Genomic DNA, 230686 nt, shown 5'->3' on the forward strand with positions numbered 1-230686 from the left:
TAAAAAGTATGCAAATATCCTTCGTGAAATATATTCATACGCCGAGGGTGAAGAGAACAGAGGCAAACACAAGTTCAACGATTAGCAGGAGATACAGAGAGTTACAAAAATGTTAAAATTCGGAAAACCACTAAAAAAATGGAGTTTTCTGAAAAATTATTTTACCTTTGAAGCAATTATTTATTTTTTTATTATTATGAACAAAGGAATCGTAAAGTTTTTCAATGACACCAAAGGTTTTGGTTTCATTAAAGATGCAGAATCAGGAGAAGAGTACTTCGTACACGTAACAGGTCTGGTTGACAAAATCAGAGAAAACGACGAAGTGACGTATGACCTTCAGGAAGGAAGAAAAGGTCTTAACGCTGTAAATGTTAAGCTTGCTTAGTTGTAGGTATACACTATAACTTCCGATTGTATAAAAAGGGTTTCGATATCGAAACCCTTTTTATTTTTTCCACAGTGAAAAAACAGCAGAAACACCAAACCTCATCTATTCCTCAAACAAAAGTGAGTATAGCCTCAAAATAGCCGTATGAAGCTCCGAAATGCCAATGTTTCGACTTAAACGGAAGGCTTCACGACCCTGAAACCATATTATGATGGTTGGCACAGTAAATACAGACAAACTGCCCGACACTTCCGGACTCTTCAGCGTATTACAATAAAACATACGCATCAAGGCAAAATCGGCTCGAATCAATTCTGTTACTTTCGGTAACAATGCCTTACACACGCTACAAGCATCATGAGAAAAGTAACCCAGAACGGCTGGCTCTTCAGACAACAACCTATCCAACTCCTCAATATTGCTAACGGTATGTTTTGACATAGAATTTTAGCCTGATGCGCTTCATGTTTTAAAAATCATTGTAACTGCGTAAGCAGATACCCCTTCGCCCCTGCCAACAAACCCCAAACGCTCAGTGGTTGTAGCCTTTATTGAGATTTGCTCTGCCGAAATCCCCATAACCTCTGCCAACACCGTTTGCATTTTTGGAATGAAAGGATTGATTTTGGGCAGTTGCAGACATATTGTAGAATCAATATTTCCAATCTCATAGCCGGAATTACGAAGTATCTCCACTGTTTTTCCCAACAATATTTTACTGTCAATGCCTTTCAGTTCAGGGTCGTTATCCGGGAAATGATACCCAATATCCCGCAAATTGGCTGCACCAAACAATGCATCACAGATGGCATGTATAAGTACATCGCCATCGGAGTGCCCCACCGATCCTTTTTCAAAAGGAATCTCAATACCACCTATCCACAGCTTATAGCCAGAAGCGAGCTGGTGGACATCATAGCCCATACCAACCCGCCAATTCAAATTGTTCATTATGATACTATTTCTTCATTTGATCCAAGTCAATACCCAAGGTAAACCGAATGGTATTTGCAAGTGGATTATTCTGTACTACAGGAATAATGTAGGATGCATCCAACGTTAACATATTAAACTTCAAACCAATCCCGGCAGTAAAATGTTTTCGGTTGCCCTTGTTTTCATGTTCGTGAAAATAACCTGCACGTATGGCAAATTGCTGATCATACCAGTACTCGGCACCCAAGGCATAGCTTATCTCCTGCATCTCCTCCTTGAAACCACCGGGCGCATCAGAAAACGACCTGAACATGGCCTTTGTAACCGACATGTCCCGATAGGTGTCAGGATAAAATATTTCTCCATCTTCGGCAATACTTAAACCAGGCGTTGGCACCAACAGCTTGTTTAAATCGAGTGAAAATGAGACCGCATTGTAGGCATCCAACTCGGTGGAAACTCCCACACCCAGTCTCATATTGGTTGGAATAAACTGCTTATCAAAGCCATCATACGAGATTTTGCTACCAATATTTGAAATGTTGATTCCTGATGAGATTTCTGAGTTGCTACCAAAAAGATTTGTGTTGCTCCTGAAGTAAAAAGCCAGATCGGCAGCAAATGAGTTTCCGGCCGATAACTCGCCATGCTCCGAAAAACCCTGAAACAGGTCAGAACGAATATACCTGAAAGCTACTGCTCCTGAGAAGTATTCAGACAATAATCTGCTGTAGGCCAAATCGAGGGCAAACTCATTGGGCTTTACCTGATAGCCTATATCTTCCTGTGATGTTCGAAAGGTAATGTCGCCCAGAGTGAAATAACGCAACGAGCCACTAACCACCTGCATCTCATCAATACGCATAAAACCAGTGAGATAATACATATTGATATCATTCACCAATTTTCTTAACCAAGGCGTATAGGACATGGCCACGCCCATGTTTCCATCAATAAAAGCAAACTTGGCCGGATTCCAGTGCTGTGAATTCACATCAGGTGTGGATGCCACACCAGCATTTCCCATACCACCTGCACGCGAATCAGGTGCAATACCCAAAAACGGCACCGCAGTACTGATGATGTTAACCTGTCCACCCAACTCGCCCGGATCAATGGCGCCCTGGCCAAAAATCGAGAAGCAGGTTGATGATGACAGGAACAAAACAACTATCCCTCGTAATAAAAAATCCTTCATGTGTTATTAATTGATTTGTTTGTTGCACATATTACACCCCGCGCTCGGGGCAGTCCATTATAGCATAACAACTAAAACAGCGTTTTATTATGGACGAACCAATAATTTTTCTACTACCTGAGCCTCTTTACCTGTTTCGGTGCGTATCTGGAAGCGGATAAAATAGACGCCAGGCCTTGAAACACCCAAATATTGCATCGACAAGGGCATTGGGGAAACGCGATTATTCTGAGCCACCGTGCGCAGAATCTGCTTTCCGGTGGTAGCTCCGTTCAAATCCATGACCTCTGCCGTAATTATCAATGCCGCATTTGGCTCTTCCAGGTCGAAGGCGAAATAGCCGGTTGCCTGCCCCGAAATAGGGTTAGGAGACCATGTAAAATTACTGATTTTTAAATCACTTCCGGTACCCACCACAAAATGTGTTTCTACGATGGTGGAGTTGTTATGCGTATCCCACACTCGAAGCGCCAGCTGATGCGAACCGGCAGGTAACACAGGTAGCTGAAACACAATTTGTCCCTCCTTATAAGTGTCGGGTTTGGCCTGGAAGTAATTATTGAGCACAATGGGCTCGTTTCGGTTTCCATTAATTATCAGAATTATGTCGTGACCAATGCCTGAGCCGGAGGTATTTATACCGGAAGGATCAAAAACATTGACATAAAGCATAGGTGATGAGCCAGTTACATCTCCGGGTTTAAATGATGGGTGATTCAGGTAGAGATTAACCTCCGGCCCATCGTTGTCAGGGAGCGCATTCACATCAAATCCACCCACAACAATATCCCTGAATGCTCCGAAAGCCTCTCCATATTGTGGAGAGTGAGCATAATAACTTATCTTCCCTCTGGCGAAATTGTATCGGATGTCATGAGGTACCACAAACTCAGTAGAGAACTCCCCGTTAACCACCGTGGCTTTTCCTTTAAAAAGAATATTCACAAAATGTGAAAACTCGAAAGGCGTGGCTCCATCATTCCCTAGCGTTCTCACATTCATTGGTTTATCATATATTGTAACATCAACAGTACCATTGAAATCAGCCAGTCGCTGTCCGTTTCTGTCAGTAACTTCTGCCTGTAGAACTGCCTTTGAGAGAGCTTTAAGCGTATCCAACTCAGCACCAACAGGATTTCCATTAACGCTAAGTGTATTGATGTAATAATCCGGATAGAGTAACTTCACAGCCGGGTCGCCCAGCAACAAGAAGTTTAACTTATTCACACTACTTCCCGCCGAATTTTTGGTATTCATAATGATATCGCCCAATGAGGGTTTACTACCATCTTCATTTTTCTTGAATACATGATTAAAAAAAGCGTTGTTAAGCTGAAAGTTAAGACTTGAAAAAACGACTCTGGTGGTAGTCAAAAGGCCTATTCCACCGCCGTTGGGAGTGAGAAAAATCTGCTCTCCTGCCGAAACTTCTGCCGGATTGTCAAACCGGCTAAACTCGCAAGTAGCTGTCACAAACAGTGGCAATCGCCTCATATTGATCCAGTTTGAGATACTGTTATTGGTAATGAGCATCTCATCGGCCAAATAGCGTGGATTACCATGGCCCACGTAGTTCATGATTAATGTACCCTCATTCACCGTACGGTTGATGTAGTTATGGGCATCCGGAGATAGTTTTCCGGTTGAGACGGTGGTTTTACGGTAATTGTCGAGGTAAATCTTGCGTACATCAAATTCCTGATGACTGTTCTCAATCTTTTGGGCCAGAAAATCTGCATCGCGCTGGTGTATGTTAAAGTCGCCATCGTCAGCAATAAAAGTGACCAGCTTGCGCCATTGACCGGGATCCTGATTCTCATAGTATGATCTGATTTTGTTCACGGCAACGCGGGCATCGTCAACGTTTCTAACCGGGAAACGTCCTATTCCGATATCGAGCCGGTCAAAACGTATGTCGGCTCCCTCGTTGCGATCGAGGAAACCAAAATAATCATCGGTAACATACGAATTTGTGCGGTGTATTGAATTTTCAGACTGATAGGTTACAATTAAAGATCGTGTTGCGGGATTCTCTGTGCGATTGTCATACGAACCGTTGCCAAATAACAACAAATATTTAGGCGCTTTGGCGCGATCATCTCCCGCTCTTTCGTAGAGCATTCTCATGAAAGAACGAATGGCCGTTGGGTCGCGATGCCCCCAGGAGAACTCATTAAAAATCTGCTCATCTAATACAACCAAAGTAGAAAGACCATTGTGTTGCTGATGAATGGCTGCAAGCTGGTTCGCAAAAGGAAGAAAATCCCTGTGTGCCACAATTACATAATCTACCGGTTGAGTGGCATGCAAATCCTGATTTTCAACAAAACCAACTCTCTCGGGCACAGGCAACTGTCCGGAAGGATTAAAAGCAACATACTCCCGATAGCTTGCCGATTCAGCCACAAATTCGAGTCTATTGGTGCTATGAACGGATGGTATATCGGCTAGGGTTAAAATATTTGTCACATCCCACACACGCGTTTCGGCCAATACATTTCCCAGTGTAAATCGTGAAATATTTCCAGCATTCCCCGATTCATAGTCTCTGAAGAGAAGCTGTGCACCATGCATTTGAAGGTGGCTTCGCGCGTTTAAGGTTATGTAATCCAGTCGTCCAAATGATGTAGGCGCCTGATCGGTATATCGCATACGAATATTTATATTTTGACCACCCGATGTAAAGGATGCTGTACCTGATTGCTCCTGTGCAAAAAAACTGTCACTACCTGAAAGCGAAACAGCAGGTACCATAAGCACCAGCGAAGGAGCCGCGGCGTCATTCACATAATACTCAAAGGAGTTTACGGCAGCAGACCGCCCTACAACAGCGGTATTAATTTTTATAGGTTTTGCGACATCCCTCGACGGTAACTGAAACTCGAAGTTACGCTCCAGCCGCTCAGAAACATTAAACCGCTCCCCATACCATTTCCTGCCCGAAGTAATAATATTGACCAATTCATTTTCATGATACACTCTTTCGTCAAAATGTGTTACCTCATAATTAGGCGTACGAACTTCGGCAGGCAAAGTGGCTACCTGTTTGGTTTGAGGTGCATCTTCTGTAAGAAAGTAAACCGCTTTTTCTGAATAGTAGTGCAAGGTATGGGTAAACATTTTTATATTATCGTTCCACTGCCACGATACTGGCCCATTGGCAAAAAAGTAAAGATTGTTGTTGTGGTGCCATACTGCAACCTGTGGCAAGTCATCGGGACGATCAGCGCTGTTAACCTGCGGAACCATCTGTCCGCCAAAACCAAAAACAGAGACATTTGCCGGTGATGAAAATCCCCACGACGATAGCGTTGAATAAGGAATTCTGTGCACCCCGGTCTGATTGACCGCAATCTTTAACCACCGACCACTGGAAAGCACTGAATTGGCGGCAAACGCATCAGCAGAAGCCGATTTGAGCCGGACAATATCATCAGTACTATAAGCCACAGAGATGTCAAAATCCGTAATGCGCTCTACATTGCCATCCCTGTTGCGCAGAGGAACCAATTCAACCTCAACAAAAGCCTGCTTGCGGATATAAACCAGTCCATGATTCACTTTAGCTTCCACAAAAGGGATGCTTGCGGCATCATAATCCTCTGACGGTTGCCAGATAACATTATCCAGTTGAACACCAATGCTGTTTGGCATGACATGATTCTGAACAGGAAGCCGAAACCGGTATACAGGCAAACCTCCATCCAGATGGCCTTCTCCCTCAAATGGCAGCATATCAGGCCCCTCAAAATGAATCCAATCAATACTTTGGCTTGCTGTTACAGAGTGATTTTGAGCATCGGCCCAGGCAGCCAACACTACTAAAAAGGATAACAAGAAGAATATCTTACGCATCTATCAAACGATTATTTGGCTTTTCTACGAAAATAAATCAGATTTGTTTAACAGGTTGCAGCCTCAATTGTTTATGAATTAATCTGCACAAAACCAACAAGCTATATAAATCACATCAACCTGCAAAAATGACACCATAGCCGGAGCATTAATATTATCAGGGTAAAATTAGCATTTCCTGATTTAATAACGTTTGCTGCGCAACGAAATTGCAATAACACAAAAATATTCGCTGATAGAAAAAAAAAGATAAAACTCCGTACCAAAAGTCAATTTTATGCGTTTAAAGAGAATGACAAAAAGCGCATCAGCGCCCTTATGCTAATATTTCAACATAAAAATGAAAAAAGTGAAAATAGCGACCAATTTGCTATAACCTTTTTATATTTTTGCAGTATAAAGCCAAAGGTTTAGATACCTAACACGTTGATTTTTTAATATATTTGTTCTTTTTAAAATATCGAAAGTCAGAATTCAAGAACATAAGCTATGAGATTTAGATCCAGTTTATTACTTACCATTATTGCCGCCGGATTGGTACTTGCTTCCTGCGGAAGAGGAAAGCGCGATGTATCCTCTACCACCGGATGGGCATACAACAACCCCAAGTACGGAGGTTTTGAGTATCGTTCAGGATACGAACAACAAACCGGCCCCGGTCTTGTCTTTATTGAAGGTGGTACCTTCATAATGGGACAGGTGGACGAAGATGTGATGCGCGAATGGAACAATGTTCCTCGCAGAGTTACAGTACCTTCATTCTACATGGATGAAAGCGAAGTCCGCAACGTGGACTATCGTGAGTACCTCTACTGGATTCAAAGAGTTTTCACCGACTATCCTGAGGTGTACCGCAAAGCGCTTCCCGATACACTTGTATGGCGCAGACCATTGGCATACAACGAGCCTTTGGTAGAGAACTATTTACGCCACCCGGCTTACAGCGACTACCCTGTTGTGGGTGTAAACTGGCTGCAAGCTAACGACTTTTGCGCCTGGCGTACAGACCGCGTCAACGAACTTATCCTTGTGGATATGGGCATTCTTGACCTGGACATAAACCAGCAAAACGAAAACAACTTCAATACCGAAGCCTATCTGTTAGGTCAGTTTGATGGAGTAGAAGGCCGCCGCCCAATGCGCGACCTTGACCCCAACAGGGACACCCGCAGAGTAAGAGCTGACGACGGTATTTTGCTGCCCCGTTATCGCCTCCCAACAGAAGCTGAATGGGAATATGCAGCTCTTGGACTTATTGGCAACTCTTATCAGGAGCGTATGACCAACCGCCGTATTTATCCATGGGATGGCCATATTGTTAGAAACCCAAGCAAAAAAGAGCGTGGTAACATGATGGCCAACTTTGTTAGGGGAAGTGGTGACTACATGGGTATGGCCGGAAGCCTGAACGATGGTGGTGACATTACCGTTCCAGTAAAGTCATACTATCCAAATGACTACGGTCTTTACTGTATGGCCGGAAACGTGAACGAGTGGGTTGCTGATGTTTACCGTCCGCTATCTTTTCAGGATGTTGAAGAGTTCAGCCCATTCCGTGGTAACGAATTCCGCACCAAAGTGCTTGATGAAGAAGGCATCGTAGTTGATAAAGATGAATTTGGACGCATCCGTTACCGTTCGGAAACTGATACTGACATTCAGGATCGTAACAACTACCGTACAGCTGACAACCGTAACTTCCGCGATGGGGACAATGTTTCCAACATTTCAGGTGGTGAAGGATGGATTGAAGGCAGTGCCACTACCGGCAGCATGTATGCTGGCAGCACAGGATCTCTTTCAAGTATGATTTCTGACCGTTCACGCGTATATAAAGGTGGTGGTTGGAGAGACCGTGCTTACTGGTTGAGTCCTGGCACACGCAGATTCCTCGACGAACGCGAAGCAAGAGACGACCTTGGTTTCCGCTGCGCAATGACCCGCGTAGGCTCACCAATGTCATCGAAAAAAAGATAATCTGAATATATCAGATACAAAAAAAGGCTGGATTTTTATTCCAGCCTTTTTTTGTGCATTTTTGCGAATAAAATAAACCATCCAGCCATGAGCTTAGCCTATTTGTACGACTGCTATTTAGCATCTGGAAAAGTCACTACAGACAGTCGGAATTGCGCACCCGGCGCCATCTATTTTGCTTTAAGGGGAGACCGTTTCAATGGTAATGATTTTGCCAGGTCGGCTCTTGAAGCGGGTTGTTCTTTGGCGGTTGTGGATGATGAATCATTAAAGCATACCCAGGGTTGCTATTGGGTGCAGGATGCCCTTGCCGCCTTACAACAAATCGCATCCCATCACCGAGCGATGACTGCTGTGAAAATAGTAGGAATAACCGGCTCAAACGGAAAAACCACTACCAAAGAACTAATGGCCGCTGTACTTGGGCAAAAGTACAAAGTGTGGTTTACACAAGGAAACCTTAACAATCACATAGGCGTGCCCTTGACATTGCTGGCCATGCCTCCAGGCACCGAGTTGGCAGTGATTGAAATGGGGGCCAATCACATAGGTGAAATTGCTGCACTTTCGAAAATCAGCCAACCCGATTATGGTTTGATAACAAACGTAGGCAAGGCTCACATCGAAGGGTTTGGCTCTTTCGAAGGCATTAAAATAGGCAAAGGCGAGCTATACCAACATCTAAAACAGAAAGGTGGCGACATTTTTATCAATGGCAACAATGAGCATCTTACAGCCATGCTTGGATCATACAACGGCAATGTTTTCAGGTATGGATCAAACCCGGAATTTGAAATTGTCTGTAAAAATGCCTCGGCCTCGCCAATGCTCAGATTTGAATGGAAAGCTCAGGATACCGGTTGGAACCCGGTTAACACCAACCTGACCGGTCTTTACAATCTGGAGAATGCGCTGGCCGCCATTTGTGTGGGATACCACTTCGGGGTGGAGAAAAACCTCATCGGAAAAGCATTGTCAGAATACGTACCGGAAAACCAACGTTCACAACTCACCAAAACAGAGACCAATACGGTTGTTCTGGATGCCTACAACGCCAATCCATCGAGCATGACGGCAGCGCTGGAAAATTTCAGCCAGATGAATGGGACAAACAAAGTGCTGATACTTGGTGAAATGAAAGAACTGGGGGAAGAGAGCATGGCTGAACACCGTCAAATGGTTCACCTCATTGAGAAAACCGACGTTTCCACCTGTTTTCTGGTTGGAGAAGAGTTCAAACCACATGCGCCAAATAAGCCAGGTTTCTTTTGGTTTGAATCCACGGATGAACTTATTTCCTTCATACGATGCAATCCGATACGTAACGCGCTTGTATTGATAAAGGGCAGCAGAGCCAACCGACTTGAACGGACTATGGAGTTGCTTTAACCCTCGTCATTCTATAGATAGCCCTAAATAAAAAAACGAAGCTCTGAGAAATAGCGCTTCTTCCGAATGAAAAAATCCATAACCACTGAACCCTTGTATATTTCAGAATGTTTGCGACAAACCAGTAAAGGTTTTAACGCGTTACGTTTACGGTAAAATTTGATGAAATATTTCAAGAAATGACGATGCGCCTTTGATACAGCAAACGCATTGTTCTTTTCACCATTCACAAGAAAATTAAGAAGGGCAGCAAAATCGAGAAAAAATCGGGCTATAATTAATGGGAAAACCATGAAACCCGCTTTGTTTTTCAAGAGAAGAAACAAGTTGTTTCGAAAATTAAGGTAGGTTTTATTGGGGTTCTCATAGTTGAGTGTACCACCACCAAGATGAAACACCTCACTTGATGGCACATAAAATATTGAATGACCTTGGTTTTTAACCCTCCAGCACCAATCAATCTCCTCCATGTGGGCGAAAAAATCAGAATCTAGGCCGCCAGACTCAATGAAAAGTGATGTGCGCACCATTAATGCTGCACCACTGCCCCAAAATATCGGCCCCGCCTTATCATATTGATGTTGATCCTCTTCAGCCACATTGAAAATACGCCCTCTGCAAAAAGGGTATCCAAAAAAATCGATAAAACCACCTGCTGCACCGGCATACTCAAAATGAGATGGCTTTTTATAATCTTTGATTTTGGGCACGCATGCAGCAGCTGTTGGCGTACTAGCCATTAGCGCAATAAGCGGCACTAACCAACCCCGCCCCGGCGCCACATCTGAATTTAACAAAACTGACAATTCGGTATCGACGAGCGAAAGCGCCCGGTTATAACCACCGGCAAAGCCCATATTTTCGCCAAACGCCAAAATCTTTACCTCAGGAAAATTCTCCTTTACCCACTCTACCGAACCATCGCTTGAACCATTGTCTGCCAAAACCACATCCACACCAGGCATGGCGGAGTGTTTCACCACCTCAGGCAAAAACGTGCCAAGAAGCTCTTTTGTATTCCAATTGAGAATGATAACAGAAACGGTCATGCAACAAATATAAAGACATTAAACAGCAGAACCGGAGGCGTGAAGATTCTTATCATACAGGTACTGATACTTCCAACGTTTGTGCGACCATAGCCAGTATTCCGGTTTATCAAGGATTTGCCGCTCGAGCAGGCGAACGTGCCACTCCGTAATTTCATAATCGGCACTCTTTTTTACATCTCCGGGGAAAGGAATAAAAGTTATCTCATAGCGTCCGCGTTTAAGTTTTTTCATTTGCCAGTAAACCACCTGTGCATCGGCCAAACGTGCCATTTTCTCGGGCCCCAGAATCACCGAGGTGTTTTCGTTCAGAAAAGTTGTCCAGTAATGCAGTTCATATTTACTCGGACTTTGATCGGAAATTAAACCAAGCGCAAAACGTTTGTTGCTTCTTTTAAGATTTACTATCTCACGAGCAGTCTGCTTCAGCGGAACATTCACCGAACCGAATCCAGAGCGCAACCCAAGCATAAATTTATCGAAATAGGGATTTTTAAGTGGTCGGTAAACCGACAAGCCAAGTGCATTAAAAGTTAAACTCGCCACTGGCACCCACTCCCAGTTACCATAATGCCCCAATACAGCCACTACATCCTTTCCTTCCTCGATGCACTTTTGCATCACCTCCGGATTAATCACTTTTACCCGTTTCTGAACCCGTTTTACCGGGTTATGCTGCAGGGCGATGGTTTCAACAAAAAGATCGCAAAAATGCTGATAAAACCGCATTCTGATTTTACGAATTTCAACAGACGACGCAGAAGGAAACGCCCTTTTGAGATTGTCAGTTACGACGCGTTTGCGATACCCGGTAACCAATACGAGCAAAAAAAAGATATCGGCAATGCGATATAGCAAAAACATTGGCAAAAGGGCAACACCTCTTAAAAACGGATATATGGTATAAAATCCCAGAGCCTGTATAAACTGTTCGCTCTTCATTATTTCATAAATTGAGCCACCTTCTGAAAAAACTCGTCGTATAGATGGGCATTGGTGGCAATTAATTCGCCTCCGAAGAGATAGTTGTCTCCACCCGAAAAATCGGAAACCCTGCCCCCTGCCTGCTGCAAAATAAAAACCCCGGCAGCCACGTCCCAAGGCTTCAGGTCATACTCATAAAATGCCTCAAACCGTCCACATGCCACATAAGCCAAATCGGCCGCGGCAGAACCCAGTCGTCGCATACCATGGCTTTCGCGCATGAAATACTTCATGGACTCCAGATATTTGTCAAGCAAGGAAAAGTTAGAGTAAGGAAACCCGGTAGCGATAAGACTTTCACTCACCCACTTCTTATCCGACACTTTGATTTCAACTTCATTTAACATGGCAGGCCCATCCTTCCATGCATAAAACGCCTCATCGAGCCCGGCTTCATAAATAATCCCTGCCACGAGTTCATGTTTTTCCATCAATCCAATACTAATACAAAACGGATAAAGCCCATGAATAAAATTGGTTGTACCGTCAATTGGATCAATGATCCAGTTGTAGCGGTCGCCCCGTTTATCAGAAGTATTCTCTTCAGCAATAAAACCTGCCTCAGGCAAGATTTCAGATAGCGCAGCCACCAGCCGGGCTTCAGCCTCCTTGTCGAATTTTGTAACAAAGTCATTTTTTCCCTTACTTTCAGCATCGGGCGTCTCATTGAGGCGGGCAACACGTAAAAATATACCTGTTTCACGTGCTACATCCACGGTGTTAAGGCAGACATCTTTATAAAAATTGCTCATCACCATCATTTTTAAGTCGGTTTACAAAAGTATTAAATTATCGGCATGAATCGATAAAATAACACCCTACAATAGGGACAATTCCCCTTACAAGCATAAGCCGCCACCGCAAACAATGTTCACGGTGGCGGCCCAAGGAAAAAATCTTTTAAAATGAGTTATAACAGGTTGGATGCCAACTCAGCCAAATAGCTTCGTTCTCCTTTAACAAGATTTATATGGGCAAACAGATCCTGTCCCTTCATCTTATCGGTAAGGTATGCCAATCCGTTTGATTGCATGTCAAGATAAGGAGAGTCTATTTGGTGCACATCGCCAGTAAATATCATTTTTGTGCCTTCACCGGCACGTGTAATAATTGTTTTTACTTCGTGAGGTGTGAGGTTTTGTGCTTCATCAACAATAAAATAGACATCAGACAAACTACGCCCTCTGATGTATGCCAGAGGGGTAATCAGCAGCTCATCACGCTTCTGCATCTCCTCGATAATGGACAATTCTTTGCTTTGAGCGCCAAATTTATTCTTAATGACTGAAAGGTTGTCGTAAAGCGGTAACATGTATGGCCCTATTTTCTCCTTCACATCACCCGGTAAAAACCCAATATCCCTATTGGAAAGCGGCACAATTGGCCGCGCCAAAAGTATTTGCTTATACATTTTATGTTGCTGAAGTGCTGCGGCAAGGGCAAGGAGCGTTTTTCCTGTACCCGCTTTACCGGTGAGTGACACCAACCGGATATCGGGATTGAGAAGCGCGTTGAGCGAAAATGTCTGTTCGGCGTTCCGTGGCTCAATGCTAAATGCTGAGTGTTTCTCAACTCTGCGTATCATGTGAGAGAAAGGATCGAACCATGCTAACACACTTTGCCCCGTTCCCTTCAGTATAAAGTATTGATTGGCAGTAATGTCACCCTCGGCCATTGGGAAGTCGGCAACTGCCACCGACCCATTTCTATAGAGTTTATCAATCACCTCACTGTCAAAATCCTCATACGAATCCACCCCTTTGTAAAGCACCTCTATGTTCTTAACCTTATCGGTTTCATAGTCTTCGGTCTTTAACCCAAGTGATTTGGCCTTCATTCTCAAATTAATATCTTTTGAGATGAGTACCACCGACCGTTCTTTAAATTTCTCATTGATATGTATGGCTATAGCCAGAATGCGGTGATCCGGCGTTCTTTCAGAGAAAGACTCCTCCATTACTTGAGGAAAAGGCTTCCCGGTTGCAATGAACAGCCTACCCCTATCGGGTCCCAGAGGTACACCATCAGAAAAGAGACTTTCTCCGGCAATCTTATCCATAAGCCGCACAAATTCCCGGGCCTGAAAATTTATCTGATCATTTCCCTTTTTAAAACGATCGAGTTCTTCCAACACCACAATTGGAATAATGACATCGTTATCCTGGAAATTATATAAACATTGATGATCGTGAAGTAAAACGTTTGTATCAAGAATAAAAATCTTTGATGAGAGAGGCTTTTTTTTGGCTGGCATATTGCGTAGTTTTAAGGATTATTGAATTACTAAATATACCAAAATCCATGCTTAATTCGCATTTTTGCATCCATTTTTCCGTAATTATTGCATCATAAAATGACGTATCAGGAAGCTGTAGAATATTTGTTTGACCAACTGCCAATGTATCAACGCACGGGCGCTTCGGCATACAAGAACAATCTGGACAATACATTAAAACTGGATGCTTGGTTTGACCATCCACACACCAGATTTAAAACCATACATGTGGCCGGTACCAATGGCAAGGGTTCGGTGTCACATATGCTTGCATCTGTATTACAGGAGGCAGGTTACAAAACCGGTCTCTATACCTCTCCCCACCTGCGTGATTTTCGCGAACGGATTAGAGTAAATGGCCTGATGATTTCTGAAGACGAAGTTGTCCGATTTGTGACCGAAAACCGGACAATAATTGATGATGTATCTCCCTCCTTTTTTGAGATGACAGTGGCTATGGCTTTTAACCACTTTGCAAATGAAAAGGTGGATGTAGCCGTTATAGAAGTAGGATTGGGTGGAAGACTGGACTCCACAAACATTATCACGCCCGAATTGAGCATAATCACCAATATAGGCTTGGATCACATGTCACTCTTGGGCAACACGCTCGAATCCATTGCCAGTGAAAAAGCGGGAATCATCAAATCAGGCATTCCGGTTGTGATTGGACGCACGCAGGAAGAGATCCATCATGTATATCTGAAAAAAACAGAAGCATGCAACACTTCGATGCGATATGCCGACGAAGCGTATAAAGCAGTTCAAAAGCAGATGAGTACCAACGCGCAAACTGTCGATATCCTTTCAAAGGCACATGGAACAATTGCAGATTTAAAACTGCCCCTGCCTGGGAACTACCAACTGGAAAACATACAAACAGTTGTTGCTGCCACAAGTCAACTCATTCAATCAGGTTTTACCATAAATGAACAGCATCTCAGGCTTGGCGTTGAAAATGTTATTGTAAACACCGGACTTGAGGGACGATGGCAGATACTGAGCCACGCACCACTAACCATTTGCGACACCGGACATAACGAAGACGGAATACGGAGTATTGTTACACAATTGGAGCAGATGAAATATGAGCAATTACACATGGTGATTGGAGTTGTTTCGGATAAAGATGTTGATAGCATGTTGCAACTGCTTCCCAAAAACGCAGCATACTACTTCACTCGTGCCAATATTCCGCGAAGCCTTGATGCCGAAGAACTCAAAAATAAAGCTCTTAAAGCGGGATTACAGGGCAATTCCTATCCCAATGTGCCCTTAGCAATGGATGCTGCAAAAAAAAATGCAAAAGTTAATGATTTGATTTTCATAGGCGGAAGCACTTTTGTGGTGGCAGATGCCATTTAATTTGCAAAAAAAGTTTGGCTGTTGTGTAAAACTCTTCTATATTTGCATCGCTTTTCAGCAAAACAGGGGCGCTTAGCTCAGCTGGTTCAGAGCATCTGGTTTACACCCAGAGGGTCAGCGGTTCGAATCCGTTAGCGCCCACTTCCCTGTAACAAATATCGGGCGCTTAGCTCAGCTGGTTCAGAGCATCTGGTTTACACCCAGAGGGTCAGCGGTTCGAATCCGTTAGCGCCCACCCGACGAGACCGCCTGTGGTGGTCTTTTTTTTTATCTGTAAACCTGATAAGTTGCAGGAAATATATCTGAGAGAGTGAATGTTAATGAAGAAACAAATCTTTAATAAAAAACTTCACTATTTTTGTATGGATGGTATTTGCCGAACACAACTACGGCATTTGCTGTTTGGGTGTAATACCAAAACGTTTAGTCGGAAGAATCAAAAATGCTAAGTAATATGGAAGAAGGCAGCAGCAAAAAGAAAAACTTACTTGTGCCGGAACCGGCGCTTCGCCGTATGCCTTGTTATCTGGCCTATCTGAAACTTGAACACCGCAAGGGAAGCAAATATGTATCGTCAACGCTAATAGCGCGTGACAATGGAGTTGATCCTACACAGGTAACAAAAGATTTATCATATACCGGCATCACCGGAAAAACCCGGGTGGGTTATGAAGTGGAGCCATTAATTGATGCCCTTGAAGGATTTCTGGGCTTCACCGTAATGGACGACGCCTACCTGTTTGGCGCAGGCAGCCTTGGCACAGCCCTTCTGCACGACCATGGTCTGATACAGTACGGACTGAAAATAAAGACCGCATTTGATGTTGATCCTGCGGTTATTGGGAAAGAGATTGGAGGCGTTTCCATCCATCATGTGGATAGTTTTATTGCTGAAAACAACAAAGACATCAAAATCGGGATTTTAACCGTGCCGGCAGAGAATGCGCAGGCAGTTGCTGCCATGATGATTGAGAATGGCATCAGAGCAATATGGAATTTTACACCGGTACGCATTTCAGTACCGGAAAATGTAGTAGTGCAAAACACCTCACTTTACGCACATTTGGCAGTAATGTTTAACCGATTACACAGTGTGCTTGGCGAATGATTTTATAATTGATGCAAAAAATTGAGAGAGATTCTTTTGCTTTGACAAAAAAACATGTATTTTTGCATTCCGATTTTAGAAATAGCTCATTAACAAAGATAAAACGAATTAAAAATGAAACGTACATTTCAACCATCGAACCGGAAAAGAAGGAATAAGCATGGTTTCCGCAGCCGTATGGCTACAGCAAACGGTCGTCGTGTGTTGGCATCGCGTCGTGCCAAAGGCAGAAAAAAGCTGACTGTTTCTTCAGAGAAAAGACATAAAGCCTAATTCCATGGCTTCTGAATAAGACAAAAAAGACTCTTACACAGGGTCTTTTTTGGTTTATGCCAATTGAGGTAAGCGCATTTGGATATTTTGTATTATTTTTGGCTCTCAACCTAAAACTGTAACAAATGTCGCGGTGGAAAATACTTTTAAATAAAAGCATCTGGAAACATGTAGGTATTATTGTTGGCGCAGCAATCGTCCTGCTGATTTCCATTTTTCTTTCCCTACAATTTTATACCCTTCATGGCAAAAGCGATCCGTTGCCCGACCTCACCGGTCTTACGGAGGCTCAATTGCAACATCTCATAAAGAGTAAGAAACTTCGTTATACCATCATCGATTCGGTGCACATTGACCATGCACCACGCGGTGTTGTGTTTGAACAAGTGCCACGTGCAGGTGAACATGTAAAGAAAAACCGCAATGTTTTTCTAACCATCAATGCCTGGACTGAGGAGAAAGTAGCTGTGCCCAATCTTACGGATTACAGTCTTCGCAATGCAAAAGTGATTCTTGAATCCTTCGGGCTAAAAGTAGGCGAACTGATATATATCCCATCAGAATACACCAACCTTGTGCTTGGCCAGCATCTGGACGGCCGACCTGTTGCCCCGGGCTTTTTAGTTACAAAGGGGACTTCTATCGATCTGCTTATTGGGCGTGGACTAAGCAATGAAACCACTGCAGTTCCCGATTTGATTGGACTAAAACTGGAAGCAGCGCAACGGGTAGCGCGAAGCGTTTACCTTAACATTGGAGCCGTGATTTATGCCGACACCATAGCTACACGCACCGACTCGCTTAATGCATTTGTTTGGCGACAGTCTCCTGCATCACGCAAAGGATACATGCTTCAACTGGGGGCATCCATCGACGTATGGTTATCCACCGACGAAAGCCTGCTGATTCAGAAACAAGAGACACAGGAAGAGGATGATTACCGGGATGAGTTCTTTTAGAATTTTACATGAAAGAAGATATTTTTGAAGATCCCGACTTCAGGGATGAAGATGTGGATGAGAGTGGCGAATCCGGGGAGCTTTTTGAGCATCACCGCTTTGTTGCCGACGTGGGTCAGGGACTTCTGCGAATCGATAAATTCCTGGTAAACCGTATAGAGAATGCATCACGCAGCAAGATACAGGAAGCGGCCGATGCCGGCTGCATCCTTGTAAATGAAAAGGCTGTAAAATCAAACTACAAGGTTAAACCCGGTGATGTGATATCCATTGTGATGTCCTACCCACCGCGCGAAATTGAGATTATTCCACAAGATATTCCTCTTAATATTGTTTATGAAGATGACTATCTGATTGTCATCAATAAACCGCCTGGGCTTGTGGTGCATCCCGGTTATGGAAACTACACCGGCACACTGGTGAACGCCCTTGCCTGGCACTTTAAGGATCAACCATGGTTCAACTCATCCGATCCGCGACCGGGATTGGTGCATAGGATAGATAAAGACACTTCGGGTTTGTTGGTGGTTGCCAAAACCGAGGAGGCAAAAATGAATCTGGCCAGGCAGTTTTTTGATAAAACAAGTACCCGTACTTATCAGGCGCTTGTATGGGGCACGCCCGAACCGGCCAGTGGCACAATAAACGGACATATTGGAAGAAGTCTGAAAGATCGCAAACAGATGGCGGTATTTCCGGATGGCGAATATGGCAAGTCTGCTGTAACACATTACACACTTCTGGAGCCTCTGGGCTATGTCTCGTTGGTTGAGTGCCGTCTTGAAACCGGCCGTACACATCAGATTCGTGCGCATTTCAGATACATCGGTCATCCACTTTTCAACGATGAACGGTATGGAGGCAATCAGATATTAAAAGGCACCACATTCACCAAATACAAACAATTTGTTGAAAACTGCTTCAACATTCTGCCCCGGCAGGCACTACACGCCAAAACACTTGGATTTAGCCATCCTGCAACCGGAGAGTACATGGAGTTTAACTCCGATTTGCCTGATGATATCACGACAGTTGTTGAAAAATGGCGAACATACATTGGTGGAAGAGAAATTGATTAGTGATTAAAACATATCAGTTGATGGACAAGAAGAATATAGCAATAGTCTATGGCGGCTATTCATCAGAAGAAGTGGTAAGCAGGAGAAGTGCTGAGGGCATTATCTCTTTTATTAATAAGGCTCACTACAATCTTTTTCCACTACTAATTACGCCCGAAAAGTGGGCTGTAACGATTGATTCGCAAGAATATCCCGTTAACAGGGCTGACTTTTCCACATCCATCGATGGCGAAACAGTGCATTTCGACTGCGCTTACATCACCATCCACGGCACTCCGGGGGAAGACGGATTGTTACAAGGCTATCTCAAGATGGTTGGCATTCCGCATACCACATGCGATGTACTTCCTGCTGCCATCACCTTTAATAAATACACCTGCAACAACTATCTGAAAGGATATGGCGTGATGGTGGCCAATTCTGCGTTGGTACGCAAAGGTCTGAGCTACGACATTTTAGAGATTGCAAAAAAAACCGGATTCCCTTGCTTTGTTAAGCCAAATGCAGGCGGCTCTAGTTTCGGAGTGAGCAAAGTGAAAGCAATTGAAGAGATGGAACCGGCCATCCAAAAAGCCTTTAATGAAAGCCATGAAGTTATTATCGAGCAATTCATCGAAGGAACAGAGGTCACATGCGGACTTTATAAAACAGCCGCCAAAACAGAAATATTTCCGCTTACCGAAGTCATTAGCGAAAACGAATTCTTTGATTACGAAGCAAAGTACACACCAAATAAGGTTACTGAAATAACGCCTGCGCGCCTCTCCAAAGAGATAACCGTTGCAGTACAGAACCAATCTCTAAAAATTTATGAGCTATTGGGCTGTAAAGGGTTTGTAAGGGTTGATTATATTATTAGCGATGAGCGCATTTTTATGTTGGAGGTGAACACCACTCCCGGTATGACACCAACCAGTTTTATTCCTCAACAAATCAAAGCCAAAGGCCTTGATCCTCAAATTGTTTTTTCTGAAATAATTGAAGATGCAATTGCATCCTTCAGACATTGAAAAACCAGAGTCAACAGCAAAAAAAAAGTGTATCCTTATTTTTTGAGGGATACACTTTCAAAATGAGTGCTGCGAATTTGCTGCTGGTTACTTTCTGAGGTCATAATTAAAGACTTTATTACCTGATACAAAACTTACTTTATAGTCACCTTTTGGAAGAGCTGAAACATTAAACTTTCCACTATAAGTAAGTTCTGAAGGAAGAGAGCTGTTATAAAGTACACTACCTCTTGCATCTTCAAGTCTGATAAATAGTCCATTTAACTCATGGTTTAGATGGCTTACATACAAGAAATCATCATTTGACCAGATTTTAACCACACTTTCAGAAGCATCTGCCATAGAAGAACCATTTGTTATTGAGCCCTTTCTAACTGAGAAAGCCTCTTCGTGCAAAATACCTTTTTTGCTTCTTACGCGTACTTTGTATTTACCATCTTCCAATTTACTAAAATCAAATAATTTAGTAAAAACCGTACCTGCAACATTCCGATTGCTTGAGTAGAACACTTCTCCAATTGAATTTACAATGGCTACAGAGTAGGCTTCGGTTGGCAAGGTCTCAGCAGCAATTAAAGCATAGCTTGTTTTTGCATAGGGCAGGATGGTTACACGACCTTCAGCAAAAGCTGAAACGGCTCCGGTGAAAACTGTTGCTACCAGCAACAATACTTTCAAACTGTTTTTAATTTTCATAACTTACATTTTTAAAGTAAACATTATTTATTTGTGTTTAATCATAAACCACAGTGCAAATATATTTTCGGATTATAATGCACGCAAATATTTAGGGTCGCGTTTAGATTTAATTACTAATACTTAACCATAGCCCCAAAAATTTTAGGGGTATAGAACAAATTTTCACTAAATAATTAACACAGATTTAAGATTTGAAGGGGTTTTTCAATAACAAATACAGGTTTTAACGAAAATATCGTTGAAACACAAAAGAAGTCATTTTCCGACACATGAAATACGCGAAGTAAAATGTATTTTCTCTCGATATAAGGGCTTTAATACATCGAAAGAGGCTTTAAACAATTCCTTATGTCGGATGTTTTTATACCAGAAGTTATTTATAAACCAAAAAACACAAAACCATGGAAAAGAACACCACCAAAGTTAAATTCAAAGGCAATGCAGTTACCATTCTGGGCAAGGAGGTAAAGGTGGGTGATACAGCACCCGATTTCACAGTACTTTCATCGTCACTGCAACCAGTAACCCTTGCAAATTTTGAAGGCAAGGTGAAAGTTATTGCTGTTTACCCATCTATTGATACCGGCGTTTGTGCTGCGCAAAATCGGAGGTTTAACCAGGAAGCCGACAAACTAAAGGATGTGGCTGTATTATCTGTTTCGGTAGACCTTCCCTTTGCACAATCCCGCTTTTGTGCCGCTGAGGGTTTAAACAGTATTGTCACCCTCTCTGATCATAAAGAACTTGACTTTGGTTTAAAATATGGGTTCGTGATTGAAGAATTGCGTCTGCTATCGCGTGGCACGGTAATTATTGGCAAAGACAACAAGATAAAATATGTTGAATATGTACCGGAAGTTACTCAGGAACCAAACTATGACGCGGCACTGAAAATTATAAAAGAGCTTGTTTAACAGCGCTATAACTCAAGTCGTCAAACACATTAAGCCTTAAGAGGCAGAAGCGTAAAACTTATGTTTTAACATGAAAAAAGCATTTCGGATATTTGCATCCGAAATGCTTTTGTTGTAAATTTGCATAGTTAAAGTACGATTCGACATTTAATTTCATTGAAAATCTCATGAATGAGTTTTTAATTATTCTTGCTTTATCTGTCTTTTTCATTTGTCTGGCGCTTCTCGGGCTGGCAGTAAAAAGCTTCTTTAAAAAAGATGCTCAACTGACAACCTGCAGCGGGTCCGGTTCAGGATCGGGATGTGGTTGTGGTACACAGACCGCCTGTGTTGACGAAAAGTGAAGTGATTGACCCGCTTATAAAAAGGTTGCCCCTTATCCGGAGGCAACCTTTTTTATTTTCTGCATCATAGTAGCGTACTTCTGCTGCTGAATTCGGCGCTATGACAATTTCGCCAACCGTGCATCAAAAAAACAGCAACTAAATTGTCATCTATACGAATAAAGGTTAAGGCAAAAGAACTTATATTTGCACCACCTTTTTATAATCGGGGTGCATTAAAAAGCTTTGATTATAATCACTCTAACACAAACTTTATGATTGGGAAACCGACCATCATGATACTAGGTCTAATTCTGGTATATCTCACAAACATTTCGTCGTCAGCGCGCTCACAGGCAGATTACACCCCCCTGCTCCTTTCCCGCGACGAACTCAAAGAAAGTGTATTTTTCAAATCAGCTCAGGACTTTAAAAATCCCGGAAAGATATATGTTTACAATCAGTATATCCTCATTGTGGATCTTTTCAAAGGCGTGCATGTAATTGACAACAGCACCCCTGAATCTCCTTTCAAAACAGGTTTTATACATATTCCCGGATGTATGGATGTGGCAGTTCGCAGCGACATTTTATATGCCGACAACTCGGTTGATTTGGTAGCAATTGACCTAAGCAGCTATCCCGAAATATCTATAGTAAGCCGAATAGTTGATGTATTTCCGGAGCCAACTCCTCCCGGCTCCACATCCATCCCTGCGGAATTTTCGAGCCGTAACCGACCCAAAAACACCGTTATTGTAGGATGGAAATAATCAGCAACAAACACTCCCATACGCTAACCTATGAAGCAGATTATATTACTTTTGGCAATCGCGTTCCTCAATTGTGCCTGTAGCTTCGATGGCAGTTTTGATAGTTCAGAAACCGGCACCGGCGGTTCAATGGCGCGCTTTGCAATTGTCAACAACTACCTCTACACGGTTGACCATCATAACCTTCACACTTTTGAAATAACTGAAATGATGTCATTTCAAAACCTCCGGTATCTAAATAAGACCAATGCAGGTTTTGGAATTGAGACCATCTATCCGTATCGCAATATTCTTTTTTTAGGCGCCCAGAACGGAATGCACATTTACGATTTGGTAAACCCCGGGCAACCAAACAAAGCAAGTTTCACACCGCATTTCATGAGTAATGACCCGGTGGTAGTGAATGATAATTATGCATACGTGACGCTTCGTTCGGAAAGCCTCTGGTGGATGCGCGTTAACATGCTTCAAATCTATGACATCAGCGACCTGAAAAACCCCATACTGATGAAGGAGTACAATATGGACAATCCAAAAGGATTGGGTATAGATGGCAATCTGTTATTTATATGTGATAACAAACTAAAGGTTTTCAAATTAAACACGCCATTAGAGATTGAGAAAATTGCTGAATTTAATATTCCGGCAATAGATGTGATTCCCAAAGGTAACCATCTGTATGTTGTAGCTTCAGATGGGTTTTATCAATACCGATATGCAGATGAATCCATCACCCTCTTAAGCAAAATTGCGCTTACTTACGGAAATTGACCAAGCCGGGCTTTTATTCAGACAAACCACCATCACCCATGCATTAATCTTATAAAATGAATTCGCTCAAGACCAATCTCAACCTTTTGACTGCTCTGCTTCTGTTGACGCTTCATGCAATGCCTACGAAAGCACAGGAAAACCAGATAAGTGAGCCTTTACCATATCCTGAGAGCATCATCAGCATTGTACCCCAATATCTGGTGATGAATGGCATTCGGATTGATTACGACAAGAGAATCGGTGGCCAACATTGGCTTCAGATTGCACCTCAGTTCTATCTGAGCGAGAAAAAACCTGCCAGTGATTACGACATCCCTAAATTCAACCTATTACTCGGCACAGGTCTTAACCTGTATCACAAATACTATCCCAGTGCCAACCGCACACTTTCAAATGTTTACATCAGTTATGGTCTGTCGTGGCAACACTTCAACATCACGTATGACGAGGCGTTATTCAACAACTATGTAGAGCGCTATTCAAACATTCACAAAATGGGTGGAGATGTGAATATTGGTGTACTAAGTTTGCTGAGCAGCCACATAGCTCTTGATCTTTATGCAGGTTTAGGCATCAGATACGCAGCCATTAAATCCGATGCCATCTCCCCAAAGAAATTTGATGAGTTTTACTCCGATTACGGCTATACCGGTAACATCATCAATCTTGGTTTCCGAATTTCAATATTACGCTACTAACGAAAGCATCACTTGTAAGTTATGTACAAATCAGCCTTATATATAATGATGGTGTGTTTATGCATACAAGGCACCATCCATAGTCAGGAAAAACAATTTTCTCATCTGATAATGGGCGTTCCGCAATATATGTTGAATAATGGATTGCGCATAGAAATGGATATTCCCCGCAAAGAAACCGACAAATGGATTGTATTGGCACCGTCGTTTTATCAAAAAAGAAGCTCTATAGACATTGGCAGTTCCGACAATGAGTACGACAAACTACTGGGGGGCGGACTTGAAGTTTTTGCAAAACAGTTTCTTTCACACGACAAACATGGTAAAGGGTTCTATTACGCCTGGGGCGGAGGATACCGACACTTTAGAATAGACACAAATGATTACCTCTGGTCATCCACCACAATTGACAATCTGAATTGGCTTGAACGCCAGGATGAAGAGGTAAGGGTAAGAATACATAACTTATCGGCTCGGGGTGTGGCCGGCATCCAATTTTTCCTATATGATCACATGCCGGCTGACATCTACATGGGCATGGGATTACAATATGCCATTCATAAAAATCAGACAGGAAACTATCTGAAATTCAACAGCAGACCGTCGGATTTTGGTTATACCGGAACCCTTTTCGTAATTGGATTCCGGCTTGGTGTAGGCTGGTAAGGCACCAGACTAGACACAACCTGTTGATCAATTTTTTTGATGGATGTACTGATCAAAGCCTGTTGTGTAAACAACCTGTTCGCCGGATTCAGTATGGTATATGAAACATGCCTCCACACCTGGAAGGCTTTCGATGAGGGCAAGACTTTCGTCGATACCAAGCACCATACAGGCAGTGGCATAGGCATCGGCCGACATGCAATCTGCGGCAATAACAGACGCACTTAACAGAGAGTGGTTAACCGGAAAACCTGTGCGCGGATCAATGGTATGCGCGTATTTTATGCCATCCTTCACATAAAAATTACGGTAATTGCCGCTAGTTGCCAGTGCCTGACCCGACAAACCAATAATCATCTGCAACTCCCGATTAGAGGCAGAGGGATCATCAATTGGACGATCTATTCCGATGCGCCATAGCTGTCCTTTGGGATTAACACCCAAAGTTGAGACTTCCCCGCCTATTTCGACCATTAAATTGCGAATGCCATACGATTTGAGATGCGACGCTACCACGTCCACACCGTATCCTTTGGCAATGGCACTTCCATCGAGCATTACACCCGGCTTATTTTTAACTATTACACCATCCTGAATGGTGACAAAGTCCATTCCTACAAATTGTAGCAGTGAGTCCACAATTTGCTGGTTTACACTATCCATTTTCTTGAATCCAAAGCCCCATGCATTCACAAGCGGAGCCACAGTCATATCAAAGGCACCATTGGTTTCGCGCGTAATCTTTTCAGCATTTTTAAACAGATGCTTGAAAAACGGATCCGCCACTACCCCTTCTTCACCTCTGTTTACACGGCTTATAACCGAGGTAGAGTCAAAAGTAGACAACGACCTGTTAAAAGAATCGAGAAGCGCCCTAATGGATTCATGGTGATCCTCCTTGCTATCGTAAACAATGCGATAGGTTGTACCAAAAATCCAACCTTCATTTACCTGATAGCTGTTCTCTTTGCTTCCACATCCAAAAAGAAGCAATAAGAGCCAGAATAAAGCCAAGTTTTTAATATTCATACTTGTGTGTGTTATGTTGTTTTCAAGACTAATGCAAGGCTTAAAATACAGGAAAAGCGCAAAAACCTGGGCGATAAAACCTCGTGCTTTTGCGCTTCAATATTATAAACCGAATTGGTTATGATCCAAAATCGTCGAAAGCCACCATTTCGTCGGGCACTCCCAAATCATAAAGCATTTTTGTTACAGCTGCATTCATCATTGGAGGTCCGCAAAGGTAATACTCAATATCTTCGGGCTCATCGTGTTTCATGAGATACTGGTCGTTGATTACCTGGTGGATGAAACCAACTGGTCCGGTCCAATTGTCCTCGGGTAGCGGCTCAGAAAGTGCAATGGTGAAGGTGAAATTAGGAAACTCTTTCTCGATGGCTCTGAAATGCTCTTCGTAGAACACTTCTTTTAGAGAGCGGGCACCGTACCAGAAAGTCACCCTACGACCAGTCTTAGCCGTCTGAAACAGGTGGAAGATATGCGAACGCATAGGCGCCATTCCTGCTCCACCACCGATAAACATCATTTCACGCTCGGTCTCTTTAATGAAGAACTCACCGTAAGGGCCTGAAATAGTTACTTTATCACCCGGCTTGCGAGAAAAGATAAAAGATGAGCAGATACCGGGGTTCAGCTTCATAAATCCACCGTTTACTCGGTCGAAAGGAGGTGTAGCAATACGGATGTTAAGCATCACGATGTTACCTTCGGCAGGGTGGTTGGCCATAGAGTATGCCCTGAAGGTAGGCTCAGGGTTAACCATCTTAAGGTCAAACATTTTATACTTCTCCCATTCATCGCGCCATTTTTCACCAACTTCGATATCTTTAAAATCGACAGTAATTTTAGGCACATCAATCTGAATGTATCCGCCAGATTTGAAATCCAGGTTTTCGCCTTCGGGCAGTTTCACAACAAACTCTTTGATGTAAGTAGCCACGTTGTCATTTGAAACCACGGTACATTCCCATTTCTTAATACCGAGAATCTCATGCGAAATCTCCATTTTAATATCCTCGCGCACCTTCACCTGACAAGCCAAACGCCAGCTGCTAGCCTGCTCCTTACGGGTAAAATACCCGGTCTCTGTTGGGAGAATAGAGCCTGCACCATCAGGCACCTGACAACGGCACATGGCACAAGTACCACCGCCACCACATGCCGAAGGGAGGAAAATTTTATTGTTTCCGAGGGCAGACAGGAGTGTCTGACCCGGTTCAACCGTCAACTGCTTCTCACCATTGTTAATGTCGATGGTTACTGTGCCCGACGGTGTAAGTTTCATTTTTGCATACAGCAGCACTGACACCAAAAGGAGCACCAGCAACAGGAAGATGACTACGCTGGCAACGATGACAGAGCCTTGAATAGCTAGTAAAACATTCATTGTTATATATTTTTACAGATACTGTTACAGTTGAATTCCCATGAAGCTCATGAAGGCGATACCCATAAGTCCGGTTACGATAAAAGTAATACCCAGACCCCTCAGTGGAGCAGGTACGTTAGAATATCGTATCTTCTCTCGTATGGCAGCAATACCAACAATGGCCAGCAACCATCCCACTCCTGAGCCTAAACCAAATACAGTTGCTTCACCAATATTGGCGTAAGCCCTGTCCTGCATAAAAAGAGAACCACCAAGGATGGCACAGTTTACGGCAATCAACGGCAGGAAGATACCCAATGAAGTGTAGAGCGCCGGCGAGAACTTTTCTACAATCATCTCAACCAGCTGAACCATAGAGGCAATAACAGCGATGAACATGATGAAGCTGAGGAAGCTCAGGTCGATGGTTTCGAAACCGGCACCAAGCCAGCTTAAAGCACCCTCGGCCAGGATATAGTTCTCAAGCAGATAGTTTACCGGAACAGTGATTGCGAGTACAAAAACCACTGCTACGCCAAGTCCGAATGAAGTCTTCACGGTTTTGGATACCGCCAGATAAGAACACATGCCCAAGAAGTAGGCAAACACCATGTTCTCAATGAAGATAGACTTGATGAATATATTTAAAAGATGTTCCATTATTCAATGCTTAAAAAGTTACCTGATTAATTAGACTCCACAAGGGATTTATCACGTGAACGCTGCACCCAGATAATGATGCCCACTACCACCAAAGCCATAGGAGGTAAAATCATGAAACCGTTGTTTACATAGCCCATATCATAGAACAGTTGTGGAACAACCTGGATGGTTCCAATTCCGGGAAGCGAAAGCGTTCCTGAACCCAACAACTCCCTGAAAAAGGCAACAATGATAAGAATGATTCCATATCCTGCAGCATTACCAACACCATCAAGTATGGATGGCCAGGGTTTGTTACCAAGGGCAAAAGCCTCGAGGCGTCCCATAATGATACAGTTGGTAATTATCAACCCGACAAAAACCGAGAGCTGCTGACTCACCTCGTAAGCAAACGCTTTAAGAATCTGGTCAACCAGGATAACCAATGAAGCTACCACAACAAGCTGCACGATGATACGAATACGTGAAGGGATGGTATTTCTCAGAAGAGAGATAATCAGGTTTGAAAACACAAGCACAAACACTACCGACAATGACATTACAATGGCAGGTTCCAGTTTGGCAGTTACCGCAAGGGCCGAACAAATACCCAACACCTGAATGGTAATAGGGTTTTGAGGGCCAATGGGCGTGGTTATCAGCTTCATATTTTTAGCTGAGAACAAAGGTTCTTTTTCACTACTCATGACGCTCCCTTTCTATATTTTTTAAGAATTGCTCATATCCTTTGAAAAAATTCTCAAGCATGGCTGCCAGTCCATTACTGGTAATGGTGCCACCGGAGATTGCATCCACGGCATGCTCATTACCGGCAGGTACGCCTCCTTTAACAACAGCAATGCTTACCAGTTTGCCTTGGCTGTCAAAGATTTTTTTGCCGATGAACTGCTTTTGAAAATCGGCATTGTCAATCTCGGCACCCAGTCCAGGTGTTTCTGCTTTGTGTCCGAAAGTAGCACCATAGATAGTGTTACCATCCTCGTTTACGGAAACATATCCCCAGATAGGCCCCCAAAGTCCGTTACCACGAAGTTGCAGTATGTATTTGAGTTCGCCGTTATCGAGGCGTGCCTCATAAACCGGATAAAGGCGCTGCTCAGGAGATTTTCGCAACTCCTTAGCCAGTTCCACGTCGAAAGCCACGCCATCAACCTTTTCACCTTTTGAGTTAACGATATAACTGGCATTGCCAATAATCTGTTCAAATTTCTTCTCGGCATCACGGGCGGTACTACCAACATTAACAGATCGTAAAATATCTATCTTTTTGGCCACCATCTCATTACGCGCCTGACGCGGTTTCAGCCCCTGTGACACAAACGCCAGCAAAGAGGCCACAATCACCACCATGACAGAAGCATAGATGAACGTGTAAGTATTTCCTTGTTTGTTCATTTTGGTCAACTTTTAACTTATGCTTTAACAACTGCTCGTTTTAATCTTCTTTTGATGTTTGCATCCACCACAAAATGGTCGATAAGAGGTGCAAAAGTATTCATCAGAAGAATGGCCAACATCATACCTTCAGGATAAGCGGGGTTAAACACGCGAATCATGATGGCAAATAAGCCTATCAAGAATCCATAAATCCACTTACCGGTTTCGGTGCGTGAGCCGGTAACAGGGTCGGTAGCCATAAATACGGCACCAAATGCAAAACCACCAAGTGTAAGATGGTGAATCGCATCAACCTGCATAAGACTGTTAATACCAATGAGATTAAATACGAGTCCCATAAAGTATCCTCCCAAAAAGACAGAGACCATAATCTTCCAGCTTGCTACGCCGGTAAAGATGAGTATAACTGCTCCTATCAATATGGCCAGTGTACTTGTTTCACCAATTGACCCGGGTATTATACCCAGGAAACTGTTCCACAACGGGAATGAACCAATGTTACCTTCAACAGCAGCAGCTAAGGCTGTGGCACCTGTTGTAGCATCAACACCCTCCATTGTCGATAGTCCGGAAATCCAGACCAGGTCACCCGACATTTGCGCGGGGTAAGCGAAGAAGAGGAAAGCCCGTGCAAGTAATGCAGGGTTCCAGATATTCATACCGGTTCCGCCAAATACCTCTTTGCCAATAATCACCGCAAAAGCGGTAGCAACAGCCACCATCCATAACGGAATATCAACAGGTAAAATAAGAGGGATAAGCATCCCTGAAACCAGGAATCCTTCGTTCACCTCATGTCCACGCATCTGCGCAAAAGCAAACTCAATGGCCAAACCTGTCAGATAGGATACAATTACAATTGGAATCACTTTAAATACGCCATGTAATATTGTCTCCAGGAAAGTAACCTCCTGTCCGAGCGCCAGAAAATGTTGGTATCCGGTATTCCAGATGCCGAACAATAATGCCGGGACAAGCGCCATTACCACAACAATCATGTTACGCTTCATGTCCATGGCATCGCGTACATGCACTCCATTCTGGTTGGTCTTGTTAGGGACAAATAACAAGGTTTCAAACGCATCATAGGTAGAATGAAGCATTTCAAACCGCCCCCCTTTCGAAACGTGGGGTTTGATATTATCCAGTAATTTTCTTAATGCCTTCATCAGAAATTATTTTGTTGTCATTTTTCTCTTAAGTTGTACCGCACACAATCAGTTATGCGGCCGGGATGAAAGGTATAATGTGCGTTAAGCTCCCATTTCCTTAATCATCAAATCAATTCCCTTACGCAAAATCGCTTGCAGTTCAATTTTGGAAGTATCCACAAATTCACAAAGTGCCAAATCCTCTTCAACCACTTCGTAAATACCGAGCTGCTCCATTTTATCAATATCCTCCATCATGATGGCCTTGATAAGAAACTCAGAAAGAATATCCATAGGCAGAACCGCATCGTATTGGCCGGAAACAACAATTGCCCGTTCACCACCGTGCATGTTGGCGTTAAGTTTGAACTCTTTTTTGGGGAACAACCAGCTGAAGTAGCTACGTGATACGCTGAACTTGCCAAATCCGGGTAGTGCCCAACCTAAGAACTCATACTCATCACCTTCGGGAATAACAGTTATCTGAGAGTGATAGAATCCGATAAAGCCATCGCTGGTAATCTTCTCTCCGGTGAGTACATTGCCGCTGATGAAACGCAAAGACGTGTTATTTTTGATGTGGGCAACAAGTTCTTCAACAGAGGCGCCTAGTCTATAACGATAGTATGCAGGCTTTTCAACCTCTGAACCGGTAACGGCAATTACGCGGGAGAAATCGTGATGTCCTTTGGTGAAGATAGAGCCTATTGAGACGATTTCCTGTGGCTGAATAACCCAAACTTTTTCTCCTTTATTGATAGGCATAACATGGTGAATCTGAACACCAACGTTACCAGCGGGGTGTGGCCCTGAAAATGCGTGTAACTTTACACCCTGAAGCGTATTAAACACTTTAGAAGCCGCATCACTGCTAATACCGATATGGACCTCGGGGCAGAGTTTCTTAAGCACTTCGATACCTGCTTTGAGTGCATCCTCCTGACCGGTTAATACAAAATCAACGTCGGGAGCCAAAGGAGAAGAGTCAAATCCTGAAATAAAAATAGCCTTAGGTGTGTCTTGCGGGTTGGCAATCACATCATAAGGCCGCTGACGCAGATATGGCCATGCACCACTTTGCAACAAGCGGTTGATGACAGCGTCTCTGTCAAGACTTGCCGGATTTGCTGCTCCGAAATCCACATACTCATCCTTGCCATCGCTTTCAACAATCACCTCCAGAATTCGTCGTCTCTCGCCACGGATAACGCTCTTTAGCGTACCGCTTACCGGAGAAACAAACTTAATTTCGGGGTGATATTTGTCCTGGAAGAGTACTGTCCCAATCTTCACGGCATCACCTTCTTTGGCAACCACTTTAGGCACAACGCCTTTAAAGTCGGTAGGTTTAATAGCAAACAAGTCAGGCAGACGGGATTGTCCGAAAATTTTCTCAGCTTTACCCGCCAAGGGGATGTTAAGCCCTTTCTTTATTTTAATCACCTCAGACATACTTGAATTGTATTTTGAATTTGATGCCAAAATTAAATAAAAATCTAACTTTTCCATATATTGCAGTCGAGAAACCATTTCATTATGAGCACAAATAATCCACACAAATTTGTCCGAATAACTCTTAATTGGTTCAATTTGAACCAATACGGAAATTTATCTTTAAAAAGCAAAAAAAGAAAATTTGCACTATTAGTAATCTTTAACATTTTACTGTCGGCTCAATGGGGTTTAGCACAGAAAAATTACGCTGAATTTGTTTCTCCTGCCATCAAAACTCTACAGTTCCATCGAGAAAGCTGGCCACTATCACACCCCATCATTCGACTAAACGCTGGTCAAAGTTTAAACCTTTCGTTTGACGAACCTGGTAGCGGAACAAAAAACTATCACTATACCGTTGTGTTATGTGATATTAACTGGAACGAGGCCGAATTAATGGTGACCGAGTATATAAGGGGTATTCCGGTAAACCCATTAAACGATTACGCGTTTTCGTTCAACACCACATTTGATTATGTGCGCTATCAACTCACCCTTCCAAACGAAAACATGCAACTGACGCGCTCAGGCAACTATGCGCTTCTGGTGTTTGAAAACCATGACCGGCACAACCCTGTCATCGTAAAACACTTTTTGGTGGTTGAGCAGCATGCCGATATAGTGCCACGCATAAAGAAAACAGCTCAGTCGTCCATTCGCGCATCGCATCAGGAGATAAATTTTGAGGTTAACCATGCAGGTTTTACAATCAACAACCCCATAGAAGAGATTTCGGCAGTAATAAAGCAGAATGGCAGAACCGACAATGTAATATCCAATCTGAAACCGATGTTTTTTCGTGATGGATTTATGGATTTCAACTACAACAGGGAAACGATGATGGAGGGAGGCAATGAATTCAGATATGCTGATATCCGAAGCACCAGATTTCTCTCCGACCGGATACAATCAGCGGATTTCATGGATCCATTCTATCACATCACCCTTTTTCCGGATATCCTGCGCAATCCATCTTCATATTATTACCGACAGGATTTAAATGGACGCTATTACATTCAGGTTCAAGAGCGCAACAACCCGGAGCTTGAAGCTGACTATATGTTTGTCCACTTTAAATTACAGGTTGAGCGTCCAAATCCATTGCAAAAAATATATCTGAACGGTGCACTCACCAACTGGCAGTTAAATGAAACATCGGAGATGACCTATAATCCCATTAGCAAAGCTTATGAGATTTCACTCCTACTCAAGCAAGGGTATTACAATTATCAATATCTCACGGTGGAAGCAGGCGAAAGGAGCGGTTCACTTTTCCCCATCGAAAACAGTTTTCATCAAACTGAAAACGATTACCTGATAATACTATATTATAAAGGCATCAGCGACAGAAACCACCGCATTATCGGAGCCGAAACATTCAACACCTTGCTGCCGGCACCACGGATGACACCTTGATAGGCAAAACCTGACTCTAAATATAAAGGGATTTGATTATTGAAGAAAAACTCTAAACCATTAATATATGCTTACCAGAAAAATATTCGTTACACTTTGCTTACTGTTCTTAATAGTTACCGTAAATGCTAATGAAACGATTCAAATTAATCAAAACCAATACTTCATTGATCTTAATAAAAAACTCGTCCTTACGAATATAGGAGTAGAATTAGTAAATTCAACTTGGAATGGGACTAAAAATCATATTTATATTGGTGAGGCTTGCGAATTTTTAAATCCTGTTACTAACATAGAGATTGGTGTAGAATATCTCATTTTTATCCCATCGCAAAACACCAACTTCTCGCTCTTTTTCACTGAACTGCCTATTATTAGTATCAACACAGATAACACCATTGTAGATGAGCCCAATGTTTTAGCCAATTTTAAGATGATTGAAACAAATCAAAATTATTTAGAATCTTACGTCGGCATTCAATATAGAGGAGCTTCTTCTCAATCTTATCCGAAAAAATCGATGGAAATTGAATTTTGGACGGATAATACTGGAAATACAACCCAGGATTACTCTCTATTGGGAATGGTGAATGACGATGATTGGAATCTACAAGCCATGTATAACGAACCTTTACGAATTAGAAGTAAAACCAACAATGATTTATGGCGGATGATAAACACCCTTCATTATCAAAATCAAGAGCCTGAGGCAATAAATGGCATAAGAATGAAATACGTAGAGCTCTTTGTTAATAATGAATACAGAGGTTTATATTGTTTAGGTGAAAAGGTGAATCGAAAACAGTTGAAACTAAAAAAACACAATGGAACAATTAGGGGTGAGTTATATAAAGGTGTTTCTTGGGGTGCAAGTACTTTCAAAAGCATTCCACCTTATGACAACAATTCATTATATTGGAGTGGATTTGAATATAAACACCCCGATGAAGAAACGAATTGGTCAAATATTTATGAATTAGTTGACTTTGTTATAAATTCGTCAGATAACGATTTTTACAATCAATATAAAGAGCGCTTTGAACTTGACAATTTAGTTGACTACTATATCTTTCTTAATCTCTTAAGAGCAACAGACAACACAGGTAAAAACCTATATATTGCTAAATATAATACAAACTCAAAGTACTTTTATGTGCCCTGGGATTTAGATGGTACTTTTGGAATAATTTGGAATGGAACTAAAGACAATACCACAAACGATATTCTTACTAACGGACTTTATAATAGGCTTAAATTTGAATGCAGCGCAGGTGGCTTCCTAGAAAAACTAAAAAACAGATGGAATGATTTACGGTCTTCTGTGATTGCCCACGAATCAATTATGTCTTTATTTTCTTCAAATTACAATTTTTTAGAGAGAAACGGTATATATGATAGGGAGAAATTGGCTTGGACAGGTTATGTTCATGAAAGCAATAGTTTAGATTATATATCTTCCTGGCTTACTAACCGATTATCATATCTGGATCAAAAGTTTAACGAAGAATGTAATCCATTGTCATCAAAAAACTTAACACCCAACGACAACTTAATTCAAATATTTCCAAATCCGACTGACGATTTGATTTATATCAATACTGAATTATCACATGGTTTAATCGTTTCTGTTTATAACAATTTAGGTAAACTTGTATTACAAGAGTCTCTCAGTCAATCGAGCAATAAAATCTCTTTAAAAAATCTGACCAGTGGTATTTATTTCATCCAAGTAAAAAACGATGAACATTTTGAAGTTCAAAAAATAATATTAACAAAATCAAGTAGGTAAATTATTAATTCTCATGTTAACCCATAGTAGAACATAAACGAACCTCTCATCTCATGCAGTAGCTCTCATTCGTCAGCAAGATCAAACCTCTGCAAGGACACAACTATAAATGATATTTTTCATATCTATTAGATCGGTGATTTTGTAAATTTGGGAAAAGCCGCACTAAGTTATCGGTGTAAACTTCATTGTGTTCCATTTCAGAAAGGACAGAATTCAATGAAGCGTCGCCATAAATAAAACCCAAAAACCGATATGCCATGCCTAAAGGATTTTTTAAAGTACCCGTAGCCAAAAACGAACCGATATTGAGTTATGCACCCGGTTCTGCTGAACGGATGGCTCTTAAAGAGCAAATTGAACAATTTCGCTCTACACAGACCGACATACCAATGTACATTGGCGGTGAAGAGGTTCGCACAGGCAACCTCGTCCCAATCTATCCGCCACACGATCATGGTCATCTATTAGGACATTACCATCAGGGTGATGAAACGCATGTGTACCGAGCAATTGATGCTGCGCATAATGCTAAGGAAAAATGGGCAGCTTTGTCATGGGAACATCGCGCTTCCATATTTTTAAAGGCCGCAGATCTCATTGCTGGACCCTATCGGCAAAAGATGAATGCCTCTACCATGTTGGGGCAATCGAAAAACGTATATCAGGCCGAAATTGATGCAGCTTGCGAAATGGCCGATTTTCTGCGGTTCAACGTGCAATATATGACCCAGATTTATGCCGATCAGCCGGAGTCGTCGGAAGGTATATGGAACAGACTTGAATACAGACCCCTGGAAGGATTCGTTTTTGCACTGACACCTTTTAACTTTACTTCAATAGCCGGCAATTTACCATCCGCGCCTGCGCTCATGGGCAATGTGGTTGTTTGGAAACCCTCAAAAACAGCTATTTACTCGGCAAAAATCATAATGGAGGTATTTATGGAGGCGGGTGTACCCGATGGGGTTATCAACCTTATTTATGCATCGGGACCAACTGTTGCCAGAGTTGTTTTTGAACATCCTGATTTTGCAGGGATACATTTTACAGGATCAACCGGTGTATTTCAAGACATCTGGGCCAACATAGGCAACAACATCAAAAAATATAAATCATACCCACGAATTGTGGGGGAAACAGGTGGGAAAGATTTTGTAATAGCCCATAAAAGTTGTGATGCACGAGCCGTGGCTACTGCTTTATCAAGGGGTGCATTTGAATATCAGGGGCAAAAATGTTCAGCAGCATCACGCGCATATTTGCCTGCAAGCCGTTGGGAAGAAATACATCAATACTTAAAAGCAGACCTCAGTGCAATGAAAATGGGTCCGCCTGAGGATTTCAGCAACTTCATCAATGCCGTGATAGATGAGGCCGCTTTTAAAAAATTGACCTCTGAAATAGATGCAGCCAAAAACTCACCTGAGGCAGAAGTTATTCTGGGAGGCAATTACGACAAAACAAAAGGCTACTTTATTGAGCCTACAGTTATTCTTGCCAAAAATCCATTCTATCAAACCATGCAGGAAGAGTTGTTTGGGCCGGTGCTGACAATTTATATTTACGAAGACAATTCGCTTGATGAAACGTTGAACATTCTTGATCGCACCTCAATTTATGCCCTCACGGGTGCCGTTTTTGCGCAGGACAGATACGCCATTGAGCACATCACGAAAAAATTGTCGAATGCGGCCGGCAACTTTTATATCAACGACAAACCCACAGGAGCTGTGGTAGGTCAGCAACCGTTTGGCGGAGCACGAGGCTCAGGTACAAATGACAAGGCAGGTTCGCTTTTGAACCTTATCCGGTGGATTTCGCCTCGCACAATAAAAGAGAATTTTGTACCCCCAACCAATTTCAGATATCCTTTTATGGGTTAGTAAACCATTACGAAACGGAGCGCAGGTAAAATCATATCTGCGCTCCGTTTGTATTAAAAACTAACTGGCATTAATCACTTAAGCACAAAAAACTTTTCACAACGGCGCATATTACACTCCAATCACACAGATGCACACCGCAATAATAGCATCAACACATCCGCTTAAAAAGGTTGACCGATATTCGATGAGAGATAGCGATTCAATAAAATAAAAAGGCTAATTTTGCGCCATACATCCACCAAAGCACAAGATTATGAAGTGGAAAGAAATAACGAAAATTATTCTGCCGTTATTACGCAACAAATACGTTCTAACCGGATTGGTTTTTATTATCTGGATGGGGTTCTTTGACCAAAACAATATGGTAGATCGCATTTCATTGTCGAAACGCATCAGAGACCTTAAGAAACAGAAAGAGCATTACCAAAATGAAATTATTGAAAACCGCCATAGAATGGAGGAGTTGCAGGGAAGTCATGAAAACCTTGAAAAGTTCGCACGAGAACAATATATGATGAAAAAGCCCCACGAAGATCTATTCATTGTGGCAGAATAATTAATGGAACAGTGTAACAAGTAAATATGGAATTAAACAAAATACTCTCGGTATCATATTACGCCGGAATGGTGCTTCTTTTTGCTGGAATTGTAATGCACCTGTCGCTCCACCCACTTGCGTTGTGGGTTTATATAGCAGGCTTACTGCCCATAGTTGGCATTCGTATTTACAACCGACTCATTGGAAAACCTGAGAACAGACGAAAACACATGATACTTGTTGTTAGTGCTCTGGCCTTGGTTGCGGCAGGCGTGGCTATGTACCTTTCTAAATCTTTTTGGGTAGCATTTATTGCTGTATCAGCGGTATTGGATTTTTACATCAGTTTCAGGCGTTTTTAATTCCTGCACTGCCTATATACAAGGGATAGTCTCTCTCCATCTTCCGAAAATAAAGCAGCAGATCTTTTTCCATAAAAAAAGCGTCAGTAGAATGACCCATTTGCTCAAGTAGCGCAATTGCAGCATCGTAAACCGGCATTTTCTCAAAAAAGTGCTCGTGTACATAATTGAGATATTTTACGACACGAAACGCGTTAAAAACCTCAAAAAAGCGCCGTTCAAATCCGGCTTCACCACCAACATCCTGTTTTACAACTTCCAAATCGATAAAAAAACCCGAATTTAAAAGGTAACTGCGCATTGGACCTGAAAATTCATACGTCCATTTTTCATACGTCTCGGCTGACATTTTAAAAAGCTCATTTTTTCGCTTGAAGAACGCACTTAAATCATCAAACGCCCTGACATTATAAGTTAAGTTTACGTTGGTGGCTCCCGACACGTGCCCGGACATGGCTGCTCCGGTTCCAAAGATGACACGATCAGAAATTCGGGGTGAAGGGTAAATCACTGTATCAGTAATCTCGCCAAAATTACCCAGAGGTATAAGTTTCTGCAAAAAATAGAAATCTTCACCGGCCTGTTTGCGCGGCATACCACCGGCGCGTGCGTATGACACCGCACGCATACTAATAGCCGAACCCATCGCATGAAAAGGATAAGGAAAACCAACATAGCGATGAGCCTGCATAAGATAGCGCAGATGCAACTCATAACTGGTGATGCCATCATAAATGAGTGAAGGAAACTCAGCTCCCTCAAGTGGATGTTCAAAATAGATATTGGCTCCGGAGCGGGATGGGTCATCGTACCAGTTACCTATTGCAGTAAAATAATTTTCGTCCACAAGGGTATCAGCATCCAGTGTAACAACAATACCATCAGGCATTTGATTTTGGTAAAAACTGCTACATACAGCATCCATACCAATTTTACGCGCCAATCCTGCCCCAAAATGTTTGCGTCGCAGGCCATAAGCTTCTATCACCTTAAGTTCCATCCATGCTGGTAATTTACTCCCAATCTCTGAGCGGATGCGATTGGCGAAGGCACGTTGTGAAGCTTCGAGAGATGCGCTGTCGGCTTCCGAACTGTTGATTACCACAAGAATACCCACGTTAAACACAGGTTGATCACATAACAACAATTGCGAAAGTGTACGACAGAGATAATCCTCCTCTTTATATGCAGGGATAACCACTACCAAGCGGGTTTCGGGTGTGAAGAGGTCGTTAAACCATTCAGAAACTGAATGCCGGGCAGTGTATTTTCCCAATGTGTTTAAATCCTTTGTGAGCATGGAAAAGTGCAAAACAAAAAAGCCGAGATTCGTTAAACACAAACCTCAGCTCAGATTATACATTAATGGTATCTATTTTTTTCTGGAAGCGGCATAACGGCTATTCAGAATTATTACCACATCGTTTGTTACATCAAGTTCATCATCAGCAAAAAGGATATTGTCACCCATGGTATTGCTTAGCACCATACGGTAAGCACGCTGTTTGCTATAATCAGAAAGAAATGCCGTAATGGTATCTCTCAGCTGCTGGTTCATGCGTTCCTGTTGCGACATCAACTCATTTGAAAGACGTGCATTAAGCTCTTGCAACTCCTGCTCTTTCTGACGTAGTCGGCGCTCTTCACTTTGAGCGCGCTCCAGTGAAAGGAATCCATTGTTCTGAATTTTCCTTTGAAATTCCACCATATCCTGTTGAAACACACGCGCACGTTCGTTAAAATCAGTCCTTGAAGACTCTTCTTTCTTGATCAGCTCCTCACTAAGTTGACGGGCAAAATCATATTTAATGATTAATGAATCGGTATTAATGAAAACTATTCCGTTATCGGCAAAGGATTCGCCTCCCGAAAGCCGGGTTTCTCCATTTCCCTTTTTTCCATCGGATAAAACCATAGCAAACAATGCAATAACAGCAACCACCAAAATGGCATTAACAATCAATGATGTCTTCTTCATATACGCTTCCATGAAATTTACCTTATTTTTTAACGACAACAAATATAACTTTATAAGCAACATATAAAAACAGTTTTACCTTGAATTTTACAAAAACATAAAAATTCCTTTGGTAAGATGAACTGCCAGATAAAAAACTGATATAGAGAATTAAATTGAGAGGTAGTAGTGTCAGAAAAACAGTAATAAAACTAAGAGACAGAGCGAACCATTTATCTGTCTCTTAGCATATTAACCATTAAACTAAAAAATCTTACGTCGTGCCGGCCGGTTGTTTGACCACCCGCCACCTAATCCTTGTGACGGTTCGTTACATGGCACGGGGCCACGTGGCGAGGAAATGATAGGTCCCCGGTTAAATCTGTAGATGACTGAAAACTCATTGCTGCCGTTGCTCCGGCCAGCCAGACCGGAAACGGTCATGTCATAACTATAGGCAAGGTGAATGGTACCAATATTAACACCAAGACTAAATATAATTGCATCATTGTTCCTTAACGAAGGGCTACTCACTCCCGGAATACCTCTATACCAAAGTCCGGCTTCAATGGGATTGGCAAACCAGTAAACACCTAAATCCAACTGTTGAAAACTCTGCTGTTTACGGTACATAAACGCCAAGGTAGCACTCTGCTCATTTTTACCGCGACCGGACTCCTGATAGACGTGTCTGTACCCTCCATAAACAACGGTTTTGAGTGGCTCAGGCGTTTCTATGTCAGTAAAACCGAAGTCATTCTTAACGAGGTGGTCAAGCGTAAAGCCTGCCCAAAAAAAGTCACTATACACCATTGCAGATGCTGTTGCATCCAGCTTGCGAAAATGCTCGATGGGAAACTCGGCGTTGATCCAGGGAAAGGTTTCGCCTCCCGGGCCTACCTGCGAAAGCTTGGAAGGGTCAATTTTGCGCTCGGCAAACTTAAACTGCAACCCTGGTCTGATAAAGATATCCTGTGAAACAGCCAGTTCATACGCGTATTGTATTCCGAGGTTTTGAGTTATCAGCTGGCCACCTCCCTGATCATCGCGCAGAAAAAGCAAACCCACACCGCTATTGTAACCAGGCAGATACTCATCATACGAAAAAGCATAGGTACGATAGGTATTTGCAATTCCCGGCCACTGGTCACGATAATTTAAAATAACACGTCCTCCACTTGTAAACCCTGCAAAAGATGGGCTTAGATAGAGGGGTGCGGCATACACCTGCGAGAAAGACATATCTTGTCCGCTGGAAGGCGTTACCAAACCAAACATCAAACAAGCAGTCAATAAAAAGTTAACGCTCGCTCTCAAAATCCTGTATCTAAAAATGTTCTTCACCTAACTTCGCTCTTTGTTTCAACAATTTCTACGCACTAATCACACATTTCGTTTCACTAAGATGCGAAATTAACGCACCAACAATACACTTCCGGTAATCCTAAATTCACGTCCATTGATGTATTGCCCGGTAACATGGTAAATATATACCGCCTGAGGAGCAAGTTGTCCATCATGCATTCCATCCCACCCTCTATCAATATCATTTGTTTCAAATATTTGTTGCCCCCATCTATTAAAGATTTGCATTTTGAAATGATCCACATCTCTATAGGCAGGCTTAAAGACTACCACATATTCGGCAGAAGGATCAACACCTACGCTCGGGTCACTACCTGGACGCGGTTTAAACGCATTGGGGAACACAACAAACCCTTGTGGTTCTGCAATTATAGCTCCTTGCACAACCAGTGTATCTACGCAGGTGTATCTGTTGGTAACAATAAGCGTTACATCAAAAACACCTTCATCTAAATACTGATGAGATGGATTTCTGTCGATGGAGGTACGACCATCGCCAAAGTCCCAGAACCATGAGACGGCATCGGTAGAAAGATCGTAGAAACGAGCTTTATCTCCCGGCACATACACAAGCTGCGGGTTAACGGTAAAATCGGCAACTGGATGATCGTGTACAACGATGTTACGCGTAGAGACGCCATCGAGACCATCGGGTCCCGGGGCTATCAACCGCACAGTGAAGATTCCCGGACGGGTAAAGGTGTGTATTGGATTGCGATCAGCCGATGTGTTGCCATCACCAAAATCCCACAAATATTGGGTGCCACCAACAGAGTAGTTGGTAAATCGCACTCGCAATGGATAACATCCTTCATCGGTATCAACTATAAATCCGGCATCGGGAACAACCCTATAATCGATGCTAACCAGATCATAAACTACGCAACCATTTACATCAATCTCCCAACGGAAGGTATTGATACCCTCACTAAGATTTCGCACCACAGTATTGAAGAAGTCGGCATCATCGAAAACAGCAGGACTTGTACCTACCACACTCCATCGACCACCAAGTGCACCGCTGTTGTTGGCATTGAGTACAGCCCAAGGCTCATAAACAATCTGGTCTTCGCCAGCGTAGGCGTGCGTTTTATGACTCACAACAGCCACCTCATCAAAAGTATGACATTCTCCGTATGCCACTTCCCAACGGTAGATATTTTCACCAAAACCCACATCACGCACAATGGTATTAAACACCCCAGGATTATCGAAGGTCCCTTTACCCTTAACCACGCGCCAAATACCAGTTCCGGTAATGGGGTCGTTGCCATTAAGACTGGTGTAATTTTCACATATCACCTGATCAGAACCAGCGTAGGCTTTATCGGGAATACGGTTGAACACCCGAACGATATCGGAGGTAACACATGTTCCGTTTGTAATGGCCCAACGGAAAACATTTTCGCCAAAACCAAGGTTTCGTACTGCCGATTTTGGATTGGTAACATCGTCGAACACGCCGTTTCCACTTACACGCTCCCACCTTCCGGTTCCAACAACAGGCGTATTGGCATCCAAAACGTGCCAATCTTTACAATCGTTGATATCCGGTCCGGCATTGGCTGTGGTAGGTGTATTGTTATTGATTACAACCTCAGCAAACCTTGAACAGTTACCGGAAGAGACAGTCCAGCGAAGTCTGTTTTCTCCTTGATTCAGCAGATTGATTACAGCGCGCGGATTTGTGGGTTCGGAAATCAAACCGCCACCCTGAATGATACTCCACATGCCCTGACCGTAATCGGGAAGCGCTGCCTTCAGCTCAAAAGTATTGGAGCAAACCTCTTCGTAATTGGCGCCAGCATACGGCTCCGAAGGCCTATCGTTACGTATAAGAACCTGATCTTCGAGCGTACACAAGCCATTTACGGTTGTCCAAACAAACACATTGTCGCCCTGACCAAGCTGAGTAACCCTTGTATTGTGCTGGGTGTCGGACTCGAATAAGCCAGAACCAGTAACAACGCGCCAGCTACCAGTACCTACTGCAGGGTTGGTTGCATCCAGAATGGCTTCGTCAGAGCACAGTATTTGTGTGTTTCCGGCATAAGCCTCGCTCGGAAGAGAGTTGGTAATTATGACATCTTTATGAGTTACGCAGCCTTTGTAATTGATGGTCCAGCGCAACGTATTATCGCCGCGGCGTAAATTGCGTACACGTGTTGTTGAGGATGAAGGATCGTCGAATAAAGCAGCTCCTTGTCCTCCGGGAACTGACCACGAGCCTACACCAGGCAACGGATTATTACCTTCAAGAATAACCTCAGAGGCACATATCGTTTTTGGATATCCGGCATCCGCCTCAATCCTGTTAAACTCCACCACCACATCATCATAAGAGACACAATCCTCGTTACGTATGGTCCAACGGAAAATATTGGTACCAAACCTGAGATTGTTCACTACGGCGGAAGGATCCGTTAATGGTGTCATGGTTGGATCGGTAGAGGCCGGGTTCAGCGCAAAGTCGCCACCACCATTACGGATAGTCCATTGTCCCTGACCAACTACAGGCACATTTGCCGCCAGAATTACGGATGGTTCACACAAAGCCTGATCGGGCCCGGCATGCGCCAATGTGGGGCTGTTGTTGGTAATAACAACTTGTGACACAGAAACACAACCTTTGTGATTAACTGTCCATGTAAGGATATTGTCACCCTGATCCAAATTGGTAACAGTTGTATATGGATCCGTAATATCGGCGAAGTTCGCAGAACCTGAACCGCCCAGAACACCCCATGTACCTTCACCTGGCAATGGATTGGATGCCATAAGTTGTGTGGAGTTTGTACAGATAATCTCGTTTTCACCCGCATTGGCATCAATAAGGTTGTAATTAATTACGACTTCGTCCACAGAACTACATTCACCACGGGTAACTGTCCACCTGAAGTGATTCGCACCTCTTGCCAACCCGGTTACATGTGAAGCAGGATCGTTGATATTTGCAATTTCACCTGCCCCAATTACACGTTCCCATCTTCCAGTACCATGTATTGGAGTAGAAGCTGCCAGTCGGACATTGTCCACACAGAGATTGCGATCAATACCAGCAAAAGCATCGGATGGTTTGTTGTTGTGTACTACAAAAACATCTTCGGACACGCAATGCTCGGTAGCGATGCGATAGATAAGCTCATTGGGACCAGGAGCCAGATCGTAAACCCAGTTGCCTTCGAAACGAGCCTGACCAACCGAGCCAAGCGCCCATGAAGCCACGCCAAATGTTGGCGTATTGGGCTTAAGCTGGAATCTATCGGTACATATCGCTACTTCGGATCCTACGCCTGCATCTGCAGGTGTTGGCAAGCCATTGGTGATGGTCACAATATCACTTGAAACACAAGCATTAGGCCCTGTTCCTTTTGTAATGGTATATCGGAAGCGATTGATTCCGTTTGCCAAATCGGTTACCATGGTTTGTGGCAAATCCGGATTAAAAGTACCGCCACCATCAATCAGTTCCCAGCGACCAACACCCATTCCCGGTGAGGGCGTATTGGCACGTAGTTCGGTGAAACTTTCACAGATGATATCGTCGTGACCGGCATTGGCCTGGTCTGGTTTATTATTTGTAATTGTAACGTCATCAAAAGTGAAGCTGGTAGCGTATCTGATTGTCCATCGGAAAATGTTATCACCAGGTCTTAAGTTGGTAACACGTGTGCGACGATCGAATCGGTTTTCGAAACTTCCGCTACCATATACAACTGACCATTCGCCAATAGCCTCCTGTGGATCATTGGCTTCCAGACGGGTAAAATTGTCACAAGTAACTTGATCTACCCCGGCATTTGCCTGTATTACCTCACCATTTGTGACAATAACTTCAACATAATCGATACAAGCACCATTTACAACCGTCCAACGGAAAGTATTTTCGCCGCGGCGAAGGTTGGTGACTCTTATCGATAAATTGGATAGTATTTCGATGGTAGCTCCGCCAGACATCAATTCCCAATAACCTGTAGCACTGCCAGATGGTTCTAAAGCCTCAAGTATGGTTTCAGAACCAACGGTACGATTACCACCAATTATTCCAACGTTGCCGGGTGTGCTATTGTAAACGGTTACTTCGTCGAATGATACACATGGACTGCCGGATACGGAATTGTCGGTGATTGTCCACCGGAAAGTGTTAGAGCCATAATCGATACCCACAGTAACAATATTGTTCCCTATGTTGGCAGCCGGTATTGTTGCACCACCTGACACAACCTGCCAACGGCCAGTCATTCCAGCAGGCACAGGACTACCACTAAGCGTCACGATGCGATCACAGGTAACGAAATCTTTACCAGCATCAACCAAAACTTTTCGGTTAGTAACTTTAATGTCGGCACTTGAGGTGCAAATACCCTTACTTATGGTCCAGCGGTAAATGTTATCGCCCATACCGACATTGTTCACCAGCGTGTTATGCTGATTCACATTACCGAAGTCACCACTACCCGACACAATACTCCAGCGTCCGGTACCTTCTACAGGCAAATTGCCAGACAACTGCGTGGATTCACCACAGATGCGTAAATCAACGCCTACGGCAGCCTGTGTTGGCGCATTATTGGTAATTACTACAGATGATTCGCTTACACAACCATTTTTGGTTACTCGCCATACAAACAGATTGTCTCCTGGTCTTAGATTAGAGGCGGTTGCTTTTGGATTGGTGCCATTTGACAAAATAACACCCGCTGGGGCTATCCATTCGCCAAATATTCCAGGCCCTGAATGAATTGAACCATCTAAGGTTACTTGATTTTCACAAATGGTGCGAGGCGCGCCGGCAAAAACTTCCAACCTGTTGTTGCGGATGATGATGCTGGTTGAAGAGCTACATTCACCATTGGTGATTGTCCAAACAAACTCATTGACACCTTGACCGATGTTAGTGATTTGAGTTACCGCGCTGTTCTCATTTTGTATATGACCAATGCCCTGTGCTACTGTCCATCTGCCAGTAAACAAACCGGGAGAATTCCCCGTTAGTATAATTTGATTATCGCCACAAGGTAAATCTAATAAAGCCGGAGAAACTTGACCATTAATGGTAGCTTGTGGTACCTGATTGTTCATCACGATAACCTCGGCAGAACTATTACAATTGTTTTGATTGAGGGTCCATAACAGACGGTTTTCGCCCGGTGCAAGATTGCGAACTGTGGTGACAGCATTGCTGTAGCTATCAAACTGCGCAAGTGAGCCAACAGGTGATACCACACTCCATGAGCCGGTAACTCCGGAAGCAGGAGGCGTACCTCTGACAACCGAAATGCCATTGCAAACAGATGTGTGATCGGAAGTGGCGTAAACAGCGAGCTGATTGTTGCGCACTACCACATCGTCCGAAGCGGTACAACCATATAGGTCAGATGTTACGGTCCATCGGAGTACCACATCTCCCCTACTAATGCTGGTGACATTAGCTGTTGGGGATATACGCTCGGTATCGCTGATTAGAGCAGAGCCTGAAACCACACTCCAGGAGCCAGTGGCTCCGGCAGGCAGTGTTGCACTCATAGTGGTGGCATCCGCGCATAAATCCAATTGGTCCGTTCCAGCATTGGCGATTGGGTTGGGACGCACCTGAATGGTATGATGCAATGGTGTAGCAGCGTTACCGCAGCCATTTCTGGGAGTAACAGTTATCACTCCGGTAAAGCTCACCAAATTTGCTGGTACATTTAAAAGAATATGACGACTGCCGTTTCCATCAACCACCCAACCATCTGGTACTGTCCAGATATATTCATCGGCATAAGGTACAGCATCCACATAGAACGGAATGCGCTCGGCCCCTTGACAAAGATTGGGACTTCCTTGTATGGTTAACCCATTTGTATCCGGCAATGGTAACATCGTAATATCGATGTACTGCATTGGTCCATCGCCACAGTCGTTAACACCGTAAACATACAAACGACCATTAGAAGCATCACTTGCAAACGGAATGGTTATGGTATTGGTACTGACAACCTGACTACCATCAGGTAAAATCCATACATAGTGGCTCACGTTATCAAGTGCAGGGATAGTATATATATTCGTACTGCCTTGGCATGGCTCAATGTTACCAACAATAGCTCCCGGTAGCAAAGGTTTATTTCTAACAAGTATGTCTGTTGGAAGCCCGATAACTGTACCAGAACAACCATTGCTGACAATTGACAGGATGGTGTACCGCACGGAATTAGAAGGATTTACATCAATCTCGTACTCGCGATTGGTATTAAGCATGGAAGAAGCAACAGAAATCGTTCGTTGCGTCACAGCTCCTGTTGGTAGTCCGTTTTGCAGGCGTACCTCGCTATAAGTTACCTGCCATGGCCCTAAGGAAGTCGCATCAAAACCAAAACGTAAAGTAAATGGATCACCCAGACAAATTTCATTGAATCCATCAGTTCCAACAAATCCAACGGAGGTAGACTCTTCAACAATCACGGGTGCACTACCGGAAACAGTACCGGTACAGTTGCGATCCTGAACAGAGACAAGATTATAGGTTGAGCTAACTGATGGCTGAACAAACAATGAATGCGGTGAACTCATGATGTTGTTCTCCACAAACACATTGCCGTTACCATCGTTGTATTCGATACGCCAAGGTGCAACACCTGTCAATACCACATCAAGACGCACAGTTTCGCCTGCACATATTCGGGCGTTGCCGGAAATTGATGCTGTGGGCAATGAATTCATCTGAACAATAGCCTCGCCGGTGCCAGTGCCTTTGGAGCACGATCCCGACATCACACTTACAATGCTGTAAGTAGTAACCGGGTTAACCGGTAAAGTTGCCACGTCATAAACATGTGTAGCGCTGGTAACATTGAATGAATTCCCGTTGTTAAGCGTGATGGTTAAAGGAGCAGGGAAAGTCCAACCGCTGGTAGAGATTACCAATCGCGGTCTTTCACCCTGACAAATCTCTTCACTTCCGGGCTCAACGCTGATATTTACAATAGCCTCGGGCTGCATCACAATAAGTCCTTCCTGAATGGCAGAGCAGTCGGAGCCTAACTGAAACTGTCCGTTGCCATAACCTTCGGCATAAGTAATACTTCCGGCAGGCACACGTTTTACATTGCTGTCATCAATCACCCGTACCGAATAAACGCCCTTGGGCAAATTGTTGAACAGATAATCCGTATTGGCTTTTACGAGTACAGTCTGCGAAGTGCCCGACGGGCCACCGCTTAGTAACAATTGGTAATCACCACTACTGTTAGGCACACCACCGCTTACACGTGCAGTGATAACACCGGTAGCCGCGCCACGACATTCAACTTGCTGCGTCACATTAGCCGTCACCAAAAGTGGTGCTGACGGTGCAATTATGCGTACCGGAGCGGTTAACACATTTCCAAATGCGTCTCTTACCTCAACAGTATAATCACCAGCAGGTAGAGATGAGAAATTGTGGCTGTTGGCATTTGTGACCTCTCCTACTATACCGACACCACTATAAAGACGGATGTACTGGTATGGCAACTCGCCACCTGTAACTGTCACAAATATTCTTCCGTTGTTTTCACCAAAACATGGGCCTACATGCTCTTTCTGTATTGAAAGACCAAGCACCTGTCCGGGTTCATATACATAGGCAGTTGTCTCGGCCGTACAATCGTTCGTATCTTCAACCTCAATACGGTAATTGCCGCCTGCAAGACCTGAAGCAAAAGTGAGATTGTTTAAAGAGGGTATTAAAGTACCGGCCTCATTATACCATAAAATAACATAAGAACCAGTACCTCCGGATACATTCACCTGAATGGTGCCATTGTTGGCACCTGTGGCGGTGACCGGAGTCACCTCAATAACATCGATGGTGATTGAAGTAGCCGGTTCAGGAACCGTTATAGGCCCAAAATTTGACACTACGCAATTCCAAGCATCCGTAACGGTAACAAAATAGTTGCCTCCTGCAAGTCCAGCCTGATTTTGATTGGTGGAGGCTGTTAGGTTCCCCGGCCCAGTCCACAAAAAGTTGTATGGAGCAGTGCCGCCAGAAACAGAAATATCAATGGCTCCATTCCTGTCATTACGGCAAAGGTTTGGTGTAATGTCAACAACCGAAATCTGTATAGGATTCGCAGGTTGCTCAACGGTATAAACACCTGTCATGGTACAACCGAACACCTGGTCGGTTACCGTTACAGTATAATCCCCTGCGGGGATATTGGTAATGTTTCTGGTGGATGCACTAAATGCACCTTTTGTCCACTGATAAGTATAATTACCGGACCCGTTTTGAACAGTTAAATAAATCGCACCTGTGGATTCTCCGAAACACTCTACATTGTCAATAGCCGCCTGAAGTTGTATGTTATGCAACAATGGAACCGCAACGTTTAAATCAACATGACACGCTCCACCGGTTCTGCTATCAAGAACTCTCACATTGTAGTTGCCTGCCGGCAGCTCAGCCTGATTGCGATCTGAGGTAACGATACCCGGAGCCGCAGCCCAGACAAAACTATATGGCTGCGTACCACCCGAAACATCCAATGTGATGACGCCATTATTGGATCCGAGACACGTTTCAGGCAGCACCGATGCTGTAACCGTCAGTGGCTTAGTTAATTCAACTATACGGCTGGTATTACAACGTTGAGATGTTCCCATATCCACCATGGTGATGGTGTAGGTACCACCAGGCAGGTTGGTTTTTAGCAGACTTGTGCCAGCCGAAGCACCAGGACCATCCCAAATGAACTCATAAGGACCAACGCCTCCTCCATGAGAGATGATTTCAATCCGGTTCTGATTACTACAATTGGTATTGTCTACAGCCAGTGTAAGTGTTAAAGGATCAGGTTGATTTACAGTAAATGAAACCGGAGCCGATACACAACCTTTGGCATCGATAACCACCACCGTATAGGTGCCAGCTGTGAGGCCTGATTGGTTTCTGGAAGTTATGTCGAGGCCTGAGCCATTACCTGTGGTCCAAACAAAGGAGTATGGCGCTGTACCACCAGTGACTGAATGTAGGTTAATTCGACCGGCAGCGTCGCCGGCACACTCATTGTGTGTGATGTTTCCAACCACGGCAATCGCTGAAGGCTGAATAACATCAACAGTTTCTGTGACAGTATAGACTCCGCCTGCAGAACAAACCTGAGATGGATCTGTAACAACCACAGTATATCTACCAGCAGCAAGGTTGCCAATATCCTTGGTTGTGCGAGAGAAAGCAGGTTCACCATCACGACTCCATAAATAAGTCAGAGAACTACTGCCGCCCGATACATTTAGAATGATATTTCCGGTGTTGCCACCATTGCAAACCACATGCCCCACTTCGGTGCTCAAGGTAATTGCTCCGTTTATATTGATGCTTTCAATGGTGGAACAACCACGAGCATCCGTTACTTTGAGTGTATAAACACCACCTGTAGTAATGCCAGAGATGGTTCGTCCATCGGTGCTGCGCGTATATGTTCCGGGACCTGACCAGGCAAAGGACGAAGATACAAACGGGCCAGTGCCTCCTGTCAGATTCTCAACAGAGATGGAACGTCTGTCAGTAGCGCAATCCAAAGAAGAATCTAGCGTAAACGAAACCAATGAAGCCGGTTGGGTAACCGTGAATATTCCCGTTACGGAACATCCTGACCCATCTACCACCTCAACAGAATAGTCACCGGCAGCCAGACCCGTTAATTCATTAGAACCTGCAACAGATGAACCATTCCAGAAATATTGTACACCAGGAGCCGCATTGGCCACACCGGTAATGCGAATGGCTCCATCACTACCTCCAAAACAACTAACCGGAACCAGCGCATACTCAAGCGTTAATGTCTTGGTATTTCCAACCTCGTACATACGGGTCAATACACAACGTGATGGTTCTGAAACATCAGAAATCACAACGGTGTAAGTACCTGCAGATATATTGCTCAAATCCTGAGTAGACACATTAAAAGTTGCATCACCTGTCTTACTCCATGAATAGCTGTAGTTGCCTGACCCGCCGGTTACTGTCAACTCAATAGAACCATTAAATGCTCCCTGGCATGAAGCGTTGATAATCGAATTGGTCACATTTATTCGAGTCAGCTCAAAGTCACGAACCACTGCAGCGCAGTTAGCTGAAACGGGTGCATTTAGATCTGTCACCGTCATCCGATATTGGCCGGCTGGAAGTGACATATCATCTAAATTAACAAGCTCAGACACGACGCCTTCAACAGTTTTTGTTCTAACAGCAGATGTGACAAGATTAACAACGTGAATATGACGCCTGTATAATCCGCCTGAAGAAGGTACACCGCCACTTAAGGTAAATGAGACATTGAATTGCTCGGACTCAGATGCTGCATCCAAACAAGTTACGCCTTTATTGAAAACGCTCATTAACAATGCAGAAGCGGGCTCTCCCAGCGTTACATTGCGAACCTCCTGGCAACCGCCACCATTGCGGTCGGTAACTACAATTGCATAAGGACCCGCAAAAAGTTGATTAAATACAAAGCTGGGGCCGTTGCCATACAGTGTTTGAACCCCATTATTCACAACATAAGGTGCAACGCCACCGTGAACCGTCACTTCAATACGGCCACTGTTGTCACCGGGACAGGTATTTACCTCAAAGGGCGAAGCTGTAACTACCAATTGGGAAGGCTCACCCACAACAAATACTTCAGACTCTGACTGACACGAAGCACCAGCCAGTTCTGTCACTTCTACTTTGTATCGTCCGGCCGGTATATCGCGAAGCAGATTGGACTCCTCTCCCGGTATCACAACCCACATGCCGCCATCATCCCTTAGCCATCGGTATTCAAAAGGAATGCCGCTGCCCATGCCGCCTGAAATAGCCACCTGAATGCGGCCATCGGAACTTCCGGCACATAGGGCATCGTTCACGACGCCTGTTATAACAATTGGTGCAGGTTGCGTGATTTCAAAAGTGCGAACCAGATAACATCCGGCACCATCGGTCACATTGATGGTGTAAAGTCCGGCATCTAAGCCGGTCAAAGCCATATCTACTCCGGCAACTACAGAGCCTGTTATTGCCATTCCATTATCGGGTAACACCACATACTCAAAAGCTCCTCCTGTGCCACCTTCGGCTCGGAAGGTAATTGTACCATCCTGTTCTCCGTTACAGGTTACATTGCTTTTATTAAAGAGGAATAGCTCGATGGGAACCGGGTTACTCAATTCGATATCCCTTTGATTAAACACCACACCATTGGCATCGGTCACAAATGCTTCGTAGAAGCCCGGACTAAGATTGCTATAAGTGGCATAGGCACCTGAAATGGTAAGTGCAGGAATTGGTGTATTTGGATATCGGAACAACTCAAAAGTATAAGGTGGTAATCCACCTGCGGCCTCCAATTCAATGATGCCATTTTCGGCGCCGGAACAAGGTGCCGGTTGCGTTACAACGTAATTTAGAGAAAGTGCGTTATCAGGCTGACTAACAGTTACCTCCCTATCTCGTATACAGTTATTGCTATCGGTAATAACAACCCGGTATATTCCGGCTGTTAAATTATAGACAGAGGTTACATTGGTTGCAATGATTGTAGTACCATCTGTACCATACCAAGTGATACCATATCCCGGAGTACCCCCTGTCACACTAATTGTGATACTGCCATCAGTTCCACCATTTGATGTAACCGGCTGATTACTTACTACGGTAATGGCGGGAGCAGATACAGGTTCTGTAACAGTGTACACATCAGACCAAATGAAACATCCATTATCGTCGGTTACTCTAACCAGATACTCACCGGCGTAAAAGCCAGAAGCAGGATTAACAGAACCAATTGTTAGCGGAATATTTCCTGTTGAAGTTTTTCGATACCATTGATAAGAATATGGCGCAGTGCCTCCGGAAGGACTAATTTGTATTGCTCCATTATTACCCTCAAAACAATCAACAGAAGTTATTGATGTGAGACTCAGACTCAATGCGACAGGCTGAGTAATCTCAACATTTCTGATGTTGGGCTTGGCGCAGAAATCAGGAGTTGCTCTGTCACGATCGCGCATCGACACCTGATAACCACCGGCTACCAGATTGGTGAATATTGGCGAAACCTGCCAGTTGATGCCATTTATGCTGTATTCAAAATTACCTGCCCGGCTTGGCACAACAGTAAAACTACCATTGGCGCTGCCTTGACAAGATACATTTGCAACATTTATGATGTCATCAATTGTAAAATCGACAGGCTGGGTTATTTCAATATCTTCTTCAGAAACCTGACAACCATTGCTATCCGTAACAACAACCCGGTAGGTGCCTATGGTCTGATTACTCAGGGTTTGACTGTTGATTAATGGCACATAGCTGGTACCATCAAACTTTTCCCACAGATAATTGTAAGGTGCCACACCACCAATTACGTTGGCAGTGATGCTGCCATTTGAACCACCATAACATGTAACATGTGATGCACTGGTGGTAAGCAATAGTGTATTTTGATAACCGATGATATATTCGTGCTCAATATAACACCCTTCATTGCTATCGGTAACACGCACATTGTATGTACCGGGTCGCAAACTGATTATGCTGGCTGTAGTAGCAGTAAAGCCATCAGGGCCATACCAATCAAACGCAAAGTTCCCTGATCCTCCTGTGACATTTAGCGTGATGCTGCCATTATCCTGCCCAATACATTGTGGTTCTTGAATATCGGCCTGAATCCTTACGTTGCGTATCTCAAAAACACGCTCGAATTTACAGGCCGAACTGTTGGTTGAGTTGGCATCAAAAATATGAATGGTATAAGAACCTTCGATAAGAGAAACCGGCAAAGGCGCATTTACTGCGCTGGCCAACAATCCGTTATAATAAACCTGATTGTTCTCATTTCGAACCAGAAGCGCGCGATATGAGTTGGTAGCACCAACCACAACACCTCCTGTTACCTCGAATGATACATAGCCACTGGTTAAATCGTCACATTCAATACCATATTCAAAATTGGAAACCACTAAAGGTTGAGGCTCGTTAATTGTTTCAGTATGGGTGTCAGAACAACCGTTGTCGTCGGTAATCTCAAAAAGATAATTGCCAGCTGACAGACCGGAAACCGTAAAAGCACCTATTCCATTCCATGATTCGGTAACTGTACCGTATCGCAATACAAAAGGCGCTACGCCGCCATTAACGCCGAGATGTACAAGACCATTTGCATCGCCATTACAAGTGTTAATGTGCTGAACAGCTCCAATACGATATAACTGAACCTCGTCTGGCTGTGCAATAATTATCGGCAAAGAAACACCTGAGCATCCACCGGCTATGGCTTCTGTGGCACGCACCCGGTAAACGCCAGCCGGGAGCGTATTTATTACAGGTTGATTCACGGTTCCTGCGTAAGGATCCCAACTAGAGTCTTCATTGACAGGACCTGAATTGTATCGCTCCCAGGCATAGTTGAAGACGGTACCACCCGGGCGGCCTGATGCCGACACTTGTATTGAGCCATTACCCGCATTGTAGCAAGTCAGATTGGTTTTGGCCACTAAAGTTACTTTAATCTCCTCAGGCTCTTCAATTTGAATACTGGATGTAAACAAGCATCCATTGCCATCAACAACAGAAACATTATAGATGCCTCTGTTGAGGTCATTAAGCACTCTTACATTTGGATTACTATACGTATTATCAATGGAAATTCCCGGACCTGACCAAATGGTTCGATAACCATCTACTATTGCCACATCTCTTGTCGTAACTATTTCGAAATCAATAGAACCATCACCTTCGCCGAAACAACTCACATCATTGGCGGATAAAAGTAGTGACAACGAAGCCGGTTCAGTAATTGTCACATTTCGGGTTACCAAATCACCTTCGTTATCGGTAATGGTAACCAAATAATTACCAGCATAGAGATTGCCAATGGTATAATTGCCATTCACCGTAGTGATAGTTTGGTCAATGGGTGCGCCATCAGGCATCACGCCCTGCCACCTTATGCTATAAGGCGCTGTGCCGGAAGTGATGGTCACAAATATTGAACCGGATGCATCACCGGTGCAAACTACGGGTGACGTGGTGGTTGACACAACCAAATCGCCAGGTTGGGTGATTGTGACAATTATCTCAGTATAGCAATTGTTTGTAGCAATTATTCTTACCCGATAGGTGCCTGCGGCATATCCATTAAATGCTGTAGCATTACCATTTTGCGTAGTTATAAGTACACTTGTTGTATGATTGTACAGCTCGAAAGCATAAGGACCTGATGCGCCTGATACACTGTTTATTAAAATTCTTCCATCTGAGCCTCCGGCCAAACTAACATTAAACACGTCATAATCTACTGTCCATGCATCAGGTTGAGGCACCACAAAATCATAAACAGATACACAACTCTGATTGTCAGTCACCTGAACACGATACTCTCCACCGGTAAGTGTTAAAAAGGTATGTGTGTCAAAAGGAGCTATTGTTTTTGTCGCTGCTGCGGACAAAGTCCAAACTCCATAATTATTTCTTTTGTATAAAACATAATTAACCGTCCCTGACAACTCTCCGCCGGTAACCGTAACCAAAGCACTGCCATTATTTTCGCCATGACAAGTCACTGGCGTTACTGCTACACCAACAGATAAGGCATTCAGTTCATTGATAGTTACTTGAGTGGCATCAAAAACCGTACAACCAGAGCTATTGCGTACGGAGACATTATAGGTTCCGGCATTTAAACCTGAAAACTGGTTGCTTGCCTGCCAGGTTACACCTGCATCAATACTATACTCATAAACACCTACAGGTGTTACAGATACCAGAAAGCTACCATCTGCCGCTCCATTACAACTTACGTGATTAACTGTGGCCACCGGAATAGTTGCCGTAATTGCTGATGCAGGTTGAGATAGGGTAACGTTTTCACTATCCACATAACAACCATTGGCATCGGTAACCCTTACCCGATAGGTACCTGCAATTAGGCCTTCAGGTTGTTGAGCAGTACTGGTCCAGATTGGATCGCCAACACGTTGCCAGGAATATAGATATGGTGCAGAACCTCCAAATGGGGTAACCCTAATTATTCCATCATTCCCTCCATGACACGCTATTTGCTGAACAATATTAACCGGTGCCAGAATTGGGTTGGCAGGCTGAGTAATTTCCACAGGAGGCAAACCACTAAAAATACAACCATTGTTATCACGCACACTGATATTATAAATACCTGCGGCTAAATTACTAAACAATGGAGAAGCCACCCACGCAGCACCATTTATAGAATATTGATAAGGACCCACTCCGCCTTGAGCCAAAACTTCAATTCTTCCAATGCTGTTACCGTGACACAAATTCATCTGGGTATCAACCACATTCAGAGACAGAGCTGTAGGCTGAGTTATTACGATAGATGATGGAAGTGCATAAGTGCATCGCGGATAATTAGAGTCGCGCACCCAAACATCATAACTTCCTGCTGGCAAATTGGTAAACCTACGACCAGTAGTTCCCACATTGGGAGCCAGCCAATTTACGCCATCAATGGAAAACTGATAGATTGCGGTAGCTGCTCCACCAGAGGCCACAACCTCGAAAACGCCGGTGGATGAACCATTACAGACAATATTTACCCTCGAAGCCAACGTCTCAGTTAACGAAATAACAGGGTTTTGTGCAATCTCTATAACAGAAGATGCTACGCAGCCATTAAAATCGGTAACTGTGACAGTATAAAATCCGGGGGGCTGATTCAAAATGGAAACATCTGTACCCACAATCACATTGGCAGCATTACGCCATTCAATCGCATACCCCGAAGGATAGGTAACCAAATCGATAAACGGAATACCTCCTGAAATTGTAACCGATGCGCGCCCTTCACAATCAACTCCTGTAACGCAAGGCATACAACCTGTTGCCACAGATGATGTTGCAAGTGTCAATGCCGTAGCAGGCTGCCCAATAACAACTGAAACCCATGATGGTGTTTCACAGCCTCTTGAATCTACAACCCGTATATGATAGGTACCTGCAGTAAGATTACTGATAACATTGGATGGCAGATTGGTAAAGGTGGTACCACCATCGGTTGAGAATCTATATGTATATGGCGCTACACCTCCTGAAGCCAGAATGGTAATCTGACCATTGCTGCCACCATTACAAGTCACATGGCTGGTGCTGATGGCTGCTGCCACCTGACTCTCACGCACTTCAACCACACCCGTCATTAGGGATGTACAACCTCCGGTAGTAGCTATCGCCCGCACAGTGTAATCGCCTGATGTTGTAACAGCAGTAAACGCGATTGCATTACCTGATCCTGCAACTGTTTGCACAGGCGCTGAAAAATCTAAATTTCGTATCAACTGGTAATTCACATCGGTCTGTGAATTCTCCACACCGATTACAATACCTGATCCTCCACTACAATAATAACCCCCAAATGCAACTTTAGGTGTAATTTCATATACTGCTGGCGATTGACGCACCGTAAATGTTTTTGTGCGTGATGTTACGCACCCATTTGCATTTACATAGGTATATGTAACAGGATGATTTCCAGGAGTTACCAGCATCGGGTTAAAAGTAGCACGTCCATCATCAGGCGTACCATTGTCAATACCAGCTCCTGAGTAGTTGCCCGAACCTGTAAGGCCGCCAGAGACAAAACTGCCTTCGAGTTCCACCAAACCGCCATCCTGACAGTAGTTTACAGGATCAGTAAGGCCGCCAAAGTTTACATCGGGAGCAGCCACCACATTCACCTGCTTGGTAAACACTGTAACACATCCATTGTTTGCAGTATTATCAAAACGATAAGTTACAAAATAGGAACCGATGCCCACATAAGCAGGATCAAAATATGCAACTTCGGCATTATGAGATGAAAGATACGTTCTTACCCCGCCCCCATCAACCACATACAATGGCGAACGACCAATGGCGTTGGTAGTTGATGACAAAGTATAAACCGCTCCTGACTCACCGGGATTGTTCACTTCTATTCTGAAGGGGCCAACACCGTTTTCACAATACTCATCTGCCAGATTGTCGATGTAAATGGTTTCATAACCAATGACAGTAACTGTCAACTCCTTTACATCCGAACAAGAGGGCGTAGCTACTGTGCGGCGTAAGGTATGCACACCAACACCAGCAACAGCAGGGTTAAAGGTGTTTCCGGAAACCCCGGGGCCTGAATAATATCCTCCGGGCGAAGCACCTGCTGATGGTTGCAAGATTACAAGAGAAGCATCACGACAAAATTGTGTGAAACCATTTGAAGTGGTAAATGTAGCATTCAAAACGGCTTCAACAGTAATGGTCTCGATAAACGCATTGCTACATCCGCTTGCGTCAACATGCTCATAAACCAGCACATACGTACCGGGAACTGAGGCCGATGGCGTAAACACAAACGGATCGCCAGCCGACGGATTAAATTTCTCAGCTATTAGGTTGGCAGGATCAAATGTATTGATATAGATGGCCATTCGCCCTGTGGATGGTGTACCCCACCAATTTTGAGCGCCGTCTGTTGAGCAGAATACATTGCTGGTTAATCCGTTAATTGAAATAGTGGTACCTACCTGTATTTGCTGAGAATAGCTTGCCCTGCAACCTGTGATGGGATCACGATAATTGTAATTAACAGTATGTAGCCCATTTCCTGCCACTGAAGGATCGAAGATTGCAGTACCATTGCCATTATCCGTAACACCAGAGCCGGAGAAAACACCGTCATTGGTTGTGATGTCTGCATCGGCAGCAGGTGGTCGGTGAAAATAAGCCTGAAGTGTTATAGCTGCATTGGTTTGACAAGTGGTGGTTGGTAAACCACTGAATCTCACCACATCATTGAGGTCTTCCTGAATGGTGGTAACCCGATCCATTGTGGACACACATCCATTCAAATCGGTATATGTATATCTTACAGTATAAACACCCGGACCACTACCAGAATTTACAATTCCCGATGGAGACAAGGTCATGGTGCCATTGCCATTGTCGTTCCACATGGCGCCGGGAGCATGGCCTACCAACTGAAAAACACCACGGTTATTGGTTGGCGTTCCGGTGATAAGGGCATTGCCATCGTTGGCACAGTAGGAGCCAGCCAAACCAGAAATGTTAATAACAGGAGGTGCTGTTACAACAATTGGTTTGGTAATTGAATTAACACAAGAGTTAACATCCTGATAGGTATAGGTAATGTTGTGTGTTCCCGGAGCAACAGCTCCCGGATTAAAATTGTATGTAGCAGGAATTATTCCTGTACCGGAAAAGCTACCACCTGCCGGAACCGGAGTCAAAGCAATGATTCCGCCATTCTGACATACGGAATAGTCGTTGCCGGGAGGTGCAAAATCTACAACTGGCAGCGGATTCACTGTTACTGTTATCGGTCGGTTGGCACTACAGCCAAACTGCGTGGTTGCTGTAACGCTGTATGTAGTGGTTACAGGAGGAGAAACAGTAATGGTTTGATTATTGCCAAGTCCGTCGCTCCACTGATAGGAACCACCAAAGCCTGCTCCTTGAGCAGTAATGGCTACCGGAGCCCCTCCGGCACACACACGCGGATTCTCAGGATTGAAGGTGATAGATGGCAACGGATCCACAAAGAACTCAGCAAACCCTGTTCCCGATACAACCTCACAATTATTGGCATCGCGTAAATTGGCGATGGTGTAGGTCACAGTCTGGTCGGGGGTAACAGAGATGGGATTAAATATGGTTGAGGGATGGTTAATAACTTGTATTACTGGCAGTCCGGCATTGTTCACAATGTCAAATGAGAATGGCGCAGTTCCGGTAAGCGTAATCCCCAACCGGAAATCAGCTGCAGTTCCTTCACATCGTCTGAAGGTTGCAGAAGCCACATAAATATTTGCTGTTGGAAGCGGTGCAATGGTGATATTTGGAGAACCACTCATCTGTATGTCACAGCCTCCTTCGTTGGAGGCGCGCACTGTGTACGCGCCGGCAACCTGGTTGTTCCACTGAATTGGATTTCCGTCACCTGGTATTGTTGAAACAATTACGCCATCACGCAGCAAACGATAGTTTACATTATTCTCAGAACCATTCAACGTTAGGGTAACGCCTGAGAGTGGAGCCGAAGAACAATAGCTTAACTTGTTGGCTGATAAATTATAAACCGAAGGTTGCGCCTGAACAATTAACTGTCCGCTCATCTCAGACAGGCAATTACCTCCTGTTGATGCCCATACAGTGTATATTCCAGGTATGGATTGATTACCAAAAGTAACCGGATTTCCGGTGGAGCCGTTTCGTGAAGCACCGGTTGCAGTGCCATTCCGATATAAATAATAAGTGGTTCCGGTATAGGAAGTACTGAGTCGAACCTCTCCCGAAGGGCAAAACAATCCTGTATTTACAAGATTTACATCAACCGGAACATTATATATCTGGCGTGAGCCATTCATCAATACCGGAGGACAGCTTCCTGATTGAGCGCTTACTGTATAAATGCCGGCATTGCTAACCGAGAAGGCATTGGCTATAGGAGCGCCGTTGCCGTCTATTTCAACTGATGGCGCCAATGGCAATCCATTGCGCAACAAAGTATATCTGATTCCTGTTTGGCTTCCGCTTAATCCAATAACAGTAGTGGAACCTGCACAACCGCCCGGATCGCCTGTAAGGTTAAATACAAGTGGATCAGGCTGACGTGTGTAAACTACAGATGGCAGGGAGGTTAATAGTTCACTCGGAGCTGCACACCCACCGCCTGAGATTGAGGTGATACGATATTCTGCATTGCCAGCTAAATCAGGCATGGTCACAGTTGTGGTTGTATTACTACTGACAGTAAAAGTCTGCGAGGTTGAATTGGTAATATTGGATACAATTACTGTAATGGGACCGGTACTTCCGGTCATTACCACATTTAAATCCAACGATGGTGTGATGGTTCCGCAGAAGTTGGTAACACCGTTTGCAGCAAAAGTATTTACATCAAAGCCAACCATATTTAGGTTGGCAGCGGGCGAAATGGCATAACAAAGCGGATTACTCTGCTCTATCACTTTAAAATTGTAAGTACCCGGATTACTTGTACTAATGGTATTTGTAGAGCCGCTTCCGCTTCCAGGGCCAGGAAAACCATTGTATAACCAAACGTAATCCAAAGCTCCTGCAGAGGGCGATGAGCCAATGCCTGTCAATGATGTCGCATCGGTACACACGGCAATATCGCCGGCCGGACTAATGCTCGCATTTAAGCCATAATTGGCAACTACCACCGGCTCAGAAGACAATGTTCGACCGCATGCACTTACACTTGCAGTATAACTTCCGGCCTGCCCGCCTGTACTTACAGTGGGACCTGAACCTATTGGTGCTCCATCTCTGTTCCACGTATAAGTGAGTGCAACATCGTAGGGTATAACCTCCAATGTAATGTTTGGTGTAGGGTTACCGCATACCGAACCACCACCTACTACCTGCAGAACAATATTCTCTGCCGATACATTTATACCATTGGTTTGACTAAAACAAGTTGTGCCGGATACCGTGTGCGTTGCAATGGCAAAAACCTCGTAAGCCGAAGTGGAACCAACCGGATAAGTGAAATTGTAAGTAGCATTTAAATCAGTTGCAGAGACAAGGGTTGTAACATTGGTAGAGACATCCCTTCGATATTTGGCATAATTTGTAGCGCTGGTAGTACCGCTGCTGCTGCTAATCGAAAAATTATGATTCTGCCCACTGCACAACAGCACGTCATTGGTGTTACCCAATGCATTGCGCAACTGATATGGATCTGCATTAACCGGAACGGTAACTACAAATGTGTGCAAGGTGCCGGGGTTCCGACGCCATTTAAGTGTGTAGGTTTGTCCCTGAACAAAGCCGGATATCCAGAAATTGCCATCTGGCAGATAGTTAAATGTAAGACCTGCTCGATCCTCCCAAGTACCTTGAGTTGTGTGCCCACCTGCCACACCGGAAAACAAAAAATCTCTCGTAATAATACCACCGCCACACGCTGTTCGCGTATGATTGGTATTTGCTTGGAGATGCAGCGATACCAAAACCGCAGCTATAAATAATAGAAAACTTTTTAGGCGTAGAAATCCAGGCTTCATAAGCAAAACACATTAATAGTATAATGTAACGCTGCTTGCAGTGCATGAAATGGCTGACTATTAACAGGTAACAAACCTGCAGAGACACTCGCATCCATGGCTAAAAAACGGCACAATCCGTAAATTAAAGAAAATGAGTGCCAAAACCAAACAATACAGCTTACATTGATACGCAAATCTATCAAAAAATGTTAGCTTATACGGTGTTAAAACAAAATTTAAAGAGAATTATCTCATCAACCGACTATAATTATCTCTAAACTATGAAATAAGAAATCAGTCGCATTTAGTCAAAATAAAGCTGCGTTTTATCAAAAATGTAGAAAAAGCAATAAAACACCTCTACAACACACACGAATCCAAGAACCCATTACTCATCAGGGCTGTCTACAAAATGACCAGTTAGCGCCGCTTACACATCCTCTGATACGAAAAACCCACAGCAGCAATAAATCCGGCTGATAAAAATCATTCAGATATTTGATTTGTGACAATTTTATTTTACCTAATTTTAATAAAACAGAAACATCTATACTAAACAAATATACCATGGATACCAAACTTAAAGCTTTTATGGACGGGGTACGCTTGAAAAACCCCGGCGAAGACGAATTCCTTCAAGCAGTTCAGGAGGTAGTAGAAACCGTTTGGGATTTCTATATGGAAAATCCCCGCTATCAAAAAGCGAAAATATTGGACCGCATGATTGAGCCCGAACGGGTTATCATGTTTCGCGTTCCTTGGGTAGATGACAAGGGAGAAGTACAGGTAAACCGTGGTTTTAGAGTGGAATACAACTCAGCCATAGGACCCTATAAAGGAGGTCTGCGTTTTCACTCGAGCGTGAATTTGAGCGGACTAAAATTCTTAGGTTTCGAGCAGACGTTCAAGAACAGTCTCACCTCACTGCCAATGGGTGGCGGTAAGGGCGGTTCTGATTTCAACCCACGCGGTAAGTCCGACATGGAAATCATGCGTTTTTGCCAGTCATTTATGTGCGAACTGTTTCGCCACATTGGGCCAAACACCGATGTACCCGCCGGCGACATAGGCGTTGGAGGCAGAGAAATTGGCTATCTGTATGGCATGTATAAAAAACTGCGAAACGAGTTCACCGGCGTTTTCACCGGCAAAGGTCGAGAGTATGGCGGCAGCCTCATACGCCCGGAAGCCACAGGCTATGGCGCCATCTATTTTGTGCGGGAGATGCTGGCGCTTAAGGGAGAATCGCTAAAAGGCAAAACCATTGCCCTTTCGGGGTTTGGCAATGTGGCCTGGGGTGCAGCCATTAAAGCAACTGAGCTGGGAGCTAAGGTTATTACCCTTTCAGGTCCCGACGGTTACATCTACGATCCGGATGGAATCTCAGGTGAAAAAATAGATTATATGATTGAGCTCCGCGCTTCCAACATGGATGTGGTGCAGCCTTATGCCGAGAAATATGGCGTACAATTCTTTGCAGGTAAGCGGCCATGGGAGCAAAAAGTGGATATCGCCATCCCGTGTGCCATCCAAAACGAACTTAACGAAGAAGATGCGCGCAAACTTATTGCCAATGGCTGCCAACTGATTGCTGAGGCATCCAACATGGGCTGCACAGCCGAAGCGGCAAATCTGGCCACAAAAGAGATCTCTTTTGGCCCGGGCAAGGCGGTAAATGCTGGAGGCGTGGCTGTTTCAGGACTTGAAATGACACAAAACAGCATGCGTTTAGATTGGACACGCGAGGAAGTGGATGCTAAACTAAACCAAATTATGATAAATATTCACAACACCTGCGTTAAATTCGGGCAGGAGCCCAGTGGCAAAGTGAACTATATCAAAGGTGCAAATATTGGTGGCTTTGTAAAAGTAGCCGAAGCCATGATTGCACAGGGATTGGTTTAATCACCCTTTTTGCAGCCATCAGAAACGTTGCATAAATTAATCACACGAAGGTAGCACAGAGAACCGATAGGGGAAATCTCTGTGCAAACCTCCGTGTTTAAGACACAATTCTCAACCAAAGAGTGTTTAAATAACATTGAATGCCTGCTGAGAACGGCTGTCAAACATGGGTTCGCAGAAAAAGAATCATTATCTTTGACTCATGATTGACACGCATTCACACATTTATCTGGATGCATTTGATGCAGACAGAAGCGAGATAATTAAAAATGCCCTTGACTGCGGCATACAAAAAGTATTGCTACCCAACATCGACAGCTCAAGCATTGATGCCATGCTGGCAACCGAAGCGGAATTCCCAAATATATGCCATGCCATGATGGGTTTACATCCAACCTCGGTAAACCATAGTTATAAAGATGAACTTGCCATAGTTGAAAAGCACCTCGAAAAGCGCCCCTTTTGCGGAATCGGTGAAATAGGGATGGATCTCTATTGGGATAAAACGCATCTAAACGAGCAGAAAGAAGCTCTCGCAATTCAACTAAAATGGGCAGCAGAGATGAATTTGCCGGTGGTAATTCACACCCGCGAGGCTTTCAAGGAGATTTTTGATGTGTTTCATAAGGTATATGACCCCAGGCTTAAAGGCGTGTTTCACAGTTTTTCAGGCACAACCGACGATGCCCGGCACATCTTACAGATGCCCGGCTTTTATCTTGGCATTAACGGTACGGTAACTTATAAAAAATCGACTTTGCCCGACGTTCTAAGAGCAGTTGGATACGAAAAACTACTGCTAGAGACCGATGCGCCTTACCTCCCTCCTGTTCCATTTAGAGGCAAACGCAATGAGCCTGCCTATATGGTTAACACGCGCAATAGACTGGCCGAAATTTTTAATGTGACACCTCAAGTGATAGAAGAGGCGACAGTTGAAAACGCAAAACAACTTTTTAATCTGAAACAGTTAAAATATCAGTCTGTTACAAAATAAAATCATCAAGCCGTATCATTTAAAAAAGTAAGCGTGGAACAAAAATTACTCATTATATATACCGGAGGAACCATAGGGATGGTTAATGACCCGGAAACAAATTCTCTGGTGCCATTTGATTTTGAGAACATTTACGCCCGGGTTCCGGAACTAAAAAAGTTTGATTTTCAGGTGAAGAGCATCTCATTTGCTCCCGCAGTAGATTCAGCCATGATGAGTCCAGACATTTGGATTAAACTGGCTAGCATCATCGAAACAAACTATCATGAATATGAAGGCTTTGTTGTTCTGCACGGCACAGACACCATGGCCTACACAGCCAGTGCGCTAAGTTTTATGCTACACAATCTGGCAAAACCGGTTATCCTTACCGGAAGCCAGTTACCCCTTGGCACAGTGCGTACCGATGGCAAAGAAAACCTGCTTACAGCGCTGGAGATAGCCGCAGCTCAAAAAAACGGCCGCCCTTTGGTACCTGAAGTGTGCATCTACTTTCAAGACAAACTTTTCAGAGGAAACAGAACAACCAAATACAATGCGGAACACTTTCACCCGTTCCGATCAGACAACTACCCGGCACTGGCCGAAGTGGGAATACACATTAAATACAACTATCCTTATATAAGGTACACCACAGAAGAAGGGCATTTCCATGTCTCAAAAAAAATGGACACCTCCATTGCCCTCATAAAAATATTTCCCGGCATCACGCCTTGGGTGCTGAATGCCTTGTTGCAGGCAGCCGGCATTAAGGCCGTAATTCTGGAAACCTATGGTTCGGGAAACGCACCAACCCACAAATGGTTTCTGGATGCATTAAAGAATGCAGTTGATCGCGGACTAATTATCCTCAACGTGACCCAATGTTTGGCCGGCAGCGTGGAAATGTGGCGTTACCATACCGGAATACACCTCTCGGCGCAAGGTGTGGTGGGTGGTTATGACATAACCACAGAGGCAGCCGTTACCAAAATGATGTACCTTTTGGCAAATTGCAATGACACAGAAGAAATCAAAACCAATCTAAACAAATCACTTAAAGGTGAAATAAACATCTGACGAAGTTGTTTTTGACATTTTTTTTGTAATTTGCACGCCTGATTTCGAGCCAGAATGGTTTTACTCAAACAGGAGTATTTCACTCAAAGCTCAAACATTTTACAAAAATAACATCCTGACTTCCAACCTGAAAAATCCTAATAAAAACTGAATTAAACCGGATAGTTCCCTTTCTATTGCGAACGATTTCTATCACATTTTCAGCCGGGAGATATTGATTACGGGAGATAAAATTTGTAAAATGCAATTTGAAATATTTGTTTTTCGTAAGAGATACTTTTATTTTTGCTTTATTGTAACAACACGAAACAGAGAGAATAAATTTTTTATTGAGTATTAACAAACCAATACAAATTTCAAATTAAGAACAGATTATGAAAAAGCTATTTGCGTTTTTGGCAGTTTTAGGGATGCTTAGTTTCTTTAGTGCATCGGCCATTTTTGCTCAGGAGGAAGCGGCTGCGACCGAGCAAGTTGTAAGTCAGCCGGCTCGCGTTGACAACGTGGCAGTTGCTGCCGATGCTGCTGACGCAGACGAACAAGGCATTCACAAACAAGTCAAGGCAAAATTCATCGAAGGTGGTGCGGTATTTATGAGTTTTGTATTATTGTGTCTTATTTTCGGTCTTGCAATTTGCATCGAAAGGATCATCTACCTGAACCTTGCATCCACCAATACCAAAAAATTACTTCAGGACATCGAAAATGCACTTTCTGAAGGTGGCGTTGAAGCTGCTAAAGAAGTTTGCCGTAACACCCGCGGTCCCGTTGCATCTATCTTCTATCAAGGTCTTGACCGTTACGATGAAGGTATCGAAGTAATTGAGAAATCGGTTATTGCTTACGGTTCTGTACAAATGGGTCTTCTTGAAAAAGGTCTTACCTGGGTTTCTCTATTCATCGCCATAGCGCCTATGCTTGGTTTCATGGGTACAGTAATCGGTATGATTGAAGCTTTTGACAACATTCAGGCTATGGGTGACATCTCTGCAGGTGCCGTAGCAGGTGGTATCAAAATCGCTCTTATTACCACAGTATCAGGTTTGATAGTAGCCATCATCCTTCAGGTATTCTACAACTATATCGTTTCTAAAATTGACGGTATCGTTAACACCATGGAAGATTCTTCTATCTCTCTTCTGGATATTCTGGTAAAATATAACATGAAAAAATAAGACTGTATCATGACCAAGCTTTCAAAAATATTAAACATTGTGTTATATGTGCTTCTGGCAATAACCCTTGTTTTCGCCGGAATGTTCTATTTCGGTGGCGAACTTGAGGGTCAGGTACATCCAACCCCTGTTTACACAGACACACTTTTGAATTGGGGTATTGTACTTGTATTTGTCACAGCAGCTGTTTCAATTGTATTTGAAATCTTTAAACTGATTACAAATCCAAAAAATGCAGTTCGTTCATTGGTTTCTATTCTGGCGCTGGCCTTAGTGGTTTTCATTGCCTATGCACTTGGCGATGCTACACCGCTCAACCTGCCCGGATACAATGGACCCGATAACGTGCCAAGCATGTTGCTGCTTTCGGACACATTCCTTTATTCAATGTACTTTTTATTTGGTATTGCCATTGCGGCCATTTTATATACCGAATTATCACGACTGTTCCGATAATCAAGAGGCTGAATACGGTTTAAACCGTTGACAACCTGAAAAAATGATAGTTTTCTATGGCTAAAAGAGAAATACAGGAAGTGAATGCGGGCTCAATGGCGGATATCGCCTTCCTGCTGCTTATCTTCTTCCTCATGACCACTACCATGGATACCGACTCCGGGCTTGCGAGGATGTTGCCTCCACCAATTCCGCCTAATGAGGAGCCACCGCCACCAATCAGAGAGCGGAACGTATTCGAGGTGCTGATCAATGCCAACAACCAGCTGCTTGTAGAAAAGCAGCCTATGGCATTAAGGGATTTGAGAGCAGCAGCCAAAGAGTTTATTGAGAACCCGATGAACTTAGAAAATCTGCCCGAGAAAGAAATGATTGAAGTTCCCTATTTTGGAGTGATACCGGTAACTGCTAAAGCGGTTATCTCTCTTCAAAATGACCGTGGAACCCAATATCAGATGTATCTTTCGGTGCAAAATGAGCTACAGGCAGCCTACAATGAACTCCGGGAAGAGCTTTCCCGCAGACAGTTTAACATGAAATTCAGCGAATTGGACTCGGATCAGCAATCTGCTATCCGTCAAATCTATCCGCAAAGAATTTCCGAAGCTGAACCACGAAATTTTGGAGGAACGAGATAATGGCAAAGTTTAAAAAGAAAAAGAAAGGTGGCGCGGGTGCCATTAATACCGCTTCGCTTCCGGATATCGTGTTTATGCTCCTGTTCTTCTTCATGGTTAGTACCACGATGAAGGAGGTTGAACTTAAAGTTCTTTTAAGGATGCCGGAAGCTACCGAACTGTCCAAACTGGAGAAGAAATCACTTGTAACTTACATCTACGTGGGTGTTCCTCAGCGCCAATATCAAGGTCGCTACGGTACTGAACCACGCATCCAGCTTAATGACCAATTTGCCAATGTGGATGACATCCAGAGCTATATTGTTCAGGAGCGGGAGAGTATGAGGGAGAGTGACCGTCCGTTGATGACCGTTTCGTTAAAAGCTGACTACGACTGCCCAATGGGTATCATTACTGATATCAAACAGGCGCTACGTCGTGCACAGGCGTTGAAAATCAACTATTCCACAAGAATGGCTGAACAAATGGCCTATAACTAACCAACTTTGAGTTAGAAACATAGAAAAAAGGGGCGCCTTATGAGGTAGCCCCTTTTTCGTATCCTGGACGTTGCTACTTATTTCCCCATGGTCATATCTGCGTTAGTCAAATACTGTTTAAACCGATGCAACGCCTGAAAGAGTTCGTAGTGAAATATTATACAAGATGCCGTATCTGTTTAAGGTAAACTGCAGAGATTACTTTTCTGTGTCTTACTGAGGGTTGCATGTTTTACCGGTGTGCTCGATGCGAGATTTTGTGTTGGTTGGTTAGACTGCAAAGAATCAAAATCGCATAGCGATTTAAATCTCAATGCCTCCTCCTAACAGTATATGACATTGAACACGCAGAAATTTTGATTTAGTTGCTTTTTAGCAATCCATCAACAAAAAAGTCTGTTGAAAAAACAGGAATTAATTTATAAAGCATGGCATAGATTCGAAGAGCGTTGGATATTAGACAGATAGAGTATTAGAAAAAGATGATTTAATTGAGCTTGCATTCTTTTAAGTCTTATCTATCAGTCTATTTATCTGACATCTAAATATCTTCAAAGCAGATTCAAAATAATTTTTATACAGACTCTATGCCTTATTGCGCTTTGCGGCAATGTAAAACAGCACCAAAGCCAAAAGTGCATAAAGCACAGCCTGCAACGAAAGTGTGTAAAACGCACCAGCCACATGATTTAGTCCGGCACCCATGGTTCGAACCTGCAAAAAAACCGGCACCATGGTAGTTGAAGGAAACAGCTTTGCCAATCCATTAAGCCACGTGGGTATGGCCGATGCGGGCCACGACAAACCTGACAGAAACAGAGCCAGGGGAGACAGAAACACCATGAAAATAATGGAGTGTTCGCGGCGTGAGAAAAAGGTAGAAACAGCCAACCCCATAAAGGTTACGGCTAATAGAAACGGAACCATCAGCGCCATCACAGGCAACAGCTCGCCTTTTGATGGCAGGGCAAACCAGTGATACACCCAAACCTGCGTGATGACGACATTGATAAGATAGATAAAAAAATAAGCCCCGGCCTTCCCAAAGAGCACCGGCATAACTGCTCCGGAGTGCAGCGTACCGGGAATTGTAAAACGTCGGCGGCGGCGTTCGCGCTCTGAACCGCCCAACAATCCAATGCCGATAAGCAGTGTTTGTTGTAAAATCACTATCAGTAAACCCGGTATCACAAAAGAGTTGTATCCCCCTGCCGGATTAAACAGCATCACCGATTGCAATGCAACCGGGTCGCGCCGAGCCATAGCCTGCTCCATTGGCACGCCTTTGGCAAGCATCCTTTTTATCTCTACGCCAGCGCCAAATGTTGCCGATGCCCGCAGAACACCCGACAAGGTTTGCTTGTACATCATGAAATAGGCTGCATCGCTGTAAACACTCACAGTGGTTTGTCCGCTGGTCATCAGCTCACGTTCAAAATCGTTGGGAATAAGCACTACCCCCGACACATCGCCCTGATAAAACTGCGCTTTGGCATCGGCCAATGAACCAACTCCGGAGGTAACCACCAACTGCTCTGAAGCATCAATCATTCTCCCCAACTGGCGCGATGAAGCGGTATTGTCCAAATCGACAACTACCACAGGAATGTTGCGCACCACTTCATTTTTATATGCAATGCCATATATAACGGGATAAATCACCAGTGCTATCAGCAAAATCAATAGCGCACCCCTATCCTGAAAAACAGCCTTAAGTTCATCTGTAAAGAAACGGGCAACCAATTGGCTCCCTGTATATATTTTTCGAAACATCAGAGTTATATTTTATATCGATACTGGTCGTCAAGAACCACCCGTTTCAATCGCGGGGTCATCATCCATCCCAGCAAACAAAAAATCAGCAATCCCAAGAGCGGAGCGATGGATGAAACCATTGGGGCGTTTTTAAGTCCCTGTCCAATAAACAAATCCATCCAGTAATAAAATGGGAAAAGATGTGCAAAAAATCTGGCAACAAGTGGCATCCCGATAACAGGAAAAGTCAATCCTGAGAAGGTAAATGCCATCATGGAGTAGGCACTTGCCAGAGATAGCGACAAACGCGTATTTCCGGTCAGGCTTAGAAGCACCACGCCTACCATTTGATAGGCCACAATGAGCAAAATCTGTCCCAGAATCAGCGCCCCCCAATAGCCATGAAACGGAAAATCCATAAACCGAACAAGCAAATAGTTCATCACCGACACACTGAATAGCATCATAAAGATGTATGGAACCAACTTACCTGCCAGAGCTGTAACCATGCAATCACCCGCTGTGTTGAGCCATTGCTTTCCGGTGTCATTGCGTATTTCCAATCCGATGGCATAAATGGCTCCCAAGAGCGTGAAAACTACGATGAGCAATGGCATAAGCGCCGTTGCTAAAAAGTAGGCGTAATTGGTGAATGGGTTAAAGAGTGTGCGCGAATCGAGCCGGACGGGATATACCTGCTCGAGCGCCTGAGACTGTACCGCGCCGCCTTTCATGGCAGTCTGCATTTTTACACCGGTAGAAAGCGTGTTGACGGCTCGATAAATGCCACTCTGTAGCAGACCACCTTTTACCACGTTTGTATTATTCACAAAAAGCGTTACATCGGATTTCTCTCCACGCAGCACGGCAGCCTCCATTCCAGCAGGGATGTAAAAAACCGCTTCTACTGTCCCGGCAAATATACTCTCGCGGGCCTCCTCAAGCGTAACGGCACACCTACTCACCGATGCAATGCGCGTTGCATCAATCATGCGTATTAGTTGCCGCGATGTGGCAGAATTGTCTTCATCCACAACTGCTACGGGCAAATCAGCAGGCACCCCTTCACGAAAAATACTAATCACAATGAAGAAGGAGAGTAGCGGCCCAATCAATATGAGAAACCAGGTGGTGCGGCTACCAATTATCCGGCTCACCTCCCGTCTCAAGACATTTGTAAAATCATTGTTGTAAATCCTGTTAAGCATGGAATAATATTTATGGCATAAAAGCCGTGCCTATCTGCCTACCCGCTTCCAATCAACCAATGCACTCATACCCGGTCTGAGACCTTCCGTTTTATTCACTGGCCGTGCATGAATTTCAAAGGTTTTCATATCAAAATCGCCGATGGTTTTAGTGGCATTCCAGGTTGCAAAATCGCCCAAAGCATTGATGTAAGTAACCTCCAGCATCACCTCTTTCATTCCCAGAGCCGGGAAGCGCGCCGGCAATACTGTTCCCATTTTTACATCGGCCAACAAGTTCTCACGGATGTTAAAAGTCACCCACACATCGTTTAAATCCACGAGTGCCATCACCGGAAATCCGGCAGGCGTAAGTTCTCCCCTTTCAGCCAAAATATTGGCCACTTCGCCGGAGATGGGTGCATATACCCGGGTTTCGTTCACGAACGCATTCACCTCGGCAATTACAGCCTCAGCTTTTCGCACCATAGCATCTGCCGCCTTGCGGTCTTCGATTCGCGCCCCACCGCGCGCCTTCTCCCATATAGCACGTGCGGCCTCGGCAGTTTCGCTGGCCACTTTGAGTTGCATCTCCATTTCATCACGCTTCTGGGCGGGAACCACCCCTTCGGCATACAAATTTTGAATACGCTGGTTGCTCTTCTGAGCAAACTCCAATGCAGCAGAAGCTTTCAGAAAAGTGTTGTACGCCGCCTGTATATCTTCAGCCTGTGCACCATTCTCGGCTTTTAACCTCTGAGCTTCGGCTGCCAGGCGAGCCGCTTCGGCCTGGTTAAGTCTTGCTTCCACTTCGGGACTTTCGATGGTAAAAAGAAAGTCACCCTTTTGTACGGCAGTCCCTCTTCTAACAGCCAAAGAGTCGATGCGGCCTGTCACTTTTGACGATACCTTGACCTGCACCGCTTCAACCTGTCCCTGCACCTCAAGTGGCACCGGGCGACTTAACAACCATGTGGTGTAACCCATAAAAATCAATAATCCGGCAACTACCACACCCACAATTAAAATCTTACTCTTATTCATAATGCTTAGGTTTTTACTTTTGATATAAACGGTTATTACACCCATCAGACAAGGATGCATAACCTTAGGCAACTATCGGCCAATTGAAGCCACTGTTTGATAATCAGAAAAATACTCGGGTATTCCGGCCAGTTCGAGCAGGCGGGCCAATGACACGTTGAGGCGGTACATTGCCTGCAGACGGTCGATTTTCACCTTTGCCACTGCAAGTGAAGCATCCACCACCTCGGTACTGGTAGCCATACCTTCATTAAAAGCCTGTTGGCGTATACGTTGATACTCATCTGCAAACTCTCCGGCAATTTCAAGTTGCTCCAACTGCTCCAGAGCCATATTCATCTCCTGATAATATTTCTCGATTCCCGTATCGATATCGCGCATGGCCTTGGCTCTGACCTCATCCACCTGAGCCTCCACATACCTTGCAGCATTCACCTTGTGTCGGGTAGAAGAGCCGCCGAATAGCTTCCAGCTCAGCGTGACACCCACCATATAGTCCGACACATTGGGTGACAAGTCAATGTTGGCAATGTTGTAGTTACCAAAGGCTGCTACTGTGGGCATAAAGGCAGACTTTTCGGCACGAACCCCCTGTCGTGCAAGACTCTGCTTAGCCTCAACCTGTCCCAACGACGGGTTAGATGCAAGAGCCTGAAGTTTAAAAAAGTTGATGGGTTCGATTTGCTGAACGGCAAAAAGAGACGTAATCGGCACCAGACTTTCTGCATCATTCAGCGCCAGCGTGTTGATAAGTGCTTCGTTCACAATCTGCCGCTCACGGCGCGCCATCTTGAGTTCTCTGTCGGCCTGGGCATGAAACACGCGTGCATGAAGCAATTCGGCACGTGCAATCATCCCCTCGTCAAACATTTTTTGAGCATCGTGCAAATGAGCCTCCATGACCTGAAAAACCTCCTCGCGCACCAGCTCAGCCTGCCACGCCAAGGCAAGGCCAAAGTACCGTTCCACCAACTGAGTGTGCAAGGCTGCACTTTTTTGTCGCTCTACCAGTGACGCCTCATCCACACGGATCTGCGCTGCACGGTTGGCCGCGTTTATTTTACCTCCGGTAAACAAAGGCCATTGCACCCCTGCACTCAAAGTTCCAAACTGGCCTTTCTGTATCAGCTTGTCCCAATTACCGTTCTCCACTTTTTGCAGTCCGGCCGCCAACTGCTCCCTCACCAAAGGCGTAGATATTTCGGCAGGAAGATAGGGCATAACCCCAGCAGTAGCCGGGTCGGGATTGGGAATACCAGAAAACACACCATACTGCGACAACGCCCCATAGAGCGGTGTAATGGCATCTTTTATCTCGTGCATGTCGATGGTGATGTCATCAGACAACATGATGTAATTGGCATTTAAGGCAACCTGTGGCAAACGTAACATGCGAACCGACTTAAGCTCCTCTTCCATCTGTCTGTTATGATGGCTCGCCTGTTTCATCACCTCATTGTTTATCAGAACCATTTGCAGCGCCTCGTCAAACGAAAGCGCTCGTCCCTGCCCTACTGCGTTTCCGAAAAAAGCAAAAAAACCAATCAATGCCATCCATGCGTAAACCCGCATCTTAATCTTCATCATATCCATAAACCTCATATTATTTCATCATTTACTATATCGTTTAGCCCCTTAAGGCCACCGAAACAATTTCAATCACCCTGGCGCTATCCCTTTCTGTCAATGGCCGGTCATCAAAAAAACTTTTAAGATTCAGATTGATGTATTCCATTGGAACCATCACCATCAGAATAAACACCTCATCGTAACTGTAACGAGGCCCAATGGCACGGCTATCCTGTCCGAGTTGTAAAACCCTGCGACTCAGATCCCTGATATTGCTTCGCCGTTCCTCACTTAAGGAAAACCGGCTCTGACTAAGCATTTGGTAGATAAATTTTACGTGATGGGGGCGATGCTGTGCCATGTTGAAAAAATAATCAACCAGTAGGACAACAATCTCATTGACAGAAATTACCCGCTCCAACATTAACTCCAACTCCGTGACAATTTCGTTGATAGAATTGTCCAACAGATGATTTATCAAATCGTGTTTTCCGGGATAAAACCGGTACAAGTAACCAACTGCCACGTCAGCTTTTCGGGCAATAGAAGAGATGGACGCTCCACCATACCCCTCTTCAACCACCTGATAAATGGCTGCTTCATAAATTCGGGTTAGTTTATTTTCATCGATAGCCCTGGCCATGTTATTACGCTTATTAAATGTTCGGGAGTTAGCCAAAATCGGAATCCATCTCCAAACAATGAATGAACAGTCATTCATTAATCGATGCAAATATACTATTTGAATTATTTCGTCAAAAGTTTTTAACTATTTTTAGGATGCAGCCACCAAATTGGAAAACAAGCCGTAAGCGCTAAAACCAAGACTACACTTAAGAAATTTCAGAAAGAAAAAATGGGAACATGAACTTTTCTAATATCTGTATGTTTAATAATCGTATTCAATTTAAAGAGAGGCATCACAAGCTTCGGAAACAGTTATATCTAAATTAAAATCATAAATACATAGAATTATGGCATTTGAATTACCAAAACTCGATTACGCTTACAATGCGTTAGAGCCTCATTTTGATGCGATGACAATGGAAATCCATCACTCAAAACACCATGCAGCATATACCAATAACCTAAATGCTGCTTTGGAAGGCACAGCAGATGCAAATCTGACAATAGAAGCCCTTATGGCCAATGTTTCGAAACGCAGCGTGGCTGTCAGAAACAACGGAGGTGGCTTTTACAACCACAACCTGTTCTGGAAAGTAATTGGACCAAACAGCGGTGGCAAGCCGTCAGGCGATTTATTGGCGGCCATCGAGAAAAACTTCGGTTCGTTTGATGCCTTTAAGGATGAATTCTCGAAAGCAGCTGCCACCCGATTTGGTTCAGGATGGGCATGGCTGGTGAAACAAGCCGATGGCAAACTGGTTGTGAGCTCAACTCCAAATCAGGATAACCCGTTGATGGACTTAGCCGAAGTAAAAGGCACTCCAATTCTGGGTCTTGATGTATGGGAACATGCATACTATCTGAAATACCAAAACAGAAGACCTGATTATATTCAGTCCTTCTGGAACGTGGTTAACTGGAATGAAGTGGCGGCAAGATTAAAAGCCTAAACATATTGATAACAACAGTTTTTGATGTATTGAAAGGCACTGTCCATATCGGGACAGTGCCTTTTTTTATGCTGAAGGACATATATCTGTCTCCCAAAGGAGCATCTCGCTCCTTTCATTTTGCTGAATTTTAGTTAAATTTGGATGAGAGCAAACAAAAACTAAAAATTACAGCCATGACTTTTAAATTACCAGATTTACCCTACACGTTGGATGCACTTGAACCCAACATCTCAAAAAAAACTTTTGAGTTTCATTACGCAAAGCATCATCAAGCTTATGTGACTAACCTGAACAATCTGATTCCCGGCACAGAGTTCGAAAATGCCGACCTCGAAACCATCGTTAAAAAAGCCGATGGCCCCATTTTTAACAATGGCGCGCAAGTATGGAATCACACATTCTTCTTCCTCTCCTTCTCACCTAATGGCGGAGGCAAACCCACAGGTGCATTGGCAGCAGCCATTGACAACACCTTTGGCTCATTTGAGAAATTTAAAGAGGCCTTTTCACAGGCAGCCGCTACTCTGTTTGGTTCCGGATGGGCCTGGCTGGTGAAAAAAGCAGACGGCTCACTCGAAATAATTAAAGAGGGCAATGCCGGAAACCCGTTACGCAACGGACTCACTCCAATTTTAACCTGCGATGTATGGGAACACGCCTATTACCTGGACTATCAGAATAAGCGCCCGGATTACATCCAAAACTTCTGGAATGTAATAGATTGGAACGTGGTAGGCAACAGGTATTGATATCATCCCCTTATGATTTAACCCCTTAAAACAAACTTATGAGCCACATTCAGGAATTGATTCGAAAAAACAGAAGTTACCGACGCTTTTACGAAGAGGTAAGCATCTCCCGGGAAACACTTCTGGAGCTGATTGATTTAGCACGGCTGTCGCCATCGGCGCGCAATGCTCAAACCATCAAATACATTCTGTGTCACACACCCGAACGCAATGCTCTGGTATTTCCAAACCTAGCCTGGGCCGGATATCTAAAAGATTGGACAGGGCCCGAGCCTGGCGAAAGACCCACCGCCTACATAATTATGCTTAACGACACACGCATTTTCGACAACTATTTTTGTGACGATGGCATAGCAGCCCAAAGCATCATGCTCGGCGCTGTAGAAAAAGGATACGGCGGCTGCATCATTGGGTCGGTGGAACGAATCAAGCTGCAAAAAGCGCTAAACATCCCGGCACACTTCAAAATTATACAAGTTCTGGCACTTGGAAAACCCAAGGAAGAAGTTGTGATAGAAAGCACAGTCAGTGGCAACATTAAGTACTACAGAGACAGCAATCAAGTGCACCATGTGCCCAAAAGACCACTTGATGAACTAATTCTTGATTTATAACCATCAGACATAAACACATTATGTAGAGATTAAGAATGGGCGCAGGCATAGAGATCTCATCTATCCTGCGTTCGTTGTTATTAGAAAAAATTGTGCGCACCGCAGATTTTTTTTTATTTTCATTAATCCATATCCACTTTACTTTGTTTAACCTGTAATCACACATCGTGTAACAAAATTATTGGCTAATTTTGCAGTACAAACCATTGGTTGAAATCAACAACTTTGCACCATACAAGCAGAAGTGGAAAATCTGCATCAAAACGGAAAAATATGGACATTACATTAAACGGAAACAGCGGATACAACAAGACCGAATCGTACGACGACGAAAAAACCACCAGACTCTCTGAGCTATACGAAGAATCGCTGAGACTTTTAGGTGAAGACACATCGCGCGAAGGACTTGAAAAAACGCCGCTAAGAGTAGCCAAAGCCATGCAGTTTCTCACACAAGGTTACAATATGCAACCCGATGAGATTGTTAAATCGGCCATGTTCAGAGAAGACTACCAGCAAATGGTCGTAGTAAAAGATATTGAGCTATACTCATTATGTGAACACCACCTCCTTCCCTTTTTTGGTAAAGCGCATGTAGCTTATATACCGCGGCACCATATCACCGGACTAAGCAAAATAGCCAGGGTTGTTGAAGCATTTGCACGTCGTCTTCAGGTGCAAGAGCGACTTACCACGCAAATAAAAGAGTGCATTCAGGAAACGCTTAATCCACTTGGTGTAGCAGTGGTGATTGAAGCTCAGCACATGTGTATGCAGATGCGTGGTGTACAAAAACAGCATTCGGTTACCACCACATCAGACTTTACCGGTGCATTTCTTAAAAACATTGCCACAAGAGAGGAGTTTTTCAATATCATTGGTCACAAACTTCATTGATTGTGACGCGAGGAATCAAAAACCACACTCACCTGATGAGTGGCTATTGCAGTAAAAAAGCCGAGCGCACCATTGGATATGTTGCCGGGCAGATTGGCAGGTGGACCGCTGAAGAGTGGTGATGCAGGCCTTATCTCCTTGTGCAACGCATCCATAAAACGATAAAAATCCTCCGATATAGAACATAAATCCAGTGTGATTATGTCGTCGTCGTTTAGCTGTCGGCGATTGCTGCCGGCATTTATGGATTGCACCCAGATGCCATTCACATAACTGCCATTGAAGAACACGTCATCGGTTACTCGCAAATCTTTTGGACGGTAAGTCATTAGCTGGTCATTACGCCGCACTTTAAAAAGATAGTAGTTATCCTCATCGGGTGGATCCTGAAACCATACCAACACCTGCCAAATTTCCCAGGTGTCGTTGAGTCGCAAATCAACCGAGTCGGCCTCCACAGGATAGGGCATGGTGGTAACTGCGCTATAGGTTGGTTCCACACCTTCGTTGCCTATGTCCACCGCATCAATTGTCAAGGTATAAGTTATGCCAGGCTCGGGCACAAACTCTTTTGGCGAGATGTAATAATACCCAGGATTCTCAACCGATTCGGTAAACAGGAATTTATGCTCACCATCAGAAATGGCTACCTTGGCAAAACTTACCGGAGGTGCCGGCTGATCAGAAAAATAGGGTACCGACTTAGATAGTCTCACAATCTGATATTCCGGCTCACTGGTGAGAACGGCATCCACAACCAGACGAACCGGATCGGTTGAGAGTTCCAATTCGATAATTTCGGTGCAACCCGCTACAATGAAAAAACTAGGATATATCAGCAGTTTCAATATCCGTTTGAATTTGTGCAGGCAAAAAGAGTTTAAATCAGTCATAACTTAACTTGTATGATTAAAACCGAATCATATAGGATATTGATGGTACAACAGAAAAAAGGTAGGTTTTTTCTGCTTCCCGGTAGTAGGGATCATAATCATCTTCTCCAACAAAATTTATAATCCACGCATTTTTTCGCCCATAAAGATTGTACACCGAGAAAACCCACTCACTATTCCATACCCGATCTGGCTTTGGCTTGTTTTTCAATGATACCGACACATCCATTCGATGGTAGTTGGGCATACGTTCGGCATTGCGCTCAGAAAAATATGGCACAACGCTTCCCAGAAAATCGAATCTTCCGACGGGCCACGTAACCGGGGTGCCTGTAAAATAAACCCAATTACTACCCAAATTGATGCGGCTATTGAGATTGTAACCAATCACAATGGCGATATCATGGGTGTGGTCATAAGGTGAAAGGTACGGTTTACCACCATTTATCCAATTGCTCTGTCTCTCTGACTTTGATATAGTATAGGAAAACCAGCCGGATAGTTTTCGGCCATTGTATTTCGATAACCACTCGACTCCTCGTGCGTAAGCCTTGCCGGGTCGGATTTCACCTTCGATTGCTTCGTTAAGCAGCAAATTAGGATGATCTTTGAAATCGATGGCATTAGAGGTTCTTTTATGAAAAAACTCTATGACATGATCCCACATATTATTCTGACTTTTATAAAAGACTCCCAACGAGAATTGATTGGCAAGCTGTGGTTTAACATTGGGCGACGACGTAAACCAGACATCGAGCGGCGTTGAAGATGTGGAATTACTGGCAAGATGCAGATACTGACGGGTAAGAGAATACGAACCCTTAACAGTAAAAACCGGAGACAGAAGCCACGAAATTCCGAGGCGTGGCTCTAATCCCGCATAGGTGTTGAAAATCTCCCCACTGCGATAGAATGTGGTATCCACAACATTGTAATTCCCATCAAAAGAGTAGACCGCGCCTCTGCCTATATTCTGAAACAGTGAAAACCTTAGGCCATACCTAAAGGACCAGCGGGGTGCAAACTGCCATGTATCACTAGCATAAAGCCCATGCTCCAGTGAGTTAACGGATGGTATGCGAATTTCGTTGAGTGTTGCATTGTCCTCACGTGACACCACATGTCCGGGTTTGATGGCGTGGTAAATGGATTGCACCCCAAATTCAACCTGGTGTGATGAATTTGGAAACCACGTAAAGCCATACTTAAAACTGTAATCATCGAGCACCGAATTCCATTGTATGGATTGAAACTCTTCGCCACCTGTTCCCAATGAATAATCGTACCGGCTGGTAACAATGGTCAGATTGCTGAATAACCTGTTTGAGAAAAGATGATTCCAGCGTAGTGACAAGGTACGGTTCCCAAAATCGAACCGGGCAATGTCATTCCGAAAAACATCCCTGCCAAGATACGTGCTAAAAAACAGGCGGTCGTTCTCACTTGCAATGATGTTGAACTTCATATTCACATCATAAAAATAGAGGCGGTTGTCACGTACATTCTCATCAGAAGCCAATGGTAAAAATGCGTCGAGATAGGTGCGACGGGCACTTACAAGAAATGATGACTGTTCCTTCACCACCGGACCTTCAAGGGTAAGCCGACTAGATATGAGACCAAGCCCTGCCACACCTGATAGGCGGTGCATATTTCCGTCGCGACTGCGTATATCAACCAACGATGAGAGCCGCCCGCCAGCAGAGGCAGGCAAGTCGCCCTTAAAAACCTGAACCTCTTTGATGGCATCGTTGTTAAAAACACTGAAAAACCCTAGCAGATGACCACCATTGTAGACAATGGCCTCATCAAACAACAAGAGGTTCTGGTCGGGATTACCACCACGCACGGAAAAACCGCTGGAGCCCTCGCTCGTTGCAGAAATACCTGGTAGCAACTGAAGCGCTTTTAAAGGATCAGTTTCACCAAAAAGCACCGGTATGCGATTTATGGTTGCAGCATCAAGTTTCTCCACACCCATTACCGGTAGGCGTCGCTGCTCATCGCGACTGATGCCCCTGATTTCGACTTCGGACAACCGCTGTGATTCAGGTATGAGCGCAAGATTAACGCGTAAATTGGCATCGAGCAACACATTAACTGTAAGCGGCTCATAACCCAGATAAGCACTTGTAATGGAGTAGTTTCCTGCTTTAAGGCTAATACTAAAATAGCCATAAACATTACTCACAGTGCCAGCAGAGGCTTCATTAATCACAATGGCTGCGCCGGGCAACACCTCTCCTGTGGAGGCATCCGTCACATACCCACTGATAACATGTGTATCGCTTTGAGCTTTAACAACCACACTAATTACAAAGCAAAGAGCGCCAACCAAAAACCATTTGCGAAAGTTCATCTGCAAAAATGAAGCAAGTTGATAGATAAAAACGAGGCACTGATACGCATGCATCAAGCAGAAAATGCCGCTCTGCGTAACATTTCAGAAAATTACAGAAAAACAGAAGGCCATCCCATACAGTTGGTCATTAAATAAGTTGATTTTATGGAAAATTAACGCCCCAAACAGGGAATGAAGCAACGATTTCCATGTGGGTGACGACAATTATTTTGTATCTTTACGCTCAAATTTAAAACCCTATAAATTAAACAAATATGTCGAAAATCGAAGCCTACAACTTTTCCGGTAAAAAAGCCATTGTGCGCGTGGACTTTAACGTGCCCCTGAACAAACAGACCTTTGAGGTGACAGATGAAACCCGCATCAAGGGAGCTCTTCAAACCATCAACAAAATTCTTAATGATGGCGGCTGTGCCATTCTGATGTCACACCTTGGACGTCCAGATGGTAAAAAACAGGATAAATTCTCGATGAAACACGTAATTCCTGCGCTCGAGAAAAACATTGGCCGCAAAGTCATCTTTGCCGGTGATGTAATTGGTGCTGAAGTTGCAAAAATGGCAGCCGATTTAAAGGCAGGAGAAGTTCTGCTGCTCGAAAACCTTCGCTTCTACGAAGAAGAAGAAGGAAAACCCTACCACTTAGGTGAAAATGCCACCGACGAAGAGAAAAAAGCAGGAAAAGCAAAAGTGAAGGAATCACAAAAAACGTTTGTGAAGACACTTGCCAGCTATGCAGATGTATATGTGAACGATGCGTTTGGTACTGCCCACCGTGCACACGCCTCAACCGCACTAATTGCTGACCACTTTGATGCCGACAACAAGATGTTTGGCTACCTCATCAACAATGAGCTGAATGCCATGGACAAAGTTATCAAAGCTGCCGACAAGCCATTCACTGCAATTATGGGTGGAGCAAAAGTTTCTGACAAAATCCTCATCATTGAGAACCTGCTCGACAGAGTGGACAACCTCATTATTGGTGGTGGTATGACCTATACTTTCATTAAAGCTCAGGGCGGAAAAATTGGCAACTCCCTTTGCGAAGCCGACAAATTGGATTTGGCACTTGAAATACTTGAAAAAGCAAAAGCAAAAGGCGTAAAAGTGTACATCCCAACCGATGCCGTTAACGCCGACAAATTTGATGCAGAAGCCAACACTTCAGTTTCAAAGACCAACGAAACGCCTGACGGCTGGATGGGTCTGGACATCGCAGACGATACCATCGCCACCTTCACAGAAGTTATCAAAAACTCGAAAACAGTTCTTTGGAATGGTCCAATGGGCGTATTTGAGATGGAGAAATTCTCAAAAGGTACTTCGGCTGTTGCAAAAGCACTTGCTGAAGCTACCGCCAACGGTGCATTTACCTTGATTGGTGGTGGAGACTCTGTAGCGGCCATCAACAAAAACAAACTGGCCGACAAAGTTAGCTATGTTTCAACAGGTGGTGGTGCCATGCTTGAATATATGGAAGGCAAAGAATTGCCAGGTATCAAAGCCATACGCGGTTAACAGAATTTGTTATAGCGGCATTTTTTAAATACCGCACCTTACTGAAAGCGCAAACGCTAACTACTCACTGTTAGCCGTTTGCGCTTTCACATTCATCGCATGTTGTTTTCCAACCAAGCAACATCAGTGAGTTTGGTTCAATTTTTGGAAGACAACCAACATTACATAATCATTAAGAATTTGATTGATTGGTTGGTTTTTAAAAGCTTCTGTATTTCTTCCAATCAAAATATTAAACCTGACTTAAATTCAAACATAGGAGCTTAACCATTAAAAAACAGAGTTATGAAGAAAACAGCATTAATTCTCGTGGCATTGCTATCCTTAGCCGTGTTACCTTCCGCAGCTCAAAACTCCTTTCAGCTAGGCTTGAAAACAGGATTTAACTCCACATCGTTCGACACCAAAAACTACTCCTTTGACCAAATCAAAGAAGACTATAAAGGCGGTTACATGCTTGGAGCCTACTCCAGAATTGGACTGTTGGGTAATCTATCGCTTCAACCAGAATTGTACTATTCTAAAAAAAGTTCCAGAAATGACTTTAATATCTTGGGACAGCAGTATAACCAGACATTGAGTTATTACAGTTGGGACATTCCAATTTTGGCCCATCTCAAAGTGCTGGATCTTAAAGTTTTTAACCTTTACGGTTTGGCCGGGCCGGTAGCATCGTTCCGTGTAAATGAGAACTCTTCGCTGTCGCAACAAATTGGTGAACAGTGGCAAAATGATCGTTTCCGCAACCACAACTGGAATTTCCAATTGGGCGCTGGCTTGGAAGTGATGCGCTTTAACCTCGATTTCCGCTACGAATGGGGTCTTAACGACATGTCGCGCACCTCAGATTTTGAAACCAAAAGCAAAGCGCTGCTATTCTCTCTTAGCTACAGGCTGATTGGGTTCTGATAGCAGTAAACTCCAAAAAAGAAACGGACTGAACGGGAAATCATCCCTCAGTCCGTTTTTTTTTATCGATTTAGAATTATTGCTCCTTGGTATGTACCTGCGGATATAACATAATTGCTTTTCCATGACGGCCATCCACATTAAGCACAAGTGGCGAATTAAATCTTACGTGCCGCACCTGCCCCACTTCCTGATACACAGGCTGGCTTTGCAGCCAACTCATGTCCAGCTTTCCCTGCTTCAGATGTGTGTTAAGATAGATGTATGCCACCCTGAGGGATGTAAGGTTCTGAAAGAAGTGCGTTCCCTGACTTGGCTCCACATGATAATTCTCCAATCCCATCTCCACAATGGCTCTGGCACCACATATCTGGCCCCATTTTACAGGCACTCCCAGCCACGGATCCTGAGAACCCCAACGTCCGGGACCTATCAGCAGATATGGCTTATTATCCTTTTGCAATGAATCGTTTATCTGCTCAATTTGCCGGGCAATTTCATTGTTCTGAGCCGGCTTGTAACCATCTACGTTCACGTAAACCACATCCATTATATCAGAAACAGAGCCGTTACCCAATGCCGAATCACTATAAATAAAAGCCTGATCGGAGTCTGTCACTTGCACGGCAGGCCCCAATGAAGTTCTGCTGTCCACAATTGGTCTGATTTGAAGCAGATAAAAAGCCGACGGGCTGCCGGGAGGCGTTTGAAGGTCTACGGCAAACTCAATTTCAACAGGCTGGTTCATCTCTTTGTGGCCAATTTCAAGGACCTCAGTCATGATGCCTGCCAACGGAAACGAATCATACTTGAGAATATTGGCAAATGTGACCAGCGGATAGCCATCGGCCATGGTACCATCACGAATGACGTGGTTTTGCATGTCAAAGATGGATCCAATCCAGCGCAGTGAGCCATCTTTTAATGCCGTTCTCAAATCGGGTTTCAACAAGTTTACACCATCATCCACCGAAGGAGTGAAATGGCTTGAGTCCAAATCGAGGGCGTAGAAAGATTTTTGCGTCTCACGCATCACCATCTCAGGAGAACTCAACTGAATTACTTTTTGCGGGTAGCGTGGAGAAAACCGAAGAGACGTACCACCTTCCACAATGTGTTTACCCAAGCCAAGCGCCACGTTCACGATACCCTCCTCCGACTTTTCGGGTGCTATGGGGTAAAAATTCACGGAACGTCCCACTCCGGAGAATGTTGGATAAAACCGGTTCTCATGTTGCTGACCTACAATCTCCTGCAATACAATGCCCATCCGCTCCTCATCAATGAGGTTGAGCGTACTGGTCATATAAGCTTTACTGGATTTGAAATACACCGACGCATATACACACTTAATGGCATCGCCCATTTGGCGCGCCATCTTGGTGTAATCGGCATCGTAAGCTATCATATAGGTAGAATAAATACCTGCAAAAGGCTGGTGATGGCTATCTTCCAACATGCTGGATGAGCGCACAGCCATCGGCCGTTTTATCACCTGTGCCAGCTTCAGAAGGTTTCTTTCGACCCAATCCGGCAGTTCAGCACTGACAAAGTGATTCAGAATATCTTCATCCGAAGCTTCCGACAGACCGACAGGATATAAGTCATTCGACTCCATAAAAGCCTCAAACACATCAACTCCAAGAACAACCGTACGTGGAATGGTTATTACCACATTGGGGAAACTCTTGAACACCGGATATTTCTTAATCAGGGTGCTGAGAAATGCCAGCCCACGAGCCTTTCCGCCCAAAGAGCCCTCACCAATACGTGAAAAGTTTACATACTCATCATACTTTTCGCTATCGAAAGTGGCAATGATGCCACGCCCTTTGTACATCCTAAAATGGGCAATGATGTGATACAGGTCGTGCTTGGTTTGTTCGATGTCGGAATTGTCGTCCACTTTCAACTCTTTCACCACATCTGCGATGGAGAATAGCGCCCTGGCAGTCAGCCACTTTGAAACATGATCCCGCTTAAAGTGATACTGCAACGATTCGTTAGGGATTGACAACAATTTCTCCTGAAAATCCTGAAGGTCGCTAGCACGAGCTACCTCCAGCCCCGTTTCGGGATTGACAAACACAAAATCGCCAAAAGCAAGATAGTTGTTCAGAAACTCCCTCAACTCCTGAAGCAGAAATTTAGAGTGCTTATGAATGAAACTAACCCGAATCTCCTTGGCCACAGCCTGATTGCTCATATCAGAGGATTGCAGCAGAAACGGAATAAACGGGTTGTCTCCCTTTACCTGACGCGCAAGTGCAACGCCCGCCTGAGAATCTTTTACGCCATTGTGTTTAAAGGATACATCGGAAATAATACCCAGTATATTTTTATGGTAGGTTGCGTACACCTCAATTGCCTCTTCAAAATTACGTGCGAGCAATATTTTTGGGCGTCCGCGCATCCGCATCATCTGTTGGTGTTCGTTAAGTCCCTCAGTCATGAACTTACGCGATTGCTTAAAGAGTATTTTATAGATGAGCGGCAGGTAACTAGAATAAAACCGCACACTGTCCTCCACAAGCAAAATACATTGCACGCCGACCTCCGGCACATCGAAGGGCGCATTCATCTCATCCTCAATCAGCTTAATGATGGCCAACAGCAGGTCGGTATTTCCCAGCCAGCAAAACACATAATCGATGGCACTGGTATCCTCTTTGCTTAGTTTAAGCGACACTTCCCGGCTAAAAGGCGTCAGCACCACAATTGGAATGTGCGCATTGGTATCCTTAATTTTTCTCGAAAGAGAGAAAGGATCCATACCGCCCACACTCAACATGGTTATCACCAAATCAATTTTATTGGTTTTAAGCACTTCAAAAGCATCCTCGGCAGATGCTACATGAATAAACTGAGGTGGATGGCGCAGGTTGAGAGAGACATATTCGTTAAAAATCTGTTCATCGATGCGGCCATCTTCTTCGAGCATAAAAGCATCGTAAGAACTGCAAATTAGCAACACTTTATGGATACGCTTTTGCATTAACAAGTCGAACGCGGTATCCTCAAATGTGTTTTGCGCATTGTGATATATTTGCTCCAGTGTCATATTTTAAATAGATTTTAGGTAAATGTAAGGATTTTTTCTGCCGATTAAACCGCACATTTGCAAAGAATCGGGCAATAGGAGCCTATGGGTTGCGGGCAATTCGCTATTTTTGCATAAAAAAAGTGAATCGACAAATATTAAGGCTGGCTCTGCCCAATATCCTCACCAATCTTACTGTTCCGATGCTTGGAATGGTGGACATGTACCTGATGGGACATCTGGACTCAGTCCATTTTATGGGAGCAGTAGCCCTTGGCGGAGTGATCTTTAATTTTGTTTACTGGGGCTTCGCCTTTTTAAGGATGAGCATAAGCGGTTTGGCAGCGCAAACCGTTGGCCGGGAAGACAAACAGGAGATGGCGCTTGTTCTTCAGCGGGGGTTGTTGATTGCCGTATCGGGAAGCCTGCTTCTTTTGCTGCTCCAAATCCCTCTGGCAGAATTCAGTTTCTGGCTGCTCGAAGGAAGTCCTGAGGTAAAAGCCATTGCACGTGACTATTTCTTTGTAAGGATATGGGCTGCACCGGCAGCCATTACGCTGATGGTTTTTTATGGCTGGTATCTGGGTATGCAAAATGCCATTTACCCGATGCTGATTGCTGTCACTGTTAATTTGGTAAATGTTGTTACGAGTTTTCTTTTTGTGCATCATTTTAATATGCAGGCCGAAGGCGTGGCATTGGGTTCTGTTGTGGGTCAGTATAGCGGACTAATTTTAGCCCTGGTCATCTTTTTCAGAAAATACAAGTGGATAATTCCGGAATTTACATCGACGGTTGCTCCGCTGCTCAAAAACATGCGCCAATTTATTAATGTGAGCAGTGATATTTTTATCCGCACCCTTTGCATTATAGCTGTTTTCACATTCTTCACGTCCCGTTCGGCAGGCATTGGCGATGTAACTTTGGCCATCAACAGCGCATTGTTGCAATATCTTTTTCTGTTTGCCTATTTCCTGGATGGATTTGCATACGCCGGAGAAGCACTGGTGGGGAAATATTATGGCGCCAGAAACAAAACAATGCTCGGAGGCACCATTCGCAAACTGATGCTTTTGGGCGCCGGCCTGGCCATTCTCTTTACATTAATCTATGCACTGATGGGTGAAAGCCTTCTGCGACTCTTCACCAAGCAGAGTGATGTGCTTGATCAAGGTAAAGATTATCTGCTTTGGGTTACATTAATCCCGTTGGTAAGTTTTGCATCGTTTATATGGGATGGCATATACATAGGCATTACCGCATCGCGAGCCATGCGCAACAGCATGATAATTTCAGCAATTCTCTTTTTCTTTATACCTTTTTACCTGCTCTTTCCGCATGTACAAAACCATGCCATCTGGATATCGATGGTGCTTTTTATGCTGGCGAGGGGTGTACTGCTCACCATCTTATACCCCAAAGCCATCAGGTCGTTTAATGAATTTAAGCCCTGACAAACATCGCTTTTATGATGTGCTTCACCATTTCGGGATTCTCTTTCAGGCGTCGCGTTGAGTAACCAAACCACTCCTCTCCGTAAGGAACATAAACGCGCAAATGATGACCTTTTTCGATAATGGCCGTGCGTAAGTCGGGCGATACGCCATACAGCATCTGAAACTCATATTGGGTTGGGCTTAGTTGATACTTATCAATTAAACCAAACGCGCCGTTCACAAGTTCTTTGTCATGAGTGGCAATGGCGGTATATATTCCCCTGTTCAGAAGAAATTCCAAATCGGCCAGATATCGCCGGTTTATCTCCTCGGGTCTTTTATATGCAATTTTTTCTGATTCATTGTATATGCCTTTACACAACCGAATATTGACAGGCGATTCAGATGTGTGCCACTCGGCAACTTCCTTCAAATCGTTAGCCGTACGACGTAAATAGGATTGTATGGCAATTCCTGTGTTACCCGGAAATTCTGCATGCAACCTTCGGTATAACTCAATTTCCCTATCCACACAGGCTGAGTCTTCCATGTCGATGCGCACCAGTTGGTTGCCATCGTGCGCCTTCATCACCACTTGCCGTATCAACTCGTAACAGGCTTCAAAATCGATGAGCAAACCAAAACCGGATGGCTTAAGTGAGTAAGTCACATTCAGATTTTCGATTCCAAACCTATCGATGATTGTCATATATGCATCACGGCTCTCTTCAGCCTGTTTCATGCAGGTGATAAACTCACCCAACCTGTCGATTGTAGTCCATGCGCCGGCAGGATGCAGTTGAAGCGCTGTTTTTACGGCATCTTCCAGATTTACACCCGAAATATATCTTCGGGAAAACAGCCAGATAAACTTTTTAGGTAAATGTGGCAGAAACGATGCAATGAGATGATGAAACATACGTTTAATTGATAAGATACCGTTCTATTCAAATTTTGGCAGTATTAACTGCGGCAGTTTACAATGAACATATTGAAAACTCATTAGAAACCGACCCTTTCGCTCTCAGGAGAATCAGTAATCTCCCAATTCTAAGTTCACCATCAGTCTAAAAAAAAAGAATGATGAAACTCATTTTAATGACTGATATTTGACATCTGTTGAAAAATGTGTGAACTTATGATTATCAGTTACGCGCGTCGATAACTCAATAAAAATATCGGCTGAGCCCAAAATTCAATTTTGAAAACTCTGTGTAGCTCCTGTTATGCGAAGCGGCATACATCCATTGGCCAGATACAGGATTTACGCATGTCCGTTAAATTAACAATTAAGGACTTTATATGAACCGGTTATTTGGTTTCGGCTTGATTCTTATATTATCTATTGTGTCAGGCATCAATGCGTTGGCACAGGACTGCGACTACCTTTCAAAAGGCAACAACATGGTTCAGGATAAGCCATGTGCGCCCGTTACTGCACAGTGGGAGATATTCTTTGGCGGCGTAACGGGCACTGGCCCCATCGAAATTTATGTGGATTGGGGAGATGGTACCCCTCCACAGATAGTGCCTGCTACTTATAACTCGGTGAATAACCAGTGGCGAATCACTGCCAGCCACATCTATCCAAAGGGAGGCAACAGATGTAATTATCAGCCATCCACCATGCTGGTGGTAAATGGTGTACTGTGCACAAGCTCAATACAGACACAGCAGGTTACAGTGTGGGATACCGATGATGAGAACGGCGGTGTGATGCGCATAAACCCGGTACGTTTCCCCATCTGTTTAGGCAATGACGGAACCGTTACTTTCACCGATGCCAGCCAGTGGAACTGCGTACCACCCATAGAGCTCGACCGCCGAAACAACAGCAGGAGATGGATACAGTGGATTTATGGAACCGGCGGCACCACCATTTCTGAGGCACTGGTAGGCGGGCAAATGCTTGCTTATCCTCACGCCGGCCCCGTTGAAGTTACCGGACAACCGGTCGAAGGCCCGGTTCCACCCATGAATACAAGTCAGCCAATTTATATTCCCAGCCATTACAACGTGGGTGATTATTTTGAAGTAACCATCCGCAACTGGAACGTTTGTAATCCCTATGACGACCCCAACATCCCCGGCCCTCCCGCCGACCCGATTAATGGTGATCATCCTCCGGTAGTGACCACCGCCATAGCCATAATTGTTGCGCTGCCCGATGGTTCCATTGGTGCTGTAGGACCATTTTGCGACAACGCCCCATCGGTGCTGCTCACAGCTGCAACACCCGGTGGACAATGGAGTGGGCCGGGCATCACGAACCCCAACAGCAGACGTTTCTACCCATCCATTGCGGGAGCCGGAAACCACCTTATCACATACAATGTTACCAATGCCGATGGTTGCTCGGCAAGTGGCACTACTAACATACAGGTATTTGAGTCGCCAAACATCAGTATAAATGTGGATGAACCCATATATATGTGCCCGGGACTCTCGGTTCAGCTTGAAGCAACTGTTACGGGTGGCACACCTGCTTACACCATTCAGTGGCAGGGCGATACTGCTCCGTTAAGCGCCACCAACATTTACAATCCCATTTTCACCACCAACACACCTGATACTTACAGTCTGTTGTTTAATGTGACAGATTCGCAGGGTTGTAAATCTGAGTTACCGGTTAATGTATTGGTTGATGACATAAAAATTGAATTTGACCCAACCCCAATTGTGGCTTGCCAAGGTGTTCCGGTTACCATCGAACCCATTAACACAGGAGGGACACAAAACTATATTCTGCACCAATGGAGTGGACCACATACAGACAAACTCTCAGCCACAGACATCCAAAACCCGGTTTTTGTAACAACCGAAATCGGAACTTTTGATTTCACCTACAGAGTAGAAGATGAAACAGGATGTCATGCCGAAGCCACAATTTCGGTAGTGGTTAAAGAGCAACCGCTGGCCAATGCCGGCGACAATGATGCTCTTTGCGGTCTAAATTACACATTAAACGGCTCCTCATCTCCAGCCAATGCCGTTGGCCTTTGGAGTCTCATGTCTGGGCCTGGCACTGTTGGCTTTTCAGATGCCACAGCAACCAACTCACAAATTACTGTCAGCGAAACGGGCACATACAACCTCCAATGGATGATAGATTTAGATGGTTGTATTGCCTCGGACGATGTCACCATCAACTTTTCATCCTTTCCACAGCCGGGAATTATGCCCAATGCTGAGTTGTGCGGACAATCCATTACACTCCAGGCACTTCCCGATATGGGCATAGGAGTCTGGACAATGACGGCGGGAACAGGCAGTGCAACCTTTAACGATATAAACTCTGCCGTAACCCTAGTAAATGTTGACTTGCCGGGTCAATATGAGTTTACATGGACTGAGTCGGCCGGTATAAACTGCAGCAACTCTGCCAGTGTAACCATCTTATTTAAACCCCAGGCACAAGCCATTTCGGAGCCACAGCCCGATATCATCTGCTCACCGGCCACCATAATTTTCCCAAACCAAAGTACAAACGCTGACTCATACATCTGGGAGCTGGGTGGTGGAGTCACCTCCACCGAAACAGAACCCGAATTTACTTACGAGAACCTGACAGGCTCCGTCCGAACCTATACCATCACACTAACTGCTTTAAACAGCTATAACTGTAACGACACCTATAGTTTTCCGCTACAAGTAGCACCAAAGCCAGTTGTAAGAGCAGCGGCCACACCTATAGCGGGCTGTTCTCCACTCAATGTATCATTTGCCAACACAACAACAGGCGCTACATCCTATAATTGGCATTTTTCTGATGACAACAGCCAGAGCAGCGAGTTTGCGCCACAAAAGACCTTTTTCAACAGCAATCCGTTTGTAACTGCCTACCCTGTAAAACTGTTGGCCGAAAACCAGTTTGGCTGTGTTGACTCTACTGAAATTCAAATTACGGTATATCCGGCAGTAGTGATGGATTTAAGCGTTGTGCCGGGCGAAGGCTGTCACCCATTGCAGGCAGAACTCACTGCTACGCCTGGTGCTATGAGTTACATCTGGAACACTGGTGATGGCAATCAAATTGTTGGCAACTTCCGACTGAATCACACATTCACAAATGAGACCAGCCAAGATGTGACCTACAACATACAGGTAACGGGAACCAACGCTTTCTCATGCGCAGCAACGGCAAATGGAACCATTACAGTATATCCCTCTCCCGAAGCTCGTTTCACAGTCTCGCCCGATGAATTGCAGATGCCCGACAGAACCTTTGCCCTCACCAATCAAACCACAGGAACAGGCTGGAGCTACGAATGGGATTTTGGCGATGGCAATCAGTCCACCTCCCAAAACCCGGGCGTCTACAGCTACGCACAATCAGGCACGTACCACATTACCCTTACTGCTTTCAACAACTATTGCCGCAGCTCGGCCTCTTTGCCGGTACTAATAAGACCCATGGTACCACAAATTCAATTTGGCACCAACCCAGATGCCGGCTGTCCACCGCTGGAAGTCACATTCACTAACAACACGCTGGACGCCACCTCCTATTTGTGGGATTTCGGCGACGGACGCATGTCGCAGGAAATTGCTCCTACGCACACCTATCGAGTACCGGGACTCTACAGAGTGACTCTCACGGCCACCGGGCCAGGTGGAACAGCCACTGCCGACGATGTGGAAGTTATGGTTTATGAGGTGCCTACTGCCCTATTTGATGTGATTCCAAAAGTAATATTCATACCCGGAGAAAATCCGGCAATAATCAACCGAAGTGAAGGTGCCACCGCCTATTACTGGGATTTGGGAGACGGCACTACTTCACGCGATTTTTCGCCATCGCACCGGTATGCCGCTCCAGGATACTACACCATTACCTTACGGGTAACCAACAACGATGGGTGTGAAGATGTGTATGCCATCAACGAAGCCGTTAAAGTAGAACAAGGTGGAGAACTGAGGTTTCCCAACGCCTTTACCCCTAATCCATCCGGGCCATCCGGAGGAAGATACCAATATGGCGACCCACGTAACCATGTGTTCTATCCATTCACTCAAAAAGGTGTTGAAGAGTATCAGCTTCAGATTTTCACACGGTGGGGCGAACTGATATTTGAAAGCAATGAATTAGAGACAGGCTGGGATGGATACCACCGAGGTAATCTGGCACAGCAGGGCGTTTACATTTGGCGGGCAAGGTATAAAACATCTGACGGAAAAGTACATGTAATAGCCGGTGATGTAACCCTCATCCGATAAAAACAACGAGAGATAAGGTACATGATAAAACAGAACAACATACTGAAACATTGTGGATTGATTTTTCTGCTGTTATTTCTGGCTGATAATTCAGAGGCTCAGGACATGCACTTTTCTCAATTCTATGCCTCACCCTTATACCTAAGCCCATCACTGGCCGGCGGCACCGATGGTGGGCGACTGGTGCTGAATCACCGCAATCAATGGCCTGGAATCTCCAAAGCATTTACCACCTCCGCCGTATCGTTCGATAATTTCTTTACCCGCTTTAACAGTGGCATCGGTGTGCAAATCATACAGGACAAAGCAGGGAGTGCCAACCTCTCCTTTACCCATGCAGCATTGCAGTATTCATACAATGTACGCATCAATGATGATTTGCAGTTTGTGCCTGGCATTCAGTTTGCCTACGGCAGCCGCGCACTGGATTTCAGCAAGCTCATATTTGCAGATGAAAGCATCAGTGGCGGCGCCTCAGGCTCCTGGGAGCGACTGGCCAATGAAAACACCGAGTTTGTTGATTTTGCGATATCGGGACTGATTTACAACGCCCGATTCTGGACAGGCATCACCATAGATCACCTGGCACAACCAAACCATTCGCTACTGGGCGAAGAGATAAAACTTGATAGAAAATATGTGGTGTTTGGTGGCGCTAATATCTGGACCGAGCAACGCCGCAGGGTTGGACTGGATCGTGCGTTTGCGACCAGTTTCCGATTCCAGCGTCAAAGCACCTTTAATCAGTTAGACCTGGGGTTTTACTGGTTTAACAATCCCATAGAGGTAGGCATTTGGTATCGGGGATTACCCATTTTTGGAGAGGTGAAAAACCGCCTCAACCACGATGCCGTGATTTTATTGATGAGCTACAAATACGGCCCTTTCAGGTTTGGGTACAGCTATGACATCACCGTTTCCAATCTGGCGCTACAAAGTGCAGGCGCTCACGAGATATCCCTCATTTTCGAGTTTAACCAGCAGGCACAACTGCGCATAGGTGGCCGCAGGCCAGCAGTGCCGTGCAGCGATGCAGCCAATCCGCTGATAGATGCCTATAAATACAGACAAAAACGCCGCCGGGTATTTTAAAAACAAACGCCGCATTGAAAGTTGCATCAATGCGGCGTTTGTTTTGAATTAATTTATGTTGATCATACGGGCCGGCCGGGGCTTCACCTCCTCGCGCTTGTGAAGGGTCACACGCAATATGCCATCTTTATAGGCTGCATTTATCTTTGTTTCATCCACCTCATTGCGTGGGATGGAAAAAGAGCGACGGAATCCACTGTAACAAAACTCTCTACGGGTATAACCTTCTTTTTGCTCATGGTTCTCTTCCTTATCGCAAGCAATGGTAAGCACGTTGTTGTGAATCTCCACCTTAAAGTCATCCTTTGAAACACCGGGTGCAGCAACCTCAATTTCATATTCATCCTGCGTTTCGCGAATATTCACTGCCGGCACAGAATTTCTTGCGGATGCGATGGGTCTGGTAAAGAGATCTCCTCCAAAGAAATCATCAAAAATGTTAGCGATTTCTGGCATCTGGTTGTTGAATCTTCTTACAATAGTCATGATTATGTCCTCCTACTATTTTTGTGATACATGATATTTAATTTGTCTCTGTTGAATTGTACACCAACAGAATCAACATCTGTACCACGCTCTATTTCAGGACATAATGTCACGAATCAAGGTTTTTACGCAGCCAATCTGTCACAACTCTCTGCTAAAATCTGTCATTTTTTCAGTCTTCAGTGTTTTCCGGAATCCACTCGAGAATGTCGCCTGGCTGGCAATTCAGATGAAAACAGATGGCCTCAAGCGTACTAAAACGGATGGCCTTGGCCTTGCCCGTTTTTAAGATTGATAAATTTGCCGGAGTAATCCCAACCTTTTCCGAAAGTTCATTTAACGAAATCTTGCGCCGCGCCATCATCACATCAAGATTAACAACTATAGCCATATCTACACAGTTAAATCAAGTTCCTCTTTCATACGTATTGCTACGCTTGTAACTTCAGCCAATAGCAACACAACCACTCCCAACATCAGATAAATGAGGTTTGACTCTCCCATTACTATAGAATAGTGCATGGGATCAAAAACCATCTTGTGTATCATATAATAATTATACTCCCATATAAAATTGGCGAGGTAATAAACAATTAAAATAGCTCCAATTAGCCGGATGCGAGAAACCGTTTGTCCGCAGAACATCTCTCCTTTATAAACATTATGAAGCACCCGATACATCAAAAAAGGCAATACAATGACTGCCAGAACTGCCACTATTGCAAGAAACACGTTCACAATAGAATAATACCTGTAACTGCTTCTGTCAAGAGCCATTTCGGGCACCAAAACCTTTACACCACGATACCTGGCGGCCAATTGCACCCCATCAGAAAGCAGCAGTGTATCAAAAAAGCTGGTCACACTCCCCTTGGCCTGTAAATCCAGAAAAAAAATCTCTCCATCAATTTCGCCATGGTTATATCCCTGATGCCAACCGAGTAAAAAATCCTCCCGACCTTCAAGAACTGTATCTACAACCATAAACAGATAGATAAAACCAGCTAAAACAGCCAGCGCAATTGTACGTGTTCGGTTACTAAAATAAATCATAGCATGGGAATTTATCGTTTATCGATAACAAATATAGCACTAAATACTATAAAACAAACAATAATTATCGTAAAACAATAATTTCAGATAAAAAAAATCCTTCAGATTTAAAGTAGCATTAACATTTGGGTAACACGCTTAAGAAAATAAAAGGAGAGATTTGCACTTGGGATTATTTATTTCCTCCCGACAATTCCTGTGTGTAAAGCGCCGACCCAAACGAGGGTCGGCGCTTTTAGGAGGAATATTATATGTTAGTTTAGAGGCAAAGCCTGATTAGGCTTCTTCACTATCTTTTCCTACCAATTTAACTTTGATGGCGTTGATTCCTTTTAAACCTCTATCGGTTTCAAAACTAACCTCATCACGCTCCCTAACCGGCTGTAACAAACCGTTTAGGTGAAAAAATACACTGTCGCCACTCATCGAATCTTTAATAAATCCATAACCTTTAGATTCATTATAGAAAGTAACAACACCTTTTCTGATGGGATCTTCTGGCTCATCTAACTGACGTGGCACGCCAATGCGTATATCCTCGACTTTAACCTCGACCCTTTTCTTCTGCATTTCAGGAGGGGTGGTTGTAATTGCGCCAAACTCATCAACATAGGCAATCATGTCGTCCATGCTTGATTTCTCCCTTCCCTCCTTCTTCTTCTCTTTATCCTGCTTCTTTTTTAATCTCTTTTTTTCTCGTTCTTTCTTTCCAAACGATTCTTGTGATCTTCCCATTCGCTATAATCAATTTTAAATTTCTTGTGCTCAAATCCATCGATTTTCGATGTAAGCGCCGGTGAATATACGCAATATTTATTGACTTTCAATAAATTACACAACACAGAATATTACAAAAAATGGCCTCATCACAAAAATTAAGCAGGCAATAATTTTTATAATACGCTTATTTACTGGATTATAAGGCAGCAGAATTTAAATTAATTTTATCGCTGTCACTAAAAACTCAATCAAAAAAAATAATACACAAAAAATATTTGGTGCGATAAAAAAAATCATTCAGTAAAGAGAGACACCGCGCCCTCTTACAAAACTTTATCCGTTTTCGGATGTTTAAGAACATAACATACCTTAAAAAACTTCAATACCAAAATCCCGACGGATAATTCAAATCAAACACACATATCAATTACTTCATGATTAGCAAAAAAGAACATCAATTACCTTTCGACACCTTCCTGAAAGAACTGAAGCAACGCATGCACAATGTTTTTCACACGCGTGCAGACATAAACAACCTTGCTGTTAAAAGAGGAATGCCCCCTTTTGTAATGCGTGAAATAATGGATCTGAACCCGCTCTCGGTTGGGATACCAACAGAGTATGGCGGCAGAGGTAGTATTATGCGCGAAAACATTGCGCTTCTTTCCACAGCATCGTATGAGTCACTGGCACTATCACTCACATTTGGCATAAACTCTGCGCTGTTTCTTCAACCTGTGGCAAAATATGCGCAGGAAGATGCAAAAAAAGAGGTTTTCAACAGGTTTCTGAACCACCAGAACATGGGTGGATTGATGATAACGGAACCCGGCTTTGGCAGCGATGCGCTAAACATGCAAACTTCGCACACCACTGAAAATGGGATAAGTCACATCCAAGGAACCAAACATTGGGCCGGTCTCACAGGATGGGCCGAGTTTTGGCTGCTAACCTCACGCGAACGTGCCCCATCAGGCAATCTCAAACGCGACATTGAATTCTTTATTTGCGATGTAAATAAACCAAATCAACAGATAGTGGTAGAGGAGATTTATGAGAATCTCGGACTTTACCAGATTCCATACGGAAAAAACCGCCTTGATGTGTTGATTCCCGACAGCCACAAACTGATACCTCATACAACCGGAGTAATGCTGATGCTCGACCTGCTTCACCGCAGCAGAATGCAGTTTCCGGGAATGGCACTGGGATTTATACAACGTCTGCTCGATGAATCAATATTGCATGTGCGTGAGCGACTGGTAGGAGGAAAATCACTTTTTGAATATGATCAGGTACAAAGCAGATTGGCACGTATGCAAGCAGCCTATACCATTGCATCGGCCATGTGTATTCACAGCAGTCGCGTGGCTGGCATCGAAAATGACCTCTCAGGGATTGGCGTTGAAGCCAACTCAGTAAAGAGCTATGTGACCGACTTAATGCAGGAAACAGCACAATCGGCTACGCAATTGGTAGGAGCGCAAGCCTATAAACTCACCCACATTGCAGGCAGGGGAATCACCGATAGCCGTCCGTTCCAAATATTTGAAGGCTCAAACGACATTTTATACGCTCAGATTTCGGAGGCGGTGATTAAATCGATGAAAAAAATTAAAGAGACAAACCTGTACAATTACCTGAAACAGTATCATTTGACGCAGAAATTTGTTGCCGAAACAAAAAACTTGTTTGATTTTGAGATAAACACAACCCTCTCGCAACGCAAAATGGTAGAGCTTGGCCAAATCGTAAGTAGATTGGTATCAGCCGACTTGGTAGTAAATGCAGGCGAGACTGGCTTCCCCGCAAAACTCATAAAAAATGCCCTGACAGTTATTCGTCAGGACATTGAAATGATGTTTAGCTCATTCAAAAACTCGAGCCACCCGGAAGTGGTAGAGAACTATTCAGAGCAAGGTGAATGGTTGCGGTTTACATGATAAACCCAGCCGCGGCCAAATCCTGCCAAAAACCAGGATAGGATTTGGTCACCACCATGTGGTCAGCAATTGCTATCGGATTACCGGTTTTTAGAACCGCCGGAGCAAACGCCATGGCCATACGGTGGTCTTTATAAGTTGCCACTTCGATGTTGGTTGCAGGCTCTTTTCTTTCGCCTTTCCAAACCAAATTGTCAGCATTATTGGTTTCAAGAACATATCCGAACTTACCCAACTCAGTAACCAATGCCGAAATACGGTCAGTCTCCTTTATCTTCAGAGTGTGCAGTCCGGTGAAATTAAACGGTACATTTAAAAAGGCACATGCCACGGCAAAAGTTTGCGCCAAATCAGGCTCATTGGTAAAATCGTGCTTGAAAGATGTTGCCACCTCACCGGTATTGGTTAGCGTTAGTCCTTTGGCTGAAAACTTGCTCTGCACACCCAGCTTCTTAAACAACTCTGCCACAGCCGCATCGCCCTGCCAACTGTAACGGTCAAGACCCTTGAGGCATACCGAGTCACCCTTTTGAGCAAACGCCACCACTTCGAACCAGTAAGATGCGGCGCTCCAATCGGCCTCTACCTTAGCTTCCACCGCCTTATAATTGGCCACTGGCACTTCAATCACATTGCCCTCCCATCTGCATTTTACGCCGTACATCTCCATCAACTTTAAGGTTAGATGAATGTATGGTTTTGAGGTGATATTTCCGGTAAGCCGCAGTTTTAAACCATTCTCCATGGTTGGTCCCACCATCAGCAACGCCGAAATATACTGGCTGCTAATATTTCCGGGCAATTCAAGTTCACCTCCGGTGAGCGAACTACCAAAAATACGCAAAGGCGGAAAACCTTCATTTTCAAGATACTCAATTCTGGCTCCCAATTGATTCAAGGCATCGACCAACACGTGAATGGGTCGTTGCTTCATGCGTTCGCTTCCGGTAAGCGTCCACTCTCCCACAATTTTTGCCAGATAAGCAGTTAAAAACCGCATGGTGGTTCCGGCAGCACCAATGTCAAAATGATTGCTGTTGGAATTAAATACCGAAAGCATGGCTTCTGTATCGTCGCTATCCGACAGGTTTTTAATCGGATAAGGGCTGTAACTTAAGGCATTCAGAATCAAAAGTCTGTTGCTGATACTTTTGGATGTAGGCAGCTGAACATCAATGGATTTGATTCGCTGAGGGGCATTTATAGTAATGGACATAATATCTCGTTGAAATTTATTTACCGATAAAATATTTCAAAGCCTCTTCCACCTCGTGACGTTCGCAATGGATGTTAATGGCCACTTCGCCCGGATTTCGCAGCAATGTAAAATTTATGCGACCGGCCTGATTCTTTTTGTCGTGCGTCATGGTTTCATACAGATAGTCAAAATCTGCAGCGGCATATTCAAAGCTGCCATAAACCCGCTTCACATATTCGCTAAGCTGCTCCACCAACGCCATGGGAAATTGCAGCTTCAGGTGCGCCAGATAAAGCTCTGCCACCATGCCATACGCCACGGCATAGCCATGGAAAACAGGACGGTTCTTCTTCAAGGCAAAACTTTCAAATGCATGGCCTATGGTATGCCCGAGGTTCAGCGCCTTGCGAATGTTCTTCTCAAAGGGGTCGGCCGTAACGTACTCATCTTTTATCTTGATGGATTCGGCCACCAGAGCAGCCAATTCCTTCATGTCAGGATTAAGAATATCGAACCGCAGCGTACGTTCGAGCATCTCGGTTCCTTTCAGGTAGGCATGTTTAATCATCTCCGCAAAACCCGAAATGAGGTTCTCACTGTCGAGTGTTTTCAGCAGCGAGGTATCCACCAACACTTGGCGGGCTTGCATAAATGAGCCAATCTCATTTTTAAAACCCATGAAGTTGATGCCGGTTTTTCCTCCAACCGAAGCGTCTACCTGCGCCAACAATGTGGTGGGGATATTGATAAATGCAATGCCCCTTTTGAATGTGGCAGCTGCAAAACCACCCAGGTCGCAAGGCATTCCGCCGCCCAGATTCACCAGCAGCGAATGACGTGTGGCACCACCAACCACCAGGGCTTCCAAAACTTTTGTAAGCGCGGCAATATCTTTATGAGCATCACCAGCACCAATTATGATGCACCGATCAAAAGAAATGCCCGGCACTTGCTGAATCAGGGGGAAACACATTTTAAAAGTATTGTCGTCGGTAAGAACAAAAATTTTCTCCCTTTTATAAGGCTCCAATAATAGAGCAAGGTCGTTGGCCAAGTCATCGGCTAAAGCAACGCTGGTTTCTTTGGTATTGAGTTCTTGCATCGTAAGTAGATTAATAAGGGTGGCGCCTTTATCAAGCATACCACAACCCTCAAAAGCATCAACATCTTGAGAGTAAATGGATTTCCTGTAAACATTCTATACAGAACTACTTATTTAAGCCGCCGCCAACCATCTCTATTCTTAATATAACTAATGCAAAAATACGGTTTTTCAACGAGAGCGATTATTGACGTAGCTATAAATTGATATAAAACAAAAAACAAGGAATAATAATAAAAGACATATATGATTAACATAAACACCATATTTGCCATAAAAGGAAATACCCTTAGAGAAGTCAATTTCAGATTCAACTATCTGATTTTCATTGTAAACACTATTGATTATCTGACCGTTAGCCTTAACAATACATGACACCCCAATCCATGATGATCTGGCAATATCCTTCTGAAAAGTAATGGCCTGAACTCTGGTTAATAAAAGAGTTAAATCTCTATAATGCCTATTATAAACAAATGGCTCCCTTGCAATTACAAAGATAACTCCGACTTCATCATTTAAGTATCTAGCAACATGATTTTCAAAAAAAGATTCAAAACATACAGATACATGAAATTTATCTACCCCCTGACAAAAAACTTCATCTCCATTTTGAGAAGAAATATATGGATAGGGATTTTTTTCATTTATAAATTTCAATTTACTCAACACACCTGACAATGGAATCCGCTCCCCAAATGGAACTAAGAGTTCCTTGTTGCGTTGTTGAATTTTATCACATGCGATTGAAACTGCCAAAACTTGCTGATTTTGCCAAGCAAACAAATCAGCCCCTAACACATAAACACTGTTTGTCCTACTACTACATGCCAACTCCCGCAGATAAACCAAATTGTCATGACTCTCAACTTTTTGATTATTTAACGACACAATTAGTTCAGGTAAAACATTATAATCAATGTATTTATTGGCATCAACACTATCAAACAACAGCTTAACTCTCTGCCATATAGCCATTTCATCTTCTGAACTACTAAAACTAAAAACACGAACATTTCGCACCTCATTTTTTTCTTTTTTAAAAAGATAAAAAAAAGATGACAAAGATACCGGGATTAAGAAAACGAATAAAAACATCCAAAGCAAACACCTTTTTTGGGGGTTTGAAAAAACTTTAGCATCAATTGAATTATAAAGCAAAAAGTTAATTGACAAAATCCATAAACTACCACCAGTTACTCCTGTAAACTGATACCATTGAATTAATTGAGGAGAACCTCCCAAAACGATTCCTAAAGAAGAAAAGGGTGAAGAAAAATCCCATCTCATATAAAGAATTTCAATTAAACCCCAACTACAAACAAACAAAGCAACTTTATACCTGGTGTTTAATATTAGAAACAAAAAGGGCAGTATGCCTACAATAATAAACAACACAATTCCCAGAGGTGCAACCCTATTTAAAAAAGAATAGCTAAATGAAAAAAGAAACTGCAAGTTTAGGGCATGCCAGGTAATAAGGAAAGATAAAGCACTTAATAATATCAAAACCCTCTTAGTTTGATAGAAGGCTGAAATGGCAAGAAATGGCACCAGAAAAAAAAAGGAAAAAAAGGAGAATCCGGTTTTATACGAAACAAATAAAATGAAGCCGCTTAGGAGGCCTGCTATTATCGACTTTAAATAGTCCATCAATTAATATTAATTATTTCCAGTGCTTTTTCCAATTGAGGGTCTTCTCCGGTTTGGCTATGAACCTCATCATAAAAAGAGCGCGAGACAGGTATAAAAACATCGGGGCTTAAGCCTTTCTCGGTGAGCTGCCCTGAAAGGTTAATACTTCTGGTGGCCGTATAAGAAAAGCTCCATCCGCCGGGCAAAAAAACTTCAAAAATAGAACCCCCACCCCCTGATGTGGGCTCCCCAACTATAACACAATTGGTTAAGTCGTTAATAATGGTAGCTATGCCATGACCCATGCTGTATGTGTTGCCATTTATTAAAACTACCAAGGGTATATCATCAGGCACCAACCCTGTTCCCTTTAACCTTAAAGGTTCGGGCTTAGTAAAGGCATTGTGGGCTTTACCACTTTTTGTCTGACTATAAGTAAGTGTTTTTATTCCTGAATAGAAAATGCCACAGATTTTATAACCGGTCTCAAATCCTCCTGTACAGTCTCGTAGGTCAATAATTAACCCGTTGGTATAATCGTACCCTTCTAATTCCAACTGATTATAGTTGACAACTTCCAAAAGGGGTAAAACACGAAGGTAAGCTACCGAACCGGGTAATTGGGCAGTATGGTAACGCACGCCTTCCCTTATCTTAGAATAACCATATCGTTTATAAATCTTCCAAAAAACAAGGAAAAACCTATCATCCGAAAACATTTCGGCCCTTTCGCCATTATTCGATCGAACCCATACATGTGCATCGTTAACAATACGAATAATTGAATCAAATGCCGCCACCGCCGCCGAGTCGGTTTTAATCTCTTTAAAAACGGGCAGCCAGTCGCTATACACCTTATCCCAATCAACGTTCTTCTCTTCAAAAAAAACGTAACGCTCGTCCATTATTTCCCAGAACGATTGAAAGATACCCTCATACGAATTATCAGGATTAACAATGCTGTCCTGACACGCCATTTGGCTGATAAATAATGCAACTGCGATAATTTTTTTAAACATAATGCTTACAAAAGTTTGTTATTATGCTTTAACAGGTAACCTTTAAATTTAGATGTAAGATAGATAGAGGGGATTTATAAGTTTTTATAGATGTCTTAGCATCTTTCCAGACTTACCGGCCTACCGGCAGGCAGGTCTATCCATCTAATAATCTTAAATCTAATCATCTTAATAAAAATTTCAACATAGAATTTTAACCGCTAAATCAACACTATTAAAGTCCAATACCCAAACCAACCATGTTTTGCATGAATTTTTGAGTATTACCGTTAATAATAAAACTGTTATACATAAATTGATAACCAATGCTGTACCTTAGCTTACCCGCAAAAAAATCAAGGGTAAATGTATAATCAACCTTTCGGTAATTACCAAAGTAAGCCAAAACGTTGGGCTCCGTAATATACGAAACCGGCTCGCGGTTGATGGGTGACGGGAAATATTGGTATTCGGGGAAAAAGCCGCCAACAATAATTGGAACATTTAAATTATTCCGAATTTGTAACTTATCCCATTTGTAAGCCAAATTAATGGCACCGTTGACAGACTGGTTCCAGTTCCCAACCGGATTCGCAGAAATAAACAGCGCTTCCGTCATTTTTCCGGGGTTAAAATACTCTGCATGACCAAAAATACCTCCACCTGCCTTAACAAAAAACCGGTTGTTACCTGTTTTAACCGGCCATAGCCAACTACCACCCATATTTATCTCTTTTAAAGTATATGCCGCAGCTTTATCTGACATAAAGTTATTATGCAATCGGCCAAAATTGTATTGAATATTAAATATAAAAGTACGGGCTTTCGTCAACGATTGCTTTTCAAAGGTATATGCAATGCCGTTAGTCTTACCCGGTAAACCATTGGGAATTACCCGTGTATTGCTAAAGGCTATACAACCATCATAAAAAAAGAATCGGTGCCGAGCTGTTGAATCTGATTTTGATATTTGTGCATTACCATTAGCGCAGAATATTAAAATAAGAAAAACGACTACATAATAGTACATACAAAAGCACTTCAAGGTTGAAAGTATTATAAAAAGGGACTGTCCGTTATAATAAAACAATACGGACAGTCCTATAAAAGTATTAATTGGTTTTAATATTACGAATCAATATAAAAGGTAGCACAGCATGACTTTCACCAAAAAGACGATAAGCTGCACCATCTATTTCTGCTATTTCAATATTCCCCCTCAACAGCGTAATGTAAGCAAGTGCTTTGTCAGGTATATTTTCAAACAATCTGTTATCTAAAATTGCTTCTCCATTATCAACTTCAATAACATCAATATTTCTAACATATTGATTAGAGTCGTCGCTTTGTGACAGTGTTGTCCCCAACCATTCAACCATTACAACCAGTCCGTTTTCGTTCTTTTCATCAGCATTCCATGCCAATCTAAAATTATCATAAAAACAATAGGGATACAATTCTTCTTCGGTTTCAATTGCAGGTGCAGTTATCTCTACCAAGTCCGGAATATACATGCTAATGCCAGTCACTTCACCACCTCCACTTTTTAACTGCTGTCCGCTTTTTAATACAAAAGTCACATCAGTACCATACCAGTTTTTATAATAGTTATCCACATCTATAACTTTTCCGCTTTTTAGGTTTTTAGAGTTCTTAAGCTCCAATCCGTTTGCTAAAAAAGTAACACTTGAACCGGCACTTTTTAAATCGCCCGACTTCTCGTTAACAACCGGCACCAATACTCTTTCAGCTAAAGAATGTTCTTTTAATGTTGAGTAACCGGCCATTTCAGCATCACTGAAAAAATAATTGCTGTATTTTGATGGAGTGGTAGTAATAATTCTCTCAATAACCTTATTCTCAAAAGCTTCTATTTTAGTTTCTTTTTGAGAAACTTCATTATCATCGCATGAAATTAAGATGACAATTATAAATATATACAATAAATACTTCATAGTTGTTTAAATAAAAATTAGTACAATTTTTCCAGACTTAATTCCAGCATTCTATATTCCCCACCTACGTACACTCGCTCAAGAATAATATCGCTCCCAGAAACTCCTGAAGTCGAGGCTATTGCTTTAAACACCCCGTTAAAGGTTCCGTTTTGCAAAGCATATGGCTCGGCTGATGCTGTTTTTGACCAAACGACATAACCTTGGGTACCATTAGTTGCTCGATGAATGCCTGATTTTATTTCAACTGTAACCTGAGGAAATCCATTTGAATTTGTTGGTCCACTTAAATTCCTAATATCATTGATACCTACTGAACGAGCATAATTATCGAATGTAAACAAATCTGTTTTACTGGTAGTTCCTGTACATCCGTTAGCTTTAGTAGTAACCTTTATCTCAGATTTCTTTTGTTCATTATGACAACAAAAAATACTCGAAAAAGAGGTAATTGGTCCATCTCCATAAATAAATCTGTAATTTAGCAAATCTGCTCCTGCGTAAATTAACTTTAAATCCTGATAAACAACCCTTTCATCATTGACCCAATTACATGATTTGATTGGAGGTGGCCCTCCCACCCCATTGTCTTTGCAAGCTGGGAGCATTAAAAAACAACAAAACAAAACTTATATTTTTCATATTTTTGTGTGTTTTCTTGAGAGGTGCAACTCTCGTTAGTAAACTTTAGCTTTGAAGCCTTCTTCTTTTGAATTCTTTCGGCATTCAGGAGTAGGGGCTTCTTTTTCTCCATTCCGTTTGTTTATGCTTACTATTCTTCGGCATAAACAGTTTTTTGTTTGTCCGTTTCTATTCGAATTAAAAAAAATAAATTATTCATTATAACATCTCCCCTCTACAAAATCGGTAAATGTGGGATTATAGGCATTATTAAAAATAATAATATCTAACGAGTTACTTTTTTGCAACAATGCAGTTCGGATGGGACAGAAATCTCTAAGTTTTGGATTACCCTGATTGGCTGCATTGTCATGCCCTCCAATAACTACTCTGCCGGTGATTGAGGCCAATCCGGAGAGCCCGTCAAACGACTCAAGGTTTTCATTGCCAACAACAGTTAATTGGTTGATGGTTTGAAGTGATGTAAGTCCTGAAAACGATATTAAAGCCCGGTTACCGCTAACATAAAGAGTCCCGTCAATGCTTTTAAGGTTATTAAAACCTTCAAAAGAGGTTAAACCGTTGTTGCTGTGAACCGAAAAACTGGTGATTTTCTTTACCTCTCCCAAGGAACTAAAATTTGTAAGCGAGGTATTTGAATTAACTGTCAGAGTTTGAAGATGCTCCCCTTTAAAACCGGCAAAATCAGTAAACGATTCATTATGGCTTATAAGCAGATTTCCATTAAATGATGTTAGCCGATTTAAACCGGCAAGCGAAACAAGGGAATTATTGTCTGATATTAAAATATCCCGCCCAATTCGTTCAAGATTAACAAATCCATCGAACGACTGAATATCCGGATTATCTGTAACCATTAAATCTTTGCCAACTTCCTTTAAATTACCAAGATCTTCAAGCGAGGTCAAAAAATAATTCCTCCTGATAACTAAGCTGCCGGCAACAAATTTCAATCTTTTTAAGGCCGATAAATCGGTAATAAAATCACCACTGATAACCAAGTCGCCATTAACCGTTTTATGGTTAAAAGCATCAACTTCCCATTGTGTAGTAAGGAAAACATTTTCAGGGACATCATCTTTGGAGCAGGCACATAAAAATAGGAGAACGAGTAACCCTAGGCTAGAACGATCAACAAAAATATATTGGCAGTTATTGCGAAATCGAGTTTGGGGCATTAGAGTCAGGTTAAGGTTATCTATTATCCGGGTCAATTATACTTTTTAATCAACCCAAATTCTTCACAAAAAAAATGACATAAAATAACAATATCAACATAAAAGCAAAATACTTGCATTTTTTTGATAAATCAAAATAAACTATAATTATTCAGAAACAAACTAACAACTCAGAAGTAGCAAAAAGCAATGAAATATTGGTGCGTATTATTGCCCTAAGTCTAAATAATACATGGCTGCTATCAAATGATTTTGTTTTTAAACTAATATTTTGTTTTTTGCATATCACAAAATACTGAATAATGAACAACAAAAAAACTTCCGGCACTGTCATTCAATCATTTGCAGCAGCCTGGCTTATTACGCTAACACTATTTGCACTCTCGTTTGCCCTAAATATCAATGTGCCTGCCATTGTACAATATCTGTTGGGCGCTTTGATAATAGTGATTGCCATAGTTTTTGCCCGTGGAGGGTTTCATTATCTCGAAATTGATACGGAAGATGATCTGTTTCGCATCAAGCACTTTAACCTGTTTCCCATGGGGCGTGAATACAAACGTATCCAAATAGAATGGGCCAGATATCACAGCTATGAAGTAAAAGAATTGATGGGAGGCCTATTTAAGTTTCTTTATGTATATGAACAGACAGCACGCGGCGTGGCTCGCTATCCGGCAGTTGGGCTTTCTGCTCTCAAAAAGAACGAACAAGAGTCCATCATCAACTTCTTCAAGAAGATGGAAAAATAATCATATCACCCGCCTCATCCTTATCCCGACTTGGAACCTACCGAAAAATACCAGATTGCCCTAAGCCTTATAAAAGGTATTGGCCCACGACTTACCCGAAATCTCATTGCCTATTTGGGTTCTGTAGAGGCTGTTTTCAACGAAAAAAACAGCTTTGAAAAAATTCCCGGAATAGGCCCGGCCATAGCCTGTCAAATTCGTGCCGGCATAAACAAAGAATTGATGGCGCGTGCCGAAAAGGAGCTGGAATTCATCCACAAACACCAAGTAAAGCCAATCTTTTTTACTGATGCCGCCTATCCTAAGCGCCTTACGTTTTGCGACGACGCCCCACTTATGATATACGTAAAAGGAAATGCCAACCTCGACAGCACCAAAATCCTGAGTATTATCGGCACCCGGCGTCCTACCGACACAGGTCTCTCACTATGCGAAAAACTGATTGCTGACATTGCGCACCGCCACCCTGAAACGCTTATTATAAGCGGTTTGGCCTACGGTATTGATATTTGCGCACACAGAGCAGCACTGCGACATAACTTGTCTACCGTGGCGGTGATGGCACATGGCTTGGATCGCATTTACCCTGGTACCCATACCCATACAGCGCGCGAAATGATCACACAAGGGGGACTCATAACCGAATTTATGACAGGGACCAATCCCGACAAGCCCAATTTTGTGAGACGAAACCGCATTGTGGCCGGCTTGTGCGATGCTGTGGTTGTGATAGAGTCCGCAGTAAAAGGGGGCGCTCTGATAACTGCCGACATAGCTGCCAGCTATGGACGCGACGTTCTTGCATACCCGGGACGAGTGGGTGATGAGGCCTCGGGCGGATGCAACAAACTGATAAAAACAAATATCGCCGCACTGATAGAATCTGTCGACGATTTGGAGTATGCCCTCGGATGGGAAAGCCAAGTCAATTCAGGCAAGCCAAAACAACCGACACTTTTCAGTTCCCCTGAAACACCTGAAGAGAAAGCCATAATGGACATTCTGTTGGTGGAAAAAGAGATGAATCTAAATCTGCTGGCTCGGAGCTGTAACCTTCCGGTTGGCAAGGCTTCTGCAACACTTCTCGACCTGGAGTTTAAAGGCCTCGTGAAGAGCAGGCCTGGAGGAATATTCAAACTCAACACATAGTAGATTATTTGAGATACTGCCTACGTTTAATTACGGAAAATTCTTGATACTGGGATCTTCCGGATAAGCTCTTCGAGCATCTATTTTTCGTTACATATCCGGAAAAGAGACGATGATTCGTTACAGCCTCATAACCCCTTTTCAAACTAACACACATCAAATAAGCAGATGTAATTGAAACAAAAACAGAAAGGTTCAGTATAACTATTCCGGTGAATAAACAACACCAAAACAGATTGTAACATGATGCTAACGGTATCAACCCTGACCTGATTATGACATTAAAATTACATCGGACAAGCACACGTAAACTGCTGTTTCACATACCCCTTCTTCTGCTATTGTCAATCCCGTTTGCCAATGCAGCGGCAATGCCATTAGATCTTTTCTCAGCATTTTTTGTGGCATTAACTTACCTATCCAACTGTTTTGTTAGGCCACTTCTGCTTATTCTGGAAGCAAGGTCAAAAATTCTTGACTCGTTGAAACTACAGTATTATGTGTTTTTAAGTTACGCTGTGGTATTTATTTTTTTGGGTGGACTATCTTTTCCTATAACGGGCATCCTCGCTCAGAAACTGGATGAGTCTTGGTTTATATCAATGATTGGATTTGCGCTTTCAGTTCTTTTACCCTACACGCTGCATGAATCTATTGACACAGTATATCAGGATTCGAAAAAATCATTCTTCACCAAAAACCATAAGGGGTACGATGTGATATATGCCAAGAAGAGGTTCGTTGCTGCTCTCTCGGTAACCATCACCAGCTTTTTATCCATTACAGCAATAGGATCAGCTCTGCAACTTGGCACGTGGGTAATGACTCTTATGTTTCTGGCAATATCGGTAATTAACATCGCCAACCTGATTAAAATTGTGATGCCCCTGATACGTGCCACCATCTCATTTAATGAGTTTGATGTAGACCCGGAATTGAAAGATCTGTTTTCAGAAATCACCTTCTTTAACAAAGAGGAGCAAGACTCTGTCATCTTCAATAAAAAGTTTTATACCGAGAAGATAAACCAGACAATAGCAGAGATTGGCCTGATAACGGAACAAATCATTCCGGCCGGAATACACATACAGGAGAACTCTGGAAAGATAAAAAATGGTGTTACGCTACAATCGGAAGCCATCGAAAAAGTAGAAAGCGCCCTGGAATCCATGATTTTCAGCATCAAGCAAAACTACAGAAGTGCGCGGTTTGCACGTAAAATATCGGAGAAGGCGGTAGATATGGTTAACAAGATGACAGTGGCAAGCTGTGAAAGCCTCGACTCCATCGAAGCCATTACTCAAAAAATCAGAGTGATAAACGACATCTCGCACCAAACCAACATACTATCGCTTAATGCGGCCATGGAAGCGGCCAGAGCGGGAGAAGCCGGACGTGGATTTTCAGAGGTGGCAGCTCAGGTGAGACGCTTATCGGAACACACCCGGCATGTGGCTGAGGAGATTTTAAAACTCTCGGCAGACACCATACAATCTACCGAAAAGACTCAAAAACTGGCCATGGGACTGGCTCCTGAAGTTCAAAATACTGCCAGTCTGCTTAAAGATGTAACCGAAGCCAACGAAAGTGAATCATCGAAGGACTCAACCGGCAACCTGAAAAAGGCTGTTTCGACCATCAAATCAATCATGAACGACAATGCTGCTCATGCCAATTCTCTGCAAACATGCCACCTGCATCTGAATGAACAGGTAGGATTGCTAATGCGTGTAACCGACAGCCTGAGTCTGAAGGAGCAACAAATCTCACATCGTAAGAGCAAACTTCAGGTTTACAAAAAGCCCGTTTATGAAGAAGTCCCGCTTCAATCCAACGAAATGGAGATAACCTGGGACAAAGATTTCTCCGATGACAAAACGGAGGCCTTTTAATGCAGCATTCACCATTTATTACACCAGCGCATCAAATAAAATCTCAGCCGGATGCAATGCATCTCGACCGGTTCCATCTTTTATCTGATTACGACACGAGTGGCCGGATGTGACCAGTGACACATCGGACGGTGTGTTCCGCACTTCGGGAAACAGCTTCAGATCACCAATGCGCATCGAGAGATTGTAATGCTTCTCTTCGTATCCAAAACCGCCGGCCATACCACAACAACCTGAAGGAATCTCCTCGGCGGTGTAGTTTTCGGGGAACGACAACACGCGCTTCAGCACCCCTGGTTTCGACAATGCCTTTTGGTGGCAGTGCACATGATACTTTATGGTTTTATGCTCAGCAGTAAAATCAGACCTTGAAATGCGGCCAGCTTCCATCTCCCTATCCAAAAATTCATCTAGCGTAAACGTGTGAGCAGCTATTTGTTCTGCAGCATTTCGTATTTCAGAGGGAACCAAATCGGGATACTCGTCCCTGAACGAAAGAATTGCCGCAGGCTCGATGCCCACAAGCGGCGTTTCAGAAGAAATTTTACCGTTAAGTCTGGATATGTTGGTACGTGCAATGCCTGCTGCCGCCCTCACAAACCCTTTGGAAATCTGCGTGCGCCCACTCTCCTTAACGGGAGCCAGAGCCACCTTATACCCCAACCGGTGAAGCAGCATCACCGTTTTAATGGCGATGTCACTGTCGTAAAAATTTGAAAATTCATCGGCCACTATCCATACTTTCCCCCTATGGGTTGGATGTGTTGATTTGCCTTGCCTTCCGTACCATTTATCGAAACGCTGTTTGGCATATTGAGGCAGCATACGCTCCTGACTGATACCGGCCAGCTTATTTATTCTCTGTCGGAACCAATTGGTGCGCATCACAGGATTAATGAAAAACCTGAATGGAAATACCAAACGATTTACCCGGGGCAAATTTGCCACCACGCGTTCAATAAAAGAGACGCCGGTGTTGTCGTGAACAAATTGCAAAAACTCGGCTTTTAGTCGCGCCATATCCACATTGGAGGGACACTCGCTTTTACAAGCCTTGCAACTCAGACACATATCAAGAACCTCAGACACATCATTGAATGTCAGCATGTCGACTCCATTTTGCCCCTGCAGCCATGCCCGCAACACGTTGGCCCGACCCCTGGTAGAGTGCTTTTCCTGCCGTGTACCCATATAACTTGGACACATGGTGCCACCACCCAAGCTGCTTCTGATACAATCAGCAGAACCGCTGCACCGCTCCGCAGCATGTAGCATACTGCCATCGGCTTTCCAGTTAAAAACCGGGTGCGCAATGGCCTCCTGTTTCACTTCCAGATATCGGAACGAAGCATCCATAGGAGGTGTGGCGGTAATTTTACCAGGATTCAAAATTCCGGATGGGTCAAAGACTTTTTTCACCCGCTTCATCAACTCAAAATTGGCATCACCAACCATGAGCGGAATAAACTCTCCTCGCAGACGTCCATCGCCATGTTCGCCACTCAATGCCCCATTGTATTTTTTCACTATGCGAGCGGTCTCCTCTCCTATTTTCCTGAAGAGTTTTACATCCTCCGGCTCTTTCAGATTGAGTACCGGCCTGATGTGTAGCTCACCTGACCCTACATGCGCGTGGTAAACACACGTTTTTCCATGACTCGCCAGCATGGCATCAATGTCGGCCACATAAGCCGGTAAATCCTCAACTCTTACGGCCGTATCTTCGATGAGTGATACAGGACGCGCATCGCCAGGCATGTTGGACAATACGCCGAGACCAGCCTTTCGCAGTGACCACACACGTGATATCTCATTTTCCTTAACGATGGGAAATGCATAACCCATGCCGAGTTTCTGCAACGATGCAATGGCTTCAAGCGCCAACCTTTCAGCACGCTCTATGTCTGGCGCTGAAAATTCTATGAGCAAAAGGGCCTCCGGACTTCCATCCAGAAAAAATCGGTTGTGACGCTGCGTAGGATTTTGTCGTGTTAACGCCAAAATGTGCTTATCCATCAATTCCACAGCATCAGGCTTATGGTTGAGAACCACTTCAATATTGGCTTCGAGTGCTTCCTGCAAGGAGCCAAAATGAGCACACAGCAACACCTGATGCGGAGAAGGTTTCTCAACCAACGCCACTTTCACCGAAGTAATGAACATCAACGTACCTTCGGACCCGGCAATCAATTTGGATAAATTAAATAGCTCTCCTTCTTTCTTGAAAGGGGAAGTATCTAGCAACACATCAAGTGCATATCCTGAGTTACGGCGTTTTATATCGGGATGCGGAAACTCCTTTCGAATCTGCTTACGCACGGGATTGTCAGTATAAATTTCGCGCATCAAACGGTAAATATCACCTTCATGGCCTTCTTCACGGCACTTCTTGTCGAACTCCCACTTCTGTACCGGCCTAAAAGTCACCTCATCGCCCGATGCCAGATATCCGGTAACCTCAATTATGTGGTCACGTGTGCTGCCATATATCATCGAATGGGAGCCACATGAATTATTTGCCACCATTCCGCCTATGGTACATCGGCTTGACGTTGATGTCTCAGGCCCAAAAAAGAGATTGAAAGATGCTGCCTCCCGGTTTAAATCATCCAGCACAACACCCGGCTGAACTTCGGCCCAGCCCTCTTTCGCGTTGATTTCGATGATGCGGTTCATGTGTTGCGACACATCCACCACAAGCCCTTTGCCAACCACCTGGCCGGCCAAAGATGTGCCTGCACCACGTGGTATTAGCGGAAGGTTATGCCTGGCCGCAAATCGCACAATCATTGAAACATCTGTGGTGTCGCGGGGTAGCACAACAGCCAGGGGCAACTCGCGGTAAACCGAGGCATCGGTAGCGTAAAGCGTTCGCGAAAGGTTGTCGGTAAGCACCTCACCTTTTATCAGATTATCTAGTTCCCCAAAGGGGTACGGGTCGTCCATGAAACAAGGAGAATTGGTTATGGATGCTAAAATAGTAATTTATTTGCTTCAATGGCAAACCAAAAGCCATGAGGCCGAATTGGATATTCCCCGGCATTTTGTAATTTCGCAATTTACTTTTCGCCGGATTGGTGAGCCACCCCGGCAGGTTAATAAACCAATGACATATTTCGCAAACCATGCAACAACTGGTCACCTCAGATTTTAAACTTGGAATTATAGCCGGCGGACAGCTTGGCAAAATGCTGGCACTGGCAGCAAGCAACTGGGATGTAAAAACCTATGTGCTCGACAACGACCCGCAATGCCCTGCCTCATCGTGCACCACCGGTTATGTCAAAGGCAGTCTCAACAGTTATGATGATGTCTATAACTTTGGAAAATCGGTTGACATGATAACCTTTGAGATTGAAAGCGTGAACGTGGATGCCCTCATCAGGTTGAAACAGGAAGGCGTAAAGATTTATCCCGACCCCGAAGCACTGCGCATCATTCAGGATAAAGGACTTCAAAAACAATTTTTTGCCACGCACGACATACCTACCTCCGATTTCAACCTTTATGAAAGCAAAGAGTCGATTCTGGCGGCCATTGAAAAAGGGACAATAGCATTTCCTTTTGTTCAGAAATTGCGCACCGGTGGCTACGACGGCCGTGGCGTGGTGGTGGTTAAATCGGCCAACGACCTGACCAAGTTGCTCGAAGGCCCATCGGTCATCGAAGATTTGGTGGACATAGAGCGCGAAGTGTCGGTAATAGCTGCGCGCAATCTGAGCGGACAAGTGAACTGCTTTCCTCTGGTTGAAATGGAATTTAACGAAACTGCCAACCTTGTGGAATTACTCATCTGTCCTTCCACTGTAAGCGATGCCATCGCCCAAAAAGCAGAAGAGATTGCCATCAAGCTAATTGATGCCTTTGGATTGTGCGGACTTCTGGCTGTGGAGATGTTTATAGACAAACAAGGCAATGTATGGGTTAATGAGGTTGCGCCGCGGCCTCACAACAGCGGACACCATACCATCGAAAGTATGGTGACATCGCAATACGAACAACTTTTGCGCGCCATCTTTAACTTCCCATTGGGCAGCACCCGCCAAAAACTTCCGGCGGTGATGATTAACCTACTTGGAGAACCCGGACACGAAGGGCCGGTAAAATATGAGGGGTTACCTGAAAGTCTCGCTATCGATGGCGTTAAAGTACACCTCTACGGCAAGACCAAGACCATGCCCTATCGCAAAATGGGTCATGTAACCATCATCGCCCCAACCATTGAGCAGGCAAAAGAGAATGCCGAAAAAGTAAAACAACTTCTAAAAGTTAAATCATGGAAAAGCCAGTAGTTAGCATCATAATGGGCTCGGACTCCGACCTGCCGGTAATGCAACAAGCCCGAGACATCCTCATCGAGTTCAACGTATCTCACGAAATTACCATTGTGTCGGCGCACCGCACGCCGCAAAGGCTGTTCGAATTTGCCGAAAATGCCCACAAACGAGGCATTAAAGTGGTAATTGCCGGAGCCGGTGGTGCTGCCCATCTCCCCGGAATGGTAGCAGCCATCTCCCCACTGCCGGTGATTGGCGTACCTGTAAAATCATCTAATTCAATTGACGGATGGGATTCGGTGCTTTCAATTCTTCAGATGCCGGGCGGCGTGCCGGTGGCTACAGTAGCACTTAATGGCGCCAAAAATGCCGGACTGCTGGCTGTTCAAATTCTATCGGCCGGTAACGATGAGTTGCGAGACCGAATGATTGCCTACAAAGAAAAACTCAACAGCGAGGTGATGGGCAAACTCGAGGGTTTTGCAAAATGAAATTACGACGACAAGGAATTGATTTAATTATTTTGGATAATTTAAAATATGATGGGCTATTAACCCCAAAACAAACGCAGTTTTGTTCTGATTTTTTCCGAACTAAAACTATCTTTGTAGTTGAACAATTATAAATATGGGAATTTGAGAATTACAAATAAACATATTCTTGGTAAATTAATACGAAAAAATTGAGGAAACTCAAAACTACAAATCTCAATAGAACAATTGATTTCATACATTGAGGAAAGTGATTGGAAAACACCTCATGACTTGACCCAAATACGACCTGATGCTGATTGTGTTTATGGAGGAGAATTTTATTTCTTCAATATTAATATACATAGAACGTTGATTTTAATTGAATTTGAAGAAAATGGAGATGCAACGATTGTTTGGGCAGGAAGTCATGATGATTACGAACATACTTTTAAAAACAATAGGAACGTAATTAAAAAGTGGTTGAGAGAAAACAATTGGATTTAAAAACTGCAGCAATGAAAGATATTCTTGACATAAAGGAAGTTGTTAAAATTGAAAAATTAGAGAATGAATACGATTTGGAAAAAGCATCTTTACTTGAACGTAAGTTGCGTTTAATGACAGAGGAAAATCCAGACTTAAAACCAATTCGTAAAAAACTTCGTGATTTGATTAAAGCATACGAAGATGAAAAATGGTCTGATTTTGATAAAATTACTGATTCACAACTTGAAGAGTCAAACAAAGCAGAAGAGATTGTGAATTATGAACAAAAATTTATTACTAAGCGAAAAGAAACTATTAGAAAAAGACTCAAAGCCTACGATATGACTCAACAAGATTTAGGTTTAATCTTAAATCACCCCAAATCTTATATGAGCGAATTAATTAATGGCGTATCTCAATTTACATTAAAGGATTTGGTAATTATCCACAGGCTTCTAAAAATCAATTTAGACATTCTAATTCCTACGTTCCTTCAATCTGAAACAAGAGACAGAATAAAAGATTCGATTGAAAAATTAAACAAGCCCAAGCTGAAATTGAGAAAGACAGAATTAGTTTAAAAATAAGAAGCGAATTCATCGCAGCTAGTCTCTTGCTGCGCACAACGAAAAAATAAACACCCGGAGTACCAGACATAGCAACACCATCTCTACATAAAATTAACCCAACCAAAACCTCGGTTTTTCTTTCCAGATAAATAACTTTCACTATTTTTGCTGCATTAATAATTGGTGGATTTCCCCTTTTCAGGGGAAACCTTAATATGGGAATCCGGTGTAAATCCGGAGCTGTACCCGCAGCTGTAAGTCCTTTTCAGGGTTTTTGAAATCTTTTGCCACTGTTCCGGTGTATCGGGATGGGAAGGCTCAAAAACCGGGACGAGTCAGAAGACCTGCCAATCAATCTAATGTTTTATCCGAACTTCGGGGAAAAAGTTTGAGAGTAATTACTATTCCATTTTTTTCGTGAAGGCTTAACCGTTTTCTAATGAAAGCTTTTTCTTCGTGGAGCGGCGGCAAGGACTGTATGTATGCCTTGCACCGTTTTCTAAAGGACTACCCCAACGGGGTACATACCTTACTCAATATGTGCGATGCCTCGGGCGACTATTCCGGCTCGCATGGCATCCCATCTGCTTTGATAAAAGAACAGGCCACCTGCATGAATCTACCACTGTTTCAGCAGCCAACATCGCGTCAGGATTATGAACAGCAGTTTAAACTGGCCATCGCAAAACTGAAAGAACAGGGCGTTGACTCAGGTATTTTTGGCGACATCTACCTGCAAGCGCACCGCGACTGGATTGAGCGTGTGTGCAGCGAATGCGGCATTGTTCCGATATTTCCGCTATGGGGTGAGGATACCGCATCTCTGCTAAAATCCTTCATCGACGAGGGCTTTAAAGCCATCACGGTGGCTGTAAAGAGTGACGCACTTGCCGACCACTGGCTCGACCGCCAACTGGATCTCTCTTTTTACAACGATATCTGCCGTTTAGAAGGAATTGACCCATGTGCCGAGCAGGGCGAATACCACACATTTGTATTCGATGGCCCGCTTTTCCAAAAGCCGGTAGCATTTACCCGAAAAAACAGATATCACGAAAACGGTCACTTGTTCCTCTCCATCCGCAACCTCTAAAATCACAAAAAAATGAAAACCCTCTTAGCCTGGATATTGCTGTTTATCTCCATCGCATCTGTAACGTCACAGAAAATTGAGCGCATCATCTCACTCGCACCCTCATTAACAAAAAGCATCTACTATCTGGAAGCGGCAGACAAACTCATGGGGCACACCTCTTTTTGCCACATCGCCAAAAGCGACAACAAAGAGATGGTAGCCACTGCGGTGAAAGTAAACATAGAAAAAGTGGTATCCATGCGGCCCGACCTGGTGATAGCTACCACCATTACCAATCCTGAAACCATTGCCATGCTCCGAAAGGCCGGTCTGCGAGTAGAGGTATTCAGCACGCCAAAATCGTTTGACGAGATTTGCACACAGTTCGTCAATCTGGGAACTATTCTTGGAAAGGACGAAAAAGCCAATGCCATTGTAGCAGATGCCAAAAAGCAGGTTGCGGGAATAAGAGCACAGAAACGCTCGTCCGACCCATTGCGATTCTTTATTCAGATTGGTGCCAAACCGCTTTATGCCGTTTTGGAAAATACTTTTATGAATGATTACATCACCTTTCTGGGCGGTAAGAACATCGCCGACGGACTTACACGCGGCACCCTCACAAGAGAGTATGTGCTTGTGAATAAGCCCGACGTAATTGTGGTGGTAACCATGGGCATAGTGGGCGACGAAGAGGTGAAAACCTGGCGCAGCTATGCACATCTGCCGGCAGTTAGCAATAATAGGGTATTCATTGTTGAGTCTGATATGGCCTGCACGCCCACACCACCTGACTTTTTGAAAACACTGCAGATTCTTAACGAACTGATAGCACAAACCCACTAACCCAATATCGTGATGAGTAAACCCATTCATCAATTAATGTTTATTGGCGGTCAGTTGGTGGTTTTGTTAGTGGTGGTTCTGGCATCCATCGCCACAGGTGAAGCCAACATCCCCATTTCCCAGACACCTGAAATTGTGCGCTCAGGTGAAGGGACCGAGTATTTCATTCTCACGCAGATTCGCCTGCCACGCATCATTCTGGCGTTTGCCGTGGGTGGCGCATTAAGTCTATCGGGAACCATTTTACAAGGTGTATTCCGCAACCCACTGGTAGAGCCCTACACGCTTGGCATTTCCGGTGGAGCCGCCTTTGGTGTGGCACTGGCCATTGTAGGCGGACTGCACCTTACCGGGCATGGATACATGCTGCCATTGGCTGGATTCTCGGGTGCGGCAGTCACCATTTTCATGGTGGGCATACTTGGATTTCTGCGTGGCGGCGCCGATATAACCCGCATGTTGCTCATCGGGGTGATGATAAGTTTTGTGGCCTCCTCGTCCATGATGTTTCTGATGTCGGTGACCACAGCCGAAAATCTGCATGGCATCATATTCTGGATTATGGGCTCGCTGGATGAACCCAACCATCACCTGATAAAAGTGGCCACAATCACCTCGATAATAGGACTTGCCGGAAGCTACCTGTTCGTTAACCAGCTCAACGCGCTGCAGCTGGGAAAAAACAAAGCCACGCACCTGGGCATTAACACCACGCTTTCGGTAAGGATACTGTTTATTGTGGCGTCGCTGCTTACCGGAGTTTGTGTGTCGGTGGCAGGCGTGATAGGATTTGTAGGCCTAGCCGTTCCACATATCATCCGGCTAATGACCGGTGGCGACCACCGCCTGTTGCTCGTCAGCTCTTTTCTGGGCGGAAGCATCTTTCTCATTGCCTGCGACATACTGGCACGCACCGTGATATCGCCCAACGAACTGCCCATTGGGGTTATTACCGGCATCATTGGCGGTTTTGTGTTTATGATTGTGTTGAACAAATCGCGAATCCAAAAAGAGCATCATGGCAAATAACTACCTCGCGCTAAACTCTATCAGTTGCGGCTATGGAAAAAGTTTCAACCTGAATGGAATCAGCCTCTCTGTTGCAAGAGGCGCATTTGCCGGCATCATTGGCCCAAACGGCTCGGGAAAAACAACACTTTTCAAAGGTATTTCGGGCATTCTGCCCATAAAGAAAGGCAGCATTTGTTTATCGGGCGTGCCACTTGAAAGCATGAAACTGCGCGAGAAAGCACGTAAAATGGCCGTCGTCTCTCAATTTCCGGAAGGTACAGACATGACGGTGCAGGATTATGTGCTGCTGGGCAGATTGCCCCACCGCAATGCTTTCAACTTTTTGGAATCGGCACGCGACAAAGTATTGGCCAGAAAATACATGCGGCTCACGGGCATCTATCATTACAGAGAAAAACAGATGTCGCAGCTGAGTGGTGGCGAGCAGCAACTGGCAGCCATAGCGCAGGCGCTCACACAAGAGCCCGAACTGCTGTTGCTGGACGAGCCCACATCGCACCTCGACATTAACCACCAGATGCAGATGCTCAACCTCATCCAATCTCTAAATAAAGAACTGAATCTTACTGTCTTGATGATAATTCACGACCTGAATCTGGCTGCAGAATATTGCGACCAGCTTATTCTCATCAACGATGGCAAAATTTATACACAGGGAACACCAGCCGAAGTGCTCACATTTCAAAATATTGAAGCAGTTTACAATGCCGTCGTCATCGCACAAACCAATCCCTTATCGGGAAAGCCTGTGATATTTCCGGTATCGGGAAACATCCTGAAAACCCATCGCACCGACATAAACAACCACCATAAAACAATGACCGACAATAGATTATTCAATCAATCAAATAATAATCATAAACAATAGCAATATAAAATTGCATGTAAATATAAAATGTTATATTTGCACCAGATTTGGTTTCCTGAAGTGCATGCCGCTTTAGGATTAAAAGGGAATCCGGTGATTCTGCAAAGAAAATTCCGGAGCTGTACCCGCAGCTGTAAGTTCTATTAAAAGGTTTTTGAAACACTCATGCCACTTTCCCGATTTATCGGGATGGGAAGGCCTCAAAAACCGGAACGAGCCAGAAGACCTGCCAATGTCAACCAATGAATCATAGCTTTCGGGATAAAAGCGATGTGATTGATTTATCAGTCAATTCCTCATGTTCCATTTGGCAGCCCGGGCACATTCCGGAACGTCCGAAAGTTTATGGTTAATAACTTTTTATTAAACCATAAATTTAAAAGAGATGCAAAAAGCAATTCTGTCGCTATTCTTATGCCTCATTGTGTCATCGGCAATAGCAGAAAACGAAGGCGACACCCTACGTCACTACCACATCAGCGAAGTAACCGTTGCCACTTCACGTACCAACGCCAAACTCAAAGATTTACCGCAAAAAATTGAAGTCATCGACCAGTCCGTTATCAGCATGTCGCCAGCCACCAACGTGGCCGACCTGCTCAAGAGCGTGACCAATCTGGACATCATTCAATACCCCGGTGTGTCATCATCGTTCGGGATGCGCGGCTTTTCGCCCAGCGCCCATTCTCGCAGTTACACGCTCATCCTCATAAACGGCGTGCCATCGGCCACCACCAATGCAGCAGCCTTCCCAATGGCAGCCATCGACCGCATAGAAGTGATAAAAGGACCACTCTCGGCACTCTATGGTTCCGATGCGATGGGTGGTGTTATCAACATCATCACCAAAGAAGCCGGTAGTGACAGAGCCAACGGCCAAATAAGCCTTACAGCAGGCACGTTTGGCACCCAGCGCATTGCTGCCGACGTATCAGCTCCACTCACTTCTGCCTCATCTTTCAGACTTGGATTTTCGAAAAACGAGCAAAACAGCAACTACCGCATTGGCAAAAGAAACATCCTGAGCCAACCGGAACTGTCGGAGCTTATCCTCGACAAAAAATCATTCGGCGATGTGATGCTCAACTCGAAATATACCACCCACGATTTCACGGGACAAATCAATACACGCATCAACAACAAGTGGAAAACCAGTCTGGATGTGATTTATTTCGGAGCCGACGACATTGAAACCCCAGGCAACTATTGGGGCAGCTACGGACAAAGCAAAAAGGATATCAACCGCCTGAATCTCGCTGGAAATGTCAGCGCCAATTATGAGCGTCATAAACTTTCGCTGAGCCCTTATTTTGGTTCGCAAAACACCCGCAACTACTCCAACAACAGCGAAACAGGATACGTAAGTCTCGACAGCGACATCCGTGAATTTGGTCTGCGGATGCACGACAACATCGGTCTGGGATTCATGAATCTGTTGGTTGGTGCCGATGTGGATGTGTATGAATACCGCTCTGACCGCTTCAGTGGAAAAGGCACACCGGCCAATCCCTATCAGCCCGATTACAACCACCGGAAAATTGCCGGACTGGTGCAGGCTTCCAGAACCATCAGTCAACTGCAACTGAATGCAGGTGGCCGTTTTGACCAGATATCCTATGAACTGTTGGCTAACGATATGCTCAACTCGCAGAAAGGGAGCGAAACCTACAACACCTTCAACCCATCCGTTGGCATTAAGTACAATCTGCCACTGAACTTTGCCATAAAAGCCAGTTACGGAACCGGTTTCTCAGTGCCCGATGCTTTCAAGGTAGCCGGAAATTACAGCGTGTCGGAATATTTTCCGGCCTGGGATTTTTGGTGGGTTAAAAATTACGAAGGCAACCCCGACCTGAAACCGGAAAAATCGAACACCATGGATTTGGGACTGAGTTTTACCAGCAGCAACCGTTTCTTCAGCGGCGACATCACTTGGTTTAAAACCCGCCATGACGATAAAATTGTTGAATACACCTTTAAACGAAACAACGAACAGGGAGAAGAGATTACCATCACCTCCTACAAAAATGCCGACAAAAGCAATCACGAAGGTATTGAACTGATGGGCGCAGCAAACTTTGGAACCCTGTTCGACAACCGCTTTAAACTGGAACTCTACAGCAACTTTACCTTCATGCTTAATTATACCTTTGATGAGACAAAGGCCGATGTAACCACCACTTATGACATGCTCTACGTTCGCAAAAGCAATGGCTCATTCGGTATTTTGTTTGATAACTACAATGGCTTTCAAACACGAATAAATGGCAGATACATTGGCAACAGACTTGAGAAGGACAGCTTCTCGGCTCTAAGGCCAAACATTACAGCCGACCACTACCACACCAAAGGTGGATATGAAGCAAAAGACAAAATACTTGAGTTGCCGAACCACATTGTGTTCGACTGGTCGGTGTATTACACCTACGCCGGCAATAAGCGATTTGGCATAGGCGTATCGAACCTGCTGGACGAGAATTATTCAGAAAAAGATGGCTACAACATGCCCGGACGCATGGTAACAGGAAGCTTCAGTTTTCTGTTTTAAAAACTTGACTTGTTAACCCCTCGCCGGATGGCTCGATTTTTTAAAATTGAGTCATCCGGCATTAACACAAAAAATATGAACCTAAAAAAAACACCTCTGCTCATTTCCTTTCTTATTATCTTATCTTCGGCCTGGACGCTGGGAAATGAACCAAAAAATGCCGACAAAACCGAGACGGTTAAAGTCATCATCAGCGGCCAAACCAACATGCCCCAAAAGGAGATAACCGTAGCCTGGCGCGAAGGTCTTACAGCACTCACCGCGCTGCAACAAGCCGCCACCGTATCAACCCATCCGGTTGGCAATTATGTTTTTGTAAACACCATCAATGACATCAAAAGCGAAAGAGGCGTAACAGCCTGGTACTATACGGTAAACGACCTTTCCACGGGTACGCTCGCCATCAATTTTCCGGTTAAGCCGGGCGATGTCATAAACTGGATTTTTAAAGAAGATGTTTGTTCACCACGATAACCAAATGCCATGAACCAAACCACACTCATAACGGGCGGTCAACGTTCGGGAAAAAGCTCATACGCCCAGACGATGGCCGAAAGCCTGAGCAACCAACCAGTATATCTGGCTACGGCGCGTCACTGGGACGAGGATTTTACGCAGCGTATTAAACGGCATCAGGCCGACCGCGACAACCGGTGGCAAACCGTTGAAACGGACCGGTATCTGTCTGATATAAACATGTCCGGAGCCGTGGTTTTGGTTGATTGCATCACACTTTGGCTCACCAACATCTTTCATGATTTGAATTATGATGTAGATGCCGCGCTCGAAGAAGCCAAAAATGAATGGTCACGCTTTGTGGCGCTGAACAATCGCCTCATTGTAGTCACCAACGAACTGGGAATGGGCATTCATGCCACAAACGAAGTGTCCCGCAAATTCACCGACTTGCAAGGCTGGATGAACCAATACATTGCCAAAAATGCCATGGAAGTGATTCTGATGGTTTCTGGCATTCCAATGAAAGTCAAATAATAAAAGAAGAGGTTTAGATTTTAGATATTTAGATGGTAGATAAATAGATGGATAGATAAGAAGTGTTAGATGATTAGATTTCCAGATTTCTTTCAGAACCCACTACAACTACAATAAATAGGGACAGCATTTCGCTTCATCTAACTTGTAATTCCCGGTTTTCGGGACGATGCGTTGCTCCGCATCTTAAATCTATTCCTTAATAGCAAAGTCACTATTAAAATTAAAACCCAAAATCAAAAAAAATAGAATGAAAGAGCTGCTCCAACACAAAATCGACAACAAAACCAAGCCAACAGGCTCATTGGGACATCTGGAAACCATTGCCCTTCAACTGGGGTTAATTCAAAACACCCTTTCGCCACAAATCCATAACCCGGCCATACTTGTCTTTGCCGGCGACCATGGCCTGGCCGACGAAAAAATCAGTCCCTACCCAAAAGATGTAACCTGGCAGATGGCCATGAACTTTGTGGCGGGCGGGGCAGCCATCAGCGTATTCTGCAAACAAAACGGCATCGCGCTCAAGGTGATTGATGCCGGGGTGGATTATGATTTTCCTGAGAATTGTCCCATCGTCGGTGCCAAGATTGCACGCGGCACCCGTAATATGCGCCATCAACCGGCCATGACGCTGGAAGAGTGTACCGCTGCCATGGAGAAAGGCCGTGAACTGGTGCGTGCCGAAGCACAAAACGGATGCAACACCATCGGCTTTGGCGAGATGGGCATTGGTAACACCTCGCCATCGTCGCTGCTCATGCACCGCTTCCTGAACATTGCCATCGAGGACTGCACTGGCGCGGGCTCCGGCATGACAGGAAACGGCCTCGACCATAAAAAAATGATTCTAAAAGAGGTGGCTCAAAAATACAATCCCAAAACGCCATTGGAAACACTTGCTACCTTTGGCGGACTGGAAATTGCCATGATGACCGGTGCTTTCATTGAGGCCCATGCACAAAAAATGGTTATACTTGTGGATGGTTTCATTGCCACAGCCGCGCTGCTTACCGCCACTCAATTCAATGCCGATGTGGCAAACAATGCCATCTTTTGCCATGCATCCAACGAGAGCGGTCACAAGCGCTTGCTCAACCATTTCGATGCCAGACCCGTGCTCGACCTGGGCTTAAGACTGGGCGAAGGTACCGGAGCAGCACTGGCTCTGCCTGTGATTAAAGCCGCAGCCACCTTCATCAACGAAATGGCCAGTTTTGAAGATGCGGGCGTGTCAAATAAGTAGAAAATTAGATGGATAGATAAGATTCTAACCGGACTAATCTATCCCTCTAACCATCTAACATCTAAGCATCTTAACCATTAATACTTCAACAAACAACCATGAACACATTTCTCACCGCCCTCATGTTTTTCACGCGCATTCCGGTGCCGGCCAGCCTCCCCTATTCAAAAGAGTTATTGAACAGGGCGCTCCGGTTCTTTCCGGCGGTGGGCGCCATTGTGGGATTCGTGGGTGTTGCTGTTTTGTGGTTGGCGCTCTACATTTTTCCATTGCATTTAGCCCTTTTGCTGAGCATGGTGGCCACCATATTCATTACCGGCGCCTTTCACGAAGATGGCTTTGCCGATTTCTGCGATGGTTACGGCGGCGGCATGACCAAGGAACGGATATTGGAGATAATGAAAGACAGCAGACTCGGCACGTATGGCACCATTGGTCTGGTGGCTGTTTTGGCCGTTAAATTCATGGCGCTGGCCATTATTCCCGTTCCACAACTATTTTTAGCCCTGGTTGCCGGCCATGTATTCAGCCGGTTTGTCCCGGTCGTTTTGGTTTACACCACGCCCTACATCCGCGAAGATGCTCTGAGCAAGGCAAAACCAATAGGCAATCAAACGTCACTAAAATCGCTGCTCATCGCCTTATTTACGGCCATTTTGCCATTTATCTTCTTTTCATGGATGACCATTTTGGCCGTAATTATTGTATCAGCGACTATCTTCCTCCTATTCAGGATGTACATCATGAAACGCACCGGGGGCTACAGCGGCGATGTGCTTGGCGCGTTGCAACAACTAATCGAGGTAGGATTCTACCTGACCGTTTGTGCCATCCTCACTTGATTTCAGCCATGAACATTACACTTATCCGTCACATTAAAACCACAGCACCCGAAGGTATCTGCTACGGACAAACAGACGTGGAGCTTCCTGCTGGTTATAAATCTGTACATCAGTCAATTGTGAGTCAGCTAAACCATGAACGGTTTGATGTGGTATATTCGAGTCCATTGCAACGGTGCGCTTTACTGGCAGAGAGCTTTAACCAGAATGTTATTTTTGATGAGCGATTAAAGGAGCTCAATTTTGGCAGTTGGGAGATGCAAATGTGGAGTGCCATCGAAAAGCGTCCTGAAGCGGCTGACTTTTTTAACGACTATCTGAACATCGCCCCACCAAACGGAGAGTCGTACAATGAACTGTTGTTCAGGATTGATAACTTTTTAGATGACATTGCAAAACGACACCCCAACCAAAACGTGCTGGTGGTTACGCACGGAGGGCCCATCAGGGCATTCCATGTGTTAATAAATGACCTGAAACCCGAAGAGGCCTTCAATCTGAAGGTGGATTACGGACAAATCTTCAGATACTCCCTCACCAATCAAACAGATACAATTTGAAAACGCTGCGTCCCATTATGTTTGTAGGAACCGGTTCCGATGTGGGTAAATCGGTCATTAACACAGCTTTCTGTCGCATCTTTTTGCAAGATGGCTATTCGCCTGCACCTTTCAAGGCCCAAAACATGTCGCTCAACAGTTACGCCACGCCCGAAGGTCTGGAAATAGGACGCGCGCAGGCCGTGCAAGCCGAAGCGTGCGGCATTGCGCCATCGGTAACCATGAACCCGGTGTTGCTTAAACCCACCGGTGACATGAAAAGTCAGGTGGTATTAAATGGCAAACCGGCAGGCACAAAAACAGCAGCGGAATATTTCAATCGTTCAGGTCGTGATGCACTGTTTAATGAAGTGATACAGTCGTGGCGCCAACTGGCAAAGCAATACAACCCCGTGGTAATTGAAGGCGCCGGTTCCGTTTCGGAGATGAACCTATGGGACAGAGACATCGTGAACATGCGCGTAGCCGAAGCGGTTAATGCCCCAACTTTTCTGGTGGCCGATATCGACCGTGGCGGTGTGTTCGCATCAGTTTACGGTTCCATCAAACTGCTGCCGCCAAACTGGCAAAAGCTCATAAAAGGCATCATCATTAACAAATTCAGGGGCGACATGCAACTGTTTAAAGATGCCCGCCATACGCTGAAAGAAATCACCGGTGTGCCGGTGGTGGGCGTTATTCCGTGGTTCAACCACATCCACATTGAACAGGAAGACTCCGTGGTGCTCGACCGCATAAACCAACATTCCCAAAAGGGAAAAATCAATATTGCAGTGGTTCGTCTGCCCCATCTCTCTAATTTTACCGATTTTGATGCTTTGCAGATGGTGAAGGAGGTGAACCTCTATTTCACACAATCATCTGATGAGATGCAAAAGGCCGACATCATCATGCTGCCCGGCTCCAAAAATGTCATTTCCGATATGGATTTTCTCAACCAAACCGGCTTAGCAAGCACCATTCAGGAACTGCATCAACACCAAAAACCACTGTATGGCATTTGTGGCGGTTACCAAATGATGGGCGAAACCATCCTCGACCCCCATCAGGTGGAAGGTAGCTACACAGAGATTAAAGGTCTTGGCATTTTACCTGTATCCACCACCCTCACCACCGAGAAAAGAACGGTCCAATGTCATTTCTCATTCATCCACAACCCAAAAACAACAGGCGAAGGTTATGAAATTCACATGGGAGTTACAACTTCGCAAACACCATCACCTTTGTCTGTTTTAAATGATGGCACAATGGATGGCCATTTTCTCAATGCACAAACCTGGGGCAGCTATATTCACGGAATTTTTGATAATGACAGCGTGATTCAACAGGTGCTCGAACTGATAAATCCTGAAATTAACGTGCAAATCGACTACAAAAAGGTAAAAGAAGAGGGGTACAACCAACTTGCATCGCTTGTGCGTGAACAGACCGATATGGATTACATCTACCAATGCCTTCAATCCAACGACTAACAAATATCTCCGGAAAATGCTCCACGGCCACGGCAACGACATATTCAACGCAACACATCCTGTAAAAGCTGATTTCAGCTCCAATGTGGTGCCTACAGGTATGCATCCCGAATTAACCGCTCATTTAATGGCGTCAATCCATTGTGCGGCCAACTATCCCGAGCCCGACTCGACCACACTGTGCAAAGCCATTGCCAATGTCGAAAACATTAAACCTGAAAATATTGTTGTGACCAATGGCTCCACCGAAGCATTTTATCTCACGGCTCAGTTGTTTGGTAACAGCAGCTCGGTCATCACCATTCCGTCGTTTTCAGAGTACGAAGATGCTGCAAAAAGCCATCGACATCAGCTCTCTTTTTTGCCGTTGAATCATCTGCATAAATCGTATAAAACCACGGCCAAGTGCCTCTGGCTGGGCAATCCCAACAACCCCGACGGCAGTATAACCGCCTCGGAAACCATTTTATCGGTTTGTCATGGCAACCCAGAATCGGTTGTTATTGTGGATGAAGCCTATACACACCTCTGCGATTCGCACGAATCTCTATTAAAGCTGAGTCCGCTTCCGGCCAATCTCATTGTGATACGTTCGCTCACGAAAGCATTTGCCATCCCCGGGCTGCGATTGGGCTACATGGTGGCGCACCGCGTTATCTGCGAAAAAATCAGAAAAATAAAAATGCCGTGGAGCGTGAACTGTGTGGCGCAACAAGCCGGACTTTTCATCGTTCAAAACCACCAAAATTTACTACCTTCTACCCATGCGCTCGTGGCCGAAAGCCAGCGACTACAAAAGGCGTTGGCGCATCTGTCCGATATTGAAGTCACGCCTTCAGAGTGTAACTATTTTCTTGGCCAATTAAAAAAGAGAACGGCTGCACAGCTAAAAGAAACGCTTCTGCAAAATCACGGGTTTCTGATTCGCGATGCATCCAATTTCCGGGGATTGCAATCTGGTCATTTCAGGATTGCTGCCAACACGCCGGAACAAAACAATCACCTCATCAACGCAATACAATCATGGCTTTTGACCTGACAACCATACCCGGCGCACCATATTTCATCCCACTGCTTGGCGGATACCTTCTGGACATGGCACTGGGCGACCCACCACACCTTTTGCATCCCATCCGTATTTTTGGTGGGATGATTGCATGGATGGAAAAGCTCCTGAACCGCGGTAAGCTGAGATTTATCAAAGGCATGGTGGCTGCAATTGTCCTGATTGCTCTCGTGTGGATGGTGTTTCACCTGTTCTTTTCCATCATCAAAAATATGGACTGGCTGTGGTACCCGGTCGCCACCATCATGGTCTACTACGGACTGGCCAACCGAAACCTCATCGACGAAGCCAGAAAGGTGGAAACCGCTCTGAGAAACGATGGCGTGGAAGCCGGCCGAAAGCAACTGTCCTTTATTGTTGGGCGTGATACGAAAAATCTCACCCCCAACCAAATACGAACGGCCACACTCGAAACCCTCTCGGAAAACCTTAGCGACGGGGTCATTGCGCCACTGTTTTACTATGCCATTGGCGGCATCCCGCTTATGTTTGCTTACAAAATGATAAACACACTGGATTCGATGATTGGGTATAAAAACGAACGCTACTTCTTTTTCGGAAAGTTTGCTGCCCGATTGGACGATGTGGCCAACTATCTGCCGGCTCGCATTACGGCATTATTGATGATAGTAGTTACTGGTAAACCCGGTCTGTTTCGGTTCATCATCCAAAACAGAAAAAACCATGCAAGTCCCAACTCCGGATGGCCCGAAGCGGCACTTGCAGGGATTCTAAATTGTCGGTTTGGTGGCCCCAACGTGTATCATGGCACCGTAGTCAATAAACCTTTTATCGGGCACAACACCAGAGAAATCACATCGCACGACATCTCAAAGGCAAGCCACATCAACCACCTCAGCACCATTGCGATGATACTCCTTATTTCCGGTTGTCTGATGGCGTGGCACCTGTTCCTTTAACTTGCCTTCGGGCATCAGTATTAAACGCAGCGACGTGTTTTTGGTAAGATACAACCACGCCCAGTTGATGAATATAACGAGTCGGTTACGTACGCTCAATATCAGCATAAGGTGCAAAAACATCCATACAAACCAGGCGAACAGCCCCTTGAACCTTAAAAAGGGGAAATCGACCACCGCTTTGTTACGCCCAATGGTTGCCATGGAGCCCAAATCAGTGTATTCATACTGTCGCTCAGGCCACCCTTTCAGCCTACGCGAAAAATTATTTGCCAGATTGCGGGCCTGGTTAATGGCCACGTTGGCCACCTGCGGATGCCCTTTGGGGTATTTGGGCGTTTCCATATAGGCAATATCTCCCACTGCAAACACCCGCTCCAGACCAGCTACCGCATTGGTTCGGCTCACACGAATGCGATTGCCCGGAGCCTGCACTTCAGCCGGCAGTCCCTCGATGCGGTTGCCGGTAACCCCAGCTGCCCATATAACTGTTTTAGCCCGGATGCACTCACCGTTACTCAACTGCAAAGTATCGCCATCGTAATCCTTCACAAATGTGTTGGTCACCAGCCTCACGCCCATCTTCTCAAGATAGCGACGGCTTGCCTTTCGCGAGGAATCGCTCATGTTGTTCAATGTATGGGCGCTGCCTTCGACCAGATAGATGGCAAAACGCGAAAAATCGATGCGCGGATAGTCCTTGGGCAGCACCTGCTTGCGTATTTCTGCAAAAGCTCCGGCAAGCTCCACTCCTGTTGGCCCTGCCCCTACTATCACAAGTGTTTGATAAAAGTCCTTCTCCTCCGGCGGTGCCGTGATGGTGCGCTCAAAAGTCATTAAAATATGGTTGCGGATGGTGATGGCATCATAGGTTGATTTGAGCGTAAACACGTGCGATGCCAAATGGTTGTTGCCAAAGAAATTGGAACGGCAGCCCGCTGCAATCACCAGGTAATCGTAATCAAAAGCGCCAATTCCCGTGTGCACTTTGCGTGCTGTTGTGTCAATGCGCTCCACTTCGGTAAGGCGAATTTGTACGCTGAGGTTACCCCGAAAAATATTGCGCATCGGAAAAGAGATGCTGGCCGGCTCAATCTGCGAAGTGGCCACCTGATAAAAGAGCGGCTGAAACTGGTGATGGTTTACTTTATCGATAAGCAACACATCAAAGATGCTTTTATCAAGCTTCCTGATAAATTGAATACCGGCAAAACCACCGCCGATTACCACTACTCTGGGTTTTTGTGTGAGAGACATTTGAATGTTTATTTAGGATGTTCATGTCCTCTTTAAACAATCCGCAACACCCAAAGTTGTGTTAAAAAAGAAAAATTTCTTTAATTAATCTTATCAGGATTAGATAGAGAAGAAAACTAAAGAAATTCGCAGAATACTCGGGATAAGTTTAGGCAGTCACTCAATGTCACATCAACGCCATCCAAACTTAAATCCATTCCAAACAAAAACTGCAACCTCCTAATAAAAAGAAGGTTACAGCTATTAGTTAAGTGGTCCCAACGGGATTCGAACCCATATCATCAGAACCGGAATCTGACATTCTATCCATTGAACTATGGGACCGGTCAATTAAGAGTGCGAAAATAGACATTTTCCGTAACAGCGACAACCTTTAATACGGAATTTTTAAGTGCCTTAATGAACCCACCATCGATTCAACTCCCCTCCCATTAAAACATCGCTATGCAAATATCAAAAACTGGGGTCTTTCCTATCATTACACCCAAACCGATTGAAAAACTTTTCCTAAATTCGCAGGTTACAAACCATGTGGAACATTCTCATCATAACCTGTTATGGAATACAACTTTAGCGAAATTGAGCGCAAGTGGCAAAAATTCTGGATTGACAATAAAACATATAAAACAGAGGTTGACCCGGCAAAACCCAAGTTCTACGTTCTTGATATGTTCCCCTATCCATCGGGAGCCGGTCTGCACGTGGGGCATCCACTTGGCTATATCGCATCAGATATTTACAGTCGCTACAAGCGTCTTAACGGATTCAACGTACTCCACCCAATGGGCTATGATGCCTATGGCTTACCGGCAGAGCAATATGCCATTCAAACAGGCCAGCATCCGGCCATTACAACGGAAAAAAACATTGCACGCTACCGCGAGCAGCTCGATAAAATAGGCTTTTCGTACGATTGGGATCGCGAAGTAAAAACCTGCGACCCCAACTATTACAAATGGACGCAATGGGCATTCATCAAAATGTTTGAGCATTATTACGATAACGATGCACAAAAAGCCCTGCCCATAGAATCGCTTGTTACGCGCTTTGCCACGCAGGGCACCGAAGGTCTAAATGCTTCCTCAACTCAGGAACTCCATTTTTCGGCTGCTGAGTGGAACGCAAAAAGCGAAGAACAACAACAAGAAACACTTTTAAACTATCGTCTGGCATATCTGGCTGACACCATGGTAAACTGGTGTCCGGCGCTTGGAACAGTGCTGGCTAACGATGAAGTAAAAGATGGCTTTTCGGAGCGTGGCGGGCACCCGGTTGAACAAAAACGCATGCGCCAATGGTTGCTAAGGGTATCAGCCTATGCAGAACGTCTCCTCACAGGACTGGATGCCATCGACTGGAGCGACTCATTGAAAGAGATACAGCGTAACTGGATAGGTCGCTCGGAAGGTGCCGAGATGATATTCCCTGTGAAAGACTCGGATGTGCAGATGAAGATATTTACCACGCGGGCCGACACGGTTTTCGGGGTCACTTTCATGGTTCTTGCTCCTGAAAGCGAATTGGTGAAGGCACTCACCACTCCTGAGCAACGCCAGGAAGTAGATGCCTACATTGAGGAAACAAAAAAACGTACCGAGCGCGAGCGTCAGGCCGATGTAAAAAAGGTCTCCGGTGTCTTTACCGGCTCATACGCCATCAATCCATTATCAAACGAAGAGATACCGGTATGGATAAGCGACTACGTATTGGCAGGATATGGAACTGGAGCCATCATGGCAGTACCTGCGCACGACAGCCGCGACTTTGCATTTGCCCGTACCTTTAACCTTCCTATTCCTCAAGTGGTGGTGCCTTTGGGTGAAGAACCTGCCGACACCTCTACCTGGAGCGATTCCATCGACTCAAAAGAGGGTTACATGATAAATTCGGGATTCCTGAATGGACTAAACGTGCCCGATGCCATCGAGAAAACAAAACAGTACATTGCCCAAAAAGGGATTGGTAGAGTTAAGGTGAATTTCCGCTTGCGCGATGCAATTTTCAGTCGCCAACGCTACTGGGGTGAACCGTTCCCTGTTTTCTATAAAAAGAACACCCCATACATGCTCAACGAGAGCAAACTACCCCTCCAACTACCCGAAGTAGATAAATACCTGCCCACCGAATCGGGTGAGCCTCCTTTGGGAAGAGCTATAAATTGGAAAACTGACGATGGCTATCCGTTGGAATTGAACACGATGCCAGGCTTTGCAGGCTCGTCAGCTTACTATTTGCGCTACATGGACCCCTGTAACAACAACGCGCTCGTTAGTGCCGAAGCCAATCAATACTGGCAGGATGTAGACCTCTATATCGGCGGCACTGAGCATGCCACCGGACACCTTATATACTCCCGTTTCTGGAATAAATTCCTCTTCGACTTAGGCATCGTTTGTAAAGATGAACCTTTCAAGAAGTTGGTTAACCAGGGAATGATTCAGGGACGTTCAAACTTTGTTTACCGCATCAAAGGCTCAAATAAGTTTGTATCGTTAAACCTGAAAAATGATTACGACGTGATGGAAATTCACGTGGACGTAAACATCGTACACAACGACACGCTCGACGTTGATGCTTTCCGCGCCTGGAATCCCGAATATAAAAACGCAGAATTTATTCTCGAAAATGGAAAATACATCTGCGGATGGGCTGTTGAGAAAATGTCGAAATCCATGTTCAACGTTGTTAATCCCGACACCATTGTAGAACAATACGGTGCCGACACGCTGCGCCTTTATGAAATGTTCCTGGGGCCACTTGAGCAGTCTAAACCATGGGACACAAATGGCATAGATGGAGTACACAAATTCCTGAGAAAAACCTGGCGTCTATTTGTAGACAAGGACAACGCTCTAAAGATTACCAATGACGCGCCCTCACCGGAAGAACTTAAAGTTCTGCACCGCACCATTAAGAAAACTGCTGACGATGTGGAGCGTTTTGCCTTCAACACAGCCGTGAGTTCATTCATGATATGCGTAAATGACCTCACCGACCTGCAATGCCACAAACGGGCAATTCTGGAGCCCCTGCTTGTGTTGCTGGCGCCCTTTGCCCCACACATGTGCGAGGAGTTGTGGCAACGCATTGGCAATAACTCAACCATCTGTGATGCCAAATGGCCTGAATTCAATGCCCAGCACCTTGTTGAAAGCACCTTTCAGTACCCCGTCTCTTTCAATGGAAAGATGCGCTACAAACTGGAGCTTCCAGCTGATATGCCGGCCTCCGAGGTCGAAAAGGCTGCAGTACAAAACGAACAATCCATTAAATGGATGGAAGGGAAACAGATTAAAAAGGTCATTGTTGTTCCCGGTAAAATCATAAACATCGTTATTGGCTGATTTCACCAACATCTTTTTTATCATTCACCTGAGTTTAGATAATCTCTGACTTTAGCTGTAAATGTCATAATCCGGGCTTCCAGACAATGTGGTTGCCCGGATTCTTTTAATGAGATAAATCACTCGCCCCAATGCTTTTTATCATAACTTAGGGAGAAGAATCTCTGTTATTTCGCCGCTGTTTTAAACCCTAAAATTTCACAACATGAATCTGACCGACCTTCGAAAAAATCTACAATCCTGGTTTTTTCTAACCCTTGGAATTGCCATCAGTGCGACCGGGTGGGCTGGCTTCATAATCCCCTCAAAAATAATTGGTGGCGGCGTAGCTGGAATCTCCACCGTGCTCCATTATGCCATGGGCTTTAACATCGGACTCACCTTGCTGCTTTTAAACGCCGTACTCATTCTTCTGGCAATGAAAATTGTGGGCGCCTCCTTTGGCGTAAAAACAATTTATGGCGTTGCAGTATTCTCACTTTTTCTCTCAATAATAAGTCACTATACCACCGAACCGCCCATCGCCGAAAAATTCATGGCAACACTTACGGGCAGTATACTGGCCGGCATAGGTGGCAGTATGGTTTTTATCCATGGTGGCAGCACCGGCGGCACCGATATCATTGCCATGATGATAAGCAAATACCGAAACATCTCACTCGGAAGATTGCTTCTGTATATTGATACGGTAATCATAAGCTCCTCTTTTCTCCTGTTTCGCTCAATCGAAACGATGGTATATGGACTCATCACCATGGCCATTTTAGCCTATACTGTTGATACAGTAATGAGCGGCACCAAGCAGACGGTACAGTTTTTCATCTTTTCCAAAAAACATGAAGAGCTTTCACACCACATCATTAATGTGGCGCGCCGCGGCCTCACCGTACTTCCGGGTAAAGGTGGGTTTTCTGGTGAAGATGTAACTGTTTTGATGGTTATTGCCAAAAAGAACGAGTCGCCTGCCATCCTCAGATTAATAAAACAGGTAGATCCCGATGCATTTATTACCATGGGGAGCGTCATGGGCGTTTACGGAAAAGGTTTTGATGCAATTAAAGCATAAAAACTGCGAATCCATAAAATCCTAACCGCACTTTTCCTCTTGCACCATTGAGGGTGCATTATTATCTTTACCGCCACACAAAGACTTTTTTGATAATGAAAAAAGCCCTCATCGCAATTGTTACCGTGATTATTCTGGCCATCCCGGCCTCATTATACATATCGCAGTGGCGTGTAAAAAACGACCTTAGCATCAGCCAACAGGACTCTCTGCTTATTGACGACTTCCCGCCTGCGCCGCCGCCTCCAATGTTATATGGATTTATTGAGGATTCGTTTTACATCGAACGCTATCAGGTAGGGCGCAACCAAAACCTTGCCTCCATATTACTCTCTCAGAAAGTAGACTATCCAATTATTCACCAACTGGCTGAAAAAAGCAAGGATATATTTGATGTACGCCGCATACGCGTAGGAAATCCTTATACAGTTTTTCGCCATAGAGATACATTGCAAACAGCGGCATGGTTTGTTTACGAAATTAACAATACAGATTATCTGGTAATGCAGTTGAGCGACTCATTGCAGGTGTACCGTGACGAAAAACCAATTCACATAGTTGAGAAATCAGGTGCAGGTACCATCAACTCCTCACTCTGGAATGCTATCCGCGAAAGCAATATGAATCCACTGCTTGCCATTGAACTGTCGGAAATTTATGCCTGGACAGTTGATTTCTTCGGCATCGAAAAAGGAGACAACTTCAGAGTGATTTATGATGAGGCTTATGTCGACAGCAGCGCCATTGGCATTCACGCCATTCATGCGGCGCTCTTCTTGCACAAAGGGCGTGAATACTATGCTTTTCGTTTTAAAGAAGACAGCACATGGAGCTTCTTCGACGAAGAAGGCAAAAGTCTTCGTAAGGCCTTTCTTAAAGCGCCACTCAAATTCTCACGTATCAGTTCCCGGTTCAGCCACAACCGATTCCACCCTGTTCTGCGCATTAACCGCCCACATCATGGAGTCGATTATGCAGCGCCAGAAGGAACTCCTGTATATGCCATAGGTGATGGAACCATTATCAATCGCGGATGGGATCCCAAAGGCGGTGGAAACTATATCCGCATCAGGCACAACAGTGTGTATACAACCGTTTACATGCACCTTCAGGGATTTGCCAAAGGCATACAGAAAGGCCAGTATGTGCGTCAGGGACAAATGATTGGGTATGTTGGAAAAACTGGATTAGCCACCGGACCACACCTGGATTTCAGGGTTTTCAAAAACGGTTCGCCGGTTGATCCTTTAAGCATCGAAGCGCCTCCAGTGGATCCCATCAGTGAAGAAAACACAGAGAGATACCTCGAATATATCCGACCACTCATGGACGAGTTAAAACAAATTCCAATGTCAAGGAATTAAGATAAGTGATCAGCGAATTTGGTCGCTAACCTCCTGACACATCCTAAAAAATGTCTGTAAAAACTGATTAGATATTTATAAAAAAAAATCTGTTAACCAGCGGTTAAAGCGAGGGTTTCAAACTTAAAATTGTAGCCAACCTTACTGCCGAAAATTACTCTAAAAACCATTTAGGAGGTATTTACAGCCGCAATTCAACAACCATTATCAAAGGAACAAAAAACCATGATGAAACCCCTTTGCTAACTGATTTACAAGACAAAACACTTACAAACTAATCTACAATCATTACAAACTCTTTTTCGACCTTTTAGCATCAATTTGTTAAATTAAATTTATATTTGTAACTAACAAACATATTACAAACTTCTAACCCAATTTATTATGACTACCTTATTAAATGTGGCGAAAACCCTTTTTCTGGCTTTCGCTTTTTTTATTGCCTCTCATTCAATCTCGAAAGCACAGAATGTTGACCCTGATTTTAAGCCCGTTATAAAAGCAAATCCCAACTTAACTGCCATTTCCGTTCTGCCTGATGGTGATGTTATCATCGCCGGCAATTATTCTTCAATAGGAAATACCCCTACAAATGCGGTTGTGAAACTAAAGTCTGATGGCAGCCTGGATAATACTTTCCAGACTTCCATTTATTTAAATGAGTCAGCACGAATCACTGCCCTACATGTTGACAGTGATGGTAAAGTGTTGTTGGGCTCAAACAATTACAAATTAAATGGAAGTGAACATCTAATCAGATTAACCTCGGATGGAAAATTTGATGAAACATTTTCTGTAGGAAACACGCTGCAATTCATCAATAAAATACAGCAACAGGATGATGGAAAATACCTTGTGTCGTCTTGGTCTGGAATTGGTTTAGCGCGATTGAACAGCGATGGGAGTATTGACCAAAATTTTAATCCCTACCAAGATGAGTTTGGACTCTATACTGGTGCTTTCCAATTGTTAAATGATGGAAAAATAATTAGCGCCATACACTACAGCACAACCGAAGGTACGATTGGCAAACTCGTGAGATTAAATGCCGATGGTACGCTGGACGAAACATTTGAAACTGGAACTTGTGACATATTGGACTTGAATAGCACTTTTATCTACGACATTAAAATTCAACCTGATGGAAAAATTCTGATTGCCGGTCGTTTTAAGAGTTTTAAAGAGCAGGATGCTGAAGGTATATTTCGTTTAAATGAGGATGGAACCATCGACGAGACCTTTACAACATCCGGTGCTATTAATAACATTCTTAATCGCCATCGAAATAATGAAATTGAAATTTCTGAGGATGGGAAAATTCTTGTTGCCGGATCACCATTAGGATATCCTTTAAGTTATAAGGTGCTTCGTTTAAATGCAGATGGCACCATGGATGAAACTTTTAGTGTTGCCAATTTTCAATTGCCTGATATCACAGAATTTAAGCCATTAATTAAATTGTATGGCGAAAGAATTTATGTGGCTGGTGATCATATTAGTTGTAATAATATAAAAGGATTTGGCATTACCGCTCTTAATCCTTCAGGATCTATAATCGAAGAGTTTTCTCCAGAAGTGGGAGGTAATCCTGTTCTATATGCAGCTTATAAACAAGATGATGGTAAAATAATTATTGGCGGTGAATTTTCTCAGGTCAATGGTTTTTACATAAACAATATCGTACGTTTCAATGCTGATGGATCTGTAGATCCAACTTTTCTTGAAAATATTGGAACTGGCACCAACGGTGCAGTACGAGCAATTGCCGGACAATCCGATTTAAGCTTAATAATTGGTGGTGACTTTACAACAGTTAATGGCGTTGAAACCGGTTTGTTGGCAAGAATTAAACCAGAGGGACTGATAGACACTGAGTTCTTAGCAAAAGTACAACGGGACTTAATAGGAGAAGGAGTCGATAAAATATTGATTGATCCAACAGACCAAATAATTATTAGCGGCGCATTTATTTATGTCAATTCTGAGCCTCGAAAAGGTTTTGCTGTCTTTGAGTCAGATGGTAGTTTAAATACTTTCATCGGAGCTACGCCATTGCTTTCTAATCAAGGTTTCAGGGTGACCGATATGGCCTATCAATCCGACAAAAAATTACTTGTAGGAGGTGTCATTCATAACGAAGTAGATAATTATGGATTCTTAATCCGTTTAAATACCGATGGAACCGTCGATTCTGATTTCATTAATTCTGTTTCAGACATTCAAGTTTCAAGTCTGGCCGTGATAGACAACAATAAAATCGTTGTTGGAAATTTTGGTAACGGATACGATAAAAACTACCTAACTCAATTGGAGGCCAACGGCGAACTTATAGACAACACCCTCATCTCTTTCTATCAAGCGGAGGGAGGCTTTCCACAGATTAACAGCATACAACACCCCGGCGGCGATCAACTTATTATTGGTGGAAGATTTACATCGGTGAACGATATAGAAAAACCGGCACTCATAAAAGTCTCTCTTAACGGCGATGTAGATGAGTTTTTCAAATACGATGTAGAAGGTAAAGTCACCCGTTTTTTACAAACTAATGAAACACAAATGTTTGTTGTAGGAAGTTTTAACCGTATTGGAAATGAATCCGATCTGTTCTGCATTGCGAAAATCGATATCGATTTCCCCCAAGCTCCCACCGAACTTGATGGAAAGTTGTCCAGTTTAAAAAGCACCAATTCCGGAATTGAATTAAATTGGAAGAAGAATTCCACCAACGAAACCGGATTTTCTATAGAAAGATCCATCGATAACAAGGCCTTTAAAAGTATTGAAACCATAGGAAGTAGTGCCAATAGCTTTTTCGACCGGGACTTAGTAGCCAACCAAAAGTACTACTATCGGGTTAAAGCATACAATACAAATGGAGGCTCCAGTTATTCAAATGTTTTCGAGGCAGAGTATTCGCCAACGTTTATTAAATTGATCGAAAATTCAAAGGAGGTATTTATTACGCCCAACCCAGGGAATGGCAAAATACTGGTGACCTTAAATGACTTCCCTAATCGTAGTTGCGATATAGAAGTCTATTCTACGGCCGGTAATCTTGTACTCAAAGGAAACTATATAGTGCAAGCTAATAATCAAAGTATATCTTTGGATATCTCTAAAGAACCTGCCGGACTCTATTTCATAAAAATCAATGCTAAGGATTACAATAAGGCCATCAAGTACATTAAATACCAGTAATCCATATGCACATAAAAATAAAGGGAGAAGTGCTGTTGCTTAGTAGTAACAACAAAGAATAAATGATTCTCTTACATTAAACTCTCCGGTGTTGTTCAAGCCGGAGAGTTTCTATTTAGGTATAGAAACCGCTACTAAACAGTTGCTTATCACAAATTGCTTCTCGTATATTTAGGTGTTCAAGGTTAAATCCAACAAACTCTCAATCACTTTCGGAAAATGCTCATGCTCTAACGCATGAATCTTTTCGGCCAATGTGACGGGCGTATCCGCCGCAGTTATTTTGCAAGTTGCTTGAAAAATAATGTTACCTTCGTCATAGTGTTCATTCACATAATGAATGGTTATACCGGATTCCTTCTCCTGATTCGCAATAACCGCCTGATGAACCTTATCCCCATACATCCCCTTTCCGCCATAGTTAGGAAGTAAAGCCGGATGTATATTAACAATACGATTTGGGAAAGCTTTTACAATTTTTTCGGGCACAAGCCAAAGAAAACCAGCTAAAACAATCAAATCGGGTTGACATCCGGTTAAAAAATTCAGAACTTGGTCTGAGTCTCTAAAGGCTGCCCTATCAAACACCATCGTGCTGACATTCAGCATCTCAGCCCGTTTCAAGGCATAAGCTTCAGGATTATTTGACAGTAACCAGCTCACTTTGACATCCGGTGTTTCGTCAAAAAAACGGATAATATTTTCGGCATTGGAACCAGAACCTGAAGCAAACACTATTATGTTTTTCATTATTAAAACATTAACCCTGTAAAAAAATCAACTTTTAACCCCTAAAAATAGAAAAAAGATACCTTAAAATAAATTTCGTTGATGGAATATTTGATTTATTTTAGGCAAATCTTTTTCTTTGCACAATTATTTTTAAAACCAAAATTGAATTATTAACTTAAAATTTAAAGCTATGTCAGACATTGCATCAAGAGTTAAAGCAATTATTGTAGACAAGTTGGGAGTTGACGAGACCGAAGTTACTCCAGAGGCTAGCTTCACCAACGATCTGGGTGCTGACTCTCTTGACACTGTTGAACTGATCATGGAGTTCGAAAAAGAATTCAACATCGCTATTCCCGACGATCAGGCTGAAAACATCGGCACAGTAGGTGACGCAATTGCATACATCGAAGAGAACGCCAAGTAAGACAATAATTAGTTATTTCTGAAAATTATTTTATGGAGTTAAAAAGAGTAGTTGTAACGGGACTGGGTGCCATTACCCCAATCGGTAATTCCATCGAAGAGTATTGGAACAGCCTTGTAAACGGAGTGAGCGGCGCAGGGCCCATTACTCGATTTGACACCACCAATTTCAAAACTAAATTTGCTTGCGAGGTAAAGGGTTTTAATCCTACAGATTATTTCGATCGTAAAGAGGTCAAAAAATTGGATTTGTTTGCTCAGTACGCTTTAGTAGCGGCTGAGCAAGCAGTTCAGAATTCTGGCCTTGACGTCGAAAATCTGGATCCCGACAGCGCCGGAGTTATCTGGGGTGCCGGAATCGGAGGTATTATCACCTTTCTTGAAGAAGCACGTGGCTTCGTAGAAAGTAATGGCGTACCGCGCTTTAGTCCGTTCTTCATTCCTAAAATGATCTCCGACATCGCGGCCGGACACATTTCTATGAAATACAATTTCCGTGGCCCAAACTACGGAACTGTATCAGCTTGTGCATCTTCCACTCATGCGATTGCTGATGCCTTTAACCTGATCCGGTTAGGCAAGGCAAAAGTGTTTATCACCGGAGGTTCTGAAGCTGCCATTAATGAAGCTGGCGTTGGTGGATTTAATGCGCTGCAGGCCCTGTCAACGCGTAATGACGATCCCGAAACGGCTTCGCGTCCGTTTGATAAAGACCGGGATGGTTTCGTAATTGGCGAAGGTGCCGGTGCGCTCATTCTCGAAGAGTATGAACACGCCATTAACAGAGGTGCCACTATTTACTGTGAAGTTTCTGGTGCCGGAATGACCGCTGATGCATACCACCTTACCGCGCCACACCCCGATGGGTTAGGCGCTCGTAAAGTTATGGAAAGTGCATTGAGCGACGGTAACGTAGCTCTGGACGAGGTTGATTATATCAATGTTCACGGAACTGCTACCCCGCTAGGCGACATTGCGGAAACTAAAGCTATCAAAGAAGTTTTTGGCGACCACGCTTTTAAGCTCAATATAAGCTCTACAAAATCAATGACCGGCCACCTTCTGGGAGCCGCTGGTGCTGTAGAATCTATTGCAGCTATCCTCGCAATAAAATATGGTATTGTGCCGCCCACGATCAACCATTTTACCGACGATGATGAAATTGACAACAAACTCAATTTCACCTTTAACAAGGCACAGCATCGTCGCGTGCGCGTAGCATTATCAAACACCTTTGGATTTGGTGGTCACAACGCATCCGTGGCCTTTAAAGCTATTGAATAACATTGTGTTGAAGAGCATATTAATATCTTTAAAACTTCTTGTCCGTAAGGACAGGAAGTTTTATTGTTTAATCAAAAAGATTACCGGAATCACTCCGGTAAATGCCCATTATTACCATCTGGCATTTCTGCATAAATCCCTCATGCGTAAAGATGAGCAAGGCGCGCCACTTAACAATGAGCGACTCGAATATCTGGGAGATGCCGTATTGAGTGCAGTAGTGGCACATGAACTTTTCCTCAGATTTCCGGAGAAGGATGAAGGTGCGCTCACCAAAATGCGCTCCCGCATTGTGAACCGCCACAACATGAACCAGCTGGCTCTAAAAATGGGGCTAAATCAATTAATTCGCACCCAACCACTGGCTGATATGGCGCAAACCCATATCCCCGGCGATGCGCTTGAGGCTCTGATTGGTGCTATCTATCTCGATCGGGGTTACAAACAGACCTACCGGTTCATTCTCAAAAAAATCATCAACAAACAACCCAACCTCATCTCTTTTGTCGAAAATGATACCAACTTCAAATCGCTGCTCATTGAGTGGGGACAAAAAAACAAGTGCAATATCCATTTTGTGACCGAAGAATACCCAAGTCAACTCGCCAACGAAATGATTTTTGTGGCACAGGCATTTATAAACAATAAAATGCTGGGAGAAGGCGAAGGCTCCTCCAAAAAAGAAGCTCAGCAAAATGCAGCGTGCAAAGCTCTAAGCAATGTCTCCGAAATTCGGGAACTGTCTCTAAACTAACTGGCTCCTCTTTTTCATCCTCCGGAAAGTAATTGCTATAATAACCCTTAGATTAAGGCTGATAAAGTTGCGTGCACATTGCAAACGTACCTGAAATAAAATTCTTCGTAAGAACCCTGTCTTTATGAGTGTCAAATTTGGAAATCAGCAATGTGATAACTATTTTAACTCTCGATTTTAAAAAACAATACCCCAAATCCTTTAAACTTATTATAACTTTTTGATGTTTTGTTACTTACAGAATCACAATGCGAATTTTATTACCTATGCAGTTTTACAGGCTTCTACCTTCACTTCACGCCCGTCTGAATCTCCTGATTATCAATCCAGTGTAGTTAATTAATGTTAAACAGGCTGATTATTCTCCCCAAGCAACTAATTTTGCCTTTATGAGCAGAAGGTTTATTCAAATCCTTATTATAATTATTACGATAACGCTGGTTGGGCTTATTTATATCCAGACCTTATGGATTAAGAACGCAAACCAGATAAAGGAAGACCACTTTGATCAGTTGGTGCGACAAGCCATGGATCATGTGGTGTATCGTCTTGAAATGAACGAGACGTCGATGCTGAGAGCACAACTCGACTTAAACCCAATCATCAATTTACCCCCACAGTTAAGAAAAGAGAACAAATACTTTTCTGGTACAAATCAGGCCATGTTCGATGAAAATCTGCTTCAATATGGCATTACCCTCGATTTTTCCATACAGGGCGCACATTTAAACACTCGTCTGCTCACATATAGCAACGACTCGCTGATATATAGCAATCAGGAGCGCGCACCCATGATCTCCAATCATCCCGACAAATCAGATCCTTTGTCACATGCGCTTAACAATACTTACAACCAACTGCGCACCAAATTTGACGAGCAAAGAGCGCGCTTGTTAAAAGACATATTCATCAGCGACAAACCCATACAGGAGCGCGTATCAAGAGAGATGCTCGACGTATCACTTGTACAGGCATTTATCGAAAGAGGCATAAATGTTCCTTTTGAGTTCGGAATTTTTGATTCTCGGGGAAATCTGGTTACCTCCACATCAAAATTTGATCGCGATGAGGCCACTACAATGTACCAAAAACATCTTTTTCCCAACGATTTACACCCAAAGGCCAACCACATGCTTGTTTATTTCCCAAAAAGACCTAATTTTATAATGGATTCTATGGGAATGGTGTTGCCGACAGTTATTTTCACCCTTGTAATGATTCTTGCATCAATCCTTACCTTGGTGATTATAGTAAAACAAAAAAGACTCGATGAAATAAAAAATGATTTCATCAACAACATGACCCATGAGTTCAAAACACCAATATCTACAATCTCTCTTGCCTCACAAATGCTGAAAGACAGCGCGGTAACCAAAACACCCTCTACACTGCAGCATATATCAGGAGTGATTCAGGATGAGAGCAAACGTTTGAGTTTTCAGGTTGAAAAAGTTCTGCAAATGGCTATCTTTGAAAAAGGGCAGGCAGGGCTGAAACTCAAAAAGACAAATATCAACGATTTGGTGCATGGAGTGGTTAACACGTTCCGCTTAAAAGTGGAAACACAAAACGGAAAAATCGTTGAAAAATTAGAGGCGAAAAACCCATTCGCCCATGTGGACGAAGTGCATTTTACAAATGTTATATTTAACCTGTTGGACAATGCCTTGAAATACCGTAGAGGCACGCCTGTTTTTCATGTGAAAACCTGGAACCGACCAACTGGAATCGTTATCAACATACAAGACAATGGTCTTGGCATATCAAAAGATAACCTAAAGCGTATATTCGAAAAGTTTTACAGAGTGCCCACCGGAAATGTACACAATGTAAAAGGTTTTGGACTTGGTTTGGCCTATGTGAAAAAAATTGTGGAAGACCACGGGGCTCAAATCAAAGTAGAAAGTGAACTCAATGTTGGAACAAAGTTTGAAATATTTTTACCCCTTAAAAGCGATAAGGAATGGAAAAAGAATATAAAATTCTCCTGACCGAAGATGATGAAAACCTGGGCATGTTGCTCAGAGAATACTTGGTAGCCAAAGGATACGACACCGACCTGATGCCCGACGGCGAAGCCGGATACGAAGCTTTCATGAGCAAAAAATACGACGTTTGTATTTTTGATGTGATGATGCCTAAGAAAGATGGTTTCACACTTGCCAGGGAAATCCGGATGGTTAATACCGAAGTGCCCATTATTTTCCTGACCGCCAAATCCATGAAAGAAGATATTTTCCAGGGATTTAAAATTGGCGCCGACGACTACCTCACAAAACCTTTCAGTATGGAGGAGTTGTTGTTTCGCATCGAGGCCATTCTTCGACGTACCAAAGGCACTCTGGCTAGTCAGGATGTTTTCCAGATTGGAAAATATAAATTTGACACGCAAAAACAACAACTCATTGATGGCGATAAAATTGTAAAACTCACCACCAAAGAATCTGAACTGCTCAAACTGCTTTGTAATAATGCCAACAAAGTACTAGAGCGTAATTTTGCGCTAAAAACCATCTGGGTGGACGACAATTACTTTAATGCCCGCAGCATGGACGTTTACATCACCAAGCTTCGTAAACATCTAAAAGATGAGCCTTCTGTTGAAATTCTTAACGTTCACGGAAAAGGCTACAAGTTGGTGATGTAGAAATACAGACTACCAGTTGTTTTTCAATAGCCGGATGTATCGGTTTTTTTACATCCGGTGAATTTGTTTTGCAGTAATTTACGCCTTCATATCAATAATCATCTGGGATTTTGTAAGCAAATCCCATTCACAGGCATAAAAAAAGCTTCTCTTTCGGGAAGCTTTTTTGCATTTATATCGTCGGCCGGATGCGTTAGATTTAATCCAACTTCAACACTGCAAGGAAGGCTTTTTGCGGCACTTCCACGTTACCAACCTGTTTCATCCGCTTCTTACCTTTCTTCTGCTTTTCGAGCAGTTTACGCTTACGCGAGATGTCACCACCATAACATTTTGCTGTTACATCTTTTCGAAGCGCTTTAACCGTTTCGCGGGATATCACTTTTGAACCAATTGCAGCCTGAATAGCCACATCAAACTGCTGACGTGGAATAAGCTCCTTTAACTTCTCACACATACGCTTACCCATGCTATAGGCATTGTCAAAATGGGTAAGAGTTGATAGGGCATCCACGCTTTCGCCATTTAAAAGAATATCCAGTTTCACCAGCTTTGAGAGGCGATAACCAGTGGTATGATAATCAAAAGAGGCATATCCCTTTGAGATGCTCTTCAACTTGTCATAGAAATCAAATACAATCTCGGCCAGAGGCATATCAAAAACAAGCTCAACCCTGTCGGTGGTGAGATAATGCTGCTTTACCAATTCGCCTCGCTTGTTTAAGCAAAGCGTCATGATGTTTCCAATATAATCGGAATGGGAAATAATCTGGGCGCTGATATATGGCTCTTCAACATAATCGAGGATACCTGCATCGGGAAGACCTGAGGGGTTATGCACTTCGATTAACTCACCTTTTTTGGTATAAGCAAGGTATGGCACGTTGGGAACCGTGGTAATCACATCCATATCAAACTCGCGATCCAGTCGCTCCTGAACAATTTCCATGTGCAGAAGACCCAAAAAGCCGCAACGGAAACCAAAACCCAACGCAGCAGATGATTCGGGCAAGAATGTGAGTGAGGCATCATTTAACTGAAGTTTTTCAATTGAGCTGCGCAAATCTTCATAATCTTCGGAATCGATTGGATACACGCCGGCAAACACCATTGGCTTTACCTCTTCAAAACCAGAGATAGCCTTGGCACAAGCACGTTTAACATGGGTAATGGTGTCACCCACCTTTACCTCTTTACTGGTTTTAATTCCTGATATAATATATCCAACATCGCCTGTTTTGAGAACATCACGCGGAACAAGTCCGAGGCCAAGAACGCCAACTTCATCGGCATAATACTCCTTGGCTGTATTCACAAACTTTACATGATCACCTTTTCGTATTTCGCCATTCACCACTTTAAAATAGGCTATGATGCCTCGAAATGAGTTGAATACCGAATCAAAAATCAATCCTTGCAGGGGGCCTTCGGGATCTCCAACCGGAGGAGGCACTTCCTCAATAATTTTCTGCAGAATTAAATCAACCCCTAACCCGGTTTTACCGCTTGCTCGAATAATATCCGAGCGATCGCATCCTATTAAATCGATGATTTGGTCTTCAACCTCCTCGGGCATGGCATTTGGCATGTCCATTTTATTAAGCACAGGAATGATGTGGAGATCGTGATCTACAGCCTGATAAAGGTTGCTGATGGTTTGCGCTTGTATGCCTTGCGTGGCATCCACAATAAGCAGTGCTCCTTCACATGCCGCAATTGAACGCGATACTTCATAGGCAAAATCTACGTGTCCCGGAGTATCAATCAGATTAAGCGTATAATTCTCTCCGTTATAAACATATTGCATCTGGATGGCCTTACTCTTGATGGTAATGCCACGCTCCCGCTCCAAATCCATGCTATCAAGGGTTTGTTCAAGCAAATCCTTGTCAGCTACCGTGTTGGTGATCTGCAAAAGTCGATCTGCCAAAGTACTTTTCCCATGATCGATATGGGCTATAATGCAAAAATTTCGGATGTTCTTCATCTATATTCTTATTTCGCTACCTGATTAATATGACATACCAAATGCATCATCCGGCATGGTAGATAAATGTGCTGCTTACTGCGTAACGTCTAACAACCGGTTACCGGTAAAACACTTGTTATTTCAATGTTGCAAATATATTGAATTCCGACCAATTTTCTTTTTTTTCAAGGCATTACCTGACAGTGTCACATGCTGGTTTGGTCGAAAAAGCATCAAAAACAGGAAAATGGAATACAATTCAGAAGCTGTATAAAACAGAAAAGGGAACCGGATATACGGCTCCCTTTTCTAATTGTATTCTTACGAACTTCGGAATCGGCTTACATCATTCCGGGCATTCCGCCGCCCATTCCGCCATGCATTGGAGGAGCAGGATTCTCTTCTTTCTTCTCCACAAGTACACATTCGGTAGTAAGGAACATACCTGCAATAGATGCTGCATTTTCCAGGGCTACACGTGTCACTTTAGCTGGATCGATTACGCCAGTTTTATAGAAGTTCTGATACTCATCCACACGGGCATTGTATCCAAAGTCATCTTTTCCTTCACGCACTTTTTGTACCACAACAGCGCCTTCTTTTCCGGCGTTGAATACAATCTGACGCAAAGGCTCTTCGATGGCACGCTTAACTATCTCAACACCTGTCGACTCATCTTCGGTTTCGCCTTTAAGATTTTCGAGGGCTGCGATGGCACGAATATATGCTACACCACCACCTGGAACGATACCTTCCTCAACAGCAGCACGTGTTGCGCTCAGTGCATCATCCACACGGTCTTTTTTCTCCTTCATTTCAACCTCAGAAGCAGCTCCTACATAAAGTACAGCTACACCGCCTGCCAGTTTGGCAAGGCGCTCTTGCAACTTCTCACGGTCATAGTCAGAAGTGGTGTTTGCAATCTGTGCTTTGATTTGAGCAGCACGGGCGTTGATGGCATCTTTGCTGCCAGCACCGTTTACCAAGGTTGTATTCTCTTTGTCGATGGTTATTTTCTCAGCACGGCCAAGCATATCCAAAGTGGTATTCTCCAATTTCAGACCGGTCTCTTCCGAAACAACGGTACCTCCGGTAAGCACAGCAATGTCCTGAAGCATCTCTTTGCGACGGTCGCCAAAACCGGGAGCTTTAACAGCAGCCACTTTCAATGAACCTCTCAAACGGTTTACAACAAGAGTAGCAAGTGCTTCGCCATCCACATCTTCGGCAATAATCAACAAAGGACGACCTGACTGAGCCGTTTGCTCAAGCACAGGCAACATATCCTTCATGGTGCTGATTTTTTTGTCATGAATGAGGATGAACGGATTGTCTAATTCGGCTTCCATTTTTTCGGTGTTGGTCACAAAATAGGGAGAGATGTAACCACGGTCGAACTGCATACCTTCAACCACTTCAACGGTGGTTTCAGTTCCTTTAGCCTCTTCAACAGTGATAACTCCTTCACGACCAACTTTCTCCATAGCCTCAGCAATCAAGCGGCCGATTTCGCTGTCGTTGTTGGCAGAGATTTTTGCAACCTGCTCAATTTTCTCGTTATCGGTACCAATTTCATGTGCCTGAGCCTTGATGCTCTCTACAACTTTTGCCACTGCCAGGTCGATACCTTTTTTAAGTTCCATAGGATTGGCGCCAGCGGTAACGTTTTTAAGACCCACATTGATGATGGCCTGCGCCAAAACAGTAGCAGTAGTAGTACCATCTCCGGCATCGTCACCAGTTTTGGAAGCCACTTCCTTAACCATTTGTGCACCCATGTTTGCGTAAGGGTCAGACAATTCGACCTCTTTGGCAACACTCACACCATCCTTAGTAATTGCAGGTGCACCAAATTTTTTGTCGATAACCACGTTGCGTCCTTTGGGACCAAGGGTTACTTTTACAGCATTTGCAAGTTCATCAACTCCTTGTTTCAGGAGGTCACGTGCTTCAATATTGAATTTAATCTCTTTAGCCATTTTAATAATCTTTTAAATTGGTTGTTCCGTGAAAAGTTAAGCGATATACAAAATGTCACTTTGTGAAATCAGTAGATAGTCATTACCATCAATATTCAACTCGGTACCGGCGTATTTGCCATACAATACCAGATCACCTGCTTTCACTTCCATGGTTTCATCCTTTTTAGCAGCACCTGTTAATACCACTTCACCTTTAAGTGGTTTTTCCTTTGCCGAATCGGGAATAATGATTCCGCTGGATGTTTTTTCCTCAGCTGCCTGTGGTTTAACCAAAACCTTACCGGCAAGAATTTTTCCTTTTAAAGTAGACATTTCTGTTTATAATTTAAATCGTTAAACATTTTATATTTTCATGGCAACATCTATGTCAGAAAACGTGCCAAATGACTCAGACGGTTAAAAACTGAAAATAACCTGTCATTTTAACACGCTATTGAAACCCGATTAACCATCAACAACCTAATAATCATGCGAACTACACTTGACAGACGGGCAAAAAAAAGAGTGTCAGTAAACCTGACACTCTGACATTTTTATAAGAGGTAAGTGCTATTCTTCCACTTCAATTTCGATGGCGCTGTCTTGAGCAGGCTCATCAGCAATGGGGAAACTAGGCATGTTCATAGCAGGAGGCAATATGTTCTGCATTTGCTCATCAATTACAGACTGACGCCCCATCTGCTCTTTTGGCAACACCATAACAGCCACAAATGAGAGTACCAGAAGCGCACCTGCTAAAGTCCAGGTAGCTTTCTCGAGGAAGTCTGTGGTTTTACGAACTCCCATAACCTGATTGGAGGAAGCAAAATTAGATGCCAGGCCACCTCCTTTGGAATTCTGCACTAAAACGATTAATATTAATAATATACTGGCCAGAATCACCAAAACCGATACAAATGCGTACATAATTTATTAATTATTACTGATTATTAATTTGTTCTTCCAACTCTTTGATTCGACGTGCAAAGTAAGTGTTTTTTTCGGGATATTTCAAACGCAGGCGCTCGAATATATCAATTGCCTTTAAAAAATGTTTTTGTCGGATATAAATATTCGCAAGCGTTTCGGTCATAAGATCTTCACTTTCCTGAAGACTTTTTGCTGAAATATCCTCCTGTTTGGAGATTGCAGTCTCATCATGCGAAACTTTTATGCGGGTGTTGATGCCTCGCTCCAGAAAATTATCAATCAATGCCATTTTCTTCTTCTGCTTACCTTTAACCGGTACAACTGATTCATCGGTCTTAACCGCCGGCACCGGCTGATGGCGTAACACCGAAAGCCAGTCGGAAAATGAACGTGCCTCGTCCAGTCGCACTTCACCTGCATCCTTTAATGAATAAACCTGATGATCATTCAACTCATAATGCAACAAATCGGCACTGGGAAGCACTATGTTCTCATCAGTTTGCGGGAAAGCGTACTTTATTTCAGCCTCTTCTTCGTCCTCATCATCAGATATATACTTTGAAAAGTCTAGTTTCTCTCCGCTATCCGTTTCGAACACATCATCCACATCAAAATAATCTGCGCCGGCAGCCGGTGGGTCAACATCATCGCTATCTGTAACAAAAACTTGCGGAGATAAATCCTGAACCTCAGAATTGGGCTCAATAGTTTCCTGTGGGCTTTCGGGCTCCTGAATGACCACAGTTGCATCTGATTCTGATTGTTTAAACAATACAGGATTCAACAACTCATACAACTTGCTTCTATCTGATATATGTGCCGCAGCAAGTTTCAACTCGTTGTTATAGCGAATGTGGTCGAGCAGATGCAGGTTTTTAATCCAAAGCATACGTCCGGCTTGAAAAAATGGGTACTCATCAAGCGTGACCCTTATCAAATCAAGGGTTTGCTCATTGAGTAGCTCTGGATGCCTGACGGCCTCGATGAATTGTTGCCTGTTCATTTATTACCAATCGGAAAATGCCCTGTTAAATATATTTTCTGTGAGCTGATCAACTATATCACGTACCAACTCTTCCTCAATAGCGGAGATGTTTCGGTCACTGGGAAAATCCTGATATGCTGAAAATGTGGACTCCCAATTTGCTCTGGGATCCTTGAAATTTCTGAAACGTACCCTAACCGTGATGGTTAGCCGCGTTTCGGCAGAAATGGCATTGGCCTGAATGGCCATTGGGCGAATGTCATAGCCTGTTATTTCGCCGGAAAAATCAACGTCACCTTGATTGTCATTGATATTTAGACGCGACTCACTGGTTATTCTTCGCTTCAAACTCTCAGTGAAATTCTGACTTAGAAGGGGGTTTACCAGAGGTGCACGGTTGTCGAAAAACTGAACGGAGGCAGTGCGCACATTTTCAGGAACGGAGGAGCCTCTCATGGTGACCCTTACCGAGCAGGATGTGGACAACACAATCAGAACCAACAGCAGCATCGGCCTGAATGTAAAAAAAGCATTTATTCTATCCATTAATATCATATTCTTTAATCTTTCGATAAAGTGTTCGTTCAGAGATGCCGAGTTCGCGTGCGGCGTTTTTTCGTTTCCCGCCGTGCCGCTCCAAAGCTTTCTCAATTAGCTCAATCTCCTTCTCCTCCAACGACAGTGACTCCTCTACAAATTCTTCGGTATCTTCGATGGCATGTTCGTCGTGCCTTGCAGAATAGCCTACGTTTGCGGGTGATGCCGATGGTTTTATGATTTCACTCTCGTTGTCATATAAATTTTGAATAATCTGAGCGTGCTCACCCTTAAGGTTAATGTCACCTCCGTGCTGCAGCATCTCCAGAACAAGCTTTTTCAGGTCGTTCATATCGCGCTTCATATCAAAAAGCACTTTATAGAGAATTTCCCTTTCACTTGAAAAACTGCTACTTTCACCCGACCCTGAGCCACTGATTATAGCAGGCAGGTTTTCACCCGCATGCGAAGGCAGATATTGTCTTAACTGCTCAGCATCAAGAGAACGGCTTTGGGCTATCACAGAGATTTGCTCAGTAATGTTCTTGAGTTGGCGTATGTTTCCCGGCCATCGATACTTTTCCAATAGTGCCTTGGCATCGCTCTCCAGCTTAATGGGTGGCATACGATATCGGTCGGCAAAATCGTTGGCAAATTTACGAAACAGCAGGTAAATATCTTCAACACGCTCACGCAACGGCGGGATAATTATGGGAATACTATTTAAACGATAGTATAAATCTTCCCTGAACCTTCCATCGGCAATAGCTTTTTCAAGATTCACATTGGTTGCAGCTACTACCCTTACATTGGTTTTAATGATTTTAGATGACCCCACCCGAATAAATTCACCAGTTTCGAGCACACGCAACAACCGTACCTGTGTTGCCAGAGGCAATTCACCTATCTCATCTAAAAATATGGTTCCACCATTGGCTTCCTCAAAGTATCCTTTACGGTCGGCAAGAGCTCCGGTAAAAGACCCTTTTTCATGACCAAACAGTTCGGAATCGATGGTGCCTTCAGGAATTGCACCGCAATTCACGGCTATATAAGAGCCATGTTTACGCGAACTATGTTGATGGATGATTTGTGGAAACACCTCTTTTCCGGTACCGCTCTCCCCTGTAATAAGGACCGACAAATCGGTTGGTGCCACCTGAACCGCCACATCGATGGCGCGGTTGAGGACAAAAGAGTTCCCAATAATCCCAAATCGCTGTTTTATCTGTTGAACATCCTTCATTTTCTTCTGCAAAAATTTCAGGTTCAACTGACAAAATTACAATTTTGCATTGAATAAGCCAGTTGTTCACACCATATATTTTCATACAGATATCACTGGCTACAGCACATGTCGGTACTGACTAAACCAAAGCTCTGTTTTTATAAAATCCTTTAATTATAAAGACCATTCCCAATCCGATTGAAAAGCCTTTAATGAAGAATATTGCATTGTTCTGTAAATTTAGGCCCCATAAAATAAGCGCCAAAGCAATCAGGCCTAAGCCTGCTTTTGTAAACCAATTTAACTTTATCATACCATCATACATAAATCAAACTGTTATACTTGAAATTAGATTTAAATCTATACTTTTTACATCACATTACACACTTAAATTCATCTCTTTTATAAACAAAATTCATTGGTTCTGCATTTGCAAAAATTGATACGGTGTGGTTACAATGTGAGCTTTTGGATGCATTATTGACTAAAGCATAAAACCTTAGACAACAATGACACGATGTTACTGTTTGGGATTGTGATTAGGCATCCTCAAAAAACTTGCTAATTAATCACGCTATCTTGCATTTAAATATTCATAAAAAGACGTTAAACAGAATCTGTAAGATTCCTTTAGATTTGCGACAAATGACGGAAGCAAAATATAATTATCTTATCTTTATATCAAACCTATTACAACATCAGTTATGATTCAAGAATCAACCGTTGGGATAATTCCAGCCAGATACGCATCAACGCGCTTCCCCGGAAAGCCGCTTGTAGATATTGGCGGTAAATCGATGATACAGAGAGTTTATGAACAGGCATCAATCGCACTTAAATGGGTCTATGTGGCCACCGATGACGAGCGCATTTTTAAGGCCGTTGTTCAGTTTGGAGGAAAAGCGGTGATGACCTCGCCCGACCACCAAAGCGGAACCGATCGCTGTACTGAGGCACTTGACCAAATTGAGAAGTTGGAAAACCGCACCTTTGATGTGGTGATTAATGTGCAGGGAGATGAACCGTTTATAGAGCCAGAACTCCTCACCACCCTAGCAGGCTGTTTTCATAGTTCGGTTACCGAAATAGCCACACTTGTGAAGCCGCTTCGCAATAAGGCAGACCTTTTTGACTCCAACAAACCTAAAGTAATTTTCAACCCCAATTACGAGGCCATCTATTTTTCAAGATCCCCGATTCCTTACCTTCGTCAGTTTCCGAAAGAAGAGTGGGCCGATAACCACAACTATTATCTGCACATTGGATTATATGGCTATCGCAGCGATATTCTGAGGGAAATCACTAATCTAAAACCGTCAACGCTTGAAATTGCAGAGTCATTGGAACAGCTTCGATGGCTCGAAAACGGATATAACATCAGTGTCAGGTCAGTTGATCACGATTCCATTGGCATCGACACTCCGGAAGACCTGGAACGCGTGATTCATAGTGGATTGCCGCAGTAAACTTAAACATCCTGACCTATGAGACTTATCGATTACGACTCATGGCTTGCGCCGTTTGCGCTTCAACTGGAAAAGCGACGTGCCAATTTTGAAGCGAAAACAGATGATATTGAAAACCGCTGGGGGTCACTTCTCAAATTTGCATCTACCCACAAGTTTTTTGGGCTCCACCGCCAGATCAACGGCTGGATTTTTCGTGAATGGGCTCCAAATGCCACAGAGGTGTATCTCGTTGGAGCTTTTTCAGACTGGAAGCCTCTGGCGAAATATCGTTTGCAGCGTCAAGAAAAGGGTGTTTGGCAAATCGAAATATCGGAAGCAGAACTAAAACATGGCGACCATTACAAGCTTTGGGTTGTATGGCCCGGTGGTGCCGGTATGCGTATTCCTTCGCACTCAACGCGCACCATACAAGATCCAAAAACATTTCTTTTTAGTGCACAGGTTTGGGATAATGAACCCTTTATATGGACTGACCAAAACTTTAAAGTGGCTGACGGGCCACCGGTTATTTATGAGGCACATACCGGCATGGCCCAGGAAGAGGAGAAGGTAGGTACCTATCGTGAATTTACGGATAAAATACTTCCGCGCATTGCCGAAGCCGGCTACAACATGATTCAGATGATGGCCATTCAGGAGCATCCCTACTATGGAAGCTTTGGTTACCACGTATCAAATTTCTTTTCAGCCTCAAGTCGTTTCGGCACTCCGGAAGACCTAAAAACGCTGGTCAATACAGCTCATAATATGGGAATCAGCGTTATTATGGACATTGTGCACTCCCACTCCGTGAAAAATGAAGAGGAAGGGCTTAGCCGTTTCGATGGCAGTTACAATCTCTATTTTCATGATGGTGACAGGGGTAGTCATCCGGCATGGGATTCAAGATGTTTTGACTATGGCAAGGAAGAGGTGCAAAGATTTCTATTGTCGAACTGCCGTTATTGGCTGGAAGAGTATCACTTTGACGGATTCCGTTTTGATGGTGTAACAAGTATGCTATACCATCACCACGGGCTCGAAAAAGCTTTCACTTCCTATCACGATTACTTTGATGGCCAACTGGATGATGATGCGGTTCTATATCTTACGCTGGCCAATAAGCTTATTCATGAAATTCACCCCCGTGCTGTTTCAATAGCTGAGGAGATGAGCGGACTCCCTGGCATTACTGCCAAACCCGAAGAAGACGGACTTGGATTTGACTACCGATTATCGATGGGAGTACCCGATTTTTGGATAAAAACAATCAAGGAAAAATCGGACGAAACCTGGAATGTAGGACAAATATTTCATGAACTAACACAGCATCGACCTGAGGAGAGAGTGATATCTTATGCCGAATCGCACGACCAGGCATTGGTGGGTGATAAAACCATCCTATTCAGACTGGCAGACCGGGAGATGTATGATTTCATGTCGAAGGATCGCCCAAATCTTATCATCGACCGTGCCTTAGCACTGCATAAAATAATACGCCTTATTACCTTAAGCACGGCCTATGGTGGTTATCTCAATTTCATGGGTAATGAATTTGGTCATCCGGAGTGGATAGATTTTCCGAGACAAGGCAACAATTGGTCGTATAAATACGCCCGGAGACAATGGAGCCTCTTTGACAATGAACTGTTGAAGTTCAGGTGGCTTGGACTTTTCGACAGGGAGATGATATCCATGGAGAAAGAATACCAATTACTATCAACGCCGGAAATATATCTTAAGCTGGCCAATGAGGTAGATCAGGTTCTTGCTTTTGAACGGGCCAACCTTCTATTTGTTTTTAACTTTAATCCGGACAAATCGTTTACCGATTACGGCATTCCGGTGCACCCCGGAAAATTCAGAACAATTCTCTCAACAGACAGTCCTGATTTTGGTGGTTTTAACCGGGTAGATGAATCGGTTATCCATTACTCTCAAGCCATTCCGCATAGCCGGGACACTCATCAGATAAAGCTTTACGTTCCGGCACGCACGGCAATTGTACTTAAGCGTCAGGCCATCAAAAGCGTTTTTGAGGCATAAAAAAAACTGCAAAGTGCCGGGAAGATAAAAAACCTTGCACTTTGCAGTTATACACAACAATGTTCTAACTCTTACATTAAATCCACCTTACAAGACCAAAGTCCTGTTTGTGAGGCAACAAATCATTTTTGGGATACATGCGTACGCCAAACTTGAACACCCCTGGCAAATTCAATTTATAATCAAGCTCATAACTAACAACAGAGCCTTCTTTTTTAACCTCCCGGAACGGTTCAATGTGGATGATTTTCGGGAACTCATCGTCGGTAGGTTCAGCAATTACTATCTCCAGCCCGATGTCAACACCAGCCAGACGTCGCAAATCCAACGTCACATTAAGTTTATAAAAATCGCCGATACCAAGTTCCTGTTTCCCTATATCCGGCATCACGCACGAAAGAACCTCTACATAGTCCCAGCCGGAATAAACCCTGCGTTTCCATGATGCAATTTCGCGAGCTATCCGGTAATCATTGGTGTTGAGTTGTTTCACGCGCTCAAACATGGGCTCATAAAATCGGGTTCCATAGTCATTTATCATTCTTCGCGTTGTGAACTCAGGGGCAATGCGAGCGACTGAATTTTTGATGTATTTAACCCAGCCTACAGGGATACCTTTTTCATTTTTACTAAAGAACCTTGGTATAATCTCATTCTCGAAAATACTGTAAATGGTAGTTGCATCAAGGTCGTCTTGAAATGCAGAGTTGTCAAAAGTCTGTCGATCGGTCAATGCCCATCCAGCCTCTTCCTTGTAGCCTTCATACCACCAGCCATCGAGCACACTGAAGTTAAGCACACCGTTCATTTCGGCCTTTTCTCCGCTTGTACCAGAGGCTTCCAATGGTCTCGTTGGAGTGTTAAGCCACACATCTACACCACTTATCAGACGTTTGGCCAAATCCATATCATAGTTTTCCAGGAAGATAATTTTTCCGGTAAATTCAGGTCTTCGAGATATCTCAACGATATGCTTTATCAACCCTTGTCCGGCACCATCAGCCGGGTGAGCCTTTCCTGCGAAAATGAACTGTACGGGACGTTCCGGATTGTTCACAATTCGGGCGAGTCTGTCCAAATCATTAAACAAAAGGTGCGCCCGCTTGTAGGTAGCAAATCGTCTGGCAAAACCAATGGTCAGCGCATCTTCACGAATGGTGTCAAGCACATCCACAATATGCGACGGGTCTTCGTGCCGCTCTACCATCCCTGTGCCCATTCGCCAGCGAATGTATTCGATAAGTTTTTTCCTAAGAGCTTTTCGTGCTTCCCAAATTCGTTCATCGGGCACATCGTAAATTTTCTCCCATTTGGATTTATCAGATACATCCTCCAAAAATCCATCTCCAAACTCTGTCTCATACAACTTCCTGAACTCCTTGGCTGTCCATGTTCCGTAGTGCACTCCATTGGTAACATAACCTATGTGCAATTCTTCGGGGAAAAAGCCCCTCCAAAGGCTACAGAACATTTTCTTAGTAACTTCACCATGTAGCCAGCTCACCCCATTCACTTCCTGAGATGTTTTTGCAGCGAGTACGCTCATTGAAAATTTCTCATCATTTTCCTCGCGTCCGAGCATCATGAAATCTTCCCAGGTAATGTTAAGCTTTTCGGGTATATGACGCATATAAACCCGAAACATATCCTCGTCAAACTTATCATGACCCGCAGGTACCGGGGTGTGGGTTGTAAATAAAGATGAAGCGCGCACCAGCTCCATAGCTTCGTTGAATGAAAACTTCTGTTCCACCAAATCAACCAGACGCTCAACGTTGATTAAGGCAGCGTGACCCTCATTGCAGTGATACAGATCGATTTTAGCTCCAAGACTTTCCAACAACCTGATACCGCCAAACCCAAGAAGAATCTCCTGCTTCAAGCGGTTCTCCCAGTTGCCACCATAAAGCATGTGAGTTATTTCGCGATCGTGATATCCATTAAGAGGCACATCGGTATCCATCAGGTATAGTGAGATACGTCCAACCTGAGCCTTCCATACTGCAGCAGTAACCTCCCTGCCTGGAAAATCAATTTTAACCATGAGGTGGGCACCGTGCTTATCACGTACTTCCTCCAGCGGTAAATTGGAGAACTCCTGCATATCGTATTTGGCAGTCTGTTCACCATTCATTGTTAGCGCCTGCCTAAAATAGCCATATCGGTACAACAAGCCTATTGCAGTGATATTTACACCTTTATCGCTGGCTTCTTTCAGGTAATCGCCTGCCAAAACGCCCAATCCGCCACTGTAAATTTTCAGCACATCATTGAGACCATATTCCATGCTAAAGTAGGCAATTGATGGCCCCTCGATCATTGGACGGCTCATATACGTTTTAAACGCATTGTACACAGCATCATACCTCGAAACAAAATCACCATCACCGGCTAAAAAAGTTAATCGGTCAAATGACACTTTTTCAAGCAGTTGCACAGGATTCTTTCGAACATCCTCCCATATATCTTCATCAATAGACTCGAAGAGTTCAGATGCCTGATAGTTCCATGTCCACCATAAATTGCGGGTTAACTCATGCAGTCCCATTAGCCGTTCTGGCAGTTTGGATTTTACGATGAGCTTTTTCCATGAAGGAGCGGCAGCCTTTTCGGGCATAATGCGCACCCTCGTCTCCTTTTGCACGAGGCTAAATTGCTCGCGACGACCATTAACCTCTTTCAAAGCAATATCATAAGCTTTATAATAATTCTTAATAAGATTGTCCCATTGCAGGGTGGATGCCAAGCTAAACGACTTCTCCTTCACCCGCTTCTGTTGACCTGCATCGGCACGTGAATAGTCGCCAATGATGCGTGCAATCTCTTTTACGGCATGGGCATAGTTGCCATCGTTACGTTCGATCACCTCAACGCCATCAAAAACAGAAGCAGAAAACTGTCGTGCCCATATACCAAAGCCGGCTAGGGATGTGGTTATGGTTGGTATGCCAAATGCCACACTTTCGAGTGGAGTATATCCCCATGGCTCATAGTAGGAAGGGAAAACTGTCAAATCCATTCCAATCAACAAATCGTAATACGGGATATTAAATATGCCGTCATCACCATTAAGGTAGCTTGGTACGAATATCAACTTCACCTTCTCATTGGCAGCATTGTTCAGGTGGATGTCCTGAATTTTATTGATAATCGGGTCATAGCCCAGATCATTCAGGCCGTGAGTGAGAAATGGGTTTGGTAAGGCGCCGTCGTATTTGGCTCCTTCCAGACGCTCTATCAAATCCTTTCGTGGTCCGTAAGTGTTGGCCGGAATCAACATAAAGAAAATGACTTCCCGCTTTTGATTAGAGTCTTCATTAAGTATCTTCAGTGCATCGAGCAGCACATCCGCTCCTTTATTTCGAAACTCGTACCTTCCACTGCTGGCCACCAGCATGCTTGTATCAGGCACTTCATAGCCCAAAACAGCCGATGCCACCTTCAGCAGTTTCTTGCGTCCGTTATTGCGTTTGGTGTCATAATCGGTATCAACAGGCACAAAGTCGTTCTCAAAACCATTTGGGGTAACCACATCAACGCCCCTTTTCAGAAAATTGGCACACTCGTTGGCGGTGATGTCCGAAACCGTGGTAAAACAATCCACATTGGCAGCCGTCATCTTTTCAAGCGAATGTTTGGCCACTACGCCCAAATCCTGGGCCTTCAGGTCGCTGTCATACCCCGCCATCTCGTCATAAACCGGGAAACCGTTGCCTGCCAATGAACGGCCTACTGTAGTGGCATGAGTAGTAAAAATAGTGCCCACCTGTGGCAGTTTGTCTTTAAGATAAAGCGCACCACTGCCAGTCATCCATTCATTAAAATGGGCAACAACCTTATCGGACATGGTGAGGTGAAACTTATAAAAACTCTCGATGACCACGCCCGCGGCATAGCCAAACAAGGCGGACTCCACGTAGTCCCAATGTCCGGAAATACTGTCCACATTGAACTTCTCCCACAGATAGGAGAGTATTTCATTTTTTTGAGATACGTAAGGCGTAAAATCAATCAGAAACACGAGTGGACTGCCATGAACGTTCCAACGTCCAACTTTTACACGAATACCTTCGTAAGCCAGCGACGCCTGCCAGTCGGCATACGGTTTATCATCCGGAATAAATTCCGGGTTTTTGTGTGGGCCACGCCACACATCAGGCCCGATAAATATCAGTTTGTCCTGAAATTGTTGTGTCAGGGTATATGCTTTAGAAGCAAGAACCGTATGAATCCCCCCCATTTTATTACACACTTCCCAGCTCGCCTCAAACAAGTAGTCAGGCTTCAAATAACTGTCAACCATATTTTCACAAATTATATTCGTCAATAAATAACAATCGGGAAACTTCTTATGTTTCAATGTTTATTGTGCAAAAAACCAATGAGATTGAATCTCATTGTGCCCCGCTACGCTTTAGAACTTTTGGCGACTGCCGTTTTTTTGGCAGGTACCCGACGCTTGCGAAGTTTTTTAATTTCATCTTCCATCTTTTTAATTCGGGCATTTTTCTCCTCAAGCAGTACGGTAAGGTTTGCCAACTCTTTATCCAAATTGCTTTCAGGAACAGAGGCATTCAGGCGGATGGAAAAATCGCTCAATACATTCATGTAGTTTATAAATGCCTCATAAGGTGTTTCATAGGGATTGAAATACGCGTGTACATCGCCATCTGAGAAAAACTTGGTACACATATAATAAAAGTGGTCACTACATTGCAGAAAATCCCAATCCTTCAGAATTTTCGAATCGCTACACTGTTTTATTTTAGGAAGCAGACTATACAGCTTGTTAAAGGCCTCCTGCTGCATTTCATTACCCAACCAAGCCGTTAGGTCGCGCTCCTCATCGGCCCAAGAGATAGGATGCGGCACACTTACCGGAGCTACTGGCTGCAACTTGGTTGCCACTTCGGATGGTGTGGAGAAAGAAAGTCCATGGTGCTTCAACACTTCAACAGGTATACTTTCTAGGAAATCAAAAATGCCGGTACTTTTATCCTGATGCTCACCAAATGTTTCATAGTCCATGAAAAGGTTCACCACCTCCTCCCGTTGATCCAATTTCACTATCCAGTTCACAAATTTGGTTGCAGTAAGCGGCCATTCGCACCACTGCCTGTTGCCAAAGCGGAAGGCGATGTCATCGCTAAGTTTGTAATTTTTCAGCAGCACTTTCAACCGTGGGTTGATGGCATTACAATAGAGAAAGTTGGGACTTTTCCACCCGAGTATGTGTTTGGCTCCTTCGGTAAGCATGGCCTTAAACCCCATATTGGCAATCATCTCACCCATTTGGTCGGAGTAGATTAGCTCCGTGTTTCTAAAAACAGAGGGCCTCACACCAAAATGAGACTCCACAAGCGACGCATGTGCCTCAACCTGTGAACGGAAAGCCTCCTCATCTTTCAGGGAAACCAATGAATGCGAATAGGTTTCTGATAAAAACTCTACATGGCCTGTATCAGCCAAAGCCTTAAAACTCTCGAGTACTTCGGGTGCATAAAGTTTGAACTGTTCAATTGCCAGTCCTGAAATAGAGAATGACACTTTGAATTTCCCTTTGTGCGCCTTAAGCATTTTAAGCAGCAACTTGTTAGCCGGGAGGTAGCATTTTGATGCAACCTTGTTCATGATGCTTTCATTGGTATAATCATCATAATAATAATGATCATTTCCTATGTCGAAAAAACGATATCTGCGAAACCTGAAGGGTTGATGTACCTGAAAATAGAAACAGATGGTTTTCATATTTTATGTTTTTGAAAGGGTCAATAATATGATGTAAAATAGTTAAAGCTATTTGATAAAATCATCGTTTGATATTAGCAGGAACACCGTGAAATAGCCATATCATAGACTTTCTTCACATGCAAAGCCGAATTTTCCCACTTCAGGGAATCAACCTCTTTTTTTCCATGGCTCACAAACATTTCAGACATTCCGGGGTAGTTTAATGCGCCATAAATGGCATCGGCCATGGCATCCACATCCCAGAAATTTGTTTTAATGGCATAGGTAAGAATCTCAGCCACACCCGATTGATGCGATATTAATACCGGCACGTTGCTTTGCATGGCTTCGAGAGGGCTAATGCCAAACGGCTCAGAAACAGATGGCATCACATACAAATCGCTCATGGCAAGCATCTCGAACACGTCTTCGCCTCTCAGAAATCCGGTAAAATGAAACTTATCAGATATTTTTAACTGAGCTGCGCGCCGTATCATCTTCTCCATCATATCTCCACTACCGGCCATCACAAATCGCACATTGTCCATTTTGCGCAACACCCTATGAGCGGCCTCAATAAAATATTCAGGGCCTTTTTGCATTGTAATACGTCCCAAAAAGGTTACAATTTTCTCATTCACACCTTTTTTAAACTGTTTGCTTCGGATGGTCTCAACTGGCTCTACTGCGTTGTAAACTGTCACTACTTTATCGGCACTTATGCCATACTTTTCGATTACGATTTTGCGTGTGAGGTTACTAACGGTAATCACCATATCTGCCGCATCCATTCCTTTTTTCTCTATTTCGTACACAGCAGGGTTTACACTGCCACCACTTCTATCGAAATCGGTAGCATGTACGTGAACTACCAGTGGTTTGCCGGTAGCTTCTTTAGCAGCAATGCCGGCAGGATATGCCAGCCAGTCATGTGCATGAATCAGGTCAAAAGCATAATCCTGAGCAATCACATTGGCTACCAGCGCGTAATCTCTGATTTCGCGCATCAGGCTGGCTCCATATTTACCTGAAAATTCCACTTTACCTTCCGAGTTTATATTGAGAGCCTCAATTTGCTTCGCTTTCTCTACTCTGGTCTGCTTCCAAAACTCCTCAGGATCCATATATGGAATTAACCTTGAGCCTACTTCGATATAGTCGAGAGATTGATTTGAATACTTCAGCTCCAGCTGGCGATGCCTCACTGGTATCTGATTGGCACCCACCAGTCGCATGCCCGACTGGTCTTCGTCACCATAAGCCTTGGGTACAACGAACAGAACCTGAAGGCCGGGTATTTGCGATAATCCTCTGGTAAGGCCATAGCAGGCCGTTCCCAACCCTCCTGAAATATGGGGTGGAAACTCCCACCCAAACATAAGTACCCTCATATGCTAGTTGTATTTATCAATTAATTTAATAATGCGAATCACAGCAGCCACGTTCCAGGCCATACTCACGGCACCTTTGCCAAGATGCGGCGGGTTTCCGTTGAAACACTCAGAAATGGTGCTTAAACAATGGTCACCCATCTCTTCTTCGAAGCCTTCGAGCATTTTTTTCACAAACTGAATGCCGCCACGCTTATGAATGTTGAGATAACCTTCGGCAAAAAAAGCAGCCAGCCAAGGGAACACTGAGCCTTGATGCAGTGCTATATCCCTTTGGCTCTGATTTCCTTCCAGCACCCCTTTGTATTGGGGCGATGAGGGTGAGAGCGTCCGTAGCCCCACAGATGTGAGCAACTCTTTTTTAACTACGTCCAGAACCATTTTCTGCTGCTCCACATCGAGTGGTGAATAGCGTAATGAGGCAGCCAGCACTTGATTTGGACGGATGGAGTCGTCGCGAAAATCACCATCGACATAATCATATAAGTATCCCCCTCGAGTATTCCAGAATAGTGATAAAAATGACGCTTTAACTTTCTCAAGCAACCCTATTGCATCGTCGGCCTCCTTGTGCTTCTTCTTTTTACCACACAAATCGGCATAATAGGCAAGTGCGTTATACCAAAGTGCGTTCACCTCCACTGTAAAACCCGGGCGCCAGTTAACTGGCTGTCCATCTACCATGGCATCCATCCAAGTAAGAGGAACACCTTCCTGACGGGCATAAATCAGCCCTGAATCATCGAGGCGAATCACTCCATTACTCAAACGCATGATATATTGAATAATCTCAACCATAACCTTTCCGTATCTGGAACAGACATCCAAATCGGGGTATATTTTCTCAATTTCCTGAACGGTATGAAAAAACCACAATGGCACATCCACATCTTTGATACCTGAGCGCAGGTCGCTATCAGTCCTGGCAATATACAAGCGACGAATGTCCTCAATGGCCTGATCCAAAATCTGCATATAGGTTTCCTTATCTTCCTGATAAGCCATTAGACCCGGCAAAGATACCAGCGTATCGCGCAACCGCTCATTATACCAGTGATAACCAGCCACCAGCTTAACTCCGTCGCCTCTGCGCTGAATAAACTGTTGGGCAGAGTTTAAAAGATTGTTCAGCAAGGTATCACGAGGAATACGCTTATTGCTTTCACGCGTAAACTTCGCCTTTAATCCATTAGGTTTAACTTCAGAGGTAGAAGCAGAAAAGATAATTGTATCGCCTTTTTTAATATCAAGCTCAAAGTATCCGGGAACAAAAAGATCTTCGGCATAAGGATACCCCCGTTGCTGTTCTTTTATATATTCAATTCCGCGGTACCAGTCTGGCACAGCAATAAACTCATTCTCATTACTCACTTGAAGATGCAAGTGTGGAAACCCTTCATACATCTGAATTTTAATGCCTTTGTCAACTGTTTCGTATCTGGTGTTTGCCACCATATTCTGGTGAGTTAACTCATGTATGCTGCGAAAAGCAAGAAAAGGCTTAAAGCGTATTTTGGTAGGCGAGTGCGCTTCCTCAAGGGTCACCTTTATTAAAAGTTGCTCCTCGGTTTCAACAAGCATCTGTTCAGATGAGAGCACCATGCCACCAACCCGGTACACCCGTCGGGGGCTTACATCCATCTCAAAGTCAGTCAAATACTTATGCCCTTTAGGCTCATAATGACTTCCCTGGTATTTATGTATCCCCAAATTGAAGACTTGCTGATGCTGTACCAGAGAAATGTCGAGTGAAGAAAGAAGCACAAACCGTCCCCCATTAAAGTGGTCGATGGGACAAACCAGGGCACCGTGATACTTCCGCGTATTGCAACCAATGATTGTAGTACTGGAATAAGAACCGGCTCTGTTGGTCCGAAGCACTTCCCTATAGAGAGCGTATTCCAGGTTCACAAGTTTGGATTTGTCAAGGTTTAGATAAGTCATAATTTCTATGTTGAAAAATAATGATGTTTGCGATAAATAAAAACAATTCATTGCCAAGCGGGATTTGGCAATGATATATGTTCATCAGACATCGAACAAAATAAGCATTAGGAATCCTTCTGTTTTACTACAATATTAATTGCTTTTAGATGCTTTTAAATTAGTGATTTCTAATCTCAAACACAAGTGAAAAACAACTAAATAATGTGAATCATAAAAAACATAACATTAACACACATCTGAAAAAGCCGGATGGCAGAACAAACTACGGGTAGCGCAAACGGTGTAAAACTGAAAAAGCGATTAGACCTTCTGGCCATATAGAGGCATTAAAAATCACTTAGTGCCTCTTGAAAAAAGACACTATCCTGCTCAAGAAGTGCAGAGGGATAGCGTTGAGCCAATGACTGCGTCAACTCCAGCATTTGTTGGAGAAACAATTTGTGAGCAGGCAAATTATGTCCGGAGGGACGATGATTACGGGCACGAATGATTTTATCCACTTCACGACAAAACAGCCTGGCCTGTTCAGAAAAATGGCTCTCAGTGAACCTGCGCCAGATGTATTCCACAGCCTGACTGTTGGGCTGGAGCATTTCAGGGTCGTAAAAACGATAGTCGCGCAGTTCATCGAGCACAATTTCGTATGCCGGAAAGTACCATACCTTTTCAAACAATGTCGCCAGTTTATGAATTGCCAGTAGCAGCGTAGCCTTGCTCACCTGATTACCATGCGCGCCATCGCGCCAATGGCGCACAGGACTCACGGTAAACACTACATTCAACATTGGATTAAAAACCCTGAGTTGTACCATCAACTCCTTCCACTCATCCACTATCTCATCCACATTTAACAGATAGCGGTTAAACAAACTATCGGGAAACTTATGACAATTGGCAACCACTTTATCGCCCTCACGCAGCGCATAAACATTGGCAGTACCAAAAGTAACAAACAAAAAACCGGCACTTTTCAGGAATTTATGTGCGTAATCGGTGGCTTTATTGATTGAGCTAACCACACACTCAGGATCGGGATTACTGAAGCTGCCATGATGATTAAAACTATGCCACAAGCCGTTTAAATTAACCAGTTCAGACTCCTTTACTGTCCGGATATTCATAATGCCTTGAAAAGCCATGGATATTGACATAGGATTGTAAAGCACGCCGTAGGGGTTAATAAGGGCAGGAAATCGGTTGCCGGCCAAATACTGCCCAATGTTACTTGCAAAGCAAGAACCCATAAACATCACCCCCGAGTCGACCTCAATAAGGCTTTCGGCTTTTTCAACCTTTACGATGGTTCTAAATAGCTCTTTGTCCATGGTTTAGGTTTAGATTATCGGGGGAGTTTGGATCTGATGAAATCAAGTATATCCTGAAACACCTCATCGGCTACAGGCTCATTGTGCAACTCATGCAGCGCTCCACCATAGAGCTTCATCTTAAATAGTTCCGGATTGTTTTGATAGAATGCTTCAGTAGCCTCTGGCTTCGTAATTTGATCCTTATCACCATGCAACAGGAACAATGGAATGCGCACCGGAACACGAAAAGAGGTTACTTCAGAAGCGCTTTTATCAATCTCATTAAACATTCGAAGGGTGATTTTTCCATGCATAAGCGGATCGTTGTCAGCCTCCTCCACACGTTTTGGAAGACTCGACATTTGATTTGATTTTAACCCGGTTGATAGCGATATATCTGAGAAAACCCCATCCATCCATAAGCCAATCTTACGCAAAAAAGGACGTGGCGGCTTAACCAACTCGAGCCATGGCGAAGTAATAATGGCACCAGCAAAATCCTGTCGGCGCCGCATCAAAAAGCTAAGTGCAAGATTTCCACCCATACTATGGCCGTAGATGAATCCGGGGATATCACCAAAATTTCGCTTACACCGGCGAACAAGCGCGCCAATATCGTCGAGCAGTTCGCCAATGTGACCGGCATGACCACGTTGACCTTCGGACTCTCCATGTCCTCGATAATCAAGGGCATAAACCATAATTCCCTGTCTGCAAAAACGGCGCGCCCATGCATCATACCTTCCGGAATGCTCTCCAATCCCATGTATGAGACAAATAGTAGCCAACGGCGACGTATCGGGCTTCCAGAAACGTCCCCTTAGTATGGTCCCATCGGTTGAGACCAAATTAAACTGTTGATGATTTACCCCCATTTTTCTCAAATAAAAATATTTGAACTGCGGCTTACACAAATCTAAATAATTTAACTCAATGATGATGCGGTATGGGTATATAATTACGTGTAATCACACGAGAATTTACAGCCATATCACAAGCTCATAAAATCATTAAACAACCAAACATTGCTCCAACGTTTGTCATTTAACCCGTCACAAAAACGATTCTCTGAAAAATTATTGTCTATGAGGATTTTACGAACATCAAATTCCGCATCAAACCGGAATATTTTGCTCTTTTAATTGGCGAGCCCCTAAAGAGTATCGAAAAATAGTCGGGAGTGAGTTGCTGCCATTTCTCAGAATCCATATCCAACAGTGCTTTTGAAGGCATAAAATCAGGCTCCGAGGTGCTTTTAGCCTTTCTGTTCCATGGGCAAACCTCCTGACAGATATCGCAACCAAACACCCATCCAGCCATCATACCTTTAAATTCGCTGGGAATTTCACCTTTGTTCTCGATGGTGAGATAAGAAATACAACGGTTAGCGTCAACCTGCCGTCCTTCAATTATTGCATGTGTGGGACAAGAATCCACACAACGGGTACATCCGCCACAGCCATCATTTTGAGTTTGCTGGTTGTAGGGTAATTCCAAATTGATGATTAGTTCAGCGATGAAGACATAGGAACCCATCTTACGGTGTATCAGCAAGCTGTTTTTACCAATCCAGCCCAAGCCGGCATTTGCGGCAATCGATCTTTCAAGTACCGGTGCTGAATCCACAAAGCCTCGTCCGATTAGCCCGGGCTCAATATTGGCGCGAATAAAATCAAACAGATTTGTGAGTTTGGTGCGAATTAAATCATGATAATCCTTACCATAGGCATAACGAGAAATTTTTGGTTCATTTCGCGACAGCTTATCATCTGCCGGGTAGTAGTTCTTGAGTAAAGTAACAACTGAACATGCCCCCTCCACCAGAAGTGCAGGATTGAGTCGCTTCTCAAAATGATTGGCCATATACCCCATTCCGGCGTTGTGACCGTTGTCGAGCCATTTTTTTAGTCGCTCCCTATCCTCTACCAGCTCCTGTGCCGGAGAAAAACCCACATCATCAAAGCCCAACCTCAACGCCTCTTCGTGGATTAAACGCCCATATTGTTCTTTAATGAGGTGCATGGCCGGGTGAATGTCAAGATAAAAAGACTACAACAAGCCTAACTCCAGAAGCGCTTCGTCTGAAAGCATGTCGCGGCTCCAGGGCGGGTCAAAAGTCATGTTGACTTCGGCCTCAGTAACTCCAGGCACACCGGCTACCACATCGCGCACCTCCTCAGGCAGAGATTCAGCCACGGGGCAGTTGGGCGAAGTAAGCGTCATCACCACGCGAACTTTTCCTCCCTCCTCCACATTGACTTCGTAAATCAAGCCCAAATCGTATATATTGACCGGAATCTCAGGATCATAAACTGTTTTAAGTGCGTTTACAATCTCCATCTCCATACTCAGAAATTCGTTGCTCATATTATTGTTATTTGACCGATTATTAGAATGATGCTACCTACAATGGTATCACATAAAACCCCAATTGGCAAAAGTTGTTTACTTCGTTATGAAACTTCAGTTTTCCCCACATGAGCTCTAAAGAATCAATGCCAACAAAATATGATATGCCTGGTGTACCGGTTAATTTTTCTCCATCTTAGTTTTGTATGCCAGAGCATACATCCGCATCTGTTTTATCATGGCTACCAAACCGTTGGAGCGTGTGGGTGAGAGATGTTCTTTAAGGCCGATTTTATCAACAAAGAAAAGATCCGCATTCAGTATTTCATCGGGAGGTCGGTTATCCAACACACGAATAAGTAGGGCAACTATTCCCTTCACAATAATGGCATCGCTGTCAGCCATAAAACGAATATTTCCTTCTTCTAACCACGCGTGTAGCCATACTTTACTTTGGCATCCTTCAATCAGGTTTTGATCAACACGGTGTGCTTCTTCAAAATCAACAAGTTCGTTACCAAGTTCAATCAGCAGCGAATAGCGATCCATCCAATCGGTAAGCATGGAAAACTCTTCCACTATTTCGTCCTGTAGTTCCTTAATGGTCATTTGTCTAAAAATTATTTACTGGCTGAGAATTGCTCCATCTCCTCCACACTGTTAAAAGATTGGCAAATTTCACCATTTTTCGACCTTTAACCAAACAGTTGACGTACTTTAACAAGTCCGGCTACCAAAGCATCAACTTCATGAGTGGTGTTATACATTCCGAACGAAGCTCTGATGGTGCCTGGAATTCCAAACCGCTTCATGAGCGGCTGCGCGCAATGATGCCCGGTACGCACGGCGATACCCATCTTGTCGAGCAATGTCCCAGCATCAAAGGGGTGTATCCCATCCAGTAAAAAGGAGATGAGACTTGTACGTTGGGGGGCAGTACCATAAAATGTGATTTTCCCGAGGTCAGACAATCGTGAGAAAGCGTAATTAAAAAGCTCCTGCTCATAGTTTGCGATATGCTTAAGCCCTATATCCGAGACATAATCGATAGCAGCTCCCAGACCAATTGCGCCAACAAAATCGGGTGTGCCGGCTTCGAATTTATATGGGAGTTCATTAAACGTAGTTTTTTCGAACGATACGTTTTGAATCATTTCTCCCCCACCTTGCCAGGGCGGCATGGCGCTGAGCCACTTTTCTTTCCCATAAAGCACACCGATACCGGTAGGCCCATAGAGTTTATGCCCCGAAAAAGCATAGAAATCGCAGTCGAGCGCCTGTACATCCACAGGTGTGTGCTGAATGGCCTGTGCGCCATCAATCAAAACCGGAATATCTCTTTCATGCGATGCTTTTATTATCTCCTGAATGGGGTTGATTGTGCCAAGCACATTACTGATATGTGCCACAGCCACCAGACGTGTTTTCTCGCTCAACAAACCATAAAATGCATCCATATTGAGGGTGCCATCATCCATTACAGGAATAACTTTAAGCACAATGCCTTTGCGGCTTTGTAAGAGTTGCCAAGGGACAATGTTGGAATGGTGTTCCAGACCGGAAACAACAACCTCATCGCCCTCTTGTATAAAGGCTTCGCCAAAGGCATTTGCCACCAGATTGATTGATTCGGTTGTGCCTCTGGTAAATATTACCTCGTGCAATGAGCCGGCATTAATAAAGGCACGCACCTTTTCACGTGCAGCTTCAAAAGCCTCTGTGCATATATTACTCAGCGTATGAACTCCTCGATGGATATTGCTGTTGTAGTCGGCATAAACTTCGTCCATTGCCCTAACAACAGGCTCCGGCGTATGGGTGGTTGCCCCATTGTCAAAATAAACCAAAGGCCGCCCGTTAACGGAGCGGCTCAATATTGGAAAATCACCTCGTATTTTATCTATCGGATAGTTCATCAAAGAATCACTTACACAGATGCATTCAAAATCTTATCATTTAGTTGTCCACAAACAATGCATGAATCGCACTTATCCAACTCACCTCTAAACCGTTTTTCAACCAACAGCCTTATCTGCTCCTTGAGGCCGGGCAGTTGAATCTTCTCAATCACCTCATAGGCAAACGCATACATCAACAGAATGGTTGCCTCCTCTTTACCGATTCCACGTGCCCTTAGATAGAACAGCGCTTTTTCGTCGAGCTGACCCACAGTAGCGCCGTGGCTGCATTTCACATCATCGGCATAGATTTCGAGCTGAGGACGGGTGTTCATCCTGGCATTGTCGGTGAGCAAAAGGTTGTTGTTGCTCTGGTAGGCATTGGTACGCTGTGCATCGGGCCTTACCATGATACGGCCGGTAAAAGCTCCTGTACTTCCGTCGTCCATAACCCCCTTAAACAGTTCATTACTTTCGCAATCTGGCATGGCATGGTCGATGAATGAGAAGTTATCCACATGCATGTTTTTATCGGTTAAATAAAGACCTGAAATGTGGTTCTCGGCATGAACTCCACCCAGACGGGCAAAAATATTGTTGCGGGTAACGCCTGTATTCAAAGTAAAATAATTGGCACTTAACACCGATTTGGTTTCCTGATTGAAATAATAACCACCTACCTGTACCACACCATTGTGTTGGTTTTGGATGTTATAAAAATCAAGATTTCCGGAAGCATCCACAAAACCCTCGGTAACTGAATTCACCAGAAAGCGGCTGTTTGACAAAGTATGATCACAGAACAGCACTCTGGCCTGAGCATTCTCTTCAATTACAATGAAGTTACGCTGGTTTACCATTCTGTCGGTATCGCCGGTGAGAATATTCACCACCTGAATGGGTTTTTCTACCACCATATTTTTGGGGACATAAACAAAAATGCCATCACAGGCCAACAGCGTGTTAAGAGCCACCACACCATCGGCGTCGGCAGGAGCCAGCTTACCATAGAACTTATGCATCAGCTCAGGATGCTTAACAGACAGCTCAGCAAAGCTGCCAATAACCACACCTTCGGGCAATCTGGTATATGAACTCCCCTCGTAGTATCTTCCGTTAACAGCAAATACAGTATATGATTCAAGCGCATCCACATCGCAGGTGAACACCTCATCAATATTTCCGGAAAAACCGCTTTCTGTAGGCGTAAAACGGTATGTAGCCTTGAACCAAGCCTGAAGGTTGGTATATTTATAGGCCTCCACTTTACTTGAAGGGATGCCCAGCCTTGCAAACGCTTCGGTCGCCACTTCTCTGGCCGCATTCACAACAGGCGATGCTCCCTGTTCAATCAGATGCCTGTTTTCATCAAACAAGGCAATCATGGATGTATCATTTGTTTTTATCATACCCTAATCCTCAAACTCTTTTTTAATCCAATCATACCCTTTTTCCTCCAGCTCCTGAGCCAGCTCCTTACCTGCAGATTTCACAATACGACCCTTGTAAAGAACGTGCACGTAATCGGGTACAATATAATCGAGCAAGCGCTGGTAGTGCGTTATAACAATGGTGGCATTGTCGCTGCGTCGCAACTTATTCACACCGTTTGCAACCACTCTAAGTGCATCAATGTCGAGGCCTGAATCTGTTTCATCCAAAATAGAGAGTGTGGGGTCGAGCATGGCCATCTGAAAAATCTCATTTTTCTTTTTCTCTCCACCAGAAAAGCCTTCGTTTACCGAGCGGTTGGTCAAATCTGAATCTATCTCCACCAGATTTTTCTTGTCGCGCATCAGTTTGAGAAAATCACTCGCTGAAAGCACCTCCTGTCCCCTGTGTTTACGCTGCTCATTAAGGGCTGTACGCATAAAATTTGTCATGCTCACCCCGGGGATTTCAACTGGATACTGAAAGCTGAGAAACAATCCTTCTCTGGCTCTATCCTCGGGCGACATCTCCAGCAAATCTTTTCCATTGAACTCAACCATGCCTTCGCTCACCTCAAAAGCCTCATTACCGGTAAGCACAGCAGCCAAGGTACTCTTTCCGGAACCGTTGGGTCCCATGATGGCATGAATTTCACCCGGTTTTACATCCAGTGAAATTCCGCGAAGAATTTCCTTGCCATCGATCATCGCATGTAAATCTTTTATCTTAAGCATTGCCTTTATGTTTTTATCCCTGATGCCCGGTTTAGCGGGCAATTGTGTATTATTAATTAAACTTTAAAAATGGGTGTTGACATCAATCGTATGGATGAAATTACCCCACGCTGCCTTCAAGACTAATCTGCAACAGCTTTTGAGCCTCCACTGCAAACTCCATCGGGAGCTGATTGATCACCTCTTTCACATAACCGTTTACAATAAGTGCCACTGCACTTTCTGTGTCAATGCCACGCTGGTTACAATAAAAAATCTGGTCTTCACCAATTTTTGAAGTGGTTGCCTCATGCTCAACTTTTGCCGTACTGTTGTTAATTTCCAAATAAGGGAACGTATGTGCACCACACTTATCGCCAAGCAACAGTGAATCGCATTGCGAGAAGTTGCGGGCATTGTCAGCCTTTTTTGACACTTTAACAAGTCCCCGGTAACTATTCTGACTCTTTCCGGCTGAAATACCTTTAGACACAATCAGGCTTCGTGTATTTTTACCCAGATGAATCATTTTTGTACCGGTATCGGCCTGCTGATAGTTATTGGTAAGCGCTACCGAATAGAATTCCCCTACTGTATGATCGCCCATGAGAATACAGCTTGGATACTTCCACGTTATTGCAGATCCGGTTTCGACCTGCGTCCACGATATTTTTGAATAATCACCTTTACAAATACCCCTCTTGGTGACAAAGTTGAAGATTCCACCTTTGCCATTCTTGTCGCCGGGATACCAGTTTTGGACTGTTGAGTATTTAACCTCAGCCCTGTCGAGGGTCACAATTTCAACCACTGCAGCGTGCAACTGATTTTCATCACGCATTGGAGCCGTACACCCCTCAAGGTAACTCACGTAACTGTCATCTTCCGCCACAATCAAGGTGCGCTCAAACTGCCCGGTGTTCATGGCATTTATACGGAAGTATGATGACAGTTCCATAGGACAGCGTACGCCTTTTGGTATAAACACAAAAGAGCCATCACTAAAAACTGCCGAATTAAGAGCGGCAAAAAAGTTGTCGCCCGGAGGCACCACCGAGCCCAAATATTTCTTCACCAAGTCGGGATATTCGAGTACGGCTTCAGACATGCTGCAGAAAATAATACCTTTTTCGGCCAGTGTTTCCCTAAACGTTGTTTTAACCGAAACACTATCTATAATGGCATCAACTGCTACGCCAGCAAGCACTTTCTGTTCGTCAAGCGGAATCCCTAGCTTCTCGAAAGTAGCTCTTAACTCAGGATCCACTTCATCAAGGCTGTTTAACTGAGGTTTTTTCTTAGGTGCCGCATAATAAATGATTTCCTGAAAATCGATTTCAGGAATCTTAAGATGTGCCCAGTCCGGCGATTCCATTTTGAGCCAGTTGCGATAGGCAGAAAGACGAAATTCGAGCATAAAGTCGGGTTCGTTCTTTCGTTGGGATATTTCGCGTATCACACCCTCATTCAATCCCTTGGGCAGCATATCCATCTCAATATCGGTATGAAAACCATACTGATACTCCCTATTGGTTACTTCTTCCAATAATTTATCCTGTTCTGTTGCCATAATTCAGTTCAAAAACAATGCATAATAGTCAAATCCTGTAAAAACAGGTACTACACGTTAAAATCTTTCTAATTAAACAAGCCAAAAATCAAAGGGTTCAACCCAAATCATATTACATTTCCTGTAAGCATATAGTTGTCGTCTATAACTCCATTCTACAATATAGACATAACTCATAACACATGACAGAAAAGTAATTCCAGCCTATTCATTGGCCAAATTTACAAAACTATTTAGATTAATTTAATTTAGTATGGCGTGTGTGATATTAAAAAAAAACGTCAAAAGTTAATTAAATCACTAATTATCACAACAAACCGACGAAATCATAAAACTTTGTAAAAAAGACAAAAACATCCGCATTTGAATCAATCCAAAGGGATAGGTAGTCTGGATTCCACACATACTAGAAGAAATTGTCATGCCGATGCATTATATTTACATTGCTGAAATTGAAGTTCAATGAACATGAGTAACCTGAAAGAGCGCATCTATCGCATCATATTTGAATCGGACACCAGACATGGTAAGTTATTTGACGTGGCATTGCTCATCCTCATCTCACTTAGCATCGTGATTGTGATGCTCGAGAGTGTTGAATCGATAGAACGCATAGCAGGAAAGCAGTTGGACGCAGCTGAATGGTTCATCACCGTTCTGTTCACCATCGAATATTTGCTGCGGATAATCAGCTCCCCAAAACCAACCAAATACATTTTCAGTTTTCTGGGAATAATCGACTTTTTGGCCATCATCCCAACTTATATTGCCTTTACCTTTCCGGATGCACAAACTTTTGTGGTGATTCGTGCCATCAGATTGCTCAGGGTATATCGCATTCTCAAGCTTTACCACTTTATTCGGGCCGGAAATCTGCTAATGTTGGCCATCCGTAGAAGCGCCAGAAAAGTTTCGATTTTTATGCTCTTCATTGCCATACTCGTGATAATGCTGGGAAGCATCATGTATATGATTGAAGGAGGTGAAAACGGGTTTTACAGCATTCCACTCAGTATTTACTGGGCCATTATTACCCTTACTACTGTTGGCTATGGCGATATTGTTCCCCTAACCAGTCTGGGAAAATTTGTGGCATCGTTTATCATGTTACTTGGATATAGCTTTATAGCCATCCCAACGGGTATCGTATCCGTAGAGATGTCAAGAACCTTCAACGAAGCTACCGATGAGAACAAAAAGTGTGATAAATGTGGTGAGAGTCACCACGCACCTGAAGCAAGTTTTTGCAGAATATGTGGCGCAAAACTTAAGGACAACTCCGCAGAATAATGCCATCGAAAATAGTAACGAACGCTATATCTTTGCAAACCATTCACCATTGGAAAACATCACTAAGACATCTCTGCTTTGAAAACCACCAATAAAAAGAAAATCATCAACGACCCGGTTTATGGATTTATATCGGTTCCGGAGGATTTACTATACGACATTATAGAGCATCCATATCTGCAACGTCTTAGGTGGATAAAACAACTGGGCATGACACCCCTGGTTTATCCGGGAGCCACACACACGCGTTTTCAACACACCATTGGATGTATGCATTTGATGAGTGCTGCTGTGGAAACCCTGCGCCAAAAAGGTCATGAGATAACCGACGATGAATCGGTGGCCGTACACGCAGCCATTCTGATGCACGATTTGGGTCACGGGCCGTTCTCACATGTGCTGGAATCTACACTTGTGCAGGGTGTGAACCACGAAGAGATTTCACTGCTCTTTATGGAACAACTAAACAGACAACTCGATGGTGCACTGGCCACTGCCATTAAAATCTTTACCAACAAATACCCGAAAAAATTCCTGCACCAACTGGTTTCAAGCCAATTGGATATGGACAGACTGGACTATCTCAACCGCGACAGCTTTTATACCGGTGTTTCGGAAGGCGTCATAAGTTCTGATCGCATCATTAAAATGCTTAACGTGCACAACGACCAACTGGTGGTTGAAGCCAAAGGCATCTACTCCATCGAAAAATTTTTGATTGCGCGGCGATTGATGTATTGGCAGGTATATCTTCACAAAACGGCTCTGGTATCGGAGAAAATGCTCATCAATACGTTTCGCAGAGCACGCCATCTCATTTCTGTGGGTCAAACACCGGAAACACCAAGGCATCTCAATTATTTTCTGCAAAACCAGCCCACACTTAATGAGTTTAGAAACAACCCTGAAGTGCTTGCCAATTTTGCCCTGCTCGACGACAATGACATCATGAGCGCCCTTAAAACGTGGGTCTTTCATCCTGACAAAGTGCTCTCAACACTGGCATCGGGATTGTTGAACCGGAATCTTCTATCCATCGAAATTCAGGAAAACGCTTTTGACCAGAATCAGATAGATAACCTGATTGAACGCACAAAGAACAAATTCAAACTTGATAACGATGAGGAAGCTGCCTACTTTGTTTTTACCGGAAGCATCTCAAACAACACTTACAACATACTGGACGACAGGATAAACATCCTTTATCGCGACAACACCATTCGCGACATAGCTGAGGCATCTGACATGCTGGACTTGTCGGTACTGGGGAAAACCATAAAAAAAGAGATTCTTTGCTACCCTAAAGAGATAAGAATGAGTTAGCTCTTTTCGACCAGACTTTTATTACGAAAGATATTTTAGTAGTTTTGCAGCAAAATTTAATAGAATGGAGTTTACTGCAGAACAAATAGCCGCATTGATTAAGGGTGAAGTAGAAGGTAACCCGAAAGCCATTGTGCGCGACGTTTCAAAAATAGAAGAAGGGCGGCCTGAAACGCTTACGTTTCTTGCCAACCCAAAATACAACCATTACATATACAACACACAAGCCTCCGTTGTAATTGTAAACAAAACCTTTGTGGCAGAACAACCCATAGAGGCAACCCTTATCCGGGTAGATGACGCTTACCGTGCGTTGGCTCTGCTCCTTCAGATGTATCAGGCATCTCAGCCTAAAAAAACAGGCATTGAACAACCTTCGTATATTGATGGTTCGGCCGTGTTGGGTGACTTTGTTTACATTGGCGCTTTTAGCTACATAGGTGAAAAAACAAAAATTGGTAACAGTGTCCAGATTTATCCCCAGGTTTACATAGGTGATGGCGTAGAAATTGGTGACAATAGCATTGTATATCCCGGAGCCAAAATTTACAAAGGATGTAAAATTGGAAGTAACTGTGTGATTCACTCCGGAGCTGTGGTTGGTTCCGATGGCTTTGGCTTTGCGCCGGGTCCGGATGGACAGTTTGAAAAAATACCCCAGGTTGGTATTGTGATTTTAGAAGATAACGTAGAAATTGGTGCCAACACCACGCTCGACAGAGCTACAATGGGCGCAACCGTCATACGAAAAGGCACCAAACTTGACAACCTGATTCAAATAGCCCACAACGTTGAAATAGGAGAAAACAGTGTGTTGGCTGCTCAAACAGGCATAGCCGGAAGTACAAAAATTGGCAAAAATGTGATGTTCGGAGGTCAGGTGGGCATTGCAGGGCACCTTAAAATAGCCGATGGTGTTAAACTTGCCGCTCAAACCGGCGTTGGTGGCAACCTTAAAAAAGAAAACGGCGTGTATATGGGCTCTCCTGCAATTGAGGCCATGCAATACAATAAAGCATACGTGATATTCAGAAACCTGCCAGATCTGAAATCCCGTATTGATAAACTTGAAAAACAATAAAACAAGGTAACTGTTTATTTTGAAACGAAGTTTTAAAGTTGTTACGTATGGATACAGCGATTAACTCAACAACACAGAGACAGTAGGCTCTGCGCTGTCATAAACCAACACAATCCTAACAAGCTTTAAATAATAACGATGATGGCAAAGCGTAAAAACTTCATACCGTTATCAATTTCATAACAGTTATTGGCTTACGAAAAGTAAAAATCTAAACATCCCATAAAAATGGCTGAAAAACAAAGAACCATTGGAAATCCCGTTAGCCTTAAAGGCCCCGGACTACATACGGGTGTGAATGTTACGCTAACCCTTAACCCGGCAGAGGAAAACCACGGGTTTCGCTTTCGCAGAATTGATTTGGATGGAAAACCGATAATAAGAGCTCTGGTTGACAACGTAACCTACACACAACGTGGAACCGTTTTGCAGGAAGGGGAAGCCAAAGTAAGTACCATTGAACATTGCCTGGCTGCACTGCGCGGTCTGGGAGTTGACAACTGCTTAATCGACGTGGATGGCCCCGAAGCTCCAATACTCGATGGCAGCTCCAAATTCTTTGTGAAAGCCATTAAAGAAGCCGGGATTGTTGAGCAGTCGGCCGATAGAGAGTACTTTGAGGTACGCGAAAAAATGATGGTTGAAGACCCAGAAACGGGGAGTTACATCATTGCACTGCCCGACAACAACTTCTCAGCACAAATAATGATTTCGTTCGATAAATCGTTGCATCTGGCCAACCAGTTTGCAACCATCGAAAATCTGGACGCTTTTGAGAGCGAGATATCCATGTGCCGCACATTTGTGTTTCTGCATGAGCTGGAACCGCTGCTGAAAAACAATCTGATCAAAGGTGGCGATCTCGACAATGCCATCATCATAATAGACAAACCAGTATCGCAAGAGGAGCTTGACCATCTGGCAAAACTCTTTAACAAACCCAAAGTTGAGGTTAAACCTACAGGCATACTAAACAATCTGGAATTACATTACACCAACGAACCAGCCAGGCACAAGCTATTGGATGTAATTGGAGACCTCGCGCTTTGCGGCAGCCCAATCAAAGGTCGCATCATCGCCAACAAGCCGGGACATAAAATCAATGCCGATTTCACCAAACTCATTCGCAAAGAGATACGTAAGCGACAACTTAAAATTGATGCGCCGCAATATGATCCCAACAAGGAGCCAATTTTCGACACCAACCAAATAAAAGGCATGCTTCCCCACCGCTACCCTTTCCTTCTGGTTGATAAAGTCATTGAACTTCAGGAAAAATCAATTGTTGGTGTGAAAAATGTAACATCCAACGAGCCATTTTTTGTGGGTCACTTCCCGTCAGAACCCGTGATGCCCGGCGTGCTGCTTGTAGAAGCAATGGCGCAGTGTGGCGGAATTCTGGTGTTGAGCCAACTCGAAGACCCACACACCTATAGTACTTACTTCCTGAAACTTGACAACATCAAATTCAGAAAAAAAGTGGTTCCTGGTGACACGCTTATTTTTAAACTGGAATTGATGACCGAGATTCGCCGTGGCGTAGCCAACATGAAAGGGATAGCTTTTGTGGGTGACTCAATAGTTGCCGAAGGTGAATTTATGGCCCAGATTGCAAAAAACAAAGAATAATTACTGGTTCTAATCAAGAATAGAGAATTAATGAAACAACCATTAGCGTATATACATCCCGAAGCGAAAATAGCTCCAAACGTTGTTATCGACCCCTTTGTGACCATCGATAAAAATGTTGTAATTGGTGAAGGAACCCGAATTGGCTCCAATGCTACCATCCTCGAAGGAACAACCATCGGAAAAAACTGCAATATTTTTCCGGGAGCAGTAATTGGTGCCATACCTCAGGATTTAAAGTTTGCCGGCGAAGATACTACTGTTGAAATTGGAGACAACACAACCATTCGTGAATTTGTAACCGTAAACCGTGGTACAAAAGCCAAAGGAAAAACTGTGATTGGGAAAAACTGTCTGTTGATGGCTTATGTGCATGTGGCACACGACGCCATTATCGGGAACAATGTAATTTTAGTAAACAGTGTGCAGGTTGCTGGTGAAGTTGTAATTGATGACTGGGCCATTATAGGCGGATTGTCGGCCATTCACCAGTTTGTGCACATTGGTGCGCATGTGATGATAGCCGGTGGATCATTGGTTGGAAAGGATGTGCCACCCTACGTTAAAGCCGGTCGTGAACGATTGTCATACGTTGGAGTAAACTCTATCGGTCTTCGCCGCAGAAACTTCACGAACGAACAAATTCGTGACATTCAGGATTGCTACAGAATGTTGTTCCAGTCGAGCCTTAACAATTCCGATGCCACCGCCAGAATTGAAGCAGAACTACCTGCTTCAAGAGAACGTGACGAGATTATCCTCTTTGTTAAAAACTCACAACGAGGCATTATAAAAGGATACAGTCCGGGTGTTGGAAGCGAAGACTAAGCCCAACATATAATAGGAAAATACCAAACGCCGGAAACAGACATTTGACTATCTGTTCCGGCGTTTGGTGTTTATTTACATATTGATACGCAACTCCTCCAGAGATTACTCCCCGGCGCCAAGCGTATTCAAATCTACCAATTTTAATGGATTTGCCCTTAGCTCATCGTCCATCAGTCTGTTGTTATAAATATCTATAGCCATATAGATAGCCGAAAGGAATGACTGCTCATCGGCAAGGTTCTGCCCGGCTATTTCAAATGCGGTGCCATGATCAGGCGAGGTTCTGATTACAGAAAGTCCGGCGGTATAGTTCACCCCCGATGAGAAAGCGAGTGCCTTAAATGGCGTAAGCCCTTGATCGTGGTACATCGCTAAAATGGCATCGAATTTTCGCATGTTTTCGGTAGCAAAAAAACCATCTGCCGGGAAAGGCCCAAATGCCAGAATACCTTCCTGTTTGGCAGCCTCCAATGCGGGGATGATTACATCTTTCTCCTCACTGCCGAGCAAACCATCATCTCCGGCATGTGGGTTTAGCCCCAACACAGCAATTCGCGGCTTACGAATGACGAAATCGCGTTTTAGGCATGCATTAAGAATTCGTAGTTTTTCGATAATCAACTCTTTGCTCAAAGCAGCACTTACATCTTTCAATGGTATGTGGCCGGTAACTACTCCTACACGCAAAATATCGCTAACCAACAACATTAGAGGCTTACCTCCGAAAGAACTGGCCAAAAACTCGGTATGGCCGGGGAAATTAAAATCCTTTGATTGTATCACCTTTTTATTGATTGGCGCCGTAACCAACACATGAACGCCTCCATTGTGCAAGTCCTCCACAGCCTTTTCAAGTGCCACAAAAGCAGCCTGTCCGCTCACATCTGTGGCCTTACCCAGTTCCACCCGAACATTGTCGTCCACACAATTCACGATGTTGATACGTTTAGAATGGGCCTCTTCGCCGTTGCGTACGCTGTTCAGACTGATGGCGGGCAAATTCAATGCTTTACGATGATAAGCAGCCACCTTTGATGATCCGTAAATTACCGGCGTACATATCTCCAGCATTCGCGGGTCGGCAAGAGCTTTAAATATAACCTCATAGCCAATGCCATTGATATCCCCGTGGGTAATGGCAACTTTTATTTTTTCAGAACTCATAATCGAATAGTATTAATGGGTATGGTTTAAACTACTTTGTTTTTCCGGTTTCTGCGCTCACAGTTAACGATTCAAAAAAGCGATACAACAACCTCACACCAACGCCTGTGCCGCCAATACCCCGATAATTGGTTCGGGCAGATAAAAACGCAGGCCCTGCAATGTCGAGGTGTATCCAGGGAGAATCAATAAACCGCGATAAAAACTTACCGGCAGTAATGGCGCCAGCCTCACGTCCGCCAAGATTTTTTATGTCGGCAACTTCTGACTTAATCTCATCATCATAATCGGACCAGAAAGGGAACCATACAACGCGCTCTCCTGTAAGCTCTCCTGCTTCCCATAGTTTGGTCTTCATCTCTTCACCTGCCGTTCCCATGCCCACCATACCATGCGAACCAATTGCCATAACAGCACTTCCTGTAAGCGTTGCAAGGTCAATCACCAATTCGGGCTCATACCTTTTGGCAAAGCTCAGAGCATCCGCCAATATCAAACGTCCCTCGGCATCAGTATTAATAATTTCAACCGTTGTGCCATTGTGCATCGTTAAAATATCACCCGGAACAATGGCGTTACCCCCAGGGCGGTTATCGGTGGCAGGCACAAGGCCAATTACATGTACAGGTAGATTATTGGCAACAATGGCTGCAAATGCACCCACCACAGACGCTGCACCACTCATGTCACACTTCATGGTATCAAGACTTCCGGGTGGTGTTTTTAAGTTTATACCTCCGGTGTCAAACACTACGCCTTTACCAACAAGCACATAGGGCCTACTGTTCACGGCATTTTCAGGTTTCCACTCAAGAACAGAAAATGTTGGAGGATCCACGCTGCCCTGATTAACAGCCAACAGGCCGCCCATCTTCAACGATTCAATTTTCTTTTTGTTGAAAACCTCAGCACTGAAACCCAAGCGTGCTCCCTCCTCAAGAATGATTTCACCCAAACGCTCGGCTGTAAGATAACCAACAGGTTCATTTACCAGATCGCGGGCAAGAAAAACAGCCTCGTTCAAACGGTTCAGGGCAGCAAGTTCACAACCGGAGACAGCAGGGCTTACAACCATAACATCCAGACTACTCGGGATGTCGCTGTTTGTTTTATATTTTTCGAATCGATACGAACTCAAAGACAGTCCTTCGGCAATGGCCAATGTCAAACTTCCTGCATCAATCAGATCGATAAGTGCGACAGACTGATATTTTTCATCGAACAACAGCTTACTTATTGAGGCGCCATGTCTTCTAAGTTTCTCGCTCAGTTCATTGCCACCCTCAGTTTGGTCAGGAGTCAAAACAAATACCAAAGAATTTAAGCGGTTGAGTGACACAAAATCAACAGCACTCTCAGACTCCTGTTTACGCCGGATGTAGGCAACCTCGGCCTCGGAAAACTGGAAATCCTTCAACATGGTTAAATCGGAAACCACAAACACCTTACTAACTGCCTCAGGAATATCTAAAACTGAACGTAAAATAACTGACATAGAAAATTATTTAAAATAGGTCACACAAAAGACGTACCTGTATGAAGAAAAATTACAACTCATCCGTTATTGCGGAAATATTCGCGAAACAGAACCTTTTTAAGTTCGCGGTGAATAATTAATTCGGTGATGATTCGGGAATAGGGAAAGCCTTTCATATCTTCTTCGTAGCGGGCAATTTCAACATCATTTATATCAATCCGGTAGAGTAAACCCATGAAACGCGGATAGCTGTGTTGAATCAGATATGCCACATGCGGCTCCATTTGCGATGCCAATTCATCGTAAAAAGAGCCCGTATTGCCCGAAAAAGTCACCTCGAGGTTGAACTCCCCAAAGTCCTTGATTATTTGCGCTGCCGTTTCACGTATCAGTTCATCCCGTTTGGCAGCCCGGGAGAGTTCATCCTTGGAAAACAGAGGTAAACCCATTCCGATTAGTTATTAGCTGATTCGCCTGAATTGGGAAACTCCACTGAATAAAAGAGAGATTCAACCTGCCACACAAGGTTTCTTTTTGCTGGTTTTTCAGGCATATACACATATCCATCGGTAACAACTACACGGTTATTGGCTTTGTCATGATGCGCAAACAATACAAATGGGCCACCCATCAGGTCGCCTATAACTTTCCATAAGCCACGCAACTCAACAGCATCATGTTCATTTACTTTGAGACGCTTATATGTAATAGGGATAGTATGTTCAGTGCTCATGAAAGAGCCTTGCGAAGGACCTGGCACATTAGCCCTTAGCACAGAATCCCGTTTGTTTAAAAGGTATTCGCGTGAAAGGGTGCCCTCTCCAACATAATCGAATGAATAAATAAACAGACCCTGGCTGGTAGTAGGTGTTTCGTCAGACATCCAGGAAAAAGATTCAGTGCTTTTGTTTGAAGTAAACGTTGTTGGGATGGTCATTCGCATATTCCACTGGCTCTGCACATTATTTACAAGCTGTGCATTGGCATATTGCTTGTAATAGTCGAGACTGCGCTGACGTTCGGCGCGCAGAAAAAATCCTATCAATCTCAGCTCCTCCTTATCCAGCAGCTCGAGGAACTTTTCAGGGGTGCGGGCATTAATTTGTGCCAAAGCTTGTCCCTTAGCCCAATTACTCTCTGAGAAGAAACGTACCCCCTCGTTCTCTACCTCGTCATCGATACGGGTAATTAACAAATTTCGGAACGTACGCATCGAACCTGAAAAAGCCCTGTGCGGCGTAATGGATAGATTAAAGATAGGCTCCGCCTGTGGCAACCCTTCCATGGGCTGTCTCAGCACAGCCTGAATTGCTTCGCCCTCTGGCCCATTGCGCCAACGGTCATCCATAACCACCAACAGTTCACCCATGGCGCCCGTCATATTGGGCTTATAACCTTCGCTTTTACACCCCGCAAAAGCAGCTATTAACACCAAAACCAGGAACATTTGAACCCAGCGAGACCGGCCTGTAAAAACCCTGAATTTCATATATATATACGATTTAATTCACAATATTCAATTCGCAGAACTATGCATTGATTAGTTCTCAGATACGCCATTGCCACTCATCTTTACAAACGAAGAATGCCCCTTCAAGGTACAAAAAAAATGAGGCTGTTGGCTAATTTAATGTTCAGACAAAGTTTTGCATTGCCCTAATCCTTATAGACAAAGAAAAATGGACTTTCAGGTTTCTTGTACCATATTACCAACTGCTGACCAGCAATGAGGTTGCGTGTTTTAAGGTTATTCCATTTTTGCATATCCTCAACCCTAACGCCGTAATCCATTGCAATGCGGTGGAAAAACTCACCCGGACGCACCCGGTGAACAACACGTTCACGACCAAAAGTATCTCCAATTGGCCTTTGTGCCGCTACCGGAGGAGCACTCTCTTCGCGCAATTTGCTCCGCGATTGAATGAACAGGAGCACTTTATCCTGTGGTACAACTATTTGCACCGGCTCACCCAAAACCGGAATAAAATCTCTGGTAAATACAGGATTTAACAACCTCAGCATATCCATAGGAACGTCAATCAATTGCGACAATTGATGAAATGAGATGCTTTTATCGGTAAAAACAAATCCCAAATCATCGTAGCGGAATGGCGCATTTAAAGGAACAATGCCATACAACTCATAATAATTCATGACATAATTAACGGCAATAAATGCAGGCACATAGTTTTGGGTCTCCTTTGAAAGATGGTGCCTTATTTTCCAAAAATCAGTTTCTCCTCCGGATTTGGTGATTGCATCCTGAACAACAGCAATACCGCCGTTATATGCGGCCATAACAAGATTCCAGTCGTGAAAATTATCATACAAATACTTGAGATAATTACAAGCTGCCTCGGTTGATTTGACGGGGTCGCATCGTTCATCTACATAAGAAGTAACCTTCAGATTGAAAAGCCGTCCGGCATGAAACAGAAACTGCCACAATCCCATGGCGCCTGAGGTTGATTTGGCGCGTGGTTCAAGGGCTGACTCTACGATGGCGAGGTACTTAAGTTCCAAAGGCAAGCCCAATCTGTCCAGGTGCTCTTCAAAGAGCGGGAAATAGAGTTCCGCCCTTCCGATGATGGCAGCCAAATGCTCTCGTCGGCGAATGGTATATACATCAATATACGATTGCACATCCCTGTGATAAACCAATGACATTGGTGTTTGAGCGTCCAAGACCCGTATCTTGGACTCGACTGTAACAGCCGACACCTCGTGTCTGCTACCAGTATTGCCAAAAGCAGGGAACAATCCCAACACAAAAAAGAACAAAGCCAAACGTATTCCCATAAACGTAATCTTGCGTCTGATAAAAAGAAAAGGCCCGGTGAATATTTCCATTCAGGGGGCCATATATTTCAATACATTGAGTACTGTTGAATAGTATTAAGAAACCTTTCGGGAAAACTATCCTTTCAAAGCCTCAGTCTTGTCGTCTGATTCTTTCTTTGTATCGTCGCTTTCATTTCTGGCCTTCTTGAACTCTTTCATGCCTTGACCGAGCCCTTTCATAAGTTCAGGTATTTTTCGCCCACCAAAAAGAAGGACAACAATAAGGATGATTACAATTAACTCCCATCCGCCGGGCATGCCGAGTAAAAACAATTGAGACATCATAAAAATTTGGTTTTAGTTATTTACAAATGTACAAATCCTAATCGGATTATTTAAATATCCATCTGTACAAATCGTTACCATTTGCCCAAATAAGTAATCCAAGCAACAGCACCATGCCAACCATCTGTGCGTGCTCCATAAATTTATCGCTGGGTTTGCGGCGTGCCACTATTTCGTAAATCAAAAAGAGCACATGTCCGCCATCCAGAGCCGGAATTGGCAATATATTCATGAAAGCCAATATGATAGACAAAAACGCTGTGGTGTACCAGAAACTCTCCCAATCCCAAACGGGAGCAAACAGGCTGCCGATGGTACCAAAACCACCTATCTGTTTGGCACCTTCGCGAGAAAATACGAGCTTTAGTTGCTTCACATAGCCGGTGAGCAGATTTACCCCTTTATTAATTCCGGCAGGCATAGCCTCAAAAAAACCATAAGACAACTGTCGTGCACCAAGTAATTTGGTAGGTCCCTTTGGCCCAAATCCAAGTTTACCACTTTCATCCACACTCATATTCAGATGGTAAAGATTTCCATCCCGGTATAGACTAATAAGCGTCTCTTTGTCACGATGGTTGGCCAACTCCGCAGTAAATTGATGGAAGAAAGGTGTCTCAACATTATCAACTCCCACTATACTGTCATTTTTTTGAAGTCCCCCAATGAAAGCGCCGGAGCCTGGAATAACAGTATCAACAACAATCGGAATCCTGAAATCGGCGAGCGTCCTTACACCTGCGGCCAAAATACGTTGGTTTATATCCGAGGGGATTGGCAGCAAAATTTGTTCGCCATTGCGCTCCACAGTCATTTCTGAAGCATCCTCAAGCAGGATAAGTCTTGTAATTCCAGGTACGGTTTCCACGTCATGTGTTCCTACCTTCAAGACCCGATCTCCCTCTTGCAGTCCCATTTCTTGTGCTATCGGGTGAAAATAGAGGCCATAGCGGGCATTCTCAGCCGGAATATAGGACTCGCCCCACTTAAACAATATCAGCCAAAAGATTACAAGTGCAGTAATAAAGTTCACCAAAACACCTCCGACCATTATCAACAGCCTTTGCCATGCAGGTTTTGAGCGGAACTCCCATGACTTTGGTTCTTCCTTCAACTGCTCCTTGTCCATCGACTCATCTATCATCCCCGAAATCTTCACATATCCTCCCAATGGAAGCCAGCCCAGACCATACTCTGTATCGCCCTTCTTAAACTTAAATAGCGAAAATCCCGGATTAAAAAACAGATAAAACTTTTCTACGCGTGTTTTAAAAAGACGTGCGAAGAAAAAATGTCCAAATTCATGCAGGATAACTAATATGGATAGGCTTAAAATAAGTTGCAATGCTTTAATCAAAAAATCCATCTGTAATACTTTAATTTGTTATTGATTGACAAAGATATTCTTTTTCAGACAAATCCATCATAAAATATAAATCTGCCCCTATGACATCTTTGCCGGGTTGCTAATAAACACTTATCTATTTTCTTAATAATGATATAGCTATCTGACGCGCCTCTGCATCCGATTCGGGATAATCCTTTAGAGATGGACTTGAAATAAAGTGGCATTTTTCAATGGTCTTCTCAATAATATCAGACATCTCCACGAATCCACACCGACCATTCAGGAAAGCATCCACAGCTACTTCGTTGGCTGCATTCATAACACATGGTGTGTTTCCTCCGCTATTCATTGCGGCAAAAGCAATTGACAGGTTCCTAAATACGCTCACATCAGCCCTTTCGAAGGTGAGCGATGGGTAATCCGTAAAACTGAAACGCGGAAATCCATTGGCCAGTCTACCGGGATATCCCAGTGCATACTGAATGGGTAATTTCATGTCGGGTAGCCCCATCTGTGCTTTTATGGAGCCATCCTGAAACTGAACCATACTATGCACTATGGATTGTGGATGCACAACGATTTCAATCTGCTCCGGTTTCAGGTCAAAAAGCCATCTGGCTTCAATGGCCTCAAGGCCTTTATTCATAAGCGAAGCCGAGTCGATGGTGATTTTATCTCCCATTTTCCAGTTGGGATGATTCAGAGCCTGGCAGCGTGTTACTTTCCTTAAAAACTCGACACCTTTACCGCGAAAAGGTCCTCCTGAGGCTGTGAGCATTATCTTTTCAATGCTATTGTCCATCTCTCCCTGTAAACACTGAAAAATAGCAGAATGTTCTGAATCCACCGGGATTACTGGTACTTTTTTGGTTGCTGACAAAGCCATGATTATTTCACCTGCCACCACCAGTGTCTCCTTGTTGGCAAGTGCCACAGGAATGCCAGCTTCGAGCGCACGTACTGTGGGTAAAAGCCCTGAGAAACCAACCATCGAAGTCAGAACCATGTCCACATTTGACATGGCAGCAACCTGCTCAATGGCTTCCTGACCGGCGTACACTTTTATTGGCTGACTAGCCAGTGCCTCCTTTATGTGAGCATATTTATCTTTGTTACCAATAACTACCACATTGGGCTGATATTTCAGTGCCTGTGCAATAAGCGCATCTACATTGTTATTGGCGGTAAGTACTTCAACAGAGAATTTTTCCGGATGGGTATCAACAACCTCCAGAGCCTGCGTTCCGATGGAACCGGTTGAACCTAAAATGGCTAATCGTTTATGCATTGAATGGGGAAATAAACCGGAAAATTTATCAGAATGAAATATAGTCCACCGGGTTTAGTGGAGTGCCATTGTGCCACAATTCAAAATGAAGATGCGGACCAGTGGTTAATTCGCCTGAATTACCAACCCGTGCAATGGCTTCACCTGCTTTAACAAGTTGTCCAACTTCTTTAAGCAATATCTCATTGTGTTTATAAATGGATATCAAATTATTGGGATGCTGTATTTGTATCACGTACCCAGTCTCTACCGTCCATCCGGAGAACACCACCATTCCATCCATGATGGCAGACACTCTGCTACCCGGGGCAGCAACCACATCCACCCCATAATGGCCTGTGGTTTCACCAAAGCCATTTACAATCATTCCCTTAATCGGGCTAAAGAAGAATGCATTGTCGAGTGCCACCGCTGAAGAACGCGGCGTTGACTGCATAGACAAATTAAAGCGCTCCTCCCTTTCAACTTGCTTTCGGAACAAAGAATCCTCTACCGAGCGCGAAAACATGACCGGATAGGCATCGCCCGATACAGTTAATGAAGGCTCGTCATCGGGTGATATTGTCTGCTCAACCTCTTCACCTCTCAAGATAGCCTGAAAAGTGTGTATAAAACGGTCGCGCTTCTCAATTTCTATTACAAGGGAATCCACACGTTGTGCATTTCGAACAATCATTAAACGTTGATTGGCATCAGGATATCCAGGAATATACTCTTTTAGTCCGGTAAACGAAATCAACATGATTACCAGAATAATGATTAATATGCCAAAAGTACCAACCAGTGTAAAAACGTTCAATCTGGACAACCGAATAACGAACAACTCCTCGTATGTTTGCTCGTTAAAAATTGCCAGACGATATTTATTGCTCAGTTTTCTGAGAAATGATTTCTTTTTCTTGTGTGTACTCATCCAAATAACTTAATGGTGCCATCAAAATTACAAAATTAAACGGAAGCCAGGCATAAGAATCGAGGATTAAGTTACACATTCGGCAAATCGACATGCAATTAACTCTTCTAATTTCCTATGAAAAGCACCCGGTTTTAAAATCCGGAATAGAATCTTATATTATACATCAAACAACAGACCAAAACAACCATCAATATTTCAAATGGTTACAAAATTAACCCGGCAATTAGAAAAATAATCACAAAACAAATGTGCAAAAACCTTGCATGATAATCCAAAACACTCTATATTTGCAACCGCTAAAACAAAGAAGACAACGGTCAAAAAATATATTGCGGGGTGGAGCAGTTGGCAGCTCGTTGGGCTCATAACCCAAAGGTCGTCAGTTCGAGTCTGGCCCCCGCTACTAAAGAAGAGATTGCTCAAAAGGCAGTCTCTTTTTTTAGTATCCAATAAATTGAGTACCTCATACAGGGTTGGGCTCATATCCGCCAAGGCGGACGTCAGTTCGAGTCTGGCTCCCGCTACTGAAGAAGAGATTGCTCAAAAGGCAGTCTCTTTTTGCATTTAAATTTGAGTGTTTCTCTTATTAGCTAGGCTCCTTTCCGTCATGACGGGCGTCCATCAGAGTATCAAACACAACTTAAACCCTTAAGACCCATGATTACCGTCTATGTTTTGTATTCAGAGAATCATATGAAATTCTATACTGGCTGCACTTCTGATTTAGACAAAAGAATCTTGTCTCATAACGAACTCGGCACTAAAGGTTGGACTATTAAATATAGACCTTGGAAATTAGTCTACACAGAAGTTTTTTCAGATAAATCGCTTGCGCTGAAAAGAGAAAAGGAACTGAAGAGCGGTAAAGGAAGAGCTTTTATCAAAAACAAAATAATCAATCAGTAAATGCAATATACCGGGCTCATATCCGCCAAGGCGGACGTCAGTTCGAGTCTGGCCCCCGCTACTATAGAAGAGATTGCTCAAAAGGCAGTCTCTTTTTGTATTCAAAGATTTGGGTCTCTCTCTTTATTTTGACCCGAAATTGCCAAATCCATTCTAGGTTAATGCATTTATATAATTCTCTCCGCCTTCATTACAAAAAGCGAGTCTACATTATTACGCAAAGTGATTTTTCAATTTTCACCAACCTTTCAGAGCATAATTTGTAACTTTGCGTATCCAAAAATCGATTTTCTCAACTGAAGCTTTTATAAGTATTCGAGTTGGTTGTTTATACCGGATTCCAGTTTACATAAAACGTATCGACTTAACATGGCAAAACACTCTTTCAGAGAATTACGTCTCAAATTTCTTAGCATATCCGTGATTATCACACTGGTTGCATTGCTATTACTTCAAAGTTTAAACTATTTGCACTTCAGAAAGATCATTGACCTTCCGGAGCTATCTTTGAAAATCATCAACAGCGTAACTTTGGTTATAGGAACTTTCTTTGTAACCAGTTTATTATTAAGACTTACCATCAAACGCATTTCACTGATATTTGATGAAGCAGAAGAGCGAATTTTCTACACCAAAATTTACAGCTGGTCCATATATAGCATCGGCAGCTTTGCAATACTCTACCATTTTGGCGTTTCTCTTGGCAACATCACCCTGTTTATTGGTTTGTTGGCCACTGGTCTAGCCTTTGCTGTGCGCGATGTTCTTCTATCATTTTTTGGGTGGATGATTCTTTTAAGAAAAAAACCATTTAGAATAGGCGACTACATCAGAATTGGTGACGATGAAGGCAAAGTACTGCACATCGGCACATTTTTCGTGTTGCTCGACCGTACCTATGAGTTGCCAGAAGATTACACGAGAGTTCCAAACCGTTTGTTTCTTGAAAAAAGCATCTCAAATCTGGGCAAAAACACATTTCATGATGAAATTCGCTTTCAGCTGTCTGATTTACCATCCCAAAAATCGGAAAAAGAAGAGGCTCTCAAAAAAGAGATTATGCAGTTGCTAAAGCGTACTGAGCATGTAAATGTCTACACCGACCTTAAAAACGAAAAGCTCTATCTGACAGTTGAGTATCTGGTAAGCTTCGATAAAAGGCAGCATACAAGGTCGAAAGCAATCGAACTGATTTACAATAGATTTAAGGAATATATTGTTTTTCCGAAGTAATTTACCAGTTCAAAGAAAATCCACATCATGACAGGTAATAAAAGAAGCCTCATAAAACAAGGCACAGATGTAAAAATCGTCTTAAAAAAAGACCAAAGAACCGGCAAACTCACCTCCGGCACGGTAGCAGCCATCTTAACCAAATCTGAAAATCATCCGCATGGCATAAAGGTTCGCCTTACCGACGGCCAAATCGGAAGAGTTAAAGAGATTGTTACAACACATACTCTGGAAGGATGAGTCAATCAAATAAAACATCTGATGGCAAATCATCCGGACAGCATATCAAAAACCCCACAGAACTTTTACCATATCTAATTTCTTTGTGGCCACAGAAAAGCCGGACGCAAATCAAAAACCTGTTAACAAACAAGCAGATAGTTATTAACGGAAAAACAGTAACCAAGCACAATGCGATTGTAAAACCCGGCGATAGAGTAGCCATTGCGGCAAAACAGAGCCAGGTTTCGGGAGCGGATTCGGAACTTTTCACTATAGTGCATGAAGACAACGCACTGATTGTGATAAACAAGCAGGCTGGTGTGTTAACGATAGCCACAGAAGGAGAAAAAACCCGTACAGCGTATTCGGCTCTTAGCAGATATGTAAAACAGCAACACCCATCGAATAAAATTTTTATCGTACACCGACTCGATAGAGACACATCTGGATTGCTCGTGTTTGCGAAGAAACCTGAAATACAGAAGTCTCTCCAGGAAAATTGGAACGAGGTAATTATTCGACGAACCTACCTGGCAATAGCAGAAGGTGTAGTAAAAGAGCGTGAGGGTCAGATACGCTCCTGGCTTCATGAGAACCGTTGCATGACACTCTTTTCCAGTCAAAATCCGGATGGTGGTAAGCTGGCTATTACCAACTTCAAAGTGGTTCGTCGTTCAGCAGCCTACTCAATGCTGGAGGTTGATTTATTAACAGGCAGAAAGAATCAGATCAGGGTACATCTAAAAGATTTGGGACATAGCATTGCCGGCGATAGAAAATATGGCGCTAAAACCAACCCCATTGGCAGAATGGGCCTCCATGCCAGCCATCTGGAGTTCATTCATCCCATAACCCGTGAACATTTAAAGTTTAAAGCGCCTGCTCCAAAGAAATTCCTCTTTCTTTTTTGCGAGGGTAAGCATTAAAAAGGCCGGTCAATCTGATAGCAGACGACCGGCCTTAAACATTTTATGAAATCAATGAACTAAAGCTTCCTTGACACTTCAATGTGCTCATAGGCCTCGATAATATCTCCTACTTTGATATCGTTGTAGTTGTGTATGTTAAGACCACACTCAAACCCAGAGGCTACTTCTTTGGCATCATCTTTAAAGCGCTTAAGCGATCCAAGCTCTCCGGTGTAAATTACGATGCCATCGCGGATAACACGAATCTTGGAGTTGCGTCGAATCTTACCCTCTTTAACCATACATCCTGCAACAGAGCCCACTTTGGTAATCTTAAATACATCACGTACTTCTACGGTTGAAGTTATTTGCTCCTTAATTTCGGGTGATAACATACCCTCCATGGCAGCGGTAATCTCCTCAATTGCATCGTAAATGATGGAGTATAATCTGATATCAATCTCCTCTTTCTCAGCTATTTTACGTGCGGCCATCGAGGGACGCACCTGGAATCCAATCACAATGGCATTGGATGCGGCAGCTAGCATGATGTCAGATTCAGAGATGGCTCCAACAGCTTTGTGAATCACATTCACCTGAATCTCTTCGGTTGACAGCTTTATTAGTGAATCGGACAGCGCCTCAATAGAACCATCCACGTCACCTTTAACAATCAGGTTCAACTCCTGGAAGTTTCCAATGGCAATTCGACGGCCTATTTCATCAAGTGTAATATGTTTCTGAGCACGCATACCTTGCTCACGCTGTAATTGCTGACGCTTGGTAGCAATGTCCTTTGTCTCCTTCTCGTTATCCATCACGTTAAACTTCTCACCTGCCTGAGGTGCACCATTTAACCCAAGAATTAACACAGGTTCTGAAGGACCTACTTTATCAACTTTTTGGTTCCGCTCGTTAAACATAGCCTTTACGTGTCCGTAGTTACTACCTGAAAGAATCAGGTCGCCCACTTTTAACGTTCCGGCCTGAACCAACATGGTTGCCACATAACCGCGTCCCTTGTCGAGCGACGATTCGATTACTGAACCAACTGCAGCTTTATCCGGGTTTGCCTTTAATTCAAGCATATCGGCTTCGAGCAACACCTTCTCTAAAAGCAGTTTCACGTTGGTACCATGTTTGGCAGAAATTTCCTGACACTGGTATTTTCCACCCCAGTCCTCAACCAAATAATTCATGTTGGCAAGCGACTCCCGCACTTTATCGGGGTTAGCACCGGCCACATCAATTTTACTGATTGCGAAAACTATTGGTACCCCTGCAGCTGATGCGTGGTTAATAGCTTCAATGGTTTGTGGCATCACATTGTCGTTTGCAGCAATGATGATGATTGCAATATCAGTAACCTGCGCACCACGGGCACGCATAGCGGTAAAGGCCTCGTGACCCGGTGTATCCAGGAAGGTGATTTGACGACCGTTGTCAAGTTTCACACTGTATGCGCCAATGTGCTGAGTAATACCTCCCGCTTCACCTGCTGTAACATCCGATTTACGTATGTAGTCGAGCAGCGATGTTTTACCGTGGTCAACGTGTCCCATCACAGTTACAATGGGCGGACGCTCTACCAAATCTTCAGGACTGTCTTCTTCTTCAACAATGGCCTCGGCTACATCTACACTGATGAACTCAACTTTATAGCCAAATTCTTCGCTTACAAGCACAATTGTTTCTGCATCGAGTCTTTGGTTGATTGACACAAAGAGCCCAAGGCTCATACAGGATGCAATAATCTGGTTAACCTGCACGTCCATTAAATTGGCCAACTCATTGGCCGTAACAAACTCGGTAACCTTAATAATTTTCTTTTCCTCGTCCAAACGGTCGAGTTCGGCCTGATGACGCTGAGAAGCCAAATCCCTTTTATCACGTCTGTGGCGTGAAGCTTTGGATTTCCCTTTTGAGGTAAGACGAGCCAGAGTATCTTTTATCTGCTTGGCCACATCCTCTTCACTTACTTCGGGGCGTACGGGGCGCTTCTTAACTTTGGGTGCTTTCTTTTTTGCAGCAGCAGCGGCTGCAGGAGATATGGCGGGTTTCTTATCGCCCGGTCTGTTCTGTTGTTGACCGGTTCTGGCTGCATCACCTTGTTGGTTGGCAGGCTTGTCGCCGGCAGCAGCTATGTTAACGCGCTCTTTCTCTTTTTTAATACGTTTCCGTTTCTTGCGGCGAGATTTTTTATCATCACCATTTCCTCCATTCCCGCCGTTACGGGATGATTCCACCGGAAGGTCTATTTTACCAACAACAGTAGGGCCGGTAAGTTTTCTTACCTTGGTAGGAACAAAATTTTCATTAGCATCAGCCATTTCGGTTTTCTGAGTTACCTCCTCTTTGGGCTCCTGAACAGGAACAGGTTTCTTTTCAATTACTACTTCCTGTTTTGGAGCGGGGGCAGGTGATTCAGCCTTAGGTTTTTCAACCACCGGTTGTTGTACCGGCTCTTTTGGTGTCACTGGTGCTTTACGGGTTGATGCCTCCAAATCAATCTTTCCAACAACTTTCAACTCTTCAGCAGGCTTATCAACTTTAACAGGAATATGTTCTATCTCCTTTTCTTTGGGTTTTGGTGGTGCAACAGGCTTTTGCTCCTCTTCTTTTTTGGGTGGAACCACCTCTGCAACCTTTTCTACTTTCTTCTCCTCTTCTTTAACAACAGGCTTTTCCTCTATTTTTTCCGGCGTTTTCTTCGCCCCACTGTCGTTAAGATTTATCTTTCCCACAACCTTCACATCCAGACTTCTCTTTGGCCTTGTAAAGAACTCATCTTCTTCAGCTTCGTCATCGGAGTGCGTATCGCGTACATCTTCGATAGAAATGGTTTCTTTTTTCTCTTTATGCTTACGCTCAATGAGTTCTTCCGATGCTTTTTTTACATTCTGATCCTGTTTGTACTCTTTCTTAAGGAGTTCAAACATGTCCTCAGATACTTTTGTGTTTGGGTTCACATCAATATCAAATCCCTTCTTATGAAGGAATTCAACGATGGTATTAATACCAACGTTTAATTCTCTTGCTACTTTGCTGAGTCTTTGTCCAACTGCCATAAAGGAACTTTCAGTTTAATTCAGGTGATTGCGGAGCGGTAATAGATTTATCTGACAAAGATAACGGAATTATTCAAATTCAGATTTTAATATTGCCACTACATCACGAATGGTTTCTTCTTCCAGGTCGGTTCGCTTGGCCAAATCCTCTACGGTTAAATCAAGCACCGACTTGGCGGTATCACAACCGATGGATTTTAAGGCATCCAAAATCCAGCCTTCAATTTCATCGGAGAATTCATCCAGTGACACATCTTCCTCCTCTTCTTCACCTTCTGTTTCACGATATACATCCAACTCATAGCCAACCAACTGGCTTGCCAGGCGAATATTCAGACCACCTTTACCGATGGCCAAGGATACCTCCTCTGGTTTAAGATAAACCTGGGCTCTTTTAGTATCTTCAAAGATTTTTATGCTACTAACCTTTGCAGGGTTCAAGGCCCGCTGAATAAACAGCTGGATGTTGGTTGTATAATTAATTACATCAATATTTTCATTACGCAGTTCACGTACAATTCCGTGAATCCGCGACCCTTTCATACCTACGCATGCACCTACCGGGTCGATACGGTCATCGTATGACTCCACGGCCACTTTGGCACGTTCGCCGGGCTGGCGTACAATTTTTTTAATGGTGATGAGCCCATCATGTATCTCAGGCACCTCGAGTTCAAAAAGACGTTCGAGAAATACCTCTGCGGTACGTGAAATGATAATCAGCGGATTGTTGTTTCGGATTTCGACCCTTACCACTACCGCACGAATTGAATCACCTTTGCGATAGAAATCGGAAGGTATTTGCTCGGCTTTGGGCAGGATGAGTTCATTTCCTTCATCATCGAGCACCAACATTTCACGTTTCCAAATCTGGTAAACTTCACCGGTTATAATCTCGCCAATGCGCTCTTTGTATTTGTTATAGATAGCATCTTTCTGAAGCTCCATAATACGTGTAGAGAGGTTCTGACGTAAACTCAGGATGGCTCTTCGACCAAAATCCAGAAACTTCACCTCATCGGTAACTTCTTCACCAATTTCGTAATCGGTGTCGATTTTTTTTGCTTCGGATAAAGAAATCTGAAGGTTCTCATCAGTTACTTCGCCATCAGCTACCACTTCACGGTTTCTCCAGATTTCGAAGTCGCCTTTATCGGTGTTGATGATGACATCAAAATTTTCATCTGTACCGAACAGCTTTACCAATACACCTCTGAATGCATCCTCAAGAACACGAATCAGTGTGACACGGTCAATATTCTTTAATTCCTTAAACTCCGAAAAAGTATCGATCAAGTTGATATGTTCCATCTCTTGTCTATATATAAAACCGTATTTAAAACTTAATTATCTCTTTAACTGATTTAACGTCACCAAAATTAAACGGATGATCAATAACCTGCAACTCTTTTTTCTTTTTACCTTCAGGTTTCACCATCTTGCTTTCTCTTACAACAAAACCCTCTGCGGCAGCGGATATAAGTTCACCGGCAATTTTTACTCCGGTTGGCGTAACTACTTCCACAGTGCGGCCAATGCATTTCTTATATTGTTGCAGCACTTTGAAAGGCTGACCAATACCGGGAGAAGATACTTCAAGTTCAAAATCCTCCGACTCCCTGTCAAGTGAATGCTCAATAAGCCGTGAGATAGATACACAATACTCAATGGGTACTCCTTTTTCACCATCGAGAAGCACCACTATCCGGTTAGAAGGCTTCACATCCACATCCACCAGAAAATATCCGTCAGTTTCAACTTTCTCAGCAATCAGGTTTGTGATTTGTGCTTTGGAGATCATATTGCTTCAATTTAATAAAATAGGGGACTAACTGTCCCCTAATCTTCTCAGGCCGAAATTCACCGCAAATTTAAGCATGAATTAAGTATTTTCCAAACATTTAATTATTATTATTGAAACCAAAGGCAATTCATTATTGTCTGCGAAGAGTGTGTTTCCGCTGTTTTTTGCAACTAAACTTTGTATCTTTGAGCCTCAAAATATAAAATCAACCCTCAATGAATGAAAAAGAAACGCCGCTTTCGCAATTAGGCCTTTATGGATTAATAGAGCGCATCGGCAGTCAGTATAAAAACCAAAATAGTTCAACTGTTATCGGGATTGGCGACGATGCAGCACTTTTCACCAACAACGAAGCTGTACTTGCCGGCTCATCGCTTTTGCTCGAAGGCATTCATTTTGACTTAACCTATTCGCCACTTCAGCATTTGGGATATAAAGCTGTGGTGGTGGCCATCTCAGATATTTTGGCCATGAATGGCAAACCCGGACAGGTGATAGCCAGTCTTGGTCTGAGCAACAAAATGAGCCTCGAACGTGTTGAGCTATTGATGTCAGGCGTTGTTTCTGCTTGCGAGAATTACGGTGTTGAGTTGGTTGGATTTCGGCCGGCAGCATCGCTTACCGGCCTTACCATCTCCATTGCAGCCAGCGGCAGCGTAAAGCAAGATGATGCAGTTCTGCGCTCTACGGCACGCCCATCCGATGTGTTGTGTGTTACAGGTGATTTGGGTGGCGCTTTGATGGGTTTACACCTGCTCGAAAGAGAAAAAAGGGTGCTTAATGCCAGTGGCGACCAAAAACCTGAGTTTGGAAATAACGATTACGTATTGAAACGTCAACTCAAGCCGGAAGCACGTGCCGATTTAAATGAAAAGTTGAAAACGCTTGGTATAAAGCCAACTGCCATGACATGCATTAAAGATGGATTGGCCACTTCGCTTCTGTTAATGTGTAAAGCATCTGCCACCGGATGTCGCATCTACGAAAACAAAATACCTTTGAATCAGAGCACCTTAAAAGCAGCATCAGAGCTTAATTTCAACCCGTTGGTGGCGGCTCTCAACGGCGGAGAAGATTTTGAGATGCTGCTCTCCGTAAATTTAAATGATTTTGAGCAGATAAAAGAGAGGCTTCCGGATGACATACATGTGATTGGGTATATTACAGAGGCCGAAAAAGCCTGCCGCCTCATCACTGGCGCCGATCAGGAGATAGACATCAAAGCACAGGGTTGGGGCACCATGTCATAAACAAATAAAACTGACACCCGATATGTACGAATTTATTTCAGGAAAAATTGCAGAGAGCAGTCCGGCGCATGTGGTAATCGCAACCAACGGACTCGGTTATTTCATCAATATCTCATTAAATACTTATTCAGAACTCAAAGATAAGGAAGAGATCACCCTTTACATCCACGAAAACATTCGTGAGGATGCCTACAACCTGTTTGGCTTTTATGGTCGGGCAGAGCGTGAGATATTCCGCCAACTCATTTCGGTGTCGGGCATTGGTTCTAATACAGCGCGCATGATGCTTTCGTCGGTAACTCCCGACGAACTCAGACACGCGATTCTCATGGCCAACACAGACTTGCTCAAAGGCATTAAAGGCATTGGGCTAAAAACGGCTCAACGCATTATTGTAGATCTAAAAGATAAACTGGGAAAGGACCATGGCGAAGAAAAATTATTTACTTCGGCAGACAATACAGCCCGAGATGAAGCGTTATCTGCTTTAGTAATGTTAGGATTTGCAAGGGCAGCATCACAAAAAGCGGTGGAAAAGATTTTGATGGAGCAGCCCACGGCCAAAGTAGAGCAAATCATAAAACTGGCTTTAAAGATGTTGTAATTCCCAACCGGTAACGATATTGAAACCCAGAAACCTTGAGAAAGAGACTCTTAAATAACATCTCCATCCTCCTTTTAACCTTCCTCTTTGTGTTGGTGGGCGCCGAAGAACACCTGCCAGGTTCTCCGCGTCATGACTTTCTCAGTTCGTTAGCCAATGCGGATACGGTGCCGGAACCAATAAACCCGGCAAGACTCTCTCCTCCGCCAATGAGTTTGCAGGAACCTTACCGAAGTAGTGCTAACCCAATACAGCTTCACGACCCGGATAATGTGAACTACATTGCCGAATATGATCCTGCAACCGGACTGGTTACACTATACCGAAGAATGGGCAACATACCTGTGCGTTTACCCTACACCATGACGCTGGAGGAGTATAACAATCTGGAGATGCGGCAATCGATGCAACGTTATTGGGAAAGCAAAAACAGTGAATCTGACATGGGAGCAGGCGGTGGTTTTGGTCAGATACGGGTAGGGAGCGAAGTTTTTGAGAGCATTTTTGGCAGCAATGTGATAAACATCAGACCTCAAGGTATTGCTGAGCTCAGATTGGGAATAAACCGCACCAAAATAGACAATCCCACCTTGCAGGAGCGTATGCGCAAAACAACTACCTTCGATTTCCAGCAGAAAATCCAGATGAATATCCGCGGAAACATTGGTGAGAGACTTAAACTGGGGATAAACTATAATACCGAAGCCACTTTTGACTTTGAAAACCAGATAAACATTGAATATCAGGGTGGTGAAGACGATATCATCAAAAAAATAGAAGCCGGTAACGTAACGTTGCCCCTACCTGGAACACTAATTACCGGCAGCCAGAGTCTCTTTGGCGTAAAAACCGAAATGCAGTTTGGCAAGCTAACAGTATCATCCATCTTCTCACAGCAAAAAGGACAAACTTCGGTAATGAACATTCAGGGTGGCGCCCAAACCCAGGAGTTTAACATTGCTGCCGACCAGTATGACCGTAACCGCCATTTCTTTCTGTCACACTATTTCAGAGATAATTACAATCGGGCAATGGCCAACCTGCCGGTGATCACCTCGCCATATACCATCACACGGGTGGAGGTTTGGATAACCAACCGAAGCAATGATTTTGAAAGGGCCCGTAACATTGTAGCCTTCACCGACCTTGGCGAGCATCCGGCAAACATGGCCAACCCGGGCCTTTGGGGCGGCACACCAAATGCCATCCCATCCAACAGCACAAACAACCTTTACCGGGAGATGACCACCACCTATGGCCGCATCAGAGATATCAATGAAATAACATCGGCTCTTGCCCCTTTGGCAGGAAGTGGCTTTACCAACACCCGGGATTTTGAGAAAATTGAAAATGCCCGGCTACTGCCTGAGAGCGAATACACGCTGAACAGCAAACTTGGCTACATCTCACTGAATAGTCCACTAAATGCCGATGAGATATTGGCCGTATCGTATGAATACACATACAATGGCGAGGTTTTTCGGGTGGGAGAACTAAGCAACGCCGGCATCGAAGCTCCCAATACACTGATTTTGAAACTCATCAAAGGAGCCTTGCTATCGCCAAGAGTAAAGACCTGGAACCTGATGATGAAAAACATATACTCCATCGGCGCCTATCAAATAAGCCCCGACCAGTTCCGAATGGATGTAGTGTATATGAACGACTCGACAGGAAGTTACATCAACTACTTCCCGGAAGGGCCAACACCAGCCCAGGGGGGGCTTAACGGCGAACTTTTTCTCCGAATCATGGAACTGGACAATCTGAACAGACAATTGGAGCCGTATCCGGATGGGACATTCGACTTTGTGCCGGGATATACCATCATTCCGGCTCAGGGACGTATCATATTTCCGGTACTTGAACCATTCGGCTCACATCTTGAAAGCAAGTTACAAGGAACTCCCGAACTCAGAGAAAAATACCTGTTTAAAGAACTCTATGATTCAACTTTGACCATTGCCAGCCAGGCAGCCGAAAAAAATAAATTCCGGCTAAGGGGATCCTACCGCTCGGCAGCAGGTTCAGAAATTTCTCTTAACGCATTCAACATACCAAGAGGTTCGGTGGTGGTAACTGCCGGTGGACTGAAACTAACTGAAAATATTGACTACTCAGTAGATTATACTTCGGGACGCATCCGTATTCTGAACCAGGGATTGCTTGAGAGCGGAACCCCCATACAGGTTGCTCTGGAGAGTCAGTCGCTGTTTAATTTGCAAACAAAGACACTCATAGGTACACACCTCGACTACCGTTTCAATGAAAACTTTAATATTGGCGGAACCATCCTCCATTTAAGAGAACGTCCATTAACACAAAAGGTAAATTACGGAGATGAACCCATTGCCAACACCATTTGGGGCCTAAATGCAGCCTATTTTACCGAGTCGAACCTGATTACTTCGTTGCTCGATAAGCTTCCACTGATACAAACGCGTACACCATCGTCTGTCTCATTTGAAGCAGAATTTGCACATCTCATACCAGGCCACCCAAGCGTTATCGAAAAAGAGGGAACATCCTATATTGATGATTTTGAAGGCACAAAAATCCCCATCGACCTGAAACAATGGACTGCATGGAGTTTGGCTAGTACGCCGCAGGGACAGAACCAGCTTTTCCCGGAAGCGCAGCTGATTAACGACCTTCGCTATGGATTTAACCGCGCCAAACTGGCATGGTATGTCATAGATCCACTCTTTTTGAGAAACAACACACTTACACCAGATCATATCCGTCGCGATGCAAACAGCCAGTCGAACCACTATGTGCGTGAGGTGCTCGAAAGAGAGATTTTCCCGCTAAGAACCCCCAGGTACGGAGAGCCTACCAATATTCCGGTACTCAACATGGCTTTTTACCCGCGTGAACGTGGCCCTTACAACTTCGACACCAACATTAACTTCAACGGCTTCCTCAATAATCCGGAAACCCGCTGGGGCGGTATTATGCGAAGAATCGATACAAATGATTTTGAAGCAGCCAACATCGACCACATTGAGTTTTGGATAATGGACCCATTTATTTATGATGAAGGCACCCATGCCGGTGGTGATTTGTACATAAACCTTGGTAGCGTATCAGAAGACATCCTGAGAGATTCACGCAAATTTTTTGAACAAGGACTTCCAGGACCGGGAGAACCATTTGATGTGGACAGCACCATGTGGGGCTATGTGCCAAAAAAACAGAGTCTGGTAAACGCCTTTAGCAACGACCCCGCCACACGCCTAATGCAGGACGTTGGATTAAATGGCATGAGTTCGGAACGTGAGCGCTATTTTTATCGTCAGGGCACACACCCATATTTGAATATCGTAGATAATCTATACGCCACCGGAGCCATTTCAGAAGCGGCATACAACCAAATCATCAACGACCCTGCCGCTGACGATTTTCAGTATTACCGAGGCAGTCAGCACGATAGAAATCAGACCAGCATACTTGATCGTTACAAAGATTTCAACAATCCCGAAGGCAATTCACGCCCGTCAGAATTTTCGGGTGAGCCATACAGTACAGCCGCCACAACCATCCCCGACAGTGAAGACATCAATAGAGACAATACACTCAGCGAATCAGAAAGTTACTTCCAATACCGAATTCCACTTCGCCCTAACGAGATGGAAGTAGGCAAGAATTACATTACCGATGTGGTAACATCAACCGTAAAGCTCAAGAACCAAAGCGAGGAAACCATCAGATGGTATCAATTTAAAGTACCGGTAAGTAGTCCGGATACAACCATTGGTGACTTACACGATTTGCGTTCGATTCGCTTCATGCGCATGTTTCTGCACAATTTTAGCGACTCTGTGATTCTGCGATTTGCATCCCTCGATTTGATTCGGGCTGAGTGGAGACGCTACGAACGCGACCTGTTTGAGCCTTCAGACAATGTATCATCCAATCCCAATACCGTATTCGAAGTATCTGCGGTAAACATTGAAGAAAACGGCACACGTGAGCCTGTTAATTACATTCTGCCGCCCGGTGTGAGTCGTGTAATTGACCCTGCAAACCCCTCGCCACGTGAGCTAAACGAGCAGTCCATCTCACTCAAAGTGATAGATTTGGCACGTGGAGACGCACGTGGTGTTTATAAAAACATCAACATGGATATGCGGCAATACCGCAGGTTAAAAATGGATGTTCATGCTGAGGCCGTGCAGGGCTATCATCTTGAAGATGGCGATATGGTAGCCTTTATCCGCTTGGGCACCGACTATCAAAACAACTATTACGAGTATGAAGTTCCGTTGAAATTAACGCCTTTTGGAAGCAACTATTCCAGCAACTCCACGGCACACCGATATATTGTATGGCCGGAGGAAAACCAGATAAATGTAGCCCTTGAACTATTCCAACAAGTAAAACTGCGACGCAACGATGCCATGCGTGTGGCCAACTCATCGGTTCAACTCACATCTGAATACCAGTGGTTTGACCCCGAACGCCCGGCTAACAGAGTAAAAGTGAAAGGTAATCCCAACCTTGCAAACGTACGAACGGTGATGATAGGTGTGCGAAACCGTACCATGGAAAACAAAGCGGTTGAGGTATGGATGAATGAATTACGCCTGACCGATTTTAACGAAAAGGGCGGCTGGGCAGCCAATAGCCGTATGAATATCAAACTGGCTGATTTGGGTTCTGTTTCAATTGCCGGACGAGCCAGCACCGTTGGGTTTGGCAGCATTGACCAAAGCGTGACGGAGCGTAGTCAGGAAAACTTCCATCAATACGATGTGGCCACCAATCTGGAGTTGGGCAAACTGCTTGGGCCTGAAAGCCGAATGTCGATTCCGTTTTACGTGAGCCTGAGTGAAGCCGTTGCCACTCCCGAATACTATCCGCTTGACCCGGACATCCCTCTCGATGTGGCTCTCAAAAACGCCGACACGCGCGCAGCAAAAGACAGCATACGAACGGCATCACAGGATTATACCAAACGAAAAAGTATAAACTTTACCAATGTGCGCCTTCAGCCCAAAAGCAACGAAAGCCGATTTTATGATGTCTCTAACCTGAGCGCCACATACTCCTACAATGAAACATACAGAAGGAATATTGAAACGCAGTATTTAACCGATAAAAACTACCGAGGTATACTTGGCTACAACTTCATCAACCGGCCATCAGCTTTTGAACCTTTTAAAAGCGTTCAGGGAAATTCACTGCAAATAATTCGCGATTTTAATCTATACCTGGCACCCAGTCAGGTCAGTTACCGTTGGGAAATGATGCGCGGATACCGCGAAGAACAGCTCAGAAACATTCATGATCCAGGCTTCTCGATACCGCTTACCGTGAATAAGGATTTTTACTGGAATCGCTATTTTGACCTTACATATAACATATCACGTTCATTAAAAATAGATTTCAGATCGACCAACAACTCGGTGATTGATGAGCCACAAGGACCTGTTAACAGGAAAGAGTTTCGCGATGAATATCAGGTATGGAAAGACTCGGTGATGACCAACATCATGAACATGGGACGCACCACCAACTATCAGCACAATATAAACTTAAGCTATAACATACCAATTAATAAACTGCCCTATCTGGACTGGACAACAGCCAGCCTTAACTACGGGGCATTATACAACTGGCAGCAAGGCCCTATTACACGTCAGCAATTTGATTGGGGTAACACCATTCGCAACTCCAATAATATTCAGGGAAATACTCAGCTTAACTTCAACACCCTCTACAACAAGTCGCCATACCTGCGCCAGCTCAACCGTCCTGTTGGCCGCCAGCAGCAGCAACAGCAACAACAGGGTGAAACTGTACGTTTTACGCAACACAACCTGCAAATGAAGCAGGGAGAAGAGTTTCCTATAAACCATCGACTTGGAACAGCCACAGTAACTGTTAGGGTATTTAACGACTCCGGGCACCCGGTTCCAGGTCAGCAACGTGTTGTCGATGCCAATAACGTGGTCTTTACACCCCAGCAGGATGTAGCGGCAGCCCGCGTAATGGTTACCGGTCAGAAACAGACTGAAAAATCGTCCGGCGAATACATCAAAGAGTACTCATTCAGGCTGTTGACAAGCTTGAGAAACATCTCTTTCACCTATTCACAAAACAATGGAACCATTTTGCCGGGATATATGCCCGACAGCAAATTTATGGGTACACACAACTATGAAGGCTCATCGGCACCTGGACTGCCTTTCATGCTTGGATGGCAGGATAGGGATTTTGCAATGAAAGCGGCAGATAAGAATTGGCTCACTACCGATTCAACCCTTAATTCACCCTATGCCATGAACCGCGCCGAAGATTTAACCGTAAGAGCCCTGCTTGAGCCCATTCGTGGATTACGCATTGACCTGACAGCCAACCACCGCACCACCAACAATATGTCAGAGTATTACTTGTTTGACAGCGATGGTTTCCGTGGCGTATTCAATACCATGGAAAATGGAAGTTTCTCAATGACATACAACGTATTTAAAACCTCCTTCAAAAAGATAGATAAAAAGGGAACCTTTCATTCCGAAAGTTTTGAGAGATTTCTCGACAACAGGCAAATAGTTGCTGACAGGCTTGGGCAAAGTCGTAACGGCCTAACACATCCTGTTGGCGGATCGTATCAGGACGATCCACGAGCCGGATTACCCTACAACCCCGCCGGCTACCCCGACCAGGGGCTTGGTGTAGAAAGAGGAGCCGACGGCTACGGCCTCTCTTCGCAGGAGGTAATGATTCCTTCGTTCCTGGCTGCCTACTCGGGAAAACGGGCCAGCGACATATTTCTGAATCCGATGCCTTCCATTGCTCGCATGCAGCCTAACTGGCGTGTAACGTATGATGGGTTGTCAAGAGTTAAATGGTTTCAGAAATACATCCGTTCGTTTGATGTAAGCCACGCCTATCGCTCTACCTATACCGTTGGCAATTACCTGACCAACCTGGACTGGACTGAGTTTCGCGATGGGTTTAGCTTTATTCGGGATGCGCAGGGTAATTTCATTCCAAAGTATCAAATCAGCGGCGTGTCCATTTCAGAACAATACACTCCACTGCTCCAATTCAACATCACCTGGTTGAACAGCCTTTCAACCAGAGCCGAATATAAAAGAGGACGAATTATTAACCTGAGCCTCAACAACAATCAGATTATTGAAAACTACAACAACGAGTGGATTGTAGGACTGGGATACCGTTTTGACAAAATGGACATCATCCTTGGCTCCCGTGAAGGACAACGAAAAATGTCCTCTGACCTGAACCTAAGAGCAGACATATCGCTGCGCGACAACTTCTCCATAATCCGCAGAATTGAAGAAGGTTTAAACCAGATGACCTCAGGTCAGCGCATCGTGACCCTAAAACTAACCGGTGATTATGTGCTCAGTGACAGGTTTAACATGCAGTTGTTCTATGACCGCTCCATGAACTCTCCCTATATTTCGACCACTTACCCAATTACAACCAGTAGCTTTGGTGTAAGTTTCCGATTCTCACTGGCACAGTAAGGGATAAACTTAATTTACTGACAGTAGACCCTTTCCTGACAAAAAGAGAGTTGTTGATATTTGGCAAAAAATGGTGGAATAATAAAATTTTAGCTAATTTTGATTTGAAACTAAAATAACAGCATCATGAATTTACCTGAAAGCCTTAAGTACACCAAAGATCATGAATGGGTACGAATTGAAGGCAATATAGCCACAGTTGGAATCACCGAATTTGCTCAGGGCGAGTTGGGTGACATCGTTTTTGTTGAGATTGAAACCGAAGATGAAGATTTGGCCAAAGAAGAAGTTTTTGGAACCATTGAAGCCGTAAAAACTGTTTCAGATCTTTATATGCCACTTTCCGGAACGGTTATAGAAGTTAACGAAGACCTTGAGACCCAACCAGAGCTCGTAAATAAGGAACCGTACGACGGTGGATGGATGATTAAAATACAGATTAAAGACACAGCAGAATTGGCGTCACTTTTATCTGCGGCCGACTACAAAGCCCTCATTGACTAAAATGTTCTTAAGAGACATATTAAGCTGCTTCCACAAAGAGGCAGCTTTTTCTTTAGGTAATATTTTCGCCCAACTTAACCTTGTCACTCTTCAGCAAGTTGTAAATTGTAGATTTACCGATATCTAAAACTTCAGCTACTTTAACCACGCTTTTGTATTTGTCGAGGTAATGTCTGATAATCTTTTCGTTGTAATCTTTCAGTGTCAGTTCTTCGGTAAACAACTCCACATGCCCATTACCCGAGCTGAAAATTATATGCTCCTCATCCACCTCGCCGCTGTTGGTTAACACAGCAGCCAACTCAATCACTGCTTTAAGCTCCCTTACATTACCGGGGTAAGCATAGTTCATCAATTTTCGCTTGGCGCGCGGCGTAATTTTTAACGCCCCCATCTGGTTTTCGAGGCAAAAAGCGTTCAAAAAATGATCAGCTAATAACAGAATATCCTTCTGACGCTCTCTCAAAAGCGGAAGATAAATCGGTATTCCCTTCAACCTGAAATAGAGATCCTCTCGGAAAACACGCTCTTTTACAGCATCTGACAAATCCCTGTTGGATGCGGAAATGATGCGGGCATTGACAGGTGTTGGTCTGTTTCCGTTACCCTTTACAATCACACCATCTTCAAGCACTCTGAAAAGTTTCACCTGAAGATCCACATCAAGGTTGTCAATCTCTTCGATAAAGAGTGTGCCCTCGCCTGCCTCCTCCAACTTGCCTCGTCTTGACAGAAGTGAACCAGTGTAGCCTTTGCCATCATAGCCAAACAGCTCCCCTTCAACAAGTTCTTTTGGCGTGGCCGACACATTAAACTGCACAAATGGCTTATCCTTACGTGGTGAGTTTTGATGAATAGTGCGGGCTATCAACTCCTTGCCGGTGCCGGCCTCGCCAAAAACCGATACGTGAATGTTAGGGACACGCACCGCCTTATCTATCAACATGAAAATTTCGCGCATGGCAACACTCTCGCCAACAATGGCTTTCTGATAATCCTGATTACGCGAAATCTCTGACTTTAAGGCAGATATCTCTTGCTTTAAAGCCCTCTTATTTAAAACATGGCGGATGCAGTTCTGTAACCTGTCCCGTATGTTCTCATCTTTGGTGATATAGTCAAAGGCACCCTGTTTCAATAGCTGAACGGCAGTTTTGACATCATCCTGGCCCGATATCACAATCACCTCTATTTCGGGATTAAAAGCCTTTATCAGCTTCAGAATCTCCTCTCCGCAATAATCGGGCAAGCCCAAATCAAGTGTAACCACATCGGGATTGTCAGACAAACGAACAAGGAAGTCGGCTCCGTTAAAAAAAGGAACAACCTCCACCGCTGGGTCGAACCTCAATGTGTGTTCGATGAAACGGTTAAACATTTTATCATCTTCAATCACGTGGATCTTCATCGGCGCATACCTATCAAGCAAAAAAACATGAGACACACTTTCCCTGAAACATCAACACCTGTGCGGCTCAATGCTTTAACAACAAACCCAGGAAAGAAAACAGGGTAAATCGGGGAAATTCATCAGAATAAAGGTAAATTTATAAAATGTTTTAATCCCTACCGACATTTTTTATCTGTGAATAAAATAATTTTGTCAAAACCTTGTTTTTAAATAATACGAACATCCTTTACAACAAATGATTTCAAGGAAAATAATCATAATCTTCACTGCGCTGCTATTGGTCTCCTGTTCCACCCAAAAAAACACATGGTGGTCCAGAAACTACAATAGTGTGACAGCCAAATACAACACCCTGTTTAACGGTGAACAAAGTTTCAAAAACGGTGAAAAGCAGCTTATCAGCAATCACCAGGATAACTTCAGTCACATACTCCATATTTTTCCCTATTCAGGGCCTGAAAAAGCCGGAATGGTAAAAGGTGATATGGACAGAGCCATTCAAAAGGGTCACAGAGCCATTCGGAAACGCTCTATCACCGTACGCCCGCAAAGAAAACCATCGCGTAACAACGAACGTGCAAATGAATTTTATAACCGACGTGAATTCAACCGGTATATGGATGATGCCTATCTTCTCATTGGCAAAGCACATCTCTATAACCATGAGTTTAATGATGCACTAGCTGTTTTCGATTATACGCTTAGGGAGTTTCCCAATCAGCCTGTACGCTTTGAAGCGCTCATCTGGATGGCTCGAACACGTATTGAAATGGGCGATTTTGAAAATGCCTTGCTGCTCCTTAACAGATACGATGCCATGGGCCAATCGCCAAACAGACTCTATGGCGAATATATGGCCACCTACGCCGATTATCTTATCCGCTCCGGTCAATATCAATCGGCCATTCCATTTATGATATCGGCTGCAGCAGAAGCACCGGGCAAGTGGCATCGCTCCCGCCGACACTATATTTTGGCTCAATTGTATCACCGTACCGGCCAATATGCGCAGGCTCAGGAAAGTTATCGAAGGGTCATGCGCAGCAGTCCAGGGTACGAAATGGAGCTTAATGCACGCATCAATTACGCATTGATTGATGGCATGATAAACGGCAATTTTGCCACCGCACGAAGAGATTTGTACCGACTGGCAGCTCAGGTAAAGAACCAAGACCAACGTGACCGAATCTATTTTGGTCTGGCTCAAAGCTACCTGGAAGAAAAGGATACGCTAATGGCGGTAACAAACCTGCGGCTGTCGGCCGGATACAATATGGGCAACCAATCGCTAAGGACTGAAACCTACCTGCAATTAGCCGAATTGTATTTTCAACTGCCAAACTACCTTCCGTCGTATGCCTATTACGACAGTACAATGACGCTGCTGCCTGAATATGACCGGCGCTTTGCTGAAGTAAAAAAACAACACACCGGATTAAAAGCCCTCACGGCACATTTCAGAACCATTGCCCGCGAAGACAGTCTCCAAATGCTGGCCCGCATGCCCGAAGCCGATTTGGATAACTTCATTTCTGCCATTATTGAACAGGAAAGGCAAGTACAGCTTAATCAGTCGGTAGGTGCACACAGCAATCAGGCGTCAGCGTCGCACGACCCTCTCTTCTACCGGAACTTTTCGAGTCAGCTCAATAGACCAACCGATGAACAGGGCCAATGGTATTTTTACAATCCAACAACTGTTAGCCTCGGCAAAATGGAGTTTGAACGACGCTGGGGACGCAGAGCCAATGAAGACAACTGGCGGAGAGCCGACAAAGGTTCAACAACTCCTGATTTATCCGCTCAGCCACCCGGACTACCATCAGAACTGGAATTTGACCGCAGAGGCGCCCCTACCAATCTGCCCGGCACGCAAGATTCCGGAACCAGAGCCTCCACTTCACTCCCATCAAAGGAAGAACTGATGGCCGATATACCGAAAACAGCCGAACAGAAGGCACTTTCGGATGATCGTCTCGCTACTGCCCTTTTTGGTGCAGGAATGGTGTTTCTAGATCATTTCAAAGATGCTGATAAAGCCGCAGAGATGTTCTATAAGATGGCAACAGAACACCCTACACATCCACTTGCAGAACAAGCCTGGTTTTGGGGTTACAGATCCTACGAAGCTTCCGGTAATCTGGCAGGCATGCAGAGGATGAAATCCGGGTTGCTTCAAAACTTCGCCAATGGAAGATATGCTCCGTTTGTTACCGATCCGGATTATGCCAGTAACATTCGCAATAAAGAAAAAGAGCTCAACGACTTATACGAACAGGCATTTGCATCATACCAATCCAATAGATTTACCGAGGCACTGCTTTACACCACACGGATCAAACAAGAAGCAGAAAACGAAGAGTTGTTGAGAAAATCGCTCCTCTTAAGCGCTGTTTCGCACGGTAAAGGTGGCAGCACCGCAGCTTTTAGACAAGATCTCACAATATTGGCAGATGATTATCCCGATTCACGTGAAGGCTTGCTGGCCAAAACATGGCTTTCGATGTTCGACGAGGGTCGTCGTCCTGTGCCGGGACCAATTATGGCACCCACCGGCCGTCCCGACGAACCCGCATACAGAGCAGAAGCAACCGAGGTATTGCAACTTTACACCATAGAGCCCGGTGCGCCACACTATATATTTATGATAGTAGAAAGTCAGGCAGACATCAACCGCTTGATGTTCAATCTGGCCGACTACAACTTCAGCCGTTTTCTGATGGCCGATTATGACATAGACACGCAACTGCTTCCCAATGGTCAACGGCTCATAACCATTGGCGCCTTTGCCAACCAGCGCGAAGGGATGGACTACTACTATGGATTGCGATCCAACCCTCAGGTACTTGCAGCGCCTAATATGCAAACACTTCAGCTTATGGCCGCATCAAAAGCCAACCTCGACATTTTGCGTTCATCTGGCGACATTCTTGCATATCGGACCTTTTTCTCATCGAACTATCTGCTCGGAGGCGGTGGAATTACCATCGACCTCAGTCAAAACAATGTTCAGCCAAATACCGAAAGCACACAGCCCGTTTTTACAACAAGTGATGGTGTCACCTGGGGAATGGTGGTGCTTCCTCCCAGAACAGACAGCAACCGTGTTTCGGGATTTCTCTCCGGACAAGCCTTTAACCAGTTCCGGTTACGCGTAACCACCAGAACGGTGAAACTTTCCGGTGGCGAAACAGTTTTACTTATAGAGTCATTCGAAAATTTACAGCAAGCCGGTAGTTTCTTTGAAACCATTAGAAACACGAACTTCTGGAACAACCAAATACGCGCCTCAGGCTGGAAACAAGTTGCAGTAAGCCCTGAAAATTTCAAACTTATCGAATCTCAGGGCAACACAGAAGGATATTCGGTTTTTTACGAGGAGCAGATGCGATGAATGGTCTGAATTTTGCCGCATTGAGGGGATTTGCAATAAACGTGAGCACATGAACGATATAAAAAACACAATACTTCTTTGGGTAGATGATGAAATAGAGCATTTGAAACCACACCTGTTCTTCCTTAAGGAAAAAGGCTACCAGGTAGACACTGCGACCAACGGAAAAGATGCGCTCGCCATGCTCACCCGCACGCACTACAACCTTGTGTTTCTGGATGAGAACATGCCGGGCATCAGCGGACTGGAAACGCTCATGCGTATAAAGGAAATGCAGCCCAATCTGCCGGTAATCATGGTAACCAAGAGCGAAGAGGAAGAGATCATGGATCAGGCCATTGGCAGCAAAATTGCCGACTACCTCATTAAGCCGGTGAATCCCAACCAAGTACTTTCATCCATTAAACGAACACTGGGACGGCAGTCTCTTATCTCAAAAAAAGCCACAACCGATTATCAATCGGCCTTTTCAAAAATAGGCCTGCGACTAAACGATAGGCTAAGTTTTGAAGACTGGTATGAGATTTATAAGCAGATTGTATTTTGGGAGCTCGAGCTACAAGGGACTGACAGTCCAATGAATGAAGTGCTGCTGATGCAAAAAAATGAAGCCAACAATCAATTCAGCCGATTTATAAAAAACAACTATCTGGACTGGCTTCACGAAGACGATGCGCCTTTGATGTCGCATACCCTTCTAAAAAAAAGAATAGTACCACTGATAAAGCAAAAAGAGCCGGTCGTACTTATAGTTATAGATAATTTCCGTCTGGATCAGTGGGAAGTTATCAAACAAGAGATTGCGCCATTGTTTAACCTTGAAAGTGACGAACTTTACTACAGTATATTGCCCACGGCCACACAATTTGCACGCAATGCCATGTTTTCAGGCCTCATGCCTTCAAATATTGCACGCATAAGGCCGGAACTATGGCTCGACGATGACGACGAAGGCAGTAAAAATCAATTCGAGGAAGAGCTGTTGAACGACTATTTTACAAGAATCCGCGAATCGGTAAAAACGCTATATCAAAAAATCAACGATGCCGAAACCGGTAAAAAATTGATTGACAACTACAAAAGACTTCTAGACAATCAACTATCGGCAGTGGTCGTTAATTTTGTGGACATGCTTTCACACGCCCGAACAGAAATGAAGATGATACGTGAACTTGCCACCGATGAAGCAGCATACCGTTCTCTCACCCGCTCTTGGTTCATCCACTCGCCTCTTTTTGAATTGCTAAAAAAGCTGTCCACCGAAAAAGTAAAAGTTATTATTACCACCGACCACGGAACCATTCGCGTGCAAAATGCACTGAAAGTAATTGGCGATCGCAATACAAATACCAATTTACGCTACAAACAAGGAAAAAACCTTGCTTACGAAGCCAAATCGGTGTTTGAAATAAAAAAACCGGAACAGGCATTTCTGCCAAAACCCAACGTTTCGACCTCGTACATTTTTGCCACTGGCGATGATTTCTTTGCCTATCCCAATAACTACAACTATTACGTAGGCTATTACAAAGACACCTTTCAGCATGGCGGAATCTCAATGGAGGAAATGCTTGTGCCGTTCGCTGTTCTCAATCCAAAACAATAACAGAAAGCACCTTTCAGCATGGAAACATATACAGCAAATTCAATTATTGAACTAAACCCCATCGCCAAAAAACTCGTGACACTTCTCAATCACATTCCAGTGGTTGCTTTGTACGGCCCAATGGGTGTTGGAAAAACCACCTTTATTAAAGAGGTTTGCAGCGTTTTGGGCGTGAGCGATACTGTTAACAGCCCCAGTTTTGCAATTGTTAACGAGTATCGCGATGCCAATGATGCACCCGTTTTCCATTTTGACCTTTACAGATTAAAACATGCCAATGAATTAATTGAAATCGGTGGTGAAGACTACTTCTACAGCGGTCATGTCTGTTTTGTAGAATGGCCCGAGAAAGCCGAAAACCTGCTTCCCGAAAAAAGAATCAACATCCACATGGAAGAGAAGGCAGATGGCTCCCGGATTTTACTAATTAAACCATTCTCCTGAAAACTTTGTTTTTAGTCAGCGATTGAAAAGCAACATACCTGTATTAGTAAGGCCAATTGCAGAATTGTTAAAACCTGAGATGAGATAATAACTTCAAAGCATTTCAGCAATTCAATATATTTATATATTTGTATAAAGAATTAATCTAACTTCCGTCCTTTTCAGAAACTTCGGATATGACCGACATCGAAAAACGTGCGTCATATTTTGCCATCAGGCAATCTCAGTTGCTTCCCCGTGAAGAGATGCTGGAAACCGGCAGGCGTCAGCGTTCTCTTACAATTGGCATTCCGGCAGAGAAAGGGAAATCTGAAAACCGCATCGCCCTCACCCCACAAGGTGTTGACTTGCTGGTTCAAAATGGCCATAAAGTTATAATTGAAGCCGGAGCCGGAAATGCTTCCAACTATTTCGATCACGACTTTTCAGAATCGGGTGCAACCATCGTTAAAACAAAGGCGGAAGTCTATAAAAGTGAGATTATTCTTAAGATTTCGCCTCCTGCGTCAGATGAATTTGCGCTGATGACACCCAATCAGCTGCTACTCTCTTTTTTATTCATGCCACAGCAAAACCGCGAGTCCATAGTTGAATTAATGGATAGAAAAATAAATGCGGTTGCTTACGAGTTTTTGAAAGACGAAAGTGGTTGTTATCCTGTCATTCGCAGCATGAGTGAAATTGAAGGATACGCCGCCATTACCATAGCCTCGGAGTATCTGAGCAAAGCGCATGGTGGAAAAGGTGTACTTTTAGGCGGAATAACCGGTGTTTCGCCGGCAGAAGTTGTAATTATTGGAGCAGGTACTGCTGGAGAATTTGCCACAAGAGCGGCTCTTGGGCTTGGCTGTATGGTCAAGGTTTTTGACAATTCATACAAGAATCTGAAAGAGTTGGAACGCAACGTGGGTCAGCGTCTTTTCACTTCTATTCTGCATCCGCTAGTGCTCACGAAAGCACTTAAATCGGCCGATGCTGTAGTTGCCAGTCTGCGCTATTTCGATTCGGATCATGGTTTTTACATCACTCGTGATCAGGTTAACCAAATGAAACCTGGTTCTGTGATAGTGGATTTGAGTGTGGGAAATAATGGTGGCTGCTTCGAAACCTATTCAATTTCGGCACAGCAAGCCACACAAGATCATCCATACATCAACGAAAGAGGCATCATTCAATATTCTGTGCCCAATGTAGCATCACGAGTGGCACGTACGGCATCCATTGCACTTAGCAACATATTTGCGCCTGTTTTATTGCGTCTGGCCGATGCCGGAGGTGTGCATCAACTGATAAAGGAAGATATGGGAATCAGCAGCGGCACCTATATTTACAAAGGAATTCTTACCAACAGTCATATAGGGAACCATTTTAACTTACCCTTCAAAGACATTGGGCTGTTACTTGCAGCGTTTTAGTAAAATTAAACAGCAACAACCTCCTTAATCACGGGCACGTTGTTTTTCACTACCATTTCCACGCCATTTTTAAGTGTCTGCATGCTCATGGGACAGCCATCGCAAGCACCTGTAAGTTGAACTTTCACAACCATGTCATCAGTAAGTTCCACGATGTTAATATCGCCGCCATCAGCTTGAAGATAGGGACGAATCCCCTCCAGCGCAGCCTCAACTTTTTCTAGGATTTCATTTTTTTCCATGATATCAATAAATTTCTCTGTCATACGAATAATTACGTTAAATTAAGATAGATAAGAACTTCTCATGTATCACTCTTCACACTCTCATCTATCTCTATTGCCGAAAATTGAGCTTTGTATTACTGTCAATCTCAAATTCGGGTAACCTTACTTCTTTGTAACCTGAACTATCTGCGTAGCCGGAAGCTCCTGATTTCTTTTTTCAACGGCGGCTACCACTGCCTTAGCCAGCTCACCAAAAGCCATCCCTGTTAAAGAATCGCTGTTTAGAGCCGAAGGCTGGCCATCATCACCCCCTTCGCGAATACCCTGCACAATAGGTATCTGTCCTAAAAGCGGCACATTCAGACTTTCAGCCAACTGTTTACAGCCGTCTTTTCCAAAAATATAGTATTTATTATCGGGAAGTTCGGCAGGTGTAAACCAAGCCATATTTTCAACCATGCCGAGCACCGGCACATTTACCTGCTTTCCCTGAAACATGCTTATTCCTTTACGGGCATCGGCCAGTGCTACGTCCTGTGGTGTACTAACCACCACAGCTCCGGTGAGGGGAATGGTTTGAACAATGGTAAGATGAATGTCGCTGGTGCCGGGAGGCATGTCAATGAGCAGATAGTCGAGCTCACCCCACAGTCCGTCACCAATGAGCTGTTTTAAAGCATTTGTTGCCATGGCTCCTCGCCACACAATGGCATCCTCAGGGTTTACAAAATATCCGATGCTAAGCAACTTCACACCATATTTCTCAACGGGTACGATGCGGTCTTTCCCATTAACTTTCTGTAAGGCAGGTCTTGCATCTTCGGTGGCAAACATCTTTGGCACGGAGGGGCCAAAAATATCGGCATCCAACAAACCAACACGGAAACCTTGCTTTGCAAGTGCTACGGCCAAATTACTCGTCACGGTAGATTTGCCTACACCCCCTTTCCCGGAGGCAATAGCCACCACATTCTCCACACCACTCAGGAGTGTCTCCTGCGGCTTTACCTGTCGGGGTTTCACCTTCACATATATATTCCCTTCAATGTCAGCCTCTTCACCCACGTATGTTTTGATGGCCTGCACACAAGCCTTTTTGATAGATGCAATCAGCGGATCGTTGGCACGATCGAATAGTAGCGAAAAGCTAATTCGCCTGCCATCTATGCGAATATCGTCTTCCACCATTTCAAGTGATACGATATCCTTTCCTTTTCCGGGATGAACTACATGTCGCAGAGCATCCAGTATTAAATTTGGATAATAACTCATTACTAAGTTTATTTAAACTCTTTAAACTTAATGACAAAATTATAAAAAATATATGGGACTACCTAAATCAATTAAACCTTCCGGAGGTTCAGTCGACCTGCAGATATGGTCAACCTTTCGAGGTTGAAAATCAATCCGGATTAAAGCTCTTTGGCGGGATCCCAGAATAGTTCCTGAAACGCAACCACGCGGTCCTCCTCAACATCTACCCCTTCGTTCTGGAGCAACTCCCGCATCACATTCTGACCCGAAAAGTGATTTTTCCCGGAGAGCAGGCCAAATCTGTTCACTACCCTGTGAGCCGGCACAAATACCGCCTGACCATCGGACTTGTTGAGCGCCCAACCAACCATACGGGCAGCACCTGGCGAGCCTATATAAGATGCGATGGCACCATAACTGGTCACACGTCCAAAAGGAATTAAACGCGTCACTTCATACACCCGCTGGAAAAAATCCATTTCAGAGGTTGAGGTTGCGAGGTGCTTCCTGCTCATTGGCATAAAGTTTTACACTACGTCCGGCATTGTGATAGATGTCTTTGGGGATCTCCACCTCCGGCTCAACGAGTGGTATTTGATTGTTTAACTGAAAGTTAATATACTTAATAGATATGTTATGGGAGAGAAAACGCTCTTCATAATAGGTTTTGATACCCAATATGTCATCCTCAAAACCGGAATTGTAAAGGTCATCAAAATCACGAATAACATTAAGTTTATTGACCGAAGTTAGCTCTTTGGTGTAAGTGTATAAAAATCGGCTGTCGGTTTTCAGATGTATCAGACCTCCCGGTTTCAGAAAACCGGCGTAGAGATTTAAAAACCGACACGAAGTAAGGCGTTTCCTGGTTTTATTAAGCTGCGGATCGGGAAATGTAAGCCATATCTCATCAATCTCGGCCTGGGCAAAAAACGAGGTTATCAGTTCGATACGGGTTCGCAGAAAAGCCACATTGGTGAGGCCTTCGTTAAAAGCCTGAGCCGCTCCGGTGTGCATCCTTGAACCTTTAATATCAACCCCGATGAAATTTTTATCGGGATAGTGACGCGCCAGCCCTACGCTATACTCACCTTTACCACATCCAAGTTCAATCACAATTGGATTGTTGTTTTTGAAAAACAGCTCGCCCCAACCACCTTTTAGTTTGTAATCTTTGCGAAACACCTCATCAAACTCAGCCTGAACCACATGCGGAAAGGCTTCCATCTCACTAAACTTCTGCAACTTATTCTTTGCCACGAAAAAACCTTTTATAGAACCATCTAAAACAACAAATTACCTACTGCCTTCCTGAAGCCAAAACTCCACCGAACTGATGTTGGGCAAGTGTTCACGTCTCATTCCTTGAATCACTGTGAATCGGTACTCACCGGGCTGTGCCATTTTAACATCATGCTGATACAAGGCCGATATTTCCAGTACATCGCCACGTTTTCGTCCAAGCCAACTGCCATCCGGACGGGCGAGATACAGCTCAAGCGTGTCACGCACATTCAGGTTGCCCGGCCCTTCGACAGTTAGAAACAACCACAAATTGCTGTATGGATAACCATCGGTATGACGAAACGTAAAGCCCACGTCCATAACTTTGGCAGTATCGGTGATGGTCACATTGAAGATGGCCGGATTGTCCTTGTGCCAACCTATGGCATCAAAACCGACCGTTTCATCATACACCACATCGGATCCACACCCTGACAGAATGGCTATAACGCATATTGCCAAACCCAATTTAATCTTGCTGACTGATGGTTTCATTGCTGTTTCCTGGTTTGTTATGGCGCCTTTTCTTGCGCTTTTTGCCCGACTTTTTACTCTTATCATCAAATCGTGTGATACTCTCCTGTCCTACCACGTTTTGATATCCAATCTCCTTTTGCACCACTGGCGCAGGTGCTTCATCACTTAAGTTCTTAACCCGCTTGCCTTTTTTATTTAGTGCTACAACCTCCTTTACCTTATCTACGGTAAGCATGACGATCTTTCCGGCATGATCTCGATCGGGCGTATACCACATCAATCGTTTAAACACATCCGTCTTAAAGTGATAATAAGTACCATCTTCCGTTTCAAGGGGGAAGGCCGTATTTGGAAAGTCTTGTTGAGCATCCAGATAGGCGTCTAATTCATAATTAAGACAGCACTTAAGCTTACCACATTGACCGGCCAGCTTTTGGGGATTAAGTGAAATCTCCTGGTATCGGGCTGCATTGGTTGTTACCGACACGAAATTGGTCATCCAAGTGGAGCAACACAGCTCGCGTCCGCATGGGCCAATGCCGCCAATACGACCAGCCTCCTGTCGGGCGCCGATTTGACGCATCTCGATACGAACCTTAAACCTTTCTGCCAGCACCTTAATAAGCTCCCTGAAATCCACGCGTTCATCGGCTATGTAGTAAAAGATGGCTTTGGTGCGGTCACCCTGATACTCCACATCCCCAATTTTCATGTTGAGACCCAAATCCCAGGCAATGCGTCTCGATTCGAGCATGGTAGTTTTTTCAAGGCCTTTGGCCTCCTCCCATTTTTCCACATCCACCGGCTTGGCTCTGCGATAAACCCGCTTGAACTCATAAGTTGAAGGCGAAATATTGTTCTTCTTCATTTGAAGCAAGACCAAATCGCCTGTAAGCGTTACAATACCGATATCGTGACCAGGCGAAGCTTCCACGGCCACCACATCCCCTTTTTGAATGGGCCCCTGGCTGGTGTTTCGGTAAAAACCCTTTCGCGTATTTTTAAACTGAACCTCAACAATATCGGTGGTGCTTAATGAGTCCGGCAAATCACCGAGCCAGTCAAACACTTCTAGTTTTCCGCATCGGTCGCCGCAAGAATCACACTTACTGGCTTTATGTTCGATAATATCCTGTTGTTCCATTTCTTAAGTTTTAAAGGGCTCGCGAACCCTGATTGATATATTGGACTTAAAGAGGCCTGCCCTCTTTAATACTATTGCTCAATGGTTGCCGGTAAAGATGTAAAGTCAGAACTCACGACTTAAACAATGTAACCAGCTTTATTGCCATATCAAACAATACAATGCGTGCATTGCCATTTTGTTCAATATGAGCATATGCAACTTGAAGTTCACCTACCATTTTCTCAATGTTATTTTCATTGATAAATGCCGCAAACTTCTTCACAAACTCCTCTTCGGGGGGTGTGAGGTAAACCAATTCGGGCTGCCTGAAATTATACATATAACTCTCTCTGAGCATTCCGGTTGCATAATCAAAAAAACTCTTCATTTTATCCCTCGACAAAGGAGCCGCCGCATCTACCCACTTCACTATTTCAAATATTTTGCGCGAATAGGTTGACCGCATCAGCGCAGTAAAAAGGTCGAAGAAGCCGGAATTATCCTTTGACATGTCGAGGTTCACAACGGCTTGTACATAATTGCCACGAGCGAGTCGTGACGCCACTCGAGCTTCCGCCTCCGACACATTAAAACGACTGCTCAACGCAATTGTTAACGAATCCGTATCGATTGGCGGGATTGAAATTTGTTGCGTACGCGACAGAATGGTGGCAAGAAGCCCGCCGGGATTTTCAGATACCAACAGAAACACCGTGTTTTGGGGAGGCTCCTCTAAAATTTTCAGCAACTTGTTGGCCCCTGTATCATTCATCCTTTCGGGAAGCCATATAATCATGATTTTATAGCGTCCCTCAAAATTCTTCAAGCTAAGTTTACGCAGTATCACCGGACTTTCATCTGCATAAATCATCCCGGCTTTCTTTCCTCCGGAGATATATTCAAACCACTGTCCAGCACTAAAATAGTGATTTTCGAGAAAGAACGATCGCCATTCGTTAATTTTATCGTCGCTCACAGTTGGAGAACTACCCTCCTTTATTACCGGGAATACAAAATGGATGTCAGGATGAGCAAGTTTGGAGATTTTAACGCATGAACTGCAACTCCCACAACCATCAGTTTCACCAGGCTGCAAACAGTTGAGATAGCGTGCAAAAGCAACTGCAAGACCCAACGAGCCAACACCTTCGCCGCCAGCAAACAATTGGGCATGACTAACACGCCCCTCTTTTACCATGCGTATCAAATGCTCCTTAACAGGTTGTTGTCCTGCAATATCTTTGAAAAACATATAAAACTCACTTTAAATATTTCCTGCAGTACCAGTTTCTCAAATCCAATGTATGAGATGCATCAGAGGCACACCGCGTAACAAAATGCATTAGTAACAAAACATCGAGATATTCTTTATTTTAACGGGCAAGTCCGCCAAAATAAGCTGACACGTAGATTCAGAAAAAATCCCGCCTCGATGCTAATCAGTTACAACAATTACATACATGAAACCCGAAGTTGAAAGCTATTAAATCATTCAAATAGATCATCCCTCTGCTGTTTCATCCTGTCAAAGATAACAAATTAGTCACAACACTAAATACCTCACACCCGTTGTAATGCCATAAGATGTTCACACCCGGCGGAAGTATTTCATATCTAAAAAACAGAGATAAAAAAGCTCATCCTCTATCAGTTGCGCAAATAATTTTCGTAATTTACTTCTTATTCCGATATAATCAGATTTGTTGTTTCAATAAAAAATGTAAATACAGATTTCTGCTGCCATGTGCTACAACATTGCATTTTTGCAAAAAAGGCTTGAAAAATATGCCGAACGCTACAAAGATGTTTTACCACCCAAATGGAAAAACAGCGCGCTGCAAAATGATTTGCCCACATACTATTTTGTAAGTGGGTTTTCACATCCTACTTTGCCTGTGGTACACCACAAGGGAATATACCTTTCGGAGTGGGGATTAATTCCTTACTGGGTTAAAAACCAAACAAAAGCATTTGAGATTCGTAACAAAACATTAAATGCGGCAGGTGAAACCTTATATGAGAAACCCTCATACAAAAGACCAATTGCAGAAGGTCGCTGCATTCTTGGTGTTTCAGGATTTTTTGAATGGCGTGACGTTGCAGGAGAAAAATACCCCTATTTTATAAAAAGTGGGTTATGGGATACCATATCACTTGGATGTGTATATGATTTGTGGAACAATCCCGAAACCAATGAATCAGTTTGCTCGTTTAGCATTGTAACTACTACTGCCAACCCATTGATGCAAAAAATCCATAACCTCAAAAAGAGAATGCCATTGACAATCAAACCAGAGGATGAAGGCAGGTGGATAAGCCCAACAACCTCAAAAAGAGAGTTGGAAAACCTGATTCAGCCATATATGCATAATGACCTGGTGGCACACCCAATTCCAAAAACCGCTAATAACGTAAAACAGAACAGAAATATTCCGGAGATAATTGGCATAGAAAAATACCCCAATCTTCCTGATTTATAAATAAAATGAAATCATTTGTTGACACCATAGAAAGGATAAGGCAGCAAAACAGAGAGCGTTTTTTGCAGCTCGAAAGCAACGAGCATGAAACAGTAAGCCACTGGCAGGCCACTTTTCTTGCCGATGTACTTTTAACACTCATGCCGTTATCTGTTGTCATATATATTCCAAGTCTTTGGTTATCACTAAAGGAAGGTCTTGCTGTAGTTGCAATAGTTGACACCATTGCAGTGCTTATACTGCAACTTATCTATTTTCATAAAACTATGGCAATAAAAACAAGGAAGCAGTTTTTATTGATAAGCCTCTTTTTTCTGGGTGTAGTGCTTTTATATTATCTGGGATGGAGCGGCCCCGGCCTGGTTTATCTGATAGGATTTTCAGCTTTTTCAACACTCATATACAGCAAAAAAGCGGGTTATATCACCCTTTTCATAAACATCCTCATGTTGCTGATTCTGGCTCTTATTTCCGCTCTTACTTTTTCGAGCAACCCAATGATTAACAACATGAAACCCGAAGCCATCATTACAGTTGGACTAAATTTTATCATACTAAACCTGATTTTGGTTGCAACCATATCGTCACTCATAAAAGGCCTCCACAAAAAAATTGAATCGGAAAGCGATTTTAAGCAAAAACTCCTGAACGAAATGGTGCTTCATCAAAAAGCCAGGGAGCAAGCCGAAGAGAGTGACAAACTAAAATCTGCCTTTCTGGCAAACATGAGCCATGAAATCAGAACGCCTATGAACGGTATCCTGGGATTTGTAGAACTTCTTAAAGGCAAAGAACTAAGTGGAAGTAAGCAAAAAGAGTATATCGAAATTATAGAGTCTAGTGGAGAACGCCTGCTTACGCTCCTCAACAACCTTATCGACATCTCAAAAATAGAAGCCGGGTTGATGGAGATACACCTTTCTGAAACAAACATCAACGAAGTGCTGGATTTCACTTTCGCATTTTTTAAACCAATGATGGAGAAGAAACAGCTTCTGTTTACCCTCGAACAAAAACTGGCAGTTGAGGATTCAATAGTTATTACTGATAAGGAGAAAATCTATGCCATTTTTACCAATCTGGTAAAAAATGCTTATAAATACACCCATAAAGGCGAAATTAGGTTTGGCTGCATACGAAAAAACAGTCATTTGATGCTTTATGTAAAAGATACCGGCATAGGAGTATCAGAAAAAAGACAAAAAGCCATTTTTGAACGGTTTATTCAGGCCGACATTGCCGACCGCGGCAATTATCAGGGCGCTGGCCTGGGGCTTTCGATTACCAAAGCATACGTAGAACTTTTGGGTGGCAAAATAGAGGTGCGAAGCAGCGAAAATCAAGGTTCGGAGTTTATTGTTCATGTGCCGTTTGAACAAAAGAGTTAACTTTGACTCAAAAAACAGCACATGCCTACTTTTCTTTTCGATGAAGTCATATTTGGGCCGGTTCGCAGCCGACGATTAGGCGTTTCTCTGGGCGTTAACCTTTTACCCGTGAACCGCAAAATATGCTCTTTCGATTGCATATATTGCGAATGCGGTTTCAACCCCGATTCTAATGCACCTGCATCAACCTTACCATCGCGCGAGGAAGTATATGACTTGTTGGAGCAGAAACTCATTCAGATGCAAAAGGATGACACACCGCCGGATGTAATTACTTTTGCAGGAAATGGAGAACCTACACTTCACCCGCACTTTGCCGGCATTATCGATGACACATTGCTTTTGCGTCACAAACACTGCCCCGAAGCGCGCGTAGCTGTATTATCAAATGCATCCCGAATCCATTCACCGGCTGTGTTTGATGCTTTATTGAAAGTTGATGACAACATTCAAAAATTAGACTCTGCCAATCCTGATACCATTCGCATTCTTGATCAACCACAAGGCAGATTTGACCTTGACGAAACCATAGAAAACCTGAAAAAGTTTGATGGTAAGGTGGTAATTCAAACACTCTTTGTACGAGGTGTTTTTAATGGCCAAACCATTGACAACAGCACCGAAGAAGAAGTGTTGAACTGGCTTAAACTTATCGAATACATTGCGCCACGTGAGGTAATGGTTTATACAATAGCGCGCGACACGCCGGTAAACACCCTCGAGAAAATTGCCGCAAAAAGATTACACGAAATTGCCGCACTGGTTCGCCATTTAGGCATTCCCGCATCGGTGTCGGAATAACATTGATATTCAGGAAATTGAAACAGCAAAAAACCGTATTGATTTGCCCGTTAAACTGGGGGCTGGGACACGCAACACGCGACATTCCTATTGTTAAGAGGTTGCGCGATGCCGGTTGCAGGGTGATAATAGCCACCGAAGCACCTCTGTCAACTATTTTTCAGGAGTCATTTCCGGGTATTGAAACGGACTACTTTCCAGGGCCTAAAATACGCTACCACAAAAGTGGCAGTCTGCTCTGGAAACTGTTACTTCAAGTGCCGGGCATGTGTTATTGGCTGTTAAAAGAGCGGTTAGCAATCAAACAACTGGTCAGGAAATACAAACCTGACTGTATCCTATCCGACAACCGTTACGGTGTGAAGCACAAAAATGTGTACAGCATTATCATCACCCATCAATTGATGATAAAATTACCTGGGCTGATACGCTTCCTGGAAAAACCGTTGCATCTTTTCGTGAAATGGCTCATACAGGCTTTTGATGAATGCTGGGTGCCGGACAATCCCAGGCCAGATTCACTGGCCGGTGATTTGGCTCACAAATATCCCTTCCCCGAAAATGCAAAACTCATTGGACCCATCTCCCGTTTTATGGATAATGGGGACAGCGTTGTTCAAAACAGAACTGATCTTACGAAATATAAAAATCTGGTAGTACTTTCGGGCCCAGAGCCCCAAAGAAGCATTCTAAAAAAACTCCTGATTTCTCAGTTGTCGGTTATTGATGAGAAAAGCATCATCCTGTGCGGCAATCCTGACGAAAACCAAAAGACGAACGAAAAAATGTCAGACAATCTGACCTTTGTACCCCATCTCAATCCCGAAAAATTGCGCCTCCTAATGAGTGATTGCCCCACAGTGATATGTCGCTCGGGATATTCATCTATTATGGATTTATGGTTTCTGAAAAAAAGTGCCATTCTGATTCCCACTCCGGGACAAACAGAGCAGGAATATCTGGCTGAACACAATAAAAACCGGCATTTCTATATCAGACAGGAAGATATACCTGAAAAATTGATTGGCAGCATCGGCAAAAATCAAGTTTACAGTGACGCGTATTGCAATCAAAGCCTTTTGCAACGTGCAATTGACACACTTCTGCTTCGGGGTGACAAAAATCAGCTTCATCATTAATATTTGACGTTTCGTCAAAAGGATGAAACTATTCACCACGAAATCCATAAAAACAGACGAATCAGAAATTAAATCGACCCTTGCGTTTTTATTTAAAAAAACATGTTTTAAACATCTGTTATTTAAGGCGTAAACCCATCAAGATCCATCTGGACTATTCAAAACAAGAAATGCTCAGGTGAAACTATTTTAAAGCAAATACGTATTTAAAAAGAACACCTACTTAAAACAAAACAATAATGTTGTATTGGACCTTATCTCTGCTAATCATCCTAACCGGCACCGGCTTTTGGTTATTCAAGCGTCTATTTCCTGCCATAATCAAGCAAAGGGCTCAGGCTGATTTACACAATGTTATTTTCCCAAAAGGAGAAGAACAGAAACGAAAAGTTCTGGATATATTTCAAGAGTTTACCAACCATCGTTTCAACGATGAGCAGATTCTTGATTATTTTATCAAAATTAAAGGTTTACAAAACCTGAGCGTAGGCGTAAAAACATCTTTCTGGATTCGCAGATATCTGTTAAGCCCTACGGATATAAAGCTTAACTATTTTGAACAGGTTCGGTTTTATGAGATGTTTATCAACTATCCAAAATCGTTTGAACCTCTGAATCAGAAGGAAGATGTGCCTGCTAACGGCAGATTATACTTAAACAACCAGCCTGCGAAGGCGGCAAAGCAAGAGACCAAAATTACACTTCCGGCCTAACTCGGACGGAGTTATAGTGATAATGCCACACAGCGGATGTCTGTTTCCAATTGAGAAACAGCATCCGTTTTTTCTTGCATAAAATTGACCCAATCATGCGGCTTACTATCCTGCGAAGCCTCAAACCGCCCCATGGCTTTTCCGAGCATCATCAAATCATGCCATTTACCCAGTAACTGCTCCAATTCGCGATAGTAACTCTGCTCCTCCCAATCATAATCGTTGCCATAAAAGGTGCTGCCCATTTGCATCAATAAAAAATTGCGTTTAAAAAGCGCTCTTGCCTCATGCCACTCCTCTCCAGGCGCAAAATGATCTATTAATCCCCTTGCCATGGTTGCGTTTTGCTCTATATGGCCACGAAACAATTCAACATCTCCTTCATAGAAGTTTTCGATGCACGAAAGGAAACTGCTGCTAAAGGCTTGATTTGATTTGAGTGTCTGCAGCTTCACCATATCGGCATACTGCGCTTTCCGCTCCTCAAGTCGGGACAAAAGAGATTCCACAAATGATTTGGGAGGCATGTGTTTGAAAGAAGGCAGTAAGCCAATCAATACCTGAAGGTTTCTAACTTTGCCTGATGACTTATAAACGGGTTGAATGTCGGACATCAGTTCGTTGAGACAGCACTGTCCATCTTCATGCATTTGCGACATCAGGAACATTTTGAGTGCAATTATTCGTTTAACGGCAACTCTGAATTGATGGATAAACTCAGGCTCCCAACTTTTGGTTGAGAATTCATAATTGCTGAGAAAAAGCGTGTAGTGCTCCACCCCAAGAATATGTATTTCACCTTTTTGCATACATTCCCGGTTTACTTAAAATCTTGGAAAAGTTTGTTCAGGGGGTAATTTCAGCGGTCATAGGATGCCTTAAACCTTCGGCATGTGAAAAGATGGCTTTTACAGAGCCAACCAAGATTTTGGCTTCAACCAAAATCGGCACCCTGTTTTTGTCATCGGTAACCCACACAGTCATTCCTTCGCCGGCCTCGAAAATGGTGCCTTTTACAAGCATAGGCGCAAACTTCAGACAGTTGAAACTGCGTCCATCCCGTGTTTTGGCAACTTCACGCCCCAAATAACGAATGTATAAGTTATGAATTTCCCCGTCAACAACCAAGGCGATGGGAATTTTGTCGCCGGAGCGGTATTTGGAGAAATCAATATTTCGTGCCTGATAAATCATCGACAGCAAATCAAAGGCACATTCGGGCCATGGTATTACTTCACGTTCAAACGGTTTTCCTTCGCGGCTGATGCTCGTACGAATGGTTTGATTTTCACGGTTAAAGATGTAGTGATGGTTGGCAGAGTAGGAACCTTCATTGGTAATTTGCCGATACTCGAAAGGCTTTAGATTGTATCTATCAACAAAAACCTCAAACGTATCGCGTACACGGTAAATACGGTCGTAATTGCGGAATGTGCCGCCTATACTCTTAAAATGGTAAGCAGGTAAGCCTCTCCACTTGGTTTCATCCACCGTAAAGGTAACTTCCCCAGCGTTTAACCAAATAAACTTCCAGTTGTAAAAAGCATGGTAGTAAACCCTTTCGCCTCCTTTAAACACATTGTTCTCGGTGATGCATTGAGCGCATACACCAAGCGACAAAAACCATAGCAAGACTCCCATGGTCACTACCCTGTATATTCCGTTTCCTGCTTTCAATTTTGAATAAGTAAAAGTAAATAAACAGCCCAGCCTTAACATCAGCGTCGTTGACTGCCCTGGCGCTGTCGGTTGGTTTTTACAAAGTCATGAATATCAAACTCATGTGGATTCCATGGAATAATTCGACTCCAATTGGCGCGTAT

The 230686-nt window shown here is 43.9% G+C and carries 178 protein-coding genes, 4 tRNA genes and 2 riboswitches (2 of these 184 running past the window's edge); of the genes, 94 read left to right on the top strand and 88 right to left on the bottom strand.

Annotated elements, in window-relative coordinates; genetic code table 11:
- Positions 1–85 carry the final stretch of an AMP-dependent synthetase/ligase gene (locus tag ALKIM_RS0105465; protein WP_026473755.1) on the top strand. 1733 nt of this gene lie to the left of the window's left edge, so the window shows 85 of its 1818 coding nt (coding positions 1734–1818); its start codon lies beyond the left edge, outside the window; it ends in the stop codon at positions 83–85.
- 111 nt (positions 86–196) lie between these two features.
- Positions 197–388: a cold-shock protein gene (locus ALKIM_RS0105470; protein ID WP_026473756.1), complete on the top strand. Its 192-nt coding sequence runs from the start codon at positions 197–199 to the stop codon at positions 386–388.
- 105 nt (positions 389–493) lie between these two features.
- Here ALKIM_RS0105470 and ALKIM_RS0105475 read toward each other — a convergent pair whose 3' ends face one another.
- The 4 genes from ALKIM_RS0105475 to porU form a co-directional block, all read right to left on the bottom strand.
- Positions 494–832, bottom strand: coding sequence for a thioredoxin family protein (locus ALKIM_RS0105475; RefSeq protein WP_026473757.1), 339 nt, complete (start codon positions 830–832; stop codon positions 494–496).
- Positions 833–853: 21 nt separating this feature from the next.
- Positions 854–1342, bottom strand: coding sequence for a 2-C-methyl-D-erythritol 2,4-cyclodiphosphate synthase (gene ispF / locus ALKIM_RS0105480; protein ID WP_026473758.1), 489 nt, complete (start codon positions 1340–1342; stop codon positions 854–856).
- Positions 1343–1349: 7 nt separating this feature from the next.
- Positions 1350–2525 carry a type IX secretion system outer membrane channel protein PorV gene (porV, locus tag ALKIM_RS0105485; protein ID WP_026473759.1) on the bottom strand — a complete coding sequence of 392 codons (1176 nt, stop codon included), beginning with the start codon at positions 2523–2525 and terminating at the stop codon, positions 1350–1352.
- Between the two features lie 87 nt (positions 2526–2612).
- The gene (porU, locus tag ALKIM_RS17740) at positions 2613–6380 is read right to left on the bottom strand and encodes a type IX secretion system sortase PorU (protein WP_052345421.1); all 3768 of its coding nucleotides are present in this window, start codon (positions 6378–6380) and stop codon (positions 2613–2615) included.
- Between the two features lie 489 nt (positions 6381–6869).
- Here porU and ALKIM_RS0105495 point away from each other — a divergent pair, with 489 nt between their 5' ends.
- Together ALKIM_RS0105495 and ALKIM_RS0105500 are read left to right on the top strand one after the other, a co-directional pair.
- Positions 6870–8357: an SUMF1/EgtB/PvdO family nonheme iron enzyme gene (locus tag ALKIM_RS0105495; protein WP_026473760.1), complete on the top strand. Its 1488-nt coding sequence runs from the start codon at positions 6870–6872 to the stop codon at positions 8355–8357.
- Between the two features lie 87 nt (positions 8358–8444).
- Positions 8445–9746: a UDP-N-acetylmuramoyl-tripeptide--D-alanyl-D-alanine ligase gene (locus ALKIM_RS0105500; protein ID WP_026473761.1), complete on the top strand. Its 1302-nt coding sequence runs from the start codon at positions 8445–8447 to the stop codon at positions 9744–9746.
- 23 nt (positions 9747–9769) lie between these two features.
- Here the strand turns inward: ALKIM_RS0105500 and ALKIM_RS0105505 are convergent, their stop codons facing one another.
- The 4 genes from ALKIM_RS0105505 to ALKIM_RS0105520 form a co-directional block, all read right to left on the bottom strand.
- Positions 9770–10795: a glycosyltransferase family 2 protein gene (locus ALKIM_RS0105505; protein ID WP_026473762.1), complete on the bottom strand. Its 1026-nt coding sequence runs from the start codon at positions 10793–10795 to the stop codon at positions 9770–9772.
- Positions 10796–10813: 18 nt separating this feature from the next.
- Complete coding sequence (locus ALKIM_RS0105510; RefSeq protein ID WP_044117768.1) at positions 10814–11737, bottom strand: lysophospholipid acyltransferase family protein; 924 nt, start codon at positions 11735–11737, stop codon at positions 10814–10816.
- Complete coding sequence (locus ALKIM_RS0105515) at positions 11737–12531, bottom strand: inositol monophosphatase family protein (RefSeq protein WP_026473764.1); 795 nt, start codon at positions 12529–12531, stop codon at positions 11737–11739. The genes ALKIM_RS0105510 and ALKIM_RS0105515 overlap by 1 nt, the downstream gene beginning before the upstream one ends.
- A gap of 158 nt (positions 12532–12689) precedes the next feature.
- Positions 12690–14033, bottom strand: coding sequence for a PhoH family protein (locus ALKIM_RS0105520; RefSeq protein WP_026473765.1), 1344 nt, complete (start codon positions 14031–14033; stop codon positions 12690–12692).
- A gap of 99 nt (positions 14034–14132) precedes the next feature.
- Between ALKIM_RS0105520 and ALKIM_RS0105525 the strand changes: the two genes are divergently transcribed.
- From ALKIM_RS0105525 to ALKIM_RS0105560, 8 genes are all read left to right on the top strand, one after another.
- Entirely contained in the window at positions 14133–15419 is a 1287-nt protein-coding gene (locus tag ALKIM_RS0105525; protein ID WP_026473766.1) for a bifunctional folylpolyglutamate synthase/dihydrofolate synthase, read from the top strand.
- A 66-nt stretch (positions 15420–15485) separates the two neighbouring features.
- Positions 15486–15560 (top strand) — tRNA-Val (locus tag ALKIM_RS0105530).
- Positions 15561–15579: 19 nt separating this feature from the next.
- Positions 15580–15654 (top strand) — tRNA-Val (locus ALKIM_RS0105535).
- A gap of 219 nt (positions 15655–15873) precedes the next feature.
- Entirely contained in the window at positions 15874–16527 is a 654-nt protein-coding gene (locus ALKIM_RS0105540) for a redox-sensing transcriptional repressor Rex (RefSeq protein WP_026473767.1), read from the top strand.
- A gap of 114 nt (positions 16528–16641) precedes the next feature.
- On the top strand, positions 16642–16800 hold the full coding sequence (gene rpmH / locus ALKIM_RS19560) for a 50S ribosomal protein L34 (RefSeq protein WP_084555809.1): 159 nt from the start codon (positions 16642–16644) through the stop codon (positions 16798–16800).
- A gap of 125 nt (positions 16801–16925) precedes the next feature.
- A complete protein-coding gene (locus tag ALKIM_RS0105550; RefSeq protein ID WP_026473768.1) occupies positions 16926–17759 on the top strand; it encodes a PASTA domain-containing protein in 834 nt (277 codons plus the stop codon).
- Between the two features lie 8 nt (positions 17760–17767).
- Entirely contained in the window at positions 17768–18838 is a 1071-nt protein-coding gene (locus ALKIM_RS0105555) for an RluA family pseudouridine synthase (protein ID WP_026473769.1), read from the top strand.
- Between the two features lie 20 nt (positions 18839–18858).
- Positions 18859–19848 carry a D-alanine--D-alanine ligase gene (locus ALKIM_RS0105560; protein ID WP_026473770.1) on the top strand — a complete coding sequence of 330 codons (990 nt, stop codon included), beginning with the start codon at positions 18859–18861 and terminating at the stop codon, positions 19846–19848.
- An 87-nt stretch (positions 19849–19935) separates the two neighbouring features.
- Here ALKIM_RS0105560 and ALKIM_RS0105565 read toward each other — a convergent pair whose 3' ends face one another.
- Positions 19936–20544 (bottom strand): hypothetical protein, encoded by a 609-nt coding sequence (locus ALKIM_RS0105565; protein ID WP_026473771.1) that lies wholly within the window; start codon positions 20542–20544, stop codon positions 19936–19938.
- 404 nt (positions 20545–20948) lie between these two features.
- Between ALKIM_RS0105565 and tpx the strand changes: the two genes are divergently transcribed.
- The 6 genes from tpx to ALKIM_RS0105590 all read left to right on the top strand — a co-directional run bounded on the left by tpx (position 20949) and on the right by ALKIM_RS0105590 (position 24695).
- Positions 20949–21461 (top strand): thiol peroxidase, encoded by a 513-nt coding sequence (gene tpx / locus ALKIM_RS0105570; protein WP_026473772.1) that lies wholly within the window; start codon positions 20949–20951, stop codon positions 21459–21461.
- Positions 21462–21628: 167 nt separating this feature from the next.
- Entirely contained in the window at positions 21629–21805 is a 177-nt protein-coding gene (locus tag ALKIM_RS19825; RefSeq protein ID WP_157363797.1) for a hypothetical protein, read from the top strand.
- Between the two features lie 254 nt (positions 21806–22059).
- Positions 22060–22557: an LVIVD repeat-containing protein gene (locus ALKIM_RS0105575; protein WP_026473773.1), complete on the top strand. Its 498-nt coding sequence runs from the start codon at positions 22060–22062 to the stop codon at positions 22555–22557.
- A 30-nt stretch (positions 22558–22587) separates the two neighbouring features.
- Positions 22588–23328 carry an LVIVD repeat-containing protein gene (locus ALKIM_RS0105580; RefSeq protein WP_026473774.1) on the top strand — a complete coding sequence of 247 codons (741 nt, stop codon included), beginning with the start codon at positions 22588–22590 and terminating at the stop codon, positions 23326–23328.
- Between the two features lie 56 nt (positions 23329–23384).
- The gene (locus ALKIM_RS0105585) at positions 23385–24029 is read left to right on the top strand and encodes a hypothetical protein (RefSeq protein ID WP_026473775.1); all 645 of its coding nucleotides are present in this window, start codon (positions 23385–23387) and stop codon (positions 24027–24029) included.
- Between the two features lie 45 nt (positions 24030–24074).
- On the top strand, positions 24075–24695 hold the full coding sequence (locus ALKIM_RS0105590) for a hypothetical protein (protein WP_157363799.1): 621 nt from the start codon (positions 24075–24077) through the stop codon (positions 24693–24695).
- A 27-nt stretch (positions 24696–24722) separates the two neighbouring features.
- Here ALKIM_RS0105590 and ALKIM_RS0105595 read toward each other — a convergent pair whose 3' ends face one another.
- The 7 genes from ALKIM_RS0105595 to ALKIM_RS0105625 form a co-directional block, all read right to left on the bottom strand.
- Positions 24723–25724, bottom strand: a complete 1002-nt coding sequence (locus tag ALKIM_RS0105595; protein WP_026473777.1) for an FAD:protein FMN transferase — start codon at positions 25722–25724, stop codon at positions 24723–24725.
- A gap of 118 nt (positions 25725–25842) precedes the next feature.
- Positions 25843–27105, bottom strand: a complete 1263-nt coding sequence (gene nqrF / locus ALKIM_RS0105600) for an NADH:ubiquinone reductase (Na(+)-transporting) subunit F (RefSeq protein ID WP_026473778.1) — start codon at positions 27103–27105, stop codon at positions 25843–25845.
- 24 nt (positions 27106–27129) lie between these two features.
- Positions 27130–27747 (bottom strand): NADH:ubiquinone reductase (Na(+)-transporting) subunit E, encoded by a 618-nt coding sequence (gene nqrE / locus ALKIM_RS0105605; protein WP_026473779.1) that lies wholly within the window; start codon positions 27745–27747, stop codon positions 27130–27132.
- 26 nt (positions 27748–27773) lie between these two features.
- On the bottom strand, positions 27774–28436 hold the full coding sequence (locus ALKIM_RS0105610) for an NADH:ubiquinone reductase (Na(+)-transporting) subunit D (protein ID WP_026473780.1): 663 nt from the start codon (positions 28434–28436) through the stop codon (positions 27774–27776).
- The gene (gene nqrC / locus ALKIM_RS0105615) at positions 28429–29145 is read right to left on the bottom strand and encodes an NADH:ubiquinone reductase (Na(+)-transporting) subunit C (RefSeq protein ID WP_026473781.1); all 717 of its coding nucleotides are present in this window, start codon (positions 29143–29145) and stop codon (positions 28429–28431) included. The genes ALKIM_RS0105610 and nqrC overlap by 8 nt, the downstream gene beginning before the upstream one ends.
- A 17-nt stretch (positions 29146–29162) precedes the next feature.
- Positions 29163–30317, bottom strand: coding sequence for an NADH:ubiquinone reductase (Na(+)-transporting) subunit B (locus ALKIM_RS0105620; RefSeq protein ID WP_026473782.1), 1155 nt, complete (start codon positions 30315–30317; stop codon positions 29163–29165).
- A gap of 84 nt (positions 30318–30401) precedes the next feature.
- Positions 30402–31751 carry a Na(+)-translocating NADH-quinone reductase subunit A gene (locus ALKIM_RS0105625; RefSeq protein ID WP_026473783.1) on the bottom strand — a complete coding sequence of 450 codons (1350 nt, stop codon included), beginning with the start codon at positions 31749–31751 and terminating at the stop codon, positions 30402–30404.
- A gap of 84 nt (positions 31752–31835) precedes the next feature.
- On the opposite strand from ALKIM_RS0105625, the gene ALKIM_RS0105630 reads away from it, so the two are divergent.
- The 5 genes from ALKIM_RS0105630 (at position 31836) to ALKIM_RS0105650 (ending at position 37787) form a co-directional block, all read left to right on the top strand.
- Positions 31836–33209: a type IX secretion system plug protein gene (locus tag ALKIM_RS0105630; protein ID WP_052345425.1), complete on the top strand. Its 1374-nt coding sequence runs from the start codon at positions 31836–31838 to the stop codon at positions 33207–33209.
- 67 nt (positions 33210–33276) lie between these two features.
- On the top strand, positions 33277–34998 hold the full coding sequence (locus tag ALKIM_RS0105635; protein ID WP_026473785.1) for a CotH kinase family protein: 1722 nt from the start codon (positions 33277–33279) through the stop codon (positions 34996–34998).
- Between the two features lie 260 nt (positions 34999–35258).
- A complete protein-coding gene (gene pruA / locus ALKIM_RS0105640) occupies positions 35259–36884 on the top strand; it encodes an L-glutamate gamma-semialdehyde dehydrogenase (protein WP_026473786.1) in 1626 nt (541 codons plus the stop codon).
- 256 nt (positions 36885–37140) lie between these two features.
- Complete coding sequence (locus tag ALKIM_RS0105645) at positions 37141–37443, top strand: FtsB family cell division protein (RefSeq protein WP_026473787.1); 303 nt, start codon at positions 37141–37143, stop codon at positions 37441–37443.
- A 26-nt stretch (positions 37444–37469) separates the two neighbouring features.
- A complete protein-coding gene (locus ALKIM_RS0105650; protein WP_026473788.1) occupies positions 37470–37787 on the top strand; it encodes a hypothetical protein in 318 nt (105 codons plus the stop codon).
- Here the strand turns inward: ALKIM_RS0105650 and ALKIM_RS17745 are convergent.
- The 4 genes from ALKIM_RS17745 to ALKIM_RS19830 form a co-directional block, all read right to left on the bottom strand.
- Positions 37774–39063 (bottom strand): glycosyltransferase family 2 protein, encoded by a 1290-nt coding sequence (locus ALKIM_RS17745; RefSeq protein WP_044118175.1) that lies wholly within the window; start codon positions 39061–39063, stop codon positions 37774–37776. The genes ALKIM_RS0105650 and ALKIM_RS17745 overlap by 14 nt on opposite strands.
- A 96-nt stretch (positions 39064–39159) precedes the next feature.
- The gene (locus tag ALKIM_RS0105660; RefSeq protein ID WP_026473789.1) at positions 39160–39765 is read right to left on the bottom strand and encodes an OmpH family outer membrane protein; all 606 of its coding nucleotides are present in this window, start codon (positions 39763–39765) and stop codon (positions 39160–39162) included.
- Between the two features lie 243 nt (positions 39766–40008).
- On the bottom strand, positions 40009–41088 hold the full coding sequence (locus ALKIM_RS0105665; protein ID WP_262480531.1) for a PorP/SprF family type IX secretion system membrane protein: 1080 nt from the start codon (positions 41086–41088) through the stop codon (positions 40009–40011).
- 69 nt (positions 41089–41157) lie between these two features.
- Positions 41158–62187 (bottom strand): PKD domain-containing protein, encoded by a 21030-nt coding sequence (locus ALKIM_RS19830; RefSeq protein ID WP_026473791.1) that lies wholly within the window; start codon positions 62185–62187, stop codon positions 41158–41160.
- A gap of 549 nt (positions 62188–62736) precedes the next feature.
- Here ALKIM_RS19830 and gdhA point away from each other — a divergent pair.
- The 7 genes from gdhA to ALKIM_RS0105705 all read left to right on the top strand — a co-directional run bounded on the left by gdhA (position 62737) and on the right by ALKIM_RS0105705 (position 68878).
- A complete protein-coding gene (gdhA, locus tag ALKIM_RS0105675) occupies positions 62737–64074 on the top strand; it encodes an NADP-specific glutamate dehydrogenase (protein WP_026473792.1) in 1338 nt (445 codons plus the stop codon).
- 202 nt (positions 64075–64276) lie between these two features.
- Positions 64277–65071, top strand: coding sequence for a TatD family hydrolase (locus ALKIM_RS0105680; protein ID WP_026473793.1), 795 nt, complete (start codon positions 64277–64279; stop codon positions 65069–65071).
- A 33-nt stretch (positions 65072–65104) separates the two neighbouring features.
- Positions 65105–66130: an asparaginase gene (locus ALKIM_RS0105685; protein WP_026473794.1), complete on the top strand. Its 1026-nt coding sequence runs from the start codon at positions 65105–65107 to the stop codon at positions 66128–66130.
- Positions 66131–66504: 374 nt separating this feature from the next.
- A complete protein-coding gene (locus tag ALKIM_RS0105690) occupies positions 66505–67305 on the top strand; it encodes a MotA/TolQ/ExbB proton channel family protein (protein ID WP_026473795.1) in 801 nt (266 codons plus the stop codon).
- Between the two features lie 9 nt (positions 67306–67314).
- Positions 67315–67761 carry a hypothetical protein gene (locus tag ALKIM_RS0105695; protein ID WP_026473796.1) on the top strand — a complete coding sequence of 149 codons (447 nt, stop codon included), beginning with the start codon at positions 67315–67317 and terminating at the stop codon, positions 67759–67761.
- Positions 67762–67817: 56 nt separating this feature from the next.
- The gene (locus tag ALKIM_RS0105700; protein ID WP_026473797.1) at positions 67818–68399 is read left to right on the top strand and encodes an ExbD/TolR family protein; all 582 of its coding nucleotides are present in this window, start codon (positions 67818–67820) and stop codon (positions 68397–68399) included.
- Positions 68399–68878, top strand: coding sequence for an ExbD/TolR family protein (locus tag ALKIM_RS0105705; RefSeq protein WP_026473798.1), 480 nt, complete (start codon positions 68399–68401; stop codon positions 68876–68878). The genes ALKIM_RS0105700 and ALKIM_RS0105705 overlap by 1 nt, the downstream gene beginning before the upstream one ends.
- A gap of 585 nt (positions 68879–69463) precedes the next feature.
- Here ALKIM_RS0105705 and ALKIM_RS17750 read toward each other — a convergent pair.
- From ALKIM_RS17750 to ALKIM_RS19175, 5 genes are all read right to left on the bottom strand, one after another.
- Positions 69464–70651, bottom strand: coding sequence for an ABC transporter permease (locus tag ALKIM_RS17750; protein ID WP_044117770.1), 1188 nt, complete (start codon positions 70649–70651; stop codon positions 69464–69466).
- A 5-nt stretch (positions 70652–70656) separates the two neighbouring features.
- The gene (locus ALKIM_RS0105715; RefSeq protein WP_026473799.1) at positions 70657–71841 is read right to left on the bottom strand and encodes an ABC transporter permease; all 1185 of its coding nucleotides are present in this window, start codon (positions 71839–71841) and stop codon (positions 70657–70659) included.
- A gap of 30 nt (positions 71842–71871) precedes the next feature.
- On the bottom strand, positions 71872–72864 hold the full coding sequence (locus ALKIM_RS0105720; protein ID WP_026473800.1) for an HlyD family secretion protein: 993 nt from the start codon (positions 72862–72864) through the stop codon (positions 71872–71874).
- 72 nt (positions 72865–72936) lie between these two features.
- Positions 72937–74451 (bottom strand): TolC family protein, encoded by a 1515-nt coding sequence (locus ALKIM_RS0105725; RefSeq protein WP_026473801.1) that lies wholly within the window; start codon positions 74449–74451, stop codon positions 72937–72939.
- 40 nt (positions 74452–74491) lie between these two features.
- A complete protein-coding gene (locus tag ALKIM_RS19175; RefSeq protein WP_026473802.1) occupies positions 74492–75076 on the bottom strand; it encodes a TetR/AcrR family transcriptional regulator in 585 nt (194 codons plus the stop codon).
- Between the two features lie 331 nt (positions 75077–75407).
- On the opposite strand from ALKIM_RS19175, the gene ALKIM_RS0105735 reads away from it, so the two are divergent.
- From ALKIM_RS0105735 to folE, 4 genes are all read left to right on the top strand, one after another.
- The gene (locus ALKIM_RS0105735; RefSeq protein WP_026473803.1) at positions 75408–76010 is read left to right on the top strand and encodes a superoxide dismutase; all 603 of its coding nucleotides are present in this window, start codon (positions 75408–75410) and stop codon (positions 76008–76010) included.
- Between the two features lie 176 nt (positions 76011–76186).
- Positions 76187–76762, top strand: coding sequence for a superoxide dismutase (locus tag ALKIM_RS0105740; RefSeq protein ID WP_026473804.1), 576 nt, complete (start codon positions 76187–76189; stop codon positions 76760–76762).
- Between the two features lie 38 nt (positions 76763–76800).
- On the top strand, positions 76801–77376 hold the full coding sequence (locus ALKIM_RS0105745) for a nitroreductase family protein (protein ID WP_026473805.1): 576 nt from the start codon (positions 76801–76803) through the stop codon (positions 77374–77376).
- A gap of 273 nt (positions 77377–77649) precedes the next feature.
- Entirely contained in the window at positions 77650–78273 is a 624-nt protein-coding gene (gene folE, locus ALKIM_RS0105750) for a GTP cyclohydrolase I FolE (protein WP_044117771.1), read from the top strand.
- On the opposite strand, the gene ALKIM_RS0105755 is transcribed toward folE, so the two are convergent.
- On the bottom strand, positions 78267–79166 hold the full coding sequence (locus ALKIM_RS0105755; RefSeq protein ID WP_052345431.1) for a DUF4249 domain-containing protein: 900 nt from the start codon (positions 79164–79166) through the stop codon (positions 78267–78269). The two genes, folE and ALKIM_RS0105755, sit on opposite strands and share 7 nt — an antisense overlap.
- Before the next feature lie 16 nt (positions 79167–79182).
- On the bottom strand, positions 79183–81525 hold the full coding sequence (locus ALKIM_RS0105760; RefSeq protein WP_026473808.1) for a TonB-dependent receptor: 2343 nt from the start codon (positions 81523–81525) through the stop codon (positions 79183–79185).
- Positions 81526–81782: 257 nt separating this feature from the next.
- On the opposite strand from ALKIM_RS0105760, the gene ALKIM_RS0105770 reads away from it, so the two are divergent.
- A complete protein-coding gene (locus ALKIM_RS0105770) occupies positions 81783–83048 on the top strand; it encodes a phosphoglycerate kinase (RefSeq protein ID WP_026473809.1) in 1266 nt (421 codons plus the stop codon).
- Positions 83049–83333: 285 nt separating this feature from the next.
- A complete protein-coding gene (locus tag ALKIM_RS0105780; RefSeq protein ID WP_026473810.1) occupies positions 83334–83957 on the top strand; it encodes a porin family protein in 624 nt (207 codons plus the stop codon).
- A 76-nt stretch (positions 83958–84033) separates the two neighbouring features.
- On the opposite strand, the gene ALKIM_RS0105785 is transcribed toward ALKIM_RS0105780, so the two are convergent.
- Positions 84034–87018 (bottom strand): PEP/pyruvate-binding domain-containing protein, encoded by a 2985-nt coding sequence (locus tag ALKIM_RS0105785; protein ID WP_044117772.1) that lies wholly within the window; start codon positions 87016–87018, stop codon positions 84034–84036.
- A 122-nt stretch (positions 87019–87140) separates the two neighbouring features.
- Between ALKIM_RS0105785 and ALKIM_RS0105790 the strand changes: the two genes are divergently transcribed.
- Positions 87141–88451 carry an MATE family efflux transporter gene (locus tag ALKIM_RS0105790; RefSeq protein WP_026473812.1) on the top strand — a complete coding sequence of 437 codons (1311 nt, stop codon included), beginning with the start codon at positions 87141–87143 and terminating at the stop codon, positions 88449–88451.
- Here the strand turns inward: ALKIM_RS0105790 and ALKIM_RS0105795 are convergent.
- Positions 88441–89352, bottom strand: a complete 912-nt coding sequence (locus tag ALKIM_RS0105795) for a proline dehydrogenase family protein (protein WP_026473813.1) — start codon at positions 89350–89352, stop codon at positions 88441–88443. The two genes, ALKIM_RS0105790 and ALKIM_RS0105795, sit on opposite strands and share 11 nt — an antisense overlap.
- Before the next feature lie 383 nt (positions 89353–89735).
- Here ALKIM_RS0105795 and ALKIM_RS0105800 point away from each other — a divergent pair, with 383 nt between their 5' ends.
- On the top strand, positions 89736–93650 hold the full coding sequence (locus tag ALKIM_RS0105800; protein WP_026473814.1) for a PKD domain-containing protein: 3915 nt from the start codon (positions 89736–89738) through the stop codon (positions 93648–93650).
- A gap of 21 nt (positions 93651–93671) precedes the next feature.
- Positions 93672–94742 (top strand): PorP/SprF family type IX secretion system membrane protein, encoded by a 1071-nt coding sequence (locus tag ALKIM_RS0105805; RefSeq protein WP_044117773.1) that lies wholly within the window; start codon positions 93672–93674, stop codon positions 94740–94742.
- Positions 94743–94790: 48 nt separating this feature from the next.
- Here ALKIM_RS0105805 and ALKIM_RS0105810 read toward each other — a convergent pair whose 3' ends face one another.
- The 4 genes from ALKIM_RS0105810 to ALKIM_RS0105825 form a co-directional block, all read right to left on the bottom strand.
- Positions 94791–95198 carry an Hsp20/alpha crystallin family protein gene (locus tag ALKIM_RS0105810; protein ID WP_235714384.1) on the bottom strand — a complete coding sequence of 136 codons (408 nt, stop codon included), beginning with the start codon at positions 95196–95198 and terminating at the stop codon, positions 94791–94793.
- A gap of 202 nt (positions 95199–95400) precedes the next feature.
- Positions 95401–95619, bottom strand: coding sequence for a helix-turn-helix domain-containing protein (locus ALKIM_RS0105815; RefSeq protein WP_026473817.1), 219 nt, complete (start codon positions 95617–95619; stop codon positions 95401–95403).
- A 2-nt stretch (positions 95620–95621) separates the two neighbouring features.
- Entirely contained in the window at positions 95622–96281 is a 660-nt protein-coding gene (locus tag ALKIM_RS0105820; protein ID WP_026473818.1) for a DUF2975 domain-containing protein, read from the bottom strand.
- A gap of 276 nt (positions 96282–96557) precedes the next feature.
- A complete protein-coding gene (locus ALKIM_RS0105825) occupies positions 96558–97016 on the bottom strand; it encodes a cold-shock protein (protein ID WP_026473819.1) in 459 nt (152 codons plus the stop codon).
- A 419-nt stretch (positions 97017–97435) separates the two neighbouring features.
- On the opposite strand from ALKIM_RS0105825, the gene ALKIM_RS0105830 reads away from it, so the two are divergent.
- Positions 97436–98944, top strand: a complete 1509-nt coding sequence (locus ALKIM_RS0105830; RefSeq protein ID WP_026473820.1) for an acyl-CoA dehydrogenase family protein — start codon at positions 97436–97438, stop codon at positions 98942–98944.
- Here the strand turns inward: ALKIM_RS0105830 and ALKIM_RS0105835 are convergent.
- The 8 genes from ALKIM_RS0105835 to ALKIM_RS0105875 all read right to left on the bottom strand — a co-directional run bounded on the left by ALKIM_RS0105835 (position 98937) and on the right by ALKIM_RS0105875 (position 107652).
- On the bottom strand, positions 98937–100160 hold the full coding sequence (locus ALKIM_RS0105835) for a 3-phosphoshikimate 1-carboxyvinyltransferase (protein ID WP_026473821.1): 1224 nt from the start codon (positions 100158–100160) through the stop codon (positions 98937–98939). The genes ALKIM_RS0105830 and ALKIM_RS0105835 overlap by 8 nt on opposite strands.
- 16 nt (positions 100161–100176) lie before the next feature.
- A complete protein-coding gene (locus ALKIM_RS0105840; protein ID WP_026473822.1) occupies positions 100177–101244 on the bottom strand; it encodes a 3-dehydroquinate synthase in 1068 nt (355 codons plus the stop codon).
- Between the two features lie 171 nt (positions 101245–101415).
- A complete protein-coding gene (locus ALKIM_RS0105845) occupies positions 101416–102897 on the bottom strand; it encodes a hypothetical protein (protein WP_026473823.1) in 1482 nt (493 codons plus the stop codon).
- On the bottom strand, positions 102897–103898 hold the full coding sequence (locus ALKIM_RS0105850; RefSeq protein ID WP_026473824.1) for a S41 family peptidase: 1002 nt from the start codon (positions 103896–103898) through the stop codon (positions 102897–102899). Before ALKIM_RS0105850 ends, ALKIM_RS0105845 begins: the two co-directional genes overlap by 1 nt.
- Positions 103899–104112: 214 nt before the next feature.
- Entirely contained in the window at positions 104113–104643 is a 531-nt protein-coding gene (locus ALKIM_RS0105855) for a hypothetical protein (protein ID WP_157363802.1), read from the bottom strand.
- Positions 104644–104989: 346 nt separating this feature from the next.
- Entirely contained in the window at positions 104990–105832 is an 843-nt protein-coding gene (locus ALKIM_RS0105860; protein ID WP_026473826.1) for a hypothetical protein, read from the bottom strand.
- Positions 105833–105849: 17 nt separating this feature from the next.
- On the bottom strand, positions 105850–106413 hold the full coding sequence (locus ALKIM_RS0105865) for a hypothetical protein (RefSeq protein ID WP_218916672.1): 564 nt from the start codon (positions 106411–106413) through the stop codon (positions 105850–105852).
- 252 nt (positions 106414–106665) lie between these two features.
- Positions 106666–107652 (bottom strand): receptor L domain-containing protein, encoded by a 987-nt coding sequence (locus tag ALKIM_RS0105875; RefSeq protein WP_026473828.1) that lies wholly within the window; start codon positions 107650–107652, stop codon positions 106666–106668.
- 302 nt (positions 107653–107954) lie between these two features.
- On the opposite strand from ALKIM_RS0105875, the gene ALKIM_RS0105880 reads away from it, so the two are divergent.
- The 3 genes from ALKIM_RS0105880 (at position 107955) to ALKIM_RS0105890 (ending at position 111445) form a co-directional block, all read left to right on the top strand.
- On the top strand, positions 107955–108404 hold the full coding sequence (locus ALKIM_RS0105880) for a hypothetical protein (protein WP_026473829.1): 450 nt from the start codon (positions 107955–107957) through the stop codon (positions 108402–108404).
- Positions 108405–108434: 30 nt separating this feature from the next.
- Positions 108435–109553: a DNA-processing protein DprA gene (gene dprA / locus ALKIM_RS0105885; RefSeq protein WP_026473830.1), complete on the top strand. Its 1119-nt coding sequence runs from the start codon at positions 108435–108437 to the stop codon at positions 109551–109553.
- A gap of 275 nt (positions 109554–109828) precedes the next feature.
- Positions 109829–111445 (top strand): methyl-accepting chemotaxis protein, encoded by a 1617-nt coding sequence (locus ALKIM_RS0105890; protein WP_026473831.1) that lies wholly within the window; start codon positions 109829–109831, stop codon positions 111443–111445.
- Between the two features lie 18 nt (positions 111446–111463).
- On the opposite strand, the gene ALKIM_RS0105895 is transcribed toward ALKIM_RS0105890, so the two are convergent.
- Positions 111464–114391: an FAD-binding and (Fe-S)-binding domain-containing protein gene (locus ALKIM_RS0105895; RefSeq protein ID WP_026473832.1), complete on the bottom strand. Its 2928-nt coding sequence runs from the start codon at positions 114389–114391 to the stop codon at positions 111464–111466.
- Between the two features lie 179 nt (positions 114392–114570).
- Here ALKIM_RS0105895 and ALKIM_RS0105905 point away from each other — a divergent pair, with 179 nt between their 5' ends.
- From ALKIM_RS0105905 to cbiB, 17 genes are all read left to right on the top strand, one after another.
- Positions 114571–115737 (top strand): 5-(carboxyamino)imidazole ribonucleotide synthase, encoded by a 1167-nt coding sequence (locus tag ALKIM_RS0105905; protein WP_026473834.1) that lies wholly within the window; start codon positions 114571–114573, stop codon positions 115735–115737.
- Positions 115722–116213 carry a 5-(carboxyamino)imidazole ribonucleotide mutase gene (gene purE, locus ALKIM_RS0105910; RefSeq protein ID WP_026473835.1) on the top strand — a complete coding sequence of 164 codons (492 nt, stop codon included), beginning with the start codon at positions 115722–115724 and terminating at the stop codon, positions 116211–116213. Before ALKIM_RS0105905 ends, purE begins: the two co-directional genes overlap by 16 nt.
- A 228-nt stretch (positions 116214–116441) precedes the next feature.
- On the top strand, positions 116442–116699 hold the full coding sequence (locus ALKIM_RS17760; protein ID WP_235714385.1) for a type II toxin-antitoxin system HigB family toxin: 258 nt from the start codon (positions 116442–116444) through the stop codon (positions 116697–116699).
- 11 nt (positions 116700–116710) lie between these two features.
- A complete protein-coding gene (locus ALKIM_RS0105920; RefSeq protein ID WP_026473836.1) occupies positions 116711–117262 on the top strand; it encodes a helix-turn-helix domain-containing protein in 552 nt (183 codons plus the stop codon).
- Positions 117263–117414: 152 nt separating this feature from the next.
- Positions 117415–117616, top strand: a riboswitch (cobalamin riboswitch).
- A 73-nt stretch (positions 117617–117689) separates the two neighbouring features.
- Positions 117690–118343, top strand: a complete 654-nt coding sequence (locus ALKIM_RS0105925) for a Dph6-related ATP pyrophosphatase (RefSeq protein ID WP_026473837.1) — start codon at positions 117690–117692, stop codon at positions 118341–118343.
- A gap of 12 nt (positions 118344–118355) precedes the next feature.
- Entirely contained in the window at positions 118356–119171 is an 816-nt protein-coding gene (locus tag ALKIM_RS0105930; RefSeq protein WP_026473838.1) for an ABC transporter substrate-binding protein, read from the top strand.
- A 12-nt stretch (positions 119172–119183) separates the two neighbouring features.
- Complete coding sequence (locus ALKIM_RS0105935; RefSeq protein ID WP_044117774.1) at positions 119184–120200, top strand: FecCD family ABC transporter permease; 1017 nt, start codon at positions 119184–119186, stop codon at positions 120198–120200.
- Positions 120190–121071: an ABC transporter ATP-binding protein gene (locus ALKIM_RS17765; protein ID WP_084555811.1), complete on the top strand. Its 882-nt coding sequence runs from the start codon at positions 120190–120192 to the stop codon at positions 121069–121071. Before ALKIM_RS0105935 ends, ALKIM_RS17765 begins: the two co-directional genes overlap by 11 nt.
- A gap of 31 nt (positions 121072–121102) precedes the next feature.
- Positions 121103–121319, top strand: a riboswitch (cobalamin riboswitch).
- 137 nt (positions 121320–121456) lie between these two features.
- Complete coding sequence (locus ALKIM_RS0105945) at positions 121457–123619, top strand: TonB-dependent receptor plug domain-containing protein (RefSeq protein ID WP_026473840.1); 2163 nt, start codon at positions 121457–121459, stop codon at positions 123617–123619.
- Positions 123620–123694: 75 nt separating this feature from the next.
- Entirely contained in the window at positions 123695–124093 is a 399-nt protein-coding gene (locus ALKIM_RS0105950; protein ID WP_162148798.1) for a DUF4430 domain-containing protein, read from the top strand.
- 9 nt (positions 124094–124102) lie between these two features.
- On the top strand, positions 124103–124612 hold the full coding sequence (gene cobU, locus ALKIM_RS0105955) for a bifunctional adenosylcobinamide kinase/adenosylcobinamide-phosphate guanylyltransferase (RefSeq protein WP_026473842.1): 510 nt from the start codon (positions 124103–124105) through the stop codon (positions 124610–124612).
- 250 nt (positions 124613–124862) lie between these two features.
- Complete coding sequence (cobT, locus tag ALKIM_RS0105960) at positions 124863–125858, top strand: nicotinate-nucleotide--dimethylbenzimidazole phosphoribosyltransferase (protein WP_044117775.1); 996 nt, start codon at positions 124863–124865, stop codon at positions 125856–125858.
- 98 nt (positions 125859–125956) lie between these two features.
- Positions 125957–126700: an adenosylcobinamide-GDP ribazoletransferase gene (locus tag ALKIM_RS0105965; RefSeq protein ID WP_026473844.1), complete on the top strand. Its 744-nt coding sequence runs from the start codon at positions 125957–125959 to the stop codon at positions 126698–126700.
- 8 nt (positions 126701–126708) lie between these two features.
- The gene (gene cobC / locus ALKIM_RS0105970) at positions 126709–127260 is read left to right on the top strand and encodes an alpha-ribazole phosphatase (protein WP_026473845.1); all 552 of its coding nucleotides are present in this window, start codon (positions 126709–126711) and stop codon (positions 127258–127260) included.
- The gene (locus ALKIM_RS0105975; protein ID WP_026473846.1) at positions 127257–128732 is read left to right on the top strand and encodes a cobyric acid synthase; all 1476 of its coding nucleotides are present in this window, start codon (positions 127257–127259) and stop codon (positions 128730–128732) included. Before cobC ends, ALKIM_RS0105975 begins: the two co-directional genes overlap by 4 nt.
- 16 nt (positions 128733–128748) lie before the next feature.
- Positions 128749–129771: a pyridoxal phosphate-dependent aminotransferase gene (locus ALKIM_RS19625; protein ID WP_026473847.1), complete on the top strand. Its 1023-nt coding sequence runs from the start codon at positions 128749–128751 to the stop codon at positions 129769–129771.
- The gene (cbiB, locus tag ALKIM_RS0105985; RefSeq protein ID WP_044118180.1) at positions 129756–130718 is read left to right on the top strand and encodes an adenosylcobinamide-phosphate synthase CbiB; all 963 of its coding nucleotides are present in this window, start codon (positions 129756–129758) and stop codon (positions 130716–130718) included. The genes ALKIM_RS19625 and cbiB overlap by 16 nt, the downstream gene beginning before the upstream one ends.
- On the opposite strand, the gene ALKIM_RS17770 is transcribed toward cbiB, so the two are convergent.
- Both ALKIM_RS17770 and ALKIM_RS0105995 read right to left on the bottom strand, forming a co-directional pair.
- Entirely contained in the window at positions 130629–131975 is a 1347-nt protein-coding gene (locus tag ALKIM_RS17770; protein ID WP_084555812.1) for an NAD(P)/FAD-dependent oxidoreductase, read from the bottom strand. The two genes, cbiB and ALKIM_RS17770, sit on opposite strands and share 90 nt — an antisense overlap.
- Before the next feature lie 252 nt (positions 131976–132227).
- A tRNA-Arg gene (locus ALKIM_RS0105995) sits at positions 132228–132299 on the bottom strand.
- Positions 132300–132532: 233 nt separating this feature from the next.
- On the opposite strand from ALKIM_RS0105995, the gene leuS reads away from it, so the two are divergent.
- From leuS to ALKIM_RS0106015, 4 genes are all read left to right on the top strand, one after another.
- The gene (leuS, locus tag ALKIM_RS0106000) at positions 132533–135319 is read left to right on the top strand and encodes a leucine--tRNA ligase (protein WP_026473848.1); all 2787 of its coding nucleotides are present in this window, start codon (positions 132533–132535) and stop codon (positions 135317–135319) included.
- 205 nt (positions 135320–135524) lie between these two features.
- Positions 135525–136385, top strand: a complete 861-nt coding sequence (locus ALKIM_RS0106005) for a YitT family protein (RefSeq protein WP_026473849.1) — start codon at positions 135525–135527, stop codon at positions 136383–136385.
- 95 nt (positions 136386–136480) lie between these two features.
- The gene (locus ALKIM_RS0106010; RefSeq protein ID WP_052345434.1) at positions 136481–137749 is read left to right on the top strand and encodes a M23 family metallopeptidase; all 1269 of its coding nucleotides are present in this window, start codon (positions 136481–136483) and stop codon (positions 137747–137749) included.
- 384 nt (positions 137750–138133) lie between these two features.
- Positions 138134–140950 (top strand): T9SS type A sorting domain-containing protein, encoded by a 2817-nt coding sequence (locus ALKIM_RS0106015; protein ID WP_026473851.1) that lies wholly within the window; start codon positions 138134–138136, stop codon positions 140948–140950.
- A gap of 171 nt (positions 140951–141121) precedes the next feature.
- On the opposite strand, the gene purN is transcribed toward ALKIM_RS0106015, so the two are convergent.
- Positions 141122–141700 carry a phosphoribosylglycinamide formyltransferase gene (gene purN, locus ALKIM_RS0106020; protein WP_026473852.1) on the bottom strand — a complete coding sequence of 193 codons (579 nt, stop codon included), beginning with the start codon at positions 141698–141700 and terminating at the stop codon, positions 141122–141124.
- Positions 141701–141872: 172 nt separating this feature from the next.
- On the opposite strand from purN, the gene ALKIM_RS0106025 reads away from it, so the two are divergent.
- The 5 genes from ALKIM_RS0106025 (at position 141873) to rprY (ending at position 146793) form a co-directional block, all read left to right on the top strand.
- Positions 141873–142109 (top strand): acyl carrier protein, encoded by a 237-nt coding sequence (locus tag ALKIM_RS0106025; protein WP_026473853.1) that lies wholly within the window; start codon positions 141873–141875, stop codon positions 142107–142109.
- 32 nt (positions 142110–142141) lie between these two features.
- Positions 142142–143392, top strand: a complete 1251-nt coding sequence (fabF, locus tag ALKIM_RS0106030) for a beta-ketoacyl-ACP synthase II (protein ID WP_026473854.1) — start codon at positions 142142–142144, stop codon at positions 143390–143392.
- 7 nt (positions 143393–143399) lie between these two features.
- Entirely contained in the window at positions 143400–144146 is a 747-nt protein-coding gene (rnc, locus tag ALKIM_RS17775; protein WP_235714386.1) for a ribonuclease III, read from the top strand.
- A 389-nt stretch (positions 144147–144535) separates the two neighbouring features.
- Positions 144536–146137: a sensor histidine kinase gene (locus ALKIM_RS0106040; RefSeq protein WP_026473855.1), complete on the top strand. Its 1602-nt coding sequence runs from the start codon at positions 144536–144538 to the stop codon at positions 146135–146137.
- A complete protein-coding gene (gene rprY / locus ALKIM_RS0106045) occupies positions 146110–146793 on the top strand; it encodes a response regulator transcription factor RprY (protein WP_026473856.1) in 684 nt (227 codons plus the stop codon). Before ALKIM_RS0106040 ends, rprY begins: the two co-directional genes overlap by 28 nt.
- A gap of 199 nt (positions 146794–146992) precedes the next feature.
- On the opposite strand, the gene lepA is transcribed toward rprY, so the two are convergent.
- From lepA to ALKIM_RS0106080, 7 genes are all read right to left on the bottom strand, one after another.
- The gene (gene lepA, locus ALKIM_RS0106050) at positions 146993–148780 is read right to left on the bottom strand and encodes a translation elongation factor 4 (protein WP_026473857.1); all 1788 of its coding nucleotides are present in this window, start codon (positions 148778–148780) and stop codon (positions 146993–146995) included.
- Between the two features lie 323 nt (positions 148781–149103).
- Positions 149104–150741, bottom strand: coding sequence for a chaperonin GroEL (groL, locus tag ALKIM_RS0106055; protein ID WP_026473858.1), 1638 nt, complete (start codon positions 150739–150741; stop codon positions 149104–149106).
- A gap of 36 nt (positions 150742–150777) precedes the next feature.
- A complete protein-coding gene (locus ALKIM_RS0106060; protein ID WP_026473859.1) occupies positions 150778–151056 on the bottom strand; it encodes a co-chaperone GroES in 279 nt (92 codons plus the stop codon).
- 237 nt (positions 151057–151293) lie between these two features.
- Complete coding sequence (gene secG / locus ALKIM_RS0106065; RefSeq protein WP_026473860.1) at positions 151294–151650, bottom strand: preprotein translocase subunit SecG; 357 nt, start codon at positions 151648–151650, stop codon at positions 151294–151296.
- A gap of 13 nt (positions 151651–151663) precedes the next feature.
- Positions 151664–152656 (bottom strand): hypothetical protein, encoded by a 993-nt coding sequence (locus ALKIM_RS0106070; RefSeq protein WP_026473861.1) that lies wholly within the window; start codon positions 152654–152656, stop codon positions 151664–151666.
- Between the two features lie 3 nt (positions 152657–152659).
- Positions 152660–153184, bottom strand: coding sequence for an LptE family protein (locus ALKIM_RS0106075; protein ID WP_235714387.1), 525 nt, complete (start codon positions 153182–153184; stop codon positions 152660–152662).
- Positions 153177–154421 (bottom strand): sigma-54 interaction domain-containing protein, encoded by a 1245-nt coding sequence (locus tag ALKIM_RS0106080; protein ID WP_026473863.1) that lies wholly within the window; start codon positions 154419–154421, stop codon positions 153177–153179. Before ALKIM_RS0106080 ends, ALKIM_RS0106075 begins: the two co-directional genes overlap by 8 nt.
- Before the next feature lie 686 nt (positions 154422–155107).
- Between ALKIM_RS0106080 and kdsB the strand changes: the two genes are divergently transcribed.
- Complete coding sequence (kdsB, locus tag ALKIM_RS0106090; RefSeq protein WP_026473865.1) at positions 155108–155869, top strand: 3-deoxy-manno-octulosonate cytidylyltransferase; 762 nt, start codon at positions 155108–155110, stop codon at positions 155867–155869.
- An 18-nt stretch (positions 155870–155887) separates the two neighbouring features.
- Positions 155888–157897: an alpha amylase C-terminal domain-containing protein gene (locus tag ALKIM_RS0106095; protein ID WP_026473866.1), complete on the top strand. Its 2010-nt coding sequence runs from the start codon at positions 155888–155890 to the stop codon at positions 157895–157897.
- Between the two features lie 76 nt (positions 157898–157973).
- Here the strand turns inward: ALKIM_RS0106095 and glgP are convergent, their stop codons facing one another.
- The 13 genes from glgP to sufB all read right to left on the bottom strand — a co-directional run bounded on the left by glgP (position 157974) and on the right by sufB (position 176233).
- Positions 157974–162200, bottom strand: coding sequence for an alpha-glucan family phosphorylase (gene glgP, locus ALKIM_RS0106100; RefSeq protein ID WP_026473867.1), 4227 nt, complete (start codon positions 162198–162200; stop codon positions 157974–157976).
- A 104-nt stretch (positions 162201–162304) separates the two neighbouring features.
- Positions 162305–163645 (bottom strand): glycoside hydrolase family 57 protein, encoded by a 1341-nt coding sequence (locus ALKIM_RS17780; protein WP_044117778.1) that lies wholly within the window; start codon positions 163643–163645, stop codon positions 162305–162307.
- Between the two features lie 74 nt (positions 163646–163719).
- Complete coding sequence (locus ALKIM_RS0106110) at positions 163720–165018, bottom strand: glycosyltransferase family 4 protein (RefSeq protein WP_026473868.1); 1299 nt, start codon at positions 165016–165018, stop codon at positions 163720–163722.
- Between the two features lie 3 nt (positions 165019–165021).
- Positions 165022–166962 (bottom strand): amylo-alpha-1,6-glucosidase, encoded by a 1941-nt coding sequence (locus ALKIM_RS0106115; RefSeq protein ID WP_026473869.1) that lies wholly within the window; start codon positions 166960–166962, stop codon positions 165022–165024.
- A 329-nt stretch (positions 166963–167291) separates the two neighbouring features.
- Positions 167292–168290 carry a GSCFA domain-containing protein gene (locus ALKIM_RS0106120; RefSeq protein ID WP_026473870.1) on the bottom strand — a complete coding sequence of 333 codons (999 nt, stop codon included), beginning with the start codon at positions 168288–168290 and terminating at the stop codon, positions 167292–167294.
- A 14-nt stretch (positions 168291–168304) separates the two neighbouring features.
- Positions 168305–169147 carry an alpha/beta hydrolase gene (locus ALKIM_RS0106125; RefSeq protein ID WP_044117779.1) on the bottom strand — a complete coding sequence of 281 codons (843 nt, stop codon included), beginning with the start codon at positions 169145–169147 and terminating at the stop codon, positions 168305–168307.
- 208 nt (positions 169148–169355) lie between these two features.
- Positions 169356–170294, bottom strand: a complete 939-nt coding sequence (queG, locus tag ALKIM_RS0106130; RefSeq protein WP_026473872.1) for a tRNA epoxyqueuosine(34) reductase QueG — start codon at positions 170292–170294, stop codon at positions 169356–169358.
- A gap of 27 nt (positions 170295–170321) precedes the next feature.
- Positions 170322–170639: an SUF system Fe-S cluster assembly protein gene (locus ALKIM_RS0106135; protein WP_026473873.1), complete on the bottom strand. Its 318-nt coding sequence runs from the start codon at positions 170637–170639 to the stop codon at positions 170322–170324.
- A gap of 162 nt (positions 170640–170801) precedes the next feature.
- Positions 170802–171230 (bottom strand): SufE family protein, encoded by a 429-nt coding sequence (locus ALKIM_RS0106140; protein WP_026473874.1) that lies wholly within the window; start codon positions 171228–171230, stop codon positions 170802–170804.
- Between the two features lie 86 nt (positions 171231–171316).
- Complete coding sequence (locus ALKIM_RS0106145) at positions 171317–172537, bottom strand: aminotransferase class V-fold PLP-dependent enzyme (RefSeq protein ID WP_026473875.1); 1221 nt, start codon at positions 172535–172537, stop codon at positions 171317–171319.
- An 11-nt stretch (positions 172538–172548) separates the two neighbouring features.
- Entirely contained in the window at positions 172549–173928 is a 1380-nt protein-coding gene (sufD, locus tag ALKIM_RS0106150; RefSeq protein ID WP_026473876.1) for a Fe-S cluster assembly protein SufD, read from the bottom strand.
- A gap of 3 nt (positions 173929–173931) precedes the next feature.
- Positions 173932–174684, bottom strand: a complete 753-nt coding sequence (gene sufC, locus ALKIM_RS0106155; protein ID WP_026473877.1) for a Fe-S cluster assembly ATPase SufC — start codon at positions 174682–174684, stop codon at positions 173932–173934.
- 100 nt (positions 174685–174784) lie between these two features.
- A complete protein-coding gene (gene sufB / locus ALKIM_RS0106160) occupies positions 174785–176233 on the bottom strand; it encodes a Fe-S cluster assembly protein SufB (protein WP_026473878.1) in 1449 nt (482 codons plus the stop codon).
- Between the two features lie 462 nt (positions 176234–176695).
- On the opposite strand from sufB, the gene ALKIM_RS0106165 reads away from it, so the two are divergent.
- The 5 genes from ALKIM_RS0106165 to lpxA all read left to right on the top strand — a co-directional run bounded on the left by ALKIM_RS0106165 (position 176696) and on the right by lpxA (position 182384).
- Positions 176696–177523 carry an ion transporter gene (locus ALKIM_RS0106165; protein WP_026473879.1) on the top strand — a complete coding sequence of 276 codons (828 nt, stop codon included), beginning with the start codon at positions 176696–176698 and terminating at the stop codon, positions 177521–177523.
- A gap of 78 nt (positions 177524–177601) precedes the next feature.
- A complete protein-coding gene (locus ALKIM_RS0106170) occupies positions 177602–178846 on the top strand; it encodes an HD domain-containing protein (protein ID WP_026473880.1) in 1245 nt (414 codons plus the stop codon).
- Positions 178847–178910: 64 nt separating this feature from the next.
- The gene (gene lpxD, locus ALKIM_RS0106175) at positions 178911–179927 is read left to right on the top strand and encodes a UDP-3-O-(3-hydroxymyristoyl)glucosamine N-acyltransferase (RefSeq protein WP_026473881.1); all 1017 of its coding nucleotides are present in this window, start codon (positions 178911–178913) and stop codon (positions 179925–179927) included.
- Between the two features lie 228 nt (positions 179928–180155).
- Positions 180156–181556 carry a bifunctional UDP-3-O-[3-hydroxymyristoyl] N-acetylglucosamine deacetylase/3-hydroxyacyl-ACP dehydratase gene (locus tag ALKIM_RS0106180; RefSeq protein ID WP_026473882.1) on the top strand — a complete coding sequence of 467 codons (1401 nt, stop codon included), beginning with the start codon at positions 180156–180158 and terminating at the stop codon, positions 181554–181556.
- Between the two features lie 30 nt (positions 181557–181586).
- Positions 181587–182384 (top strand): acyl-ACP--UDP-N-acetylglucosamine O-acyltransferase, encoded by a 798-nt coding sequence (lpxA, locus tag ALKIM_RS0106185; RefSeq protein ID WP_026473883.1) that lies wholly within the window; start codon positions 181587–181589, stop codon positions 182382–182384.
- Between the two features lie 105 nt (positions 182385–182489).
- Here the strand turns inward: lpxA and pdxA are convergent, their stop codons facing one another.
- The 9 genes from pdxA to ALKIM_RS0106230 all read right to left on the bottom strand — a co-directional run bounded on the left by pdxA (position 182490) and on the right by ALKIM_RS0106230 (position 191703).
- Complete coding sequence (pdxA, locus tag ALKIM_RS0106190) at positions 182490–183551, bottom strand: 4-hydroxythreonine-4-phosphate dehydrogenase PdxA (RefSeq protein WP_026473884.1); 1062 nt, start codon at positions 183549–183551, stop codon at positions 182490–182492.
- A gap of 31 nt (positions 183552–183582) precedes the next feature.
- On the bottom strand, positions 183583–185046 hold the full coding sequence (locus ALKIM_RS0106195; RefSeq protein ID WP_026473885.1) for a leucyl aminopeptidase family protein: 1464 nt from the start codon (positions 185044–185046) through the stop codon (positions 183583–183585).
- A gap of 59 nt (positions 185047–185105) precedes the next feature.
- Positions 185106–185477, bottom strand: coding sequence for a hypothetical protein (locus ALKIM_RS0106200; protein ID WP_026473886.1), 372 nt, complete (start codon positions 185475–185477; stop codon positions 185106–185108).
- 5 nt (positions 185478–185482) lie between these two features.
- The gene (locus ALKIM_RS0106205) at positions 185483–186517 is read right to left on the bottom strand and encodes a DUF4837 family protein (RefSeq protein WP_026473887.1); all 1035 of its coding nucleotides are present in this window, start codon (positions 186515–186517) and stop codon (positions 185483–185485) included.
- 167 nt (positions 186518–186684) lie between these two features.
- A complete protein-coding gene (locus ALKIM_RS0106210; protein WP_157363804.1) occupies positions 186685–187878 on the bottom strand; it encodes a lytic transglycosylase domain-containing protein in 1194 nt (397 codons plus the stop codon).
- A 66-nt stretch (positions 187879–187944) separates the two neighbouring features.
- The gene (gene tatA, locus ALKIM_RS0106215; RefSeq protein WP_084555813.1) at positions 187945–188154 is read right to left on the bottom strand and encodes a twin-arginine translocase TatA/TatE family subunit; all 210 of its coding nucleotides are present in this window, start codon (positions 188152–188154) and stop codon (positions 187945–187947) included.
- Between the two features lie 46 nt (positions 188155–188200).
- The gene (gene rseP / locus ALKIM_RS0106220) at positions 188201–189520 is read right to left on the bottom strand and encodes an RIP metalloprotease RseP (RefSeq protein WP_026473890.1); all 1320 of its coding nucleotides are present in this window, start codon (positions 189518–189520) and stop codon (positions 188201–188203) included.
- 115 nt (positions 189521–189635) lie between these two features.
- On the bottom strand, positions 189636–190790 hold the full coding sequence (locus ALKIM_RS0106225) for a 1-deoxy-D-xylulose-5-phosphate reductoisomerase (RefSeq protein ID WP_026473891.1): 1155 nt from the start codon (positions 190788–190790) through the stop codon (positions 189636–189638).
- A gap of 28 nt (positions 190791–190818) precedes the next feature.
- On the bottom strand, positions 190819–191703 hold the full coding sequence (locus ALKIM_RS0106230; protein ID WP_026473892.1) for a M23 family metallopeptidase: 885 nt from the start codon (positions 191701–191703) through the stop codon (positions 190819–190821).
- 333 nt (positions 191704–192036) lie between these two features.
- On the opposite strand from ALKIM_RS0106230, the gene ALKIM_RS0106235 reads away from it, so the two are divergent.
- The 5 genes from ALKIM_RS0106235 to ALKIM_RS0106260 all read left to right on the top strand — a co-directional run bounded on the left by ALKIM_RS0106235 (position 192037) and on the right by ALKIM_RS0106260 (position 194993).
- A tRNA-Met gene (locus ALKIM_RS0106235) sits at positions 192037–192109 on the top strand.
- A gap of 254 nt (positions 192110–192363) precedes the next feature.
- A complete protein-coding gene (locus ALKIM_RS20375) occupies positions 192364–192612 on the top strand; it encodes a GIY-YIG nuclease family protein (RefSeq protein ID WP_026473893.1) in 249 nt (82 codons plus the stop codon).
- A 369-nt stretch (positions 192613–192981) separates the two neighbouring features.
- Complete coding sequence (locus tag ALKIM_RS0106250; RefSeq protein ID WP_026473894.1) at positions 192982–193845, top strand: mechanosensitive ion channel family protein; 864 nt, start codon at positions 192982–192984, stop codon at positions 193843–193845.
- A gap of 27 nt (positions 193846–193872) precedes the next feature.
- Entirely contained in the window at positions 193873–194085 is a 213-nt protein-coding gene (locus ALKIM_RS0106255; protein ID WP_026473895.1) for a YwbE family protein, read from the top strand.
- Positions 194082–194993 (top strand): RluA family pseudouridine synthase, encoded by a 912-nt coding sequence (locus ALKIM_RS0106260; RefSeq protein WP_026473896.1) that lies wholly within the window; start codon positions 194082–194084, stop codon positions 194991–194993. Before ALKIM_RS0106255 ends, ALKIM_RS0106260 begins: the two co-directional genes overlap by 4 nt.
- Positions 194994–195052: 59 nt before the next feature.
- Here the strand turns inward: ALKIM_RS0106260 and infB are convergent, their stop codons facing one another.
- The 3 genes from infB to rimP form a co-directional block, all read right to left on the bottom strand.
- Positions 195053–198043, bottom strand: a complete 2991-nt coding sequence (gene infB, locus ALKIM_RS0106265; protein WP_026473897.1) for a translation initiation factor IF-2 — start codon at positions 198041–198043, stop codon at positions 195053–195055.
- A gap of 69 nt (positions 198044–198112) precedes the next feature.
- Complete coding sequence (gene nusA, locus ALKIM_RS0106270; protein ID WP_026473898.1) at positions 198113–199354, bottom strand: transcription termination factor NusA; 1242 nt, start codon at positions 199352–199354, stop codon at positions 198113–198115.
- Between the two features lie 25 nt (positions 199355–199379).
- On the bottom strand, positions 199380–199844 hold the full coding sequence (gene rimP, locus ALKIM_RS0106275; RefSeq protein ID WP_026473899.1) for a ribosome assembly cofactor RimP: 465 nt from the start codon (positions 199842–199844) through the stop codon (positions 199380–199382).
- A 218-nt stretch (positions 199845–200062) separates the two neighbouring features.
- Between rimP and thiL the strand changes: the two genes are divergently transcribed.
- The 4 genes from thiL (at position 200063) to gcvH (ending at position 209704) form a co-directional block, all read left to right on the top strand.
- The gene (gene thiL / locus ALKIM_RS0106280) at positions 200063–201097 is read left to right on the top strand and encodes a thiamine-phosphate kinase (protein WP_026473900.1); all 1035 of its coding nucleotides are present in this window, start codon (positions 200063–200065) and stop codon (positions 201095–201097) included.
- Positions 201098–201119: 22 nt separating this feature from the next.
- Positions 201120–201701 (top strand): Holliday junction branch migration protein RuvA, encoded by a 582-nt coding sequence (gene ruvA / locus ALKIM_RS0106285; protein WP_026473901.1) that lies wholly within the window; start codon positions 201120–201122, stop codon positions 201699–201701.
- Between the two features lie 35 nt (positions 201702–201736).
- Complete coding sequence (gene sov / locus ALKIM_RS0106290) at positions 201737–209200, top strand: T9SS outer membrane translocon Sov/SprA (protein ID WP_026473902.1); 7464 nt, start codon at positions 201737–201739, stop codon at positions 209198–209200.
- Positions 209201–209326: 126 nt separating this feature from the next.
- The gene (gene gcvH / locus ALKIM_RS0106295; protein ID WP_026473903.1) at positions 209327–209704 is read left to right on the top strand and encodes a glycine cleavage system protein GcvH; all 378 of its coding nucleotides are present in this window, start codon (positions 209327–209329) and stop codon (positions 209702–209704) included.
- A gap of 52 nt (positions 209705–209756) precedes the next feature.
- Here gcvH and ALKIM_RS0106300 read toward each other — a convergent pair whose 3' ends face one another.
- Entirely contained in the window at positions 209757–211112 is a 1356-nt protein-coding gene (locus ALKIM_RS0106300; protein ID WP_026473904.1) for a sigma-54-dependent transcriptional regulator, read from the bottom strand.
- 238 nt (positions 211113–211350) lie between these two features.
- On the opposite strand from ALKIM_RS0106300, the gene porW reads away from it, so the two are divergent.
- The 4 genes from porW (at position 211351) to ALKIM_RS0106320 (ending at position 217974) form a co-directional block, all read left to right on the top strand.
- Positions 211351–214509: a type IX secretion system periplasmic lipoprotein PorW/SprE gene (gene porW / locus ALKIM_RS0106305; protein WP_026473905.1), complete on the top strand. Its 3159-nt coding sequence runs from the start codon at positions 211351–211353 to the stop codon at positions 214507–214509.
- 49 nt (positions 214510–214558) lie between these two features.
- Positions 214559–216115: a T9SS response regulator signal transducer PorX gene (porX, locus tag ALKIM_RS0106310; RefSeq protein ID WP_044117780.1), complete on the top strand. Its 1557-nt coding sequence runs from the start codon at positions 214559–214561 to the stop codon at positions 216113–216115.
- 18 nt (positions 216116–216133) lie between these two features.
- Positions 216134–216559 carry a tRNA (adenosine(37)-N6)-threonylcarbamoyltransferase complex ATPase subunit type 1 TsaE gene (gene tsaE, locus ALKIM_RS0106315; protein ID WP_026473907.1) on the top strand — a complete coding sequence of 142 codons (426 nt, stop codon included), beginning with the start codon at positions 216134–216136 and terminating at the stop codon, positions 216557–216559.
- 176 nt (positions 216560–216735) lie between these two features.
- Entirely contained in the window at positions 216736–217974 is a 1239-nt protein-coding gene (locus ALKIM_RS0106320; RefSeq protein WP_026473908.1) for an alanine dehydrogenase, read from the top strand.
- Positions 217975–217979: 5 nt separating this feature from the next.
- On the opposite strand, the gene ALKIM_RS0106325 is transcribed toward ALKIM_RS0106320, so the two are convergent.
- From ALKIM_RS0106325 to ALKIM_RS0106355, 7 genes are all read right to left on the bottom strand, one after another.
- Complete coding sequence (locus tag ALKIM_RS0106325; protein ID WP_235714389.1) at positions 217980–218240, bottom strand: NifU family protein; 261 nt, start codon at positions 218238–218240, stop codon at positions 217980–217982.
- Positions 218241–218363: 123 nt separating this feature from the next.
- Entirely contained in the window at positions 218364–219473 is a 1110-nt protein-coding gene (locus tag ALKIM_RS0106330; RefSeq protein WP_026473910.1) for an Mrp/NBP35 family ATP-binding protein, read from the bottom strand.
- 140 nt (positions 219474–219613) lie between these two features.
- Positions 219614–219970: an MGMT family protein gene (locus ALKIM_RS0106335; RefSeq protein WP_173400716.1), complete on the bottom strand. Its 357-nt coding sequence runs from the start codon at positions 219968–219970 to the stop codon at positions 219614–219616.
- Positions 219936–220715: a tRNA (guanosine(46)-N7)-methyltransferase TrmB gene (gene trmB, locus ALKIM_RS0106340; RefSeq protein ID WP_026473912.1), complete on the bottom strand. Its 780-nt coding sequence runs from the start codon at positions 220713–220715 to the stop codon at positions 219936–219938. The genes ALKIM_RS0106335 and trmB overlap by 35 nt, the downstream gene beginning before the upstream one ends.
- Positions 220716–220751: 36 nt before the next feature.
- Positions 220752–221234 carry a gliding motility lipoprotein GldH gene (locus ALKIM_RS0106345; protein WP_084555814.1) on the bottom strand — a complete coding sequence of 161 codons (483 nt, stop codon included), beginning with the start codon at positions 221232–221234 and terminating at the stop codon, positions 220752–220754.
- Positions 221209–222360 carry a PSP1 domain-containing protein gene (locus tag ALKIM_RS17785; protein ID WP_044117781.1) on the bottom strand — a complete coding sequence of 384 codons (1152 nt, stop codon included), beginning with the start codon at positions 222358–222360 and terminating at the stop codon, positions 221209–221211. The genes ALKIM_RS0106345 and ALKIM_RS17785 overlap by 26 nt, the downstream gene beginning before the upstream one ends.
- A 112-nt stretch (positions 222361–222472) precedes the next feature.
- Positions 222473–223594, bottom strand: a complete 1122-nt coding sequence (locus ALKIM_RS0106355) for a DNA polymerase III subunit (protein WP_026473914.1) — start codon at positions 223592–223594, stop codon at positions 222473–222475.
- 511 nt (positions 223595–224105) lie between these two features.
- Between ALKIM_RS0106355 and ALKIM_RS0106360 the strand changes: the two genes are divergently transcribed.
- The 5 genes from ALKIM_RS0106360 to ALKIM_RS17800 all read left to right on the top strand — a co-directional run bounded on the left by ALKIM_RS0106360 (position 224106) and on the right by ALKIM_RS17800 (position 228863).
- On the top strand, positions 224106–224822 hold the full coding sequence (locus ALKIM_RS0106360; protein ID WP_218916674.1) for an SOS response-associated peptidase: 717 nt from the start codon (positions 224106–224108) through the stop codon (positions 224820–224822).
- A 5-nt stretch (positions 224823–224827) separates the two neighbouring features.
- Positions 224828–226210, top strand: coding sequence for a sensor histidine kinase (locus tag ALKIM_RS19180; RefSeq protein WP_052345440.1), 1383 nt, complete (start codon positions 224828–224830; stop codon positions 226208–226210).
- A gap of 21 nt (positions 226211–226231) precedes the next feature.
- The gene (locus ALKIM_RS0106370; protein ID WP_026473916.1) at positions 226232–227011 is read left to right on the top strand and encodes a radical SAM protein; all 780 of its coding nucleotides are present in this window, start codon (positions 226232–226234) and stop codon (positions 227009–227011) included.
- Between the two features lie 17 nt (positions 227012–227028).
- Positions 227029–228150 (top strand): glycosyltransferase, encoded by a 1122-nt coding sequence (locus ALKIM_RS17795; RefSeq protein WP_052345442.1) that lies wholly within the window; start codon positions 227029–227031, stop codon positions 228148–228150.
- A gap of 239 nt (positions 228151–228389) precedes the next feature.
- On the top strand, positions 228390–228863 hold the full coding sequence (locus ALKIM_RS17800) for a hypothetical protein (protein WP_052345444.1): 474 nt from the start codon (positions 228390–228392) through the stop codon (positions 228861–228863).
- An 11-nt stretch (positions 228864–228874) separates the two neighbouring features.
- On the opposite strand, the gene ALKIM_RS0106385 is transcribed toward ALKIM_RS17800, so the two are convergent.
- The 3 genes in view from ALKIM_RS0106385 to ALKIM_RS0106395 are tightly spaced (at most 41 nt apart) and all read right to left on the bottom strand, a layout consistent with a single transcriptional unit that may run on beyond the window.
- Positions 228875–229672: a CHAD domain-containing protein gene (locus ALKIM_RS0106385; protein ID WP_026473917.1), complete on the bottom strand. Its 798-nt coding sequence runs from the start codon at positions 229670–229672 to the stop codon at positions 228875–228877.
- A gap of 37 nt (positions 229673–229709) precedes the next feature.
- On the bottom strand, positions 229710–230540 hold the full coding sequence (locus ALKIM_RS17805) for a DUF3108 domain-containing protein (protein ID WP_235714390.1): 831 nt from the start codon (positions 230538–230540) through the stop codon (positions 229710–229712).
- A 41-nt stretch (positions 230541–230581) separates the two neighbouring features.
- Positions 230582–230686, bottom strand: the 3' portion of a protein-coding gene (locus tag ALKIM_RS0106395; RefSeq protein WP_044118189.1) for an Ig-like domain-containing protein. It continues 1749 nt past the right edge of the window; the window shows 105 of its 1854 coding nt (coding positions 1750–1854); its start codon lies off the right edge, out of view; the stop codon is at positions 230582–230584.

The organism is Alkaliflexus imshenetskii DSM 15055, assembly GCF_000517065.1.
Taxonomy (GTDB): Bacteria; Bacteroidota; Bacteroidia; order Bacteroidales; family Marinilabiliaceae; genus Alkaliflexus; species Alkaliflexus imshenetskii.

Bases quoted from the DNA above. Each gene is read 5' to 3' on its own strand.
- tsaE (WP_026473907.1), top strand. From the start codon at position 216,134: ATGGAAACATATACAGCAAATTCAATTATTGAACTAAACCCCATCGCC.
- ALKIM_RS0106355 (WP_026473914.1), bottom strand. From the start codon at position 223,594: ATGTTTTTCAAAGATATTGCAGGACAACAACCTGTTAAGGAGCATTTG.
- tpx (WP_026473772.1), top strand. From the start codon at position 20,949: ATGGAAAAGAACACCACCAAAGTTAAATTCAAAGGCAATGCAGTTACC.
- ALKIM_RS17765 (WP_084555811.1), top strand. From the start codon at position 120,190: ATGGCAAATAACTACCTCGCGCTAAACTCTATCAGTTGCGGCTATGGA.
- ALKIM_RS0106335 (WP_173400716.1), bottom strand. From the start codon at position 219,970: ATGAGCAGGAAGCACCTCGCAACCTCAACCTCTGAAATGGATTTTTTC.
- ALKIM_RS0105525 (WP_026473766.1), top strand. From the start codon at position 14,133: ATGACGTATCAGGAAGCTGTAGAATATTTGTTTGACCAACTGCCAATG.
- ALKIM_RS0105720 (WP_026473800.1), bottom strand. From the start codon at position 72,864: ATGAATAAGAGTAAGATTTTAATTGTGGGTGTGGTAGTTGCCGGATTA.
- lpxD (WP_026473881.1), top strand. From the start codon at position 178,911: ATGGAGTTTACTGCAGAACAAATAGCCGCATTGATTAAGGGTGAAGTA.
- ALKIM_RS0105815 (WP_026473817.1), bottom strand. From the start codon at position 95,619: ATGGCTATAGTTGTTAATCTTGATGTGATGATGGCGCGGCGCAAGATT.
- sufB (WP_026473878.1), bottom strand. From the start codon at position 176,233: ATGGCAACAGAACAGGATAAATTATTGGAAGAAGTAACCAATAGGGAG.
- ALKIM_RS0105830 (WP_026473820.1), top strand. From the start codon at position 97,436: ATGATTAGCAAAAAAGAACATCAATTACCTTTCGACACCTTCCTGAAA.
- ALKIM_RS0106125 (WP_044117779.1), bottom strand. From the start codon at position 169,147: ATGGGGGTAAATCATCAACAGTTTAATTTGGTCTCAACCGATGGGACC.
- ALKIM_RS0105565 (WP_026473771.1), bottom strand. From the start codon at position 20,544: ATGAAAATTAAAAACAGTTTGAAAGTATTGTTGCTGGTAGCAACAGTT.
- ALKIM_RS0105610 (WP_026473780.1), bottom strand. From the start codon at position 28,436: ATGAGTAGTGAAAAAGAACCTTTGTTCTCAGCTAAAAATATGAAGCTG.
- ALKIM_RS0105820 (WP_026473818.1), bottom strand. From the start codon at position 96,281: ATGATTTATTTTAGTAACCGAACACGTACAATTGCGCTGGCTGTTTTA.
- ALKIM_RS0105470 (WP_026473756.1), top strand. From the start codon at position 197: ATGAACAAAGGAATCGTAAAGTTTTTCAATGACACCAAAGGTTTTGGT.
- ALKIM_RS0105805 (WP_044117773.1), top strand. From the start codon at position 93,672: ATGATAAAACAGAACAACATACTGAAACATTGTGGATTGATTTTTCTG.
- ALKIM_RS0105540 (WP_026473767.1), top strand. From the start codon at position 15,874: ATGGAAGAAGGCAGCAGCAAAAAGAAAAACTTACTTGTGCCGGAACCG.
- ALKIM_RS19825 (WP_157363797.1), top strand. From the start codon at position 21,629: ATGAATGAGTTTTTAATTATTCTTGCTTTATCTGTCTTTTTCATTTGT.
- porU (WP_052345421.1), bottom strand. From the start codon at position 6,380: ATGCGTAAGATATTCTTCTTGTTATCCTTTTTAGTAGTGTTGGCTGCC.
- ALKIM_RS0106120 (WP_026473870.1), bottom strand. From the start codon at position 168,290: ATGGACAAAGAGCTATTTAGAACCATCGTAAAGGTTGAAAAAGCCGAA.
- ALKIM_RS0106230 (WP_026473892.1), bottom strand. From the start codon at position 191,703: ATGAGTACACACAAGAAAAAGAAATCATTTCTCAGAAAACTGAGCAAT.
- ALKIM_RS17750 (WP_044117770.1), bottom strand. From the start codon at position 70,651: ATGTTTCGAAAAATATATACAGGGAGCCAATTGGTTGCCCGTTTCTTT.
- ALKIM_RS0105895 (WP_026473832.1), bottom strand. From the start codon at position 114,391: ATGGACGACCCGTACCCCTTTGGGGAACTAGATAATCTGATAAAAGGT.
- ALKIM_RS0105505 (WP_026473762.1), bottom strand. From the start codon at position 10,795: ATGACCGTTTCTGTTATCATTCTCAATTGGAATACAAAAGAGCTTCTT.
- lepA (WP_026473857.1), bottom strand. From the start codon at position 148,780: ATGAAGAACATCCGAAATTTTTGCATTATAGCCCATATCGATCATGGG.
- ispF (WP_026473758.1), bottom strand. From the start codon at position 1,342: ATGAACAATTTGAATTGGCGGGTTGGTATGGGCTATGATGTCCACCAG.
- ALKIM_RS0105690 (WP_026473795.1), top strand. From the start codon at position 66,505: ATGAAAAAGCTATTTGCGTTTTTGGCAGTTTTAGGGATGCTTAGTTTC.
- ALKIM_RS0105860 (WP_026473826.1), bottom strand. From the start codon at position 105,832: ATGAAGTATTTATTGTATATATTTATAATTGTCATCTTAATTTCATGC.
- ALKIM_RS0106115 (WP_026473869.1), bottom strand. From the start codon at position 166,962: ATGACTTATCTAAACCTTGACAAATCCAAACTTGTGAACCTGGAATAC.
- ALKIM_RS0106250 (WP_026473894.1), top strand. From the start codon at position 192,982: ATGGCAAAACACTCTTTCAGAGAATTACGTCTCAAATTTCTTAGCATA.
- ALKIM_RS0105635 (WP_026473785.1), top strand. From the start codon at position 33,277: ATGCTTACCAGAAAAATATTCGTTACACTTTGCTTACTGTTCTTAATA.
- rpmH (WP_084555809.1), top strand. From the start codon at position 16,642: ATGAAACGTACATTTCAACCATCGAACCGGAAAAGAAGGAATAAGCAT.
- sufC (WP_026473877.1), bottom strand. From the start codon at position 174,684: ATGCTTAAGATAAAAGATTTACATGCGATGATCGATGGCAAGGAAATT.
- ALKIM_RS0105560 (WP_026473770.1), top strand. From the start codon at position 18,859: ATGGACAAGAAGAATATAGCAATAGTCTATGGCGGCTATTCATCAGAA.
- ALKIM_RS0105580 (WP_026473774.1), top strand. From the start codon at position 22,588: ATGAAGCAGATTATATTACTTTTGGCAATCGCGTTCCTCAATTGTGCC.
- ALKIM_RS0105780 (WP_026473810.1), top strand. From the start codon at position 83,334: ATGAAGAAAACAGCATTAATTCTCGTGGCATTGCTATCCTTAGCCGTG.
- groL (WP_026473858.1), bottom strand. From the start codon at position 150,741: ATGGCTAAAGAGATTAAATTCAATATTGAAGCACGTGACCTCCTGAAA.
- gdhA (WP_026473792.1), top strand. From the start codon at position 62,737: ATGGATACCAAACTTAAAGCTTTTATGGACGGGGTACGCTTGAAAAAC.
- ALKIM_RS0105575 (WP_026473773.1), top strand. From the start codon at position 22,060: ATGATTGGGAAACCGACCATCATGATACTAGGTCTAATTCTGGTATAT.
- ALKIM_RS0106195 (WP_026473885.1), bottom strand. From the start codon at position 185,046: ATGTCAGTTATTTTACGTTCAGTTTTAGATATTCCTGAGGCAGTTAGT.
- ALKIM_RS0105770 (WP_026473809.1), top strand. From the start codon at position 81,783: ATGTCGAAAATCGAAGCCTACAACTTTTCCGGTAAAAAAGCCATTGTG.
- ALKIM_RS0105835 (WP_026473821.1), bottom strand. From the start codon at position 100,160: ATGTCCATTACTATAAATGCCCCTCAGCGAATCAAATCCATTGATGTT.
- ALKIM_RS0106070 (WP_026473861.1), bottom strand. From the start codon at position 152,656: ATGAACAGGCAACAATTCATCGAGGCCGTCAGGCATCCAGAGCTACTC.
- ALKIM_RS19180 (WP_052345440.1), top strand. From the start codon at position 224,828: ATGAAATCATTTGTTGACACCATAGAAAGGATAAGGCAGCAAAACAGA.
- ALKIM_RS0106345 (WP_084555814.1), bottom strand. From the start codon at position 221,234: ATGAAACCATCAGTCAGCAAGATTAAATTGGGTTTGGCAATATGCGTT.
- ALKIM_RS19625 (WP_026473847.1), top strand. From the start codon at position 128,749: ATGCTCCACGGCCACGGCAACGACATATTCAACGCAACACATCCTGTA.
- ALKIM_RS0105555 (WP_026473769.1), top strand. From the start codon at position 17,768: ATGAAAGAAGATATTTTTGAAGATCCCGACTTCAGGGATGAAGATGTG.
- ALKIM_RS0106110 (WP_026473868.1), bottom strand. From the start codon at position 165,018: ATGAGGGTACTTATGTTTGGGTGGGAGTTTCCACCCCATATTTCAGGA.
- fabF (WP_026473854.1), top strand. From the start codon at position 142,142: ATGGAGTTAAAAAGAGTAGTTGTAACGGGACTGGGTGCCATTACCCCA.
- sufD (WP_026473876.1), bottom strand. From the start codon at position 173,928: ATGATAAAAACAAATGATACATCCATGATTGCCTTGTTTGATGAAAAC.
- ALKIM_RS0105745 (WP_026473805.1), top strand. From the start codon at position 76,801: ATGAGCCACATTCAGGAATTGATTCGAAAAAACAGAAGTTACCGACGC.
- infB (WP_026473897.1), bottom strand. From the start codon at position 198,043: ATGGCAGTTGGACAAAGACTCAGCAAAGTAGCAAGAGAATTAAACGTT.
- ALKIM_RS0106095 (WP_026473866.1), top strand. From the start codon at position 155,888: ATGAGACTTATCGATTACGACTCATGGCTTGCGCCGTTTGCGCTTCAA.
- ALKIM_RS0106320 (WP_026473908.1), top strand. From the start codon at position 216,736: ATGACCGACATCGAAAAACGTGCGTCATATTTTGCCATCAGGCAATCT.
- ALKIM_RS0106205 (WP_026473887.1), bottom strand. From the start codon at position 186,517: ATGAAATTCAGGGTTTTTACAGGCCGGTCTCGCTGGGTTCAAATGTTC.
- ALKIM_RS0106025 (WP_026473853.1), top strand. From the start codon at position 141,873: ATGTCAGACATTGCATCAAGAGTTAAAGCAATTATTGTAGACAAGTTG.
- ALKIM_RS0105680 (WP_026473793.1), top strand. From the start codon at position 64,277: ATGATTGACACGCATTCACACATTTATCTGGATGCATTTGATGCAGAC.
- ALKIM_RS0105890 (WP_026473831.1), top strand. From the start codon at position 109,829: ATGACATTAAAATTACATCGGACAAGCACACGTAAACTGCTGTTTCAC.
- ALKIM_RS0106180 (WP_026473882.1), top strand. From the start codon at position 180,156: ATGGCTGAAAAACAAAGAACCATTGGAAATCCCGTTAGCCTTAAAGGC.
- ALKIM_RS0105515 (WP_026473764.1), bottom strand. From the start codon at position 12,531: ATGAGCAATTTTTATAAAGATGTCTGCCTTAACACCGTGGATGTAGCA.
- ALKIM_RS17785 (WP_044117781.1), bottom strand. From the start codon at position 222,360: ATGGAACAACAGGATATTATCGAACATAAAGCCAGTAAGTGTGATTCT.
- ALKIM_RS0105650 (WP_026473788.1), top strand. From the start codon at position 37,470: ATGGAATTAAACAAAATACTCTCGGTATCATATTACGCCGGAATGGTG.
- porW (WP_026473905.1), top strand. From the start codon at position 211,351: ATGATTTCAAGGAAAATAATCATAATCTTCACTGCGCTGCTATTGGTC.
- ALKIM_RS0106255 (WP_026473895.1), top strand. From the start codon at position 193,873: ATGACAGGTAATAAAAGAAGCCTCATAAAACAAGGCACAGATGTAAAA.
- ALKIM_RS0106135 (WP_026473873.1), bottom strand. From the start codon at position 170,639: ATGAGCAACGAATTTCTGAGTATGGAGATGGAGATTGTAAACGCACTT.
- ALKIM_RS0105845 (WP_026473823.1), bottom strand. From the start codon at position 102,897: ATGGACTATTTAAAGTCGATAATAGCAGGCCTCCTAAGCGGCTTCATT.
- ALKIM_RS0105925 (WP_026473837.1), top strand. From the start codon at position 117,690: ATGAAAGCTTTTTCTTCGTGGAGCGGCGGCAAGGACTGTATGTATGCC.
- ALKIM_RS0106005 (WP_026473849.1), top strand. From the start codon at position 135,525: ATGAATCTGACCGACCTTCGAAAAAATCTACAATCCTGGTTTTTTCTA.
- ALKIM_RS0106200 (WP_026473886.1), bottom strand. From the start codon at position 185,477: ATGGGTTTACCTCTGTTTTCCAAGGATGAACTCTCCCGGGCTGCCAAA.
- ALKIM_RS0106300 (WP_026473904.1), bottom strand. From the start codon at position 211,112: ATGAAGATCCACGTGATTGAAGATGATAAAATGTTTAACCGTTTCATC.
- ALKIM_RS0106370 (WP_026473916.1), top strand. From the start codon at position 226,232: ATGCCTACTTTTCTTTTCGATGAAGTCATATTTGGGCCGGTTCGCAGC.
- ALKIM_RS0105700 (WP_026473797.1), top strand. From the start codon at position 67,818: ATGGCTAAAAGAGAAATACAGGAAGTGAATGCGGGCTCAATGGCGGAT.
- ALKIM_RS0106080 (WP_026473863.1), bottom strand. From the start codon at position 154,421: ATGAAGGATGTTCAACAGATAAAACAGCGATTTGGGATTATTGGGAAC.
- ALKIM_RS0105875 (WP_026473828.1), bottom strand. From the start codon at position 107,652: ATGCCCCAAACTCGATTTCGCAATAACTGCCAATATATTTTTGTTGAT.
- ALKIM_RS0105920 (WP_026473836.1), top strand. From the start codon at position 116,711: ATGAAAGATATTCTTGACATAAAGGAAGTTGTTAAAATTGAAAAATTA.
- kdsB (WP_026473865.1), top strand. From the start codon at position 155,108: ATGATTCAAGAATCAACCGTTGGGATAATTCCAGCCAGATACGCATCA.
- nqrC (WP_026473781.1), bottom strand. From the start codon at position 29,145: ATGAACAAACAAGGAAATACTTACACGTTCATCTATGCTTCTGTCATG.
- ALKIM_RS0105880 (WP_026473829.1), top strand. From the start codon at position 107,955: ATGAACAACAAAAAAACTTCCGGCACTGTCATTCAATCATTTGCAGCA.
- ALKIM_RS0105660 (WP_026473789.1), bottom strand. From the start codon at position 39,765: ATGAAGAAGACATCATTGATTGTTAATGCCATTTTGGTGGTTGCTGTT.
- ALKIM_RS0105760 (WP_026473808.1), bottom strand. From the start codon at position 81,525: ATGAACTTTCGCAAATGGTTTTTGGTTGGCGCTCTTTGCTTTGTAATT.
- ALKIM_RS0106225 (WP_026473891.1), bottom strand. From the start codon at position 190,790: ATGCATAAACGATTAGCCATTTTAGGTTCAACCGGTTCCATCGGAACG.
- porX (WP_044117780.1), top strand. From the start codon at position 214,559: ATGAACGATATAAAAAACACAATACTTCTTTGGGTAGATGATGAAATA.
- lpxA (WP_026473883.1), top strand. From the start codon at position 181,587: ATGAAACAACCATTAGCGTATATACATCCCGAAGCGAAAATAGCTCCA.
- ALKIM_RS0105715 (WP_026473799.1), bottom strand. From the start codon at position 71,841: ATGCTTAACAGGATTTACAACAATGATTTTACAAATGTCTTGAGACGG.
- ALKIM_RS0105695 (WP_026473796.1), top strand. From the start codon at position 67,315: ATGACCAAGCTTTCAAAAATATTAAACATTGTGTTATATGTGCTTCTG.
- ALKIM_RS0105630 (WP_052345425.1), top strand. From the start codon at position 31,836: ATGAGCACAAATAATCCACACAAATTTGTCCGAATAACTCTTAATTGG.
- ALKIM_RS0105585 (WP_026473775.1), top strand. From the start codon at position 23,385: ATGAATTCGCTCAAGACCAATCTCAACCTTTTGACTGCTCTGCTTCTG.
- ALKIM_RS0105590 (WP_157363799.1), top strand. From the start codon at position 24,075: ATGATGGTGTGTTTATGCATACAAGGCACCATCCATAGTCAGGAAAAA.
- ALKIM_RS0105950 (WP_162148798.1), top strand. From the start codon at position 123,695: ATGAACCTAAAAAAAACACCTCTGCTCATTTCCTTTCTTATTATCTTA.
- ALKIM_RS0105825 (WP_026473819.1), bottom strand. From the start codon at position 97,016: ATGGGAAGATCACAAGAATCGTTTGGAAAGAAAGAACGAGAAAAAAAG.
- ALKIM_RS17770 (WP_084555812.1), bottom strand. From the start codon at position 131,975: ATGTCTCTCACACAAAAACCCAGAGTAGTGGTAATCGGCGGTGGTTTT.
- ALKIM_RS0105495 (WP_026473760.1), top strand. From the start codon at position 6,870: ATGAGATTTAGATCCAGTTTATTACTTACCATTATTGCCGCCGGATTG.
- ALKIM_RS0106145 (WP_026473875.1), bottom strand. From the start codon at position 172,537: ATGAACTATCCGATAGATAAAATACGAGGTGATTTTCCAATATTGAGC.
- ALKIM_RS0105595 (WP_026473777.1), bottom strand. From the start codon at position 25,724: ATGAATATTAAAAACTTGGCTTTATTCTGGCTCTTATTGCTTCTTTTT.
- ruvA (WP_026473901.1), top strand. From the start codon at position 201,120: ATGTACGAATTTATTTCAGGAAAAATTGCAGAGAGCAGTCCGGCGCAT.
- folE (WP_044117771.1), top strand. From the start codon at position 77,650: ATGGACATTACATTAAACGGAAACAGCGGATACAACAAGACCGAATCG.
- queG (WP_026473872.1), bottom strand. From the start codon at position 170,294: ATGCACCTCATTAAAGAACAATATGGGCGTTTAATCCACGAAGAGGCG.
- ALKIM_RS0105510 (WP_044117768.1), bottom strand. From the start codon at position 11,737: ATGAAGAGCGAACAGTTTATACAGGCTCTGGGATTTTATACCATATAT.
- ALKIM_RS0106165 (WP_026473879.1), top strand. From the start codon at position 176,696: ATGAACATGAGTAACCTGAAAGAGCGCATCTATCGCATCATATTTGAA.
- ALKIM_RS0106260 (WP_026473896.1), top strand. From the start codon at position 194,082: ATGAGTCAATCAAATAAAACATCTGATGGCAAATCATCCGGACAGCAT.
- ALKIM_RS0105725 (WP_026473801.1), bottom strand. From the start codon at position 74,451: ATGATGAAGATTAAGATGCGGGTTTACGCATGGATGGCATTGATTGGT.
- ALKIM_RS0105785 (WP_044117772.1), bottom strand. From the start codon at position 87,018: ATGACACTGGAGCAAATATATCACAATGCGCAAAACACATTTGAGGAT.
- nusA (WP_026473898.1), bottom strand. From the start codon at position 199,354: ATGGAACATATCAACTTGATCGATACTTTTTCGGAGTTTAAGGAATTA.
- ALKIM_RS0105550 (WP_026473768.1), top strand. From the start codon at position 16,926: ATGTCGCGGTGGAAAATACTTTTAAATAAAAGCATCTGGAAACATGTA.
- porV (WP_026473759.1), bottom strand. From the start codon at position 2,525: ATGAAGGATTTTTTATTACGAGGGATAGTTGTTTTGTTCCTGTCATCA.
- ALKIM_RS0106060 (WP_026473859.1), bottom strand. From the start codon at position 151,056: ATGTCTACTTTAAAAGGAAAAATTCTTGCCGGTAAGGTTTTGGTTAAA.
- pdxA (WP_026473884.1), bottom strand. From the start codon at position 183,551: ATGAGTTCTGAAAAAATAAAAGTTGCCATTACCCACGGGGATATCAAT.
- purE (WP_026473835.1), top strand. From the start codon at position 115,722: ATGGAAAAGCCAGTAGTTAGCATCATAATGGGCTCGGACTCCGACCTG.
- cobU (WP_026473842.1), top strand. From the start codon at position 124,103: ATGAACCAAACCACACTCATAACGGGCGGTCAACGTTCGGGAAAAAGC.
- ALKIM_RS0106040 (WP_026473855.1), top strand. From the start codon at position 144,536: ATGAGCAGAAGGTTTATTCAAATCCTTATTATAATTATTACGATAACG.
- ALKIM_RS0106015 (WP_026473851.1), top strand. From the start codon at position 138,134: ATGACTACCTTATTAAATGTGGCGAAAACCCTTTTTCTGGCTTTCGCT.
- purN (WP_026473852.1), bottom strand. From the start codon at position 141,700: ATGAAAAACATAATAGTGTTTGCTTCAGGTTCTGGTTCCAATGCCGAA.
- ALKIM_RS0105935 (WP_044117774.1), top strand. From the start codon at position 119,184: ATGAGTAAACCCATTCATCAATTAATGTTTATTGGCGGTCAGTTGGTG.
- secG (WP_026473860.1), bottom strand. From the start codon at position 151,650: ATGTACGCATTTGTATCGGTTTTGGTGATTCTGGCCAGTATATTATTA.
- ALKIM_RS0105965 (WP_026473844.1), top strand. From the start codon at position 125,957: ATGAACACATTTCTCACCGCCCTCATGTTTTTCACGCGCATTCCGGTG.
- ALKIM_RS0105905 (WP_026473834.1), top strand. From the start codon at position 114,571: ATGCAACAACTGGTCACCTCAGATTTTAAACTTGGAATTATAGCCGGC.
- rimP (WP_026473899.1), bottom strand. From the start codon at position 199,844: ATGATCTCCAAAGCACAAATCACAAACCTGATTGCTGAGAAAGTTGAA.
- ALKIM_RS19175 (WP_026473802.1), bottom strand. From the start codon at position 75,076: ATGGCCAGGGCTATCGATGAAAATAAACTAACCCGAATTTATGAAGCA.
- ALKIM_RS0106210 (WP_157363804.1), bottom strand. From the start codon at position 187,878: ATGGAAATATTCACCGGGCCTTTTCTTTTTATCAGACGCAAGATTACG.
- ALKIM_RS0105475 (WP_026473757.1), bottom strand. From the start codon at position 832: ATGTCAAAACATACCGTTAGCAATATTGAGGAGTTGGATAGGTTGTTG.
- pruA (WP_026473786.1), top strand. From the start codon at position 35,259: ATGCCTAAAGGATTTTTTAAAGTACCCGTAGCCAAAAACGAACCGATA.
- ALKIM_RS0105855 (WP_157363802.1), bottom strand. From the start codon at position 104,643: ATGTCAGATAAAGCTGCGGCATATACTTTAAAAGAGATAAATATGGGT.
- ALKIM_RS0105500 (WP_026473761.1), top strand. From the start codon at position 8,445: ATGAGCTTAGCCTATTTGTACGACTGCTATTTAGCATCTGGAAAAGTC.
- ALKIM_RS0105795 (WP_026473813.1), bottom strand. From the start codon at position 89,352: ATGTTTCATCATCTCATTGCATCGTTTCTGCCACATTTACCTAAAAAG.
- rprY (WP_026473856.1), top strand. From the start codon at position 146,110: ATGGAAAAAGAATATAAAATTCTCCTGACCGAAGATGATGAAAACCTG.
- ALKIM_RS0105705 (WP_026473798.1), top strand. From the start codon at position 68,399: ATGGCAAAGTTTAAAAAGAAAAAGAAAGGTGGCGCGGGTGCCATTAAT.
- ALKIM_RS0105645 (WP_026473787.1), top strand. From the start codon at position 37,141: ATGAAGTGGAAAGAAATAACGAAAATTATTCTGCCGTTATTACGCAAC.
- ALKIM_RS0106325 (WP_235714389.1), bottom strand. From the start codon at position 218,240: ATGACAGAGAAATTTATTGATATCATGGAAAAAAATGAAATCCTAGAA.
- ALKIM_RS0106330 (WP_026473910.1), bottom strand. From the start codon at position 219,473: ATGAGTTATTATCCAAATTTAATACTGGATGCTCTGCGACATGTAGTT.
- ALKIM_RS0105625 (WP_026473783.1), bottom strand. From the start codon at position 31,751: ATGTCTGAGGTGATTAAAATAAAGAAAGGGCTTAACATCCCCTTGGCG.
- cobT (WP_044117775.1), top strand. From the start codon at position 124,863: ATGAAAGAGCTGCTCCAACACAAAATCGACAACAAAACCAAGCCAACA.
- ALKIM_RS17800 (WP_052345444.1), top strand. From the start codon at position 228,390: ATGTTGTATTGGACCTTATCTCTGCTAATCATCCTAACCGGCACCGGC.
- ALKIM_RS0105930 (WP_026473838.1), top strand. From the start codon at position 118,356: ATGAAAACCCTCTTAGCCTGGATATTGCTGTTTATCTCCATCGCATCT.
- ALKIM_RS0105800 (WP_026473814.1), top strand. From the start codon at position 89,736: ATGAACCGGTTATTTGGTTTCGGCTTGATTCTTATATTATCTATTGTG.
- nqrE (WP_026473779.1), bottom strand. From the start codon at position 27,747: ATGGAACATCTTTTAAATATATTCATCAAGTCTATCTTCATTGAGAAC.
- rseP (WP_026473890.1), bottom strand. From the start codon at position 189,520: ATGGATTTTTTGATTAAAGCATTGCAACTTATTTTAAGCCTATCCATA.
- leuS (WP_026473848.1), top strand. From the start codon at position 132,533: ATGGAATACAACTTTAGCGAAATTGAGCGCAAGTGGCAAAAATTCTGG.
- gcvH (WP_026473903.1), top strand. From the start codon at position 209,327: ATGAATTTACCTGAAAGCCTTAAGTACACCAAAGATCATGAATGGGTA.
- ALKIM_RS0105755 (WP_052345431.1), bottom strand. From the start codon at position 79,166: ATGACTGATTTAAACTCTTTTTGCCTGCACAAATTCAAACGGATATTG.
- ALKIM_RS0106010 (WP_052345434.1), top strand. From the start codon at position 136,481: ATGAAAAAAGCCCTCATCGCAATTGTTACCGTGATTATTCTGGCCATC.
- ALKIM_RS19830 (WP_026473791.1), bottom strand. From the start codon at position 62,187: ATGAAGCCTGGATTTCTACGCCTAAAAAGTTTTCTATTATTTATAGCT.
- ALKIM_RS0106385 (WP_026473917.1), bottom strand. From the start codon at position 229,672: ATGCAAAAAGGTGAAATACATATTCTTGGGGTGGAGCACTACACGCTT.
- thiL (WP_026473900.1), top strand. From the start codon at position 200,063: ATGAATGAAAAAGAAACGCCGCTTTCGCAATTAGGCCTTTATGGATTA.
- ALKIM_RS0105520 (WP_026473765.1), bottom strand. From the start codon at position 14,033: ATGCCAGCCAAAAAAAAGCCTCTCTCATCAAAGATTTTTATTCTTGAT.
- ALKIM_RS0105740 (WP_026473804.1), top strand. From the start codon at position 76,187: ATGACTTTTAAATTACCAGATTTACCCTACACGTTGGATGCACTTGAA.
- nqrF (WP_026473778.1), bottom strand. From the start codon at position 27,105: ATGAATGTTTTACTAGCTATTCAAGGCTCTGTCATCGTTGCCAGCGTA.
- ALKIM_RS20375 (WP_026473893.1), top strand. From the start codon at position 192,364: ATGATTACCGTCTATGTTTTGTATTCAGAGAATCATATGAAATTCTAT.
- ALKIM_RS0105840 (WP_026473822.1), bottom strand. From the start codon at position 101,244: ATGCAAGAACTCAATACCAAAGAAACCAGCGTTGCTTTAGCCGATGAC.
- ALKIM_RS0106140 (WP_026473874.1), bottom strand. From the start codon at position 171,230: ATGACCATTAAGGAACTACAGGACGAAATAGTGGAAGAGTTTTCCATG.
- cobC (WP_026473845.1), top strand. From the start codon at position 126,709: ATGAACATTACACTTATCCGTCACATTAAAACCACAGCACCCGAAGGT.
- ALKIM_RS0105735 (WP_026473803.1), top strand. From the start codon at position 75,408: ATGGCATTTGAATTACCAAAACTCGATTACGCTTACAATGCGTTAGAG.
- ALKIM_RS0105945 (WP_026473840.1), top strand. From the start codon at position 121,457: ATGCAAAAAGCAATTCTGTCGCTATTCTTATGCCTCATTGTGTCATCG.
- ALKIM_RS0105620 (WP_026473782.1), bottom strand. From the start codon at position 30,317: ATGAAGGCATTAAGAAAATTACTGGATAATATCAAACCCCACGTTTCG.
- ALKIM_RS0105810 (WP_235714384.1), bottom strand. From the start codon at position 95,198: ATGCCAGAAATCGCTAACATTTTTGATGATTTCTTTGGAGGAGATCTC.
- cbiB (WP_044118180.1), top strand. From the start codon at position 129,756: ATGGCTTTTGACCTGACAACCATACCCGGCGCACCATATTTCATCCCA.
- ALKIM_RS0105850 (WP_026473824.1), bottom strand. From the start codon at position 103,898: ATGTTTAAAAAAATTATCGCAGTTGCATTATTTATCAGCCAAATGGCG.
- glgP (WP_026473867.1), bottom strand. From the start codon at position 162,200: ATGGTTGACAGTTATTTGAAGCCTGACTACTTGTTTGAGGCGAGCTGG.
- ALKIM_RS0106075 (WP_235714387.1), bottom strand. From the start codon at position 153,184: ATGGATAGAATAAATGCTTTTTTTACATTCAGGCCGATGCTGCTGTTG.
- tatA (WP_084555813.1), bottom strand. From the start codon at position 188,154: ATGATGTCTCAATTGTTTTTACTCGGCATGCCCGGCGGATGGGAGTTA.
- ALKIM_RS17780 (WP_044117778.1), bottom strand. From the start codon at position 163,645: ATGAAAACCATCTGTTTCTATTTTCAGGTACATCAACCCTTCAGGTTT.